Source organism: Microbacterium lemovicicum (assembly GCF_003991875.1).
In the GTDB taxonomy this organism is placed as follows: Bacteria; Actinomycetota; Actinomycetes; order Actinomycetales; family Microbacteriaceae; genus Microbacterium; species Microbacterium lemovicicum.
In genome coordinates, this window is sequence record NZ_CP031423.1 from 283723 (window position 1) to 510898 (window position 227176).

General features: G+C 70.0%; 221 protein-coding genes and 1 tRNA gene (2 of these 222 running past the window's edge). 147 read left to right on the plus strand and 75 right to left on the minus strand.

The window, feature by feature from the left end:
- A protein-coding gene (locus CVS47_RS01290) for a FadR/GntR family transcriptional regulator (RefSeq protein ID WP_241240231.1) crosses the window boundary here: on the plus strand, positions 1-36 show its final stretch. It extends 678 nt beyond the left edge of the window; only the last 36 of its 714 coding nucleotides appear in the window; its start codon lies off the left edge, out of view; its stop codon occupies positions 34-36.
- Positions 37-58: 22 nt separating this feature from the next.
- Positions 59-469, plus strand: coding sequence for a dehydrogenase (locus CVS47_RS01295; RefSeq protein ID WP_127094462.1), 411 nt, complete (start codon positions 59-61; stop codon positions 467-469).
- A gap of 43 nt (positions 470-512) precedes the next feature.
- Here CVS47_RS01295 and radA read toward each other — a convergent pair whose 3' ends face one another.
- Together radA and CVS47_RS01305 are read right to left on the minus strand one after the other, a co-directional pair.
- Entirely contained in the window at positions 513-1880 is a 1368-nt protein-coding gene (gene radA, locus CVS47_RS01300; protein WP_127094463.1) for a DNA repair protein RadA, read from the minus strand.
- Positions 1881-1983: 103 nt separating this feature from the next.
- Complete coding sequence (locus CVS47_RS01305) at positions 1984-3366, minus strand: MFS transporter (protein ID WP_127097129.1); 1383 nt, start codon at positions 3364-3366, stop codon at positions 1984-1986.
- 142 nt (positions 3367-3508) lie between these two features.
- On the opposite strand from CVS47_RS01305, the gene CVS47_RS01310 reads away from it, so the two are divergent.
- A complete protein-coding gene (locus tag CVS47_RS01310) occupies positions 3509-4372 on the plus strand; it encodes an LLM class F420-dependent oxidoreductase (protein ID WP_127094464.1) in 864 nt (287 codons plus the stop codon).
- Here CVS47_RS01310 and CVS47_RS01315 read toward each other — a convergent pair.
- Positions 4365-4826, minus strand: coding sequence for a DUF3237 domain-containing protein (locus tag CVS47_RS01315; protein WP_127094465.1), 462 nt, complete (start codon positions 4824-4826; stop codon positions 4365-4367). The two genes, CVS47_RS01310 and CVS47_RS01315, sit on opposite strands and share 8 nt — an antisense overlap.
- 143 nt (positions 4827-4969) lie before the next feature.
- Here CVS47_RS01315 and CVS47_RS01320 point away from each other — a divergent pair, with 143 nt between their 5' ends.
- The 10 genes from CVS47_RS01320 (at position 4970) to CVS47_RS01365 (ending at position 9240) form a co-directional block, all read left to right on the plus strand.
- Entirely contained in the window at positions 4970-5209 is a 240-nt protein-coding gene (locus CVS47_RS01320) for a hypothetical protein (protein ID WP_127094466.1), read from the plus strand.
- 317 nt (positions 5210-5526) lie between these two features.
- Positions 5527-6051 (plus strand): Asp23/Gls24 family envelope stress response protein, encoded by a 525-nt coding sequence (locus CVS47_RS01325; protein WP_127094467.1) that lies wholly within the window; start codon positions 5527-5529, stop codon positions 6049-6051.
- Positions 6048-6236, plus strand: a complete 189-nt coding sequence (locus tag CVS47_RS01330; protein WP_127094468.1) for a DUF2273 domain-containing protein — start codon at positions 6048-6050, stop codon at positions 6234-6236. Before CVS47_RS01325 ends, CVS47_RS01330 begins: the two co-directional genes overlap by 4 nt.
- On the plus strand, positions 6236-6637 hold the full coding sequence (locus CVS47_RS01335) for an Asp23/Gls24 family envelope stress response protein (RefSeq protein WP_127094469.1): 402 nt from the start codon (positions 6236-6238) through the stop codon (positions 6635-6637). The genes CVS47_RS01330 and CVS47_RS01335 overlap by 1 nt, the downstream gene beginning before the upstream one ends.
- Positions 6634-7218 (plus strand): DUF6286 domain-containing protein, encoded by a 585-nt coding sequence (locus CVS47_RS01340; RefSeq protein ID WP_127094470.1) that lies wholly within the window; start codon positions 6634-6636, stop codon positions 7216-7218. The genes CVS47_RS01335 and CVS47_RS01340 overlap by 4 nt, the downstream gene beginning before the upstream one ends.
- On the plus strand, positions 7215-7829 hold the full coding sequence (locus CVS47_RS01345) for a hypothetical protein (RefSeq protein ID WP_127094471.1): 615 nt from the start codon (positions 7215-7217) through the stop codon (positions 7827-7829). The genes CVS47_RS01340 and CVS47_RS01345 overlap by 4 nt, the downstream gene beginning before the upstream one ends.
- 26 nt (positions 7830-7855) lie before the next feature.
- Positions 7856-8077, plus strand: a complete 222-nt coding sequence (locus CVS47_RS01350; protein ID WP_127094472.1) for a hypothetical protein — start codon at positions 7856-7858, stop codon at positions 8075-8077.
- Between the two features lie 53 nt (positions 8078-8130).
- Entirely contained in the window at positions 8131-8397 is a 267-nt protein-coding gene (locus CVS47_RS01355) for a GlsB/YeaQ/YmgE family stress response membrane protein (protein ID WP_127094473.1), read from the plus strand.
- 71 nt (positions 8398-8468) lie between these two features.
- Complete coding sequence (locus tag CVS47_RS01360; protein WP_127094474.1) at positions 8469-8639, plus strand: CsbD family protein; 171 nt, start codon at positions 8469-8471, stop codon at positions 8637-8639.
- An 82-nt stretch (positions 8640-8721) separates the two neighbouring features.
- The gene (locus CVS47_RS01365) at positions 8722-9240 is read left to right on the plus strand and encodes a hypothetical protein (RefSeq protein WP_127094475.1); all 519 of its coding nucleotides are present in this window, start codon (positions 8722-8724) and stop codon (positions 9238-9240) included.
- 24 nt (positions 9241-9264) lie between these two features.
- Here the strand turns inward: CVS47_RS01365 and CVS47_RS01370 are convergent, their stop codons facing one another.
- The 13 genes from CVS47_RS01370 to CVS47_RS01430 all read right to left on the minus strand — a co-directional run bounded on the left by CVS47_RS01370 (position 9265) and on the right by CVS47_RS01430 (position 22241).
- Positions 9265-10326: an alpha/beta hydrolase gene (locus CVS47_RS01370; RefSeq protein ID WP_127094476.1), complete on the minus strand. Its 1062-nt coding sequence runs from the start codon at positions 10324-10326 to the stop codon at positions 9265-9267.
- An 87-nt stretch (positions 10327-10413) separates the two neighbouring features.
- The gene (locus CVS47_RS01375; protein WP_127094477.1) at positions 10414-10845 is read right to left on the minus strand and encodes a hypothetical protein; all 432 of its coding nucleotides are present in this window, start codon (positions 10843-10845) and stop codon (positions 10414-10416) included.
- Between the two features lie 98 nt (positions 10846-10943).
- Positions 10944-11999: an amidohydrolase family protein gene (locus CVS47_RS01380; protein WP_127094478.1), complete on the minus strand. Its 1056-nt coding sequence runs from the start codon at positions 11997-11999 to the stop codon at positions 10944-10946.
- Complete coding sequence (locus CVS47_RS01385) at positions 11996-13801, minus strand: thiamine pyrophosphate-requiring protein (RefSeq protein ID WP_164734579.1); 1806 nt, start codon at positions 13799-13801, stop codon at positions 11996-11998. Before CVS47_RS01385 ends, CVS47_RS01380 begins: the two co-directional genes overlap by 4 nt.
- Positions 13798-15282 (minus strand): aldehyde dehydrogenase family protein, encoded by a 1485-nt coding sequence (locus tag CVS47_RS01390; RefSeq protein ID WP_127094480.1) that lies wholly within the window; start codon positions 15280-15282, stop codon positions 13798-13800. Before CVS47_RS01390 ends, CVS47_RS01385 begins: the two co-directional genes overlap by 4 nt.
- Positions 15283-15316: 34 nt before the next feature.
- On the minus strand, positions 15317-16123 hold the full coding sequence (locus CVS47_RS01395; protein WP_127094481.1) for an ABC transporter ATP-binding protein: 807 nt from the start codon (positions 16121-16123) through the stop codon (positions 15317-15319).
- An 8-nt stretch (positions 16124-16131) separates the two neighbouring features.
- Positions 16132-16962, minus strand: a complete 831-nt coding sequence (locus tag CVS47_RS01400) for an ABC transporter permease (RefSeq protein WP_127094482.1) — start codon at positions 16960-16962, stop codon at positions 16132-16134.
- Positions 16959-17783, minus strand: a complete 825-nt coding sequence (locus tag CVS47_RS01405; protein WP_127094483.1) for an ABC transporter permease — start codon at positions 17781-17783, stop codon at positions 16959-16961. The genes CVS47_RS01400 and CVS47_RS01405 overlap by 4 nt, the downstream gene beginning before the upstream one ends.
- Before the next feature lie 8 nt (positions 17784-17791).
- Complete coding sequence (locus CVS47_RS01410; RefSeq protein WP_127094484.1) at positions 17792-18808, minus strand: ABC transporter substrate-binding protein; 1017 nt, start codon at positions 18806-18808, stop codon at positions 17792-17794.
- Positions 18805-19875, minus strand: coding sequence for an amidohydrolase family protein (locus CVS47_RS01415; protein ID WP_127094485.1), 1071 nt, complete (start codon positions 19873-19875; stop codon positions 18805-18807). The genes CVS47_RS01410 and CVS47_RS01415 overlap by 4 nt, the downstream gene beginning before the upstream one ends.
- A gap of 119 nt (positions 19876-19994) precedes the next feature.
- Positions 19995-20768, minus strand: a complete 774-nt coding sequence (locus tag CVS47_RS01420) for an IclR family transcriptional regulator (RefSeq protein WP_127094486.1) — start codon at positions 20766-20768, stop codon at positions 19995-19997.
- A gap of 86 nt (positions 20769-20854) precedes the next feature.
- Positions 20855-21514, minus strand: coding sequence for a hypothetical protein (locus CVS47_RS01425; RefSeq protein WP_127094487.1), 660 nt, complete (start codon positions 21512-21514; stop codon positions 20855-20857).
- 7 nt (positions 21515-21521) lie between these two features.
- The gene (locus CVS47_RS01430; RefSeq protein WP_127094488.1) at positions 21522-22241 is read right to left on the minus strand and encodes a GntR family transcriptional regulator; all 720 of its coding nucleotides are present in this window, start codon (positions 22239-22241) and stop codon (positions 21522-21524) included.
- A 58-nt stretch (positions 22242-22299) separates the two neighbouring features.
- Between CVS47_RS01430 and CVS47_RS01435 the strand changes: the two genes are divergently transcribed.
- Positions 22300-25131, plus strand: a complete 2832-nt coding sequence (locus tag CVS47_RS01435) for an FAD-binding and (Fe-S)-binding domain-containing protein (RefSeq protein WP_206502708.1) — start codon at positions 22300-22302, stop codon at positions 25129-25131.
- Positions 25132-25189: 58 nt separating this feature from the next.
- On the opposite strand, the gene CVS47_RS01440 is transcribed toward CVS47_RS01435, so the two are convergent.
- Together CVS47_RS01440 and CVS47_RS01445 are read right to left on the minus strand one after the other, a co-directional pair.
- A complete protein-coding gene (locus tag CVS47_RS01440; protein ID WP_127094489.1) occupies positions 25190-26341 on the minus strand; it encodes an NAD(P)-binding domain-containing protein in 1152 nt (383 codons plus the stop codon).
- 36 nt (positions 26342-26377) lie between these two features.
- Positions 26378-27301, minus strand: coding sequence for an ATP-grasp fold amidoligase family protein (locus tag CVS47_RS01445; RefSeq protein ID WP_127094490.1), 924 nt, complete (start codon positions 27299-27301; stop codon positions 26378-26380).
- 203 nt (positions 27302-27504) lie between these two features.
- Here CVS47_RS01445 and CVS47_RS01450 point away from each other — a divergent pair, with 203 nt between their 5' ends.
- Entirely contained in the window at positions 27505-28347 is an 843-nt protein-coding gene (locus tag CVS47_RS01450) for a MerR family transcriptional regulator (protein ID WP_241240232.1), read from the plus strand.
- 131 nt (positions 28348-28478) lie between these two features.
- On the opposite strand, the gene CVS47_RS01455 is transcribed toward CVS47_RS01450, so the two are convergent.
- Genes CVS47_RS01455 through kynA form a run of 3 tightly spaced genes read right to left on the minus strand, consistent with a single transcriptional unit; the run spans position 28479 to position 31426 of the window.
- Positions 28479-29309: a PaaX family transcriptional regulator gene (locus tag CVS47_RS01455; RefSeq protein WP_127094491.1), complete on the minus strand. Its 831-nt coding sequence runs from the start codon at positions 29307-29309 to the stop codon at positions 28479-28481.
- A 19-nt stretch (positions 29310-29328) separates the two neighbouring features.
- Positions 29329-30567 carry a kynureninase gene (locus CVS47_RS01460; protein WP_127094492.1) on the minus strand — a complete coding sequence of 413 codons (1239 nt, stop codon included), beginning with the start codon at positions 30565-30567 and terminating at the stop codon, positions 29329-29331.
- A gap of 4 nt (positions 30568-30571) precedes the next feature.
- A complete protein-coding gene (kynA, locus tag CVS47_RS01465; protein WP_127094493.1) occupies positions 30572-31426 on the minus strand; it encodes a tryptophan 2,3-dioxygenase in 855 nt (284 codons plus the stop codon).
- A 90-nt stretch (positions 31427-31516) separates the two neighbouring features.
- Here kynA and CVS47_RS01470 point away from each other — a divergent pair, with 90 nt between their 5' ends.
- From CVS47_RS01470 to CVS47_RS01480, 3 genes are all read left to right on the plus strand, one after another.
- Positions 31517-31852, plus strand: a complete 336-nt coding sequence (locus CVS47_RS01470) for a TIGR04076 family protein (protein ID WP_127094494.1) — start codon at positions 31517-31519, stop codon at positions 31850-31852.
- Positions 31849-32844 (plus strand): LLM class flavin-dependent oxidoreductase, encoded by a 996-nt coding sequence (locus CVS47_RS01475; protein WP_127094495.1) that lies wholly within the window; start codon positions 31849-31851, stop codon positions 32842-32844. The genes CVS47_RS01470 and CVS47_RS01475 overlap by 4 nt, the downstream gene beginning before the upstream one ends.
- Positions 32845-32962: 118 nt before the next feature.
- On the plus strand, positions 32963-33562 hold the full coding sequence (locus tag CVS47_RS01480) for a cupin domain-containing protein (protein WP_127094496.1): 600 nt from the start codon (positions 32963-32965) through the stop codon (positions 33560-33562).
- 37 nt (positions 33563-33599) lie between these two features.
- Here the strand turns inward: CVS47_RS01480 and CVS47_RS01485 are convergent, their stop codons facing one another.
- Positions 33600-34496 (minus strand): sugar phosphate isomerase/epimerase family protein, encoded by an 897-nt coding sequence (locus CVS47_RS01485; RefSeq protein ID WP_164734580.1) that lies wholly within the window; start codon positions 34494-34496, stop codon positions 33600-33602.
- A 134-nt stretch (positions 34497-34630) separates the two neighbouring features.
- Here CVS47_RS01485 and CVS47_RS01490 point away from each other — a divergent pair, with 134 nt between their 5' ends.
- The 11 genes from CVS47_RS01490 (at position 34631) to CVS47_RS01540 (ending at position 48120) form a co-directional block, all read left to right on the plus strand.
- Complete coding sequence (locus tag CVS47_RS01490) at positions 34631-36163, plus strand: GMC oxidoreductase (RefSeq protein ID WP_127094498.1); 1533 nt, start codon at positions 34631-34633, stop codon at positions 36161-36163.
- Between the two features lie 100 nt (positions 36164-36263).
- Positions 36264-38315 carry a hydantoinase/oxoprolinase family protein gene (locus CVS47_RS01495; protein WP_127094499.1) on the plus strand — a complete coding sequence of 684 codons (2052 nt, stop codon included), beginning with the start codon at positions 36264-36266 and terminating at the stop codon, positions 38313-38315.
- A complete protein-coding gene (locus CVS47_RS01500) occupies positions 38312-39994 on the plus strand; it encodes a hydantoinase B/oxoprolinase family protein (RefSeq protein ID WP_127094500.1) in 1683 nt (560 codons plus the stop codon). Before CVS47_RS01495 ends, CVS47_RS01500 begins: the two co-directional genes overlap by 4 nt.
- Entirely contained in the window at positions 39994-41259 is a 1266-nt protein-coding gene (locus tag CVS47_RS01505; protein WP_127094501.1) for an amidohydrolase family protein, read from the plus strand. The genes CVS47_RS01500 and CVS47_RS01505 overlap by 1 nt, the downstream gene beginning before the upstream one ends.
- The gene (locus CVS47_RS01510) at positions 41256-41681 is read left to right on the plus strand and encodes a nuclear transport factor 2 family protein (protein ID WP_206502710.1); all 426 of its coding nucleotides are present in this window, start codon (positions 41256-41258) and stop codon (positions 41679-41681) included. The genes CVS47_RS01505 and CVS47_RS01510 overlap by 4 nt, the downstream gene beginning before the upstream one ends.
- Positions 41682-41796: 115 nt before the next feature.
- Positions 41797-43359 carry an ABC transporter substrate-binding protein gene (locus CVS47_RS01515; RefSeq protein ID WP_164734581.1) on the plus strand — a complete coding sequence of 521 codons (1563 nt, stop codon included), beginning with the start codon at positions 41797-41799 and terminating at the stop codon, positions 43357-43359.
- Positions 43360-43384: 25 nt separating this feature from the next.
- Positions 43385-44341, plus strand: coding sequence for an ABC transporter permease (locus tag CVS47_RS01520; RefSeq protein ID WP_127094503.1), 957 nt, complete (start codon positions 43385-43387; stop codon positions 44339-44341).
- A complete protein-coding gene (locus CVS47_RS01525) occupies positions 44338-45204 on the plus strand; it encodes an ABC transporter permease (RefSeq protein ID WP_127094504.1) in 867 nt (288 codons plus the stop codon). The genes CVS47_RS01520 and CVS47_RS01525 overlap by 4 nt, the downstream gene beginning before the upstream one ends.
- On the plus strand, positions 45201-46805 hold the full coding sequence (locus CVS47_RS01530) for an ABC transporter ATP-binding protein (protein WP_127094505.1): 1605 nt from the start codon (positions 45201-45203) through the stop codon (positions 46803-46805). Before CVS47_RS01525 ends, CVS47_RS01530 begins: the two co-directional genes overlap by 4 nt.
- 112 nt (positions 46806-46917) lie before the next feature.
- A complete protein-coding gene (locus CVS47_RS01535) occupies positions 46918-47394 on the plus strand; it encodes a cupin domain-containing protein (protein ID WP_127094506.1) in 477 nt (158 codons plus the stop codon).
- 369 nt (positions 47395-47763) lie between these two features.
- Positions 47764-48120: an alpha/beta hydrolase family protein gene (locus tag CVS47_RS01540; RefSeq protein WP_127094507.1), complete on the plus strand. Its 357-nt coding sequence runs from the start codon at positions 47764-47766 to the stop codon at positions 48118-48120.
- Here CVS47_RS01540 and CVS47_RS01545 read toward each other — a convergent pair.
- The 13 genes from CVS47_RS01545 to CVS47_RS01605 form a co-directional block, all read right to left on the minus strand.
- A complete protein-coding gene (locus tag CVS47_RS01545; RefSeq protein WP_127094508.1) occupies positions 48117-49112 on the minus strand; it encodes an IS481 family transposase in 996 nt (331 codons plus the stop codon). The genes CVS47_RS01540 and CVS47_RS01545 overlap by 4 nt on opposite strands.
- A gap of 142 nt (positions 49113-49254) precedes the next feature.
- Positions 49255-49680: a cupin domain-containing protein gene (locus CVS47_RS01550; protein WP_127094509.1), complete on the minus strand. Its 426-nt coding sequence runs from the start codon at positions 49678-49680 to the stop codon at positions 49255-49257.
- Positions 49667-50518, minus strand: a complete 852-nt coding sequence (locus CVS47_RS01555; RefSeq protein WP_127094510.1) for a fumarylacetoacetate hydrolase family protein — start codon at positions 50516-50518, stop codon at positions 49667-49669. Before CVS47_RS01555 ends, CVS47_RS01550 begins: the two co-directional genes overlap by 14 nt.
- A gap of 28 nt (positions 50519-50546) precedes the next feature.
- Positions 50547-50945, minus strand: coding sequence for a RidA family protein (locus tag CVS47_RS01560; RefSeq protein ID WP_127094511.1), 399 nt, complete (start codon positions 50943-50945; stop codon positions 50547-50549).
- Positions 50942-51877, minus strand: a complete 936-nt coding sequence (locus CVS47_RS01565) for an acyl-CoA thioesterase (RefSeq protein ID WP_127094512.1) — start codon at positions 51875-51877, stop codon at positions 50942-50944. Before CVS47_RS01565 ends, CVS47_RS01560 begins: the two co-directional genes overlap by 4 nt.
- A gap of 1 nt (position 51878) precedes the next feature.
- The gene (locus CVS47_RS01570; RefSeq protein ID WP_127094513.1) at positions 51879-54155 is read right to left on the minus strand and encodes an oxidoreductase; all 2277 of its coding nucleotides are present in this window, start codon (positions 54153-54155) and stop codon (positions 51879-51881) included.
- A gap of 21 nt (positions 54156-54176) precedes the next feature.
- The gene (locus tag CVS47_RS01575; RefSeq protein WP_127094514.1) at positions 54177-54377 is read right to left on the minus strand and encodes a DUF6052 family protein; all 201 of its coding nucleotides are present in this window, start codon (positions 54375-54377) and stop codon (positions 54177-54179) included.
- A 20-nt stretch (positions 54378-54397) separates the two neighbouring features.
- Positions 54398-55717, minus strand: a complete 1320-nt coding sequence (locus CVS47_RS01580) for a phenylacetate--CoA ligase family protein (protein ID WP_127094515.1) — start codon at positions 55715-55717, stop codon at positions 54398-54400.
- A 552-nt stretch (positions 55718-56269) separates the two neighbouring features.
- Positions 56270-57379, minus strand: a complete 1110-nt coding sequence (locus tag CVS47_RS01585; protein ID WP_127094516.1) for a tyrosine-type recombinase/integrase — start codon at positions 57377-57379, stop codon at positions 56270-56272.
- The gene (locus CVS47_RS01590) at positions 57372-57950 is read right to left on the minus strand and encodes a hypothetical protein (protein WP_241240233.1); all 579 of its coding nucleotides are present in this window, start codon (positions 57948-57950) and stop codon (positions 57372-57374) included. The genes CVS47_RS01585 and CVS47_RS01590 overlap by 8 nt, the downstream gene beginning before the upstream one ends.
- A gap of 498 nt (positions 57951-58448) precedes the next feature.
- Positions 58449-58844, minus strand: coding sequence for an arsenate-mycothiol transferase ArsC (locus CVS47_RS01595; RefSeq protein WP_206502711.1), 396 nt, complete (start codon positions 58842-58844; stop codon positions 58449-58451).
- Entirely contained in the window at positions 58841-60229 is a 1389-nt protein-coding gene (locus tag CVS47_RS01600; protein ID WP_127094518.1) for an FAD-dependent oxidoreductase, read from the minus strand. The genes CVS47_RS01595 and CVS47_RS01600 overlap by 4 nt, the downstream gene beginning before the upstream one ends.
- A complete protein-coding gene (locus tag CVS47_RS01605) occupies positions 60226-60972 on the minus strand; it encodes an aquaporin (RefSeq protein WP_241240234.1) in 747 nt (248 codons plus the stop codon). The genes CVS47_RS01600 and CVS47_RS01605 overlap by 4 nt, the downstream gene beginning before the upstream one ends.
- 50 nt (positions 60973-61022) lie before the next feature.
- On the opposite strand from CVS47_RS01605, the gene CVS47_RS01610 reads away from it, so the two are divergent.
- Entirely contained in the window at positions 61023-61697 is a 675-nt protein-coding gene (locus tag CVS47_RS01610) for an arsenate reductase/protein-tyrosine-phosphatase family protein (RefSeq protein ID WP_127094520.1), read from the plus strand.
- Positions 61698-61703: 6 nt separating this feature from the next.
- Here the strand turns inward: CVS47_RS01610 and CVS47_RS01615 are convergent, their stop codons facing one another.
- Positions 61704-62213 carry a GNAT family N-acetyltransferase gene (locus CVS47_RS01615; RefSeq protein WP_127094521.1) on the minus strand — a complete coding sequence of 170 codons (510 nt, stop codon included), beginning with the start codon at positions 62211-62213 and terminating at the stop codon, positions 61704-61706.
- Positions 62210-63526, minus strand: a complete 1317-nt coding sequence (locus tag CVS47_RS01620) for an NAD(P)-binding domain-containing protein (protein ID WP_127094522.1) — start codon at positions 63524-63526, stop codon at positions 62210-62212. Before CVS47_RS01620 ends, CVS47_RS01615 begins: the two co-directional genes overlap by 4 nt.
- 85 nt (positions 63527-63611) lie before the next feature.
- Between CVS47_RS01620 and CVS47_RS01625 the strand changes: the two genes are divergently transcribed.
- The 6 genes from CVS47_RS01625 to CVS47_RS01650 all read left to right on the plus strand — a co-directional run bounded on the left by CVS47_RS01625 (position 63612) and on the right by CVS47_RS01650 (position 69664).
- Entirely contained in the window at positions 63612-63962 is a 351-nt protein-coding gene (locus CVS47_RS01625) for an ArsR/SmtB family transcription factor (protein WP_127094523.1), read from the plus strand.
- A gap of 436 nt (positions 63963-64398) precedes the next feature.
- A complete protein-coding gene (locus tag CVS47_RS01630; RefSeq protein WP_241240235.1) occupies positions 64399-66972 on the plus strand; it encodes an AAA family ATPase in 2574 nt (857 codons plus the stop codon).
- 426 nt (positions 66973-67398) lie between these two features.
- Complete coding sequence (locus CVS47_RS01635; RefSeq protein WP_127094525.1) at positions 67399-68268, plus strand: AraC family transcriptional regulator; 870 nt, start codon at positions 67399-67401, stop codon at positions 68266-68268.
- Positions 68269-68467: 199 nt separating this feature from the next.
- The gene (locus CVS47_RS01640) at positions 68468-68872 is read left to right on the plus strand and encodes a VOC family protein (protein ID WP_127094526.1); all 405 of its coding nucleotides are present in this window, start codon (positions 68468-68470) and stop codon (positions 68870-68872) included.
- Positions 68869-69150, plus strand: coding sequence for a winged helix-turn-helix transcriptional regulator (locus CVS47_RS01645; protein WP_127094527.1), 282 nt, complete (start codon positions 68869-68871; stop codon positions 69148-69150). Before CVS47_RS01640 ends, CVS47_RS01645 begins: the two co-directional genes overlap by 4 nt.
- A 124-nt stretch (positions 69151-69274) precedes the next feature.
- Entirely contained in the window at positions 69275-69664 is a 390-nt protein-coding gene (locus CVS47_RS01650) for a hypothetical protein (RefSeq protein WP_127094528.1), read from the plus strand.
- 278 nt (positions 69665-69942) lie between these two features.
- Here the strand turns inward: CVS47_RS01650 and CVS47_RS01655 are convergent, their stop codons facing one another.
- Positions 69943-70368, minus strand: coding sequence for an SRPBCC domain-containing protein (locus tag CVS47_RS01655; protein WP_127094529.1), 426 nt, complete (start codon positions 70366-70368; stop codon positions 69943-69945).
- A gap of 315 nt (positions 70369-70683) precedes the next feature.
- On the opposite strand from CVS47_RS01655, the gene CVS47_RS01660 reads away from it, so the two are divergent.
- Entirely contained in the window at positions 70684-71412 is a 729-nt protein-coding gene (locus tag CVS47_RS01660) for an alpha/beta fold hydrolase (protein WP_241240236.1), read from the plus strand.
- Between the two features lie 59 nt (positions 71413-71471).
- Here CVS47_RS01660 and CVS47_RS01665 read toward each other — a convergent pair whose 3' ends face one another.
- From CVS47_RS01665 to CVS47_RS01680, 4 genes are all read right to left on the minus strand, one after another.
- Positions 71472-71873, minus strand: a complete 402-nt coding sequence (locus tag CVS47_RS01665) for a VOC family protein (protein ID WP_127094530.1) — start codon at positions 71871-71873, stop codon at positions 71472-71474.
- Between the two features lie 284 nt (positions 71874-72157).
- Entirely contained in the window at positions 72158-72931 is a 774-nt protein-coding gene (locus CVS47_RS01670) for a COG4705 family protein (protein WP_127094531.1), read from the minus strand.
- Complete coding sequence (locus tag CVS47_RS01675) at positions 72924-73502, minus strand: VTT domain-containing protein (RefSeq protein ID WP_127097135.1); 579 nt, start codon at positions 73500-73502, stop codon at positions 72924-72926. Before CVS47_RS01675 ends, CVS47_RS01670 begins: the two co-directional genes overlap by 8 nt.
- Before the next feature lie 270 nt (positions 73503-73772).
- On the minus strand, positions 73773-74090 hold the full coding sequence (locus CVS47_RS01680; RefSeq protein WP_127094532.1) for a hypothetical protein: 318 nt from the start codon (positions 74088-74090) through the stop codon (positions 73773-73775).
- Positions 74091-74234: 144 nt separating this feature from the next.
- On the opposite strand from CVS47_RS01680, the gene CVS47_RS01685 reads away from it, so the two are divergent.
- The 5 genes from CVS47_RS01685 to CVS47_RS01705 all read left to right on the plus strand — a co-directional run bounded on the left by CVS47_RS01685 (position 74235) and on the right by CVS47_RS01705 (position 78913).
- Positions 74235-74975 (plus strand): phosphatase PAP2 family protein, encoded by a 741-nt coding sequence (locus CVS47_RS01685; RefSeq protein ID WP_127094533.1) that lies wholly within the window; start codon positions 74235-74237, stop codon positions 74973-74975.
- Positions 74975-75640, plus strand: coding sequence for a response regulator transcription factor (locus tag CVS47_RS01690; RefSeq protein WP_127097136.1), 666 nt, complete (start codon positions 74975-74977; stop codon positions 75638-75640). The genes CVS47_RS01685 and CVS47_RS01690 overlap by 1 nt, the downstream gene beginning before the upstream one ends.
- 98 nt (positions 75641-75738) lie before the next feature.
- A complete protein-coding gene (locus CVS47_RS01695; protein ID WP_241240237.1) occupies positions 75739-76638 on the plus strand; it encodes a sensor histidine kinase in 900 nt (299 codons plus the stop codon).
- A 135-nt stretch (positions 76639-76773) separates the two neighbouring features.
- Positions 76774-78006, plus strand: coding sequence for a COG4705 family protein (locus tag CVS47_RS01700; RefSeq protein ID WP_241240238.1), 1233 nt, complete (start codon positions 76774-76776; stop codon positions 78004-78006).
- Between the two features lie 151 nt (positions 78007-78157).
- Positions 78158-78913: an alpha/beta hydrolase gene (locus CVS47_RS01705; RefSeq protein WP_338142378.1), complete on the plus strand. Its 756-nt coding sequence runs from the start codon at positions 78158-78160 to the stop codon at positions 78911-78913.
- A 626-nt stretch (positions 78914-79539) separates the two neighbouring features.
- Here the strand turns inward: CVS47_RS01705 and CVS47_RS01710 are convergent.
- A tRNA-Ser gene (locus CVS47_RS01710) sits at positions 79540-79629 on the minus strand.
- A gap of 190 nt (positions 79630-79819) precedes the next feature.
- Between CVS47_RS01710 and CVS47_RS01715 the strand changes: the two genes are divergently transcribed.
- Entirely contained in the window at positions 79820-80146 is a 327-nt protein-coding gene (locus CVS47_RS01715) for an ArsR/SmtB family transcription factor (RefSeq protein WP_127094535.1), read from the plus strand.
- A gap of 21 nt (positions 80147-80167) precedes the next feature.
- On the opposite strand, the gene CVS47_RS01720 is transcribed toward CVS47_RS01715, so the two are convergent.
- The gene (locus tag CVS47_RS01720) at positions 80168-82165 is read right to left on the minus strand and encodes a bifunctional diguanylate cyclase/phosphodiesterase (protein ID WP_164734582.1); all 1998 of its coding nucleotides are present in this window, start codon (positions 82163-82165) and stop codon (positions 80168-80170) included.
- A gap of 115 nt (positions 82166-82280) precedes the next feature.
- On the opposite strand from CVS47_RS01720, the gene CVS47_RS01725 reads away from it, so the two are divergent.
- Complete coding sequence (locus tag CVS47_RS01725) at positions 82281-82733, plus strand: MarR family winged helix-turn-helix transcriptional regulator (protein ID WP_127094537.1); 453 nt, start codon at positions 82281-82283, stop codon at positions 82731-82733.
- A gap of 7 nt (positions 82734-82740) precedes the next feature.
- Here CVS47_RS01725 and CVS47_RS01730 read toward each other — a convergent pair whose 3' ends face one another.
- Positions 82741-83055: a DUF7882 family protein gene (locus CVS47_RS01730; RefSeq protein ID WP_127094538.1), complete on the minus strand. Its 315-nt coding sequence runs from the start codon at positions 83053-83055 to the stop codon at positions 82741-82743.
- Between the two features lie 104 nt (positions 83056-83159).
- Positions 83160-83819, minus strand: coding sequence for an FMN-dependent NADH-azoreductase (locus tag CVS47_RS01735; protein ID WP_127094539.1), 660 nt, complete (start codon positions 83817-83819; stop codon positions 83160-83162).
- Positions 83820-83893: 74 nt separating this feature from the next.
- Between CVS47_RS01735 and CVS47_RS01740 the strand changes: the two genes are divergently transcribed.
- On the plus strand, positions 83894-84226 hold the full coding sequence (locus CVS47_RS01740; protein WP_127094540.1) for a winged helix-turn-helix transcriptional regulator: 333 nt from the start codon (positions 83894-83896) through the stop codon (positions 84224-84226).
- Positions 84227-84267: 41 nt separating this feature from the next.
- On the opposite strand, the gene CVS47_RS01745 is transcribed toward CVS47_RS01740, so the two are convergent.
- The 3 genes from CVS47_RS01745 to CVS47_RS01755 all read right to left on the minus strand — a co-directional run bounded on the left by CVS47_RS01745 (position 84268) and on the right by CVS47_RS01755 (position 87523).
- Positions 84268-85218 (minus strand): manganese catalase family protein, encoded by a 951-nt coding sequence (locus CVS47_RS01745; protein WP_127094541.1) that lies wholly within the window; start codon positions 85216-85218, stop codon positions 84268-84270.
- Between the two features lie 148 nt (positions 85219-85366).
- Positions 85367-87010, minus strand: coding sequence for an FAD-dependent oxidoreductase (locus CVS47_RS01750; RefSeq protein WP_127094542.1), 1644 nt, complete (start codon positions 87008-87010; stop codon positions 85367-85369).
- A 219-nt stretch (positions 87011-87229) separates the two neighbouring features.
- Positions 87230-87523 (minus strand): hypothetical protein, encoded by a 294-nt coding sequence (locus CVS47_RS01755; protein ID WP_127094543.1) that lies wholly within the window; start codon positions 87521-87523, stop codon positions 87230-87232.
- Positions 87524-87721: 198 nt separating this feature from the next.
- Here CVS47_RS01755 and CVS47_RS01760 point away from each other — a divergent pair, with 198 nt between their 5' ends.
- Genes CVS47_RS01760 through CVS47_RS01770 form a run of 3 tightly spaced genes read left to right on the plus strand, consistent with a single transcriptional unit; the run spans position 87722 to position 89633 of the window.
- On the plus strand, positions 87722-88687 hold the full coding sequence (locus CVS47_RS01760) for an LLM class F420-dependent oxidoreductase (protein ID WP_127094544.1): 966 nt from the start codon (positions 87722-87724) through the stop codon (positions 88685-88687).
- Between the two features lie 12 nt (positions 88688-88699).
- Positions 88700-89266 (plus strand): GIY-YIG nuclease family protein, encoded by a 567-nt coding sequence (locus CVS47_RS01765; RefSeq protein WP_127094545.1) that lies wholly within the window; start codon positions 88700-88702, stop codon positions 89264-89266.
- Between the two features lie 49 nt (positions 89267-89315).
- Positions 89316-89633: a DUF7882 family protein gene (locus tag CVS47_RS01770; protein ID WP_127094546.1), complete on the plus strand. Its 318-nt coding sequence runs from the start codon at positions 89316-89318 to the stop codon at positions 89631-89633.
- Between the two features lie 16 nt (positions 89634-89649).
- Here the strand turns inward: CVS47_RS01770 and CVS47_RS01775 are convergent, their stop codons facing one another.
- A complete protein-coding gene (locus CVS47_RS01775; protein ID WP_127094547.1) occupies positions 89650-89994 on the minus strand; it encodes a DUF7882 family protein in 345 nt (114 codons plus the stop codon).
- Positions 89995-90150: 156 nt separating this feature from the next.
- Between CVS47_RS01775 and CVS47_RS16980 the strand changes: the two genes are divergently transcribed.
- Complete coding sequence (locus CVS47_RS16980) at positions 90151-90285, plus strand: hypothetical protein (RefSeq protein WP_277600953.1); 135 nt, start codon at positions 90151-90153, stop codon at positions 90283-90285.
- A gap of 19 nt (positions 90286-90304) precedes the next feature.
- On the opposite strand, the gene CVS47_RS01780 is transcribed toward CVS47_RS16980, so the two are convergent.
- Complete coding sequence (locus CVS47_RS01780; protein ID WP_127094548.1) at positions 90305-90940, minus strand: NADPH-dependent F420 reductase; 636 nt, start codon at positions 90938-90940, stop codon at positions 90305-90307.
- Between the two features lie 47 nt (positions 90941-90987).
- Positions 90988-92190, minus strand: coding sequence for an ROK family transcriptional regulator (locus CVS47_RS01785; RefSeq protein ID WP_127094549.1), 1203 nt, complete (start codon positions 92188-92190; stop codon positions 90988-90990).
- Between the two features lie 81 nt (positions 92191-92271).
- On the opposite strand from CVS47_RS01785, the gene xylA reads away from it, so the two are divergent.
- The 9 genes from xylA (at position 92272) to CVS47_RS01830 (ending at position 105508) form a co-directional block, all read left to right on the plus strand.
- Positions 92272-93474, plus strand: a complete 1203-nt coding sequence (gene xylA, locus CVS47_RS01790; RefSeq protein ID WP_127094550.1) for a xylose isomerase — start codon at positions 92272-92274, stop codon at positions 93472-93474.
- Between the two features lie 118 nt (positions 93475-93592).
- Entirely contained in the window at positions 93593-94915 is a 1323-nt protein-coding gene (locus CVS47_RS01795; protein WP_206502713.1) for a xylulokinase, read from the plus strand.
- Between the two features lie 377 nt (positions 94916-95292).
- On the plus strand, positions 95293-96168 hold the full coding sequence (locus CVS47_RS01800) for a transposase (RefSeq protein ID WP_127094551.1): 876 nt from the start codon (positions 95293-95295) through the stop codon (positions 96166-96168).
- A gap of 248 nt (positions 96169-96416) precedes the next feature.
- Positions 96417-97613, plus strand: a complete 1197-nt coding sequence (locus CVS47_RS01805; protein ID WP_127094552.1) for a cation:proton antiporter — start codon at positions 96417-96419, stop codon at positions 97611-97613.
- 6 nt (positions 97614-97619) lie between these two features.
- The gene (locus CVS47_RS01810) at positions 97620-98147 is read left to right on the plus strand and encodes a glutaminase (RefSeq protein ID WP_127094553.1); all 528 of its coding nucleotides are present in this window, start codon (positions 97620-97622) and stop codon (positions 98145-98147) included.
- Between the two features lie 116 nt (positions 98148-98263).
- Positions 98264-100465, plus strand: coding sequence for a glycogen debranching protein GlgX (gene glgX, locus CVS47_RS01815; RefSeq protein ID WP_127094554.1), 2202 nt, complete (start codon positions 98264-98266; stop codon positions 100463-100465).
- Positions 100466-100469: 4 nt separating this feature from the next.
- Entirely contained in the window at positions 100470-102854 is a 2385-nt protein-coding gene (gene treY / locus CVS47_RS01820) for a malto-oligosyltrehalose synthase (RefSeq protein ID WP_127094555.1), read from the plus strand.
- Positions 102854-104587: a malto-oligosyltrehalose trehalohydrolase gene (treZ, locus tag CVS47_RS01825; RefSeq protein ID WP_127094556.1), complete on the plus strand. Its 1734-nt coding sequence runs from the start codon at positions 102854-102856 to the stop codon at positions 104585-104587. The genes treY and treZ overlap by 1 nt, the downstream gene beginning before the upstream one ends.
- 75 nt (positions 104588-104662) lie before the next feature.
- Positions 104663-105508: a tryptophan-rich sensory protein gene (locus CVS47_RS01830; protein ID WP_127094557.1), complete on the plus strand. Its 846-nt coding sequence runs from the start codon at positions 104663-104665 to the stop codon at positions 105506-105508.
- A gap of 72 nt (positions 105509-105580) precedes the next feature.
- Here CVS47_RS01830 and CVS47_RS01835 read toward each other — a convergent pair whose 3' ends face one another.
- Positions 105581-106324: a glutamine amidotransferase-related protein gene (locus CVS47_RS01835; protein ID WP_127094558.1), complete on the minus strand. Its 744-nt coding sequence runs from the start codon at positions 106322-106324 to the stop codon at positions 105581-105583.
- Between the two features lie 253 nt (positions 106325-106577).
- Between CVS47_RS01835 and CVS47_RS01840 the strand changes: the two genes are divergently transcribed.
- The 4 genes from CVS47_RS01840 to CVS47_RS01855 are packed head-to-tail and all read left to right on the plus strand — an operon-like array spanning position 106578 to position 111837.
- Complete coding sequence (locus CVS47_RS01840; protein WP_127094559.1) at positions 106578-107210, plus strand: RNA polymerase sigma factor; 633 nt, start codon at positions 106578-106580, stop codon at positions 107208-107210.
- The gene (locus CVS47_RS01845; RefSeq protein WP_127094560.1) at positions 107203-107670 is read left to right on the plus strand and encodes a hypothetical protein; all 468 of its coding nucleotides are present in this window, start codon (positions 107203-107205) and stop codon (positions 107668-107670) included. Before CVS47_RS01840 ends, CVS47_RS01845 begins: the two co-directional genes overlap by 8 nt.
- A 29-nt stretch (positions 107671-107699) precedes the next feature.
- Positions 107700-109331, plus strand: coding sequence for a S8 family peptidase (locus CVS47_RS01850; RefSeq protein ID WP_127094561.1), 1632 nt, complete (start codon positions 107700-107702; stop codon positions 109329-109331).
- A 49-nt stretch (positions 109332-109380) separates the two neighbouring features.
- Entirely contained in the window at positions 109381-111837 is a 2457-nt protein-coding gene (locus CVS47_RS01855; protein ID WP_127094562.1) for a CHAT domain-containing protein, read from the plus strand.
- A gap of 12 nt (positions 111838-111849) precedes the next feature.
- Here the strand turns inward: CVS47_RS01855 and CVS47_RS16835 are convergent, their stop codons facing one another.
- A complete protein-coding gene (locus tag CVS47_RS16835) occupies positions 111850-112620 on the minus strand; it encodes a LysR substrate-binding domain-containing protein (protein WP_206502715.1) in 771 nt (256 codons plus the stop codon).
- A 33-nt stretch (positions 112621-112653) separates the two neighbouring features.
- On the opposite strand from CVS47_RS16835, the gene CVS47_RS16840 reads away from it, so the two are divergent.
- The gene (locus tag CVS47_RS16840) at positions 112654-113052 is read left to right on the plus strand and encodes a DUF1304 domain-containing protein (RefSeq protein ID WP_378791307.1); all 399 of its coding nucleotides are present in this window, start codon (positions 112654-112656) and stop codon (positions 113050-113052) included.
- A gap of 25 nt (positions 113053-113077) precedes the next feature.
- Here the strand turns inward: CVS47_RS16840 and CVS47_RS01865 are convergent, their stop codons facing one another.
- Positions 113078-114274, minus strand: a complete 1197-nt coding sequence (locus CVS47_RS01865; protein ID WP_241240239.1) for a MalY/PatB family protein — start codon at positions 114272-114274, stop codon at positions 113078-113080.
- A gap of 40 nt (positions 114275-114314) precedes the next feature.
- The gene (locus tag CVS47_RS01870) at positions 114315-115067 is read right to left on the minus strand and encodes a helix-turn-helix transcriptional regulator (RefSeq protein ID WP_127094564.1); all 753 of its coding nucleotides are present in this window, start codon (positions 115065-115067) and stop codon (positions 114315-114317) included.
- Positions 115068-115337: 270 nt separating this feature from the next.
- Between CVS47_RS01870 and CVS47_RS01875 the strand changes: the two genes are divergently transcribed.
- The 7 genes from CVS47_RS01875 to CVS47_RS01905 all read left to right on the plus strand — a co-directional run bounded on the left by CVS47_RS01875 (position 115338) and on the right by CVS47_RS01905 (position 123479).
- Positions 115338-117050, plus strand: a complete 1713-nt coding sequence (locus CVS47_RS01875) for an ABC transporter substrate-binding protein (RefSeq protein ID WP_127094565.1) — start codon at positions 115338-115340, stop codon at positions 117048-117050.
- 69 nt (positions 117051-117119) lie between these two features.
- Positions 117120-118100, plus strand: a complete 981-nt coding sequence (locus CVS47_RS01880) for an ABC transporter permease (protein ID WP_127094566.1) — start codon at positions 117120-117122, stop codon at positions 118098-118100.
- Position 118101: 1 nt separating this feature from the next.
- On the plus strand, positions 118102-119007 hold the full coding sequence (locus tag CVS47_RS01885; protein WP_127094567.1) for an ABC transporter permease: 906 nt from the start codon (positions 118102-118104) through the stop codon (positions 119005-119007).
- 11 nt (positions 119008-119018) lie between these two features.
- The gene (locus tag CVS47_RS01890; protein ID WP_206502717.1) at positions 119019-120623 is read left to right on the plus strand and encodes a dipeptide ABC transporter ATP-binding protein; all 1605 of its coding nucleotides are present in this window, start codon (positions 119019-119021) and stop codon (positions 120621-120623) included.
- Positions 120620-121873: a metal-dependent hydrolase family protein gene (locus CVS47_RS01895; protein WP_127094569.1), complete on the plus strand. Its 1254-nt coding sequence runs from the start codon at positions 120620-120622 to the stop codon at positions 121871-121873. Before CVS47_RS01890 ends, CVS47_RS01895 begins: the two co-directional genes overlap by 4 nt.
- Entirely contained in the window at positions 121870-123117 is a 1248-nt protein-coding gene (locus CVS47_RS01900; protein ID WP_127094570.1) for a metal-dependent hydrolase family protein, read from the plus strand. Before CVS47_RS01895 ends, CVS47_RS01900 begins: the two co-directional genes overlap by 4 nt.
- A gap of 89 nt (positions 123118-123206) precedes the next feature.
- Positions 123207-123479, plus strand: coding sequence for a carboxymuconolactone decarboxylase family protein (locus CVS47_RS01905; RefSeq protein WP_127094571.1), 273 nt, complete (start codon positions 123207-123209; stop codon positions 123477-123479).
- A 141-nt stretch (positions 123480-123620) separates the two neighbouring features.
- On the opposite strand, the gene CVS47_RS01910 is transcribed toward CVS47_RS01905, so the two are convergent.
- The 5 genes from CVS47_RS01910 to CVS47_RS01930 form a co-directional block, all read right to left on the minus strand.
- Positions 123621-124028 (minus strand): LbetaH domain-containing protein, encoded by a 408-nt coding sequence (locus CVS47_RS01910; RefSeq protein WP_127097141.1) that lies wholly within the window; start codon positions 124026-124028, stop codon positions 123621-123623.
- Positions 124029-124153: 125 nt separating this feature from the next.
- Complete coding sequence (locus CVS47_RS01915) at positions 124154-124927, minus strand: DNA-formamidopyrimidine glycosylase family protein (RefSeq protein WP_127094572.1); 774 nt, start codon at positions 124925-124927, stop codon at positions 124154-124156.
- Between the two features lie 15 nt (positions 124928-124942).
- Positions 124943-129859, minus strand: coding sequence for an Lhr family ATP-dependent helicase (locus CVS47_RS01920; RefSeq protein ID WP_127094573.1), 4917 nt, complete (start codon positions 129857-129859; stop codon positions 124943-124945).
- Positions 129860-129921: 62 nt separating this feature from the next.
- Positions 129922-131517 (minus strand): ABC-F family ATP-binding cassette domain-containing protein, encoded by a 1596-nt coding sequence (locus CVS47_RS01925; protein ID WP_127094574.1) that lies wholly within the window; start codon positions 131515-131517, stop codon positions 129922-129924.
- Between the two features lie 283 nt (positions 131518-131800).
- Positions 131801-132460: an alpha/beta hydrolase gene (locus CVS47_RS01930; RefSeq protein ID WP_127094575.1), complete on the minus strand. Its 660-nt coding sequence runs from the start codon at positions 132458-132460 to the stop codon at positions 131801-131803.
- A 59-nt stretch (positions 132461-132519) separates the two neighbouring features.
- On the opposite strand from CVS47_RS01930, the gene CVS47_RS01935 reads away from it, so the two are divergent.
- From CVS47_RS01935 to CVS47_RS01950, 4 genes are all read left to right on the plus strand, one after another.
- Positions 132520-133182, plus strand: coding sequence for an NUDIX hydrolase family protein (locus CVS47_RS01935; protein ID WP_127094576.1), 663 nt, complete (start codon positions 132520-132522; stop codon positions 133180-133182).
- Positions 133183-133256: 74 nt separating this feature from the next.
- Complete coding sequence (locus tag CVS47_RS01940) at positions 133257-134366, plus strand: LolA family protein (RefSeq protein ID WP_127094577.1); 1110 nt, start codon at positions 133257-133259, stop codon at positions 134364-134366.
- Positions 134367-134370: 4 nt separating this feature from the next.
- Positions 134371-135351 (plus strand): ABC transporter ATP-binding protein, encoded by a 981-nt coding sequence (locus CVS47_RS01945; RefSeq protein ID WP_127094578.1) that lies wholly within the window; start codon positions 134371-134373, stop codon positions 135349-135351.
- Positions 135338-136195, plus strand: a complete 858-nt coding sequence (locus tag CVS47_RS01950; protein WP_127094579.1) for an ABC transporter permease — start codon at positions 135338-135340, stop codon at positions 136193-136195. The genes CVS47_RS01945 and CVS47_RS01950 overlap by 14 nt, the downstream gene beginning before the upstream one ends.
- A gap of 54 nt (positions 136196-136249) precedes the next feature.
- Here the strand turns inward: CVS47_RS01950 and CVS47_RS01955 are convergent, their stop codons facing one another.
- Complete coding sequence (locus CVS47_RS01955; RefSeq protein WP_127094580.1) at positions 136250-137347, minus strand: threonine aldolase family protein; 1098 nt, start codon at positions 137345-137347, stop codon at positions 136250-136252.
- Positions 137348-137526: 179 nt separating this feature from the next.
- Here CVS47_RS01955 and CVS47_RS01960 point away from each other — a divergent pair, with 179 nt between their 5' ends.
- On the plus strand, positions 137527-138924 hold the full coding sequence (locus tag CVS47_RS01960) for an MFS transporter (RefSeq protein WP_127097142.1): 1398 nt from the start codon (positions 137527-137529) through the stop codon (positions 138922-138924).
- Here CVS47_RS01960 and CVS47_RS01965 read toward each other — a convergent pair.
- Complete coding sequence (locus tag CVS47_RS01965; RefSeq protein WP_127094581.1) at positions 138823-139557, minus strand: SDR family NAD(P)-dependent oxidoreductase; 735 nt, start codon at positions 139555-139557, stop codon at positions 138823-138825. The genes CVS47_RS01960 and CVS47_RS01965 overlap by 102 nt on opposite strands.
- Entirely contained in the window at positions 139550-140992 is a 1443-nt protein-coding gene (locus CVS47_RS01970) for a DUF6421 family protein (RefSeq protein WP_127094582.1), read from the minus strand. Before CVS47_RS01970 ends, CVS47_RS01965 begins: the two co-directional genes overlap by 8 nt.
- Positions 140993-141131: 139 nt before the next feature.
- Between CVS47_RS01970 and CVS47_RS01975 the strand changes: the two genes are divergently transcribed.
- The 6 genes from CVS47_RS01975 to CVS47_RS02000 all read left to right on the plus strand — a co-directional run bounded on the left by CVS47_RS01975 (position 141132) and on the right by CVS47_RS02000 (position 147192).
- The gene (locus CVS47_RS01975) at positions 141132-141617 is read left to right on the plus strand and encodes an Lrp/AsnC family transcriptional regulator (RefSeq protein WP_127094583.1); all 486 of its coding nucleotides are present in this window, start codon (positions 141132-141134) and stop codon (positions 141615-141617) included.
- Between the two features lie 76 nt (positions 141618-141693).
- Positions 141694-142845 carry a sensor histidine kinase gene (locus CVS47_RS01980; RefSeq protein WP_127094584.1) on the plus strand — a complete coding sequence of 384 codons (1152 nt, stop codon included), beginning with the start codon at positions 141694-141696 and terminating at the stop codon, positions 142843-142845.
- The gene (locus tag CVS47_RS01985) at positions 142842-143504 is read left to right on the plus strand and encodes a response regulator (RefSeq protein ID WP_127094585.1); all 663 of its coding nucleotides are present in this window, start codon (positions 142842-142844) and stop codon (positions 143502-143504) included. Before CVS47_RS01980 ends, CVS47_RS01985 begins: the two co-directional genes overlap by 4 nt.
- 50 nt (positions 143505-143554) lie before the next feature.
- The gene (locus tag CVS47_RS01990) at positions 143555-144742 is read left to right on the plus strand and encodes a glycoside hydrolase family 3 N-terminal domain-containing protein (RefSeq protein WP_241240241.1); all 1188 of its coding nucleotides are present in this window, start codon (positions 143555-143557) and stop codon (positions 144740-144742) included.
- A 90-nt stretch (positions 144743-144832) separates the two neighbouring features.
- Positions 144833-145696: an ABC transporter ATP-binding protein gene (locus tag CVS47_RS01995; protein ID WP_127094586.1), complete on the plus strand. Its 864-nt coding sequence runs from the start codon at positions 144833-144835 to the stop codon at positions 145694-145696.
- Positions 145693-147192: an ABC transporter permease gene (locus tag CVS47_RS02000; protein ID WP_127094587.1), complete on the plus strand. Its 1500-nt coding sequence runs from the start codon at positions 145693-145695 to the stop codon at positions 147190-147192. Before CVS47_RS01995 ends, CVS47_RS02000 begins: the two co-directional genes overlap by 4 nt.
- Before the next feature lie 56 nt (positions 147193-147248).
- Here the strand turns inward: CVS47_RS02000 and CVS47_RS02005 are convergent, their stop codons facing one another.
- Complete coding sequence (locus CVS47_RS02005; RefSeq protein WP_127094588.1) at positions 147249-147770, minus strand: hypothetical protein; 522 nt, start codon at positions 147768-147770, stop codon at positions 147249-147251.
- A gap of 184 nt (positions 147771-147954) precedes the next feature.
- Between CVS47_RS02005 and CVS47_RS02010 the strand changes: the two genes are divergently transcribed.
- Positions 147955-148602 (plus strand): 2-phosphosulfolactate phosphatase, encoded by a 648-nt coding sequence (locus CVS47_RS02010; RefSeq protein WP_127094589.1) that lies wholly within the window; start codon positions 147955-147957, stop codon positions 148600-148602.
- Here the strand turns inward: CVS47_RS02010 and CVS47_RS02015 are convergent.
- The gene (locus CVS47_RS02015) at positions 148599-149087 is read right to left on the minus strand and encodes a SprT-like domain-containing protein (RefSeq protein WP_127094590.1); all 489 of its coding nucleotides are present in this window, start codon (positions 149085-149087) and stop codon (positions 148599-148601) included. The genes CVS47_RS02010 and CVS47_RS02015 overlap by 4 nt on opposite strands.
- A 48-nt stretch (positions 149088-149135) precedes the next feature.
- Positions 149136-149663: a hypothetical protein gene (locus CVS47_RS02020; protein WP_127094591.1), complete on the minus strand. Its 528-nt coding sequence runs from the start codon at positions 149661-149663 to the stop codon at positions 149136-149138.
- A gap of 250 nt (positions 149664-149913) precedes the next feature.
- Between CVS47_RS02020 and CVS47_RS02025 the strand changes: the two genes are divergently transcribed.
- Positions 149914-150384 (plus strand): DUF3995 domain-containing protein, encoded by a 471-nt coding sequence (locus CVS47_RS02025; RefSeq protein WP_127094592.1) that lies wholly within the window; start codon positions 149914-149916, stop codon positions 150382-150384.
- Between the two features lie 22 nt (positions 150385-150406).
- Here CVS47_RS02025 and CVS47_RS02030 read toward each other — a convergent pair whose 3' ends face one another.
- Positions 150407-151273 carry a spermidine synthase gene (locus CVS47_RS02030; RefSeq protein ID WP_127094593.1) on the minus strand — a complete coding sequence of 289 codons (867 nt, stop codon included), beginning with the start codon at positions 151271-151273 and terminating at the stop codon, positions 150407-150409.
- A 30-nt stretch (positions 151274-151303) separates the two neighbouring features.
- On the opposite strand from CVS47_RS02030, the gene CVS47_RS16985 reads away from it, so the two are divergent.
- The 9 genes from CVS47_RS16985 (at position 151304) to CVS47_RS02070 (ending at position 164497) form a co-directional block, all read left to right on the plus strand.
- A complete protein-coding gene (locus CVS47_RS16985) occupies positions 151304-151426 on the plus strand; it encodes a hypothetical protein (RefSeq protein WP_277600955.1) in 123 nt (40 codons plus the stop codon).
- A 63-nt stretch (positions 151427-151489) separates the two neighbouring features.
- The gene (locus CVS47_RS02035; RefSeq protein WP_127094594.1) at positions 151490-152047 is read left to right on the plus strand and encodes a TetR/AcrR family transcriptional regulator; all 558 of its coding nucleotides are present in this window, start codon (positions 151490-151492) and stop codon (positions 152045-152047) included.
- Positions 152048-152149: 102 nt separating this feature from the next.
- Entirely contained in the window at positions 152150-153571 is a 1422-nt protein-coding gene (locus tag CVS47_RS02040) for a DHA2 family efflux MFS transporter permease subunit (RefSeq protein ID WP_127094595.1), read from the plus strand.
- Positions 153572-153651: 80 nt separating this feature from the next.
- Positions 153652-154410, plus strand: coding sequence for a 5-oxoprolinase subunit PxpA (gene pxpA, locus CVS47_RS02045; RefSeq protein ID WP_127094596.1), 759 nt, complete (start codon positions 153652-153654; stop codon positions 154408-154410).
- A complete protein-coding gene (locus tag CVS47_RS02050) occupies positions 154404-155054 on the plus strand; it encodes a 5-oxoprolinase subunit B family protein (RefSeq protein WP_241240242.1) in 651 nt (216 codons plus the stop codon). The genes pxpA and CVS47_RS02050 overlap by 7 nt, the downstream gene beginning before the upstream one ends.
- A complete protein-coding gene (locus tag CVS47_RS02055; protein WP_241240243.1) occupies positions 155051-156046 on the plus strand; it encodes a 5-oxoprolinase subunit C family protein in 996 nt (331 codons plus the stop codon). Before CVS47_RS02050 ends, CVS47_RS02055 begins: the two co-directional genes overlap by 4 nt.
- 276 nt (positions 156047-156322) lie before the next feature.
- Positions 156323-159823 carry a DNA-directed RNA polymerase subunit beta gene (gene rpoB / locus CVS47_RS02060; protein WP_127094597.1) on the plus strand — a complete coding sequence of 1167 codons (3501 nt, stop codon included), beginning with the start codon at positions 156323-156325 and terminating at the stop codon, positions 159821-159823.
- A gap of 46 nt (positions 159824-159869) precedes the next feature.
- Complete coding sequence (locus CVS47_RS02065; RefSeq protein ID WP_127094598.1) at positions 159870-163760, plus strand: DNA-directed RNA polymerase subunit beta'; 3891 nt, start codon at positions 159870-159872, stop codon at positions 163758-163760.
- Between the two features lie 125 nt (positions 163761-163885).
- A complete protein-coding gene (locus tag CVS47_RS02070) occupies positions 163886-164497 on the plus strand; it encodes a hypothetical protein (RefSeq protein WP_127094599.1) in 612 nt (203 codons plus the stop codon).
- 6 nt (positions 164498-164503) lie between these two features.
- Here CVS47_RS02070 and CVS47_RS02075 read toward each other — a convergent pair whose 3' ends face one another.
- A complete protein-coding gene (locus CVS47_RS02075; RefSeq protein ID WP_127094600.1) occupies positions 164504-165109 on the minus strand; it encodes a hypothetical protein in 606 nt (201 codons plus the stop codon).
- 183 nt (positions 165110-165292) lie between these two features.
- Here CVS47_RS02075 and CVS47_RS02080 point away from each other — a divergent pair, with 183 nt between their 5' ends.
- From CVS47_RS02080 to CVS47_RS02340, 53 genes are all read left to right on the plus strand, one after another.
- Complete coding sequence (locus tag CVS47_RS02080; RefSeq protein WP_127094601.1) at positions 165293-166330, plus strand: ABC transporter; 1038 nt, start codon at positions 165293-165295, stop codon at positions 166328-166330.
- Between the two features lies 1 nt (position 166331).
- Positions 166332-166817, plus strand: coding sequence for a hypothetical protein (locus tag CVS47_RS02085; RefSeq protein WP_241240244.1), 486 nt, complete (start codon positions 166332-166334; stop codon positions 166815-166817).
- A gap of 52 nt (positions 166818-166869) precedes the next feature.
- Complete coding sequence (locus tag CVS47_RS02090; protein WP_127094602.1) at positions 166870-167532, plus strand: spermidine/putrescine ABC transporter substrate-binding protein; 663 nt, start codon at positions 166870-166872, stop codon at positions 167530-167532.
- Between the two features lie 167 nt (positions 167533-167699).
- Positions 167700-168827: a serine/threonine-protein kinase gene (locus tag CVS47_RS02095; protein ID WP_127094603.1), complete on the plus strand. Its 1128-nt coding sequence runs from the start codon at positions 167700-167702 to the stop codon at positions 168825-168827.
- Positions 168827-174751, plus strand: a complete 5925-nt coding sequence (locus CVS47_RS02100) for an Ig-like domain-containing protein (protein WP_127094604.1) — start codon at positions 168827-168829, stop codon at positions 174749-174751. Before CVS47_RS02095 ends, CVS47_RS02100 begins: the two co-directional genes overlap by 1 nt.
- A 53-nt stretch (positions 174752-174804) precedes the next feature.
- Positions 174805-175770 carry an AAA family ATPase gene (locus CVS47_RS02105; RefSeq protein WP_127094605.1) on the plus strand — a complete coding sequence of 322 codons (966 nt, stop codon included), beginning with the start codon at positions 174805-174807 and terminating at the stop codon, positions 175768-175770.
- Positions 175767-177125 carry a DUF58 domain-containing protein gene (locus CVS47_RS02110; protein ID WP_127094606.1) on the plus strand — a complete coding sequence of 453 codons (1359 nt, stop codon included), beginning with the start codon at positions 175767-175769 and terminating at the stop codon, positions 177123-177125. Before CVS47_RS02105 ends, CVS47_RS02110 begins: the two co-directional genes overlap by 4 nt.
- On the plus strand, positions 177122-179605 hold the full coding sequence (locus tag CVS47_RS02115) for a transglutaminase domain-containing protein (RefSeq protein WP_127094607.1): 2484 nt from the start codon (positions 177122-177124) through the stop codon (positions 179603-179605). The genes CVS47_RS02110 and CVS47_RS02115 overlap by 4 nt, the downstream gene beginning before the upstream one ends.
- The gene (locus CVS47_RS02120; protein WP_127094608.1) at positions 179602-181143 is read left to right on the plus strand and encodes a DUF5684 domain-containing protein; all 1542 of its coding nucleotides are present in this window, start codon (positions 179602-179604) and stop codon (positions 181141-181143) included. Before CVS47_RS02115 ends, CVS47_RS02120 begins: the two co-directional genes overlap by 4 nt.
- A gap of 781 nt (positions 181144-181924) precedes the next feature.
- Complete coding sequence (rpsL, locus tag CVS47_RS02125) at positions 181925-182293, plus strand: 30S ribosomal protein S12 (RefSeq protein ID WP_017201609.1); 369 nt, start codon at positions 181925-181927, stop codon at positions 182291-182293.
- A gap of 5 nt (positions 182294-182298) precedes the next feature.
- Positions 182299-182769 carry a 30S ribosomal protein S7 gene (gene rpsG, locus CVS47_RS02130; RefSeq protein WP_127094609.1) on the plus strand — a complete coding sequence of 157 codons (471 nt, stop codon included), beginning with the start codon at positions 182299-182301 and terminating at the stop codon, positions 182767-182769.
- Between the two features lie 86 nt (positions 182770-182855).
- A complete protein-coding gene (gene fusA / locus CVS47_RS02135) occupies positions 182856-184970 on the plus strand; it encodes an elongation factor G (protein ID WP_127094610.1) in 2115 nt (704 codons plus the stop codon).
- 157 nt (positions 184971-185127) lie between these two features.
- The gene (gene tuf / locus CVS47_RS02140) at positions 185128-186321 is read left to right on the plus strand and encodes an elongation factor Tu (protein ID WP_127094611.1); all 1194 of its coding nucleotides are present in this window, start codon (positions 185128-185130) and stop codon (positions 186319-186321) included.
- Between the two features lie 246 nt (positions 186322-186567).
- Positions 186568-190944, plus strand: coding sequence for a beta strand repeat-containing protein (locus tag CVS47_RS02145; protein WP_127094612.1), 4377 nt, complete (start codon positions 186568-186570; stop codon positions 190942-190944).
- A 113-nt stretch (positions 190945-191057) separates the two neighbouring features.
- Complete coding sequence (locus CVS47_RS02150) at positions 191058-192563, plus strand: SpaH/EbpB family LPXTG-anchored major pilin (RefSeq protein ID WP_127094613.1); 1506 nt, start codon at positions 191058-191060, stop codon at positions 192561-192563.
- A gap of 9 nt (positions 192564-192572) precedes the next feature.
- Positions 192573-193649 (plus strand): class C sortase, encoded by a 1077-nt coding sequence (locus CVS47_RS02155; RefSeq protein ID WP_241240245.1) that lies wholly within the window; start codon positions 192573-192575, stop codon positions 193647-193649.
- Between the two features lie 9 nt (positions 193650-193658).
- A complete protein-coding gene (locus tag CVS47_RS02160) occupies positions 193659-193949 on the plus strand; it encodes a hypothetical protein (protein WP_127094614.1) in 291 nt (96 codons plus the stop codon).
- Positions 193950-194013: 64 nt separating this feature from the next.
- Positions 194014-195855, plus strand: a complete 1842-nt coding sequence (locus CVS47_RS02165) for a DUF4012 domain-containing protein (RefSeq protein ID WP_127094615.1) — start codon at positions 194014-194016, stop codon at positions 195853-195855.
- Between the two features lie 98 nt (positions 195856-195953).
- Positions 195954-196169 (plus strand): Rv0909 family putative TA system antitoxin, encoded by a 216-nt coding sequence (locus CVS47_RS02170; protein ID WP_127094616.1) that lies wholly within the window; start codon positions 195954-195956, stop codon positions 196167-196169.
- A gap of 457 nt (positions 196170-196626) precedes the next feature.
- Complete coding sequence (gene rpsJ / locus CVS47_RS02175) at positions 196627-196935, plus strand: 30S ribosomal protein S10 (protein ID WP_018171443.1); 309 nt, start codon at positions 196627-196629, stop codon at positions 196933-196935.
- An 8-nt stretch (positions 196936-196943) separates the two neighbouring features.
- Positions 196944-197603 (plus strand): 50S ribosomal protein L3, encoded by a 660-nt coding sequence (gene rplC, locus CVS47_RS02180; RefSeq protein WP_127094617.1) that lies wholly within the window; start codon positions 196944-196946, stop codon positions 197601-197603.
- A 4-nt stretch (positions 197604-197607) separates the two neighbouring features.
- Positions 197608-198291, plus strand: a complete 684-nt coding sequence (rplD, locus tag CVS47_RS02185; protein ID WP_127094618.1) for a 50S ribosomal protein L4 — start codon at positions 197608-197610, stop codon at positions 198289-198291.
- Positions 198288-198587: a 50S ribosomal protein L23 gene (gene rplW / locus CVS47_RS02190; protein ID WP_127094619.1), complete on the plus strand. Its 300-nt coding sequence runs from the start codon at positions 198288-198290 to the stop codon at positions 198585-198587. The genes rplD and rplW overlap by 4 nt, the downstream gene beginning before the upstream one ends.
- A 25-nt stretch (positions 198588-198612) precedes the next feature.
- Positions 198613-199452 (plus strand): 50S ribosomal protein L2, encoded by an 840-nt coding sequence (gene rplB / locus CVS47_RS02195; protein ID WP_127094620.1) that lies wholly within the window; start codon positions 198613-198615, stop codon positions 199450-199452.
- A 12-nt stretch (positions 199453-199464) separates the two neighbouring features.
- Positions 199465-199746 (plus strand): 30S ribosomal protein S19, encoded by a 282-nt coding sequence (rpsS, locus tag CVS47_RS02200; RefSeq protein ID WP_019181724.1) that lies wholly within the window; start codon positions 199465-199467, stop codon positions 199744-199746.
- A gap of 22 nt (positions 199747-199768) precedes the next feature.
- Entirely contained in the window at positions 199769-200164 is a 396-nt protein-coding gene (gene rplV, locus CVS47_RS02205; protein ID WP_127094621.1) for a 50S ribosomal protein L22, read from the plus strand.
- On the plus strand, positions 200164-200925 hold the full coding sequence (rpsC, locus tag CVS47_RS02210; RefSeq protein WP_127094622.1) for a 30S ribosomal protein S3: 762 nt from the start codon (positions 200164-200166) through the stop codon (positions 200923-200925). The genes rplV and rpsC overlap by 1 nt, the downstream gene beginning before the upstream one ends.
- A complete protein-coding gene (gene rplP / locus CVS47_RS02215) occupies positions 200925-201344 on the plus strand; it encodes a 50S ribosomal protein L16 (RefSeq protein ID WP_018171451.1) in 420 nt (139 codons plus the stop codon). The genes rpsC and rplP overlap by 1 nt, the downstream gene beginning before the upstream one ends.
- Entirely contained in the window at positions 201344-201658 is a 315-nt protein-coding gene (gene rpmC / locus CVS47_RS16990) for a 50S ribosomal protein L29 (RefSeq protein WP_127094623.1), read from the plus strand. Before rplP ends, rpmC begins: the two co-directional genes overlap by 1 nt.
- Positions 201658-202044 carry a 30S ribosomal protein S17 gene (gene rpsQ / locus CVS47_RS16995; RefSeq protein ID WP_277600958.1) on the plus strand — a complete coding sequence of 129 codons (387 nt, stop codon included), beginning with the start codon at positions 201658-201660 and terminating at the stop codon, positions 202042-202044. Before rpmC ends, rpsQ begins: the two co-directional genes overlap by 1 nt.
- Positions 202045-202078: 34 nt before the next feature.
- Complete coding sequence (gene rplN, locus CVS47_RS02230) at positions 202079-202447, plus strand: 50S ribosomal protein L14 (RefSeq protein WP_127094624.1); 369 nt, start codon at positions 202079-202081, stop codon at positions 202445-202447.
- 2 nt (positions 202448-202449) lie between these two features.
- Positions 202450-202809 (plus strand): 50S ribosomal protein L24, encoded by a 360-nt coding sequence (gene rplX / locus CVS47_RS02235; protein ID WP_127094625.1) that lies wholly within the window; start codon positions 202450-202452, stop codon positions 202807-202809.
- The gene (rplE, locus tag CVS47_RS02240; RefSeq protein WP_127094626.1) at positions 202809-203399 is read left to right on the plus strand and encodes a 50S ribosomal protein L5; all 591 of its coding nucleotides are present in this window, start codon (positions 202809-202811) and stop codon (positions 203397-203399) included. Before rplX ends, rplE begins: the two co-directional genes overlap by 1 nt.
- Before the next feature lie 91 nt (positions 203400-203490).
- Positions 203491-203889 (plus strand): 30S ribosomal protein S8, encoded by a 399-nt coding sequence (gene rpsH, locus CVS47_RS02245; RefSeq protein WP_127094627.1) that lies wholly within the window; start codon positions 203491-203493, stop codon positions 203887-203889.
- 7 nt (positions 203890-203896) lie between these two features.
- Positions 203897-204433: a 50S ribosomal protein L6 gene (rplF, locus tag CVS47_RS02250; protein ID WP_127094628.1), complete on the plus strand. Its 537-nt coding sequence runs from the start codon at positions 203897-203899 to the stop codon at positions 204431-204433.
- Between the two features lie 2 nt (positions 204434-204435).
- Positions 204436-204795, plus strand: coding sequence for a 50S ribosomal protein L18 (rplR, locus tag CVS47_RS02255; RefSeq protein ID WP_127094629.1), 360 nt, complete (start codon positions 204436-204438; stop codon positions 204793-204795).
- Positions 204792-205475: a 30S ribosomal protein S5 gene (rpsE, locus tag CVS47_RS02260; RefSeq protein WP_127094630.1), complete on the plus strand. Its 684-nt coding sequence runs from the start codon at positions 204792-204794 to the stop codon at positions 205473-205475. The genes rplR and rpsE overlap by 4 nt, the downstream gene beginning before the upstream one ends.
- Positions 205475-205660 carry a 50S ribosomal protein L30 gene (gene rpmD, locus CVS47_RS02265; protein WP_023954062.1) on the plus strand — a complete coding sequence of 62 codons (186 nt, stop codon included), beginning with the start codon at positions 205475-205477 and terminating at the stop codon, positions 205658-205660. The genes rpsE and rpmD overlap by 1 nt, the downstream gene beginning before the upstream one ends.
- Positions 205660-206295 (plus strand): 50S ribosomal protein L15, encoded by a 636-nt coding sequence (gene rplO, locus CVS47_RS02270; RefSeq protein WP_127094631.1) that lies wholly within the window; start codon positions 205660-205662, stop codon positions 206293-206295. Before rpmD ends, rplO begins: the two co-directional genes overlap by 1 nt.
- A 100-nt stretch (positions 206296-206395) precedes the next feature.
- Positions 206396-207718, plus strand: coding sequence for a preprotein translocase subunit SecY (gene secY / locus CVS47_RS02275; RefSeq protein ID WP_127094632.1), 1323 nt, complete (start codon positions 206396-206398; stop codon positions 207716-207718).
- A complete protein-coding gene (locus CVS47_RS02280) occupies positions 207715-208311 on the plus strand; it encodes an adenylate kinase (protein ID WP_127094633.1) in 597 nt (198 codons plus the stop codon). The genes secY and CVS47_RS02280 overlap by 4 nt, the downstream gene beginning before the upstream one ends.
- A 1-nt stretch (position 208312) precedes the next feature.
- Positions 208313-209149 carry a type I methionyl aminopeptidase gene (gene map / locus CVS47_RS02285; RefSeq protein ID WP_127094634.1) on the plus strand — a complete coding sequence of 279 codons (837 nt, stop codon included), beginning with the start codon at positions 208313-208315 and terminating at the stop codon, positions 209147-209149.
- A gap of 16 nt (positions 209150-209165) precedes the next feature.
- Positions 209166-209849: a DsbA family protein gene (locus tag CVS47_RS02290; RefSeq protein WP_127094635.1), complete on the plus strand. Its 684-nt coding sequence runs from the start codon at positions 209166-209168 to the stop codon at positions 209847-209849.
- Positions 209850-210023: 174 nt separating this feature from the next.
- Positions 210024-210245, plus strand: coding sequence for a translation initiation factor IF-1 (gene infA / locus CVS47_RS02295; RefSeq protein WP_017201569.1), 222 nt, complete (start codon positions 210024-210026; stop codon positions 210243-210245).
- A gap of 64 nt (positions 210246-210309) precedes the next feature.
- A complete protein-coding gene (rpmJ, locus tag CVS47_RS02300) occupies positions 210310-210426 on the plus strand; it encodes a 50S ribosomal protein L36 (RefSeq protein ID WP_127094636.1) in 117 nt (38 codons plus the stop codon).
- Between the two features lie 153 nt (positions 210427-210579).
- Positions 210580-210954 (plus strand): 30S ribosomal protein S13, encoded by a 375-nt coding sequence (rpsM, locus tag CVS47_RS02305; protein ID WP_127094637.1) that lies wholly within the window; start codon positions 210580-210582, stop codon positions 210952-210954.
- A 33-nt stretch (positions 210955-210987) separates the two neighbouring features.
- Positions 210988-211386, plus strand: a complete 399-nt coding sequence (gene rpsK / locus CVS47_RS02310) for a 30S ribosomal protein S11 (protein ID WP_127094638.1) — start codon at positions 210988-210990, stop codon at positions 211384-211386.
- 181 nt (positions 211387-211567) lie between these two features.
- Entirely contained in the window at positions 211568-212557 is a 990-nt protein-coding gene (locus CVS47_RS02315) for a DNA-directed RNA polymerase subunit alpha (RefSeq protein ID WP_127094639.1), read from the plus strand.
- A 40-nt stretch (positions 212558-212597) separates the two neighbouring features.
- Entirely contained in the window at positions 212598-213170 is a 573-nt protein-coding gene (gene rplQ / locus CVS47_RS02320) for a 50S ribosomal protein L17 (protein WP_127094640.1), read from the plus strand.
- Positions 213171-213664: 494 nt separating this feature from the next.
- Entirely contained in the window at positions 213665-214510 is an 846-nt protein-coding gene (gene truA / locus CVS47_RS02325) for a tRNA pseudouridine(38-40) synthase TruA (protein ID WP_127094641.1), read from the plus strand.
- Positions 214511-214588: 78 nt separating this feature from the next.
- Positions 214589-215296: an endonuclease/exonuclease/phosphatase family protein gene (locus CVS47_RS02330; protein ID WP_127094642.1), complete on the plus strand. Its 708-nt coding sequence runs from the start codon at positions 214589-214591 to the stop codon at positions 215294-215296.
- A gap of 178 nt (positions 215297-215474) precedes the next feature.
- Positions 215475-216113 (plus strand): GTP pyrophosphokinase, encoded by a 639-nt coding sequence (locus CVS47_RS02335; RefSeq protein ID WP_127097148.1) that lies wholly within the window; start codon positions 215475-215477, stop codon positions 216111-216113.
- Between the two features lie 173 nt (positions 216114-216286).
- Positions 216287-216910, plus strand: coding sequence for a hypothetical protein (locus CVS47_RS02340; protein ID WP_127094643.1), 624 nt, complete (start codon positions 216287-216289; stop codon positions 216908-216910).
- On the opposite strand, the gene CVS47_RS02345 is transcribed toward CVS47_RS02340, so the two are convergent.
- The 3 genes from CVS47_RS02345 to CVS47_RS02355 are packed head-to-tail and all read right to left on the minus strand — an operon-like array spanning position 216900 to position 220886.
- Positions 216900-218084: a hypothetical protein gene (locus CVS47_RS02345; protein ID WP_127094644.1), complete on the minus strand. Its 1185-nt coding sequence runs from the start codon at positions 218082-218084 to the stop codon at positions 216900-216902. The genes CVS47_RS02340 and CVS47_RS02345 overlap by 11 nt on opposite strands.
- Positions 218074-219807, minus strand: a complete 1734-nt coding sequence (locus tag CVS47_RS02350) for a sensor histidine kinase (protein WP_127094645.1) — start codon at positions 219805-219807, stop codon at positions 218074-218076. The genes CVS47_RS02345 and CVS47_RS02350 overlap by 11 nt, the downstream gene beginning before the upstream one ends.
- A 2-nt stretch (positions 219808-219809) precedes the next feature.
- Positions 219810-220886 carry a hypothetical protein gene (locus tag CVS47_RS02355; RefSeq protein WP_127094646.1) on the minus strand — a complete coding sequence of 359 codons (1077 nt, stop codon included), beginning with the start codon at positions 220884-220886 and terminating at the stop codon, positions 219810-219812.
- 199 nt (positions 220887-221085) lie between these two features.
- On the opposite strand from CVS47_RS02355, the gene CVS47_RS02360 reads away from it, so the two are divergent.
- Positions 221086-222564: a glycosyltransferase family 2 protein gene (locus CVS47_RS02360; protein ID WP_127094647.1), complete on the plus strand. Its 1479-nt coding sequence runs from the start codon at positions 221086-221088 to the stop codon at positions 222562-222564.
- 64 nt (positions 222565-222628) lie between these two features.
- On the opposite strand, the gene CVS47_RS02365 is transcribed toward CVS47_RS02360, so the two are convergent.
- The 3 genes from CVS47_RS02365 to CVS47_RS02375 form a co-directional block, all read right to left on the minus strand.
- Positions 222629-223600 carry a response regulator transcription factor gene (locus tag CVS47_RS02365; protein ID WP_127094648.1) on the minus strand — a complete coding sequence of 324 codons (972 nt, stop codon included), beginning with the start codon at positions 223598-223600 and terminating at the stop codon, positions 222629-222631.
- A 204-nt stretch (positions 223601-223804) separates the two neighbouring features.
- Positions 223805-224848 carry a glycoside hydrolase family 6 protein gene (locus CVS47_RS02370; protein ID WP_127094649.1) on the minus strand — a complete coding sequence of 348 codons (1044 nt, stop codon included), beginning with the start codon at positions 224846-224848 and terminating at the stop codon, positions 223805-223807.
- Between the two features lie 50 nt (positions 224849-224898).
- The gene (locus CVS47_RS02375; RefSeq protein WP_127094650.1) at positions 224899-225750 is read right to left on the minus strand and encodes a hypothetical protein; all 852 of its coding nucleotides are present in this window, start codon (positions 225748-225750) and stop codon (positions 224899-224901) included.
- A gap of 110 nt (positions 225751-225860) precedes the next feature.
- Between CVS47_RS02375 and CVS47_RS02380 the strand changes: the two genes are divergently transcribed.
- Positions 225861-227176 carry the 5' portion of a PqqD family peptide modification chaperone gene (locus tag CVS47_RS02380; RefSeq protein WP_127094651.1) on the plus strand. The gene runs 76 nt beyond the window's last position, so only the first 1316 of its 1392 coding nucleotides appear in the window; it begins with the start codon at positions 225861-225863; its stop codon lies beyond the right edge, outside the window.

Here is a 227176-nt window from a genome sequence, read left to right on the forward strand (position 1 = left end):
GGGTCCGAGGCACTGCTGCGCGGATTCCTCGCCTGACCCGCGCGGCTACCCTGGAACGATGGCCTCCGGCAAGAAGAAGGGCGGGAAGGGCGCGCCGCTCGATTTCCGCAACACCGCGCTGACCGACGCCCTCCAGACCCAGGACATGGCGGCGGTCGCCTTCGCGCTGCGGCACGGTCCGACAGTGGTGCCGCTGATGCAGCAGGGCGACCGCGACAACCCGCTCGACTCGGGCGAGGTGTGGACGTACCGCGACCCGCGCACGGGCGACGTCGCGCTGCTGCTGTTCAGCGACGCGCTGCACAAGCCCGAGACGCTGCCGCCCGCGGTCGCCCTGCAGGGTCCGGCCTGGCTGAAGGCCTTCCTCAGCGCGCACGGCGACCAGATCACGACGGTCTTCTTCGACATCGCCGGTCCGCATCCGATGCAGGCAACGCCCGCCGACGTGATCGCGGCGCTGGAGACCTGACGGTCGGCGCGTTCCGGCACCCGACGAGCGGGGGCACGAGGCGTCAGAAGGACGGGGCGGCGTCGCCGGGGCGGGAGCGAGCCCGGGTGCGGACGTCGTTCAGCGCGCTCGAGAGCTTGGCGGAGCGGTCGTCGATCAGCTCGGAGTATCCCAGCCGCGCGGCCTCGCTGCGCCGCTGCGCGGTCTGGGTGACGGGCCGGATCTCGCCGGCGAGGCTCAGCTCGCCGATCGCGGCCAGGTGCGTGGGCGTCGACTCGTTGCGCAGCGCGCCCGCCACCGCGATGGCGATGGCGAGGTCGGCCGCGGGCTCCGTGAAGCGCACGCCGCCGACGGTCGAGACGTAGACGTCCTGGTCGGAGGTCTTCACGCCCGCCTTCTTCTCCAGCACGGCGAGCACCATCGCCACGCGGGCGGAGTCGACGCCGTTGACGATGCGCCGCGGGTTCGGGGCCGTCGAGTGGATCGTCAGCGCCTGTACCTCGACCGGCAGCGCCCGCTTGCCCTCGAGGGCGATCGCGACACACGTCCCGGGCTCGGAGATGCCCGAGCCGAGGAAGAGCCGGCTGGGATCGGGGACCTCGGCGATGCCGGACCCGGTCATGTCGAAGCATCCGACCTCGTCCGTCGCCCCGAAGCGGTTCTTCAGTGCGCGCACGAAGCGCAGCGACGTCTGTCGGTCGCCCTCGAAGTGGCAGACGACGTCGACGAGGTGCTCGAGGATGCGCGGCCCGGCGATCGAGCCGTCTTTCGTGACGTGGCCGACGATGATGACCGGCAGGTCGCGCTCCTTCGCGATGCGGATCAGCGTGGATGCCACTTCCCGCACCTGGCCCGGATGCCCGGCCATGCCCTCCGACAGCGACGACGAGACGGTCTGCACGGAGTCGACGATGAGCAGCTCGGGGCGCACCTCGTCGATGTTGCCGAGGATCGTCGCGAGATCGGTCTCGGCGGCGAGGTAGAGCTCGTCATGCAGCGCGCCGGTGCGCTCGGCGCGCAGGCGCACCTGGCCGATCGACTCCTCGGCGCTCGCGTAGAGCACGCGGCGACCGGCGCGGGCGCTGGCGGACGCAACCTCCAGCAGCAGGGTGGACTTGCCGACGCCCGGCTCGCCGGAGAGCAGGATGGCCGCCCCAGGCACGATGCCGCCGCCCAGCACGCGGTCGAACTCGCCGACGCCGGTGCTGCGGCGCGGGGTGTCGCGGCTGTCGACCGTGGTGATCGGCCGCGCGCGGCGATCGGCGGTCGGCGTGACGGCGGTGATCGTGCGCAGGATGCCGGTCTGCTCGGCGGCCTCGACGACCGTGCCCCACTGCTGGCATTCGCCGCAGCGACCGGCCCACTTCGACGTCGTCCAGCCGCACTCGGTGCAGCGGTACGGCGCGACGGCGGGAGCGCGACGGGTGGCCATGGGTTCAGGCTAGCCGCGACCCCCGACACCGCCCGGCCGCGACGCGACCACGGCGTGTGCGGCCCGCGCTCGCCCGCAGCCCGCCGGCGCCGGCCCCGCCGCGCTAGCGCGCAGCCGGTGCGTCGGCGCCGGGCTGCGGCACCCGGTTCCTGATCCCGAGCCACGAGACCACGCCTCCGAGCACGAGAAGGGCTGCGGTCACCAGTGCCGCCCGATGGAAGCCGGCGAGGTCGAGCGAGCCGCCGACGATCGTGGCGAGCGCGGCGATGACCAGCAGCCCGGCGACGCGCGACACCGCGTTGTTGACGGCCGAGGCGATGCCCGAGCGCTCGGTGTGCACGGCGCCGAGGATGGCGGAGGTGAGCGGCGAGACCGTGATCGCGAGCCCCAACCCGAACAGGACCATGCCCGGCAGCACCTGCCACCAGTAGTCGAAGGACTCCGAGACGAGCAGCAGCAGCAGCGAGCCGGCCGCCATCACGAGCGGCCCCACGGTCATGAACACACGGGGGCCGATGCGTCCGGCGAGGGTGCCCATCCGGGAGCTGAGCAGCACCATGAGGATCGTGGTCGGCAGGCTCGCGAGACCGGCGAGGGTGGCAGGGAGGCCTGCGCCCTGCTGCAGGTAGACCGACAGCACGAACCCGTTGAGCGACAGCGCGCCGTAGATGAAGAAGGTCGCGATGTTGCCGCTGGAGAAGTTGCGCGACGAGAACAGGTCGAGCGGGAGGATCGGCGAGGCCACCGTGCGCTGACGCAGGAGGAAGCCGATGAAGAGGAGGATGCCGGCGATGCCCGGGATCCAGATGGCGGGCGAACCCCACCCGAGATTCGGCTCCTCGATCAGGGCGAAGACGGCAGCGCCCAAGCCGAGGGTGCACATCGCTCCGCCGATCCAGTCGATGTGCGTGCCGGGCTCGCGGCGGTCATGCGCCGTGAGCCGCGTGAGCAGCCACAGCGTGACGGCGATCGGCAGCACGTTGATGAGGAACACGAACCGCCACGACAGGTAGTCGACGAAGAGGCCGCCGATGAGCGGCCCGACGATCATCGCGCCGGTCGTCAGCGCCGTCCAGGTGCCGATGGCCTTGCCCTGCAGCGGCCCGCGGATGGTCGAGGTGATGAGCGCCAGCGAGCTCGGCACGAGGAAGGCGCCCGCCGCACCCTGCACGGCCCGGGCGATGATGAGGAAGAGCGGATCGGGCGCCGCGGCGATCGCGATCGAGGCGATGCCGAAGCCGATCAGCCCGATGCGCATGACGAGGATGCGGCCGAACGCATCGCTGACCGATCCGGCGAGCAGGATGAGCGCGCCGAGGGTGATGAGGTAGGCGTCGACCACCCACTGCTGGGTGATGAGGCCGCCGCCGAGCTCCCTCCCGATCGCGGGCAGGGCCACGTTGACGACGGTGCCGTCGAGGAACGCCACGAACGACGCCAGCGCGGCGATCGCGACGACGAGACGCTGCTGCGCGTCGAGGGTCATGCTCACATTCGTCAGGCTAGTCCTGTCGCCGGACAGGCCGAACGATCTTCGCGGAACCCCCGCGACGACGGGGCGGACAGGCTTACCCTGACTGATGCGGTCGGATGCGGCATCCGACGCCCTCGACAGGACGGACCCTCCCATGGAATTCGGCATCCACATCGCGGACTTCACCTGGAGCAGCGGTCCCGAGAGGCTCGGCCCCGCACTCGCCGCGCACGTCCGCAACGCGGAGGCCGCCGGCATCCAGCGCATCACCGTCATGGACCACTTCTGGCAGCTGCCGGGCATCGGACCCGCCGATCACGAGATGCTCGAGGCCTACGCCACACTCGGCTTCATCGCCGCGCACACCGAGAAGGCCCTGCTGCACACCCTCGTCACGGGGGTCATCTACCGCGAGCCGGCGCTGCTGGCCAAAGCCGTCACGACGTTGAACGTGCTGTCGGGCGGCCGCGTCGGTCTCGGTCTCGGCGCCGCCTGGAACGAGGAGGAGTCGGCGGGTCTCGGGTTCACCTTCCCGCCCGTCGCCGAGCGCTTCCGCCAGCTGGAGGAGACCGTGCAGATCTGCCTGCAGATGTGGTCGCCGTCGGAGGAGCCCTACGCGGGGGAGGTCTTCCAGCTCGGACGGACGCTCAATTCGCCGCAGGCGATCACGCGGCCGCATCCGTACCTGATGATCGGCGGCTCCGGGGAGAAGAAGACGCTGCGCATGGTCGCGCAGTACGCCGACGCCTGCAACCTCGCTGTCATGGACGGGCAGGTGCCCACCCGCAAGCTGGAGGTGCTGCGCGGGCACTGCGAGTCGGTCGGCCGCGACTACGACGACATCGAGAAGACGGCGATGATCCCGATCAACCCGGAGTCCACCCCGGAGGCGCTGGCGTCGGTCGTGCGCGACCTCGCGGGAGCCGGCTTCGCAGCCAACTACGTGTTCGCCGTCGGGATGCCGGAGCCCGAGCGCGTCGTGGACGTGATCGCCGAGACGGCCCGCCTGGTCAGCTGACGCGGTAGGCGTCGTAGCGGACGCGGTCCGCCTCGCGGACGCAGGATGCCACGAAGACGGCGTCCTCGAGAGACCGATCCGTGGCGCACTCCAGCGTGAGCGCCGTGCGGAAGTAGTACGCCGACGGATCGACGTCGGCGCCGTCCAGCAGCGACTGCAGGACACCGGGATCGCCGCTGCGCACCCCGCGGGCGGTGACGTAGAGCAGGGCGCCGTCGTCGGCACATGCGCTGTAGCGGCCGTCGATCTCGATGGAGCCGTCCGCACGCACGGTCTGCCAGTCGGCGCCCCCGGGGAGCAGGACGCCCGTGAAGGCGCCGGTCACCGTTCCGCCGGCGATCGGGATGATCCGGCGATGGCCCACCCGCGTCATCCCGTGGTCTTGGAGCGGGCCCAATTCGGCGTCGACGGAGAAGGCCCACTCGAGGCCGGGTGCGGGCGGTCTCACGGTCACGACGGCTCCTCTCCGCGCACCAGTGAAGCGGGTGACCGTTGAGGATGTCAATGATGATCGCCCGGGTGCGACGGAGTCACCTCGTCGTGCGCGCGAAGCGCAACCCCCCGGAGGGAGGAGTTCTCGCTTCCTATGCTCGGCGCATGGACACCAATGACATCCGCTGGAACGACGAAGCCCGGGCCAAGATCCTCTCCGACTCCGACCGCGTGCTCCGCGAGGCCGTCGTCGCCGTCGCGTCGTCGAAGGACCTGACCTCCGATGAGGCGTTCGCGCAGCTGAACGGCCGCCTCAAAGACCGATTCATCGACTACGAGCCCGGCCCCGACATCCGCAAGTACGCCGACGCCATCGTCGCAGGGGAGTTCTCTGAGGCCTCCTGATGGGCCACCTTCGGACTCCCTGAGAACGAGCCCCTCGCAGGGGTGGCGACATAGGCTGAAGGCATCCCAAACCCCGGCATAGCCGGCGCGGAACGCGTGTCATCGCAAGCGACACGCTCCGACGGCCCCACCGTCGAGTCCATCCCCCCACACGGACTCCGGTCGGGGCCGTTCCGCGTCTCCGGGCGGCTTCTGACATCCGCGGAAACTTTTTTGTGACGTTTCCCGCTGCGTCCGCCTCTTATCTGCAGAGCACAACGACACGCTCCCCGAGGCGGGATCACCGCACGGGCCTGCAGACAGAAAAGGACACCATCATGGCCGAGGACCAGAAGCCCACCACCACCGCTACGCCCGCCGCGTCGGTCTCCGAGACCGTCGCCCCCAAGTCCGCTGCGACGCCGGCCCCCCGTGTGGACCGTTCGTCGTTCTCCTCGTCCCGCGTGCCTGCGGACGAGAACGCCGCCGGGAAGACCACCATCGCCGATGGCGTGGTCGCGAAGATCGCCGGCATCGCCGCGCGTGAGGTCGCCGGTGTGTACGCCCTGGGCGGCGGCGGAGCCCGCGCCTTCGGCGCCATCCGCGACGCCATCAACGCCACCGACCTGTCGCAGGGCGTCAAGGTCGAGGTCGGCGAGACGCAGGTCGCCGCCGACCTGACCATCGTCGTCGAGTACCCGGCCCCCATCCAGGAGGTCGCCGGCAACGTGCGCGCCGCTGTCGCGGGTGCCATCAGCCGTCTGGTCGGACTCGAGGTCGTCGAGGTCAACGTCGAGGTCAACGATGTGCACATCCCCGGCGCCGACAACGACGACGAGAACACGGAGTCGCGAGTCGCATGAGTGCCACCGTCACGGGTGCCCTTGTCGGAGCCGTCCTGGCTCTCGCCGCCCTGATCTTCGGCTTCTGGGGATTCCTCCTCGTCGCCCTGTTCATGGGCATCGGCGCAGTGGTCGGACGCATCGTCAGCGGTCAGCTGGACGTCCGCGGTCTCGCGGACGCCTTCACCGGCCGCCGAACGAGCTGATGAGCAGCACGCAGGCCTCGATCCCCGGCAGCCGCGTCCGCGCGGCCGCCGGGGAGGGGCCCACCACGCTTCCCGGGCGCATCGAGGTGCGCGACAAGGTCGTGAAGAAGCTGCTCCAGCACGTCGCGGCCACCGTCGTGGGTGTGGAGTCCGGCCGGATCAGCGTCTCGGCCGCCGAGCACCGTGACGGCATCGCCGTCCGCATCACGACCCCGCTCCCCATCCCTCCGCTCGATGACCCCGCTGCCGTCGCAGCGGCCGGCTCGGTGACCGATGTCGCCGCACGCATCCAGCACGATGTGCAGGATCAGCTGGCCCGCATCCTCGGACAGCAGGTCACCCGCGTCGACGTCACCGTCGACGGGGCCGCCACCGCCACCACCAGAAGGAGAGTCCGATGACCACCCCGGTGCTTCGTCGGGTCGTCCGACGCGAGACGCACTCACCGCGCACGGTCGCGATGATCATCGCCGTCGTCCTCGTGATCCTGGCGCTCGTCTACGTCGGCACCGAGATCGTCCTCAGTGTGCTGGGCCAGCCCGCGCTCCTGCTCGGGCCCGGCGCCGCGCTCGCCGGCCTCGCCGGCCTTCCGACCGAGGTTCCGCAGGGCGTCAGCATCGCCGTCGGAGTCGTCCTGGCGATCATCGGCCTCATCCTCGTGGTGCTGGCCGTCAAGCCCGGTCGCCTTCCGCGCCACTCGCTCGCCGTGGGGGACCGTGCCGTGGTCGTCGACAACGGCGTGATCGCCTCCGCCGTCGCGCAGCGCGTCAGCGACGAGACGGGCTTCCCCCGCGACCAGGTCCGGGTCGGTGTCTCGCACCGCACCGTGGACGTCGTGGTGGAGCCGGCCTTCGGCGTCGACGTCGACGACGCGCAGGTGCGCAGCATCGCCGCCGCCGAGGTGGACTCCTACGGCCTGACCCCCTCCGTCACCACGAAGGTCCGCGTCCAGCGGGCGAAGAAGGAGGCAGACTTCCGATGAACAACACCAATCGCGCACTGAACCGCATCGTGCTGCTGATCCTGGGAGTCGTCCTCCTCGTCCTCGGCGGAGGCCTCGCCACCGCCGCCGCGGTGCCGGCCGCAGGTCAGGTCTGGGACACGACCGGTCAGGGACTGCAGCAGTGGACCACGCAGCTCTGGGAGTCGTCCAAGATCGCGGGCGGACAGCTGACCTGGCTCGCCGTCGGCGTGCTGGCCGCTCTGCTGCTGCTGCTGATCATCGCCGTCGTCGTGATCTCGAAGGGCGTCCGCGGACGTCGCCGGACCACCCTCCGCGCCATCGGCGCCGCGAACTCGCTCGGACGCGTCACGGTGACCGAGGGCTTCGCGTCCGACGCGCTCAAGACCGCGCTGAGCGGCTATGACGAGATCCTGTCCGCGAAGGTGACCGCCAGCGACGTCGCGCACGAGCCCGTGCTGCACGTCAGCGTAACCCCGCGTCAGAACACCTCGCCGCTGCACGTCGCGAAGACGGTCGACCGGCTCGTCACGAACCTCGGCACGCTCACCGGTCAGCAGCTCACCACGTTCATCTCGGTGCACAGCGGTCTGCGGGCGAAGCTCGCCCACGACCAGCGTCGCCTGAGCTGATCGAACTCACGAAAGGGAATCAGGACATGCGAAACAAGCTCCTCCTCATCGGCGGCGTCGTCTTCCTCGCCTACGTGCTCGGAAGCCGCGCCGGCAAGGGCGAGTCGCTCGCTCACCAGCTGGTGCGCGAGTGGAACGACCCGAAAGCGCGCAAGCGCCGCCACAAGGCCTACGAGAAGTCGTCGAAGGCACTGGAGAAGTCCGCGAAGGACGCCAAGAAGAAGCTCCACAAGCTGGCCGGTTCCTGACTCGTGCCCGCGGGCGCATCTGCGCCCTTCCACCCCTGTGAAAGGACCCCCTCATGGGATTTCTCGGATTCCTCCTGCTCGGCCTCATCGCCGGTGCCATCGCGAAGCTCATCCTCCCCGGCAAGCAAGGCGGCGGCTGGCTCATCACGCTCCTCCTGGGCGTCGTCGGAGCACTGCTGGGCGGCTTCCTCGGCGGGCTGCTGTTCAACGCGCCGCTGCAGGAGTTCTTCTCGATCCAGACGTGGCTGCTGGCGATCGGCGGTTCGCTGATCGTCCTGCTGATCTACGGCTTCATCGTCGGCCGCCGCGCCGCGAAGTAAGACGACGGCGCGGAACCCCGCGACCGCCACCGCAACCCCCGCAAGAAACAACACACGAAAGGAAGACCCTCATGGGACTCGACGACAAGATCAAGAACGCCGCTCAGGACATCGCCGGCAAGGCGAAGGAGGCCATCGGCAAGGCCACGGACAACGACCGCCTGGCGGCCGAGGGTCAGGCGGACCAGGTCAAGGCTGACGCCAAGAAGGCCGGCGAGAACGTCAAGGACACCTTCAAGTAAGCCGGATCAGGAGAGGGGGATGCCGCACCGGCATCCCCCTCTCCCTGTTCCTGCCCTGCCGGCAGCCAGTCGAGAAAGAACGATGAACGACGACGACTCGGGCGACCTCCTACCGGACGACGGGCCTTCCACGGCCGCGGCATGGTCGACCCCTTCGATCTCCCTCACCGTCACGACGCCTCTGGTTTCCGCCGACGCCTCCGCGCCGACGGCAACGGTTCCGACGGTCGCTCTCCGCGCCTCGATCCCGGTGATCAGGGATGCAGGCGGCACGACGTGCTCCTTCGTCAACGGAGTCGTGGTGTACGCCGCCGCCGGCGCGGACACCGCGACAGGCGAGCTGCACCTGGAGTTCGCCTCCGAGGGGCCGTTCGAGACCGAGTACGACGAAGACGAGTTCTCTGCCGCAGGATGGACGCGGGTTCCCGGCCCGGGTCGTGCGGTCTGCTTCCGCGGTGCAGCGATCCGCGACGGGCAGTCCCGCCCGGTGCCCCGGTTCCGCTGGCGCGGGCCGGTCACCGCGAAGGGACGCGTCTCCGCCGATGTGCGCGCGGAGAGCCCCGACGCGGCAGCCGAGGGCGTTTCCGTCCGTCTGCGGTGAAGGCACCGGACGGCGCGTGCCGTGTCAGCGCACCGGCACCGTGTCGGCCAGCCACTGCCTGGTCTTGATCAGCGCCTCCTGCGCCTCCGGGTAGTCGAGATGGAACTGGTACTCGTGCGGCAGCGCCGGCTCATGGGTCGCCGGCCAGAACAGCTCGGTCACGGGCACGCCCAGCTCCGTCAGCCTCTCGGACATGGGAAGGGACTGCAGCCACGTCAACCCGTCGCCGTTGCCTCCGCTGATGTAGGTCGGAGGGAAGTCGGACGTCACGAACCTCACGGTCGACATCGTGGCGCCGGACGACTGCTGCGACCAGTCCTTCTCGCCGGTGTACGCCCACAGCGCCACCTTGAAGCCCCACGCGGGCAGGCCCTGCAGCTCGGCCATCGCGCTGAGGTCGTACACGCCGCAGTTCAGGATGACACCCGCGAGCTGGTCGGACGTGATGGTGGGCGCCACGCCGACGAGGTCCGCGTAGCGCGGGTTGGTCACCATCGCCGCCAACTGGCTCGCGAGTTGCGCGCCCGCGGAATCCCCCGCCAGCACGATGCGGGAGGGGTCGACGCCCAGCTCGTCGGCGTGGTCCTGCAGATACGACAGAGCGTGGAAGAGCTCGGTGATCGCGGTCGGATAATGCTCCTCCGGGCCGACGGAGTAGTTGACGCCGACCGTCGTGTAGCCGTCCGCCGCGAGGATGCGCAGGTACGGGTCGACGTTCTCCGCCGACCCCGAGATCCACGCGCCGCCGTGCACCCAGACGACGGTGGGACGACGGTCGCCCGCGGGTGCCTGCGTGAAGACGTCGAGGGTGGATGCTGCATCCTCCCCGTAGCGGACGTCCTGCTGCTCGCGCAGCGCCGTCGCCGGCACGTAGGGCTGCATCTCTGTCACGGTGGCCGCGCCGCCGCGCTCGAACACGCTCCGGATGATCATCGCGGACGGCCACGGGGTGAGCGAGGTGACGATCGCGACGACGAGCACGACGCCCAGCACGCTCGCCAGCGCGATGCCCCACGCCCGGCGCCGCCGATGGCGGCGACTGGTCGCAGCGGGTATCGCCGCAGGATCCTGTTCGCTTCCGGACATCCCGCCCTCTCCGAAGCGACCGTGGACGGCGCGTCTGGATGACACGAACCGGCGTGCGCCGGTTCGTGGTTCCCAGAATGCCCGAGACTACGGTGCGACGGTGGTACGGCGCCCGAAGAACTCGTTCGCAGAGGGCAGCCACATCAGCACGGATGCGATGACGATCAGGGCGATGCCGATCCCGCCGAGTGCGGCGCTCAGCCCGAGCGAGAAGATCGCGTTGACGATCTGCAGCACGGCGAGGATCGTCAGGGTGACGCGCGCCCAGTTGCGTCCGGCGCGCAGGCGCCAGACCACGACCGCCTGGATGATGGACAGCACCAGCACGAGCAGCCCAGCGAAGACGTAGGTGATCCCGAAGAAGTTCGCCGTCGTGGTCGCGTCGCCCTCAGCCACCACGTTCCCGGCGCTGATGAACGAGAACACCGCGGTCACGACGCCGAGGGCGGTGGCCAGCAGCCAGGTGAAGAACGACGCGGTGACCGTCGTCGGGCGTGCGGGCATCTTCGGATCCGTCATGGGAGTCCCTTCTCGGACCGGTGGAGACACCCACGCTAGGTCGCGCCGACGCGATCGCCCCGAGGGTTGACAGGCTCGCCCGTGTCCGACGTCAGCCGTCAGATCGAGAGGGCGAACACGCGACGTGCGATCCGCTCGAAGAAGTCGGCCTTCTCGTCGTCGTCGAGGGGGAGCGCGTCCTGCGCCTCGACCTCGGCGACGTCGTACTGGTACGGGTAGTCCATCGCGTACATCACGCGGTCGGCGCCGATGACGGAGCGGGTGAACATGATCGCCGGCGACCACGGCATACCGGACGTGGTCAGCCAGATCTGGGACGAGAAGTACGCCGACGGCGCCTGGCGGAGGGGCCTGATCGTTTCGTAGCGGCCGGACGCGACCTGTTTGGCGTGCATGTGGTCGATCCGGTGGAGCCAGAAGGGCAGGCCTTCGCCGAGGTGCCCGACGACGACGCGCAGACGCGGATGGCGATCGAGGAGCCCCGAGGTGATGATGCGGAGAAGGTGGAGTCCGGCGCTCGCTCCGAAGCCGTGCACCGCTCCGTCGAGACCCGCCTCGTGGTAGGGCGCGATCATGCTGTCGGGCGGGGTGTTGGGGTGCAGGTAGAGGGGGACGTCGAGGTCTTCGAGCTCGGCGAGGAGGGGCGCGAACCGAGGATCGTCGATGTACGAACCGCGGATGTGGTCATTGAGGATGAGGCCGCGCAGGCCCAGGTCGGTCACCGCCCGCCGCAGCTCCACGACCGCCTTCCCGACGTCCTCGAAGGACACGGCCGCGAGTCCGGAGAACCGCCGGGGATGCGTGCGCGTGATCTCCGCGAGCCGGTCATTGGCCACGGCGGCGATCCACGAACCCTCTTCCGCCCCCAGCACCTGGGTGCCGGGGGACGTCATGGCGAGCACCTGGTGGTCGATGCCGGACGCGTCCATGTCGCCCAGACGCCGCTCCGCCGCGTCCTGAAGGCGCTCCACCACGGCGCGCGGCTGCGGGTGCGTCGAGCCGAGGAAGTAGCCCATCAGGCTGGCGAATCCGACGTCGGCGATGGTCTTGTCGGACAGATGCCGTCTGTACAGCGAGATGAGCTCGGGGGGAGCCCACGCCTCCTCCGAGGCGATGCGCAGGTACGGCGGTCGTGAGGATGCGTCGGACGTCATGAGGAAGGCCTTTCAGCACCGTCTGATCGCGCAGACGGTTCGGGGTCGATGAGGGGGTGGCGGCCGTGCGCGAGCGCGTCGGGCGCTTGCACGGAGATGAGCGGAAGGCGGACGGTCACGACGGCGGGGACGCCGTCCGCCACCCGTCGCAGGCCCTCGCGCAACGCGTCGTCCAGCTCCTCCAGACGATCCACCACGTGTCCCCAGGCGTCTCCCGCTGCGGCGGCGATGCCTCCGAAGTCGGTGGTCCGCCCCAGATTCACCCAGAGCTGATCCGTCTGGGCCGCGACCCCGTTCGGGTGCAGACGCTCGAGATTGCGCTTCGTCGCGTTCCATCCGCCGTTGTCCAGCACGACCGTCAGCACGGGGAGGCCGTACTGTGCGGCGACCCAGTAGGTGGAGGACGGCGCGCTGAAGAAGAACGTGCCGTCGCCGACGATGCTGACGACGGTCCGTCGGGGGTCGGCCAGCTTGACCCCGAGGGCTCCGCCGCCGGACCAGCCGAGGGACGTCCCGCGATTGCCGTACAGCGTCCCGGGTCGCGTCCGCGGGAGATGCCGCCAGATGACGGGCGCGGCCGATATCGCCTCGTTCACGACGATCGCCTCGTCGTCGAGCAGCCTGTCGAGTGCCCGCGCGACTCCCGCAGGCGTGAGCCGGCCGGCCGCTTCGTCTGCTGCGGCGTCGGCGCTCCAGGAGTCACGCTGATCGCGCGCCCGCTTCGCTGCTCCCCGTCTCCGGTCGTCAGCGTTCTCCGTGGGCCGATCGCCGCAGAGCGCGAGCAGCTGGCGGAGCATCGTGTCGGCGTCGGCGCGCACGTGCTCCTCGGCGGGGACGTACCAGAGCGGGATCGACTCCTGCAGCGGATCCTCGTTCACCACGAAGACGCGGGTGTCCGGGCGCGGATGCCCGATGACGTCCACCCACGGCACGTCGGTGTCGATGGCGAGGATGACGTCGGCATCCGACAGGAGCGGGTGAGGGTCGTCGCCGGCGTGCAGGTCATGATCCCGGGGGAAGCTCATCACCGCGGCGTTGATCTCCACGACTTCGACACCGAGACTCTCCGCGACGGCCACGAGCGCCGCCACGGCGGACGGTGACCGACCCAGGTAGGTCGTGATGATGATCGGTCGGCGCGCGCGCACAAGAGCGTCGTGGATCGTCGCCACGGTGTGAGCGGGTGCGGGGGAGGGGACGACGGGAGCCCACTGTCCGACATCGACGACAGGAGGTCGCGCCTCCTCCTCGAGCACCTCGCGGGCGGCGGTCACGTAGACCGGCCCGGCCGGAGCGCTCGTGGCCAGCTGGAGAGCACGATGGACGATCTGCGGGACGTTGACCGCCGTGCGGATGTCGTAGCTCCATTTGACGTACGGCCGGACGATGCCGTGCTGGTCGGACACGTCCTGCAGGTGATTCACGAAGGAATTGCGGCTTCCCGGGAGTTCGCCTTCGAGCGTGTACGGTGTGGCCCCCGCGAAGATGAAGACGGGAACGCGGGAACGGGCCGCGTTGTGCACGGCGCCACCGAGGTTCGCGGTGCCCACGTCGGTGTGCACGAAGACCGCCTGCGGGCGTCCCGTGACAGCCGCGTAGCCGTGCGCGGCGCTCAGTGCGGTGTATTCGTGCGGGCACAGGATCACCGTGGGGGTCGCGACACCTCGCGACCTGTCCTGGGCGAGCGCCTCGATGATGGCCGGGTGGTCGCTGCCGAAGTTCGCGAACAGGTGGGTGACACCGGCATCACGCAGGGCGTCGACCAGGAGAGCGCCGGCGCTTCTGGGGGCGGCGTCGTTCACGCGGCTCCTCCGGCGGGCAGCGCGTGCACGTCGATGCTGTGGAACTGCAGGTACTCGTCGATGCCGTGGGGAGATCCCTCCCATCCGATGCCGCTCTGCTTCCACCCGCCCATCGGGATCTCCCGTGTGCCGGTCGCCGAGAACATGGCGCTGTTGACGAAGGTCACCCCCGCCTCGATGCGGGCGGCGACAGCGAGCGCGCGCTCCTCGGATCTCGACCAGACCGAGGAGCAGAGCCCGTACTCGGTGTCATTGGCGAACGCGATCGCCTGCTCGTCGCTGTCGACGGTGACGACCGGGAGGATCGGACCGAACTGCTCCTGGCTGACGATCTCGTCGCCCTGCCGGGCGTCGAGCACGACGGCGGGGAGCAGGAAGTGCCCGTCGGTCCACGTTCCGGCGTCGAGCTTCGACCCGAGGACGCGGACGTCGCGTCCGGCGTCCCGGGTCCGCTCCGTCAGCGCGGTGACGCGCTGGAACTGGTCGGCGTTGTTGACCGGACCCATCCCTGCCCGCTCGTCCTGTGCGTCGCCGACGACCAGCTCGTCCACCCGCTCGACGAGCAGCCGGCGGAACTCGTCCGCGACGTCCCGATGGACGTACACCCGTTTGGTGGCGAAGCAGACCTGGCCGGCACGGCGGAACGCGGACAGCACGATCCCCTCGACGGTGGCGGGCAGGTCGGCGTCGGACAGCACCAGCGCCGGGTCGTTCCCCCCGAGCTCGAGATGGACCGGCATGAGTGCCTCGGCCGCCTGGCGCATGATGTGCCGAGCGGTGGCTCCGCCCCCGGTGAAGGACACCTTCCGCACGCGAGGGTCGTCGAGGAGGGTGCGCACGACGTCGGCCCCGCCGTTCACGACGTCGATGACGCCCGGGGGGAGCTCAGCGGCGGCCAGCTCCGCCAGCAGCGACACGGCCAGCGGGGCGAAGGGCGACGGCTTGAGCACCAGGGCGTTGCCGGCGGCGATGGCCGGGGCCAGCTTGTTGGCCGTCAGCAGCACCGGCGCGTTCCAGGGCACGACGCAGGCGACGACGCCGTAGGGCCGGCGCTCGACGCGCACACGATCTCCTCGTGCGGGATCGGGCGTCGTCACGGAGGGTTCCACGGCCGCGGGAAGGTAGGCCGCGACGTCTCGGAAGGAGCCTGCGGCCGCCCCCACCTCGCGCCGGATGGTGGCGATCGTGCTGCCGTTCTCGCGCGTGGCGAGGTCGACGAGCTGCTCGGCGTGCGCGTCGACGGCATCGGCGATACGCAGCAGAGCCGCGACGCGCTCCGCCACCGGCGTGGCGGCCCACCCCGCAGCAGCTGCCGCGGCCGCGTCGACCGCGGCGCGCGCGTCCGCGGCCGTCCCGTCCATCACCACGCCGACGACCTCGTCGATCCGGCTGGGATTCCTCACCGCGAGGGCTCGGCCTTCGGTGACGGCGCGACCGCCGATCAGGTGTCCACGGATCTCGTCTGAGGCGATCGATGACATCTCGGTGCTTCTCCTTCCCTGGGCGCGCGAGCGCTCAGACGTCCTTCGGCATGACCAGCGACAGCAGATGTCCGCGCAGCTCGAGGAACTGCGAACTCGCGCGGGTCTCGACCTGCGAGCGCCCGTCGCCGAGCGTGACGTCGACGACCTCGCGCACGACGCTCGGATTCTTCGACAGCACGACGATGCGGTCGCTCAGGTAGATCGCCTCGTCGATGTCGTGCGTGACCAGCACGACGGTGATGCCGAGGTCGTCGCGCACACGGAGGATGAGGTCCTCGAGGTCGAAGCGCGTCTGCGCATCGACGGATGCGAACGGCTCATCCATCAGCAGCAGCTCCGGGCGATAGGAGAGCGCCCGCGCGATCGCCACGCGCTGCTGCATGCCGCCCGACAGCTCCCACGGGTACTTCTTCTCGACATGCCCGAGCCCGACGCTCTCGAGCGTCTCGGTGACCCGGGCGGCTCGTTCCGCCCGCCCCATGCCGCGTGCGGTCAGGGGCAGGGCGACGTTCTCGGCGTTGGTGAACCACGGGTACAGCGAGCGGCTGTAGTCCTGGAACACGAGACCGAGCTGGCCGGGCACCTCGGTGAGCCGCCGCCCCTCGAACGTCACGGTACCCGCGCTGGGAGCGGCCAGCCCGGAGATGCAGCGCAACAGGGTGGTCTTGCCTGCCCCGCTCGGGCCGACGATGCAGACGAATTCGCCCTTGTCGACCTGGAAGGACACGGTGTCGATCGCCATGTTGGCGTGGTCGGTGCCCTCGTCGTAGATCTTCCGCAGTCCCTCGACCGCGAGGACGGTCTCGGTCGCGGTCGGAACGGCGCTCGTGATGGTCATGCTGCTCCCTAGGAGGTTCCGAGCGCGCGGGAGCGGTAGTACCACCGCAGGGCGCGCCTCTCGATGAAGACGAAGATGTAGTTCAGGACGGTTCCGATCACGGCGAGGACGAGGATGCCGGTCCACATCTTCTTGATCGCGAATTCGGCCTGCGCCTGGAGGATGAAGAACCCGATGCCCGAATTCGCCGCGACCATCTCGCTCACCACCATGAGGACGATGGCGACCGTGAGGCTCGCGCGCAGGCCCGCCGCGATCTGCGGCGCCGCGCCCGGCAGGACGAGTCGCACGTACGTGCGCCAGCCTCCGAGACGGAGGGCGCGGGCCGTGTCGAACTTCACGGTGTCGACCCCCCGCATCCCGTCCAGCGTGTTCAGCAGCGTCGGCCAGATGGACCCGAGCGCGATGAGCGCGATCTGGCGGGCGTCGCCGATCCCGAAGATCGCGATCATGGCGGGCAGCAGGGCGGGGGCCGGCAGGACGTACAGGAAGTAGATGATCGGATTGGCGGCGGTGCGCACGAGACGCAGACGCCACAGCACCGACCCGCCCAGCACGCCGATGAGCACCCCGATCGCGTAGCCCGCGAAGAGGTTCCGCAGGCTCACGGCCGCGTTCGTCCACGCGCCGAAGACGATCCACTGGTTCCAGGTGTCGACGAGGATCGCCTGGAGAGGCGGGAAGAACGGCGACGTCGAGGCGGCCGAGGCGAACCACCACACGGCCAGGAGGAGGATCGGCAGCCAGATCGGCGTGAGCACCTGGCCCGCCCGGCGCCAGCCGTTCGAGGTGCGGCGCGCCGGGACGGTCGGAACGAGGCTCGTCGTCATGCGTGTCATGCGGATCCCACCCTGTTCGATGCGCGGATGTTCCGCTGTGACTCGTGCCAGTGCATGACGCGCTTCTCCATCAGGAAGAACGCGCCGGTGAGGGCGATGCCGAGCAGGCCGGCCGCGATGATGTAGGCGTACATGGTCGGATAGGCGATCACGCCCGTGTTCTGGGCGAGAAGGATGTTGCGCCCGATGCCCGCTGCGCCACCGACGATCTCCGCCACGATGCACAGGATGAGAGCCTGCGCCGACGCGATCCGCATCCCGGTGACGAGGTAGGGCGACGAGCTGGGGATGCTCACGGCGAGGAACCGGCGCACGCCGCGCACCCCCAGCGCCCGGGCCGTGTCGAGCACGATGGGATCCATCGACCGCACGCCGTAGATCACCTGGATGAGGAAGGGCCAGAAGGCGGCGAAGCAGACCAGGAACACCTTCATCGGGAGGGTCGAGCCGGCGATGAGGATCACGAGGGGCAGGATCGCGATCGCCGGGATGGCCTTGAAGATCTCGATCACCGGCGCCGCACTGCGCTGCGCGAAGCCGTTGAAGGCCAGCGCGGTGCCGATCACGAGGCCGAGCACGACGACGATGATCATCCCGATGAGCCAGCCGACCAGCGTCGCTCCGACGGCCGGCCAGATGCGCCCGCTGGCGACCTCTCCGCCGAGGGCCGCCATCGTGTCGGTCATGGTGGGGAACTGAGCGGGGCCCACCGCGCCCGACGCGGTGACGGCCTGCCACAGCACGAGGACCACCGCGACCGTGCCCAGCGGCAGCGCCCACGTCGTCCACGGCCGCTTCAGCGCGGTCTGATTCGTTGTCATGTCGCGACCTACTTGAGCGCCCCGGGCCAGACGACCGTCTGGACGTCGAGGGCTTCGAGGGCTGAGGCTGCGGACTGGTCGGTGCTGAACTTGACCAGCAAGTCGCGAGCGGTCTCGAAGGCCGTGAGGTTCAGAGCAGGGTCTCCGCCTTCGTTCCACCGCGCCGTCTCCGCCTGCTCGGCGGTGATGCCCAGGCCGTCCACGAGAGCGGCCTTGGCCGCATCCGGGTTCTCCGACGAGCCGAGCATCGATTCCGTCATGGCGTCGGCGAATGCGCGCACCGTGTTCGGGTTCTGGTCGATGAACGACTGCGACGTGTTGAAGAGCGTCGTCGCCGTGTCCACGAACAGCTCACGGTTGTTGTACCCGAGCTCGACCCCACCGGCGGCGAGGGCCTCCGAAGCGAACGGCCACTGCATGATGGCCGCGTCGACATCACCGCTGTCCAGGGCGGCGGCCATCTGCCCGAACGGCAGCTGGACGAGTTCGATGGTGGAGGTGTCCGCGCCCGCGCGATCGGCCAGCTCGCGCATGGTGAGGGTGTTGTGCGACGAGAGTCCGATGGTGGCGACCCGCTTGCCCTCGAGGTCGCCGAAGTCGGTGATGCCCGAGTCGGCGGCCGCAATGGTGAGCGTGCCGTCGTCGTCCGCTTGGATCTGTCCCTCGATCGACGAGATCGCGCGGATCGGGATGCCGTTGGCGTTGGCCGTCACCACGTGCACGACGGTGGCGAAGCCGACGTCGTACGTGCCGCTCGCGAGCCCGGAGACGATCGCGGCGATGTCGGTCTGCGGGGTGATCTCCAGGGTCAGCCCGTGCTCCTCGAAGATGCCCTCCTGGATGCCGTAGTAGAGCGGAGCGAACTGCGTCGACGGGTTGATGGCGACGGTGAGGGTGGCCTTCTCGGGTGCGCCGGTGGCCGACCCGTCGGCAGGCGCGGTCGGGCCGGAGCAGGCGGCGAGGGCCAGTGAGACGCCGGCGGCAGCGGCGATGACCCCGACGGCTCGGCGGGTGGATCGGATCATGACAGGACCTCGTCTTCCAGAGCGTTCGAGCGGGTGGCCGCGCCGTCGAGGCGCAGCAGGTCGGTGACGTTGCGGTGATAGATCTGCTCGCGGTCGTCGTCGTCGAGGATGTCCATCTCCTGCAGGTTCGCGATCGTGTCGCGGATGTAGCCGGGTCCCTTCTCGGGATCGAAGGGGGTGTCCGAGGCGAACAGGGTGTGATCGACCCCGAAGAACCGGATGGCCGTGCGCATCGCATCGCCGGCGCCGAAGTACGCCGTGTCGACGTAGAACTTCTTGAAGTAGTCGATGGGGCGCTGCGTCAGCGGATACCCGGCGATGTCATCGGACTGGTCCGCCGGCGTCCGCGTGCCCAACTGATCCCAGCCGGCGCCGACGCGTCCCGCGAAGTGGGGGATCATCGCCCCGCCGTGGTGGATCAGGATCTTGATGTCGGGCAGTCGCTCGAAGACGCCGGAGAAGACCAACCGCGACATGAAGGCGGAGAGGTCGTACTCCCAGCCCAGCGTCCACCAGATCTCGAACTTCGACCTCTCCTCGGTCTTGTAGTCCGACCAGCTCGAGTCGCGGCAGGGATGCACCTGGATCATCTTGTTCCCCCGTCGGGCGACGGCCTCGTAGAACGGGAAGAAGCGCTCCTGGTCCATGGGCCCGCCGCCGACGTGGGTGTAGATCTGCACGCCCACCGCGCCGAGCTCGTCGAAGGCGCGTTCCGTCTCGGCGATCGCGTTGTCGACGTCATCCAGCGCGACGGCCGCACAGAAGCCTGCGAAGCGGTCCGGATGACGTGACACGAGATCGGCCATGCCGTCGTTGGCGATGCGCGCGAGCTCGGCGGTACGCGCAGCAGGGCCGAGGTCGTCGAGCGGCGGCGCGGCCGTGTTGACGATCTGTCGGTAATCCGAGCCGAACTCGTCCATCACGCGGAATCGCTCGTCCATGTCAACGAGGGCGGGCACGCCGCTCACCCGCTTCTGGATGTTGCGCGCCACGGGGCTGTCGTCGATGGCGAACAGCCGCTCGGCGTAGGCGGCGGGGAGGAGATGGCAGAAGGCGTCGATCTTCATCGATCAGGATCCTTTCGATCACGTGCGACGTCGCAGCGGGATGGCTCGACCCAACCAAGTCGTTTCGACCCGGTACACCCTTCGTGCCCGCATATTCCGCGACACGGAATTAGCGGGGGTCAGCGGATGAGATCGGCGCGGATCCCCGCCGAGCACTCGCGGAGCGCGATCGTCACCTCTCGGACGCGACGCGGCTGCAGGCGCACACTCGGCGCCGACATCGCGACGGCGGCGATCGTGCTGCCCGCGCGGTCCCGCAGGGGAACCGCGATCGCGCTCAGGCCCTCGACGCTCTCCTCCTGGTTGACCGCGTATCCCCGCATCAGCACGAGGGCCAGCTCATCCAGCAACTGGGTGAACGTGCGGGTGTTCGGAGTCAGGCGACGGACGCCTCTCGGGTACAGCGCGCGCAGCGCGTCTCGCGACAGCTCGGCGAGCAGGACCTTCCCGCCGGACGTCGCGTAGGCGGGAAGCAGGGTGCCTGTCAGGACGTGCGTCCGCACGCGCTGGTCGGCTTCGAAGCCGGCCACGAAGCGGACGTATCCGTCCTGCAGGACCAGGAGGTTCACCGTCTCTCCCAGCTTCGCCGTCAGCGCGGCGAGATGCGGCTCGCTCACCTCGCGGAGATCGACGGCTCTCGTGCTCGAGAAGGCGAGCTCGATGAGCGCGGGTCCGATCCGGTACGCCCGGGTGATGCGGTCCTGCGTGACGAAGCCGCGGTACTCGAGCGTGCTGAGTATCCGATGCACCGTCGAGGCCGAGACGCCGAGCTCTTTCGCGGCTGTCGTGACCCGCAGATCGGGCGCATCCTGGAGGAGCGACAGGAGCTGGAGGGCGTGGTCGACAGCGCCCACGGGATGCCGCGGTTCCGGCATCGTCTGAACCGAGGCCATTCCGAAAACCTAGCGTTGAAGCCTCGCGCGACGTCTCGAAGATCACACCTTCGGGATCGCCGCGGCGGATACGGGCGCGCAGCGTGTCAGCCGTCGGCCGTCTGCACCGTCACGCTCACCGATCCGTCCCGCATGGTGAACCGGACTTCGCTGCCCTCCGGCAGCCCGCCGACGAGCGCGGGACGCACCTGGTCGCCGACGCGGAGGGCGAGCGAGAGGGACGTGGCGGCGTCCGCGCATTCCACGCGCAGCGCATCGTCCTCGCCGGAGCCGACGAGCAGGCAGGTCGAGCCGGCGGGGCTGGTGGCCGACCAGACCCACAGCCCCTGGAAGTCGGCGAAGGGCTGCAGCTGGGCGCCGATCATGTCGATCCGGGCCAGATCGACCCGGTCGACGAGGCGCTGGCGCTCCGCCGCGGTCGCGACGATCGACACGCCGTCCGGCCGTCCGGTGGCGGCCAGCGCGCCCGCGCCGATGACCACCGCGCCGGCCGCGGCGATCGCGGAGGCCGTGACCCATCGGCGGCGACGCATCGGCCGAGAGCGCGTGACGGGGACCGCCGACCGGCCGCGGGAGAGAGCGGCGTCCTCCGGGGGAACGGGCGCCGCATGACTCAGCCGCTCGAGCTCCTCGAGCCGCGTCAGCGCGATCGGATCCGCGGCGATGTCGGCGTCGGGCCCGAACGCCCGACGTCGGAGGTCCGCGAGTTCACGGGCGAACTCTGGCGGGAGCGACGTCGCATCCACCCTCTGATCATGCTCCCGCGGTGTCCTCTCCGCCACCACTCGCGCGGAGGACCGAGGAGGGGGCGGATGCTTCGGGCCCGGGCTCCCCGCCGAGCCTCTCGACGAGGCGCTCGCGGGCGCGACCGATGTGCTCGCCGAGGAGGGCGGCTGCAGCATCCCCCTCGCCCGCCTCGATGAGCTCGAGCAGGCGCTCATGCTCCGCGACGATGACCTCGGTCGGCAGGAGGGAGGCGCCCTGCACCTGCGACATGCAGAGCACGACCTCCGAGACGAGGCTGCGGTACATGCGCGTGGTGCGCTCGCTGCCGATCGCGTCGACGAGGCTCGCGTGGAAGCGCATGTCGGGGTCGACGGCGTCGCGGGGCGAGGCGTCGGTCAGCGCCGCGATCTCGGCGTTCGCCGCGCGTGCCGCCGGCGGCACCACCCTGGTGCGCGCGAGGACGCGCAGCGCTTCGGCCTCGATGACGGCGCGGCTGCGGTAGATGTCGCGGGCGTCCTCGGGCGTGAGCCGCATGACCCGCGCCGTCTTGTGGGCGCTGCGCTCGAGCAGCCGTTCCCGCACGAGGTTCTCGATCGCCGCCTTCGCCGTCGGGCGGGCGACGTCGTAGCGACCGGCGACGTCGGTCTCGACGAGCGCCTGACCGGGCGGCAGATCGCCGGACAGCACCCGGGCGCGCAGGTCGGCCGTGACGGCGTCGATCACCGAGACCACGTCCAATCGCACCATGGCATCGAGCGTACGCGCGACCCCCACAGATGTACACTTGTCAGACGATCTGGCGGCGATGGCAGGAGACGATGACGTGGACGCGCTCATGACGGCCGCGGTGGCGGATCCGGCCCGCATCAGCACGCGGTCGATCGACCGCGTCGCGTACGCCTCGGATGCCTCGCACTATCTCTTCACGCCGAGCGCCGTCGTCACGGCCGCCGACGCCGCCGAGGTCGCCGCGATCCTGCGCGCCGCCTCGGCCTCGGGCGCCCGGGTGACCTTCCGGTCAGGCGGCACCAGCCTGTCGGGTCAGGCCTGCACGGACGGAGTGCTGATCGACACCCGGAAGGCGTTCCGGCGGATCGACGTGCTCGACGGCGGGGCGCGGGTGCGGGCGCAGCCCGGTGCCACCGTCCGCCAGGTCAACACGCGCCTCGCGCGGCATGGGCGCCGCCTCGGTCCCGATCCCGCGAGCGAGGCCGCGTGCACCATCGGCGGCGTCGTGGCCAACAACTCCAGCGGCATGGCGTGCGGCACCGTCGAGAACACCTACCGCACGCTGGAGTCGATGGTGTTCGTGCTGCCCTCGGGCACGACCATCGACACGGCCGACCCCGACGCCGACCGCCGCCTCCGCGAGGAGGAGCCGGAGCTGTCGGCAGGACTCGAGCGACTGCGCCGGCGCGTGCAGGACGACCCGGCATCGGTCGCGACGATCCGCCAGCAGTTCGCCATGAAGAACACCATGGGCTACGGCGTGAACGCTCTCCTCGACTTCGACACCCCGGTGCAGATGCTCGCGCACCTCATCATCGGCAGCGAGGGCACGCTCGCCTTCGTCGCCGAGGCGACCTACGTCACGGTGCCCCTCAAGCCCCGCATCGCCACCGCGCTCGCCGTCTTCCCGACGCTGGATGACGCCACCCGCGCGCTGCCGGCGCTGGTGGCGACGGATGCCGCGACCCTCGAGCTCATGGATGCCACCAGCATCCGGGTGGGGCAGGGCTTCGCCGACGCGCCGTCGCAGATCCGCGGGTTCGAGGTCGGGGCCGAGGCCGCGCTGCTCATCGAATACCAGGCCATGGAGCAGGAGCATCTCGACGAGCTGGTCGACCGCGGTGCGCGGCTGCTCGGCGGGCTGCCGCTGCGCGCACCGGCGGAGCTGTCGCAGGATGCGGCGGAGCGCGCCCGCGCGTGGAAGCTGCGCAAGGGCCTCTACGCGACCGTGGCCGGCGCCCGCCCGGGCGGCACGACCGCCCTCCTCGAGGACGTCGTCGTGCCGGTGCCCGCGCTCGCGCCGACCTGCGAGGCGCTGCAGGAGCTCTTCACGCGGTTCGCGTATCGCGACAGCGTGATCTTCGGGCACGCCAAGGACGGCAACATCCACTTCATGCTCACCGACCGGTTCGAGGGCGACGCCGCGATCGGACGGCTGGCGGACTTCACCGATGAGATGGCCGACGTCGTGCTGGCCGCGGGCGGCAATCTCAAGGCCGAGCACGGCACAGGGCGGGCGATGGCCCCCTTCGTCCGCCGCCAGTACGGCGATGAGCTCTACGCCGTCATGTGCGAGATCAAGCGGCTGTGCGATCCCCGCGGCATCCTGAACCCCGGCGTCATCATCGACGACGACCCGGTGGCGCACCTCCAGAGCTTCAAGCTGGCAGAGCCCATCGAGGCGGAGGCCGACCGCTGCGTCGAGTGCGGCTACTGCGAGCCGGTCTGCCCGTCGAAGGACCTCACGCTCACACCGAGGCAGCGGATCGTGGTCCGCCGGGGGATGGCCCGGGCAGAGGCCCACGGCGATCACGCGCTGGCCCGCGAGCTGCGGAAGGACTACGACTACGCCGGCGTCGACACCTGTGCGGTCGACGGGATGTGCGCCACCGCATGCCCCGTGCTGATCGACACCGGGCAGCTGGTCAAGCGTCTGCGGCGAGAGGACCAGAATCCGGTGCTCGCCGCGGGCTGGAAGGCCGCCGCCGCCGCGTGGGGACCGGTCACGCGGGCGGGCTCGACCGCGCTGACGGTCACCGACCGCGTGCCGGCATCGGCCGTCTCCGCGGTCACGATCGCCGCGCGCGCCGTGCTCGGCGCCGACACCGTGCCGCTGTACTCGGGCGACCTGCCCGGCGGCGGACAGGGTCGGCGGCGTCTCGCCGGCGTGCAGGGCGGGGGCGATGCGGAGGTCGTCGCGGTCTACCTTCCGGCGTGCGTGAACTCCATGTTCGGCGCGGCCGCCGGCGGCATCGGGGCGACCGAGGCGTTCGTGCGGCTGGCGCAGCGCGCAGGGGTGCGGGTCGTCGTGCCCGAGGGCATCGAGTCGCTCTGCTGCAGCACGCCGTGGACCTCGAAGGGCTACACCGGAGGCCGCGACGTGATGGCGAAGCGGGTGGTGGCGGCGCTGCGCGAATCGACCCGCGACGGCGAGCTCGTCGTGGTCAGCGACGCGTCGAGCTGCACGGAGGGCTTCGCGCACATCCTGCACGACGCCGGACTCGGCTACCGGACGGAGGACGCCGTCGCGTTCGTGGAGCGGGTCGTGCTGCCGCAGCTGGGCGCGGTGATGCCCGTGGCGGAGTCCCTCGTGCTGCACCCGACCTGCTCCTCGACGCAGATGGGGCTGAACCCCGCGCTGGCGGCTCTCGCCGACGTCGTCGCGACGGATGTGCGCACTCCGGATGCATGGGGATGCTGCGGCTTCGCCGGAGACCGGGGGATGCTGCATCCTGAACTCACCGCGTCGGCGACCGCGGCCGAGGCCGCGGAGGTGGCGGAGATCGGCGCGCAGGCGCACGCCTCGTGCAACCGCACCTGCGAGGTGGGGATGACCCGGGCGACCGGCGCGGAGTACCGGCACGTGCTGGAGCTCCTCGAGGAGGCCACCCGTCCCGCGCGCGTCTGACCCTGGCTGCTCGCCCACCCCGCTCACCGAGTGAGCGCGGCGCGTCGGCACGGTTCCCCTACCGCTCCGACAGGTACCGCATCAGCGCCCGCACCGCATCGCGGCCCGCCCGGTTCGCGCCGACCGTCGACTGGCTGGGGCCGAAGCCGATGAGGTGGATGCGCGGCTCGGCCGCCACCTGCGTGCCGCGCATCGCGATCCCGCCGCGCGAGTTGCGCAGAGCGAGAGGGTCGAGGTGTGCGAGCGCGGGGGTGAAGCCGGTGGCCCAGAGGATCACGTCGACGGGGGTGAACGTGCCGTCCGCCTCCCGCACGCCGTGCGGCTCGATGCGGGTGAACATCGGGCGTCGCTCGAGCGCACCGCGCTCCCTGGCGGCGACGGCGTACGGCAGCCAGCCCAGGCCCGTGTACGAGACGACGCTCGCCGACGGGTCGCCGGCTTCGACCGCGGCGGTGACTTTGGCGATGGTCTCCCGTCCCTCGACCTCGGGCCGGAAGTCGCCCTCCCAGAACACCGGCTCGCGGCGGGTGTACCAGAACGTCGTCGCATCACGCGAGATCTCCTCGAGCAGCTGCACCGCCGAGATGCCGCCGCCCACGACGGCGACGCGGCGACCGGCCGTCGCGGCAGAGGATACGTAGTCGCGCGTGTGCAGCTGCGTGCCGAGGAACGTGTCCTGGCCGGGGTAGTGCGGCAGGACGGGGCTGGTCCATGTGCCGGTGGCGTTGATGACCGCACGGGTGCGCCACACCCCCGCCGACGAATCGACGAGGAGATCGCCGTCCGGGTCGTCGCCGGCTCGACGGACGGCGCTCACCGTCACCGGCCGCAGGACGGGCGGACCCATCGCCGTCTCGAACGCCGCGAAGTAGCGCGGCACCGCGTCGCGGCTCGCCTCCGCGCCGTCGATCGGCGGCTTCGGGAAGCCCGGCAGGTCGAAGATGCCGTTGACCGTCGACATGCGCAGCGACTCCCACCGGTGGCGCCACGCGCCTCCGGGTCCGGTCTCGGCGTCGAGGACGACGAAGGTACCGGGAGACGGCTGTCCCGCGCCGGAACCCCGGCCACCGGCATCCATCGCCGCCGCGCTGTCGAGTGCGCTGACGAAGCCGCGCTGAGCGAGGTGGAACGCGGCCGACAGTCCGGCCTGACCGGCGCCGATGACGACGACGGTCGCCGTGCGCTCGGCTGCCGTCGGGGAGGCGGTCACAGGCCCAGGATACGGTCCCGTAGCAGCCCGACCTCGTCAGCGATAGCGACGGGGGACCGTCCAGTGCCGTCCGAACTCCTCGTCGAACGACTCCGGATCGAACGGGCTGTCGCCGCCCGCCGGGAAGCTCGTGAGCTCGCCGAACACCACCCTGCCGTCGACGTCGTAGAGGTCCACGCGCACGAAGTCGGTGCCGGCGGCGAGGCGCTCGGCGACGTCGATCATCTCGGCGAGGTGCGCCGGTCGCGCGGGAGCGGGGTCGGCCCAGGGCGGCCCGCCCGAGAGCGGGAGGTGGCTCCAGTCGGGCAGGAAGAAGTCCTGCGTGCGCGTGCCGAAACGGCCGCTGTCGACCTGGATGTAGGCGCAGGTGCCGTGGAAGACGAAGAACTTGACGTCGTCCGGCACCGAACCGGCGGGCCCGGCGAGGAACTCCTCCACGATCACGCGGGGACGGATGCGCCCGTAGACCCACTCGCGGTTCGGTCCCTGCCCGTACAGCTTGCTCAGCCAGGTCTCCGCGATCCGTGCGACCTGCTCGCGGGAGGCGTGCTCGGCTCTGACATGCCGGTAGACCCAGCCCCACTGCGCGTCGGGGAGGCGGGCGTCCTCGGGGGCGAACCGAGACACGACCAGCGCCGCTCCGCTCCCGTGGGTGGGCTTCACGACGTAGGCGTCGGGCAGATCGACGTCGCGCAGCGCGAGTGCGTCGTCGAGGACCGCGAACACCCCCGGAAGATACCGCTCGCCGACCACGGCGGCGACGTGATCACGCACGGCGGCCTTGTCGGCGAACGTCACGATCAGGTCGCGGTGGTCGCGCAGCATCTTGTAGCGCACCTTCTCGCGGAAGGTGCGCGGGTGCCGCGTGCGCCACAGGCGGGCCGCGCGAACCAGGATGCTGCGCTCCCGCCATCTCACCCGCGGACGGCGTGACCGGCGAGACGAGGTGGAGCGGGGCATCCCTCGAGCCTATGCGCGGTCTCGATCTCCGCCCAGGGCGGGGGACCGCTTCCAGGTGCGCAGGGCGGGCTCGCGCGTCGGACGAGCTCACCGGCATCCCGACAGCCCGGTCGTCGCACTCCGGCATCTCTGCGCCGATCTCTGCACGCTCGAACAGGGCTCTGCGGGTATTGCTTGACCTTTCCACTGTGTCAGGGTCGAGCGTGGTCTCCATCATGTACACCATTGGAGAGTTCGCAGCCTACGGGCGGGTGAGCGCGCGGATGCTGCGGCACTACGACGCGATCGGACTGCTCACGCCCGCGCGGGTCGACGCGATCACCGGGTACCGGCGCTACGAGTCCTCGCAGCTGTCGGACCTGACTCGCATCGTCGACCTCCGCGGATTCGGCTGCTCGCTGGACGACGCCGCCGAGGTGCTCTCGTCGGGCGACCGGGACGCGGCGACTCGCGCGATCCTGGCCCGTCGGCGCGAGGACCTCGCGGTCTCGATCGCCGCCGACACCGCGCGCCTCGCCCTGATCGATGCGCGACTCTCCCGTCTCGAAGGAGCCCGCACCATGAACCGCATCACCTACACCTCGCTGCCCGCCGTCACCGTGTACGCGGCCAGCGGCATCGCACCCGGAGGGGGCCCGGACAACGTCTCGCCGGTCGTGGATCGCATCCTGCCGCCGCTGCTCCACTCCCTTCAGGAATCGGGCGTCGACTTCCGCGAGCCCGGCATCTTCTGGTACGAACCGGTCGAGGGGAGCGATGACCTGCGCGTCCGGGTGTCGTGGATCGCCGCCGGCGATCCCGTCGAGCACCCGGCCTGGGAGGTCGTCACCCTCCCCGAGGTCGTTCACGCCGCTGTCTTCGACTATCGCGGCGACATGCGCGGAATCGGCGACGCGTGGCAGGAGTTCATGTCCGGGCTCGCCGAGGCCGGGGTGACGATGACCGGCGCGGGGCGTGAGGTGTACCTCGAGTCCGAACCCCTGCCGCAGTCGCACTGGCTCACTCAGTTGCAGCAGCCGATCCTCCGGCTTCCCTCGAAGCACTGACCTGCCGCGAACTCATCGTGCGGAGTGGGGCGCGGCTCCTACGTTCGGGCAAGCTTGGGATAGAGCGGTGAACCGATGGTGAAGAACATCGTGTGTCGACCGAGGAGGGGTCAGTACTCAGCGAGCGAGGCTCAGCGAAGCTCTGTGGACCTCTGCACGTGCATCCAGGCGGGCTCGGCAAGTCGATCGGAAAGTCTCATGAAGTCGCTGATGCTCTTCCGCCCCGGCCAGTCATCGGGCAGAAGCGATGCGGGCAATCCTGGGTCGACGTAGGGGAGGATGCGCCACGCATCCACCAACCGGATGTAGTCGCTGAAGGCCGACCGCTCCGACACACCGACGGCTCTGTTGATCGGCTCGATCGTCTTCTGAAACTCGAGATGCTCAGCACGCAGACGCGGGAGATCCCACCACTGATTGATCGCTTCCTTCAGCGTTCCCTCGTGCAGGATCTGTTCGGCGAGGAACACGGTCGCGTAGGACCGGATGCCGAGGTCGATGAGTATTTCCTGGACCTCGTCGCTCAGGTAAGCGGGACAGATCCAGAGTGCGGGCGAGACGACGCCGCATCCGATCCACTGCAATCGGCGACGCAACTGGTGACGTACATCCCGGTGGCTCTCCGGGATGGAGAACGACACCAGACACCACGATTCGTCGTCAGCCATCTGCCGGACGGCGAAGATTCGTCGATCTCCTCGCTTGAGCATGCCGGCCGCGTCCGGGTTGAGGCGGTAACCGATGCCCGCGTCTCGGTCGGCGATCAGCAGACCTTTCTGCTTCACTCGCACGACGCCCGTTCGAGCACGTGCGGCCGGCACCCCGAGATCGTCCATGAGCTGAACGAGATCCGCGATGGCGATCCAGCCGCCGAGACGACGCAGGTAGAGACCGATGATCGTTCGAAGAAGCGAGACCGTGCTACCCGGTCTTGCGTCGAGGTCATCGAGTATGGCCGTCATCGCACCTCCAATGAACAGCTCAGTCTTCCATGCGCTCCGCGATGGCACGCACCCCGGCCAACGCCTCTTGGTGGGATGTGCTGAGGGGAGACAGGCCGATGCGGATGCCGTCGGGGAAGCGGAAGTCGGGGATCACGCCCGTGCTCCAAAGCTGCTGGGTCAGCGGTCCGAAGGACGCATGCCCCAGAGTGATGTGACTGCCGCGACCGTGTGGATCCCGGGGACTCGCGAGACGGACGTCCTTGTCGGCGAGCAATGCGTCGTACGCGTCGATCGCGAAGTTCGTGAGACTCACGGACTTGGCGCGGATGCGCTCGACCGACGCCTCCTCGATCAGGTCGAGCATCCCGGTCAGGGGAAGCATCGCGAGGATCGGCGGGGTGCCGCTGATGAACCGCCGGATACCGGCGGCCGGCTCGTAGGCGGACCCCATTCCGAAGACGTCCGCGGCACCCATCCACCCCTGGATCGGCTGGCGAAGCGCGTCGTGGTGCTCGGCCCGAACGTACGCGAACGCCGGAGCGCCCGGTCCGCCGTTGAGGTATTTGTACGTACAGCTCACCGCAATGTCGACGCCCCAGGCATCCAGCTCCATCGGTACGACTCCCACGGAGTGGCACAGATCCCACAGCATGATTGCTCCGGTCGCCTTCACGACGGCGGTGATTGCGGCCATGTCGGCGAGCGCGCCGGATCTGTAATCCACATGGCTCAGCACGACCAGAGCAGTGCGCGGCGAGACGGCCGCGGACACGTCCTCCGTGCTCACGCCCCGTACGGGATCCGGCTCGACCCATCTAACCGTCCGGCCCGATTCACGGGCGATCCCCTCGACGATGAACCGATCGGTCGGGAAGTTCCCGGCTTCGATCACGATCTCGTCGCGTCGGGGGCGGGCTTCGACGGCGGCGCGGATGAGCTTGTAGAGCAGGACGGTGGTCGAATCGGCCACCACGGTCTGACCGGGGGCCGCGCCGAGCGCAATCCGACCCAGACGGTCGCCGATCGTCACGGGCAGATCCATCCACTTCTCATCCCAAGAGCGGATGAGGCGGGTGCCCCACTCGGACCGGATGAAGTCGCGGAGGTGGTCGTCGGTCGCGCGAAGAGGCCGTCCGAGGGAGTTTCCGTCCAGGTAGGCGATGACGCCTTCCGCCGGGTGGAAGCGCGCACCGAAGTGCGCGAGGTCATCGATCCGGTCGAGTTCTTGTGCGGCCGCGGTGAGGGTGTGGACGGCGGGAGAGAGGGGAATGGTCATCGCGTCACGACCCGATCCGTGTGCGAACCGCGTACAGCTCGGGGAAGAAGGTGAGGGAGAGGGCCCGCTGCAGGAAGTCGACGCCGCTCGAGCCGCCCGTGCCGACCTTCATGCCGATCGTCCGGGAGACCGTCCTGAGGTGCCGGAAGCGCCACAGCTGGAAGTTGTCCTCGAGATCGACGAGCTCCTCGCAGGCCTCGTACAGGTCCCAGTACTGCTCGGTTCCTTCGTAGATCGCCTGGATGACCGGAACGAGGTCGTCGTTCGCGCTGTAGGGCTTGGTGATGTCGCGCTCGAGGATGTGTGACGGGACCTCGAGTCCTCGCCGTGCGGCCAGGCGCAGGAATTCGTCGTAGAGGGTCGGGCGGTGCAGCTCGCGCTCGAGCATGGCGCGCGCGGTCGGGTCCGAGTCGAAGACGCTCAGCATCTTCTCGTTTTTGTTGCCGAGGGCGAATTCCACCGCGCGATACTGCGCCGACTGGAAACCCGAGGAGTTGCCGAGGTCGTTTCGGAACTGCGCGTATTCCGTCGGAGTCAGAGTGGCGAGCACCGACCACTGCTGGATCATCACGTTCTGGATGTGCTTGATGCGCGCCATGCGCTTGAGCGCCACGGGGAGGAGGTCGGCCGCCATCGCCTCACGCGCTGAGGCCAGTTCGTGGATGACGAGCTTGAGCCATAGCTCCGTCGTCTGGTGCTGGATGATGAACAGCAGTTCGTCGTGGTGCTCCGGATCGCTGAGCGGATGCTGGGCTCCCAGCAGTCGGTCGAGTCCGAGATAGCCGCCGTAACTCATCCTGTCGCTGAAATCCGTGACGATGCTCTTCTCTATCGGCCGCACGTTCTCTTCGTTCATCATGATCACCTCGTCGACAAGATATCATTATCGTGACGGACGTCATGTTTTAGTATTCTCGGAGAGCCGATTCCCTGATCAGAGGATGTGTGCATGAGTGACGACAGAACCCCCGACGACGAGATGACCCTGTGGAATCTGCGCGTCTGCGTGGACAGCATCGGCGGCCGGTCCGTGTGCGGACTGGAGGTCGGAGACTATTTCGACGTCGTGAACAGCAATGAGCTGCGCCTGCCGGCCGACAGGCACTTCTGCATGTACGCCGTGCAGGCGGTGCTGCCGATGCTCCCGGCCAAGCAGCGTGATCTTCCTGCGGCCGATTGGCTCGAGCGCGACACGCTCGCCGCCTGTCCAGATCCCGAAGAACGACTCATCATGCGGATCGAGCGCACGGAACGTGTCACCCTGCGAACGGAGAATCTCACGTGACCCGCTCATTCGAGGTCGGTCTCGGCATCCGCAGCGATCACCCCTTCGGGGAGTACGGGCGCATCGCCGTGGCTGCGGAGGAGGCCGGCATCGACGTGCTGAGCGTGTTCGCAGACCTGTGGTTCCAGCCGGCGCTGCCCGCGCTCCTCGAGATCGCGGGCGCGACCCGGAGGGTGCGTCTGGGCGCAGCCTGTTGGAACCCGTACTCGAGCCATCCTTACGAGCTGGCGGGTCAGATGGCTGCTCTGAGCATCGCCTCGCAGGGCCGCGCCTACTTCGGCCTTGCGAAGGGAACCTGGCTCGGAGACGTCTCGATCCCGCAGCCGCGCGCGATCGCTCATCTACGTGAGTGCGTCGACGTGGTCCGGTTGCTCCTCTCGGGTGATCGGAGCGGCTATGAGGGTGAGATCTATCAGGTGGCCGCGGGCGTCGGATTCCGGGTTCCCCTTCCCGAGATCCTCCCGCCGGTCCTCATCGGCACCTGGGGCAGGCAGACCATGGCGATGGCTTCCAAAGTCGCGGACGAGGTGAAGATCGGCGGGTCCGCGAATCCCGACATGGTGCGTGTCGTGCGCGAGTGGCTGGCCGCGGGGAGTCCTGCGCGCGGGGATGCCGTCGGTGTCGTCGTCGGGGCGGTGACCGTGGTCGACGAGGACGGCGAGGCGGCGAGGGCGGTCGCCCGGCGGGAAGTGGCGATGTACCTGGCCGTCGTGGGCGAACTCGACGTGACGGTGGACATCCCGCAGGATCTGCTCTCCGAGGTGACCACGCTCGTCCGAGCAGACGATCACGACGCTGCCGGCGCACTGATCCCGGACGACCTCCTCGACCGCTTCGCCTTCGCCGGCACCCCTGACCACATCGCTCAGCAGCTCCACGCGCTGGGCGAGGCCGGAGTGCGGCGTGTCGAGTTCGGGGGCCCGCTGGGCACCGGGGATCCGCTCGCGGCGCTCGATCTCATCGGGCGCCGCGTCCTCCCCGCCTTCGCCTGACACGGAGGGCTTGGTGACAACGCGAGTGGCGGCTGTTTACTAGGATCAAATATCTCAGTGAACAATCGTCAGGAGTATTGATGTCGATGCATCTCGGCCGATCGCGTCCGATGGTGCCGTGAGCACCAGACTGGACATCCCCGACGACTCCTCTGGAGTCGGGCCCCGCCTGCGAGAGATCCGGAAGAGTCAGGGGCTGTCCCTGCGTGCGGTGGCAGACCGGAGCGGGCTCTCGGTGGGGTTCCTCTCCCAGGTGGAGCGGGGGCTCAGCTCGATCGCGCTCTCGAGTCTCCACTCGGTCGCGGACGCGCTGGGCGTCTCGCTGGCGGCGCTGTTCGAGGCGCGCCCCCAGGAACCGCAGGTCGAGGATGACGGCGCCGTGGTCTTCACGATCACGCGCGCAGTCGATCGGCCGAGGCGGACGGTCTCGAGTGGCCGTCACTACGAGCTTCTGTCCGCTCGGGCATCCGGGCTGGTCCTCGAGCCGATGCTCGTGTACATCGAGCCCGGCGGTACTCGCGAAGCGGCCAAGCCGCACGCCGGTGAGGAGTTCGCCTACGTCCTCAGCGGGGAGCTCATGTACGAGGTCGCCGGCGAGGCGCACCGCCTCGGACCGGGCGACAGTCTGTACCTGCGTTCGACCGCGCCGCACACGTTCTACAACGACGGCGAGGTGACGACCATCGTCGTCTCGGTCGTCACCCCGCGGCACTTCTGAGCGTGCCGGCGGCTATCGCCGTCGCCGACTCGTCCCCTCAGATCACGTCGCCCGTCATGTCGGCGAGCCACCGGCCGCACAGACGGATGCTCTCCTGCGCCGAGGGGGCGGCAGGCTGGTCGACCTCGACGACCCACCACAGCTCCGGCCGGTCGCTGAACAGGTCGAAGAGCGCGGGGATGTCCGCGTCGCCTCGGCCCGGTTCCACCCAGAGGCCCGCCATCACCGCCTCACGGTAGGAGCGACGCTGCTCCCGCGACTCTGCAGCCACATCCGCCCGATAATCCTTGAGGTGGACGCCCACGACGCGATCGCGGTAGGCCGTCAGCAGGGCGACCGGATCGGCCCCCGCCCAGGCCAGATGCCCGATGTCCGGCCCGAAGGAGAGCACGGTGTCCGAGACGCCGTCGAGGACGGCTCTGGTCTCCGCTTCGGTCTCCACCCACGAGCCGACGTGGGGATGCAGGGCGGGACGCACCCCCTCCGATGTCAGCACCGTCGCCGTCTCGCCGAGGAGATCCACCATCCTGGCCAGTCTGCCGGCGTCCGCGTCCAAGCCGATCGCCGCGTGCGCCACCCGTGGGTGGTCCGGCGGCATGTTCGCGCCGAAGAAGACGACCTCGATGCCGAGAGCGGCATAGTCCGCGCCCGTACGACGCACCTCGTCCAGCCGACGTCGTCGGACTGCGGGGTCATCGTTCCAGTCGTTTCCGGTGATGCCGGGGCCGAGCGCAAGGCCGTGCCGCGCGGCCTGATCCGCGTACTCCTGCCCGAGGGCGGCCTGCCGGGCTTCGACGTGCACCGCCGCGAACCCGGCGTCCGCGACGCTGCCGAGGACGACGTCGGCGTCGGGAGCGATCGAGCCGTCGACCCACCCGTCCGATGTCGCGGCCCATTGGATCGGATTCAGCGCGATGCGATCGTGACGTGGCACGGGAGCCTCCTGTTTTTTAGTGAAATCAAAACGAAACTTTACTGTGATTGATTTTGTGTTCTATTAGAACCGACCTTCTCGATGTGCGCGACCCCCGTCGGCGCACTCCCTCAGCAGGATGACTGGAAGACGTGATGGCGCAGCGCGGACCGAACCCCCACTCCTCACGCCCGCGATCGGCCGAGGTCGTGATCGTCGGAGCCGGGATCATGGGGGCCGTCGTCGCCGCACGCATCCGTGAGCTCCGACCGCATGCGTCGGTCCTGATGGTGGATGCGGGTCCCCCACTCGGCTCCGCGCTCGGACACCATCTCCATGACACGCCCGACGAGGAGATGCGTTCGCAGTTCCTCGCCCGCGCCGAGCGGGCGAACCAGGAGAGGTACATGAGCCGCGGCGGTGCGGATGCGGGCCGCGATCTGACAGCGGTGCCTCCCGGAATGCACCCGCTCGCAGGTTTCGGGCACGACACCGCGCAGATGCCCGGCGCGTCGATCGGCTGGAACCTCGGCGGAATGAGCGTGCACTGGGCAGCGGCGACACCGACACCCTTCGGCAGTGAGATCCCCGCGGAGATCGATCGACAGGAGTGGGACTCCGACCTGCTGACCGCGCAGCGACTCCTGCATGTCCATCCCGCGGCGTATCCGTCCGATGCGGTGGGTGACGCCGTGCTGGAGGTGGTGCAGGACACACTCGAAGGGCGAGGCGCCGAAGGACGGCATCCGCAGCCCATGCCCGTCGCGATGCAGCCGCACTCCGATGGACGGCTGCACCGCACCGGACCCGGCGCGGTGTTCCCGGCGATCGAGCGCGGCGGCGACGATTTCTTCGAACTGCAGCACTCCACGATCGTGCGGCGCGTGCTGACCGAGGACGGTCGTGCAACCGGCGTCGTCGTCCGCGCGCTCGACTCGGATCAGGAGAGCGTGGTCCACGCCCCTGTGGTCGTGATCTGCGCCGACACCATGCGGACTCCGCAACTCCTCTTCGCCTCCGGCCTCGGCGGTCCGGCCGTCGGACGCCACTTGAACGAGCACGCCTTTCTCGCGGGGACGATCCTCGTGGACCTGCAGAGGCTGGGGGTGCGCGAGACCACGCCCCATCTCGACGGCGAATGGTTCACGTCTGCGAGCTGGCTGCCTCACAGCGACGAGGAGCAGCCCTTCCAGGCTCAGATCATGCAGACGCCCGTCGACGGGGGCGCTGACTCGCCGCAGGAGTTCGCCGTCACGATGGCCTTCTACGTCCCGACCGAGGTGAGAGCTGACAATCGCATCGAGTTCTCTGCCGAGGAGGAGGACATCATCGGGATGCCGCGCATGACCGTCCGCTTCGGGTACACGCCGAAGGACGAGGCCCTGATCGAACGTGCGCGCGGCGAGCAGGCGCTCATCGCGGAGCGCCTGGGCCGGTTCGATCCGTCCCAGCCGTCGACGCTTCTGCCCGCAGGCTCGTCCCTCCACTACACGGGCACGGCGCGCCTCGGCAGCAGTGCGGACGGTTCCAGCGTCTGCGATCCGGACGGCAGGGTGTGGGGCTGCGAGGGCGTCCTCGTGGCCGGAAACGCGGTCGTTCCGACTGCGCTCGTCGCCAACTCGACCCTTGCCGGCGCTGTCACGGCCGTCCGCGCGGGCCGGGCAGCGGCGCGTCTGCTCGGCGGATGACGTCCATGTAACGAACTCCGCTTGCTATTGACACTGAGTAGAGCTGAATTTTAGTGTGAGTGAAATTTAATGAACGTTTGTTCAATAAGAAGGGACTTCCATGATTGAGCGTCCATATCGCCTTGCCGTCGACATCGGCGGCACGTTCGTGGACGCCATGGAACTCGACCAGCGCACGGGCGTCGTTCGATTCCGGAAGGCGTCGACGACACCAGCGGAGCCGTGGAAGGGCGTCCTGGCGGCCGTCGAAGAACTCGGCACCGACCTCTCCCAGACGGAGCTGTTCATCCATGGAACGACGCTCGGGCTGAACGCGGTGCTCGAACGCCGGGGCGGCCACACCGGAATCATCACCAACGCCGGCCTCCGCGACATCTTCCTCATGGGCCGAGGCAATGTCCCCGATGACCGCATGTACGACTTCCAGTACGAGCGGCCTGCAAGCCTCGTCGAACGCCGCAACACCGCCGGAGTCATCGGGCGCCTCGACCACCTGGGCCGCGAGGTCACGCCGCTCGATGAGGACGACCTGCGGGAAACCGCACGTCGTCTCGTCGAGGACAACGGCGTCATCTCCCTCGCGGTCTGCTTCGTCCATTCGTACCGCAACCCCGCGAGCGAGCAGCGTGCGGCGACCCTTCTGCGCGAGTGGTATCCCGACGTGAAGGTCAGCGTGTCCACCGACATCGTCCAGGAGTACCGCGAGTACGAGCGCACCTCGACGACGGTGCTGGAGGCCTACATCCGGCCGATTTTCGAGCGCTACGTCGACGAGCTCGAGCGCGGCCTCGCCGCGCTCGGTTTCGACGCACAGTTCCTCATCATGCGCTCGGGCGGTGGATCGATGACCTCGGCCACAGCGAAGCACACCCCGACCCCGACGGTGCTCTCCGGACCCGCCGGCGGAATCGTCGGGGGCGAGTACATCGCCGAGACCCTACGTCGCGACAAGGTGCTCACATTCGACATCGGCGGCACGTCGCTCGACGCGTGCGTGATCGACGACGGCCAGGCGGTCGTGACCCACCAGGCCGAGCTCGAACACTTCCCTCTGCTCATCCCCGCCTACGACATCCGCACGATCGGCGCCGGCGGCGGCTCCATCGCCTCCGTCGATCGCGGCTTCCTCAAGGTCGGGCCGCGCAGCGCCTCGGCCGTCCCCGGCCCGGTCGCCTATGGCCGCGGCGGCACGGAGCCGACGGTGACGGATGCCTCGGTGGCGCTCGGCTACGTGGACCCCGAGAGCTTCCTCTCCGGCACGATGCGTCTGCACGACGCTGAGGCGGTGGAGGCGCTGCGTACCGAGATCGCCGAGCCGCTCGGCCTCAGCGTCACCGCCGCCGCCGCCGGCATCTTCGACGTCATGCTGGCACGCACCGTTGGTGCCGTCCGGCAGATCACCGTCGAGCGCGGACATGACCCCCGGGTCTTCTCGCTGCTCGCCTTCGGTGGCGCGGGCCCGCTCGTCGCGCCCCTCCTCGCCCGTGAGATGGGAGTGGGCGAGGTCATCGTGCCCTTCGCTCCGAGTGGTTTCAGCGCATGGGGCATGTTGAGTGCTGATGTCGTGACCGACTTCTCCCGCACCCGGATCGAGGTCCTGGACGACGCCGACCCCGCCGACCTCGCCGGCGGCCTGGACGCCGTGGGCGATCTTGCGCTGGCGTCGCTGGAGGAACAGGGCATCGCCCGTGCGGACGCCGAGATCGAACGCCGCCTCGAGCTGCGCTACCTCGGACAGGAACATACGCTCATGGTGTCCGTGGACTCGGGTGAGATCGACGTCACGGCCGTGCGCGCGGCCTTCGACGACGCGCACCGCGGCCGGTACGGTCACGCACTCCCGAACGCGGTCCAGATCCTCACTCTCCGAGTGCGCGGTCTCGGCCGCACCGTGCGACCCGAGCTGAAGACGAGCGACTCGGCCGGCGCCGATCCGTCCCCCGCCTTCGTCAAGACCCGCACCGCTTTCGACTTCGGCATGCGCGAGCTCGCCGACTTCGACGTCTACGATCGGTCGCTCCTGCGGCCGGGCAACACCTTCACTGGTCCCGCGCTCGTGGACGAGGGAACGTCGACCACCGTCGTCCACAGCGGTCAGCGCGTGACCGTCGAGGAACACGGCTACCTGCTCATCACCCCGGAGGCATCGTGACCACGCCCGCTCTGGACGGGGCGACCATCGAGGTCGTCCGCTCCTACCTGCTCGCCGCAGCCGACGAGATGCGGACCACCCTCATCCGCACCGCATTCAATCCCGTGATCTACGAAGTGTTGGATTTCGGGATCTCGATCTACGATGCGCAGGCGGAGCTCGTCGCCGAGGCGCCGGGTCTGACCTTCTTCCTCGGCGCGAACGACTATTCGCTGCAGAAGGGCATCGAGTACGTCGGCAAGGACAACCTCCACGCCGGTGACGTCGTGATGCTCAACTACCCGTACTGGAACGCCGCGCACGCGTACGATGCGACGCTGTTCGCCCCGGTGTTCCTCCCCGGGGCGGACGAGCTGATTGGCTACGTCTGCGTACGCGCGCACTGGATGGATCTCGGAGCGAAGGACGCCGGGTACGTCCTGGACTCGACCGACGTGCATCAAGAGGGCATGCTCTTCCCCGGCACGAAGGTGTGGAGCCGCGGTGAGCCCGTCCACGACATACACGAGCTCATCCGATTCAACTCGCGGATGCCGGACCTCGTCCTCGGAGACCTGCACGCCCAGGTCGCGAGCCTGCGCACGGGCGAGCGCCGGTTCGTCGAGATCATCGAGAAGTTCGGCGTCGACGTCGTCGCCGACGCGGTCGCCGCGGCACGCGCCGAGAGCGAGGCCCGCACCCGCGAGGCGCTCCGCGCGCTGCCGCAGGGGACGTGGACGGCCGAGGATCTCCTCGACGATGACGGGCTGAGCGACGACCCCATTCCGATGAAGGTCACCGTGACGAACGCCGACGGCGAGCTCACGATCGATTTCGCCGGCTCGTCGGACGCTGTCCGCGGACCCGTGAACATGCCCTACGGCGCGACGATCGCACTCGGGAAGGTCGTTCTGAAGAATCTGACCGCCCGTGACGAGCCGAGCAACGCCGGAACGACCGTGCCGCTCACCGTTCTCGCCGAGCCCGGCACCCTCTTCCACGCCGTGTACCCCGCGCCGACCTTCACTCTCTGGACGGGCATCGTCGCGCTGGAACTGGTCTACAAGGCTCTCGCCCAGGGCATGCCCGACCTGCTGGCCGCCAGCTCCGGCGGCGACGTGCCCGGCTTCATGATGGTCGGGTCGCACCCGGACACCGGCGAGTTCTACGCGATCAGCAACAACGATCCGATCGGCTGGGGCGCCAGCCCCGACCACGACGGCCTCGAGGCGACGATCCATCTGTCCGAGTCGACGGTGCGCAACACCCCGCTGGAGGTGCTCGAGGCCCGGAGCGGCATGCGCTTCGAGCGCATCGAGATCCGCACGGACTCCGGCGGAGCGGGGCGTTTCCGAGGCGGAAGCGGCATCACCCGCGACATTCGCTTCGTGGCGGAGGGCGAGCTGCTGTCCGTCATCAAGAAGACCAAGACCCGCCCGTGGGCACTGGACGGCGGGCAGGAGCCCGAGCCCAACCAGGTCATCGTGTTCCCCGGAACAGACCGCGAGGCGCGGGTGAGCACGAAGCGGACTCCCGTCACGGCCGGCGACCTCATCCGCATCGAGAGCGCGGGCGGCGGTGGCCACGGCGATCCCCGATCGCGCGACCCGGAGGCGGTCCGCCGCGATCTGGCGGAGGGTTACATCTCCGAGCGGACGGCGCGCGACGTGTACGGACTCACCGACATGGAAGGAGCATGATGACCGACCCCGCAGCCCTCCGATCGGTGGCCAGCGTCGCCACGACCCCGGCGAGCGTCGTCCTCACCGCCGCACGGATCGTCGACGTCGGAGCCGGAACGAGTGCGCTCGGCGCGATCTGGGTCCGCGACGGCGTGATCGCGGCGGTGGGCGACGAGAGCGTCGTTCGCGCATCCGCCGACGGCGCCGTCGAGATCTCGATGGGCGGAGCCACCGTCGCCCCCGGCCTGCTGAACATGCACACGCACTTCTCCCTCGCCCTCCCCGGGGTGCGGGGCGATCAGATGGCGGCGCTGGATGACGCGGGCCTCGCGCTCTACATGGCCGACGGCGCACGTCGAGCGCTGCACGCGGGAATCACGACCGTCCGCTGCGTGGCGGAACGGGATCATGTGGACTTCTCGCTGCGCGCCGCCATCTCCCAGGGGCAGATTCCAGGCCCGCGCATCTTCACCGCGGGTCAGGCCCTGGTCTGCACCGGCGGTCACGGTCACGCGACGGGGGACACCCTGGAATGCGACGGAGCGGACGCCTTCGCCCGCGGCGTGCGCACGCAGGTGAAGGCGGGCGCCGATCTCATCAAGGTGATGATCTCCGGAGGCATCGCGGGCGAGCACGAGCGCATCGACACCCCCCAGCTGACGGACGCGGAGATGATCGCGGCGATCGAGACAGCGCACGCATGGGGACGCAAGGTCACCGCGCACGCAGGACCGGCGGCGATCATCGAACGCGCCGTGGCCCTGGGGCTCGACTGCGTCGAGCACGGGTACGAGCTGACCCCCGAGACCGCCGATCGGATGGCCGCCGCGGGCACCCATCTCGTGCCGACCCTCATCGTCACCCGCTGCAAGGCCTTCTTCGACGAGCTCGGCGTGCCGGAATGGATGCAGGCCCGCTCCCTTGGAGCCGGACCTCGCCACCTGGAGTCGTTCCGGATGGCGCTCGAGGCAGGTGTGCCGATCATGGTCGGCAGCGACATGCCGCCGTTCTGGTTCTTCGAGGGGACGACCGCCATCGTCCGCGAGATGGAGCACATGAGCGAGCAGGGTCTCGGCCCCGCCGCCACCCTCAAGGCGGCCACTCTGACCCCCGCGTCGTGGTTGGGAGTCGACGACGAGATCGGCAGCATCGACGTCGGCAAGCGCGCCGACCTGATCGCCATGGACGCTGACCCGCTCGAGGACATCAGCGCTCTGCGCGGCATCCGGTGGGTGATGCAGGGCGGAGACGTCGTGCGCGACGATCGGAGGGCAGTCGCGTGACCACCGCTCAGGACTCCCGCACAACGGATGCCGCCGATGAGGTGATCGCCGGCATCCGCGACATGTACGACGCCTTCACGGTGAACGACCGTGAGCGGTTCGATTCTCATCTCCATCACGCCACCACCACGTGGGAGAGCGAGCTGCCCCGGATGTACACACGCGCCGATCTCGACGAATTCCGCGACCGTCGCGGCGACTCCGGCGAACGCACCGTCGTCAGCGAGGTGGTCGTCATCCCGCAGCGCGTGGAGGTGTGGGGCGACACGGCCGTCGCGGCCTACCTCCTGCGCGTCGTGACACCGGATGCCGCCCCCGACGGTGTCACCCGCGTCACCGACGTGCTCCGACGCGGCGAGGACGGATGGCGGATCGTCCATCACCATGCCCAGGACCGCGACGTCGACGATCCGACGGCCTAGGCCCCGCAGACACGAAACCCGACCCGTCACGAACCTCCAGACCCCATCGAATCCGACGCTGATCGACGACCGAACACCCCGCACCCGAAGCACCACCGAACGAAGGAGCAGTACCGTGCGCAGCACCCAGACATCACGCGGTTGGCGGGCGAAAGCCCTCGCCGCAGCGGCGACCATCGCCGCACTCTCGCTCCTCGCCGCCTGCTCGGGCGGCGGGGGCGGGGACACCGGAGGCACCGGAGAAGCCGTCGAGGGCAAGACCCTCGTGGCCGCTCAGCCGGTCGACCTCGCGCCGAGCTCGTTTCTGAAGACGACGTTCGGCAACATCCTCGCCGAATACGCGGTCTTCGAGACGCTCACGCTCATCAGCCCGGAGTCCGGCGAGCCCGAGGGCGTCCTCGCGTCGTCCTGGGAGATCGCGCCCGACCAGCTCAGCATGGACATCACGCTGCGCGACGACGTCACCTTCCACAGCGGCAAGAAGTTCACCGCGGATGATGTCATCTTCACCCTCGAGAAGGTGCAGGATCCGGCGGAGGGCGCCGCCAACGAGGTCATCGCCGCAAACATCTCGGCGATGGACAAGATCAGCGACACCGAGCTGAAGCTGACTTTCGCGCAGCCGGAGGTGAGCATGTTCGACCTGTTCGAATCCATGCCGATCGTCAACAGCGAGTCTTACGCAGACAACGCCGCCGGTGAAGTCGTCGACGGCACGGGTCGCTTCTCCTGGGACAAGTGGACCCCCGGCTCGACCTTGGAGCTGAAGAAGTACGACGGCTACCGCGACGCCGCCAACACCACGCTCGCCGGCATCGAGGTCCAGGTGATCGCCGACGCCTCGGCGATGCTCTCGGCGGTCCGCAGCGGTTCCGTCCAGTACGCCATCGGCATCCCGGCGTCCGACTCGACCGTTCTCGCACAGGACCCCGCATTCGCTCTGGTGAAGACGGGCGGAAGCTCGGAGTCGCTTGCATTCGACGTCACGCAGGCACCGTTCGACAAGCCGGAGGTGCGTCAGGCGATCGCCTACGCGATCGACCGTGACCGCATCAACGATCAGGTCTACGGGGGTCAGAGCCGCCCGACAGATCTGTTCTGGAAGGAAGCGAGCCCCGGCTACGACGAAGAGCAGTCGAATCTCTACGGTTACGACATGGACAAGGCGGCTCAGCTCCTCGCGTCCGCGGGCGTCAGCAACACCTCGTTCGACCTCCTCGCGGTGAACGACCCCGCCACGCTGGGTGCGTTCCAGATCATCCAGAACAGCCTCGCGGAGCTCGGCCTCAACGCGACGGTCACGGCAGTGGACTCGGCCGATTACGACCAGCGCAAGGCAAGCGGGCAGATGGGCGCGCCGGTATACCTCATCGGCGCGACGGAGTCGCAGTCGCCGGGAGCCACGCTGCAGACCCGTGTGGAGCTGCGAGCGGAAGACAACCTCACCGGTTTCTCCTCTCCTGAGTACACGTCGCTGATCCAGGACGTCACCACGGCGACCGATCCCGAAGTGATCCGTGAGGCGTTGCGCGCGTACAACGAGTACTTCCTCGATCAGGCGTTCGTACTGCCGATCGTGCAGTCGCAGAACATCAGCGTCCGTTCCTCGGACGTGGATGGCATCGGCGGCACGCAGGCCGGCTTCATCCGCCTCGACACGGCGTCCTTCACGTCCTGATTCACATACGGAGAGGGTGACTGACATGTTCGCTCAGACGCGCAGACGAGCCGTCTCACTGGCGGTGGTTCTGGCGATCGGTTCGGTCGTCGCATTCGCGGTGCCGCGACTCGCGCCCGGCGACGTGGCAGTCACCCTCGCCGGCCCCAATGCGACGCCCGAGAACATCGAGGCGATCCGAGAGCGACTGGGGCTGGACCGGCCGGAGATCGTGCAGTTCTTCGACTGGATCGGCGGGCTGTTCCGAGGTGACCTCGGAACGTCGTACGTCTACAGCCGCAGCGTTGCGAGCCTCATCGGCGACCGGCTCGACAGCACTCTGCAGCTGGCCCTGCTGGCAGCGCTGTTCGTCGCGATCCTCGCGACAGTCCTGGGCGTGCTGATGGGCTCCTCGCGACAGCCGAGACTGCGCGCAGTTCTTGACGTCGTAAGCAGCCTGTTGATCGCCGTCCCGTCGTTCCTGGTGGGACTGCTCTTCATCCTCGCGTTCGGCGTGCTGAACCGGTGGCTCCCCATCAGTGGGCAGGTGTCGGTCACGGAGGACGTCGGGGAGGGGCTTCGCTACCTGCTCCTGCCCGCCCTCGCACTGTCGCTGTCGGCGGTGGGTGTGATCTCACGCCTGATCGGCACGGACATGCGCACCATGCGCGAGGAGGAGTTCGTCTACCTCGCCACGAGCAAGGGCGCCTCGCGATGGCGCATCACCCTGCGACACGTGCTGCCCAACAGCCTCAACGCGGCGATCGTGGCGTTCGGCCTCACGATCGGCGATCTGCTGGCCGGTGCCATCGTCATCGAAGCGCTCTTCAATCGTCAGGGTCTCGGACAGCTCGCCGTGCTCAGCGTGCAGTCCCGCGACTTCGCCGTCCTGCAGGTGCTCATCCTGGGCGCCGTCGTCGTGGCGGCCGTGTTCCAGATCCTCACCGAGGTGGCCATCGCGTCCCTCGATCCGCGAATCCGAGCAGGAGTGTCCGCACGATGACCGCCACCGCCGCCCTGACCGAACGGACCGGCCCGCGCCGCTATCCTTCCCTGTCGCGCTACGCCTCGGCGCTGCGCAGTCCGAAGGGCATCATCGGCATCACGATCATCGTGGTGCTCGGATCCGCTGCACTGCTGGCGCCGGTGATCTTCCCCGCCGGTCCCGACGTGCAGAGCCGTGATGCGCTGCTCGGGATCTCCGCGCAGCATGTCTTCGGCACGGACGAGTACGGCCGCGACCTGCTGACCCGCAACCTGTACGGCCTGCGGATCGATCTGTTCATCATCCTCACCGCCGTCCCGCTGAGCATGATCCTCGGGACACTGCTGGGCCTGACCGGTGCGATCTCCGAGCGATTCGGCAGCATCGTGCAGCGCTGCCTCGACGTGATCGTCGGCTTCCCGGGCCTGATCCTCGGCATCTGCATCGTCGTCATCCTCGGTCCCGGATGGTTCCCGATCTTCCTGACGATCCTCATCACAGGGCTGCCCAGCGCGGGGCGGCTCTCGCGCGCCGTGCTGCTGCGCGAGCGGGATCGCGAGCATGTGCTGGCCGCGCGCGTCCTCGGCGTGCCCCGCTGGAAGATCCTGCTGCGGCACATCCTCCCGTTCACCGTCGAATCGGCGCTGGTGAACGCCGCCGTCTGGATGGTGATCGGCGTGTACATCGGCGCCGGCCTCAGCATTGTGGGCCTGGGCGTGCAGCCACCCACCCCGTCCCTCGGGGTGCTGATCAACGGCGGGATGCGCTACATCTATCAGGCCCCCACCTATGTCCTGTTCCCCGCGCTCATCCTGGTGCTGATCGCCATCGCCTTCGGCTTCATCGCCGACGCCCTCAACGAGAGGACGGCGAAGCGATGACTGCACCCGATTCCGTCATCCCCCTTCTGAGCGTGCGAAACCTCTCGGTCGGCTTCTCCGGTGAGCGCGGCGCGATCACCCAGGTCGTCGACGAGGTGTCCTTCGACATCGACCAGGGACGCATCCTCGGCGTCGTGGGCGAGTCCGGCTCCGGCAAGTCGGTCACAGCACGCGCGGTGATGCGCATGCTGGCGCCGTCGGCACGGGTGACGAGCGGCTCGGTGCTCCTTCGCGGCGACGACATCCTGCGTGCTCCCGAGAAGCGCATGCGTGCCATGCGCGGACGCGACATGGGCATGGTCTTCCAGGATCCGCAGTCGACGCTCAACCCGATCATGCGCATCGGCGACCAGATCGAGGAGTCGCTGCGTATCCACGGCGTCGACCGCGATGCGGCTCGGCTGCGCGTCCGGGAACTGCTGGAGCAGGTCGGCATCTCCGATCCCGAACGCGCGAGGCGCAGGTTCCCGCACGAATTCTCCGGCGGGATGCGTCAACGCGTCGTCATCGCGACAGCGCTGGCCAACAGCCCCTCCCTCCTCATCGCGGACGAGCCCACCACCGCCCTGGACGTGACCGTGCAGGCTCAGGTTCTCAACCTCCTGCTCGAGATGCGCAGGGAGCTCGGGATCGCGATCCTCCTCATCACGCACGACATGGGCGTGGTGGCCGACACCTGCGACGAGGTTCTGGTCATGAACGGCGGGCGCGTCGTCGAGAGCGGGCCGGTCGGTGCGGTGCTCACGACTCCGAAGGACGCCTACACGCGACGTCTCCTTGCCGCGATCCCCGACCTCACAGCGCCCACCCGGCCTGCGCCGCCGGCGTCCACAGCGGTATTGCAGGCTCGCGAGGTCCGGACGGTCATCGGCGGGAGCCGACACGGGCACGTCGCGGTCGACGGTGTTTCGCTGTCGATCGCACGGGGTGAGACGCTCGGCCTGGTGGGCGAATCGGGCTGCGGCAAGTCGAGCCTGTCGAAGACGCTCGTCGGACTGCTGCCCGCAGCATCAGGGTCGATCGAACTGCGCGGGTCGGACGTCACGGCGATGACGACGAAGGATCGCGCACGGCTCAGCGACTCCGTGCAGTACGTCTTCCAGGATCCGCTGGCCTCTCTCAACCCCCGACGGACCGTCGCTCAATCCCTCGAGGAGGCCATAGAGACGGCCCGCGGACCCCGCCGCGATCCACGCGCGCGCAGCACGGAACTGCTCGAACGCGTCGGGCTGGGGCCGGAGAGCCTCGATCGCTACCCGCACGCGTTCTCCGGCGGACAGCGTCAGCGCATCGGCATCGCGCGGGCGCTGGCTGCCGACCCGGAGATCATCATCCTCGACGAGCCGGTGTCGGCCCTCGACGTCTCGATTCAGGCCCAGGTGCTCGACCTCCTCGTGGAGCTGCAGGACGACCTCGGCGTCGGCTATCTCTTCATCTCGCACGATCTCGCGGTCATCCGCTCGATCAGTCATCGGGTGATGGTGATGCGAGCCGGCCGGATCGTGGAAGAGGGCGACACGGATGACGTGTTCGAACGCCCGCAGCACGAGTACACACAGCAGCTCCTGTCCTCCATCCCCCGCCTGGAAGACGCTGAATGAACCGCGAACCGCGGGCGTCCGCTGCGGACGTCGCTCGTCATCGCTCCGGTCGTGCGCGCGCCGCTTCTGCCATGCTGACATCATCAGCTTCCAACGAGAGGGACACACGACGATGACGTCCGAAGAGATCATCCTGGGAGATCTTCCCGCCGGTATCGTGCGGGCGGACGAGGCCTACGCCGGTCGGGTGTGGAACGTCCTGGGGCACACGTACACCACCAAGATCGAGAGCGCGTCGACGTACTCGTGGCTCTCCCTCGACCCGGCCGGCACCGGAGTCCCTCCGCACGTGCACCCCACGCAGGACGAGTTCATCTATGTCTTCGAGGGCGTCTACACGCTCTACCTCGATGGACAGTGGACGACCGCGGGCCCCGGTGATCTCGTGCAGATGCCCCGCAACCTGCCGCACGCCTATTACAACAAGCAGGACTCGGTGGCGAAGTCGCTCTTCTGGGTCAGTCCCGGCGGGAAGCTGGCGAACCTGTTCAGCCTGCTCCACAACGTCACCGACCCCGCCGAGGTCGTCCGCCTGTCGGCGCTGAACGGCGTGGACTTCCTGCCCGAGGGGGCGGTCGACGGGGCGTGACGACGCCCGCCGTCGATCCTGCGCCGCGGGACGGCATCCTCCGGTACGGCCAGCACGAGGACCAGCGGATCGAGCTGACCCGTCCGAACGGAGATCCGCGGGGCGCGCCCGTAGTCATCCACGGCGGATACTGGCGGGCGCGGTTCACGATGAACCTGATGCGGCCCCTCGTGCCGGTGTTCGACGAGGCCGGGTGGCTCGTCGCGAACATCGAGTACCGCCGGGCCGCTGACGGCTGGACCGCCACGCGTGACGATGTCGCTGCGGCGCTGACCGCGGTGAGAGACCTGAGCGCCACGCGCGGACTGCTGGTCGTCGGCCACTCGGTCCGGCGGGCAGCTGGCCCTGCTGAACGGGCGCGAGGGCGACATGGTCGTCGCGCTTGCGCCCGTGAGCGACCTCGTGAGCGGCTACGACGAGGGGATCGGCGACGGCGCGATCGAGGAGTTCCTCCACGACTCGCCTACCAGCCGGCCCGACGTGTACTTCGAGGCTTCGCTCCTTGCACACGTCCCACCGCTCAGCGAGGTGGTCGTCGTCCACGGACGCGACGATGCTCGCGTGCCCATCGCCCAGACGCGCACCTACGTGGCGGCGTCCCGGGCGACGGGGCAGGACGTCACGGTCCTCGAGGTGCCGAGTCTCTCGCACCTCGACGCGATCGATCCGCGGGCACCGCACTGGCGCGACGTGTCCGCATGGATCGACGGTCGACGGGCGCCCTAGTTGTGATGTCCAGGCAGGTTGTTGAGTCTGCTGATGGGTGGGCCGCCGATGGCGGAGTGGGTTCGGTGATGATTGTAGAAGTGCAGCCAACCGGGCAAGGCAGCGCGTCGTTCGGTTTCTGAGGAGTAGAAGCGGGCGTAGGCCCATCCGTCGGCGAGGGTGCGGTGCAGGCGCTCGATCTTCCCGTTGGTCTGCGGCCGGTAGGGGCGAGTTCGTTTGTGGCGGATCCCGAGCTGGGTGCAGGCGTCTTTCCAGGCGTGGGATCGGTAGGCCGAGCCGTTGTCGGAGAGCACGCGCTCGACGGTGACGCCGCGTTCAGCGAACCAGGTGACTGCGCGCTCGAGCACGCCGATCGCCGTGACGGCCTTCTCGTCTGCGCAGACCTCGATGTAGGCGACGCGGGAGTGGTCGTCGATCACGGTGTGCAGGAACGCGGTGCCGATGAGAGGGCGGTAGTGGCGGCCGCGTTCCCCGGTTCGGACGGCTTGGTCGCGGGCGTTGGCTTTGCTCTGCTGGCGGCTGAGGAACTTGTGTCCGCCGCCGTCGGGGATGTTGCCGAACTTGGTGACGTCGACGTGGATAAGCGAACCCGGGTGCGGGTGCTCGTAGCGTCGGATCGGCTCGCCGGTGACGCGGTCGATATGGCTGAGCCGGTTGATCCGGGCGCGCACGAGCACCGCGTGAACTGTCGATGCCGGCAACCCCAGTTCGCCGCCGATCTGCACAGGTCCGAGCCGTCGCCGCCATCGCAACCTGACGATTCGTTTGACGACATCCGGTGGTGTTCTGGTCGGCATCGACCGCGGGCGACTGGAGCGATCCACCATCCCCGCAGCGCCCTCGGCCCGATATCGGGCCGCCCACTTTCGGGCAGTCACGGGCGAGACCATGAACATCTTGGCCGCGACGATCACCGGCCACCGATCATCGACGACGAGCCGCGCCAACCGAAGTCGAGCGCGCGGAGTCAGAGCAGCATTAGCGTGGGACACGAAGGCCTCCTGAGTGCGAGAGCGGTTCCTAGACAGCTCCACTCTCGCAACGGGAGGCCTTCACCCGTCAGCGAATCACACGCTATTCACGCAACAACGTCCCTGGACATCACACCTAGTCGGGCCGCGAACCGATCCCGGCTCAGGCGCGCGCGTACCCTTCGAGGGTGTCGTCGTCGACGTCATCGAGATTGACGACGATGTTCTCCGGCGTACGCGCGGTGAGCCACACCAGATCGTCAGTGGTGGACATATTGGCCTCCACGTGCGGCATGAACGGCGGCACGAAGACCCAGTCGCCCTCGGACATGTCGAGCCACTGCCGATACCCCTCGCCGAAGTAGATGCGGCCCTTCCCCCGGAGCACGTAGCCGCCGGTCTCGGCCTCCCCGTGGTGGTGGGGGAACGACCGGTAGCCCGGGCTGTTGCTCACCTGGCCGAACCACAGCTTCGTAGCCGGGGTGTGCTGGATGCTGACCCCGGAGATGCGGATCGCGCCTCCGGACTGTCCCGTCGAACGGTCTTCCTCGCCGGCCCGTGTGACCACGGGCACGTCATCGTGTGCCATGAGAGGTTCCTTCCGCAGTGGTGAAGACACGGTTGTCGAGTGACCCGATGCCGTCGATGGATGTGGTCAACCTGTCGCCGTCGGCCAGGAAGCGCGGGGGCGTGCGCCCCGAGCCGACGCCTCCCGGCGTTCCGGTGAGGACCAGATCGCCCGGGCGCAGCCGGGTGAAGGAAGAGACGTAGGCGAGGAGATCCGCGGGCCCGAACACCAGGTCGGACACGTCGTGGTCCTGCAGCACGTCGTCGTTCACCGTCGTGCGCAGGTGTCTGCCCCCCGCCGCCGGATCGAACTCGTCAGGGGTCACGACGACGGGTCCGACGGGAGTCGTGGCGTCGAACATCTTGCCCTGCTGCCATTGCGTCGTGCGGTTCTGCCAGTCGCGCATGGAGATGTCGTTGGCGACTGTGTACCCCGCGATGGCCGACGCCGCCTCGTCGCGGGTGGCGCGTCGAAGGTCGGCTCCCACGACAACGACCAGTTCGCCCTCCCAGTCGACCCGGTCCGGGGCATCCGAGACGTGGATGTCGTCGTCGGGGCCGACGAGAGTGTCGGCGTGTTTGAGGAAGACCGTGGGGTGCGAGGGGAGTTCGCGGCCCATCTCGAGGATGTGCTCCCGGTAGTTCAGACCGATGCAGATGATCTTCGTGGGTGCCGGCACCGGGGTGAGCCGCCGTGACCCGCTCGGAACGATCTCCTCCGCCCCGTCGATCGCGTCACGCCACCGTGGGTCGGACAGGAGGTGGCCGACGTCTGCAGCCGGCAGGCGCCGCCACCGTTCTGCGTCTTCGTACGCAGCGGTCGTCGTGCCGTCGGGCAGGACTGCGGTCAGCAGGCGCATGCGTGCCTCCTCGACGATGTCGCACCGGTCACTGCGAGATCACCGCGACCGCCTGTATCTCGATCAGCGCCTCGGGCTGCCACAGCGCGGTCACGCCCACCCCGGCCATCGCCGGGTAGTGCGCGGAGCCGGTGAGCTCGCGCCAGACGCGTCCGATCTCTCGCCCGTGACGCTGGTAGTCGGCTACGTCGATGAGGTAGATGGTCACCGAGACGAGGTCGTCGGGCCGGCCCCCTGCCTCGCGCAGCGTCTCCAGGACGTTGGAGAACGACTGCGTGAACTGCTCGACGATCCCTCCGGCCACGATCGCTCCCGTGGCATCCATCGCCGTCTGCCCGCCCAGGTAGACGGTGTTCCCCGCCTTCGTCCCGTGCGAGAACCCCGAGGGCTTGGCCAGGCTCGCGGGGTTGATGTTCTCGTTGGTCATCGCTGATCCCTTCCTTCGTGCGCGGCGCTGCCTGGCTGCTCCGAGGCGTGTCGCGTCGTCGGCGCGTTCCACCGCACCAGCCCTTCCTGAGCGACGCTGGCGACCAGCCGGCCGTCCTGATGGAACGACCCTCGCACGAGCGCGCGATCGTCTTGAACCGACAGAGCCTCCTGCGTGTAGAGGAACCAGCGCGAGACGTCGAGCGGACGGTGGAACCACATCGCGTGATCGAGGCTCGCCGTCGTGAGGCCGACGGAACGCCAGTGCAGTCCCCGCAGGCGCAGCGCAGCCTCGAGGATCGTGTAGTCGCAGACGTACGTGAGAGCAGCCGGGTGTGAGGCGACATCGTGAGGCAGCGCGTCGAAGGATCGCACCCAGAGCGATTGGGTCCGGGCGCGTGCGGGATCGCCGCGGTCGTAGAGTGCGGGCTCGACATGGCGCATGTCGAAGCTGCGGCCGCTCGCCCAGTAGTCCGTCGCGTCATCGTCCGCCGTCCGATCGAGCGCATCTGCGGACGAGGGGAGGTCGTCGGGCGCGGGGACGTCGAAGGACGCCATCGGCGGGAAGTGGTCGCCGCCGGGCGTGGTCGCGAACGACATCGCCGCGGAGAGGCACTTCTTCCCCGACTGCCACACGCTGATCTCACGCATTGAGAACGAGCGCCCGTCGCGGGTGCGGCGCACGTCGATCCGAACCGGCGAGCCGATCTCGACGGGGCTCAGGAAGTAGGCATGGAGCGAGTGGGCGGTGCGGTCGCCCTCCACGGTGAGGGATGCCGCGGCCACGGCCTGCGCAGCGGTGTCGCCGCCGTACGCCTTCGGCCAGGGCACGTACTGCGGCATGGCCTCGAATGACCGGATGCCGTCCGCGGAGGAGGGCACTTCCGCGACACGGACGGCGTCGAGGAAGCGCTGGCTGGTGGGACCGCTCATCTCACGCCACCTGCACCCGGCGGCGGGCGCCGATCCCCGCGCGGTACTGCTGCGGAACGGTCGGATCGGCCCAGGCCTGGTCGATCGCCGCGTTGAGGGTCCAGTACGGATCGATCAGGTGCGGCCGGGCGATCAGGCAGAGGTCGGCTCGGCCGGCAAGAAGGATCGTGTTGACGTCGTCGACGCTGGACACCGCTCCGACGGTCATGGTGGGGATGCCGACCTCGTGGCGGATCTTGTCGCTGTACGGCGTCTGGTAGAGGCGCCCGTACTCGGGTCGCGCCTCGACGCTGGTCTGTCCCGTCGACACATCGATGATGTCGGCACCGTGATCCTTGAGCCAGCGGGACAGCGTGACCGCGTCGTCGCCGGAGAAGCCGCCCTGCACCCAGTCCGTGGCGCTGATCCGGACGCTGATCGGCTTCTCTGCGGGCCATACCGCGCGCACTCCGTCGAAGATCTCGAGCGCGAGGCGCGCGCGCGAGGCCAGGTCGCCGCCGTAGGCGTCGTCGCGATGATTGGAAAGCGGACTCAGGAAACTGGAGACCAGATAACCGTGGGCGAAGTGGAGCTCGATCAGGTCGAATCCCGCCGTCTCGGCCCGACGCGCAGCATCCACGTGCTCCTTCACGATGCCGGAGATCTCGTCGAGGGTCAGTTCGTGCGGCACGGCGGAGTTCTCGCCGTACGGCAGCGCCGACGGGCCGACGATCGGCCAGTTGTCCGCCGGCAGGGGCTCGTCGATCTCCTCCCAGCCGACCTGTGTCGACGCCTTCCGTCCGGCATGCCCGATCTGCAGGCCGATCTTCGCCGAGGTGTCCTCGTGCACGAAGCGGACGATCGTCCCCCACGCGGCGGCCTGCTCGTCGTTCCAGATGCCGGGGCAGCCCGGAGTGATCCGCCCCTGAGGCGAGGTGCAGGTCATCTCCGTGAACACGAGTCCGGCACCGCCGACGGCTCGCGAGCCGAGGTGCACCAGATGCCAGTTCGTGGGCATGCCGTCCACCGCGGAGTACTGGGCGGTCGGAGACACTGCCACGCGGTTTTTCAGAGTGAGGCCGCGCAGGGTGAGGGGGTAGAACATGGGCGGCGTGCGCGGGTCCTCCGGTGCATCCGTCGCGTGTGAGCGGAACCACTCCAGGGCCCGATCGGCATACGAGCCGTCGCGCAGCCGGAGGTTGTCGTACGTGATCCGCTGGCTGCGGGTGAGCAGCTGGAACACGAACTGGGCCGGGGGGAGCTCGGCATAGCGGTCGATGTTCTCAAACCACCGCAGGCTCGTCAGGGCCGAGCGCCGCAGAGACTCTGCGATGGGTCGTCGCTCCGCTTCGTACCGTGCGAGCCCGTCGGCGATGCGCTCCTCCGCGGTGACGGCGCCCACCAGCGCGATCGCGTCCTCCAGCGCCTGCTTCGTTCCCGACCCGATCGAGAAGTGCGCGGTGTGCGCGGCGTCCCCGATGATCACGACGGTGTCGTCGAACCATCGCCGGTTCGAGACGTCGCGGAAGTTGAGCCACCCGGAGTTGTTGCCGATCAGCCGGTGCCCGCCGAGGTACTCCGCGAAGATCTGCTCGCAGAATGCCATCGAGCGCTCATCACTCTGGCCCGGCACTCGCCGAGCCGCCGCGAAGTCGTCGAGGCCGGCGCGACGCCACGTCTCGGGATCGGTCTCCACGAGGAAGGTGGAATGGGTGTCGTCGTAGGGATAGATATGCGCCCAGAACATCCCGTACGGGGTGTCGACGAAGAGGAATGTGAAGCAGTCCACAGGGCGGTCGGTCCCGTACCAGACGTACTTGAAGGGCCGCTCCGACTCCTCGGTGCCGAACGCGTCGGAGAGCTCGCGGCGTACCGCGCTGTTGACGCCGTCGGACGCGATGACGAGGTCGTACTCGGCGCGCAGCTGCTCCAGAGGAGGCGACGGTGTCGAAGGGCGCAGGTCCACTCCAAGCTCGGCCGCCCGCTCTGCGAGCGTCACCAGGAGGTCGCGCCGGGCCAGCGCAGCGAACGAGTGGCCGTCCGACCGCTCCCGGAAGCCGTTCACGTCCACGTCGATCGCCGACCACTTGCGCCAGAGCGTCTCGATCCGATCGAAGGACACCGGGTCCGCGACGGCGAGGTTGTCGAGCGTCTCCTGCGAGAAGACGACGCCGAAGCCGAAGGTGTCGTCGATGGCGTTGCGCTCGTACACGGTCACCTCGTGGGCGGGATCGGCGAGCTTGAGGAGGATCGCGGAATACAGGCCGCCCGGGCCGGCGCCGATGGAGACTGCTTTCATGGTGTGTGCTCTTCTCGCGGCTCAGATGCCGTGGTCGATGAGGTTCTCGTAATCGAGGGTGGCGCCGGTCACGACGATTGACACGCTGGCGAGCGCGTCGCGGAGGTTGGCCGCCTGATAGGGCGGGAGGTCCCGGGCGCACAGGTCTTTGAGCGCCGAGTAGACCTCGAGGATGGCCCTCTCGTCGTCGGTCAGCGGCAGGTTCAGGATGGTCGAGGACATGTGGGTGTCTTCCTTCGGCGTCAACGCAGATCGAGAAGGCGGCGCGCCTTCAGCTCGAAGCGGGGGAGGGCGTTCACATCGGCGCGTTCCAGGCAGAATCGAAGCCCTTCGTGCGCGTCGGCGAGGGCCTGGGCGAGTGAGGTCTCCAGCGCAGCCCATTCCCGCGCGTCCGTGGCGGGCGAGGGCTCGACGACGAGGGTGATCTCGTCGCGGATGCCCTCTCGGTGGATCCGGATCTGGAACTCCTCGATTCCAGAGTGCGTGCGCACGATGCTTTCCACTGCCTGCGGGTAGACGTTCGTGCCACGGACGAGTTTCATGTCGTCCACGCGACCCTGCAGTCCGCCGGCGTACATGTCCCATGTGCGCCCATTGCCGGCGACGGCGGCGGGGATCTTCACCACCCGGTCGGCGGTGCGGTAGCGGATGAGGGGGATGATGCTGCGTCCGAACGACGTCGAGACCCGCTCGCCCGCCTCTCCGTAGGGCAGCTCTCTGCCGGTGTCGGGGTCGACGACCTGCTCGATGAAGTGGTCCTCGATGATGTGGCATCCGCCCGGCTGATTCTGCGGCTCGAACATGAAGACGGTCGAGATCTCGGTCATCCCGGCGGTGTCGTACGCCTTCGCGCCCCAGGCCTCCTCGATCAGCGACTTCATCTCAGGAACGACAGGCTCTCCCGACAGCACGACCGTGTGGACGGCGCTCTCGGCGAGGTCGTAGCCCAGTTCGATCGCGACCTGAGCCAGTCGTGCCGCGTAGGTGGGGGTGGATGCGACGACGGTCGCACCGAAGTCGACGATCTGCTTCACTCGCGTCTCGGTCGTCTGCGCTCCGCCGGGAATGGTCAGGGCGCCCATCTTCTCCAGTGCATTGTGGAGTCCCCAGAAGCCGATGAACGAGCCGTACCCGAACGCGACGTAGCCGATGTCATGCGCTCGCACACCCATGCCCCACAGCGCGTACGCCCACATCTCGCTCGCCCACTTCCAGTCCCGACGAGTGTCGAGCGCTCGCAGCGGGGTGCGCCCGGACGTGCCGCTGGTGGTGTGCAGGCGCACAGCCGCGTCGGCTCCCGCCGCGGGCAGATCACCGTACGGCGGTGCCGCTTCCTGGCTCTTCATCCAGGCGTCGCGGGTGAGAAAGGGAATCCGCTCGATGTCGGTCCAGGACTTCAGCTGCGTCGGGGAGAAACCCGCCTCCCGGAAGGAGCGCCGGTAGAACGGGCTCCGTTCGTCCGCCCACGTCACCAGCCGCCGCAGCTTCGCCAGCTGCAGCTCGCGCAGCTGATCGCGCTCGAGTGTCTCCGTCTTCGGGTTCCAGAACTGCTGCTCGGTCACGACACACGCCTCTCGTCAGGTCACATTACGTACATTAGACGCTCGTCACGTATCCGCAATGTTTCCGCACGAGATGGCAGTGCCGCCGGAGATCGACGGTGAGCCGCCGGTACGCGCGATGGGCGGCAACCCCGGCGCCGCGATGGGCACATCGAGGTGTGCGCTCGTCGTCCGGTGATGCCTAGGCGTCGCGCAGCGGAATCTCCGCCTCACAGGCTGCCGTGACAGCTCACAAAGCCGGGGGCGAACGCCCATTCGAGCTTAAAAAAGCCCCGCGATCCCTGTGTAGACAAGGGATCGCGGGGCTTCTGAGATGGCGGTGACGGTGGGATTTGAACCCACTCTTCCGGGCTATGTCTCGGACGGTTTGGATCCGAAAACCGCGAAATTCCGCGGCTAGGCGCGGCCGAGAGACACGCTTCGATCGTTCCGGATCACTCACTTTCTCGCTCGATTGTGGGCAAATTGTGGGCAAGCCGAGCCGTCTGGGACGGGGCCAACTGCCGCTCGTTCCGCATGCAGATCAACCGATGCTGGTCTGTCTATGAGGGGTCAGATGCTGTCGCTGGACGCCGTCGAGAGCGTCGATGTGCGAGCAGCGTCCAAGGCTAGAGACACCCCGTCGAGGTCGTCATCGAAGAGGTCGCTGTAGACATCGAGAGTGACCGCAGCGCTCGCGTGTCCGAGCATGCGCTGCACAGCCTTGACGTTGGCCCCAGCGCTGATCGCCAGTGATGCCGCCGTGTGTCGAAGATCGTGCGGGGTCACACGCGGGAATGTGGAGTCAGCGTTCTGGGCCCTCTTCACGGCGCCCGCGAACCACCCCGCCTGTGAGTTCGAGAGAGGGAGTGGATCGAGACCGTTCCCGAACAGAAACATCTCCGGCGTTCGAGCCTGCACCCGAAGCCCCAGGTCATGCACGACAAACGGTGGGAGGGGGATGGACCGCTGCTTGTGGGACTTCGGCGTGCCCAATACGATGCGGGCGCCGACCATCACAGCGTTCTCCTCGATCAGAGCTCGGCCTCGAACGAGATCGACTTGCCGAACACGCAACGCTGTCGCCTCACCCCACCGAGTGCCGGTGTACGCGAGGAAGCGAACGAGCGCCGGCTCAGCGGACGAAGCGGCGAGCATCTCCACCTGGATGTGGGTGAGGTACGCCTTGCGCTTGTGCCCCTTCTTCGGAAGCACGATGTCCCGTGCAGGGTTTGAGGAAAGCCGACGGTCTCTGACCGCGGATTCGAGCATGCCGGCCAGAATGCCGTGAGCCCGTAAAACGTTCGAGGCGCTCTGAGCGGCAGCCATTTCCGATACCCACTGCTGAATCTCGGTGTGGCGTATTGAGGCGAGCGAGCGTCGGCCCCAGCGTGGAAGCACGTGGAGCCGCCACGACGACTCAAGAGAGCGAAACGATGACGCCTTCATGACCTGCTCGCGAGCATCGACCCACTCTTTGCCGGCCGATGCGACGGTTATGGAGCGCGCGCTGGTGTCTAAGAACTCTCCACGCGCTTTGCCTACTTCGACCGACGAAAGGAACAGCTCGGCACCCCTCTTCGTGGTGAAACCGCGCTTGTCAGTCTGCGTCGAGTCAGGACGCCGGTATCGCACGCGGTAACGCTTCCCATGAGCCGTCGCGTACGCGGTCACGCTACCCATGCGCGGGGCGGCCGATAGCGGAGGTCATGCCGGTCAGGCGGCCCGCTTTGCGCGCCTTCTTGATCCAGTCGGAGGCGGTGCGCTCCGGGACGGCAAGCTCGGCGGTGATCAGCTTCACTGGTGGTCGACCAGCCAGAGCGGCAACGCCATAGAGGATCTCGATGACATCCCACCGTTCATCCTTCACGCCGTGCTTCACGACCGCGGCCACCAGCCAGGGCGCAAGAATCCGGTTGTCATCTGCGGTGAGGTCCGAGACCGTCGCCCACTTAGCTTCCGGCTCCTCGTCCAGCCGGACAGCGATGCAGTGCGGGACCGCGGCTTGCAGAACGCCCTGGGTGGAGGTGTGCCGAAGCTTTTCCTCGTCGAAGTTGTCGCTCACCCCGCGATTGAGGATCACGGACGGCACGTATCGTCCCTTCACCTTGCGGTAATGCGCCTCGATCGTCGTCTCAATGCCCGAGGCGTCGTCGACGGAGGTGGCGACAAATCCGGCCGCAATGCGTAGCGACGACCCCAAAGGCGTCTGCGCCGCGGCTTCGGTCATCTTCTCGCCGGTCAGCGTCGTCACGTCGACTATCACCGCCTCAGTCTGTCTTACCACGCCACCATTCCGCAGATCGCGGTCCGCTCACCGTACCGCTGATACGAGTTTCACGGAAGAGGTGAGGCTTTCCGCAAAATATCGCGGCCCCAACGCTGCTGTGTGGTCCGGCCTGTGGCCGGGCTGAGGTCGCCCCACGACGGCGCGGAGCTGCGTATGGGGCTGGGGGATCTCGCATCTGCCCACTGGCAGAGACTTCGCGGGTCTAGTCACTCCTTCTGGCGCGGCCGGCAAGAGGCGCTGCGTTCGCGTCCAGGTAGCATCTGCCCTATGGAGCCGCACCACGGTGGGTCTGATGGTGCGGTGGCCGGGGTGCATTGTTCGTGCTGCGGGCGCGGTTACGCGCGGAGCAAGCTGCATGCGTTGGGCGATTCGGGCGCGTTCATATGTCGTCGATGCGGGCTTTACGTGGCGCTGCGGTTGCGAAGAGACCCGCAGTAGCGCCCAGCGCCGTCGGTGAGGGGTTCACGCCTCCAGCGCCAGCGCGCGAACCTTCTCGAGGACGCGATCGCGGAGGTCTCTGACCCCGTCGATGCCCCAGCTGTTCGGGTCGGGGAACTCCCATTCGACGAGTCGTCCTGTGACTGGTCCGGGCAGGGCGAGTCCGGGTTTCATGGTGACGACGATGTCCGCCGCGGCCAGGTCTGCGGCGGTGACGGGACGCGGAACGGCTGCGCTGGTGTCGATGCCCAACTCTCCGAGGGCCTCGGCGATGACGGGGTTGATGTGTTCCGCGGGTCCGATGCCGCCGCTAGTCGGGTTCGCCCGCCCTGGGGCGATGTGCTCGAGAAGGTGCGCGCCGAGCTGGGAGCGGCCGGCGTTGTGCTGGCAGATGAACAGGACCGTGGGTGGGGTGCTCACGCGAGGACTCCTGTCGGGGTTTGGGTGCGGGACCATGCCTGGCTGGCGACCTGGACGGCATCCCACGGGGAGCCGAGCGGCGGCGTGTAGGAGAGGTCAAGGTCCGAGATCTGCTCGACGGTGAGACCGGCGAACAGGGCAGTGGCGTAGGTGTCGACCCGTTTCGCGGTTTCGGTGCCGAGCCTTCCGACCAGCTGCGCGCCGAGCAGCAGCCCGGACTCGGTGTCGCCGGTGATGCGGATGCTGATCGGCTGCGCGCCCGGGTAGTAACGCTTGTGGTCATCCGCCGCGGTCTGCGTGGTGGTCGGGTGGTAGCCGGCGGCGGCCGCTTCGTGTTCGCGGAGCCCGGTGCGGGCTGCGACGACGTCGAACACTTTCACGACCTGAGTGCCGACCGATCCGGCGAACCGGGCGGCTCCGCCGAGAGCGTTCTCTCCGGCGACGCGACCCTGCTTGTGCGCGGTGGTGCCCAGCGGCAGGTAGGTGAGGCCGAGGAGGCGGTGGTGGGTGGTGACCCCGTCGCCGGCGGCGAAGACGTGCGGGAGGCCGGTGCGCATCTGCTCGTCAACCACCACCGCCCGTCCCGCGCCGAGCGTCGCGCCGGCCCGCTCGAGGAGGCTCGTGTTGGGACGGACGCCGACCACAGCCAGAACGAGGTCGGCGGTGTGGGTGACGGGCTGCCCGTCGTGCTCGGCGTGGACGACCAGGCCGGTGGTGGTCTTTTCGACGGCGCGGACGGTGGTGTTCGTGTGGACGGTGACGCCGTGCTCGACGAGTTCGGTGTGCACGATCGACGCGAGTTCGGGGTCGAGGGTGGAGAGGACTTCGGGTCCGCGTTGCAGTTGGGTGACGTGGATGCCGCGGCCGGTGAATCCTTCGGCCATTTCGAGGCCGACGTAGCCGGCGCCGATGATGATCGCCGTCTTCGGGTCCCGTTCGGTGAGGTGCTTCTCTAACGCGAACGTGTCGCCCATGGAGTGGATGACGTGGACCCCGTCGTTAGGGGTGAGCTGCTCCAGGCCCGCGATCCCGGCGTAGGCGGGCAGGGCGCCGGTGCCGACCACCAGTTCGTCGTAGGCGATCTGCGACTCGGCGCCGGTGCTGTCGCGGACGGTGAGGCGCTGCCCGGCGACGTCGATGCTGGTCGCGAGAGTGTCCAGGCGGAGCCGCATGCCGGTCGCTTCGAGGTCGGCGTGGGTGCGGTGCGCAAGGGACTGCCAGGGCTTCACGTCGCCGGAGAAGAAGTACGGGATGCCGCAGATGGAGTAGTTCGGGTAGGCGTCCGCGACGACCACGGTGACCTCGACGGTGGGGTCCAGTTCGCGGGCGCGGAGGGCGGCGGAGATACCGGCGTCGCTGCCGCCAATAGCAACAAGATGCGTCATGAGGAGTCCTTCTCAGGGTCGGTGAGGTTGTGCGAGACGGTCAGATCATCCGCAGCCGTGGTGGCGTGCGGGAACAGCAGCAGGGCGAGGACGATCCCGATGGCAGCGCCGAGGAGTTGTGCGGCCAGGAACGGGAGCACGGAGGCGGGAGCGATGCCGGCGAACGTGTCGGTGAAGACACGGCCGATGGTCACGGCGGGGTTGGCGAACGAGGTGGAGCTGGTGAACCAGTACGCGGCGCCGATGTAGGAGCCGGCCGCGGCGGCGATGACCGGGGTGCTGCGGTGTGCGCGGGCCAGGCCGATGATCAGCAGCACCAGTCCTGCGGTCGCGACGATCTCCGCGAGGAACGTCGCCGGGGTGGACCGGTTCGTGGTGGAGAGCGCGGTCGGGGTGGCGAACATGGCATTCGCAAGGACGGCGCCGCCGATCGCGCCGACCACCTGCGCCACGACATAGAGCGCCAGCAGCGTCAACGGAAGGCCGGTGTGGTGGTGGCGGCGGCCGAGGATCGTGTCGGCGACCGAGACGACGGGGTTGAAGTGCGCACCGGAGACCGGGCGGAGGAGCAGGATCAGCACGCCCAAGCCGAGGGCGGTGGCGATCGAGTTCTCCAGCAGCTGCAGTCCCGGGTCGATGGAGAGGCGGGACGCGGCGATGCCGGATCCGACCACGACCGTCACCAGCAGGCCGGTGCCGAGCAGTTCGGCGCCGGTGCGGCGGAGCAGGGTGATCGTGTTCATCTGGATCCTCATCTTGACGAACCTAATATAGCTCAGTCAAGATTGAGGCAATGAACGATGAGAGAACTTCCTTGGAGTTGCGGGCCGCGAAGCACGCGGCTCTTGCTGACCCTGCCCGGCTGCGGATGCTCGACCTGCTCACGTTCGGAGACCTGTCTCCCACGGAGCTGCAATCAGAGCTTGTCGGGATGACGTCGAACCTGCTGGCGCATCACCTGAACGTGCTCGAGCGGGAAGGAATCGTCTCCCGCGGCCGCTCTGAGGGCGACGGGCGGCGAACGTATGTCCGCCTCAACCCGGGTGCTTTGCTCGAGCTGGGATCCTTCGCAACGGCGGGGGCGGAGCGTGTCGTGTTCGTCTGCTCCGCAAACTCCGCCCGCTCCCAACTCGCGCAAGCGCTGTGGAACGACGTGAGCGAGATCCCCGCGATCAGCGCCGGCACGCATCCCGCCGATCGCGTCGCGGCAGGAGCCATTGCGACGGCTGCTCGTCACGGGCTGGACCTGGCCGAAGTGGTGCCGCAGCAGGTCGACGGGATCCTGCGAGACACCGATTTCGTGATCACGGTCTGCGATCGCGCGCACGAAGAGTTCCCCGACCGTGTCTTGCATTGGTCCGTGCCGGACCCGGTTCCCGCCTCCACGGACGCCGCATTCGAGGCCGCGTTCGCGGATCTCGCTTCCCGGGTCACTCGGTTGGCGCCAAGGATGCTCGCGCTCACCTGACCCGGGTCAGTGACCGTTGCGTGCCGAGCGTCGCTCGACGAGGACGGTGTCCCGCCAAGTGCCGGCGTGCGGGCCGAGCTGCGAGAGCGCGACGCGCTCCCTCGTGCCAATAGTCCGAAACCCGGCCGTCTCGTGCAGGCGGAGACTGATCGTGTTCTCGGGGAAGATGCTGGACTGGATCGTCCAGTAGCCGGCGTCGTCGACCGCGGTGATGAACGCGTCCAGCAGTAAACGTCCGATCCCTTGCCCATGCGCCTTGGGATGCACGTAAACGGAGTGCTCAATCACCCCCTGGTAGGCCGCCCGAGCAGAGACCTGAGACGCGGCAGCCCAGCCTACGACGGTCCCGTCCTCGCTCGTGGCGACCAGGCGAGCGTCCGTGATCTTGCCTGAGTCGAACTGCTCCCAGGTCGGGGTGGTGGTCTCGAAGGTGGCTTCGCCGCCGGCGATCCCGGCCGCGAAGATCTCCTCGACCCGCGGCCAATCCGCCTCGGTCATCGGCCGGATGAGGGTCATGAGCAGCAGGAACCGCCGCTGCTCAAATCGGTGGAACAGACCCCAGTTGCGGGGAGAGTGAGCTCGACCTGGGATGCGGAACGCATGTCCCCGTCCAGCCACGCGACCACGGAGCGGACCTGCTCGTAACCGGTAGCGAGCAGGAAGGTCGGGGCACGCCCGTAGGACTTCATCCCGACCAGGAAGAACCCCGGCTCGGGGTGGGTGAGCTCACGGAACCCGTGCGGTTCGACCGTGCCGCAGGAGTGCACGTTCGGATCGATCAGCGGCGCCAACCGGCGCGGCGCTTCCACGATGTCATCCAGCTCCAGACGGATCTCGCGGAGCATGTCGAGGTTCGGGCGGAACCCGGTCGCGTTCACCACCACGTCCGTGACGTGCTGCGCCGGACCGCCGCGGCGGGTGCCCTGCAGGCGGATGCCGGCGTCATCGGCAGCGACGCTCGAGATCTCAAACCGATCAACGAGCTGGACCTCCCCCCGGGCGACGAGGCGGTCAACGCGTGAGCCGAGTTGCGCGCGTCCTTCGAGCTCGTCCTCGGGCGAGGAGGAGATCCGGACGGCGGAGGTGTTGCGGATCAACCAACTGACCATGGTCCCCGGCTCGTCGCGTGCCAGGCGTGCGAGAGCGATCAGGGTGTTCGCCGCGGAGTGCCCGGCGCCGACCACCGTGGTGTGCCGGCCAGCGAACCGCGCCCGGTCAGCGCCCAGCACGTCCGGAAGCGCATGCACGATGCTGCCGGTGACCGTGTCCGCGCCGATCGGGGGAAGCCCCGAGGAAGCCAGCGGGTTCGGGGTCGTGTAGGTGCCGGAGGCATCGACCACCGCCCGCCCGGTGATCTCTTCGACGGTGCCGTCCGCGTGCTGCAGTCGCAACAGGAACGGCGCCTGCGCGCGGCCGGCGGTACGGGTGCGGTCCATCCCCTCGCGAGTCACCGCGACCACGGTCTCGCCGAATCGGATGCGCGACGCGAGCTGCTCAAGTCCCGCGAGAGGGACGAGGTAATCCTCGACGAGCTCGGCTCCAGTGGGGGCGACGTCCGGGTTGGGCGAAACCCAGCCGATCGGCTCAAGGAGTCGCTGCGCAGCCGGGTCGATCAGGTGCCGCCACGGGGAGAACAAGCGGGTGTGACCCCAAAGCCGGACGGACGCAGCGACCTGGTCGCTGGTTTCCAGGATCAGGAAGTCGATGCCCCGCTCGACGAGGTTCGCGGCCGCAGCGAGACCGATCGGGCCAGCGCCGATGATCACCACGGGCAGCGTCGCGAGTCGATCGCTCGTCACAGTGCGGGGAGTCAGATCCAGCAGTGTCACGACGAAACCTCCAGAATATTGATGAACGTCGATGCCAGTATCACCGCATCTATCGACCGCTGTCAATATCGACTACCATCGATGTATGGTCACCATGCTCGAGGTCAGAGACGTCTCCACGATCGCGTGCTGTGCGCCGCTGATTCGCGAGCCGCTCACTCAGTCAAATGCTGAGCAGCTTGCGCAGACGCTGAAGGCTCTGGCTGATCCGGCCCGTCTCCGACTGCTGTCGATCGTCGCCGCCAGTCCGGACCAGGAGGCATGCGTATGTGACCTGATCGAGCCAATGGGACTGTCGCAGCCGACCGTCTCCCATCACTTGAAGGTGCTCACAGCAGCAGGATTTCTCGCCCGCTCCAAGCGTGGGGCATGGGCGTACTACCGGCTCGTCCCGGCCGCGCTTGATAGGGTGACCCAAACCCTCATCAGCGCTTAGGCATCGTCTCTGTCATTGCGCCTCAGTCGTTGCAAGACGATTAGCGATCACAGGACGCCGCCACGAAGCGGTCAACTCCACAATCGTTCTAAGAGCTCACGCTCGACTTGACAGCGCTGCCCGAAACAACCGGTTGCTCGCGAGCAGCGCTAAAGGCCCGGATATGAGCACTACGGGAGCGGATCGCTCGATCCATTCCTCACGACAGAGACTGCAATGCACGCAGGCGCCAATGTGTAACTACGTAGCGGTTCCGCATAAAGGGGCGTAGTTTTGTCGCATGCGCGGGGGCTTAGAGCGGTGGAAGCGAGGGACGGACTCGCGCGGGCTGCGGCACGCTCTCGCGTATGCGCTCGACGGAGTCTGTGATGCGCACGTTCAGGACTCCACGGGCGGTGCGGCGGTGGAAGGGTACAGCGGAGTCGCGGATGCAGCGATGACGCGGTTCATTGTCGAGGACGGTGTCGTCTCGGCGGATGCGTTGTCGGCGGGCGCGTTGCGAGTGTGGCTGGCCGGTCACGACCCGCTCACGGGGCAGGAGCGGGGGAGACCGCACCTGCGTGCGGAGTCGGATCTGCTGTTGGACGCGACGTTGAATCATCGGAAGTCGTACAGCATCGCCGTCCTGCTGCACGCGGAGCTGGCGGTGGAGTTCGAGGCGTTGCAGGACCGTATCCGCGACCGCACCATTGTCTTGTGGCAGCAGGAGCTGAACGCCCGCCGCGGTCACGGCGGCCTCATCCGGGAGGACATCAGCCGCCTGGAAGTGGTCGAGTTGCAGCACCGCCGTTCCCGCGCGTTGGACCCGCATATTCACCGGCATCTGTGGTTGAACGTCAAGGTCCGTGGCGAGGATGGCCAGTGGACCAATGTGGATTCGCGGGTGGCGATGAAGTTCCACACGGTCATAAACGCTGAAGGGGAACTCGCCGCCCGCACTGACCCGCGGTGGGTGACAGCGCTCGCGCGGCACGGGTACACGATCGACGCCGGCGGGGAGATCGCAGAGCTGGCTGCGCTGGTGGCGCCGTTGTCGCGGCGGTCGGCGCAGATCGAAGCGAACCGTGCCCATCTGATCGCGGAATGGCAGTCCGCGCACGCGGGCGCTGCGCCGAGCGTGGCGATCCTTCAGCAGATCGACCGCCGCGCGTGGGCGGTCGCCCGTCCGAACAAGCCGGTGTTGCTGGACGAAGAGTCTTGGGAGCGAGCCGTCCGCGACGAACTCCACAGCCTCGACCCATCGATCGGTCACCCCCGCATACCTGCCCCACTGGCCGCGACGCCGCTCGGCGACCTGGACGTCGACCTGTTGGCGGCCATGGCGGTGGTGGATGCGGATGAGCGGTCGCGGAGCTCGAGCGGCCGGTTCGGCCTGTACGACCTGCATGCCGGCGCTCTCCGGGCTCTCTCCCGCACCGGCGTGATCGTTCACCGCTCAGAGCTGGATGATGTGCACCACCGCATCATCGCAACAGCGATGTCGTCGGTCGTTCGGTTGACGGATGAACACGATGTGCCGGGTCATGTGAAGCAGTACATGGCCACCGAGACCGTGAGATCGAAAGTGCGACTAGCTCGTGATCTCGATCTGATCGCCACCCCGGGTCCGTCCTTCTCACGCGCCGACCTCCGAACCGCGGCAACACGGGTACTCGACGCTGACCGTCTTGACGCCTCTCAGCTCGACGCGGCGTCTGCCATCGCTGGGCATGCCGGGCTGGTGACGGTCACAGGCCCGGCCGGTGCGGGCAAGACGACCATGCTCCGCCTCGCTCACCACGCCCTCCGGAGCCAGCGGCGGCGCATGCTGGTCGTCACTCCGACCCGGAAGGCCTCGTCCATCGCTGCCGAAGAGATTGGTGCGGCCGCCACGAGTGTGCACGCCCTTCTTCACGACCACGGGTTCCGGTGGGCCAAGAATGATGCTGGCGCGCAGGTGTGGACACGCCTCGTACCCGGCGACACCGACCCGACCACTTGCGCCCCGTACCCCGGGGTCACTAAGTACCCTCTACACCGCGGCGACAGGATCGTGGTCGACGAGGCCGGAATGATGGACCTGCAGACCGCCGAAGCCCTCACCACCATCACCTTCGAGTCCCGGGTGGGACTCGCTCTCGTAGGCGACCCGCACCAGGCCGCGCCCGTCGGCCACACCGGGGCGATGGCGATCGCGATTCGTGCCACCTCGGCCGCGATCGAATTGGACACCGTGCACCGGTTCCGCGACCCCGCCTACGCGGCGCTCACTCTCCAGCTCCGCAACCCCCGCGACCTCGAGGACGCGGTGCAGATCGCTCAAGCACTCACCGAGACCGGCCACGTCACCCGGGTCGACAGCACGGACGCTGCCCGTGAGGCGATGGTCGACGCTTACTTCCAAGCCCGAAGCCGCGCGCATACGGTCGCGCTGGTATGCGGCACCAACAGCGAAGTCGACGCCGTCAATACCCTCATCCAAGATCAGCGCGTTACGTGTGGGCAGCTTGACCCGCGGACGGTCGCGTGGGGGAGAGGCGAGCAGCGGCTGCTTGAAGGCGACACCGTCCAGACCCGACGTAACGACAGGGTCATGGGTGTGGAGAACCGGGCCACGTGGGTGATTCACCGTATCCACGCCGACCGCATCGACCTGATTTCACCCGTCGACGCCGGTGAGCATCGGTGGGTGACCCACGACTACGCGGCGGACCATGTCCAGCTTGCGTACGCGTCTACCGTGCACGGCATTCAAGGTGACACCACCCACACCGCCATCGTCGGCCCGGACGTCAGCGCAGCCGGCCTCTACGTCGGACTCACACGCGGCCGCCACCACAACACCGCCATCACCATCGCCCACACCGACCAGGCCGCGATCAACCAGCTCGCCCCCACCATGCTTCGCGGCCACGACGAAACCAGCATCACCCACTCCGTCAATGCCGTTCGCGACGAGCTCAGACGCTCCGCACGTGACGCGCCGCAAACTCAGGCGCTACCTGCACACGAGATCAGCCTCGCTAGATGAGGTTATGGAGCGAGGTCGAAACAGGGTCAGGCCCGCCGGTTGCCCGTCCGTTTGAGGTACCTCTGCGGGATTCTTCTACGGGCGGGTCATACGGGAATCGACGCTCGCAGCGCCGCTGAACCATCCGGTCGCATCGAGCTGATCAAGAACCTGCCGCGCACATGAGTCTTAGCTCTCGCGCAGCGTTTCTCCTCTGATCGATTTCGCGACCCCTGGCGGGTGGTTGCAACCGACAGACGAGCAACGCGGTGAGGGATCCGCTGAGGGCACGATACAGGCTGAGTACCGGTGCTCGAGACCTCTACGTGGCGTCGCGGTGATCGGCTGTCTAGCGAACGTTCTGGAGCGCAGGGGCGATCCGATCGAACCGCGATAGTAGGGTGCCGATCGTGACGACCCGGAAGTGTGGGTGTCGAAGGAGACGGCATGATCGCGGCGCTAAACACACTGGTCGAACTAATCGAAGGTCATCTGGACGACGACCTCAACGTTGCATCTTTGGCGAGGGAACTCGGAACGACGGAGTACCACCTCCGTCGAATGTTCTCGTCGCTCGCAGGGATGCCGTTGTCGGATTACATCCGGCGGCGCCGCATGTCAGCGGCGTCAGCGGATGTTCTCGGAACCGACGACCTGCTGAGCATCGCGGTGCGGTACGGCTACGGCTCGACCGAGGCCTTCGGCCGAGCATTCCGATCAGTGCACGGCGTCAGCGTCGGTGACGTCAAGCGAGACGGCGGTCCACTTCGAACGCAACCGCAACTCAGGTTCCGCCTGACCGTAGAAGGGAACATCACCATGGACACCCGAATCATCGATCGACCGGCGTTTCTCCTCGTCGGCCATGCCACCTGCGTGCCCCTCATTCACGAGGGCATCAACCCGCACATCCAATCCCACATAGCTTCCCTCCCGGTGGCCGAACACGAACGACTCAAAGCCTTGAGCGATACAGAGCCGGCCGGCCTGCTCCAGGTCAGCGCAGACGTCGACCCGGACTACACCGAGGGAAGCGAACTGACCTACCTGCATGGAGTGGCCGTCACGGGCACGGTCCCGGTGGCCGACGATCTCGACACGATCGAGGTTCCGGCCGGCACGTGGGCGGTGTTCCGCACCGAGGGCGAGTACCCGGCTGCGCTGCAGGAGGCATGGGCTGCGACCGCGACTGATTGGTTCCCGTCGAACCCTTGGCGGCTCCGGCCTGGGCCGTCCATCGTCGCGGTACTCGACCGTGCCGACGACTTCAGCACCGCCACCTGCGAGCTCTGGCTCCCCGTCGAGCGCGCTCAATAGAGGAGGACCTGCCGGCCGTGGGATGTCGGCAGGTCTGCCGCCGTTGAGGGAGCGGGCAATCTCTCCGCACGGTCGCAGCACGCCCCGCAGGACTGCGGGCCTTCAGTCAAGAATCTGCTCGGCGCAGCGGTCATCTTCGGGTGCATCCGTGACAAGAATTGACCTTAACGGTTCACTTCCATTTTGGAAGTGTTAGCGCATGAGTCTTTTCATCACATGCCCCGTCGAGGACGTCGAACGTGCCACCGCCTTCTACACCGCTCTCGGCTGGACCCTCAACACCGAGATGTCCGATCACAACGTGTCGTGCTTCGCGTTAGCGGCAGAGCAGTACGTGATGCTCGGCAGCCGCGAGATGTACGCCAGCGTCGGCGCGACCGAGGAACTGGTCGGCGGACCAGACACCCCCTCTAAGGTGACGGTCTCGTTCGACCTCGCCAGCCGCGAGGCGGTCGACGAGCTTGTCGAGCGCGCAGCTGCGGCCGGAGGGCGGATCGGTGACACCGACGACTACCCCTTCATGTACCAGCGCCAGTTCGACGATCCCGACGGTTATCACTACTCGCCGTTCTGGCTGAAGGCTGATGCCGATCCGACCAGGTGAGCGACCTGGCCGCGGCCCTCGAGATCGTGGGCGCGAGGTGGGCGCTTCTGATCGTGGACCAGCTGTTGGAGGGGCCTCAACGTTACGGTGATCTACAGCGTGAGCTGGGGATGGGCACGAACATGCTCGCCACGCGCCTTCGCGAGCTCGAAGCCGCCGGCGTTCTCCGCCGTCTCCCACTGCGGCACAATACTCGCGCCTACGCACTCACCGACCGAGGGCGTGCACTCAGCGCGGCGATCACCGCCCTGCGGCAATGGGGCGCCGAAAAGACCTAACACCGCAACTACCGCGAAAGCACTCGCTACAAGGGATCCCGATCTGGGACACCGGAATGCCACCCTCGACGCTCGCCCGGAGAGCGGCGGGGGCCTCAGCCCCGGCAACAACTTCCTCGCCGCGATGCTCGGCTCCAGCAAGAACCGTGCACACCACTTCCTCACCGACGTCCTTCAAGAAGTGTATTTCTTCGATCCTCCAGGCGATCTCGGCGACCAGGTGACCGCTGCCGCGCTCAGCTGGTCGGGCGGGCTTGCACAGGTCGACGCGTCGCCCTGTACGCCCAGTCGGCGCAGAATGCGCACGCCAACTACTCGGGCACCCGGCACCACCAGCTCCTTTCGCGAATTCACCCGACGGCACCGTACGGCGTCGGTCGTCCCCATCGCCACGTGGAAAGCAACAGTCGAATCCGTCACCAGTACGAATCATCCGCAGTGGGGCTTCCAAGAGACGTACCAGGTGATCTCGGCGATGATGCTGACCCACGCTGTCGGCACGAGCGGTTTCTAACTGCTTCTGCTTCAGGGAGCTCAGGGTTTACTCGGTCGCGTTAGCTGACGGAACGTCCGGACGGGGCGGTCAAGTCGTGCGTGGCGGAGGCGATGAGATCAGTCAACCCGGACCGCGGTAACCCTTGGTCGCATGACATGACGATCACGATTGAGGATCGGCAAAGAAGTCGGACGGGGCAGGGGCCACGGAGTGCGACATACACGTCGAGGCTGGTTGATCCTGCGCGCCACCGGGTAGCAGGGCATCGACTTCAAAGCGCTGACACACCGGGTGACTCAGTCCTCCAGTAGATCCTTGAGTCCGCCGAGCATCTTGGTCCAGTTGCCTTCGGCGTGCTCGGCTGCTCCGACCGTGTCGTTGTTGTCCTGCTCGAGCGTCACCTCCGTTCCGTTTCCGGATGGCGTCAGCGTGTAAGTGAGAGTGTGATAGTTCTCGGGGACGTCCGGCAATCCAGAGAGCGGGCTGAAGTGCGTGTGCTGCAGGATGCGCGGAGGGTCTACCCGAAGGAGTTCCCCGTGGTCCTCATAGGTCTTCCCGTCATACTCGCCACGCCAGGTGATCGGACTACCGGGTCGCCAGTTTGTGGTCAATTCCGCGCCGAAGTAGAACTGCTTGACCTTGTCCGGATCGGTGAGCGCATCCCAGACTTGCTCAGGGCGGGCATCGATGACCACCGACACGGTAGCGATGTGGTTTCCCATAAATCTGGTCTACTCCCGGGCCGACATGGCCGCAACACGTGACGTCACCCGGCCGCACGTCCCGGTAGTCGCGGACGCAGCAAACGCGACAGGTGGTCTGTTTCTATTCCGCAAGCGAGCGCACTCGTCATCTGAATCCCGGACCAGGCTGCCCGAAAAACCCGTGATGATCACCCGTTGACTGGTCGCTTTACGAGACCATTGTCGACAACCTGTAGTCGCTCCCCATTCAGGGATCTTGTAGCGGATGCGTCCTCGCTCCGCGCCACCTGATGTCGTCCCGCGCTGCGTCGCAGCGGAGAGTACGGTGTCGACGTGACGAACGCGGCGGTGTGGTTCTCGGTCTCTGGCGACGGGGAGCCGCTGGTGGCTCTGCACCCAGGCGGCACCGATTCGCGGGCGATGGAGCCGCTGCTCGCCGAACTCGCCGACTACCGCCGGATACTGATTGACCGCCCCGGGCACGGCCGTTCCGCCGACTCGGCCGGGCCGTGGTGCTTCGAGGACATGGCCGACGTCATCGCCGGTGTCCTCGAAGAGCTGGGTGTCGACTCCGCCCACGTGGTCGGATGGAGTGACGGCGCAATCGTCGGCCTGCAGCTGGCGTTGCGACGGCCGGAACTGGTGCGCAGCCTCGTCTTCGGTGCGGGCGTGTTCCACCACGAGGGATGGCGGGACGGGGTATTGGGCGGTGAGCCGCCGGACTTCATGAGCGACGCCTACGCCGAGGTCTCCCCCGACGGCCGCGACCACTGGCGTGTGGTTGTGGCGAAGTCGGCTGCCCTGCACGCCGTCGCCCCGACAGTGAGCACCACGGACCTGGCGCACCTTGTCATGCCGGTACTGGTCGTGGCCGGTGATGACGACGAGGTGCGCATCGAGCACCTCATCGAAATGTTCGAGGCCCTACCCGACGGCGAACTCGCGATCCTCCCGCGCGCGACCCACGGAGCTCTCATCGAGAAGCCGGACCTGCTCGCGCGGCTGATCCGCGACCTGCACCATCCAGCCGGGAACGGGCTCGCACCGATCCGTCGAGAGTGACCGGTGCCCTGTCGTCAGGGAGCGCCCCAACTGGATCGCGCAACGACGCCAGGCGACTGCTAGCTCGCCTCCGTCGTCACCGGAAGGTCAACGGGTGTGTCCACATGGCTCGCGATGTTGACAACCGCGCCGGTGGGATCGCGGACGAAGAAGCGGCGGATACCCCAGGGCTCATCTCGGATATCCCGCACCATCTCGAGCCCGGACGCCAGCGCTTCCCGGTACGCCTCGTCGACGTCCTCCACCTCCAGCGAGACATCAACTCCGCGGACATCGGGGTCCACAGCCGTCGGGCTGTCCCACGCGACGATCAGCTGGGTGGTCGGAGTGCTCACCGACGCGAACATCAGCAGACCGTCTTGCTCCATAGCGACCCGGAACCCGAGGAACGACTCATAGAACACTCGCGCCGCCGCCGGGTCATGAGTATCGATCACCGGCATCGCACGACGAATCTTCATGGGTGCAGTCCTACCAAGCCACCGACCAATGCGACAGAGGATCCTCTTTATAGTTGTCGCGGTGGCTAGGTGCCCGCACCTTGCCATGTAGGCGAGTCGAAACCGCTCCTGGTATCCGGTGTAGACGAGAACGTGCCGCCCCGAACCTCAACCGGTGTTGCAACAGGGAGCCCGGCTGGGCCGTGGAACCCCTCATTTAGTGGCGTTCCCCACGGGTAACCGAACCCGTCTCGGCCAGCGCTGGCGAGGGTAACGAGGGCTCGCGGCCTGGCGGCCTGTGAGCGTCACGCGATCGCAGGCGTGCTTTCCGGCTCTGCCCGCTGACGGCTGAGGAGTGCGACGCAGATCACTATCGCGGCGGTCAGCGCGAGGCTCACCGCACCCGTACCCGCGCCGATGCCGCCGCGCTCCGGGCTGACCCCGACCCAGTCGGCGAAGGAAGCGCCGAGCGGGCGGGTGAGGACGTAGCCGGTCCAAAAAGTGGCGACGGCGTTGACGTGGACATACCTGTACACGATGGCGGGGATGCAGATAGCTGCGAGGAACAGGATGCCTGAGCCGAGGTAGCCGAGGCGCAGGACGTGCGCTGCCCAGTCGCCTGCTGCGGTGCCGAGAGCGAAGGTCGTCAGCACGGTGGCCCAGTAGAACATCTCACGACGGGGCGTGTTGATCGAGTGGATCGACAGGGTCCGCTCTGTGCGGTACCAGACGAGGAACAGTCCGACGAGAGCGATCGCGAAGCCCACGGTCGACGTCTCGTAAGGGACGGCGAATTGCACGTGCACGACGTCCGCGGCCATCGTTCCGAACACGCTGACCAGAACGACGGTGAGCCAGTACACCCATGGGACGTAGCGGCTGGTGCGAAATTGCAGCACGAGCGCTCCCGCGAGCAGGACGAACGCGATCGCGACACCGACCACGGGTTCTATGGTGGTCACGACGAAGTCGGAGGTCGTCTCGCCCATCCCGGTGGTGAGTATCTTCGTTATCCAGAACAACGCCGTGATCTGCGGGACCTTGCTGCGCGTCGCAGAGCGATGTTCCTGGTCACTCATGGTCCGCCTCAGTGGCAGCTTCCCGGCCGCGGTCGTTCTTGTCAGCTCGGCGTTCTCGGATCACGGTGATCGCGATCGGGATGAGCGAGACAACAACGATCCCCACGGCGATGATGTCGACATTGTCGGCGATCGCCGGGATCCTTCCGAGATAGAACCCTGCGGCGCTGAGCAGCAGCGACCACGCTGCGCCGCCGACGGCGTTCCAGAGCAGAAATCGGCGGTAGGGCATGCTCGACATGCCCACAACCGGGGGGACGAAGGTGCGGATCACCGGCACGAATCGCGCGAGCACCAGAGATTGCGCCCCATACATCGCGAAGAACGCGTCGGCTCGTTCGAGGTAGCGGGCCTTGAAGACACGCGCGCCCGGAGTGAACAGTCGTTTCCCGAAGCGGCGGCCGATAGCGTATCCGACCGAATCGCCGACGATCGCGGCGACGGCGACACCTGTGATGAGCAGCGGAAGAGGGAGACCCAGCGCGCCGGACAAGAGTGCGGCGGTGAAGATCAGCGAGTCGCCCGGCAGGAAAGGGAAGAGCAATCCTGTCTCGATGAAGATGATGCCCATGACCACGGGGAGAACCCACGGGCCGGATCCCTGGAGGAGGCCGGTGGGGTCAAGCAGACCCCCGGAATGCAACAGCACGAATGTCCTTTCAGGAGGAGCAGCCAGTTGGGTGTCCGAACGGCCACGAAGCGCTGCGGTGACGCATCCCTGCGGGACGTGCCGATGGGATCGGACAGGGAGCGACTTTGCGCTGCGATGCGGATGTCGGAAGGTTGACGGTGCAGCTGACGGCCGTGCGGGTGCCGCAGCGCGTCAGCTGGATCCGACGAGTCAGGGGGTGACGTCGTCGGCGGTCTCGCCGTCGCTGGTGCCGTCTTCGATTGATTGGTCGTCGGCGGTCTCCGCGTCGGTGTCGGCTACCTGCTGGTCATCGGCAGTTTCCTGGTCGGTGTCCGCAGCTCCCGTATTGTCCGGATGCTCCGAGTCCGAGTCCACGGTGGAGACGCTGAGGGAGGTGGTGGGCGGGGTCGGCGGGGTCGGCGGGGCAGCCTGAGCCGGCAGTGCCAGAGCAGCGACTCCGACGGCGGTCAGCAGCACGGCCGTGGCGCCCACGCCGGAGGCGACCATGAACGTCCTTGTCGAACGCATCGGGTTTCCTTTCGTAAGCGGTTGTTACCCCGAAGGATCCCTGTCGCGTTGTAAGAAATCACCCAGAATCAGCGGCCGAGGCGTGAGGTAGGCGGACGCCTGTTTCTTTGCGGGTTCTTAGCGCGCTCTGTGGAGAGTGGACGGGTGCGCACCCTGAAGTCTCCCCTCGCCGGATGGTCCGCTGTGGCCGCGACCGAAACCGTCCTCATCATCGTGATGGGGCTCATGGTCTCTCGGTCGCCGGGATGGACCGCGTTCGAATCCCAAGTCGTCGTCGCCGTCAATGCCACCCATGGGTGGCCCCTGGATGCGCTCGCGTCAGGGGTTAATGTGCTGTTCGGCCCCGTGGCTGCGGGCGTCATCGCCGTGATGGTCGTGATCGGAGCGGCTCTCCTGGCCCGATCGCGGAAGACCGGCATGCGGGTTGCGGTGATGATCGGGGTGCCGTGGGCGTTGGCGGACGTGATCAAGGCCATCGTGCACCGCGCCCGACCCGACGCGGGATTGCTGACACACCCGATCGTGGTCGACCCGACGACTTTCAGTTACCCCAGCGGTCACACGGCTTTCGCGGCGGCATTGATGACGACGATGGCGTTGCTCGTCGCGGGTGCTGCGCGGACCTGGGTCACGGTGGGCGGGGCGATCATCGTCGTCATCACCGGCTGGTCGCGCATATACCTGGGCGTGCACTTCCCCACCGATATGCTCGCCTCGCTCCTGCTCGTGCCGATCGCCGTGGTCGCCTTCCACGAGATCACCGGCGAATTCTCCATGTTCACCGCGGTGAACAATCCCATCACGATGAGCCGGCGGGGCAGCCCTGGCGGGGAGCCTCTCGATGCCCGAGCCCGCAGCGACGACAATCGGGGAAGAGGTGCATGATGACCGAGCTCAGACCACGGCTTCTGCTGGTGGAGGATGACCCGCAGCTGGGTCCGATCATGGCGCGGGTGCTGGACGAGGTCTACGAGGTCACACTGATCGACGACGGCCGGGAGGGGCTGAACGCAGCCCAGAACGACCCCTTCGACGTGATGGTGGTGGATCGACGACTGCCATCCATGGACGGCATCTCGATCGTGGAATCCCTCCGCGCGTCCGGAGAGGCCACGCCGATGCTCATCCTCACCGCTCTGGGCACCGTCCAGGACAAGGTCCGCGGGCTGGACGCCGGCGCGAACGACTATCTTGTGAAACCGTTCGAGTTCGATGAGCTGTTTGCCCGGCTTCGCGCGATCCGCCGTGTGGGGACAGGGGAGGGGCCATTCGTCCGCATCGGCGGGTGGGAGTTCTACCCGGATTCACGAGCGGTCTATTCCCCCTACGACGGGCGCTTGATCCTGACTGAGCGGGAGAGCGACATGCTGAAACTGTTCGCCGTGAGCCCGCAGAGGACGTTCAGTCGCGCGGAAATCCTCCGCGCCGTGTTCTCCGCCGACGACACGCCGGGCACCGTCGACACATACGTCCATTACCTCCGCCGCAAGACCGATCCCAACATCGTCACGACAGTCCGAGGGCGCGGATACCGGCTGGGGATGCTGTGACGGTCCGGCGAACCCCCGCGGACCCGGACGCTCTGCTCGTCCGAAATGCCGCACGCAGGGTAGGTCTCACCATCACCCTCGGCGTATCGGTTCTGGTCGTGATCGTCCTTCTGGCCGCCCTGTCGGTCGTGTTCACCCAGATACCCCCGGGCGACCTGTTCAGCCCCGGAACAAACGAAACAGTCGTCGATATCGACGGCGTCGACATCCTCGTGTGGGGTGCGGTCATCGGGCTCGCGGCGGTGCTGCTCGCCGGGACGCTGAGCGTGTTCGTCACTCGGCGGGCCGTGGCCCCGCTGGTGGACGCACTGCGCCGACAGCGTCGGTTCGTCGCCGACGCCTCGCACGAACTCCGCACCCCCCTGGCCATCGTGGACGCGCGGATCCAGGTCCTGGACCGTGAACTGCCCTCCGACCACCCTCAACACGACCTCGTCGCTGACCTTCGCAACGACTCACGAGCCCTGAACGCCGTCGTCTCGGACCTGCTGGATTCCATCGATATCTCGCCCGACGGGCCCGTCCGTCCCCTCCCGGTAGCCCCTGCCATCTCGTCCGCGGTCGCCGCGATGCGGGCCTTGGCGCGTGATCGTGATGTGACCATCGCGCCACTGGCGGTAGCGGAGGATCTTGCCGTGGCCGTTCCAGAGAGCAGCCTGCACCGCTGCCTCCTCTCACTCCTGGACAACGCCGTGAAACACTCACCGGCCGGTCGCACCGTCGGAGTGACGGCGTTCGCCGAGCGCGGCGCCGTGATGATCAGCGTCGCCGATCAGGGCAACGGAATCCAAGGGATCAGCGCGGACCGCATCTTCGATCGGTTCGCGCGGTCGGCCAACGCCATCGACGGCGGCGGGAGCGCTCGCACCGGGTTCGGCATCGGACTCTCCCTCGTTCAGGACACCGTTCACCGTTACGGCGGGACGGCGTTCGTGACCACGACCTCCATAGAGGGGACGACCATCACGCTGCGCTTTCCCCGCGCCACCCTCATCTGACAGTCACGACTCCACGCCAGCGCACGTGACGCGCATTACAACCGACGACCGACCTCCGACGGGGCGGACCGTCGGGCCCCATTCTCAGAAGCAACTTAGGGGTCGATTCGTACCGTTCGATACATGACACAAGCTATGCGCACGGCGCCAACGACACGCCGGCAGATGTTGAGCAAGGTCCCCGAGATCACCGTGTGGTTCTGGATCATCAAGATCCTCTGCACCACCGTCGGGGAGAGCTTCGCCGATTGGATCAACATGACCCTCGGCGTCGGTCTCGACCTCACCGCGCTCCTCTTCACCGGCATTCTCATCGCGGTGCTGGGCTGGCAAGTGGCGCTCCGGCGGTACGTCCCCTTCGTGTACTGGCTGACCGTCGTCGTTGTCAGTGTGACCGGCACCCTGTACACCGACATCCTCACCGATGACCTGGGCATCCCCCTTGCGCTGAGCACCGCCGTGTTCGCGGTGATACTCGCAACCGTGTTCGCGATCTGGTGGCGGAGTCAGCGCACCCTTTCCATCCACAGCATCACCACCACACCGAGAGAACTGTTCTACTGGCTGGCCATCCTCGTCACCTTCGCCCTCGGCACAGCGACAGGAGACTGGATCCTCGAGCTGACGGGGTGGAGCCCCGGCGTCTCGGTCCTGCTCCCCGCCGCACTCATCATCGCCGTCACCGTCGGATGGAAACTCGGCGCCAACCCCGTCCTCGCCTTCTGGCTCGCATACATCCTCACTCGCCCCCTCGGCGCGAACCTCGGCGACTGGCTCGGCTTCCCCCCGGAACAGGGCGGGGTCGGACTTGGAGTTGCCTTGACCAGCATCATCTTCCTGGCTGCCATCCTCGCCGTCGTGATCTACCTCACAGCCACACGAGCCGACACCATCGAAAAGACTCCGTCGTATGCCACCGCACCCTCGACGCCGCGGCGCCAGCGGGCGACGCTTTCCTTCTACGGAGTGGTCGCTGTCGCATCCATCGGGCTGCTCGCATGGGCATCCGCTCAACCCCACTCCACGGCAGCCGCCAGCGAAGAAGGACCCGCGACGTCCGTGACCCTGGCCGCTGGACAGTCCGCCATCGCGCTCTTCCCCCGCGACAAGGTCTCGCGGTATCAGACCATCGCGACCGATACTCTCGCACTCCTCGCCGCCGACGACCAGGCAAACGCGACCGCCCACATCACCGACCTCGAAACAGCGTGGGATGAGGACCAAACCGCACTACAGCCCCTCGATAACACTGGATGGACGTACCTAGACGGGAAGATCGACACCGTTCTCACTGAACTTCGTGCACCGACCCCCGACATCACGGCGGAGAAGAACGCGCTGAACGACTTCCTCGCCGCGCTGCACTGAGGCCGTGGCGAGGACCACGGAAACGGCACTGTTACTGTTCTGGTGTCCGTGCGACAGTGTGATCAAGGAGGTGGTACCCGTGAACGATTCGACGTGGGTGCTCCTCACAGGAGTCACGGTCGGGCTATAGGTCGCCCGGGAGCGCCCCTCCATGCGCATCCCGAAAGGCACGACCATGCACTTCTTCTCAGAAGCCACACCCCGCGATGGGGTCATCGAACACCAGTTCATGCTCGGCGACATTCCGGGCGTCCTCTGGAGGCCAACACACCCCTCGGCACCGGTCCCGCTGATTCTGCTGGGACATCCCGGCGGGCTTCAGCGGATGTACCCGCGGCTGGCCGCCCGAGCTCGGCAAGCCGTCTCGAACGGGTTCGCAGCGGCGACCATCGAACTCCCCGGGAGTGGTGACCGACCGACCCTGACCATCGCCGAACAGGCTCGCGCCGATCTGCGGCGCACCCTGCAAACGGGCGAGCCGGTCAACGACGACATCGTCGACCGGCTGATCCTGCCGATCGTCGAGGCCGCGGTCCCCGAATGGCAGAGAACCCTCGACGCGCTCCTCTCACTCCCCGACATCGCCGCACGAGTCGCCTACTCGGGAGGAATCATCTCAATCGGCGTCCGGCTCGCGCTGGTGGAACCACGCATCGTCGCGGCTGGATTGTTCGCGGGGAGTTACATACCCCGCGTCATCCTGGAAGATGCTCGCAGGGTCACTATCCCGCTTCACGTACTCCTCCAATGGGACGACGAAGGGAACGACCGGCAAATGGCTTTAGATCTGTTCGACGCATTCGGCTCGAAAGACAAGAGCCTGACCGCAAACATGGGCGGACACGCCGGCGTCCCTCCACACGCAGAGCAAGCAGCAGGCGCTTTCTTCGTCAGACACCTGACCTGAAGCCGACGTACGCCCTCGGCGACCAGGCGGCACCGTGCTCCCGTGCGGATTGGGCGATGGAATACCCAGATCGCCGATAGTGGGGCGACGCGATTGGCCTTGCCTGTTGATGGCCCCTGTCCTCGGCACCCTTTTCGCAGGCGTCGTCGTAAGAGGTTGAGCATGGGGAGGCCGGCGGGCTCACCGGCTCACGATGAGCCCGCCACCAGCGGGGTCTCGGCCGACTCGATCAGACGCCTAGAAGCTACTGGCCTCTTCGCGTCCCGCGATACCCCCTTGACTCGTGTGCTCTGACGAACGTGTGCGGTAGGCGCTCAGGGGAACTGCGCGGCGCCCTCAGCACCTAGCAGGCAACACACCCCGCCCACCTGAATTCGACTGGGGGACGTTCTGATTTTGGCGAGCGCCCGTTCGTCGGAACACCTCCGACAAAGTTGCCAGTGGCTCGGAGACTTCCACCCGTGGTGCACCCCCAAGTGGTCCGGCGCATACGTCGTAAGGAGCTGGAGAGTCTTCGTGACCAGACGTCTTGAGAATGTGGGCAAATTGTGGGCAAATGGCCAACCGAGCTGAACCAAAAAGCCCCGCGATCCCTGTCAAGACAAGGGATTGCGGGGCTTCTATGATGGCGGTGACGGTGGGATTTGAACCCACGGTAGGGGTGAACCTACACAACATTTCGAGTGTTGCACCTTCGGCCGCTCGGACACGTCACCGCCGACGAGCTTACGCCAGAGCAGACATGCCCGCCAATCGAGGCCGGGCGAGGATCTCTTGAGCCCCGGTCAAGAATGCCTGTTCTTGCGCCGGCGATCGACTCGAGCACACCGCCCCGCCGTCATACTCTGAGCCCACAGGGCCTCCCGGCGACGATGCCGGACCCGGAGCGATCCCCGAAGGACGGCCATGCACGATCTCGACCGACTCGCCGCCATCTTCTCCGCGCTGGCGAGCCCGACCCGGCTGCGCATCGTCGCGCTGCTCGCCGACGCCCGCGATCAGGGCCGAGCCGCAGCATCCGCTCCCGGCGTGCTGGAGATCGCCGAGGGTGCCGAGATCTCCCGGTTCTCGGCATCGTTCCACCTGGAGCAGCTGCGCGATGCCGGCATCGTGCGAAAGGTCCGCGTGGGCACCCGCTGGGCGCACTCGCTCACCGAGGAGGCGACGGACGCCGTCGACGAGTGGCTGTTCGACGTCGCCGACGACCACACGCTGAGCGCGATCCCGAGCTGAGCGGCTCGGAGTGAAGCCCGCTCAGGCCGAGACGCGGTTCTTGCCCGACACCTTCGCCCGGTACATCGCCTCGTCAGCGTGACGGAGCAGCTCGGCCGCTTCGATGGGGCGGTCGGTCACGGCGATGCCGACGGATGCCGTCACCGTCACGACCGATCCGTCGATCGCCGCCGGCTCGGCGATGGCCTCGATGATGCGGCCCGCCACGTGCTCGGCCGCCTCGCGGTCCATGTGCTGGCACAGGATGACGAACTCGTCGCCGCCCAGCCGAGCCACCGTGTCCTGCGCGCGCACCACCGACACGATGCGCTCGCCGATCAGCGAGATCAGCGCGTCGCCGACGTCGTGCCCGAAGGTGTCGTTGACCGACTTGAAGCCGTCGAGGTCGATGAAGAGCAGAGTGAGGATCCACGACGGGGCGTCATCGCGCAGCGCCAGTTCGAGGCGGTCCAGCATCCCCCGTCGGTTCGAGAGTCCCGTCAGCGGGTCGTACATCGCGAGATGCGCGAGTTCCGATTCGACGCGGCGCAGGAGGGCGCCCTCGAGGTCGCGCGCGAGGTCGATCGCCTCTCCGGCGAGCTCGCCCCACGCCGGCGCCGTGTCCGCGACGCTGTCGGTCCACGCGGAGAACGACATGCGCGGGGAGAGGGGGGTGAGCCGGTTCGCGTTCGTCTGGTCGCCGAGCCAATCGATGTCCAGCAGCACTTCGTTGCGGAAGAACGCGATGTAGTCGCCGGCCCCGCCCAGCGGCACCATCAGCACGCCGGTGACGGACGGGGCCACCTCCGCGAAGTACGGCCGGTCGAGGTGGAGGGCGTCGGTGGAGATGAACGAGTACTCCTTCGACGCGTCGAGCCGAGCGCGCAGCCCCTCGAGCTCGGCGGTGGGCGGAGTGTCGCCGACCACGCGCGTGCGTCCGTTGACGCGCACGGCGACGCCGTCGCACGAGATGAGGTCGCGCACGCTCACCTCGCCGCGCACGAGGGTTCCGGCGATGTCGTCGGTGGCGGCGATCTGCGCGAGGAGCTGTGCCCGTGTGCGCCGAAGCTCGACCTGCCGGTTGAGCCGCCGCACCTGCTCGAGCGCCCGCACCTGCAGAGCCACCTGGTTCGCGAGCACCTCGATGCCGCGTCGCTGGATGAACGGCAGCTGGTGCCGCGTCCGGTGTGCGCACGTGATCATCCCGGTGAGCACACCGTCGGTGACCATCGAGAACGACACCGTGGACTCCTGGCCCATGTTGCGCATGAACTCGAGGTGGTGGGGTGAGACCGAGCGCAGCTCGGCGGGGCTGAGGTCGAGCGCCGACGGCGCGTACTCACCGCCGACGGTGATGATCGGCGACGATGCGCCCGTGGTGCCGACGATCGCGCGGGAGAGCTTCGTGATGTACAGCCGGCGCGCCTGTGCCGGGATGTCGGATGCCGGGAAGTGGAGTCCCTCGAACGGCTCCATGTCTTCGGCGCGCGCCTCGGCGACCACTTCTCCGTGGTCGTCGGGGTGGAAGCGGTAGACCATCACCCGGTCGAAGCCCGTCAGCGCGCGCAGCTCGCGCGCGGTCTCCTTGAAGAGCCGGTCGACGTCGTCGATGGCGGCGAGGCGGTGGCTGATCGCGTACAGCCCGGACGCCAGCTGCTGAAGCGGCAGCTGCCGTCGCGGCTCGAGTTCGATGAGGATCAATCCGCTCGAGGGCTGCACGATCGCGTCGAACAGCCCGGCGTCGGTCGCGAAGGTGATCGGGTTGGCCGCCCGCGGGTCTTCGAGCATCGCCTGGAGGCTCTGCTCGAGCTCCGCGTCGACGGCCGTGGACAGCGGCTGACCGAGAAGGGGGCCCGCGAGCCCCAGCAGGTCGGCGCAGTTCTCGCTGAGGGCGACGATGCGATGGGATGCCGGCTCCACCGCCAGGAGGGCACCGTGGGCCTGGATCGAGCCGGGCGTTCTGATCGGTTCGCGCGCGCAATCCTCGAGACGTCGGATCTCGGAGTCGCTGAGGGTCAGATGCACCCGCTGATCGGTCAATCGGCTCCTTCGTCCGTCCTGCGTCGATTCTTCCACACGGCCCGCGCCGGGTGAGGAGGCGGCATGACTAGAGTTGTCGCGCGGGTGCGCCGGCTCGCGAAGAAGGACGTTCACCATGACCTCACAGCTGACCACCGTCGATGACCGGGTGTCGCGGGGTGTGGAGCGCCTTCGACTCGCGGAGGCGCGGCTCGCCCGGCGCCGCCAGACCCATTGCGGACCGAGTGAGAACGCGCGGATGGCGATGCGGTACGTCTACGAGCGCTCGGACGCGGGCGAGGACGTGACGCCCACGGCGATCGCCGAGCACCTCGAGATCTCGACGGCGGCCGTGAGCGGCATCCTGGACCGTCTGCACGCCGGGGGGATGATCGCCTTCGCGTCCAACCCGCGCGACGGTCGCAGCAAGCTCGTCGTGCCTTTCGACCGTTCCACCGATGTCGACGACCTGGACCCGCTGACCGCGGCCGTGCGCACGTTCGCCGTCGACATGTCGCCGGAGATGGTGGAGGCCGTCGCGCGCTTCCTGGAGCACGTCATCGAGGCCGTCGACGACGAGTGCCGCTGAGCCGCTTCTAGGCGGCACGGGGGCCGGGCCGCGGGGGCTCGTCGAGGACGGTCAGGCCGTTGACGCTCCCGGCTTCTCTCATGAGCGCGTCGATCCACGCCCCGTTGAGGGAGGGGGTGCGGCCGCCGTAGAAGTGGAAGACGAGCGGCACCGCCGGCGCCACCCAGAGGGCGCGCGTGCCGAGACCGTCGGTGGGCGGGGTGTTGAAGAGGAACGATTCGCGGCGGCGCAGCTTGTTCATGAACACGACGCGCAGGTGCGCGAGGAGCCGGTCGTCGAAATCGAACGACTGGTTGCTGCTGCCGTAAATCAATCGCCCCACGGCGTCAACTTACCGCACCGGCCGGGTTAACCAGTCATGTCTAACCCGCTTAGCTAAAGCTGCGCCGGCTGCCGGGGCGTCCGAGCCCCGGCAGCCAGGGGTCGTCAGGCGGCCGGGCCGGCTCCGCGCAACTCGGCGAGCTCGCGGCCGGAGCGGCGCGCACCCTGCTCGGCCTCGTGCTTGAGCTCGGCGGCGACCTCGGTGAAGGAGTCGAGCGCGGGGTTCACTCCGACGAGGGTGAAGGGCCGCTGCACGACGCGGAGGTCGAGGCCCCAGACGTCTCCGAGCACCCGGCGGAGCCAGCCGGTCGAGTGGTCCCAGCCCTCCTTGGGGCTGCCGGGGCTGTAGTTGCCGCCGAGCACGGTGACCAGCGTCGCGGGCTTGCCGCGGAGGGCGGTGCCCTGCGGGTCGATGCGCGGGTCGGTGTAGGCCACGTCGAACCACGTCTTGAAATGCTGCGAGACGCCGTAGTTGTAGAGGGGGACGGCGAACAGGAGTGCCTCGGCATCGATCAGCTCGTCGGCGAAGGAGGTCGCCAGCGCCGTGGCGGCGCGCTGCTCCTCGGTGCGGTCGGCCTCGGGGGTGAATCCGCCGGTGACCGCGTTCTGCCAGGCCGTGGCCGGCACGGGGTCGGCGGCGAGGTCGCGACGGACGACGCCCGCGTCGGGGTGGGCGGCCGTCCACTGCTCTTCGACGAGGTCGGCGAGGGAACGGCTGGCGGACGTCGCGGGCAGGATGCTGGCATCCAGGCGGAACAGGGACATCGGGGCTCCAATCTTCGATAGTCGCTATGAAAAGTGAAGCGACTAGACAGACAGTAGCACCGTATGATCGAAGCATGGTCGACGGAGGCGGTGCCGAGCACGCGTGCGATGCCGCCGTCGTGCTCGCGTTCTCCCTGCTCGGCAAGCGCTGGAACGGCATGATCATCGACGCGCTGGGACCCGGGCCGCTCTCGTTCGTCGCCCTGCGACGTGCGGTGGCCGGCATCAGCGACGCCATGCTCTCCGACCGGGTCGCGGAGCTCGCCGAAGCGGGTGTGGTCTCGCGCACCGTCGACTCCGGTCCGCCGGTAGCCGTCGCCTACGCCCTCACGCAGAGCGGCCACGACCTCGTGCCGCTGCTCCAGCAGCTGGGCACGTGGGCCTCGGCCAACCTCACGAAGGCATGAGGCGACGGATGCCGCGTCCCGGGGCCGCGGCATCCGCTCCGTCAGCTCATGCGACCGAAGGTGGCGTCGATGTCGGCCATCTCCATCTCGGCGGTCGCCTGGATGAGGGCCATCAGCTCCTCGTCGGCACCGGGCGAGAACTCCTCGCGGCGCTCGGGGGCGATCTCCAGCGGGGCACCCTCGGGCGCCTGCTCGCTCGCATCGAGCTCGGTGCCGTCGCCCGACGGTGACAACCCCTGGAAGATGCGACCGGCCTCGGACTGGTTGTCGAGGTCGAACGAGTACTGCTTGCTCTGCAGGCCGAGGTCGACGAGGCGCTTCACCTCGGGGAACTGCTCGGCGTTGGTCTTCGGGATGGGAAGCGTGCCGCGCCAGTTGACGCCCAGCGTCTCGAGGGCCTTGGCGTAGGCGTTCTCGTGCGCCTGGTCGCGGACGATCAGATAGGCGATCGTCGAGCGCGCGGTCTTGTTGTCGGTCATCTCGTACAGGCGGCACTTCTGCAGACGCCCGGTGGATTCGAGCATGAGGTTGTAGAGCAGGTCGAGCACGAGGTTGCCCGAGTTGTAGACGTAGCTGCCGCTCCACGGGTTGCCGGCCGCGTCGACGGGCAGAGCGCCCTGCGCGCCCACGAGGTAGTGGTGGATGTTGCTGTGGTCCAGTGCGATGTTCAGCGGCACCGCGCCGCCGGCGCCGGGCTGGTCGATCGGATCGGTCGGCTTGCCCTGGTACGCGGGCGAGCCGTCGAGCAGACGGGCGATCGTCGTGCCGATGAGCTCGACGTGACCGATCTCCTCGGTGCCGATGCCCTGGATGAGGTCCTTGTAGGGCTTGCCCTCCGGACCGCGGAAGTTGATGCTCTGGAACAGGTACTGCATCATCGTGCGCATCTCGCCGAACTGCCCGCCGAGACCCTCCTGCAGCGCGTTGGCGGCGGCGGGGTCGGGCTCGTCCTGCTCGATCGGGTTGATGAGGCGCTGGAGGTGGAAGTACATGGTGTCTCCTCGTGTTCGGGAATCTCACCATGCCGACGGGAGGCCCGTCTCGCCGCGGCCCTGGCATCGGCGCGGTCACCCGGCTAGGGTCGCGCGCGCCGGGGTAGCCGGCCGATCGGCTCAGACCGCGCGCGCCGGAGCCGTCGGCTCAGAGTGCGAGGGCCAGGGCACGGTGCACGGACGCGACAGCGCTGGAGCCCTCGCCGACGGCAGCGGCCACGCGCTTCATCGACCCGCGCCGCACGTCTCCCGCCGCGAACACCCGCGGCAGGGAGGTCTCGAACGGCAGCGGCTCCCGCCCCAGGCGCTGCCATTGCTCGAGCGACTGCGCGGCGATGTCGGTGCCGGTGCGCAGGAAACCGTCGGTGTCGCGGTCGAGGTCCGAGAGCCAGCCCGTGGCCGGCACGGCCCCGATGAAGCAGAAGAGTCCGCGCGCGTCGACGTCGCCGACCGAGTCGATGCGCACGCCCTCGAGCGCGTTGCTGCCCTCCAGTGCCGTCACCTGCGAGCCGGTGTGCACCTCGATGCGCGGATCCTCGACGAGCCGGTCGACGAGGTACGACGACATGCGCGCGGAGAGGTCGCCGCCGCGGGCCACGAGCCGCACGGGGCACCCGTTCGCCGCGAGGTAGAGCGCCGCCTGGCCGGCCGAGTTCGCCCCGCCGACGACCACCACGGGCGACTCCACGACCTGCCGCAGCTCGAGCTGCGTGGCGGCGTAGAAGATCCCGGCGCCCTCGAAGTGCGACCACCGGTCGAGCGGCAGCGTGCGGTAGGCGGCTCCCGAGGTCACGATCGCGGAGCGCGCGTGGATGATGCGGCCGTCGGTCAGCGTCACGTCGAGGCCGCCGTCGGTGGGCTGCAGCCGCACCGCCTCGCAGGGGGCGTAGACGCGCACGCCGAACTTGAGCGCCTGCAGCGAGGCCTGTCCGATGAGGTCGCCTCCGCTGACGCCGAAGGGGAAGCCGAGGAAGTTCTCGATGCGCGAGGTGGCGGCCGCCTGTCCGCCGGGCGCGACGGCATCGAGCAGCACCGTGCTGAGCCCTTCGGACGCGCCGTAGATCGCGGCTGCGAGACCCGCAGGGCCTCCGCCCACGACCACGAGGTCGACGACCTCGTCGGCGTGCGCCTGGTAGCTCAGGCCGAGGCGCTCGGCCACGAGCCCGGGCGTCGCGTGCGGCAGGGCCTCGCCCTGCAGGAACGCGATGGGCAGGTCGGAGGGGTCGAACTCGTGCGTCTGCGAGTACTGGGCGGCTCCCGCCGCGTCGAGCTCGACCGCGGTGTGCACGAGGTCGAGACGCTCGGCGAAGCGCCGCAGCGAGAGGAAGTCGCCGGAGTTCGCGGCACCGACGAACTTGAGCGTGAGGGCGGCGGGGCCGGTGCGCAGCGCCTCGCGCCGTGCCCACAGCGCGTGCAGGATGAGGTCGCAGAGCTCGTCGTCCTCGGCCATCAGCCGCCGCAGCTGCGGCCGCGACACGCGACGGATGCGTCCGGCGCGCGTCACGCGTGCGGACAGGAACGCCCCTTGCCCGTTGAGCAGCCCGAGCTCGCCCACGAACGTGCGCGCTCCCATGGTGGCGAGCACCGCCTCCTCGATCCACCACAGCGAGTCGCGGACGACCTCGATCACGGCATCCTCGACGAGGATCAGGTCGTAGTCGGCGTCGCCGGAGCGGAAGACGTCCTCGCCGGCCGTCACGTCCTGGGGCGCGCCGAAGGCGAGGAGACGCTCCCACTGGGCATCGGTGAGGGCGGGGTTCTGGAGGGGATCGAGGTGCGCAGCATCCTTCACCCTCCAGAGAGTAGTGACGCGCGACCCCGCGTGGGCGGATCGGGCGCCCCGTTCTCTTGGCGCGAACGGCGGCGACGATCCCGCCGAGGTCGCCTCACGCGTCAGGTGAACACCGAGAGGCAGCGGAACGACGCTGTCGCCGACCGCTCACCTGACGCGAACTCCGGCTGCCGGGAAGGTGAGAGGGCACGAAGCGTCACCTGAGACGGTGCCGCGTGATCAGGACCGGTGGCGCACCGGGGGAGCGAAGGAGGGGATGGGAATGGGGCGGGTCGACCGTGCGCGGCGACGCGTTCGGTCGCGGAGGTCATCCAGCGCCGTCTCGGCGTCGAGGTATTCGGTGGACAGCGCGACGGATCCGGTCCAGACCAGGCGGACGGATGCTTCGTCCTGCCGTTCGATGCGGGCGATCACGTTGCGCGGGTCGGCGGGCGGGTAGCGCGTGTCCACGATGAACCACTCCCCGTCGGCGATGCGACGCAGGGAGAACGGCTCAGAAGCGTCGTCGCTCATTGAAGCCTCCCTCCGGGCCGGTGAGCCCAGCTCCACCGTGCGCCGCACCCCACGGATCGCGAACACCCTTGACAGTCCGGGGGCGGTGTGGGCCACGGCCCGTGCCACAGCGAACGTCGAGCGTCAAGCGGCTGGCCCGGGTGCCCACGGGTCGCAGGATGGGCCCAGCGGCACCGCGCCGCGTCGGGAGGACACACCATGACACGCTTCGGCTACACCCTGATGACCGAGCAGAGCGGCCCGAAGGACCTCGTGCGGTACGCGATCGCCGCCGAGAAGGTCGGCTTCGACTTCGAGGTCTCCAGCGACCACTACACGCCGTGGCTCACCAGCCAGGGCCACGCGTCCTACGCCTGGGCGGTGCTCGGCGCGGTCGCGCAGGCGACCGATTCGGTCGAGCTCATGACGTACGTGACGTGCCCGACGCTGCGCTATCACCCTGCCGTCGTCGCCCAGAAGGCCGCCACGCTGCAGCTGCTGTCGGACGGTCGGTTCACACTGGGACTCGGCTCGGGCGAGAACCTGAACGAGCACGTCGTGGGAGAGGGCTGGCCGTCGGTGGACGCCCGCCAGAACATGCTGGAGGAGGCGATCGAGATCATCCGCGCGCTGCACACCGGCGACCTCGTCACCTACGACGGCGAGTACTTCCGCGTCGACTCCGCCCGCATCTGGGACCTCCCCGAGGGCGGTGTCCCGATCGCCGTGGCGATCTCGGGTGAGAAGTCGATCGCCCGCTTCGGGCCGCTCAGCGACCACGCGATCGCCGTCGAGCCCGACGCCGACCTCGTGTCCGGCTGGAACGAGCACCACGGCGCCGACTCGCGCAAGATCGGCCAGATCCCGATCAGCTGGGACCCCGACAAAGATGCCGCGATCGCCCGTGCGCACGACCAGTTCCGGTGGTTCGGCGGCGGATGGGCCGTGAACGCCGACCTCCCCACCCCCGCGGGGTTCGCCGCCGCCAGCCAGTTCGTGCGCCCCGAGGACGTCGCCGAGGCGATCCCCTGCGGCCCCGACCTCGACGCGATCGCGGAGGCCGTCAAGGCGTACGTCGACGCCGGGTTCACCGACGTGGCCGTCGTGCAGGTGGGCGACGAGGGTCAGGACCGCTTCCTCGACGAGGCGGCAGGGCCGCTGCTCGAGAGGCTCCGCGCGCTGTGAAGAGGTCGCCCCGTGGTCGGTGACGGGGCGCAGCTCTGCCTCGCCGCCGGCGCCGACTGCGGGGGCGAGGTCGATCAGGATGCTCCGCTCGCCCTGTGCGAGCGGCATCTGGCCGCCGCGGCCGACTGGTCGAGGCGTGCGGAGGGGGTGACCGACCTGCTGCCGTCGCCCTGCGGCGTCTGCGGTTCGCGGCTCGGCGTGCGGTGGCCTTCGGGCTGGCTCTGCGCCGTCTGCGAGTGGCGCTACGGCGACGTGCCCGACGGCGATCTCCCGCGTCCCCGCGTCGATGTCGTCTACTACCTGCGCTACGCCGACCGGGTGAAGATCGGCACCACCGCCGACCCCCGCCAGCGGTTCGCGGCGATCATGCACGACGAGGTGCTGGCCTTCGAGCGGGGGGACCGCCGCAGGGAGCGTGCGCGCCACGAGCAGTTCGCACCCGACAGGTTCGCGCGGACGGAATGGTTCGTGCTGTCCGACCCGATCCGGGAGCACGTGGCGACGCTGGGCGCCGGCGTCGTCGATCCCTGGGAGCTCCTGCTGCGTTGGCGGAGTGAGGCGCTCGCCGCGCAGGGGTGAGCCCGGCGCCATCAGGGGAGCGGGAGCGCGGTGGTTTAGGCTCGCCCTCATGGGTCGCTTCATCTACGACACGATGTCGAATTCCGTCGACATCGATGACCGCACGCTCGCACACCTGCGGATCGTCATCATGAACAAGCTGCGGCGATCCGAGTCGTTCATGTTCGACGTCGAGCCCGGAGACGGCACAGGACGCCGCAGCTTCTGGGTGCACCCGGCCGTGCCGATGCAGTTCCACTTCTTCGGCAGCCGCCCGCCGCGCATCAACCGCGTGTGGATCGAAGACCTCATGCAGGTCGCGAGCGGCCCGAACGGTCTCTCGGTCACCGCCGAGCCCGAAGAGGACCGCCCCGCGTCGGAGGAGTAGCCTCCCCGGCGCTGCGTCAGTTCTGGGCGAGTTCGCCGTCGGTCGCGGTGGCTCCGGCGCCGTCGAAGTGCTCGGCGACGAGCATGATGCCGCCCGACGAGTTCGCCGAGTTGGAGAGCTCCTCGATCCACTCGCGGCTGAGCAGCGTCGGCTCCGGGTCGTCGAAGACGAACCGCAGCGGGATCGACTCGTGCAGCCAGATCGAGCTGCGCCCGCGCGGCTGATCGTCGGGGTGACGCCATGACACGGTGAAGCTCTCGCCCCGGCGCAGCTTGGTGGCGATGACGACCTTCAGGTGCGCCAGCGCCCGGTCTTCGATGTGGATCGGCGTCGCCGATCCGCCGTAGTAGATGGTGCCCACGCAACGACTGTATAGCGGGTCGCCTGCGGCGTCACCTTTCGCCGCCCCGTGTCAAGGGGCTGACCGCGCGACACGCGGGGGGCAGAGTGGTCAGCCGAGACCCAAGGAGGGAGCGCTGTGGTGAGCTCGCAGGATCCACACGCCGAACAAACCCCGATGGAAGCCGCGCCCGACGCGTCCGCCGTCGCCGACCAGATCCCCGGCATCGACATCGTCGCCGGTGAGCTTCTGCCGCGCCGTCCGCGGACGCGGAGCGGCCGGCCCGCCGCGGGCGGACCGGCCGACTCCTGAGCGTGCTGCGCGGCGCCGGTCAGCGCTCGGCGCGGGCCAGGTTGGCCCGCAGCTCCTCCGCGTTCTGGCGGACGACGTAGGCAGGGCGGTCGCGCTCCACGCGCCAGCTGTCGGCCAAGGGCCCGACGTTGACGGTGTCGAAGCCGAACTCGTCATAGATGCGGGTCACGAGGTCCGCGGCGTCGTCGAAGTCGCTCGAGGTGGCGAGCGCGCGACGGTCGGCGGTGCCGGCGGGTGAGCCGTCGGTGAGGATGTCGGCCGACATGATGTGGTTGAACGCCTTGGCGACGCGCGACTGCGGAAGGTGCTCCTGCAGCATCTGCGAGGTCGTGGTGCGGTTCTCGTCGAGCTCGGCGATGCGTCCGTCGCGCTCCCAGTAGTAGTTGTTGGTGTCGAGCACGATCTTGCCCGCGAGGGGCTCGACGGGGATGTCGTCGATCGCCTTGAGCGGCACGGTCACCACGACGACGTCGCCGGCGGCCGCAGCATCCTGCGCCGTCGCGGCGCGCACGCCGTCGCCCATGTCGGCCACCAGATCGGCGAGCGTCTCCGGCCCGCGCGAGTTGCTGATGACGACGTCGTAGCCGTGCTGGGCGAAGCCCCGCGCGAGTGCCGAGCCGATGTTTCCTGCTCCGATGATTCCGATTGTGGTCATGGGGCGTTCCAACGCCCGCCGGGTGAGGGCATTCCCCCGGCGATCGGTCAGATGGAGATGTCCCGGGTTGCGGGGGCGGCGGGCACGCGGTTCAGCGGATCGGCGATCAGCTCGGCGAACGCCGCCTCCGCGGCGCCGATCAGCAGCCGGTCCTCCGCGAGGAGCGCCGTGCGGATGTCGAGCGTCTCGGCGTTCGCGGCCATCGCCTGCGCGCGCACGTCGGCCTCGAGCGCCGGGCCGTCGAGCTGGGCGATCGTCGCGAGGAACCCGCCGAGGATCACGACGCCGGGGTTGAGCACGTTGACGGCATTGGCCAGTGCCGTCGCGAGGATGCGGCGCTGGCGGCCGACCTCGTCGAGCACTCCCGCCTCGGACGACGCCGCGAGGGCGTCGGCGAGGGTCGGCTCGTCGGCGTTCGACAGGCCGACCGCCTCGAGCAGGCGCGCGCGGCTCACCTCGTCCTCCAGCACGCCGTGGTCGGCCCGGCGATCGGAGTCGGCGGCGATGCCCGGCCGGTTCTGGCCGAACTCGCCCGCGTAGCCCCCCGCGCCTCCGACGGCGATGCCGCCGACGATCAACCCGCCGCCGATGCCGCTGGCTCCGCCGTTGAGGTAGACGATGTCCCACGCACCGCGGCCCGCCCCGTACAGGTGCTCCGCGATCGCGCCGAGGTTGGCGTCGTTGCCGACGGAGGTCGGCAGGCCGGTGGCTTCCTCGACGAGGGTGCGGAGGGGTGCATCCGTCCACTCGAGGTGCGGCGCGCTGCGCACGATGCCGTCGGCGCTGCGCACCAGTCCGGGCACGGCCACGCCGATGCCGACGATGCGCGCGCCCGCGAGCTCGGCGGTGGTCCAGGCGGCCACCCGCTCGGCGACGAGCTCCGCGGTCTCGGCGGGCGTGAGGAGGTGGTCGAGCTCGATGCGCTCGCGGACGGGGATGCCGCGATCCAGGCCCACCGCGGCGAGCGTGAGCGCGTCCACCTCGGGGTGCGCGGCGATCGCGACGACATCGGGGTCGCCGGCGACGAGGGGCGACGGCCTGCCGACGCGACGAGACGGGTCGGGGGCATGCTCCCGCACGAGCGCGAGACGGGTGAGCTCGCCGACCAGGTCGGCGATGGTCGAGCGGTTCAGTCCGGTGGTCTCGGTCAGCGCCGCGCGGGAGAGAGGGCCCGCCTGATGCACGAGCCGGAGGATGCGCGCGAGGTTGCCCTGGCGCACGCTCGGTATGCCCGGGGACGCATCGCTCATGGGTTCACTGTAGGAGATGGACGCCGCATCCTGCGTGGTATAGGTTGTGAGAGGCAACAATTATGTCGCGAAGGAGCCACAATGCCTTACACCGGTCCCACCCCCACCCGCGAAGACAGGTTCTCATTCGGCCTGTGGACGGTCGGCTACAACGGCGCCGACCCGTTCGGCGGCCCGACCCGCCCGGCACTGGATGTCGTCCACGCGGTCGAGAAGCTCTCGGAGCTCGGCGCCTACGGTCTGACGTTCCACGATGATGACCTGTTCGCCTTCGAGTCGACCGACGCGGAGCGCCAGACGCAGATCGACCGCCTCAAGGGCGCCCTGGAGTCCACCGGCCTCATCGTGCCGATGGTCACCACCAACCTCTTCTCCGCACCGGTCTTCAAGGACGGCGGCTTCACCTCCAACGACCGTCAGGTGCGTCGCTTCGCCCTGCGCAAGGTCTTCCGTCAGCTCGACCTCGGCGCCGAGCTGGGCGCCAAGACGTTCGTCATGTGGGGCGGCCGCGAGGGCGCCGAGTACGACTCGGCCAAGGACATCCGCCAGGCGCTGGAGCGCTACCGGGAGGCCGTCAACCTGCTCGGCGACTACGTCACCGACAAGGGCTACGACATGCGCTTCGCGATCGAGCCCAAGCCCAACGAGCCCCGCGGCGACATCCTGCTGCCGACGCTCGGACACGCGATCGCGTTCATCGACTCGCTCGAGCGCCCCGAGCTCGTCGGCCTCAACCCCGAGGTCGGCCACGAGCAGATGGCGGGCCTCAACTACGCCGCCGGCATCGCGCAGGCGCTGTACCACGACAAGCTCTACCACCTCGACCTCAACGGTCAGCGCGGCATCAAGTACGACCAGGACCTCGTCTTCGGTCACGGCGACCTGCACAACGCGTTCGCCCTGGTCGACCTGCTCGAGAACGGCGCCCCCGGCGGCGGACCGACCTACGACGGCCCGCGTCACTTCGACTACAAGCCCTCGCGCACCGAGGACGAGCAGGGCGTCTGGGACTCCGCCGCGGCGAACATGAGCATGTACCTGCTGCTGAAGGAGCGGGCCGCCGCGTTCCGCGCCGACCCGGATGTGCAGGAGGCGCTCGCCGCCGCCCGCGTGGACGAGCTGTCGCAGCCCACCCTCAACGAGGGCGAGAGCTACGACGACTTCCTCGCGGACCGCTCCGCGTACGAGGACTTCGACCCGTCGACGTACTTCGGCGCCAAGGGCTTCGGCTTCGTCCGTCTGCAGCAGCTGGCCACCGAGCACCTCATGGGCGCCCGGGGCTGATCCGTTCGCTCATTGACGCGAGACTGCAGCGGAGCGGCGAGACTGCGGGGATTCCCCTCGGTCTCGCCTCCCGGGTGCAGTCTCACGGGTGGGTGATGTTCCGACGAAGGAGTGCGCAATGGCTCTGGTGATGGGTGTCGACACGTCGACGCAGTCGTGCAAGGTCGTGATCGCCGAGACGGCTCCGGGGACGGAGGCCGCGATCGGCGCGGTCGTCCGTCAGGGGCGGGCGCAGCATCCCGACGGGACGGCGGTCGATCCGGCCGCCTGGTGGACCGCGCTGCAGGAGGCGATCGCCGACGCCGGCGGTCTCGCCGACGTCGAGGCGTGGTCGATCGGCGGCCAGCAGCACGGCATGGTCGTGCTCGACGCCGATGGGCGCGTGATCCGCGACGCCCTGCTGTGGAACGACACGCGCTCGGCCGGAGCCGCGGCGACGCTGCGGGAGGAGTTCGGCGCCGACGAGCTCGCCGAGCGAACGGGGCTCGTGCCCGTGGCATCCTTCACCATCACGAAGCTGCGCTGGCTGCGCGATGCGGAGCCCGACAACGCGGCGTGCGTCGCCGCCATCGCGCTGCCGCATGACTGGCTGACCTGGCGCCTGCGCGGGTTCGGTCCCGAGGGCGAGTCCGAGCGCGGACCCGTGCTCGAGGAACTCGTGACCGACCGATCGGATGCCTCGGGCACCGGCTACTGGGACCCCCGCGCCGGCGGCTACGACCGCGACCTCCTCGCCGCAGCGCTCGGGCACGACGCAATCCTTCCGCGCGTGCTCGGCCCGCAGGAGTGGGTCGAGGATGCCGCCGGCCGGCGCGTGGGGCCGGGCGCCGGTGACAACGCGGGTGCGGCGCTGGGGCTCCAGGCCGGACCGGGCGACGTCGTCATCTCGATCGGCACGAGCGGCACCGTCTTCGCCGTGAGCGAGCAGCGGACGATCGATCCGACCGGCACCGTGGCCGGGTTCGCCGACGCGAGCGGCCGGTTCCTGCCGCTGGTCGCGACGCTGAACGCGGCGCGGGTGCTCGACGCGATCGGACGCCTGCTCGCCGTGGACCACGCTGAGCTCAGCCGCCTGGCGCTCGCCGCTGCGCCGGGAGCGGCCGGGCTCGCCCTCGTGCCGTACTTCGAGGGCGAGCGCACCCCGAACCTCCCCGACGCGACCGCGTCGCTGACCGGCATGACCCTGGCCTCGACGACGCGCGAGAACCTTGCGCGGGCGGCCGTCGAGGGGATGCTGAGCGGACTCTCCGCCGGACTCGAGGCCCTCCGCGGCCTCGGCGTGCCGCTCGAGCGCGCCCTGCTCGTCGGCGGCGGCGCCCAGTCGGAGGCCGTGCGCACGATCGCCCCGCAGGTGCTGGGCCTTCCCGTCGAGGTTCCCGAGCCGGGCGAGTACGTCGCCCTCGGCGCTGCGCGCCAGGCCGCGCGGGTGCTGGCGGGCTGAGGCGCGGGTCCTCGCGCGGTTGCGCGGTTGCTCGTCGCTCGTCGCTCGTCGCTCGTCGAGACGTCGCAACACGCTGTGCGCTCGACGTCGCGTGCGGCGTGTTGCGACGTTTCGCGGACGGTGGTTGCGCATTTCGCGCGCGGTGGCTGCGACGTCTCGCGGGCGGTGGTTGTGACGTTCGCGATGAGCTTTGACCGCGGCGAGGTGCGACGCATCAACTGTGAACACCCGAGGCGTCGCAACACGCCGTGCGCACGATGACGCGCACGGCGTGTTGCGACCTTTCGCGGGCCGGCGGGCACGGGCGGGGCGGGGCGGCCGCGCGGGCGACCGTTCACGCCGCGCGCGAGCACGGGACCACGCGGCACAATGGGGCCATGGCGCAGGCCGAGGATGACGCGACCGGCGACGACGCCGCGCTCGATGAGATCGCCGCGGAGCTCTACGCCCTGCCGCCCGAGGGCTTCACGGCGGCGCGCAATGGGCGGGCGTCGTCGGCTCCGCGGGCGCTCGCCGCGCGGGTGAAGGCGCTCCGCAAGCCGTCCGTCGCGGCGTGGGCCGTCGACCTCCTCGCGCGGCAGGGGCAGCTGGCCGAGGCGGTCGAGCTGTCCGCGGCGCTCCGGGAGGCGCAGGACGATCTGGATGCTGCAGAGCTGGCCGCCCTCGGACGCCAGCGCCGCGCGCTCGTGGGCGCCCTGGCCGCCGAGGCGGTGCGGCTGGCCGACGAGCAGGGCGTCAGCGTCAGCTCCGCCGCCCGCGAGGAGGTCGAGAAGACCATCAACGCCGCCGTGGTGGATGCGGCGGCCGCCGCCGCCGTGCTGACCGGGCGGCTCGTCCGCACGCTGGAGCCCGGCGGCACCGACGAGGCGACCCTGGCCGAGGCCGTCGGCGGGTCGCTGCCCGGGGCGCCCGCGGGAGCCGCGCCCCGCCCGTCGCGCGACGACCTGGCCGAGCGGCGCGCCCGGAAGGCGGCGGAGAAGGCCGCCCGCGAGGCAGAACGGGCAGCCACCGAGGCCGAGCGCGAGCTCGCGCGGATCGAGGCGCGGCGCGGGAAGATCCGCGAGCGCCGCGACCACCTGCGCGAGCGCATCGACGACCTGCGCGCCGAGCTCGAGCGCTTCGAGGCGGACGAGGCGCAGGTGCAGGACGACCTGACCGCGGCAGACGCGGAGCACGAGACGGCGCGGACAGCGGCCGCGGCCGCGCGGAAGGCGTCGGACGCGGCGCAGAAGGCGATCGACGCGCCGCGCTGACACCCTGCGGCACCGGTTCCGCGCACCGGTCGTCGGGAGCGCTGTGACGGGTGCGACGCAGGAGCGCGGGTGGGGCGTCCGCCGGGGCCCAGCCGGCCCACCTCCCGACGACCGGTACACGTTCTGCCGCCTCAACCGCGAAACAGCGCAGTCCAGACATCCGGCTCCCGACACCCGGCACGCCCGGACCGCACATCCGGCCCTGGAGCACGTCCCCGACGCCCGCGCCGAATCGGTACCCTGAGCGCGTGGCCGACCTCAGCACCCTCCTGGTGATCCCGCTGGTCGCCGTGCTCGCACCGCTGCTCTCGCGCGGGATCAGCCGCTGGCTGCCGGTGCCCATCGTCGTGTTCGAGCTGGTGCTGGGCATCGCGATGGGTCCGAGCCTGCTCGACTGGGCGCAGCCGTCGCCGTTCGCGAGCACGCTGGCCGAACTCGGCCTCGCCATGCTGTTCTTCGTCGCCGGCACCGAGATCCAGTTCGCCGCCCTCACCGGACGCACCGGTGCACGGGCGGGCCTCGGCTGGCTCATCAGCCTCATCGCGGGTGTGGCCCTCGGCTGGCTGATCGCGCCCGGCGACTCGGCCATCGTCCTCGGGGTCGCGCTGTCGTCCACCGCACTGGGCACCCTGCTGCCGATCCTGCGCGACGCGGGCGAGCTGCGCACCCCGTTCGGCTTCAGCGTCAGTGCGGTCGGCGCCGTGGGGGAGTTCGGACCGCTCGTCGCGATCTCGGTCTTCCTCGGCAGCCGCGACCCCGGACTCGCCACCGTGATCCTGGCCGTCTTCGCCGTGATCGCCGCGCTCGCCGTCTGGTGGGCGGTCAAGGCCCCGCAGGGCCGCCTGCACGCCGTCGTGACCTCGACGCTGCACACCTCCGGCCAGTTCGCGATGCGGGTGGTGCTGCTGATCCTCGCCGTGCTCGTCGCGCTCAGCCTGTTCCTCGGCATCGACATGCTGCTGGGCGCCTTCACCGCGGGCATCGTCTGGCGGCTGGTGATGCGCGAGGCGCCCGCGGCCGACCGCGAGGCGGTCGAGAGCAAGATCGAGGCGGTCGCCTTCGGCTTCCTCGTGCCGATGTTCTTCGTCTACACCGGCGTCACCTTCGACCTCAGCGCGCTCACGTCCGCGCCGCTCCTGCTCGCCGGCGTGGTGATCGCCCTGCTCGCCCTGTTCGTCGTGCGCGGACTGCCGTCGGTGCTCGCCTCGCCCGCCGGTACGAGTCATCGGGAGCGCCTGTCGATCGCGCTGATGGGCGCGACCGGCCTGCCGATCATCGTCGCGGTGACCAACATCGCGGTGCAGAAGGGCCTGATCACGTCGCCCTTCGCCTCCGTGCTCGTCGGTGCCGGGATGCTGTCGGTGCTGGTGTTCCCGCTCGTCGCGATGAGCCTGCGCGGCGAGCGCGCCAGCGTCCGCAGCGCCATCGTCGAGGATGTGGTCTGACGAGACATGGATGCTGCGACCCCCTCCGTGCCCGACGGTCCGGCCCGCGAGCTCGACCGGCTGCTCGCCGACGCCCGTGCTCGCCTCCGCGACGCGCCGCGCGAGGGACTCGGCGAGCTGCAGACCGGACGGCGCACCCTCGGGATCCCCCGGGCGCCGCGCGTCGTGCCGCGCGGGCGCGCCTGGCACCTGGGCATCCTGCTGCTGAGCGACGACGCGCTGCGCGCGACGGGCGACATCGTGCGGGCGCGCGCCGAGGTGCGGCGCGGCTTCCCAGCCGAGTCGCAGCGGCGGCGGGCCGAGATCGCCGCGGCCGCGCGCCGGGGCGGCTTCGAGGAGGGGGAGACGGTGCACCTCGGGTGGCACGAGGTCGACCTCGCCGCCGTCGGCCGGGGCGAGGCATCCGCCCCTCTCGACGTCCGCGACGGGGTGGTGGTCGTCCGCTGGAGTCCGTCGGGAGGATTCGTGCCGCTGGCGGGATATCTGACCGACCGCATCGAGCTGCTGGTGCACCCCCTGAGAGGTGCGACGTAGGCGCGTTGTCAAGTCCCCGAGGGACGATTCATGTTTCATAGCACGCTCGACGCATGGTCGATAACAGCGCGGAAAGCCACCAGGCTAGGGTGACGGGACTCTACGAGGGAGACACAGTGCAATCGTGGCCAGGATCGAGCTATCCGCTCGGAGCAACGTATGACGGCAACGGGACGAACTTCGCGATCTTCAGCGAAGGCGCCGAGAAGGTGGAGCTCTGCCTCTTCACCGAGGACGGCGAGGAGACCTGCGTCCCCCTGATCGACGTCGACGCCTACGTGTGGCACGCCTACCTCCCCTCCATCGGACCGGGCCAGCGCTACGGCTACCGCGTGCACGGGGAGTACGACCCGAAGAGCGGTAAGCGCTTCAACGCGAACAAGCTCCTTCTCGACCCCTACGCCAAGGCGGTCGACGGCCAGATCGAGTGGAACCAGTCGGTCTTCTCGTACGACTTCGGCGACCCCGACTCGCAGAACGACGAGGACTCGGCCGCGTCGATGATGAAGGGCGTGGTGATCAACCCGTTCTTCGACTGGGCGGGTGACCGCCAGCCCAAGACGCCGTACTCCGAGACGGTCATCTACGAGGCGCACGTGAAGGGTCTCACCGAGCTGAACCCCGCCGTGCCCGAGGAGCTCCGCGGCACGTACGGCGGCATCGCGCACCCGGCCACCATCGACCACCTGCGCAAGCTCGGCATCACCGCGATCGAGCTCATGCCCGTCCACCAGTTCGTCAACGACTCCACGCTCGAGGAGAAGGGGCTCCACAACTACTGGGGCTACAACACCATCGCCTTCCTCGCTCCGCAGAACACCTACGCCTCCGCCGAGCGCGGACAGCAGGTGCAGGAGTTCAAGGGCATGGTCAAGGCGCTGCACGCCGCCGGCATCGAGGTCATCCTCGACGTGGTCTACAACCACACCGCCGAGGGCAACCACATGGGGCCGACGCTCTCGATGCGCGGCATCGACAACATCGCCTACTACCGCCTGGAAGACGACGACCAGCGGTACTACACCGACTACACCGGCACCGGCAACAGTCTGAACGTCGGCAATCCGCACGCGCTGCAGCTGATCATGGACTCGCTGCGCTACTGGGTGCTCGAGATGCACGTCGACGGCTTCCGCTTCGACCTCGCCTCGACGCTCGCGCGCGAGTTCTACGACGTCGACCGCCTCGCGACCTTCTTCGAGCTCGTGCAGCAGGATCCGGTGGTCTCGCAGGTCAAGCTGATCGCCGAGCCCTGGGACATCGGCCCCGGCGGCTACCAGGTCGGCAACTTCCCCCCGCAGTGGACCGAGTGGAACGGCAAGTACCGCGACACCGTGCGCGACTTCTGGCGCGGCGAGCCGCAGGCGCTCGGCGAGTTCGCGTCGCGTCTGACCGGGTCGGCCGACCTGTACGAGCACTCCGGACGCCGACCCGTGGCATCCATCAACTTCGTCACCGCCCACGACGGCTTCACACTGCGCGACCTCGTGTCGTACAACGAGAAGCACAACGACGCCAACGGCGAGGACAACAACGACGGGGAGTCGCACAACCGCTCGAGCAACCACGGCGTCGAGGGTCCGACCGACGACCCCGAGGTGCTGACGCTCCGGGCCCGCCAGCAGCGCAACTTCATCGCCACGATGCTGCTCTCGCAGGGCGTGCCGATGCTGCTGCACGGCGACGAGCTCGGCCGCACGCAGGGCGGCAACAACAACGGCTACGCGCAGGACAACGAGATCACGTGGATGAACTGGGAGGGCGTCGACCAGCCCCTCCTCGAGTTCACCGCCGCCCTCGTGCGTCTGCGCCGGGACCACCCGACGTTCCGCCGCGGCCGCTTCTTCAACGGCCGCCCCGTGCGCCGCGAAGAAGGGGCTCCGATCCCCGACATCGTGTGGCTGCGCCCCGACGGCTCCGAGATGACGCCCGAGGACTGGGACTCCGGCTTCGGCCGCGCCATCGGCGTGTTCCTGAACGGCGACGGCATCCGCGAGCGCGACTTCCGCGGGGAGCCGCTGAGCGACAAGCACTTCGTCATCCTGTTCAACGCAGGCGACGAGCCCGTGGACTTCGCCCTGCCGACCGACGAGTTCAGCCCGAAGTGGGACATCGTCGTGGACACCGCAGGTCAGCGCGCCGACTCCGACCCGCTCCGTCCCGGCGACGCCGTGGTCGTGGAGGCCAAGTCGATGCTGGTGCTGCGCGAGCACGACCTGCCCGAGCCCGAGGTCGACCACTCCGTGGCGGCGTCGCTGGTGGCCCTGGCGGACGCGGAGATCATCCCGCAGCTGCCCAAGCCCGAGCTCGGGAGCTGACGGCATGCCGCGGCATCCTTCGTCGACCTACCGCCTGCAGATCAGGGAGTCATTCGATCTGGATGCCGCGGCCGCCGTCACCGGCTACCTCCGCGACCTCGGCGTGGACTGGGCCTACCTGTCCCCGCTGCTGACCGCGGCGGGCGGCTCCGACCACGGCTACGACGTCGTCGACCCGACCCGCGTCGACCCCGCGCGCGGCGGCTCGGAGGGCCTCGACCGGTTCGCCGCCGCCGCCCGCGCGGCCGAGCTCGGCATCCTGATCGACATCGTGCCGAACCACGTCGGTGTCGCGACCCCCTCGGAGAACCCGTGGTGGTGGGACGTGCTCACGCTCGGCCGCGACTCGCCCCGTGCCGAGATGTTCGACGTCGACTGGGAGGTCGCCGACGGCCGCATCCGGCTGCCCTTCCTCGGCGCGAGCCTCAACGAGGCGATCGCCGACATCCGCATCGACCCCGAGCTGACCCGGCGCGCGCCGTTCGGCACGCTCCGCTACTTCGACCACGAGCTGCCGCTGGCCCCCGGGTCCATCGCGCCCGGCGAGGACTCCTCGACGCCCGAGGGCGTCCGCGCCGTGCTCGCGCGGCAGAACTACGAGCTGCGCTTCTGGCGCGACGAGGCGGCCGAGCTCAACTACCGCCGGTTCTTCGCCGTCACGAGCCTGGCCGGGGTGCGCGTCGAGCTCCCCGAGGTGTTCGACGCCACCCACGCCGAGATCCTCCGCTGGATCGAGGAGGGACTGGCCGACGGCCTCCGCGTCGACCACCCGGACGGTCTTCTCGACCCCGGCGCCTATCTCGCCCGGCTCGCCGAGAAGACCGGCGACGCCTACGTGCTGGGCGAGAAGATCCTCGAGCACGGCGAGGACCTCCCCGCCTGGTGGCGGACGGCCGGCACCACCGGCTACGACGCGCTCGCCGAGATCGACCGCGTGCTCATCGACCCGGCCGGCGAAGACGGCCTCGATGCCCTCGACGCCCGCCTCCGCGCGGACACCGGTCTCGCCGAGCCGCTCGCATGGCACGACCTGATCCACGACACGAAGCGGAAGATCGCCGACACCATCCAGGTGGCGGAGATCCGCCGGCTGGAGCGCGGTCTCCGCGGCCTCGACGGCGTCCCCGCCGACGAGGCGAAGACCATCGACGCCCTCGCCGAGCTGCTCACGTGCTTCCCGGTGTACCGCTCCTACCTGCCCGCCGGACGCGAGCACCTGGATGCCGCGGCCGCCGAGGCCGCGGAGCGCCGGCCCGACCTCGCCGACACCATCGCCGCCCTCGTGCCCCTGCTGGCCGACCCGACGCTGGAGGCGTCGCGGCGCTTCCAGCAGACGACCGGACCGGTCATGGCGAAGGGCGTGGAGGACACCGCGTTCTACCGTGCGACCCGGCTGGGCTCGCTCACCGAGGTGGGCGCCGACCCCGGCGTCTTCTCGCTGACGGTCGACGACTTCCACCGCGCCAACCAGGTGCGTCTCGCCGCCTGGCCGCACGCGATGACCACGCTGTCCACGCACGACACCAAGCGCGGCGAGGACGTGCGGGCGCGCCTCGACGTGCTCGCCGAGATCCCCGACCGCTGGGCCGAGGTCGTGGAGCAGGCCCGCGCGCGGGCGACCACCGGGCACGGCCCCTTCGACAACCTGCTGCTGCAGGCCGTCGTCGGGTCCTGGCCGGCATCGCGCGAGCGACTGCACGCCTACGCCGAGAAGGCGTCGCGCGAAGCGTCGGAGGCCACCGACTGGTGGGATCCCGACGAGGAGTTCGAGAGCGGCATGCACCGCACGGTCGACGCCGTCTTCGACGATGCCGAGCTGCACGCGCTGCTCGCCGGCTTCGTCGACGAGATCTCGGCGCCGGGCTGGTCGAACTCTCTGTCCGCCAAGCTGCTGCAGGTCACCGGGGCCGGCGTGCCCGACGTGTACCAGGGCTCCGAGCTCTGGGAGATGTCGCTCGTCGACCCCGACAACCGACGCGCGGTCGACTTCGACCAGCGGGCGCGCATGCTCGCCGACGTCGACGCGGCACGCGCCTCCGGCGACCTGCCCCCCGTCGACGCGTCGGCGGCGGCGAAGCTCCTCGTGACCTCCCGCGCCCTGCGCCTGCGGCGCGACCGCCCCGAGCTGTTCACCCGGTACATCCCGATGACGGCCGTGGGCGCGGCATCCGCTCACGTCGTCTCGTTCGACCGCGGGGGAGCCGTGACGGTCGCCACGCGTCTGCCCGTCGGTCTCGCGGCCCGCGGCGGATGGGACGACACCGTCCTGCTGACGCACGGCACGCCCGTCGTCGACGCGCTGACCGGTCGTCGTTACGAGGGCGAGCGACTGGCCCTGTCCGATCTGCTGTCGGTGTACCCGGTGGCACTGCTGATCCCGGAGGACTGATGATCGAGGTGTGGGCCCCGAAGGCCGAGCGCGTCCGACTGCGACGACCCGACCACGAGGACGTCGAGCTGACCGCGGCGGAGAGCGGCTGGTGGAGCGCCGACGTCGCTCTGGCCGACGGCGACCGCTACGGCTTCGTGCTGGGCGAGAGCGACGACACGCGTCCTGATCCGCGTTCGCGCCGTCAGCCCGACGGTGTGCACGGCACGTCGGCGTGGTTCGACGCCGCGGCCCACGAGTGGACGGATGCCGCGTGGCCGGGCCGTGCGCTCGAGGGCGGGATCGTCTACGAGCTGCACATCGGCACCTTCACCCCCGACGGCACGCTGGATTCCGCGATCGACCGCCTCGACCACCTGGTCGACCTCGGCGTGACGCACGTCGAGGTGCTGCCCGTCAACGACTTCAACGGGGTCTGGAACTGGGGCTACGACGGCGTGCTGTGGTACGCCGTGCACGAGGCATACGGCGGACCGGCGGCCTACCAGCGCTTCGTCGACGCGGCGCACGCCCGCGGCCTCGCCGTCATCCAGGACGTCGTCTACAACCACCTCGGCCCCAGCGGCAACTACCTGCCCGAGTACGGTCCGTACCTGCGGGAGGGCAGCCGCAACACATGGGGCGACTCGGTGAACCTCGACGAGGACGCCGTCCGCTCCTACATCGTCGAGAACGCGCTCATGTGGATGCGCGACCACCACGTCGACGGTCTGCGCCTCGACGCCGTGCACGCGCTGCACGACGATCGGACCCCGCACATCCTGCAGGAGCTGGCCGAGGCATCCGATGCCCTGTCCGTCGAGCTCGGCCGTCCGCTCAGCCTCATCGCGGAGTCCGACCTGAACGACCCCACCCTGATCCGCTCGCGCGAGCGCGGCGGCTACGGGCTCGGCGCACAGTGGAGCGACGACTGGCACCACTCGGTCCACGTCGCCCTGACCGGCGAGACCGTGGGCTACTACGAGGACTTCGCGGCGCTCGACGCGCTGCCGAAGGTGTGGACGAAGGGCTTCTTCCACGACGGCACGTTCTCGTCATTCCGCGGCCGCGATCACGGCGCACCCATCCCGGCCGACGTCTCGCCGGCGCAGCTGGTGACCTTCGCGCAGGACCACGACCAGATCGGCAACCGCGCCGCCGGCGATCGGCTGAGCCAGACGCTGTCGCCGGGGCGCCTCGCGGTGGCCGCCGTCCTCACTCTCACCGCCCCCGGCACGCCGATGCTCTTCATGGGCGAGGAGTGGGGCGCCTCGACGCCGTGGCAGTTCTTCACCTCGCACCCCGAGCCCGAACTCGGCGAGGCCACGGCGAAGGGACGCATCGAGGAGTTCGTGAAGATGGGCTGGGACGAGTCGATCGTCCCCGACCCGCAGGACCCGGAGACCTTCACCCGCTCGAAGCTCGACTGGGACGAGGCCGACCACGACTGGCACGCCGACCTGCTCGCGCTCTATCGCGGGCTCGCCGCCTTCCGGCACGAGCGGCCCGAGCTCGCCGACCACTCCTGGGAGTCTCTCGCGGCCGACAGCGGTGGAGACGACCCTGGGCACCGCGCGTTCGCGCTGCGCCGCGGCGAGCTGTCGATCCTGGTCAACCTCACCGAGGGCGAGGTCGCGTGGGACGTCGCACCCGGCCGCAAGGTGCTGCTCCGTACGGTGGACGGCGCCCGCATCGAGGACGGCGAGGCCGTGCTGCCGCCGGAGTCCGCGGTCATCGTCGGTCCGGCGAGCTGACATGGCGGGTCGATCCGAGCGGCGGATGCTGCCGGATGCGGCGGCGCGCGTGCAGGCAGTGCCTAGAGTGAGCACATGAGCGCACCCCGATCGGCCGCCGCCCAGGCCTACGTCACGTCGGCGCCCGTCCCGTCGGATCTCGCGCGCCAGATCGTCGTGATCTCGGCCTTCGTCTTCATGATCATCGGCGCCATGGTCGGGACGGGCCTGTTCGGCGGCACGGCCGTGCAGGACCTGCAGAACGGGGCCCTGGATTCGGACGCGTCCTATCTCGCACCGGCGAGCAGCGCCTTCTCGATCTGGTCGGTGATCTACGTCGGCCTCGCCGGCTACACGGTGTGGCAGGCGCTTCCGGGCCAGCGGGCCCGGCGCCGGCAGCGCGACATGGGCTGGTTCATCGCCGGCACCATGGTGCTGAACGGCCTGTGGCTCGTGGTCGCGCAGTTCGCGACGCTGCCGCTGACGGTCCTCGCGATCGTCGCCCTGCTCGTGCTGCTCGGCTTCACCTTCCGCCGCTCGGTCGTCACCCGTGTGCCGCGCGACGGTGTGGCGGACGCCCTCTTCATCGACGGCGTGACGGGACTCCACCTCGGCTGGGTGACCCTGGCGACGGTGGCCAACACCGCGGCGTGGCTCACGGCCACCGGACCCGCCGAGTGGGAGTCGGCCGCCACGGCGCTCGGCATCGCGGTGCTCGTGGTCGTCGCCGTCATCGGCGTGGCGATCGACCGCTTCAGCGGCTGGCGGATCTCGCCGGCGCTGGCCCTCGCGTGGGGCCTCAGCTGGCTGGCGGTCGGCCGCCTGACGGGCGAGCCGCGCAACGACGCCATCGGCCTCACCGCGATCGTGGTGGCCGCGGTGATCCTCCTGCCCGCACTGGCGGTCGCCGGCCTGCGGGTGCTGCGGCCCGAAGCGGACTGACGCGGCGATCGGTCGTCTCGGACGGGCGCGGTCGGTCGGACGCTCGCTGGACGCGATCGACCGGCGGGTCCGTCAGGCGGCGGGGCCGAACCGCTCGGCGAAGCCCCGGAGCAGGCGCGCGGGCTCGGTGACGGATGCGGCGAGCACTCGCGCGGCGAGCACGTCGTAGTCCTCGGCGGCGAAATAGCCGTCGTCGCGGTACACGGCCATACGCTCGGTGAACGCCTTCGTCGTCGGCTCGGGGTGGAACTGGGTGGCGTAGAGCGTCTCACCGACGCGGTAGGCCTGCACCGGGCACGCCGCGTTCGTCGCCAGCAGCACCGCGTCGGTCGGCACCGTGGCCGTGCCCTCCTTGTGCGCGGTGAGGGCGGAGAACCGCGTCGCCAGGCCGCCGAGCAGCGGATCGCGGCCGCCGTCCTCGGTGAGCTCGATGATGACGGGGCCGGTGTCCTCGGGGTAGGCCTTCGACACGGTTCCGCCCAGCATCCGCGTCGCGACGCCGATGCCGTAACAGGTGAACAGAGCGGCCGTCCGCGACGACGCAGCCTCCTCGGCGATGCGCTCGAGGTCCGCCTCGAGGAGGCGCTGCACATCGGTCTTGCTCGCCTCGGGGTCGGCCACGTTGAACGGGCTGCCGCCGATGAGGAAGCCGCTGTACCGCTCGAACACGTCGTCGGTCAGACGCTCCCGCGTGAGATCGATGTGCGCGAGCTCGTGCTCGTCGAGGCGCGTCGCGGCGCGGAAAGACGCGTACTCCGCTTCGGCGGCGCCTCGCTGGGGGCGCACGCAGACGTACAGGAGCGGCGCGGAGGTCATGGGGGAATCCTACCGGCGGGCATCCGCCCGGCCGCCGCGACGCCGGCCCGGTCGGCGCCGGCATCAGCGTTGGTGTCCCGCTTCCTGCACAACTCGCCGAAGACCTGTGCGGAAAGTGGGACATCACGATGCGCGCGGTGCTCGTGGTCGACAGCGGGTCGTCCTCGTTCTCGTACCGGACACGGATGTCCGGCCCGTCATGTATCAGGCCGCCTCTATCGCACTCCCTCCCCATATGGACACAATGGGCGTCATGACGGCTGCGGACCGTTCGCACCCCCTCGACGACCCTTCGCCGACCGACGATTCCCCGCCGCTGCCGCGGTGGGAGCGCGCGGCAGCGCTGTTCGTGCGCTGGCGCGACGGCGAGACGCGGTGCATGGACGACCTCGTGCGCCTCATGAGCCCCGTGCTGTGGCACGTGGTGCGCGCGTACGGGCTCGACCGGGCGCTCGCGGAGGACGTCGTCCAGACGACGTGGATGACGCTCGTCCGTGGTCACGCGTCGATCGACGATCCGCGCGCCGTCTCCGGCTGGCTCACGACGTGCGCGCGTCGTGAGGCCTGGCGGGTCGGCAAGCTGCAGCGTCGCGCCGATCCGGTCGAGACGATCGACCTGGAGCCGCACCTGCCCTCCGCCGAGTCGGCCGAGGGCACCGCGGCGCGCGACGACGAGACGAGCCGCCTCTGGCGCGCCGTCGACGAGCTGGACCCACGATGCCGCCGTCTGCTGCGGATCGTCGCGTTCGAGGAGCGGCCCGACTACGCCGGCATCGCCGCCGACCTGGCGATGCCGATCGGATCGATCGGCCCGACGCGTCAGCGGTGCCTCGTCAAGCTCCGGGGCCTGCTCGAAGGCCGGGGATGGGGGAGAAGCGATGGATGACCACACTGCCGAGGATGCGGCTCTGTTCGCCCGCCTGCGGGCGGTGTGGGAGGGCGTGGACCCGGTTCCGGCCGACCTCGTCGACCGCATGGTCGCCGCCGTCGCGGTGGCCGACCTGTCCCGCGAGTACGCCCTGCTGACCCTCGTCACCGGCGACACGATGGCGGCGGTGCGCGGCGAGAGCGACACGGCGACCCTGCAGTTCAGCGACGGCGCGACGAACGTGCTCGTGCACGTCACCGCGACCGAGCACGGCGGCCGCCGCGTCGACGGCTGGGTGGATGCGCCCGCGCTCGCGATCCTGCTCGTGCAGGGCGACCGGGAGTGGCAGGCGGACGCCGGCGAGAACGGGCGCTTCGCGTTCGCGGACGTCCCGACGGGGGTCTCGCGCATCCGTCTCGCCGTCCGCCGTCACGACGGATCCCTCGCCGAGTTCCAGACACCGCAGTTCGAGGTGTGACCGATGACGGGGCATGAGGGGTTCAGGCGATGAGCGACGAGTCGGCGCCGGGTGCGGCATCCGCAGGACGGTACGACTGGAGGTCGCGGTACGACGCCGCCCGTGCGCGCGGCACGGCGCTGGATCCGCGGAGCGAGCCGATCCGCGGCATCCGTCCCTATCCGACGTCCTACGACGCTGAGCGTCTCCTGGTGACGACGGCGGACGACGTGGCGCAGCTGCGCGCGGTGCTGGCCCTGCTGGAGCAGGCGGCCGCCGACTTCGGGTGGGCCGTCGAGCTGGAGAACCTCGACGGGACGGCCGTCGAGATCCCCGTCGCGGTCGAGCGCACGCGGAGGGCGCGTGACGCGTTCGCGCTGCCGACCATCCATCGCGTCCGCATCCTTCCCGCGCCGCCGAGCGAGGCGCTCACCGGACCCGTGCCGCCCATCGACGCGTGGCGCCTGCTGCAGCGGGCGCGGGTGCGCAACGGCGGGCAGGCACCCGAGGGCGTGGGGCTCGACCACGTGCTGGACATCGACCCGTTCGCGCGCACGAATCCCTTCGCCCGCACCAATCCCTTCGCCCGCACCAATCCCTTCGCGCGGACCAATGCGCCCGGGGCGGACAGCTACGCCGACGCGGGGAGCGGAGGGCGCCAGGTCGCGTCGTACATCGGGCCTGCACCCCGGCGGACGACCACTCCCGCGGAAGGCGGCCGGCGGCCGGTGGTCGCGATCCTCGACACGGGATGCGGCGAGCACCCGTGGCTGACGCGGGACATCGTGACCTGCGACGCGGTCGTCGACGGCAGGGCCGTGGGGATCGTCGACGCCGCCACCGATCCCGAGCTGCACGGCGACGTCGCGGGCCCCTTCGACGGCGAGCTGGACGAGGCGTCCGGTCACGGGACCTTCATCGCCGGCATCGTCAGGCAGCTGTGCCCGGACGCCGACCTCCTCGCGGTGCGGGTCGCCGACAGTCAGGGGACGGTCCTCGAAGGCGACTTCATGTACGCCATCCGGTCGCTCGTGAAGGGGATGTCGCTGCCCGGTGAGCTCGGAGGGCGGCAGATCGACGTGCTGAACCTCTCGCTGAGCTACTACCACGAGACGCCCGAGGACGATCTGTTCGACCGCACGCTCAGCCGGCTGCTCGTCGCCGCGCGCCGACGGGGGTGCGCCGTCGTCTGCTCCGCCGGCAACGACGCGACCGACCGGCCGACCTTCCCGGCCGCGCTGTGGGCGTGGCCGGGCGCGGACTACGTGGTGGAAGACCCCGCCGACGCGGCACCGCACGTGGCGATCGGCGCCGTCAACCCCAACGGGACGATGGCGCTGTTCAGCAATCTCGGACCCTGGGTCGGCGCCTTCGCCCCCGGCGCGGCGGTGGTGAGCACGATGCCCCCGTTCAACGGGGGCGTGCAGCCGGGGAGCCGCGACGACCGCCACGGACTGCGGCGCGAGACCATCGACCCCGACGACTACTCGGGCGGATTCGCCCAGTGGAGCGGCACGTCGTTCGCCGCGCCCTACGTCGCCGGGATGCTGGCGCAGGCCCTCGTCGCGCCGCTCGCGGCGGGCGCGGCCGCAGTGGCGGACGCCGATCGCTGCGCGGCTCTGCGGGCGGCGCTGGACGAGGTGCGGACGGTGCTGGCGGCACGCGGTCCGCGGCCGGTCTGACCGGAGGATCGCCCTCGCCCCGCTCACCGGGGCGGGCCATCATGGAGCCATGACGACGACGGCGGGCGAGCTGCACCAGGCCGCCGTCGTCGCGGCGAACCGCGGGGAGTACGGCGCGGCCCGCCGCCTGCTCGATCGCGCGGAGAGACGGGCGGCCGATCCCGATCTCATCGCGCGCATCCTCGGGACCCGCGCGTTCGTCGTGGCGCGGTCGGGCGACGTCGCGCGGGGCGAGGAGATCTGCCTCCAGGCGCTGGCCGTCGAGGGCATCGGGGCAGAGACGTTCGCCGTGCTCGCCGGTCAGATGGGCTCGCTCGCCGAACACGCGGGGCACCTCGGCGACGCCGAGCGATGGCTGACGCGCGGCATCGACGCGCTCGAGGGCGAGTCGAAGGAGCTCGCGAACCTCGTCGTCAACCGCAGCCTGGTGCGCATGCAGCGCCGTCAGCTCGAGGCGGCGTCGCGCGACGCACAGCACGCGACGCGCCTCCTCGGCGCGGTGGGCGACGCCGCGGATGAGGCGCAGGCCGTGCACAACGAGGGCTACATCGCCCTCCTGCGCGGAGAGCTCGTGCGGGCGATGCACCTCATGGCCCGCGCGCGGCCGGCACTCGAGGAGATGTCGCCGGTCGCGGCCGGCATCAGCGATGTCGACCGCGCGGAGGTGCTGCGCGACGCCGGCCTCGTCACGGAGGCGGAGCGGCTGCTGGCCCGGGCGGCCGATCTGTTCGGCGCCCACCGGATGCCGCATGACCGCGCACAGGCGGAGTTCAACCTGGCCCGCTCCCTCCTCACCCACGACGCCACCGCGGCGGGGGAGCGCGCGGCCGCGGCCCGTCGCCGCTTCCGGCGGCAGGGCAACGAGACGTGGGCCCTGCGCGCGGAATCGATCGAGATGCGCGCGGCGTTCCTGTCGGCGCGCCCGGACGGACGCGGCCGGCGGGGCGTGCCCCAGGCGAACGCGGTGGACGCGGTGGCCTCGGCGCTCGATGCCGCCGGCTACCGCAACGATGCGGCCGGGCTCCGACTGTCGGCGGCGCTGTGGCGCGCCCGTTCGGGGGTGCCCGACGCCACACCGGCCCGCAGCGCGCCGACGGCCTCACTCGACGTCCGTCTGCTGGCGCACGAGGTGCGGGCCGCCCGGGCCGCATCGCGCGGGCGCCGCGGCGAGGCGCTCCGTCACGCGGCGTCCGGCTTGGAGGCGCTCGCCGCCTGGAGGCGCGACTTCGGCAGCCTCGACCTGCAGACGTCGACGGCGATGCACGGCACGGGGCTGATGTGGTCGGGTCTCGCCGGCGCGGTCGAGTCCGGCCGCCCCGACGTCGTCTTCGCATGGTCTGAGCGCGCACGCCATTACAGCCTGCAGGTCGTGCCGTTGCGGCCGCCGCCCGACCCTGCGGTGGCCGACGAGCTGGCCGAGCTGCGGATGCTGCGCGGCGATGCGGGGGACGCTCGACTCGGCGCCCGGGTCGCGGAGCTGGAGGCGGCCGCACGCCAGCGGCAGTGGGCCGGGACAGCTTCGTCGGCGGTCGAGGAGCGCGTGTCGCTCGACCAGATGAGCGGCGCGCTCGACGACGACACCGCGTACATCGGCTACGTCCTGACGGAGCACCGCCTCGTCGCGCTGGTCGCGACGCGCGGCGCGGCGACGATCGTCCCGCTCCCCGAGTGGTCCTCCGCCCCGCCCCTTCTCGCGGGGCTCCGCGCCGACGTCGACATGGCAGCGTCCGTGCGGACCGGACCGATGGCGGCCGTCGTGCGCATCGCCCTGGACGACCGGCTGAAGCGGCTCTCCGCCGTCCTCCTCCGCGACCCGCTCCGCGTGGCCGGCCATCGCCGTCTGGTGCTCACGGCACCGGGGGCACTGTCGGGCATGCCCTGGAGCCTGCTCCCCGGCATGCGGGGCCGCACCTTCACGCTGGCCGGGTCGGCATCGCGGTGGCTCCGGCGTCGCGCGCCCATCGAACCGCCCCGCGAGGTCGGTCTGGTGGTCGGACCGCGGGTGGCTCGCGGACAGGAGGAGGTGGATGCCGCGGCATCCACCTGGTCGGCTGCACGCACGCTCTCGGGGCCCGCCGCGACCGTCGACGCCGTCGCCGATCTGGCCTCGACGGTCGATCTGCTCCACATCGCCGCGCACGGCCGCCACGCCGTCGACAACCCGCTCTTCTCCGGACTCGACCTCGCCGACGGCGCCCTCTTCGGGTACGACATCGACCGGATGCCGCGACTGCCCGCCACGGTGGTGCTCTCGGCGTGCGAGGTGGGGCGCTCGTCGGTGCGCTGGGGCGAGGAGGCGGTCGGCATGACGCGGATCTGGCTGCACGCCGGCACCCGCACGGTCATCGCGGCGCCGGTGGTCGTCGCCGACGACGTCGCGTGCGAGCTGCTGGGCGCGATGCACGCCGGGCTCAGCGCCGGCCTGCCACCCGCGGAGGCGCTGGCTGCGGCATCCGCCGACACCGGAATCGTCGCTCCGTTCCAGAGCCACGGCGCGGGCTTCTGACCGGCGAGATCCTCAGCGGGAGGAGTTCGCGGTGCGGCCCCGCACGATGCCGATGAACGTCTCGACCTCGGGGGTCGTGCGCTGCGCCGGCCAGGCGAGCGCCACCGCCGAGACCGGCCCGTCACGGAGGGGACGGTGCGCGACGTCCTTGCGGGCGTGGAGCCGGGCGATCGACATCGGCACGACGAGGATGCCCACGCCGGCCGCGACGGTGGCGACGGCCGCCTCCGTGTCGAGCGGAGCGCCCGGCGCGGCGGCGAGGGTGCCGGGGATGTCGGCGGCGAGCACGTCGTCGACGGGCACGAGCAGCACCTCGCCGACCAGGTCGTCGATGCCGAGATCGTCCGCGACCGTGAGGGCCGAGTCGGCGGCGACGACGACCACCGGGATCTCCTCGTAGAGGGCGATGCGATGCACGTCGTCGGCCTCGAGCGGCAGGCGCACGATCGCGGCGTCGACCGCGTCGCCGCGGAGCGCGTCGAGCTGCGCGTCCACCGTCAGCGGCACGAGCTCGAGCGGTACGTGCGGCACGCGGTCACGCCACAGTGAGATCCACTTCCCCGGCGTGGCACCGGGGACGAACCCGAGTCGGAAGACGGATGCCACGGCCTCCGGCACCGGACGGACGTCCGTGTCGGGCGCAGGCGTGGTCACGCGAGCGGGCCGGGCCTTCGCCGCGCGCTGGGGCGAGCCGCCGGCCGGACCGCGGCGGACCGCAGGCTTCCGGCCGCCCTTGGGGCCGCCGCTCCTGCCGCCGCCTTTCGCCCCGCCGCCTTTCGCCACGGTGTCAGCGTAGCCGGGCGCTAGTGTTCGCTCATGATCGCCATCATCGCCACGGTGTTCGCCGCCCTCGCCGCCCTCCTCCACGTCGCCATCTTCGCGATGGAGAGCGTGCTGTGGACGCGGCCCGCCATCTGGCACCGGTTCGGCGTCGCCGACCAGGCCGACGCGGACACGACGAAGCCGATGGCGTACAACCAGGGCTTCTACAACCTGTTCCTGGCGATCGGCACGTTCATCGGGATCTTCCTGCTGTGGGCCGGTCCCGCCGACGGTGCCGCGGCGATCGCCGGACGCACGCTCCTGCTCTTCTCGCTCGGGTCGATGGTCGCCGCCGCGCTCGTGCTGACGACGTCCGGCGCGAAGTACCTGCGCCCGGCGCTCACCCAGGGCACGCTGCCGCTCATCGGCTTCGTGCTGCTGCTGTTCGTCTGATCGGGGACGGTCGCCCTCGCAGGCTTCATGCTCGGGATGCGGCGACCTGCCGTTTGCCCACATGGGCAGCCAGGGCAGCGCCCATGCGCGTGATCGCCTCGCGCAGAAGGGGGCGGGGCAGCGCGAAGACGAATCGGGTGTGGCCGATCCCCGCCGCGCCGCACGCCGCGCCGTCTGTCATCGCCACCGCGGCGTGGTCGCGGAACCACTCGGCGACATCTCCGTCGAGTTCGTAGGCGCGGAAGTCGATGAGGGCGATGTACGTCCCTTCGGGGAGGGTCATCCTCGCGAGGGGTAGGTGCTCCGCCACGAGCTCGGCGAGTAGTCGGCGGTTGCCGTCCAGGTACTCCACGACGGTGTCCAGCCACCGCCCGCCCGCCGAGTACGCCGCGGTATTGGCCAGCACGCCCAGAGTGGCCGTCCCGTGCCCGGCCCAGAATCCGAACGACTCCCAGGCCTCCGCATCCGCGTCGTTGGACAGGATCACCTGTGCGCACTTGAGTCCCGCCAGGTTCCACGCCTTCGACGCGGATGCCGCCGTGAGCGTGTGGGAGGCCGCGGCGTCCGACACTGATGCATAGGGCACGTGTGCGGCGGGGTGGTAGACCACCGGTGCATGGATCTCGTCTGAGAAGACGCGACCCGTCTTCGCGGCGACGACGTCACAGACGGCGAGCAGCTCGTCGCGAGTGAAGACCGTCCCGAGGGGATTGTGGGGGTTGCAGAGCACGAGGAGACCCCCGCCGGCGTCGAAGGCGCGCCCGATGCCCTCGAGGTCCATGACCATGCGTCCGTCCGACTCGACGCTGGGCACTTCGATGACCTCGCGCCCGAGCATCGGCGGAACCATCAGGAAGGGCATGTAGGCCGGGGTTGGAACGATCACCGCCGACCCGGGCTCGGTGAACCGCTCGATGGCGAGCTCGAACGCTGCGATGACGTCGGGCATATGGTGCACACGTTCAGGTGGCACCGTCCAGCCGTAGTTGTCCGAATACCACCCAGCGGTGGCGGCCGACAGATCCGCGGCGAGCTGCGGAGGAAGGTAGCCCGTGACCCCGCGGTCCACCGCGGACTTCAGAGCGCCGCTGATCGCCGGCGCGAGGCCGAAGTCCATCTCCGCCACGAAGGCGCCGATGGTCTCGGGGAACATCGTCCATTTGACGCTGCCGTTCAGGCGCAGCTCCGCCTCGGTGATGCCGTCGAAGTCGATCTGGGTCACGGGGTTCCTTCCTGGTGGCGCGGGTCGTTGATCGGTGGAGTCACTTCTCGACAGCGGTCGCGGGTTCCCCCGCGCTGGCGAGCTCGTTCAGGTAGTTGTAGATCGTGAATCGACTGACCTCCAGTGATTCGGCGATCATCTCGACCGCCTCGCGAAGCAGGAAGAGACCGCGGGCTTTGAGCTCTGCCACGACCTGAAGCTTGTGCTCCTTCTTCATCTGCCCCACGGGGATGCCGACACCGGTGACTGCCTGATGAATCAGGTAGGACGCGAGTTCGTCCACGTCTTTGACGAACATCTCCTTGGTCTCGGCGACGGCGGGAAGCGCGACCGGGCGATCGCCCTCCTTGACACCCGCCACGGACACCATCACATCGGCGATCTGCTTGATGGCCATCCACGCTGAGATGTCCGTGTTGATGCACAGGGCTGCGACCGGATTTCCCGCGACGTCGCGGATGATCATGGTCGACGAGCGCATCCGTCGTCCGTCGGACAGGACTGTTTCGTATCCCAGATCGTGTTCGGTGAACCCCTGCACCGCCTGCTGCAGCAGAAGATCGGTGGCGGGATCGCCATGCCGTCGTCCGGTGACATCCCCGAACACCGCGACGATGGAGTTCGGAAGCAGGCTCAGGTCGTGGAGAACGACTTCGCTCGACGTCGGCAGTGCCCGGCCGATGGGCTCCACCAGCCGGGCGAACACGGTGATCAGGCGTTCCCCGTCGAGTGTCCGGCGAGGGGCGGCCGCGGCGGTGAACTCGTCGTCGAGTGCACGGCGTACGTCTGGCATGTCGATCTCCTGATCCTGTCGGGGCGTCACGCTCCGACCTTCTCAACATAGCGTTGCACACTCTGTGACGGCTTAGAGAGTGCCGCTCTTCACCAGGTTTGGAGGCTATTGCGCGTCTCTCCATTTATAACCCTGATCAAGCTGGAATAAAGTGGCCGCACAAGAAAGTCTTCGGCACCGCGAGTTCTCTCCACGAGTTGTTGCGTGCTTGTAACGCCTGTGTAAAAGGGTCTTCCGCAGTAGCGGTTCTCGCTGGCGATCGTGCCTATCTTGAACACGTTGTTGAAATTCGACTTGACGACCGCTCATTCTTCCTTCGTCCACTGCATCGACGATCCCACCCGGAGAGAACGCATGAACACAGCCATCACGTCCCAGGTCCCGCCTGCCGGCACCCGCCGTCAGGTGGCGGCGGTCGCCGCGACAGCACTCGCTGCCCTCGTTCTCGCCGGATGCTCGACCTCGTCGGGCGCCTCGACATCGTCGGCGCCGGGAGACCCGTCGGCCGGCGGAGACCTCGTGATCGGTACATATCTCGACCCGACGTGCATCGACAATCAGCAGATCGGGACGAATGCCTCGCTGAGCGTCTCGCGTCAGCTCACCGACTCCCTCACCGAGCAGGACCCTGAGAGCGGCGAGATCACCCCGTGGCTTGCCGAGTCCTGGGAGGTTAACGAGGACAGCTCGAGCTTCACCTTCGTCCTGCGCGACGACGTGACGTTCAGCGACGGGTCTCCCTTCACCGCAGAGGTCGTGAAGGAGAACATCGACGCGATCATCGCGCTGGGGGCGCAGGCTCCGGTGGCGGGACCGTACCTCGCCGGGCTGAAGGCGGTGACCGTCGTGGATGACACCACGGTTCAGATCGACTTCACCCAGCCGAACGCCCAATTCCTCCAGGCGACGTCGAACATAGCGATGGGAATGGTCTCCAGCGCCACGACGCAGTTGACCGCCGACGAGCGGTGCGCCGCTGGCGTCATCGGAAGCGGCCCATTCGTGCTGAAGAGCTATGCCGCCAATGACGCGACGGTGTTGGTCAAGCGCGAGGGGTACGACTGGGCGCCGACATCGGCGACCCACGAAGGCGACGCCTACCTCGACACGATCACCTTCCAGGTGCTCCCCGAGAACAGCGTGCGAACCGGTGCACTGCTGTCGGGTCAGATCGATGCGATGGACAGCGTCCAGCAGCAGGACGAGGCCTCCGTCTCGAGCAACGGCTTCCATCTGTTGACCCGGGCGAACCCCGGCTTCGCCGTCTCGGTCATGTTCAATCTGAAGAGCGAGGCTGCGACCGACCCCGCCGTGCGCCGGGCGATGATGATGGGCGTCAACCGCGAGGACGTCCTGACCGTCCTCGGGCCGACCGGCGCGACGACCCCGGGCGTTCTGACGGACACCACGCCCGGATCCAAGGACTTCTCCGAGTACCTCGCGTACGACCCCGAGGGGGCGTCGGCGCTTCTGGAAGAGGCCGGCTGGGTGGAGAACGCAGACGGCATCCGAGAGAAGGACGGCGTCGCGCTGCAGTTCGATTTCCCCTATTTCTTCGACGGTCCCGTCGTCGAGCTTCTTCAGCAGCAGTATGCGGACATCGGAATCCGGCTCGACATCTCGCAGATCACGACGGCCGACTTCCTGACGGCCCTGCAGTCCGGGCAGTTCGACGCCACAGTGGGCAACTTGACGAGAGCCGATATCGACGTTCTGCGATCGACGCTCACGAGTGCGGGCGCCAATTGGTACGGGATGTCGGACGCAGGCCTGCAGTCGCTTCTCGAGGCGCAGGCCGGGCAGCCCGACCCCGCGGCGCGCGCGGTGACGGCGGACGAGATTCAGACCGCCGTGCTCGAGAACGCCTACGTGGTGCCGCTGCACGCACTCGCCGCCGCATATGCGGTACGTGACGGCGTCAACGACTTCGCCTTCGAAGCATCCACCCGTCTGAATCTGTACGACACCTGGGTCACTCCGTGACCCCTGCGGAGCGCCCTCCGAGGCCGCTTCGCAGATCCGATCGGCACATCAAACGAAAGGAGTTCCCCCGTGGGCAGATACCTCGCATCGCGCGTCGGGCAGGCGGTCGTCGTCGTCTGGGCCGCCTTCACCCTCGCGTTCGTGATCCTCTATGCGATGCCGTCGGATCCAGCGGAGATCATCGCCAGCGGCGGACTGCAGGGTGAGACCGGTTCGGAGGCCGGCGCACAGCAGCTGGAACAGCTGCGCGCCGAGATGGGCCTCGACCAGCCGCTCGTGATCCAGTACGTCACGCGTCTCGTCGCCACGGCGAGCGGCAACTGGGGAGTGTCGTATCAGACGGGGGTACCGGTCACGGAGATGCTGGCGGTCGCGCTGCCCCCCACGATCGCCATCGCCCTGCTGGGACTGGGGATCGCTGTGATCGTCGGGATGGTGCTGGGTTTCGTCGCCACCTTCACGCGCTTCGGCCCTGTCCGTCAGCTCCTGTACTCGCTGCCGTCGATCGGAGCGAGTGTGCCCACATTCTGGTCCGCTCTGCTGCTCATCCAGCTTTTCTCGTTCGGACTCCGGCTGCTTCCGGCTTTCGGCAACGACGGATTCGCCTCGACGATCCTGCCTGCCGTGGCTCTGGCTATCCCGATCTCAGCGATGATCGCGCAGGTTTTCGGCAAGAGCCTGCGCAGTGTCATGGCCGAACCCTTCCTCGACACGGCTCGCGCCAAGGGAGCCTCGCGACTGCGATCGATGATCGGCCACGCCGTGCGTAATGCGCTTCTCCCTGTGCTCACCATCGTCGGCATGATCTTCGGCGCCCTGCTCAGCGGTGCCGTCGTCATCGAGACCGTCTTCGGACGACAGGGCTTCGGTCGGATGACCGTTGAGGCTGTGAACGCCCAGGACATCCCCGTGGTCATGGGCGTGGTCGTCTTCTCGGCACTCGTCTTCGTCGTCGCGACGCTCGTCGTCGACCTGATGTACCCCCTCCTCGATCCGCGCATCCGCCAGGGACTGCGTCCCGCGCGGACGCTTACCGCAAAGGCGGTCTGACATGGCAACGACCCTCCTCCGTCCGGCGGCCGTCCAGCCGTCGCTGAACACCATCGAGCTGAGCGTCCGAGCCGAGGAGCCGACTGCTCTGCGGCGCGCAGCGCGATGGGCGGTCCGCCAGCCGGGTCTCCTCGTCGCGGTGCTCTTGCTGCTGCTCGTGTCCGCCTGGGTGATCGTCCCTCAGCTGTTCACGACGGTCGATCCACTGACCGGCACCGTGGCCGACCGGCTGCTGCCGCCGTCCGCGCAGCACATCTTCGGCACCGACGCCCTCGGGCGAGACATGTACGCGCGTGTGGTCAACGGTGCAGTCCACTCCGTGCAGGCCATCCTCATCGCGGTCGGAGTGGCTCTGGTCGTCGGTTCTCTGCTCGGCCTGGCAGCCGGGTTCTTCGGAAGATGGGTCGACGACGTGCTGATGCGCGTCGTCGACGTGGTGCTCGCCATCCCGAGTCTTCTGCTGTCGATGGCGTTGATCACGATCCTCGGCTACGGGCTCGTCAACGTGGCGATCGCCGTCGGGCTGGCGAGTGTCGCCAACTTCGCCCGCCTCATGCGGGCCGATGTCCTGAAGGTGCGCACCTCGCTGTACGTCGAGGCGGCCCGGGCGGCGGGGTGCCGCTGGTGGACGATCCTCTTCCGTCACGTCCTGCCCAACTCGGCCGGGTCGGTCGTGGCGGTCGCTGCGCTGGAGTTCGGTACCGCAGTGCTCGCCGTCTCCGCGCTCAGCTTCCTCGGCTTCGGCGCACCCGCGCCGACGCCCGAATGGGGTCGACTCGTCTCCGAGGGCCGCGACTTCATCGCGACGGCCTGGTGGATGGTGACCTTCCCCGGACTGATCATCACACTGCTCGTCCTGGCGGCCAACCGCGTCGCCCGAGCTCTCGAGAAGGGCGGTCGTCAGTGACCGGGTCACCGTTGCTCAGCGTTCGTGATCTGCGGATCTCCTACACATCCCGCGGTATCACGCGCGAAGCCGTCCATGGGGTCTCCCTGGACATCGAGCCCGGGGAGGTCGTCGCGATCGTGGGAGAGTCGGGGTCGGGCAAGACCACCGTGGCGCAGTCCCTCATCGGCATGCTCGCGCACAACGGGGCGATCACAGCAGGCTCGATCCGCTTCGACGACCTGGATGTCGCCTCTTTCCGGGATCGCGCGTGGCGGGCTCTGCGGGGTGAGGCCATCGGACTCGTGCCCCAGGACCCGACCGTCTCGCTCAACCCCGTGATGAAGATCGGGCGTCAGGTCGCCGAGCCACTCCGAATTCACCGAGGGCTTTCCGCAGCAGACGCCGCTGAGGCGGCCGTCCGGATCCTGGAAGAGGCGGGTCTGAGCGATCCCGCGCAGCGCGCGGAGCAGTATCCGCATCAGCTCTCCGGTGGCATGCGCCAGAGGGTGCTCATCGGGATGGCTCTGGCCTGCACCCCCCGACTCATCATCGCCGACGAGCCCACCAGCGCGCTCGATGTCACGGTGCAACGACAGATCCTCGATCACATCGACACGATGATCGCTGTCCACCACACGGCGATGCTCCTCATCACCCATGATCTGGCGGTCGCTGCCGACCGTGCTCAGCGCATCATCGTGATGTGCCAGGGGGAGATCGTGGAGGAGGGGCCGTCATCCGAGATCCTGTCTGCGCCGCAGCATCCTTATACGCGCAAGCTGCTGGCCGCGGCGCCGAGTCTCGCGACGCCGTCCGTCAGATCGGCCCCGCCGAGGCTGCCCGAGGAGGGCGCTGACGATCGCGTCGTCCGCGTCGAGCATGTCACCAAGGTGTTCGCGCTGCCCTCCGGAGGATCTCTCACGGCAGTCGACGACGTGTCGCTGTCCATCCGCAGGGGCGAGACGCTGGGACTCGTGGGGGAGTCCGGGTCGGGTAAGTCGACGCTGGCGCGGATCGTGCTTCAGCTGGAGAAGCAGAGTGCGGGGGATGTGTTCATCGACGGGGTGGCCATGAGCGGTCTGCGGTCGGGGGAGCTTCGCTCGCTGCGCCGCCGGATGCAGGTGGTCTATCAGAATCCGTACGCCTCGCTCGACCCGCGCTACACCGTCGCGTCGATCATCGAGGAGCCTCTGCGTGCGTTCCGGGTGGGCACGAAGCGACAGCAGCGCGCACGCACGCTCGAGCTGTTGGATCGTGTGTCCCTCCCTGCTGCCACTGCCGGCAGGCGGGCGGAGGAACTGTCCGGGGGCATGCGTCAGCGCGTCGCCATCGCTCGCGCACTCGCGCTCTCCCCGGAGCTGCTGGTCTGCGATGAGCCCACGAGCGCCCTGGACGTCTCCGTGCAGGCTCAGGTGCTGGAGCTCCTCACGGAGTTGCAGCACGACCTGGGAGTCACCATCCTCTTCATCTCGCACGACCTCGCTGTCGTCCGTCAGCTCTCGCACCGCGTCGCCGTGATGCAGTTCGGCGTCCTGCGGGAGATCGGTGACGTCGAGCAGGTGTTCACCGCTCCGAGTGACCCGTACACCCGCCAGCTGCTCGCAGCCATCCCCGGAAGGAGCGTCCACGCATGAGTGACGCGCAGATCTTCACCGCGGACGCCGTCTGGTGCGGCGTCGCCGGCTCACGGATACCCGACGGTGCCGTTGTCGTCTCGGCGAACGCGATCGCCTGGGTCGGACCCCGCAGCGAGCTTCCGGAGCAGCATCGGAACGCCCCCTCCCAGCACTTCCCCGGGGGCACGCTCCTGCCGGGCCTCGTCGAGTCACACGCTCATCTCTCCTACGACGGGCGGGAGGGGACGAAGGCCCGATCGTTCGCCCGCTCGGCCCCCAACCTCGTCGCCGTGATGATCGCCTCCGCCCGCGAGCTGCTCAGCGTCGGAGTGACGACCGTGCGCGATCTCGGCGCACGCGACAACCTGAGCATCGAGGTGCGGGAAGCCGTCGACGAGGGCCTGGTACGCGGGCCCAGGATCCTCGTCGCGGGTGCTCAGATCACCACTACGGGCGGCCACACCTGGCAGAACCACGGTCGCGCGGACTCCCCGGACGACGTCCGGAAGCTGGTGCGCTCCCACCACAAGTCAGGTGTGGATCTGATCAAGGTGAATGCGACCGGGGGCTTCATGACGGCGAGGAGCATGCCGTGGCGGGCGCAGTTCTCGGACGAGGAGATGACGGCCATCGTCGAAGAGACACATCGCCTCGGCAAGAAGGTCGCCGCGCACGCCCATGGCGTCGAAGGCATCGAGCGGGCGGTCGCTGCCGGCGTCGACACGATCGAGCACTGCACCTTCGTCGCCGAAGGCGGTGTCGTCGCCCCGGATCTAGCGCTCATCGACGAGATCGCCGCGCGCGGCATCCATGTCTGCGCCACGGCCACGTGGAACCTTCCGGCCATGATGCGCCGCAACCCGGACTTCCGTCCGCCGGTGCGGCTCATGCACGAGCGGGGCGTCAAGCTCATCGCCGGAAATGATTCCGGTATCGACGGGGTGCCGCACGCCGACTACGTCGGTGGGCTGGAGACGTCGGTCATCCTCGGTATCCCGATCGAGGACGTCCTGGTGGGCGCGACCTCGCGCGCGGCCGAGGCGCTCGGCCTGACGGGAGGCGTCGGCGAGCTCGCCCCGGGCGCCCCCGCGGATATCATCGCGGTCCGGGGCGACCCGCTGGACGACGTGTCCGCTCTCAGGGATCTCCTCATGGTGATGGCGCGCGGCCGAACCTTCGCCCCGGACGAGGTCCACGTGGACCGGACCGACCCGGAGTACGCCGAGGCGCTCCGTCGTCAGCGCGCGAGTGAAGGAGTGGCAGCGTGAAGCTGTACACCGCCGACCGGCTGCGCACGCACGATGCACTCGGCACCATCGACGCGGGCGGCATCGTCGTCGACGACGAAGGGCTGATCTCGTGGGTGGGCCCTGCGGCCGACCTGCCGGTCGCCTATTCCGACCTGGCCTCGCATCACCTCGCCGGCACACTCATGCCGGGTCTGATCGACACGCACGTCCATCTGGGATTCGACGGTGGTCCGGCGCCGGTCGCCCGCATGATGGCGGAGTCGGATGCCGACCAGCTCGTCCTGATGCTCCACAGCGCCCGTGAACTGCTCAGCGCCGGAGTCACGACGGCCCGCGACCTGGGCGCCCGCGGCTACCTGGACGTCGTGGTGCGGGACGCCATCGCCCGGGGGGACGCCCGGGGGCCGCGCATCATCGCCTCGGGCTCCCCGCTGACGCCGACTGGCGGGCACTGCTGGTTCATGGGCGGAGAAGCCGACGGCGGCTTCGAGCTGCGCACGGCCGTGCGCAGGCACCACGAGCACGGCGTGGACTCGATCAAGATCATGTCCACCGGGGGATTCATGACGAAGGGCAGCGCGCCCTGGTTCGCCCAGTACTCCGAGAAGGAGCTCGCCCTCGCGGTGAGCGATGCGCACCGCCTCGGCAAGAAAGCCGTCGCTCACGCGCACGGCATCGAAGGCATCCGGCACGCCGTGCGCGGCGGCATCGACGCGCTGGAGCACTGCTCCTTCGTGACAGCGGACGGTTCGTTCGGATTCGACGCCGGGCTCGCCGACGAGATCGCTGCAGCGGGCGTATACGTCTCCTTCACACTCAACGTGCTCGCGTGGAGGATGATCAACCAGGGCTCGGGCGGCTTCGTGGATCATTTCGCCATGGTGGTGCGTGAGCTTCGCGCGCGAGGTGTGCGCATCGTGACGGGTACGGACGCCGGAATCGACAACGCTCCCCACTACGCCTACGCCGCGGGGCTCGAGGTCCTCGAAGCGGTGGGGATCCCCCGCGGAGAGGTCCTGCACGCGGCGACGGCGATCGCTGCTGAATCCATGGGCATAGAGGACGAGGTGGGCCGTCTGCGGGAGGGCATGTCGGCGGACATCATCGGAGTCACCGGCGACCCGGAGAAGGACCTGACCTGCCTGCGCAGCCCCGCCCTCGTCGTCGCCCGGGGAGCCGAGTTCTCCGCCGACAGCTACGCCGACTTCTCCGACATGCCCGAGCCGGAGTCGGCCACCGCCGGCTTCCCGCACGATCACTGACCGCGATCGTCTACCACGACCACAGAACGGAATCCCCAACGATGACCGAGCACAACCACCCGGCCCCTCTCGGCCCGCTAGCAGGAACGATGGGCGAGGCCTTCGCTGCCTTCGACGATGCCGTCTTCAACGGCCCGGGAGAGATCCCGCGCAAGTACCGGGAGATCATCGCCCTTGCTGTGGCCCTCACGACCCAGTGCGATGCCTGCCTGAAGGGGCATGCGCGCGCAGCCGTCGTCCACGGTGCGACCGAGGAAGAGCTCGCGGAGACGACCTACATCACCGCCGCGCTGCGCGCGGGAGGTGGCATCGTTCACGGGATGAAGGCGCTTGCCGCCACGCAGCGGACCGCTGCCGGCTGAATTCCCCCTGCTGTCGAGGCTTCAGGTCGTGCGCGCGCCCGAGCGGCCGGAGACCTCGCGCGAGAAGCCGGACCGGCCGGAAACGACGAACACGACCGCCCGAGGGCGATCGTGTTCCGGGAAGCCGCCGCAGCGGCGGGCTCACGCGGCCAGGCGCAGGCCCTTGCGGTCGGTTGCGACGCGCTCGTTGTCGGCGATGGTCTCGTCGTCTCCGATCAGCGAGCCCACGGCGATCCGCGCACCCATGCCGACCTGCGTACGCACTCCGATCTTCGCGCCGGCGCCGATCGCCGCGCCCGAGCAGATGTGCGCGTGCGGTGCGATGTCGGCGTTCTGGCCGATGACGGCATCCGACTCGACCCAGACGCCGCGGCCGACGTGTGCACCGGCGGCGATGAGCACGCCGGGTTCGACGTATGCCCCTGATTCGACGATCGCGCTCGGGTGCACCTTGGCGCCGTGCGCGATCAGTCCACGACCGTTGATGTGCTTGCGATAGCGAAGCATCTCGCCGCGGTCGTTCTCGATGTCGATGTAGTTCTTGCCCACGATCCCCTCCGTCAGGTGTCCTTGCACCCGCAATGGAGAAAACCAAGCGGTGTGGCGGAACATTCCCGTGCATCGACTATTCGACGCCGTGGGCCCAGAGGATTGCGCGGGGTTGACGGATCGCCTCAGGTCTGGCAGACGGGGCACCAGAAGACGTTCCGCTCGCTCGTCGGACCGGCTCCGAGCGATCCTGTGCGCACGATCGTCCCGCACCGCCGGCAGGCTTTGCCATCGCGTCCGTAGACCCACGTGCTGCGCCCGGGGCGGGCGTCGCCGGTGAAGGTGCGACCGCGTCGGCCGACGTTGGCGCGGATCATCCGCGCTCCGAGATCCATCACCGCCGCGGCATCCGTCTCCGTCGCCGGCGTCGTCGGCAGGATGCCGCGGACGAAGAGGATCTCGTTCACGAACTCGTTGCCGAACCCCGCGACGTTGCGCTGGTCCAGCAGCGCGACGTGGACGGCTCTCGCATCGGCGCTGAGTCGGCGGGCGGCCTCGGCCGGGTCCCAGTCCTCCGCGAGCGGATCGGGGCCGAGGTGGCCGACGATGCGGTCCTCCTCGCTCGTGGGCAGCACCTCGACCATCGCGAGGTCGAACCCGACCGTGTCGACGTCGGAGGTGCCCACGATGGCGCGGGCCTTGAACGACGGCGCCCGCCAGCTGCTGCCGCGGCGGTAGACGTGCCAGGCGCCCTCCATCTTCAGGTGGGAGTGCAGGGTGTAGCCGCCGATGCGCTCGAGGAGGTGCTTGCCGCGCGGCACGACCTCGTGAATCGTCTCGCCGCGGAGGTCGGCGGTGGCGCTGCCCGGAACGCGGATGTCGAAGCGCTCGACGACCTTGCCCGCCAGCGCCTCGTTCAGGCGCTGGGCGGTGCGGAAGACGGTGTCGCCCTCGGGCATGCTCGCTCCTCCCGCTCAGGCCCGAGACGGCGCAGCGGCCGCCGCTGCCGCAGCCGTCTGGCGGCGGAGCGTGAGCCCTCGGGGCGACTCCACGAAGCCCGCGTCGCGCAGCGCCCGGCCCGACGGCGTGCCGTAGACGAACGCACCGTTCACCTGCTCGATGGTCAGGGTGTCGAGCCGGCGCGCGCGGGCCGTGCCGGCGAGGTCGCGGGCGGCCGCGGCGAGACGCTGCTCGTCGTCGGTGAAGACGAGTGCGGACTTCCCGCCGCGCTCGAGGTACAGCGTGAGCTCGCCGTCGATGAGCACGACCAGCCCGCCCGCCTTGCGCCCGGGTCGGTGGGTGACGCCCGCCAACGCCGGCCACGAAAGTGCCGCGCCGTAGGGGTTGGCGGGGTCGGTGGCGGCCATCGTCACGGCGCGCATCGGCGCCGGGTCAGGGAGCGCGGCGAACTCCCGGAGCCGGTCGACCGTGGTGGACGCGGCGAACTGCGCAGCGCCGAGCTTCTCGATGACATAGCCCCGGCGGCAGTGGCCGGCCTGCTCGAATCCGGCGAGCACGCGGTACGCCTGCGCGAAGCCGCCCGGCAGACCCTCCGACTGCACCGAGCCCCGCGTCACGACGCCGTAGCGGTCGAGCAGCAGGCTCGCCGACGCGGTGGCGCGCACGGTCGGGTCGGGCTCCACCTCGGGCAGCACCGACCACCGTCCGCCGATCGCGGGCGGGCGCGGCGGGGTCGTGCCGGTGGGACGGGAGAGCGTCGTGCCGCGGTACAGCCGCGCACGCGGAGCCTTCCGGGCCACGCGATGCGTCTGCGCGCCGCCGCCGAGCAGCGTCCGGATCGGCGCGAACGTGTCGTTGGTCACGCGGCCCGCCCACGTGAGGTTCCACAGGGCCTCTACGACCGACTGCTCGTTCGCGGCATCCGTCAGCTGGCGCAGCTGCGCGGCGAAGTACGCGCCGCCCCCGGCCAGCGACTGCAGCACGCGCTCCTCCAGGGAGTCGGCGTCGATCTCATCGTCGGGCACGACGAGGGTGAGGGATGCCGCATCCGCCGGGTGCAGGGCGATCCACCCGTCACGGCCGGGGAGGGAGCCGTGGCCGGACCAGACGACCTCACCGGTGGCGGTGAGCTCGTCGAGCATGGTCGGCGAGTAGTCGGCGACGCGGGACGGGAGGATCAGCGACTCCCAGGCGCTCGCCGGGATGGGCACGCCGGCGAGCTGCTCGATGACCGCCGCCACCCCGTCGACGCCCTCCAGGCGCCGCGTGACGTGCTGCCAGACCGGCAGGAAGCGCGCGAAGGCCTCGGGCGGCACGGGCTCGACGCTGCCGCGGATCGCGGCGAGCGATCGCATGCGCAGCCGCCGCAGCACCTCGGCGTCGCACCACTCCTGATCGTCGGCGGAGCGCGTCGCCGACCCCGTGTGCGGCTCGGGGAGGAAGTACCCGCTCGTGACGCGGCCCTTCCCCTCGAGGCGCTGCAGGGCCTGGCGGGCGACGGCGACACCCATGCCGAAGCGCGACGCCACGGCGTCGGCCGTGAAGGGCCCGTGCGTGCGCGCGTGGCGCGCGACGAGGTCCGTGAGCGGGTCGGGCAGGGGCTCGAGGAACGCGTTCGGGATGCCGACGGGCAGCGCGACCCCGAGTGCGTCGCGCAGGCGGCCGGCGTCCTCGATGGCGGCGACGCGGTCGACGCCGGCGATCGTGACGCGGATGGCGCGTCGCGCCTCGACGAGGGCGTCGAGGTGGGCGGCCGCGGTCGCGACGTCCGCCGTACCGGGGTCGGGCCGCCGGGCCGGCTCCTCGGTCGAGCCGTCGTCGGCGGGATCGAGGGCGCGCACATCGTCGGGCGAGACGGTCGCGTCGGCGTCCCCGAGGGCCGGCGCGGAGGCGGTCGCCGCCGGGGCCGCGTGCAGCGGGGCGGCCGGGTCGCTCGGCGTGGCGCCGTCGGGTTCGAGGCGCTGCGCCACCTCGGCAGCATCGAGCGGGCCGAGCACGCGGAGGAGGTCGGCGACGCCCTCGAGGCCGCGGGCGCGGCGGTCGGGGTCGAGGCGCTGCACCTCGCGCTCGTACTGCGCGATGATGTCGGGGTCGAGCAGCTCGCGCATCTCGACCTTGCCCAGCAGCTCGCTCAGCAGCGCCGGGTCGACCGACAGCGCCGCGGCCCGGCGCTCGGCCAGCGGCGAGTCGCCCTCGTACATGAAGGCGCCGACGTAGCCGAACAGCAGGTCGCGGGCGAAGGGCGACGGCTGAGTGGTCGTGGTCTCGATGAGCCGGATGCGGCGCTCGCCGATGCCGCGGGCGATGCGCAGGAGGGCGGGCAGGTCGTAGACGTCCTGCAGCACCTCGCGGAGCGTCTCGAGGATGATCGGGAACGTGGGATGGCGCTTGGCCACCTCCAGAAGCGCCGCCGAGCGCTGGCGCTGCTGCCACAGCGGGCTGCGGCGGTTGGGGTTCATGCGCGGCATGAGCAGCGCACGCGCCGCGCACTCGCGGAAGCGCGATGCGAACAGCGCGGAGCCGCCGACCTCGTCGGTGACGATCTGCTCGAGCTCGTCGGGATCGAAGACGAAAAGCTCCGCGCCTGGCGGCTCGGCCGTGGCATCCGGCACCCTCGCGATGATCCCGTCGTCGCTGGCCACGGCGGAGCCCTCGACCCCGAGACGCTCCCGGATCCGTGCGTTCACCGCCAGCGCCCACGGCGAATGCACCTGCATGCCGTACGGGGAATGCAGGATGATGCGCCAGTCGCCGACCTCGTCGCGACCCACCTCGACGGTCAGGTTCTTGTCGGTGGGGAGGGTGCCCGTGGCCTCCTTCTGCTCGTCGAGGTACGCCAGCAGATTGCCGACCGCGTTCTCGTCGAGCCCCGACTCCTGCAGCCGCGCGACCGCCTTCTCGCGCGGGGCCGACAGCAGGTCGCGCGAGAACTTGCCGAGCGCCTCGCCGAGCTCCGCGGGACGGCCCAGTCCGTCGCCGTGCCAGAACGGCAGCTTGCCGGGCTGGCCGTAGGCGGGGAGCACGTTGACGCGGTCGTGCGTGATCTCGACGATGCGCCAGCTCGTTGTGCCGAGTGTGAAGACGTCGTTGACGCGCGACTCGTAGACCATCTCCTCGTCGAGCTCGCCGACGCGCGCGTTCTGCGACTCGCCGGCGATGAACACGCCGAACAGGCCGCGGTCGGGAATGGTGCCGCCGCTCGTGACGGCGATGCGCTGCGCGCCGGGGCGGCCGGTGAGCGTGCCCTGATCGCGATCCCAGACCAGACGCGGCCGCAGCTCGGCGAACTCGTCGGACGGGTAGCGGCCGGCCAGCAGATCGAGCGTCGCCTCGTAGGCGGAGCGCGGGAGGCTCCGGAACGGCGCCGAGCGCTTCACCGTCTCGTACCAGCCCTCGACGTCGATCGACCCGAGAGCGCAGGCCGCGACGGTCTGCTGGGCGAGGATGTCGAGCGGGTTCTGCGGTACCGAGATGGCCTCGATCTGCCCGGCCAGCATCCGCTCGGTGACGATCGCGGTGTGCAGCACGTCGCCGCGGTGCTTCGGGAAGAGCGCCGCCCGGCTGACCTCGCCGACCTGGTGGCCGGCGCGGCCGACCCGCTGCAGGCCGGAGGCCGCGCTCGGAGGCGACTCGACCTGGATGACGAGGTCGACGGCGCCCATGTCGATGCCGAGCTCGAGGCTGGAGGTCGCGACCACGCAGCGCAGGAGGCCGGCCTTCAGCTCCTCCTCCACGAGGGCCCGCTGCTCCTTCGAGACCGACCCGTGGTGGGCCTTGGCCAGCACGGGCTCCGCCCCGGCGCTGGAGCCCGTCTGGGCCATCATGGCTGCCGGCACGGTCGCGTCGGGCGCTTCGAGCCCGAGGCGGTCGGCGTAGATCTCGTTCAGGCGACCGGTGAGGCGCTCGGCCAGCCTGCGCGAGTTCGAGAAGACGATCGTCGAGCGGTGCGCGAGGATGCGGTCGACGATCGCCTCCTCGACGTGCGGCCAGACGGACCCCGTGACCTCGGTGTTCTCGGAGCGGATGCGGGAGTCGCCGCCGAACCAGTCGCCGTCGCCGTCGTCCGCCGTCGACGCGGGGGCGGCGGGCGGAGCGGCCTGTCCGGGTGCCGGGGGCGGGTTGAGCATGTCGTCGACGGGCACGACGACCTGCAGGTCGAACGCCTTCGTCGCCTTAGGCGCCACGATCTCGACGGGAGCGGAGCCCCCGAGGAACCGTGCCACCTCGTCGATCGGCCGCACCGTGGCGGACAGGCCGATGCGCTGGGCGGGCGCGGTGCTCGGACCCAGCTGGGCGCGCAGGTCGTCGAGGCGCTCCAGACTCACCGCGAGATGCGCGCCCCGCTTGGTGGCCGCGACGGCGTGCACCTCGTCGATGATCACCGTGTGCACGCCCGCGAGCGTCTCGCCCGCCGCGCTGGTGAGCATGAGGTAGAGCGACTCGGGCGTCGTGATGAGGATGTCGGGTGGATCGGCCACGAGCTTGCGGCGGTCGGACGACGTGGTGTCGCCGGAGCGCACGCCCACCGTCACCTGCGGGACGGGGATGCCGAGGCGGCGGGCGGACTGCCCGATCCCCACCAGCGGTGAGCGGAGGTTGCGCTCGACGTCGACGCCGAGGGCCTTGAGCGGAGAGATGTAGAGGATGCGCGTGGCCGGCGGAGGGGGCGGCGGCTTGGGCGCACCGCGTGCGCGACGCACGGGAGCGGCGGCCGCGGCATCCGTCGTCGGCTCCTTCTCGCGGAAGACCCGGTCGATCGCCCAGAGGAACGCCGACAGCGTCTTGCCCGAGCCGGTGGGGGCGACCACGAGCGCATGCTTGCCCGAGGAGATGGCCGTCCAGGCACCTTCCTGTGCCGTCGTGGGCGCACGGAACGCGCCGCGGAACCAGTCCGCCGTCGCCGGTCCGAAACGCTCGAGCACGTCGGTCATCCCTCTATCTTGGTCGTCTCCTCCGACATCGGGGCGGTGGGAGGAGAACGCCCGTCGCGAGGTCACGCGGCCTGCTCCGTCAGCGAGCCGTCCGGGTCCAGGCGGAGCCGGAGGTCGAGGCCGAGGCGGGTCAGGAACACGTCGTCATGGCTGACGACGACCACGGCGCCCCGGTACGCCTCGAGCGCCTCGACGAGCCGGTCGACCGTGTCGAGGTCGAGGCTGTTCGTCGGCTCGTCGAGCACCAGCAGCTGCGGCGGCGGATCGGCCAGCAGCAGCCGGGCCAGGGCGACGCGGAACCTCTCGCCGCCGGAGAGGGTCGAGACCGTCCGGTCGACGACGTCGCCGCGCAGGAGGAACCGCGCGAGACGGTTGCGCACGTCGCCGGCGGGCACCTCGGGCGCCGCGGCGCGGACGTTCTCGAGCACGGACGCGCCGTCGTCGAGCCCGTCCATCCGCTGCGGCAGGTAGCCGACCCGGTCGGTGTGCAGCGTCGTGCCCGACGCGTTCCGCCCCGCCACCAGATGCTCGAGCAGCGTCGTCTTGCCCGCACCGTTCGGCCCCGTCAGCGCCACCCGCTCGGGTCCCTGCACGACCCACTCCCGTGTGCCGTCGCCGATCGCGGCGAGGCGGCGGCCCGCCGCCACATCCGGGTCGGGCAGATCGATGCGGATGCGCGCGTCGTCGCGCACCCGCCGCTCGGCCACGTCGAGAGCGCGCTGCGCCGCCGCCTCGCGGTCGGCCTTCTCGCCGCGCAGTCGGCCCGCCGACACCTGGGCGGCCCCGCGACGCGCGTTCATCACGATGCGCGGCTCCCGCTTCTCGGCGTACGCCGTGCTGCCCATCTGCCGGCGGCGGGCCAGCGTCGTCTCGGCCTCGATGCGCTCGCGCTTCTCGCGCCGCAACACCTGCCGTGCGGCCTTCTCCGCCTGTCGCGCCGCCGCCTGCTCGCCGTCCATCCACGCCCGCCACGCGCTGTACGGCCCGCCGAACACGCTCACGGTGCTCTCGTGCAGCTCGGCCGTGGCGTCCATGACGTCCAGGAGGGCGACGTCGTGGCTGACGACCACGAGCGCGCCGCGCCATCCGCCGACCATCGTCGCGAGCCGCGCCCGGGCGTCGCCGTCGAGATTGTTGGTCGGCTCGTCCAGCAGCGTGATGGGCGCGGCGCGCAGGCGGATGCCGGCCAGCGCCACGAGCACCGCCTCGCCGCCCGAGAGCGAGCCGACGGGACGGTCCAGGGCGTCGGGCGGGAGCCCGGCGTCCACGAGGGCGGACGCGGCGCGCGCCTCGACGTCCCACTGCGTGCCGATGACGTCGAAGTGTCCGGCGTCGACGTCGCCGGACTCCACGGCGCGCACGGCGCGGAGCACCTCCTCCATGCCGAGCAGCGCGGCGACGGACCGCCCGACGTCGAGGGTCAGATGCTGCGGCAGCACGGCGACGTCGCCGGACGCGACGACCGTGCCCGACGTGGGCTGCAGCTCGCCGGCGATGAGGCGCAGCAGCGTGGTCTTGCCCGAGCCGTTGCGGCCGATGAGGCCCGTCCGCCCGCCGCCGAGCGCGCCCGACACCCCGGTCAGGGCGGCGGAGCCGTCGGGCCATCGGTACGAGAGCCGGTCGAAGACGATGGAGGGGTGGTGGGAGGAATGTGACATGCGTGCTCCGAGTCGTGCGGGCACTGACGACATCGGGGCGGCTCACCGGCGCGGCGAAGAGCCGTGGCAGCCGGGGCGGCGGGATCGACGGTCAGCGCGGGAGGGGGCGCAGACGCGTCGGGATCGACGATCAGCGCGTGGTCACTGCGCGTTCGCGACGATCAGGGTCACTGTCATTCCTCACACTCGGGACAGGAGCGTGGCCACGATACCCGAGGTGCGCGCCGGATTCCAGGGGCAGGATGCCGCGGCATCCGCTCCTCGGCGACCGCCCCGCAGAGTCCTAGGCCTCGTCGAGGCGCTTGCGGAGGAAGACGTTGACGTCGTCGATCTCCTGGTCGGAGACGCTGTGGGTGAGGCCCGAATACACCCGGCCGCTGAGGTCGACGCGGCTCGGCAGCCACTCGGCCGTGTGGTCCACCAGCGCGAGGGGGATCACGTCGTCGGCGGTGCCTCGGCCCCAGAAGACCGGCGGACGCCGCTCGGCGAGGGCGTCGTCGCCCGGGAGGTCGCCCGGCGCCACGTAGCCGCTGAGGTTGACGACGAAGTCGATGCGCCCGGGGTCGAGCCGGAGCGCCTGCAGCGCCACCGCGGCGCCCTGCGAGAACCCGAGGAGTCCGACGCGAGAGCCGGATGCCGCGGCATCCAGCCACCGCAGTACTCCGCGTGCGGCGGCGGTCACCCTCCCGGGGTCGCGGCCGTCGAGGCCCCCGATCGGATACCAGGAGTGCCCCGGCGACGGCCACGGCGGAGCGAGCGGCGCCCGCGGCGCGGCGACGGCGAACTCCTCCGGCAGGAGGCGCGCGAGGGCGAACAGGTCGCGCTCGTCGGCGCCGTAGCCGTGGAGCAGCACGAGCAGCGGACGCCCGGCGCGGTCGCCGGGTTCGGCGGACCAGAGCACGGCGGACGGATCCAGGGGAGCGGTGTCGGAATCGGCGGCCATGCGCCCATCCTCCCAGCCGCCGCCGACGTCCGATCGGAGCCGTGAGGTATACAAGAGGCATGCCGGTGCGCACACCCGATCCCGACCCGAACGACCGCGACGACGAGGGCGCCCGCCGTGATCCGCTCTCGGGCATGAGGGCAGGCCAGGGCCCCCGCGACCTCAACGACGGCGGCTTCGGTTCGCCCGATCGCGGCAGCGCGGCCAATCCCGGGTGGCTCAGCGAGGTGGAGCTCGCCGAGGCGCGCCGTCGCCTCCCGATGCTCTACGTCGAGGCGATCCCGGTGCGCACAGACGGCATGGGGGCCGTCACCGATGTGGGCATCCTGCTGCGCGCGACCCCGATGGGCGAGATCACCCGCACCATCGTGAGTGGGCGGGTGCGCTACGGCGAGTCGATCCGCGACGCGCTCTTCCGCCACCTCGAGAACGACCTCGGGCCCATGGCCTTCCCGCTCCTGCCGCCGCAGCCGAACCCGTTCACGGTCGCCGAGTACTTCCCGCTCCCCGGCATGACCGCCTTCCACGACGACCGCCAGCACGCGGTGTCGCTCGCGTTCGTCGTGCCGGTCACCGGCACGTGCGAGCCGCGCCAGGACGCGCTGGAGGTCACCTGGATGTCACCGCAGGAGGCGGCATCCGACACCCTCTCCGCCGAGATGGAGGGCGGCAGGGGCACGCTCGTGCGACTGGCGCTGGCCAGCGTCGGCGCCCTGCGCTGACACGCGTCCTCCTCACTGGCTGTGTGTTGGGTGTGACCGCGGACGCGGCGCCCGCACCGGCGTAGCCTGAAGGCATGAGTCCTGCCCGCCGAGCCGCCCGCCGCCGCGCGCTGACCTGGACCGCCGCCGTCGGCGTCCCGGTGCTCGTGGGCGCCGCCATCCTCGTCCCGGTCGCCGCCAGCGGCGCGACCGACCTGCCCGACAAGACGCCGGCCGAGCTGCTCGCCTTCGCCGCGGCAAGCGACGTGACCGCGCTGAGCGGCACCGTCGAGCAGTCGTCCGATCTCGGCCTGCCCGACCTCGGCTCGCTCGCCGGTTCGACCGACGACGGGGCCTCCGCGGCCGACGCCGACGATCTGCTCGAACTGGTCACCGGGTCGCACACCGCCAAGGTCTACCTGAGCGGCGACAGCGCCCGCGTGCAGGTGCTCGACCAGCTCGGCGAGCGCAACGTCTACGTCGACGGCGCATCGGACCAGGCCTGGTTCGTCGACAGCGAGACCCGCACGGCGACGCAGCTCTCCTTCCCCGACGCGAGGCAGCACGACACGGCTCCGACCGACACGACGCTGCCCACGCCCGAGGCGATGCTCGACCAGGCGCTGGCGAAGCTCGATGAGACCACCGACGTCACCGTCGGCGCAGACGGGCGGGTCGCCGGTCGCGACGTGTACGAGCTGGTCCTCACCCCGCGCAGCCAGGACACGCTCGTCGGGGAGCTTCGGTTCGCCATCGACGGCGAGACCGGCGTGGCCCTGAGCGCATCCGTCACCGCGCGCGGCGCCTCCGACCCCGCGTTCTCCGTAGGGTTCACGCAGGTCGACTTCTCGGCGCCCGACGCCTCCGTCTTCGCGTTCACGCCCGGAGACGACGTCCAGGTCACGCAGAAGGACATCGCCCTGCCCGACGGCGACCACGCGAAGAAGCCGGCGGATGCCACGGCCCCGACCGTCTTCGGCACGGGCTGGTCGGCGGTCGCCGAGCTTCCCTCCCGCGGCTCGGGAGCGCTGGCCGACCTCGATCCCTCGCAGAGCGCGATGCTGAACAGCGTGACGACGGCGGTCGACGGCGGGCGCGTGCTGCAGACGTCACTCCTCAGCGTCGTGCTCACCGACGACGGACGCGTGCTCGTCGGCGCCGTGCCGGCCGACCGTCTCGTCGAGGCCGCCCAGACCGGCAGCTGAGTCCGTGACGACCGCCGACACGGCCGGCTCGTCCGATGACGGCCTGGCCGTGCAGACCGTCGGGCTGACCAAGCGCTTCGGAGCGCAGACGGCCGTCGACGGCATCGACCTGGCCGTGCCGCGCGGCTCGGTGTTCGGCTTCCTCGGACCCAACGGATCGGGGAAGACGACGACGATCCGGATGCTGCTCGGTCTGCTCCGCTCGACGTCGGGCGAGGCGCGGGTGCTGGGAGAGGACATGCCGGCGGCCCTCGACGCGGTGCTTCCGCGCGTGGGCGCGCTCGTGGAAGGCCCGGCCTTCGCGCCGTTCCTCACCGGCGAGCAGAACCTCCGCCGCTTCGACGCGGCCGATCGGCACTCCGCCCCCCGCACGCGCGATGCCCGCGTCGCCGCGGCGCTTGAACGGGTCGGTCTGACGCACGCCGCGAAGAAGAAGGCGCACGCCTACTCGCTCGGCATGAAGCAGCGCCTCGGGCTCGCGAACGCCCTGCTGATGCCGCGCGAGCTCCTCGTGCTGGACGAGCCGACGAACGGCCTCGACCCGCAGGGCACGCGCGAGGTGCGGGCGCTCATCCGCTCCTTCGCCGCCGACGGCACCACGGTGTTCGTCTCGAGCCACCTGCTCGCCGAGATCGAGCAGCTGTGCAGCCACGTCGGTGTGATGAGCGGCGGACGGCTCGTCGCGCAGGGCACGCTGGACGACTTCCGCGGCGCCGGCGCACTGCCGCGCGTGCGCGTGCGCACCCCCGACGTCGACGCCACGCGGGCCGTGCTCTCGGAGCGGGGCGTGACGACCGACGCCGGGGACGCGGCATCCGATCTCGACGTCGTCACCGGCGTACTGGCGGCCGACACGGTCGCCGAGGACCTCGTCGCCGCGCTCGTCGAGCGCGGTGTGCGCGTGCGCGGCTTCGAGCTGCTGGGGCAGAGCCTGGAGCAGCGGTTCGTACAGCTGACCGGGGAGGGCTTCGATGTCGTCGCCTGAGACGGGCCGGTCGGCCGGTTCCGGGGGCTGGGGCACGCTCCGGCTGCTCGGCAACGAGCTGTCGACGCAGTTCCGGCGGTGGCGCACGTGGGCCATGCTCGCGGCGCTCGCGCTCATCCCGGTCCTCATCGGCGTCGCACTGAAGCTCGTGGGCGGTTCCTCCCCGGGACGCGGCCCGGCGTTCCTCGACCAGATCACGAACAACGGACTGTTCGTCGGACTCGCCGCGGTGACCGTCGCGATCCCGCTGTTCCTGCCGCTGACGGTCAGCGTCGCCGCCGGCGACGCGATCGCGGGGGAGGCGAGCCACGGCACGCTCCGCTACCTGCTGATCGCTCCGGCCGGTCGCGTGCGGCTGCTGATCGTCAAGTACCTCGCCGCAGCGGTGTTCGGCATCGTCGCGTCCCTCACGGTCGTGCTGGTCGGCACGCTCGTCGGTCTCGCGCTGTTCCCGATCGGACCCGTCACGCTGCTGTCCGGCGCGCAGGTGCCGATCGGCGAGGGGCTGCTGCGGCTGCTGGCCATCGCGGCGTACGTCGCGGTGTCGCTCCTCGGCCTGTCCGCGATCGGCCTGTTCTTCTCCACGCTGACCTCGGTGCCGATCGGGGCGATGGCCGCGACGGCGATCCTCGCGGTGACGGCGCAGATCATCGGCGCGATCCCGCAGCTCGACGCGCTGCATCCCTGGCTCTTCACCGACCGCTGGCTCGACTTCGCCGACCTGCTGCGGGCGCCGGTCGTGTGGGACTCGTTCGTCTCGAACGCGCTCCTGCAGGGCGCCTACATCGTCGTGTTCGGAGCGGCCGCGATGCTGCGCCTGTCGCGCAAGGACATCCTGAGCTGACGGATGCCGCGGCTGCGGGCCCGGCGGATGGCCGCGGTCGGCGGCGAGCGGCGTTCAGCCGCCGGTCGCGCCGCCGCGGGCGCCGGTGGTGAGGTGCCCGAGCTCGGAGACGAACGCGTCGACGTCCTCCTCGGAGGTGTCGAAAGAGCACATCCAGCGCACCTCGTTGCGCGCGGCATCCCAGTCGTAGAAGCGGAAGCGCTCGCGGAGGCGATCGGCGACGCCGTCGGGCAGGGTCGCGAAGACGCCGTTGGACTGCGTCGGCTGCGTGAACGAGACGCCGGCGATCGAGCCGTCGGCCAGACCCGCCTCGACCGCGGTGCGCAGGCGCTGGGCCATCGCGTTGGAGTGCGTCGCGTTGCGCAGCCACAGGTCGTTCTCGAGCAGCGCGATGAGCTGCGCCGAGACGAACCGCATCTTGCTGGACAGCTGCATGTTGAGCTTGCGCAGGAACGTGAGACCGGTGGATGCCTCGGGATCGAGCACCACGATGGCCTCGCCCAGCATCGCGCCGTTCTTGGTGCCGCCGAAGCTCAGCACGTCGACGCCCGCGTCGCGCGTGAAGGCGCGCAGCGGCACACCGAGCGACGCCGCGGCGTTGGAGATGCGCGCACCGTCGAGGTGGAGGCGCATGCCGAGGCTGTGGACGTGGTCGGCGATCGCGCGGATCTCCTCGACCGTGTAGACGGTGCCGAGCTCGGTCGACTGGGTGATGGAGGCCACCAGCGGCTGCGCCCGGTGCTCGTCGCCCCAGCCCCAGGCCTCGCGGTCGATGAGCTCGGGGGTGAGCTTGCCGTCCTCGGCGGGCACGGTCAGGAGCTTGATGCCGGCGACCCGCTCAGGGGCGCCACCCTCGTCGACGTTGATGTGCGCGGTGGAGGCCGCGACCACGGCGCCCCAGCGGGGGAGCATCGACTGCAGGCCCACGACGTTGGCGCCGGTGCCGTTGAAGACGGGGAAGGCCTCGACGCCGTCGCCGAAGTGCAGGGCCATGACCTCCTGGAGTCGGGCGGTGTAGACGTCCTCGCCGTACGCGATCTGGTGTCCGCCGACGGCGGCCGAGATCGCCTCCAGCACCTCGGGGTGGATGCCGGAGTAGTTGTCGGAGGCGAAGCCGCGGACGGCCGTGTCATGGAGGGGCGAGTGCGTCACCCACCCAGCCTAGATCGCCCTCCCGGGCCTCCGCCCCGCCCGGTCGGGGCCGCCGCCGCTCGCAGGCGACGCTGGGGGTTTCGCGTGTCGGGGGTTCGTGGTTGCCTAACGGTATGAGCAGCGACGACGACGTCGCCGCGGCCCGGCCGGCACCCGCCGTGCCAGGGCCGCCGGGCGGCATGCGCACGTTCTTCCACGTCCTCGTCAACACGATGATCGCGAACGTGACGACGAGCTTCCTGTGGTTCGGGCTGACGTTCTGGGCCTACCTCGAGACGCAGTCCGTGCTCGCCACCGGGCTCATCGGCGGCGCCTACATGCTGCTCGTCGCGGTGTTCTCGATCTTCTTCGGCACCATCGTCGACCGCCGCCGCAAGCACCGTGTCATGGTGCTCTCCAGCGTCGTCTCGCTGGCGTCGTTCCTCGCGGCGGGCGCCCTGTGGCTGTCCTTCCCCGAGGCCGACATGGCCGACCTCGGTCAGCCGTGGTTCTGGCTGTTCTCGGCGATCATCCTCTTCGGCGCGGTCATCGAGAACATGCGCAACATCGCGCTCTCCACGACCGTCACCCTCCTGGTCCCGGTCGAACGCCACGCGAACGCCAACGGCCTGGTGGGCACGGTGCAGGGCATGGCCTTCATCGTCACGAGCGTCTTCAGCGGTCTCGCGATCGGCCTCGCCGGCATGGGGTGGACGCTGGCGATCGCCGTGGCGTTCACGCTGGTGGCGCTCGTCCACCTCGTCTTCGTGCGGATCCCCGAGGACAAGCCCGCGGCCGCCGACGGCAGGGCGCCGGCCATCGACCTCCGCGGCAGCATCACCGCGATCCGCGCGGCGACGGGTCTGTTCGCGCTGATCGTCTTCTCGACCTTCAACAACCTCATCGGCGGCCTCTACATGGCGCTGATGGACCCGTACGGTCTCACACTCTTCCCCGTCGAGATCTGGGGCGTCGTGCTCGGCATCAGCGCCACCGGCTTCATCGTCGGCGGGCTCGCCATCGCCAAGTTCGGTCTCGGCCGCAACCCGATCCGAACCATGCTGCTCCTCGTCGTCGTGATGGGGGTGCTCGGCTCCCTCTTCACCATCCGCGAATGGCCCTGGCTGTACCTCGTCGGCATCTGGCTCTACATGTGCCTGATCCCGGGCGTCGAGGCGGCGGAGCAGACGGTCATCCAGAAGGTCGTGCCGTTCGAGCGGCAGGGGAGGGTGTTCGGCTTCGCCCAGGCGTTCGAGGCGGCCGCGGCCCCGATCACCGCGTTCCTCATCGCGCCGATCGCGCAGTTCTGGATCATCCCCTACATGGACTCCGCCGACGGCCGGAGCACCTGGGGCTGGCTCCTCGGCGGCGGTGAGGCGCGCGGCATCGCCCTGGTGTTCCTCTCCGGCGGCATCCTGACGGTGCTGCTCGCGGTGCTGGCCTTCCGCACGCGTGCGTACCGCCAGCTGTCCGCGCTCTACCAGGACGAGGGCGGATCAGTCCCCGCCGCCGAGGGCGACGACGGTGCCGTTGACGTCGGCGGCGTCCGACCGCCACAGTCCGACGAACGCGTCGGCGAGCGTCGACTCGAGTCCTGACAGCGCCTTCACGCGGAAGACGACGGATGCTGCGACCAGCGGCTCTCCGGCATCCCGAGCCGCCTTCGCGAAGCCCTGCCCCACGGCGCGCGCCCATGCCTCCGAGGCGGCCTTCACCGCCGCGTAGTTCGCGCCGCCGGCCAGCGGACGCTCGACCGCGGTCGACGAGACGATCGCCTCGCGCGCTCCCGTCGACCCGCGCAGGTCCGCGTCGAAGGCGCGGCTGACGTGCCGCAGAGCGGTGAGCGACTGCTCCAGCGCGCGATAGTCGTCGTCGCTCTGTCCCGCCAGACCGCCACCGCCGCGCCATCCGCCGACGAGGTGGAGCACACCGTCCAGGCGCACGCCGTCCGCCCGCAGCCGGTCGGCGAGGTCGGCGACCGACTCCTCCTGCCCGAGGTCGGCGACCTCGACGCGCGTGCCGGGCACCGCTTCCGCCAGGTCGTCCAGCTTCGATCGGTCGCGCCCGACGGCGATGACGTCGGCGCCCGCGTCGGTCAGAGCGCGTGCCGCCGCGAGACCGCTCGCGCTCGTCGCGCCCGCGATCAGCACCGTGCGACCGGCGACACCGCCCGACGAGGCGCCGCTCGCGGCGTCAGCCGATGCGGCGACCGAGCCGTGGGTCTCAGGCATCGCCGGCCCGGATCCCGGCCGTGGACTCGATCACCGGGCGCATCTTCTTCTCCAGCGCCTCGAAGAACATCGACAGCGGGAACTCGTCGTCGCGCACCTGGTCGGTGAAGCCCTTCGGCGGGCCGGACAGCACCTCGTCCGACAGGCCGCGTGCCCACGCCGAGGCGGGGTGCGGGGTCAGCGTCGACGACACGAGGTCGTAGGCCGCCAGCCAGTGCGAGGTCTTCGGCCGGTCGATCGACTTCCAGTAGAGCTCGTCGATCGCATCGCCCAGGGCCACCACCGCGGCGGGCACGGCGTCCCAGTCGAAGGCGAGGGCGGTGTCGGTCCAGTGCAGCACGCCGCGCTGGTGCAGCCAGGCGAACAGCAGCTGGCCGCCGACGCCGTCGTAGTTGCGGGTGCGCGTGCCGGTGATGGCGAAGCGGAAGATGCGGTCGAAGATCACCGCGTACTGCACCAGTCCGGCGTGCTCGAGCGTCTCCGCCTCGACGGCCGACAGCTCCGCGCCGGCGTCGCGGCGCGCGCGCAGGCGCTGCTGTATGGCCACGCTCTCGCGGAAGGCCGTGAGGTCGCAGCGCAGCTCCTCCAGTGAATAGAGGAAGTACGGCATCCGCTGCTTGATCATGAACGGGTCGAACGGCAGGTCTCCGCGCATGTGCGTGCGGTCGTGGATGATGTCCCACATCACGAACGTCTTCTCCGTGAGCGCCTGGTCGTCAAGCATGCGCGCGGCGTCGGCCGGCAGGTCGAGCTTCGTGATCTCGGCCGCGGCCCGCACGACGCGACGGTAACGCGCGGCCTCGCGGTCCTGGAAGATGGCGCCCCAGGTGAAGGACGGGATCTCGCGCATCGCGACGGTCTCGGGGAAGAGCACAGCGGAGTTGGTGTCGTAGCCCGGCGTGAAGTCGATCAGGCGCAGCGAGACGAACAGCTTGTTGCCGTAGTCGCCGGCCTCGAGCTGCGCGATGAACTCGGGCCAGATGACCTCGACCAGCAGCGCCTCGACCAGGCGGCTCGACGAGCCGTTCTGCGTGTACATCGGGAAGACGACGAGGTGGCGGGTGCCGTCGACGCGCTGTCGCTGCGGCTGGAAGGCGAGGAGCGCGTCGTAGAAGTCGGGGATGCCGAAGCCCGCGGCATCCCACCGCCGGAAGTCCTCCACGAGAGCCTCGAGGTAGTCCGCGTCGTGCGAAAAGGCGGGAGCCAGCGCGCGCACGGAGGCGACGATGGTCGCGACGTGCGTGCGGGCGGCGTCGTGATCGGAAGCGTCCGGCACCGACCCGTCCGCGGTCTGCAGCGACTGGAGTGCGGTGGCCGCGGCCTTGAGCCCTGCCCACGCCGCGGAGGTCTCCGCGAGCGCCGCGTCCTCGACGACCTCGGGCTCTCCGACGATCGAGTGAGCGGCACCGAGGGGCTGCGTCTGGCTGAAGGACATGGGGAACCTCCGATCAGGAAGGGTCGGCCGCGGGTGCGGCGAGGCGGAAGCGCGGGTGCACAGGATCCATTGTGCGGGATCTGCCTCGGAAAAGGAATTCTTCCGGTCGAGACGCCGATCCATGGGTATCCTTACGGCCATGGCGGATCAGAACGGCTCGGTGGCCGACGGACTCGACGCGGTCGACGTCCGCATCGTCGGGGCCATCTCCGAGGACGCGCGGGCCACGCTCGCGCACCTCTCGGCACGGGTCGGCCTCTCCGTCTCGGCTGTGCAGTCGCGCCTGCGGCGTCTGGAGTCCCGCGGCGTCATCACCGGCTACCGCCCCGTGCTCGACGCGGAGGCGGTGGGTCGGCCCCTCTCCGCCTTCGTCGAGATCACGCCGCTGGATCCCGCGCAGCCCGACACCGCCCCCGAGCTGCTGGAGCACCTCGACGCGATCGAGGCCTGTCACTCGATCGCCGGCGACGCCAGCTACATGCTGTTCGTGCGCGTGCCCACGCCCCGCGCGCTGGAAGAGCTCATCCGCGACATCCGCGCGGCGGCTGCGGTGAACACCCGGACGACGATCGTCCTGCAGACCTACTACGAGAACCGGCCGATCGTGCCGGCGCCCGCTGTCTGACGGAGTGCGCACGCCGGACCGGATATACCTCTGCAGGCGGATGCCGCGCTCCAGCGCGCTCGCGTAGCGTGACAGCGTGTTCCGCCCCCTGACCCCGACGCGCCTGACCGTCGACATCGTCGTGGCCGCCGTGTTCTTCGCGATCACGAGCTGGTTCCACATGCCCGGGAGCGGCACGGTGCAGATCGCGCTGGGGCTGGTCGTGTCGGCGACGATGGCCGCCGCGGTCGGCCTGCGCCGCGTGTCTCCGGTCCTCGCCCTCACGGTCGCGTGGGTCGGCGCCGGCGTGCAGATGGCGGGCGGGCTCCCCCCGATGCCCAGCAACCTGGCCGTGCTCGCGGTGCTGTACGCGACGGCGGCGTACGGCACGCGCGCCGTCTTCTGGGTCGGGTTCGCGTCGTCGCTCGTCGGCGCGGCGGTCATCACCGTGTACCTCTTCGCCACCTCGCTCAGCTTCTCCCTGGGGGTCGACGACGCCGTGCTGTCGCTCGCCTTCGTCACCTACGTCGCGGCGACGTTCGGGCTGCTCCTGGCCTGGACGGCCGGTGCGCTCGTGCGCACCGCGCTGCGCGCACGCACCACCCGGCGGGCGCAGCAGCGGGCCGAGGCGGAGGCGATGGCCGAGGCGGAGCGGGTCGCGATCGCGCGCGACATGCACGACGTCGTGGCCCACTCGCTGGCCGTCGTGATCGCGCAGGCCGACGGGGCGCGGTACGCGGCATCCTCCGATCCGTCGGCGGCGCCGGCCGCGCTCGCGACGATCTCCTCGACGGCCCGCGCGGCGCTCGCCGACGTGCGACTGCTGCTCACCCAGCTCCGCCACCGCGAGGGGGACGGCCCGCAGCCGACGATCGCGGACCTCGAGGAGCTCTATGCCCAGGTGCGCGGAGCCGGCGTCGCCCTCCGTGTCGACGTCGACCCCGCGCCTCCGGGCGAGCCGCCCGCCGCAGTGCAGCTCGCGGTCTACCGGATCCTGCAAGAGGCGCTCACGAACGCCCTGCGGCATGGCACCGGCGAGCCCGTGCTCGTCGCGCTCTCGTGGCACGCCGACCGGGTGCAGCTGTCCGTCACCAACCCGGTGCGCGCCGCGGGCCGCCGCCCGGACGCGGGACACGGCCTGATCGGCATGCGGGAGCGGGCGTCGCTCGTCGGCGGCACCCTCACCGCCGCGGAAGCCGGTGGCCGGTACGTCGTGACGGCGAGTCTCCCGATCGGCGGACGCGCATGAGCGCGGAGCCGATCCGCGTTCTCCTGGTCGATGACCAGGTGCTCTTCCGCGCGGGCATCCGCATGCTCGTCGACTCGCAGCCCGACCTGACGGTGGTGGGCGAGGCCGCCGACGGTCGAGAGGCCGTCGCCGCCGTAGGCTCCACCCGACCCGACGTGGTGCTCATGGACATCCGCATGCCCGTGATGGACGGGCTCGCCGCGACCGCGGAGATCCTGCGGAACGCGGATCCGCCGCGCGTGGTGATGCTCACGACCTTCGACCTCGACGAGGCCGCCGCCCGCGCTATCCGCGGGGGTGCGAGCGGGTTCCTCCTCAAAGACGCCGAGCCGGAGTTCCTCCTGGCGGCCATCCGCACCGTGCACGCCGGTTCGGCCGTGATCGCCGCCTCGGCGACGCGCGACCTGTTCGCCCACTTCGCGGTGCCCACCGCACCACCGGTGCCGCGGGAGTTCGACGATCTGACCTCGCGCGAGAAGGAGATCTTCGCCCTCGCGGCACAGGGGCTCTCCAACGCCGAGATCGCCGAGCGGGAGTACCTGTCGGAGGCCACCGTCAAGACGCACGTCAGCCGCATCCTCGGCAAGCTCGGGCTGCGCGACCGGGTGCAGCTGGTGGTGTTCGCCTTCGCCCACGGCCTGGCGACCGCGGCGGACTGACGGCGCGAGGGCCGGGCCGGGCGTCGCGGGCCGCGCTTAGGGTGAGGAGCGTGACCGGTCTCGTCCTCCGCGCGGCAGCCTGCGCCGGAGCCCTCGGACTCGCCGCGGTCGCCCTCAGCGGGTGCGTGCCGGAACCGCCCGCGGCGGGCCCCACCACGACCGCCACGCAGACGCCGAGCCCCACCCCGACCCTCTCCTGCGCCGAGCGGATCGTCGCAGACCTCACCCCCGCCGAGCGCGCCGGACAGCTCATCGTGGCCGGCCTCGGCTCGAACGAGGACGTCGGGCTCCTCGACCCGCTGGTCTCGTCGTACCACCTGTCCGGGGTCGTGCTGCTCAGCGGCTGGGACGGTGGTGCCGCCGTCGCCCGCGCCGCCGCCGACCACCTGCAGTCGCTCGCGGGCGACTCCACCGGTGGGCTCGGCCTCCTCGTCTCGGCCGATCAGGAGGGCGGGCAGATCCAGCAGCTCCGCGGCCCCGGGTTCAGCGATCTGCCCTCGGGCGTCGAGCAGGGGCTCCTCCCCGGCGACGCGCTGCGGCAGTCCGCCCAGTCGTGGGGCGCCGAGCTGGCCGCCGCCGGCGTGAACCTCAATCTCGCGCCCGTCGCCGACACCGTGCCCGCCGATCTCGGCCGCGGCAACCCCCCGATCGGCGGCTACGACCGGCAGTACTCGAGCGATCCGGCGGCCGCGGCATCCTCCGTCCGCGCCTTCGTCGAGGGGATGACGCAGGCCGGCGTCGCCACCACGGTCAAGCACTTCCCCGGCCTCGGGCGGGTGACCGGCAACACCGACGTCACGGCGGAGGGGACGACCGACACCGTCACCGGCGCGGGCGACGTCGGGCCGTTCGCGGCGGGCATCGAGGCGGGCGCCGGCGTCGTGATGATGAGCAGCGCCTTCTACACGCAGCTGGACCCGGCGAATGAGGCGGTGTTCTCCTCCGCGATCGTGACGGGCCTGCTGCGCGATCGGCTCGGCTTCGAGGGCGTCGTCATGAGCGACGACATCGGCGTGGCCGCGGCGGTGTCCTCGACCGCCGTGGAGGAGCGGGCGACGAAGTTCGTCGCCGCCGGCGGCGACATCGCGCTCACCGCCGACCCTGCTGCGGTCGCGCCGTTCCACGACTCCCTCATGGCCGCGATGGCCGCCGATCCGGCGTTCGCCGATCGGGTCGAGGAGTCCGCGACCCGCGTCGTGCAGCTCAAGATCGACCTGGGCCTCGCCTCCTGCGGCTGAGCGCGGATCATCCTCCCGATGTACGCGCGGGCGATCGGATGCCCCGCTCGGCCGATGTGCGGACGGCGCCTCGATTCCTAGCGTCGAGGTATGCGAATCTCCTCCTCCGACCTGGGCCTCGCGGCCCACGTCCAGCAGCTGACCAAGTCCTACGGCGACGGCGAGCACGCCGTCCACGCGCTCGACGGCGTCTCGGTGAGCCTGCGCCGCGGCGAATTCACCGCCGTGATGGGCGCGTCGGGTTCGGGCAAGTCGACGCTCATGCACATCATGGCCGGGCTCGACGCGCCCACCGGCGGTCGCGTCTGGATCGGCGACACCGAGCTGACCGGCATGTCCGACCTCGACCTCACGATCCTCCGGCGCCGCCGCGTCGGGTTCGTCTTCCAGGCCTTCAACCTGGTGCCGACGCTCGACGCCCTCGGCAACATCCTGCTGCCGTTCGACCTCGACGGCCGCAAGCCCAGCGCCGGGGAGCGCGCCCGCATCGACGGACTCATCGAGACGCTCGGGCTCGGCGGTCGCCTGCGGCACCGTCCGCACCAGCTGTCGGGCGGGCAGCAGCAGCGCGTGGCCATCGCCCGCGCCCTGGCCACCGGTCCCGACCTCGTCTTCGCCGACGAGCCCACCGGCAACCTCGACTCGGCGAGCAGCCGCGAGGTGCTCGGCCTGCTCGCGGCCGCCAGTCGCGACCACGGACAGTCGATCGCGATGGTCACGCACGATCCGGTCGCCGCCGCGCACGCGGATCGCGTCCTGTTCCTCGGCGACGGGCGCCTCGTCGCAGACAAGCCCCGGCAGAGCGCCGAGGAGATCAGCGCCTACATGCTGGCATCCGAGCGCGCGAGCGGCGGACTCGCGGCGCTGCCCGCGCCGGGGGGCGGTGTCGCCCCGGTCGCGGCGCGGGGCGGAACGGCCGCGCCGGTCGCGGCGGGCAGCGGGGTGTCGGCATGACCGCGGTGGCCGCCGCTCCGCGCGTCGCGCCGCGGAGCGGGCACTCCATCGTGGGCCCCGGCGCCGCGGCATCCGCTCCGCTCGGCTGGATCCGCGAGCGGGGGATGGGCGCGACCGTCCTCGTGTCCGCGCTGTCGGCGGGATTCGGCGTCGTGCTGCTCAGCACGACCGGGTACCTCTCGGCTCTGCTGCGCGCCGACCCGTACGTCGGCGACAGCGAGATGCTCGCCTTCATCCTCGGCTTCCTCACCGTGCTCCTGGTCGGCGTGGCCGTCTACGTCGCGGCGATCGTCACCGCCAACACCTTCGCGACCGTCGTCTCCGGACGCACGCGCCGCATCGCGCTGATGCGTCTGATCGGAGCCTCGGCGCGGTCGCAGCGGCGTGAGGTCGCCCGGCAGGGCCTCGTCGTCGGGGCCGTCGGCGCCTTCCTCGGGCTCATCGCCGGCACTGTGCTGTCCGCGGTCGGGGTGGGCGTCGCCTCCTCACTCCTCGGCGTCGGCGACCTCGGGTACGCGGTCGTGCAGCCGGTGCTGCTCGTGCCCGCGGTCGTCGTCACGCTGACCACGTGGGCCGCCGCGTGGGCCGGGTCCCGTCGCGTGCTGACCGTGACACCGCTTCAGGCGCTGAGTGGCACGGTCGAGGCTCCGCACGCCGAGGTCGCCCGCCGCACGGGGCGCACCGTCGCGGCTGCCGTCCTCCTCCTCGCCGGCGGGGCGCTGCTCGCGGGCGGTGTGGTCCTCGGGCTGATCACGCCTCTCGGGGTGATCGTCGCCTTCGCCGGCGGCATCCTGTCGTTCACCGGACTCGCCGTCGGAGCGACCTTCCTCATGCCGCCCGTGCTCCGGCTGACGGGACGCCTGTTCGGGCAGTCCGTGCCGGCGCGGCTGGCGGCGGAGAACGCGCTGCGGTATCCCGAGCGGTCGTCGCGGATGGCGATCGGCGTGGTCATGGGCGTCACCCTCGTCACGATGTTCGCCGTCGCGATGGAGTCGGTGAAGGCCGTGCTGACCGCGACGGCCGGAGGTGAGCTCGACGCCGAGATGGCGACGCTCATCGACTCCTTCAGCGCGGTGATGATGGTGCTCGTCGGCTTCTCAGCCGTCATCGCCGCCGTCGGACTGGTGAACCTGCTGACCATCGGCGTGGTCCAGCGTCGGCGCGAGCTCGGACTGCTGCGCGCGCTCGGTCTGAGCGGCGGCCAGGTGCGCCGCATGGTGCTCATCGAGGCCGCGCACATCGCGATATCCGCGCTCGTCGCAGGACTCGTCCTCGGCACCGTCTACGGCTGGGCGGGCGCCCAGTCGCTCCTGGGCACCGTGCCGGCGTCCGCCGACTCCGGACCGGTCTCGACGCTCGTGGCTCCGGCCGTGCCGCTGTGGCCGATCGTTGCCGTGGTGGTCGGGACGGCGGTCCTCACCCTCGTGGCCGCGGTCGTGCCGACCCGCCTCGCGACGCGGATCGCGCCCGTGGAGGCCATCGCCGACGTGGGGTGAGGACAGGACGACGGATGCCGCGGCCCGGGGGCCGCGGCATCCGTCGGTCTTCCGGGTCAGTCGGTGGCGTCGTCCGGAGCCGACAGCTCGGGATCGTGCGCCCAGGACGGCGCGAGCGCCTTCACCCGCGCCTCGCGCCACTGCCACATCGTCCACAGGACGGGCCAGAGGGCGGGCGCGGTCGGCCCGCCGAACACGAGACGGTCGCGCCAAAGGGTCTTGCTCGGATCGCCGGGCGCGGGGGCGACGGCCATCTGGTGGTCCCAGACGTCGAGGCTCGACAGCGGACCGGTCAGCGGGATGCCGCTGTCGCGGAAGATGCGCACCGGGCCGTTCGCGTCCTCGGTGAAGCGGTCGCTCGCGGCGATGATCTGGCGTCCCATCGGGATGGCGCCGGCGAGCGACAGCTGCACGGGCACCTCGGTGCCCGATTCCCACGACGTCGGCAACCCGTCGGGGATGACCGGGGTCATCTCCATGAGGGGCCCGTAGAGTTCCGCGACCGCGCGGGGCGAGTGCAGCGCCCGCCACACCGCGTCGGCGTCGCAGTCGATGACGAACTTCAGCAGGATGCGCATGCCTCATCCTGACACCGCCGACGGTGGGCGGGCGCCGCAGGCGGCGTGGTGTACCGGTCGCAGGGAGAACGGGGTGCGCGGACTCCCGAGGTGCCCCATCCGCCGCCTCTCCTCGCACGCGCCCCCTCCCTCCCGACGACCGGTACGCGCCCGTCGGTGAGGGGCCGCGCTCTAGGCTGTCGAGGTGCCGCAGCCCTTCGACCAGTCGCGCTACCAGATCCGCTTCGAGTGGGGCACGGACGGGTTCGACCGGCTCGCTCCCGCCGACATCGTCGTGGTGATCGACGTGCTGATGTTCTCGACCGCGATGACGGATGCCGCGGCCCGCGGCATCCCGGTCGGCGTCGACGATGGCGCGGTGACGGGCTCCGCCAACGGCGCTCCGGTGGCCGCGCGGGCGGCGGAATCGGACGCGCTCGTGCTGATCGGGTGCCTGCGCAATGCGTCGGCGGTGGCCGAGGCGATCCTGGCCGAGCAGCGCCGGCGCGGCGCGCGCACCAGCGTCGCCCTGATCGCGGCGGGGGAGCGCGACCCGGCCGGAGTCCGCTTCGCCATCGAGGACCTCCTCGGAGCGGGAGCGATCGGCGATGCCCTCTCGGTGCGCGGCGTGGACCACACCTCGCCCGAGGCCGCCGCAGCCATCGAGGCGTTCCGCGGGCTGCGGGGAGCCCTGCGTCATCTCCTCACCGCGGGAGGAACGGGCCAGCGGCTGATCGCGAAGGGCGAGCGCGAACGCGTCCTTACCGCGACGACGCTCGACGACCTCGACGTGGTGCCGGTGCGGACGGACGAGGGGTTCCGTGCGCTGCAGCCCGGCGCCGCGGACGTCTAGCGCGGCGTCAGCGCCGCCTGCCGGGTGGCGGTGCTGATCTCGCGCCGCCGCCAGTCGAAGAGGTGGCGGTCGTCGAACCGCGGGGCGCACGTCACGCACGAGGTCGCGCGCGTCGGAGCCCGATGCCGGTAGGCGATGTGGCCCGCCGGGCAGGTGCCGATCCACGGAGCCAGCTCGGTCGCGGTCTCGCCGTGGTGCGTCACCCCGCCGACGTAGCCGAGCTCGCGCGCGATCTTCTTCCAGCGGGCGCCGTGGCCCGCGTCGGGACCGGCCAGCGCGTGGGCGACCTCGTGCAGCAGCGTCTGGTGATTGTCGTCGTCTTCGTAGCGGGCGGCGAGGTAGCGGGAGACCGTGATGCGCTTGCGCGTGTAATCGCACTGGCCCGCGCGGCGCTTGGCGTTGTCGAAGGCGAACGACCACGAGGCATCCAGATGCAGACGCACGAGCGCCTCGCCCCAGTGGCGCACGCGATGCAGTTCCGACATGACTCCGACGCTAGATCAGGCCTCGGACACCGAGGGCGTTCCGAGCGCTCAGCCGGCGACCGTGGTGCGCACGCGGCGCCGGTCGGCGGCGTCGATGGCGAGCAGGGTCGACTCGAGCTGGTCGTCGCGGGCGCCGGCGTCCTGGCGCAGGAACAGCGCACGCTTGAAGTCGGTGCGGGCGAGGTCGAACTCCTCGGTGTCGAAGTAGACCTTGCCGCGGTGCTGGTAGGCGAAAGCGGCGATACCCGACCAGTTCTGACCCTCGGCCTCATCGGCGCACATCGTGAGCTCCTGCTCGGCGGCGGCGTACGCGCCGCGCACGTGCAGCACCGACGCGTGCAGGATGCGCGAGCGCAGGAGGTCCTTGCGCGTGCCGGCCATGCGGGCGACCCGCACGGACTGCTCGGAGATGACGAGCGCCTCGTCGAGCCGGTCGAGCACCTTCAGCAGCCAGACGCGCTCGAGCAGGGCCGGCAGGCTCCGCTGCTCACCGATCTCGTCGAGGCGCTCCTTGCAGTCGCGCGCGTCGACGATCTCCCGCAGGGTGTCGGCGTCATATCCGCGGATATAGCTCACTGTCGGCTCCGTTCCTGCCCGGCGATGTGTGCGCTGATGCCCTCACAGTCTGCCCGCGATCGCCCCGTCGGCCCGGTGGGCACGCCGCTCCGTCGCCCTCTCGGGCTTCTTCAGCGGACATTCCGGCCGCTCCGCGCGTCGACACGCCGACGAACGGATGCCGCGGCTCGGCGTGTCGCGCCACCGCCCCGCCGGACTGCCCGGGCGCGCTTCCCCGCGGGGAGCGCCGCCGCCCGCCTAGGCTCGGACCATGGCGCAGGCGCGGACCCGACCCGGCTCCGGGTGGCTCTGGACGGCGGCCGCGCTGGGCGCTCTCCACGCCGCGGTGAGCGTCTACTGGGGTCTGGGCGGACGCGTCCTCCGCGAGACCATCGGTCAGCAGATGCTGCAGGCGTTCGCCGGCCTCGAAGGACTCCTCGTCCTCGTCGGAGCGGCCAAGCTCGCCGCCGCGATGGCGCCGGCGGCGCTGGACGCGGCGGGGTGGCCGCTCCGTCGGCTGACCCGGTCAGCGGCATGGGCGGGAGCGGCGGCGCTGGTGCTCTGGGGCGGAGCCAACACGGTGGTCGGCAACCTTGTGCTGGCTGAAGTCATCGTGCCTGACGGCGGCCACGACCGCCCGGCGATGATCGGCCACGCGTGGCTCTGGGACCCGCTCTTCCTGGCCTGGGGCGGATGCCTCATCGTCGGGCTGCTCCGTTCCCGTCGCGCCCGCGCGCGCTGACGCCCCGAGAAGCCGGAACGGATCAGCGCTCGAAGAGGGATGCCGCGGGTCGGGGCGACGGCGTGGCATCCGCGTCCGTGACGACGCGCGCGCCGCGCATGAACTCGACCAGCTCGTCACCCTGCGCGACCTTCGCCGGGTGCGGGCCGGCCGCCATGAGCCGCGGGAGCCACGTCGTCGGCAGCGGAGACGGGGAGGCGGCCACGACGAGGTTGCCGAACCGCCGTCCCTTGAGCACCTGCACCTCGGCGAGCACGGCGACCGACGGCAGCACCGCGTGCACGGTGGCCACCTGCCGGCGCGCGAAGGCGAGCCCGGAGCCGTCGGCGACGTTGATGAGCAGCACCCCGTCGGGGGCGAGCAGCCCCGCGGCAAGGCGGTAGAACTCCACCGAGGTCAGGTGCGCCGGGGTCTGCGAGCCCGAGTAGACGTCGGAGACGAGCAGGTCGACCGCACCGGTCAGGGCGGCGGGCAGCCGGGTGAGGCCCTCCCTCGCGTCGCCGATCCGCGTGCGGATGGCGGCGCCGCGGGGGAGCGGCAGCGTCTCCTTCACGAGGTCGACGAGCGCCTGCTCGAGCTCGATCACCTGCTGCCGCGAACCGGGACGCGTGGCCTCGATGTAGCGCGGGATGGTCAGCGCCCCCGCCCCGAGGTGCACGGCGGTCAGCGGCTGCCCCGGCATCCGGAGCTGGTCGATGACCGCGGCCATCCGCCCGACGTACTCGAAGTGGAGGTGCAGCGGATCGTCGAGGTCGACGTGCGACTGCGGCGTCCCGGCGACGTCGAGCTCGAAGCCGGTGGTGAAACCCGACGGCACGATGCGCGCGATCGTCCCGTCGGAGAGCCGCCGATGCGGGTGGTCGTCGGGCTCCACCCGGGCGCGTGCCATGCGGTCAACGCTAGCGTCCGCCTCCACGCGATGGCGCATCGGTCCGCCCGCGAGGAGATCCTCGCCCACCTCGCCGAGAACGGCTGCGCCGGCGTCGTCGGCGGAGGCGGGCCGGACACGGACGGACACCCCGTCGCCTGTTCACTCGCGTGACTCAGCTTCGGGCCGGCCGTCATCGCTTGCGCTCGACATGTGAGTGACTGTACAGTCACTCATATGGCCTCATCCGGAATCGCACTCTCGACCGCAGAGGCGCGCCGACCGATCGTCACCGCCGCAGCCCTGCGTACTTTCGCACGAGGCGGCTATCACGGCACGACGGTGGCCGACGTCGCACGCGCGGCCGAGATCTCGCCGGCATACGTCTTCAAGCTGTTCCCGAGCAAGGAGACGCTCTTCGCCTCCGCGCTCGAGCTCTGCTTCTCGCAGGTGTCGGACGCGCTCGCGCTCGGAGCGGACGCCGCGCCCGACCAGTCGCCGGCGGAGGTGCTGTCCGCGATGGGGGAGGCCTACGCCGATCTCATCGCCGACCGATCGCTGCTCCTCCTCCAGGTGCACGCGCTGGCGGTCGCGGACGTCCCGGAGATCGGCGCCGCGCTCCGCGCCGGTCTCGCCCGCATCACGATGTTCGCGAAGGAGCGCTCCGGAGCCCCGGATGAGGATGTGCAGCGCTTCGTCGCCTTCGGTCAGCTGTGCCACCTCATCGCCACCACCCACTCCGACGACGAGACCGGCGAGTGGGCCCGCATCATCAGCGCCGGCATCCGGCACTGACATCGACACCACCGCCTCCCCGCAGTCGTCTGACTTCTAGTGAGTGAGCAAACACTCACCTCGTGCGCCACCAAATTATCCGCCTTCATCGAAAGGAAAGCCATGTCTTCTCCCACCATCACCAGCGCGCCGCCCGCTCGCAGCACCCGCCGCTGGTGGGCCCTCACCGCCCTGGCCCTCGCGCAGTTCCTCGTCGTGCTCGATGCGTCCATCGTGAACATCGCCCTCCCCGTCCTCGGCAGGGAGCTGCAGATGGACACCGCGACGCTCGCCTGGGTGATCACCGCCTACGTGCTGGCGTTCGGCGGGCTCCTGCTGCTCGGCGGTCGTCTTGCCGACCGGTTCGGTCATCGCCGCGTCTTCCTGATCGGCGTCGGCGGGTTCGTCGCCGCGTCCGCACTCGCCGGGCTGTCGGCCTCGAGCGGCATGCTGCTCGCCGCGCGCGCCGTCCAGGGTGCCTCGGCCGCGCTCCTCGCGCCGGCCGCGCTGGCCCTCGTGTCGCAGATCTTCCCGGACTCCCGCGAGCGCGCCCGTGCGCTGGGCGTCTGGGGCGCCGTCGCCGGAATGGGCTCGGCGGCGGGCGTGCTCCTCGGCGGTGTGCTGACGGCCGCCCTCGGCTGGCAGTCCGTGTTCTTCGTCAACGTGCCTGTCGGGCTGCTGGTCCTCGTCGTGATCCCGCTGCTGCTCCGCCGCGACGTGCGCGCCGCGTCGACCCGCCTCGACGTCCCCGGAGCCGTCACCATCACGGCCGCGCTGGTCTCGGTCGTCGGCGCGCTCTCCGCGGCGGAGCGGTTCGGCTTCGCTCATCCGCTCACCCTCGGCCTCGCCGTCGCCGGCATCGGGCTGGGCGTCCTGTTCGTCGTCGTCGAACGGCGGAGCCCCGCTCCGCTCGTGCCGCTGGCGATCTTCCGCAACCGCAACCTCCGCACCGGCAATGTGGTGATGCTGCTGGTGGGCGCGGCGACGGTCGCCCTCTTCTTCGCCCTCTCGGTCTACATGCAGGCCGTCCTCGGCTACGACGCGCTCGCCGCAGGCCTCAGCCAGCTTCCGCTCGCCGGGGCGCTGGTCGTCGCGGCCGGCGCAGTGCCGGCGGTCATCGGGCGGATCGGCGCGAAGCGCACGCTCGTCGGCTCCCTGGTCGTGCTCGGCGCCGGGCTCTTCTGGCTGGCCGCCGCGCCGTCCGACGCGGTGTTCGTCGCTCAGCTCCTGGGGCCGACGCTCCTCATCGGCGCGGGTCTGGGCGGAGCCTTCGTGGCCACGACGCAGCTCGCGATGGACGGGGTCGCCGAGAGGGAGTCGGGCCTCGCGGGAGGACTCGTCAACACCGCCCAGCAGATCGGCGGTGCGCTCGGCCTGGCGGCCCTGGCCGCCCTGGCGGCGACGCGCACGAACGACCTCGCCGGTGCCGGAGCGAGCAGCGCCGACGCCCTGACCGGAGGCTTCTCCTGGCTCTTCGTCGGCGCCGGGCTCATCGCACTTCTCGCCGCGGCGGCCACTCTCGGCGCGCGCGACGGACGGGTCTGACCCGGGGCAGGGGAGAGGCATGCGGCCGGGTGGGCACCACCGCCCGGCCGCATCCGTGCGCCGCCCGCTAGCGTGAAGGCGTGACCGGCATCGACCTCAACGCCGACCTCGGCGAGACGGTCGACGGCGTGTCCACCGCTGACGACGAGGCCATGTTCGCGCTCATCTCCAGCGCCAGCATCGCGTGCGGCGGGCACGCCGGCGACGCGGTGTCCCTGCGCGTCTCCGTCGAGCGGGCCGCACGTTTCGGCGTCGCGGTCGGCGCGCATCCGTCCTACGCCGACAGGGCGGACTTCGGGCGCACCCCGCACGACGACATGGATCCGGGGATGCTGCGCGCCGAGGTCGCCCGTCAGCTCGACGCCCTCGCGGGTGCCGGAGCGGACATCCGGTACGTCAAGCCGCACGGCGCGCTCTATCACGCCGTGTCGGCGCTCCCAGAGCAGGCGGCGGCCGTGGCCGCCGCCGTGGCCGACCTCGCGGAGAAGGCGGGGCGCAGCATCCCGATCCTGGGTCTCGGCGGGGAGATCGAGCGGGCGGCGGCGGTCGTGGGACTCGGGTTCGTGTGCGAGGCGTTCCTCGATCGCGGCTACCTCCCGGACGGCGGGCTCGTGCCGCGCGGCCGGCCCGGCGCGCTGCTCGATGACGCAGATGTCGTCGCCGCCCGCGCGGTGCGGCTCGTGCGCGACGGCGTCGTCGACGCGGCCGACGGCTCCGACCTGACGGTGGACGCGCTGTCGCTGTGCGTGCACGGCGACAGCCCGGGCGCCGTCGCGATGGCACGCGCGGTGCGGGCGGCTCTGGACGCTGCCGGCATCGCGGTGCGGGCGCCGTGGTGACCGGCATGCGCGTGCTGCCGATGGGCGACCGCGCCCTGCTGGTCGAAGTGGACGACCTCGCCGCCGTGCTCGACCTGCGCGCGCGGCTGGACGCCGCGCGACCGGACGGCGTCCGCGATCTCGTCCCGGCGGCGCGCACGGTGCTCGTCGACCTCGACCCGCGCGTGCTGCCGCTCGCCGCCGCCCGCTCCTGGGTCGAGCGCGTGGCCGCCGCCGACCCCCCACCCGCTGCGCACGTCGCCTCCGGCCCGGAGGTCGGGCTGCGCATCCGCTACGACGGCCCCGATCTCGACAGCACGGCCGCCCTCCTCGGACTCGATCGCGCCGCGCTGATCCGCGCCCACCGCGATGCCGCCTGGACGGTCGCCTTCACCGGATTCGCTCCCGGGTTCGGCTATCTCGTCGCCCGGGACTGGCCCCACGACGTCCCGCGGCTCGACAGCCCGCGCACCTGGGTGCCGGCCGGCGCGGTGGGACTCGCCGCCGGCTTCACCGGCGCCTACCCGCGCGACACCCCGGGCGGCTGGCGCCTCCTCGGCACCCTCGACCCGGTCGACACGGCGGCGCTGTTCGATCCGGATGCCGCGTCCCCCTCCCTGCTCGCACCGGGGACGCCGGTGCGCTTCCGCGAGGTGCAGCCGTGACCGCCCCCGACGCCGGACGGGCCGCCGCCGAGCCCGCCGATTCCGGACAGTCCGGCGCGCCGTCCGCGGGACACGCCGGGCCGCGGCATCCGCTCGACGGCGCGTCGCCCCGCAGACCCGCCGGAACGTCCGCGGGAGTCCTCCGCATCGACGCCCCGGGACTGCTCACGACCGTGCAGGACCTGGGCCGCGGCGGGCTCGCGTCGCTCGGCGTCTCGCGCTCGGGCGCCCTCGACCGCGGCGCCCTCCGCACAGCGAACCGCCTGCTCGGCAACGACGAGGGGGCTGCCGCCCTCGAGATCGCCCTCGGCGGCTTCGCTGCGACGGCTCTCTCCGACCTCTGGGTCGCGGCCGCCGGCGCGTGGGGACGGCTGCGCATCGCCGGGCACGACGTCGACCCCTACGCCGCGCACCCGTGGCCGACGGGGGAGGAGCTCACGTGGGAGCCCTTCACCGCGGGCCTGCGCGGCTACCTCGCCGTGCGCGGCGGCATCGAGGTGCCGCTCTCGGTCGGCTCCCGGTCGGCCGACCTGCTCGGCGGACTCGGGCCGGCGCCGCTGCAGGCGGGGGACGTGGTCGCCGTCGGGGATGCCGCCGGCCCGATCCCCGTGGCGGAGGTCATGCCGTGGGGGCCGCCGCACGACGAGGGCATCGAGGTGGCGCTGGCCGCAGGCCCCCGGGCCGACTGGTTCACGGACGAGGCCCACCGCCTGCTGTTCGAGCGGACCTGGACGGTGAGCGCACAGGCCGACCGCGTCGGGCTGCGCCTCGACGGACCGCCTCTGCCGCGGCTCGTGCCGGGCGAGCTCCCGAGCGAGGGGATGGTGCCCGGCGCGCTCCAGGTGCCCCCCGATGGGCGACCGGTGGTCCTCCTGGCCGACGGGCCCGTGACGGGCGGCTATCCGGTGATCGCGGTGGTGGCGGATGCCGCGCTCGACCTGTTCGCGCAGGTGCGGCCGGGCACCGGCATCCGCTTCCGGCACGCGCGCTGAGCCGCCGGCGGCCGTCCGTCCGCAGAAACACGGGGATCGCGCGGTTATACCGCAGGATCGGAAGGTCGTCAAGAACCCGACTGGACACGGCGCGTCATCCGCCGTATAGTTGTTCTTTGCGCTCCCATTCCCCTGCCCTCATATGGTGGTCGGCGGCGCCTTCGCTCCCCCGTGCATATTGCGGCGCGCGCTGCGAAGGCTTCGGGGATGACTGAGCACTCCACCTGACCACAAGGAACTTGAGCCCCTGACCCGGGCTTCTCGGAGGTTATCCCCTTGGCTGCTGCGCCCAACGCATCCAACCCCACCACCAACATCAAGAACGGCCGCGGCGCATCGCGCCTGTCGTTCGCGAAGATCTCCGACACGCTGGAGGTCCCCGACCTCCTCGCCCTGCAGACGGAGTCCTTCGACTGGCTCGTCGCGAACGATGCGTGGAAGGAACGCGTCGCCGAGGCCAAGGCCGCCGGTCGCACCGACGTTCCCGAGATCAGCGGCCTCGAGGAGATCTTCGAGGAGATCTCGCCGATCGAGGACCTGAGCGAGACCATGCAGCTCTCGTTCACGAACCCCTACCTCGAGCCCGAGAAGTACTCCATCGAGGAGTGCAAGGAGCGCGGCAAGACGTACGCCGCCCCGCTCTACGTCGAGGCCGAGTTCATGAACCACCAGACCGGTGAGATCAAGACGCAGACCGTCTTCATGGGCGACTTCCCCCTGCAGACCGGCAAGGGCACGTTCATCATCAACGGCACCGAGCGCGTCGTGGTCTCGCAGCTCGTGCGCTCGCCCGGCGTGTACTTCGACAAGACGCCCGACAAGACCTCCGACAAGGACATCGTCTCGGCCCGCGTCATCCCGAGCCGTGGCGCCTGGCTCGAGTTCGAGATCGACAAGCGCGACCAGGTCGGCGTGCGCATCGACCGCAAGCGCAAGCAGTCCGTCACCGTCTTCCTCAAGGCCCTCGGCCTCACGACCGAGGACATCATGGCGGAGTTCGCCGGCTACGACTCCATCGAGGAGACGCTGAGCAAGGACACGATCCTCTCCAAGGAGGACGCGCTCCGCGACATCTACCGCAAGCTCCGTCCGGGCGAGCAGGTCGCCGCCGAGGCCGCCCGCGCGCTGCTGGACAACTTCTACTTCAACTCCAAGCGCTACGACCTGGCCAAGGTGGGTCGCTACAAGATCAACCAGAAGCTCGGCCTCGACACCCCGCTGTCCGAGTCGGTGCTCACCGTCCAGGACATCGTGGCGACGATCAAGTACCTGGTGCGCCTGCACCGCGGCGACACGACCTTCGACGGTCTGCGCGGCGGCAAGGCGGCCGAGATCCGCCTCGACACCGACGACATCGACAACTTCGGCAACCGTCGCATCCGCGCGGTGGGCGAGCTCATCCAGAACCAGGTCCGCACCGGTCTGTCCCGCATGGAGCGCGTCGTCCGCGAGCGCATGACCACGCAGGACATCGAGGCGATCACCCCGCAGACCCTGATCAACGTGCGCCCCGTCGTCGCCGCGATCAAGGAGTTCTTCGGCACGTCGCAGCTGTCGCAGTTCATGGACCAGAACAACCCGCTCGCGGGTCTGACCCACAAGCGCCGCCTGTCGGCCCTGGGCCCCGGCGGTCTGTCGCGTGAGCGTGCCGGCGTCGAGGTCCGCGACGTCCACCCGTCGCACTACGGCCGCATGTGCCCCATCGAGACCCCGGAAGGCCCGAACATCGGCCTGATCGGCTCGCTCGCCTCCTTCGCGCGCATCAACGCGTTCGGGTTCATCGAGACGCCGTACCGCAAGGTCGTCGACGGCAAGGTCAGCGACCAGATCGACTACCTCACCGCGTCCGAGGAGAACGACTACATCGTCGCCCAGGCCGGTGTCGCGCTGAAGGCCGACGGCGGCTTCGCCGACGAGCGTGTCCTCGCCCGTCGCGGAAACGGCGGCGAGGTCGACCTGTTCCACGCCGAGGAGATCGGCTACATGGACGTCTCCCCGCGCCAGATGGTGTCGGTGGCGACCTCGCTCATCCCGTTCCTCGAGCACGACGACGCCAACCGCGCCCTCATGGGTGCGAACATGCAGCGTCAGGCCGTTCCGCTCCTGCGTTCCGAGTCGCCGGTCGTCGGCACCGGTATGGAGGGCTACGCGGCCGTCGACGCCGGTGACGTCGTCACCGCCGAGCGTCCCGGTGTGGTCCTGGAGGTCTCGGCCGACGTCGTGACCGTCCAGCTCGACGAGGGCGGCACGCAGGACTACTTCCTGCGCAAGTTCGACCGCTCCAACCAGGGCACGAGCTACAACCAGCGCGTCGTGGTCTCGGCCGGCGACCGCGTCGAGAAGGGCGAGGTCATCGCCGATGGTCCCGCGACGGAGAACGGCGAGCTCGCGCTCGGCAAGAACCTCCTCGTCGCGTTCATGACCTGGGAGGGCCACAACTTCGAGGACGCGATCATCCTCAGCCAGAACCTGGTGAAGGACGACACCCTCTCCTCGATCCACATCGAGGAGTACGAGGTCGACGCCCGCGACACCAAGCTCGGCAAGGAGGAGATCACCCGTGACCTCCCCAACGTCAGCCCCGACCTGCTGAAGGACCTCGACGAGCGCGGTGTCATCCGCATCGGTGCCGAGGTGCGCCCCGGCGACATCCTCGTCGGCAAGGTCACGCCGAAGGGCGAGACCGAGCTGTCGGCCGAGGAGCGCCTGCTCCGCGCGATCTTCAACGAGAAGAGCCGCGAGGTGCGCGACACGTCCCTGAAGGTGCCTCACGGCGAGCAGGGCACGATCATCGCGGTCAAGGAGTTCAACGCCGAGGACGGCGACGACGAGCTCGGCTCGGGCGTCAACCGTCGCGTCGTGGTCTACATCGCCCAGAAGCGCAAGATCACCGAGGGCGACAAGCTCGCCGGACGCCACGGCAACAAGGGCGTCATCGCGAAGATCCTCCCCATCGAGGACATGCCCTTCCTCGCGGACGGCACCCCCGTCGACGTCATCCTCAACCCGCTCGGAATCCCCGGTCGCATGAACTTCGGCCAGGTGCTGGAGCTCCACCTCGGGTGGATCGCCAAGCAGGGCTGGAAGGTCGAAGGCACTCCGGAGTGGGCGGCGAAGCTGCCCGAGCAGGCGTTCGAGGCCCCGGCCGGCACCAAGGTCGCGACCCCGGTGTTCGACGGCGCCTTCGAGGACGAGATCGCGGGTCTGCTCGACTCCACGATCCCGAACCGCGACGGCGACCGGCTGATCGACTCCACGGGCAAGACGCTGCTGTTCGACGGCCGCTCCGGCGAGCCGTTCCCGGCACCGATCTCGGTCGGCTACATGTACATCCTGAAGCTGCACCACCTGGTCGACGACAAGATCCACGCCCGTTCGACCGGTCCGTACTCGATGATCACCCAGCAGCCGCTCGGTGGTAAGGCGCAGTTCGGCGGTCAGCGCTTCGGCGAGATGGAGGTGTGGGCCCTCGAGGCCTACGGCGCCGCATACGCGCTCCAGGAGCTCCTGACGATCAAGTCCGACGACATCCTCGGCCGCGTGAAGGTCTACGAGGCGATCGTCAAGGGCGAGAACATCCAGGAGCCCGGCATCCCCGAGTCCTTCAAGGTGCTCATGAAGGAGATGCAGTCGCTCTGCCTGAACGTCGAGGTCCTCTCGGCCGACGGCACGGCTGTCAACCTCCGCGACACCGACGACGACGCCTTCCGCGCTGCCGAGGAACTCGGCATCAACATCTCCAGCCGCTTCGAGTCCTCGTCCATCGACGAGATCTGACCCGGCCCACAGCGACAGAATTCCCACACAGGAGAACTGAGAACTAGTGCTCGAATCGACTACTTTCGACCAGCTGCGCATCGGCCTGGCCACGGCTGACGACATCCGTCGTTGGTCCTACGGCGAGGTCAAGAAGCCCGAGACCATCAACTACCGCACGCTGAAGCCCGAGAAGGACGGCCTCTTCGGAGAGCAGATCTTCGGACCTTCGCGCGACTGGGAGTGCGCGTGCGGCAAGTACAAGCGCGTCCGCTTCAAGGGCATCGTCTGCGAGCGCTGCGGCGTGGAGGTCACCAAGTCCTCCGTCCGTCGTGAGCGCATGGGCCACATCGAGCTCGCGGCGCCCGTCACCCACATCTGGTACTTCAAGGGCGTCCCGTCGCGCCTCGGGTACCTGCTGGACATGGCGCCCAAGGACCTCGAGAAGGTCATCTACTTCGCCGCCTACATGGTGATCTCCGTCGACGAGGAGGCGCGTCACCGCGACCTCCCCACGCAGGAGAACAACATCCGCCTCGAGCTGAAGACGCTCGCGGACCGCCGCGACGCGCGCATCGCCGCTCGCCTCCAGAAGCTGGAGGAGGAGCTCGCCGCGCTCGAGGAGGAGGGTGCCAAGGCCGACCAGAAGAAGAAGGCCAAGGACGCCGCCGAGAAGGAGATGGCTTCCGCACGCAAGAGCGCGGACGACCAGATCACCCGCCTGGAGAAGGTGTGGGAGGACTTCCGCACCCTGTCCGTCGGCGACCTCAAGGGCGAAGACGAGATCTTCCACGAGCTCCAGGACCGCTTCGGTCAGTACTTCGAGGCCCACATGGGCGCCGAGTCGATCAAGCGCCGCCTGCTCGCCTTCGACCTCGCCCAGGAGTCGGACGACCTGCACCTGCAGATCTCCGAGGGCAAGGGCCAGCGCAAGATCCGTGCGATCAAGCGCCTGAAGGTCGTCAACTCGTTCCTGCAGACCGGCATGAGCCCGGCATCGATGGTCCTGGACGTCGTCCCGGTCATCCCGCCGGAGCTGCGCCCGATGGTGCAGCTGGACGGTGGCCGCTTCGCGACCTCCGACCTGAACGACCTCTACCGTCGCGTGATCAACCGCAACAACCGCCTCCGTCGCCTGATCGACCTCGGTGCCCCCGAGATCATCGTCAACAACGAGAAGCGGATGCTGCAGGAGGCCGTCGACGCACTGTTCGACAACGGCCGCCGCGGCCGCCCCGTCACGGGTACCGGCAACCGGGCCCTCAAGTCCCTGAGCGACATGCTCAAGGGAAAGCAGGGTCGCTTCCGCCAGAACCTGCTCGGCAAGCGCGTGGACTACTCGGGTCGTTCGGTCATCATCGTCGGACCCCAGCTCAAGCTGCACCAGTGCGGTCTGCCCAAGCAGATGGCCCTGGAGCTGTTCAAGCCGTTCGTGATCAAGCGCCTGATCGACCTCGGTCACTCGCAGAACATCAAGGCCGCCAAGCGCGCCGTCGAGCGCACGCGTCCCGAGGTCTGGGACGTGCTCGAGGAGATCATCCGCGAGCGCCCGGTTCTGCTGAACCGTGCGCCCACGCTGCACCGCCTCGGCATCCAGGCCTTCGAGCCCCAGCTCGTGGAGGGCAAGGCGATCCAGCTGCACCCGCTCGTCTGCGCCGCGTTCAACGCGGACTTCGACGGCGACCAGATGGCCGTCCACCTCCCGCTGTCGGTGGAGGCGCAGGCCGAGGCCCGCATCCTCATGCTGGCGTCGAACAACATCCTCAAGCCGTCCGACGGCCGTCCGGTCACCCTGCCCTCGCAGGACATGATCATCGGTCTGCACCACCTGACCACGGTCAAGCAGGGTGCGGCCGGCGAAGGTCGCGTGTTCGGCTCGGTGGGAGAGGCGATCCTGGCCAAGGACGAGGGAACCCTCGACCTGCAGGCCAAGGTCCGCATCCGCATCCCCGGACTGTCGTTCCTCGAGTCGGAGGGCGAGACCCCCGAGACCATCGAGGCGTACGAGCGCAACGGCCTCGTGGAGACCTCGCTCGGACAGGCGATCTTCAACGACACCCTCCCCAAGGGCTACCCGTTCGTCCGCGAGCAGGCCGACAAGGGCAAGCTGTCGCAGATCGTCAACAAGCTCGCCGAGGAGTACCCGAAGGTCGAGGTCGCCGCATCGCTCGACCGGATCAAGGACGCCGGCTTCTACTGGGCCACCCGTTCGGGTGTCACAGTGGCGCTGTCCGACATCCTCACGCCCCCCAACAAGGGCGAGATCGTCGCGGGCTACGAGAAGCAGGCCGCGAAGGTCCAGGGTCAGTTCGAGAAGGGTCTCACCACCGACGCCGAGCGTCGTCAGGAGCTCATCAAGATCTGGACCGAGGCGACGGATGCCGTGCAGAAGGCCATGCGCGACAACTTCCCCGAGGACAACACCATCAACCGCATGGTGTCGTCGGGTGCTCGTGGTAACTGGCTGCAGATCCGGAACATCGCCGGTATGCGCGGCCTCGTGAACAACCCCAAGGGTGAGATCATCCCCCGTCCGATCATCTCCTCGTACCGCGAGGGTCTGTCGGTGGCGGAGTACTTCATCGCGACGCACGGTGCCCGCAAGGGTCTGGCCGACACGGCCCTCCGTACCGCCGACTCGGGCTACCTCACGCGTCGACTCGTCGACGTCTCGCAGGATGTCATCATCCGCGAGGAGGACTGCGGCACGTCCAAGGGTCTGGAGCTGCCCATCGCAGCCCTGGGCGCCGACGGCGCGCTGGTCAGGGATGCGAACGTGGAGAACTCGGTGTTCGCCCGGACGCTCGCGTCCGAGGTCGTCAGCCCCTCCGGTGAGGTGCTGGCCGCCGCAGGCGACGACGTGGGCGACGTGCTCATCAACCGTCTGGTCGAGGCCGGCGTGGAGAACATCAAGGTCCGCTCCGTGCTGACCTGCGACTCCGCGGTCGGCGTCTGCGCGCAGTGCTACGGTCGGTCGCTCGCGACCGGCAAGATCGTCGACATCGGCGAGGCGGTCGGCATCATCGCCGCCCAGTCGATCGGCGAGCCCGGCACGCAGCTCACCATGCGCACCTTCCACACGGGTGGGTCGGCCTCGGCCGATGACATCACCCAGGGTCTGCCGCGCGTGCAGGAGCTGTTCGAGGCGCGCACCCCCAAGGGTGCGTCCCCGATCGCCGAGTCCGACGGTCGCATCACGATCGACGAGACCGATAAGGCCAAGAAGGTCATCCTCACGCCCGACAACGGCGACGAGCCGATCGTCTACCCGGTGCTGCGTCGTGCGACCCTCCTCGTCGAGGACGGGCAGCGCGTCACGGTCGGTCAGCCGATCCTGGTGGGCACGCTCGACCCCAAGGAGGTCATGCGCGTCATGGGCGCCCGCGAGGTGCAGCGCTACCTCGTCAACGGCGTGCAGGGCGTCTACCGCTCGCAGGGTGTGCCGATCCACGACAAGCACATCGAGGTCATCGTCCGCCAGATGCTCCGCAAGGTGACGGTCGTCGACCACGCCGACACGACGCTTCTCCCGGGTGAGCTGGTGGACTTCAAGAAGTACCAGCAGATCAACCGCGAGGCGGTCGGCGAGGGCAAGCGTCCCGCGTCGGGTCGTCCCGAGCTGATGGGTATCACGAAGGCGTCGCTCGCGACCGAGTCGTGGCTCTCGGCCGCTTCCTTCCAGGAGACGACCCGCGTGCTCACGCAGGCCGCGATGGAGGGCAAGAGCGACCCGCTCCTCGGCCTCAAGGAGAACGTCATCATCGGAAAGCTCATCCCCGCCGGAACGGGACTCGCGAGGTACCGCGACGTCACCGTCGAGGCGACGGAGGAGGCCAAGAGCGAGCGGTACCCCAACCGCATCTTCGCCTCGGACGGCGCCTACAGCGACGCCGACCTGAGCTACGTCGACTTCGACAGCTTCTCGACGGACGACTTCACGCCCGGAACGTACAACTGATCGTCAGCCTCCGCTGATCGACACCGAAGGGCCCCGGTTCACGCCGGGGCCCTTCGGCGTCCCCGCCCGCGCGCCGCTGTCGGCGCGTCGTCGCCGCCCGTCTAGCGTGGTGAGGGGAGGGGATCGTGGCTCGCATCGGTGGACGCAATCTGTGGATCGCGATTCCGGCGGGGATGCTGTGCGCCGGCGTCGTCGGCACGCTCGCGTACCTCGCCGTCCCGATGGTCCCGCACGCCGTCTCGTGGGTGGGCGACATGGCCTACAACGCCACGCATCTGCCGCCGCCCGCCGTCGAAGAGGGGACCGCCCAGAGCTTCGCCACGGTCGAGGGCTCGGACTGCCGCGCGCTGTACCCCGACGACCTGTGGTCGGAGCTCGTCTGGACGCCGAAGGTGCTGCTGTCGCAGACGGCGGCAGCCCCGGCCGGTGTCGACCAGGCCCTCATGGACGCGGTGCGCCCCGACGTGCGCGTCACCTGCACGTGGACCACCGGAGGAGGGCGCTCGATCTCCACCACCCTCTCCGCCGTGGGGGCCGAGACCGCCACGACTGCGAAGGCGTCGCTGACGGCTGCCGGCTACCGCTGCGACGAGGCCGCCGACCTGCGGTGCACCCGCACCGACGGCTCTGTCATGACCGAGAGCATGCTGCGCGACGGCCTGTGGATCACGACCGTCGAGACGGCGTGGCATCCGGCCGACTACTCCGCCCGCGTCGCCACGCACGTCTGGGGCTGAGGGCACTCACCCGAAGATGTGGGCGATCACGCTGTCGGTGTAGCCGCTCGGCGCGAGGTTCGACCACATCGTGTCGATGAGGATGCCGTCGCGGTAGAACAGGGTCCGCCCGTCCTGCACCGGATACTGCGTGTTCTGCCACGTCTTCTCGCAGCGCGTGCCGCCGTCGGGGGTGTAGCAGGAGAAGCCCTGCGTGGTCGCGAGGTCGTTCAGCGAGTCCAGAGCAGGGCCGCGATCCACCCGCGAGACGGTGGTGACCAGGCCCGTCGTGTCGGCGGAGGGGTTCCGCCAGATGCAGATCAGCGAGCCGTCGGTCTGCGTCCCCGACGGGCCCATGGCGGGATCGTTGAGCGGCGTGCCCTCGAGCTGCGCCAGGACGGACTCCGACAGCATCCCCCGGCAGTCGTCCGGCACCGACACCACCCGGGCGGTCGGCGTCGCCGAGGGGGTCGCGACCGGGGAGGCCGAGGGCGCCGGCGAGGTCGGGGCGACGGTCACGGTGCCCGGAACTCCCGCCGGCCCGGTGCCCGGCTCCGCGACGCAGCCGGGCAGGAGCACCGCGAGGAGGAGAGCGGATGCCGCGGCCACCGCCCGCGCAGCTGGAAGACCCATGGCGCTCACCCTAGAGGCCGGGACGTCCGCGACCGGCCGAGCCGCGCCGACGGCCGCCTGCGCGGCTCGACGCGCCGTGAGACGCGGGCTCGACACACGGCGGCACGCCTGCCGGGACGGAGAGAGACCCCGCGGTAGCCTCGCCCTGCGGGATTCGGCCCGCGGCGTGAGGAGCAGCATCCCATGAGTGACCCCAGAGCGACATACGGCGAACCGGTCGAGGAGCCCAGGGACGTCGACGACGTCGTCGGACGAGCGCACGAGGGGCTCGCCGACGCGGAGGCGGCACGGCGCGACGCGGCCGACCGCGACACCCTGGAGCGCGAAGCCGCCCAGCGTGACGCCGTCCACGACGACGAGCTGAACGCGTCCCGCGCCGAGTCCGACGCCGATCGCACCCCCGCCGAGCACGGCGCTCCGGCAGCCACGTCCGCACCGAGCGGACGGTGGGACGACTCCGACGACCTCGACCCGATGTACGCGCAGCACGCCGACGAGGCGGTCGAGGCCGAGCCTCGCACGCACCGCGTCGACACGCGCGACGACGTGCCCGCCCGTGACGTCGCCGACGCCCCGACCGTCGCCGTGGCGCCCGTCGCCGCAGGAGCCGCCGATCGCACGCCCGAGCCGGTCTCCCCGTCGCCGTCCGCTCCGCAGCCGATCTTCGTGCAGGCGCCCGAGCAGCCGCGCCCGCGCGGCAACCGCGGCGCCGCCGGCGCCATCGGCCTGCTCGCGGCCCTCGTCTTCGCCGCGCTCTACCTGGCCGCCTGGCTCGGATTCGGGTACATCACGGGCGAGGTGAAGGCCGCCGACCTCGGCAGCGCGGCGCTGAGCCCGCTCACGCGCGCCGACTTCTGGGTGCCCGTCGCCGTGTTCTTCATCGGCTTCTGGTTCCTCGGGGCGATCATCAACCGCGGACGCTGGGGCCTCTGGGTGATCCTGGGCATCCTCGTGGGCGTCGTCAGCTACGTCGGCCACATCCTCGGGCAGCTCTTCCAGGCTCCGTTCTGGACGCTCACCGCATCGCAGGGCAACCAGATCGTGCAGGACCAGCTGCTGGCCCCGCTCGCGATCGTCGCGTTCGTCCTCGGCCGTGAGCTGACCATCTGGTTCGGCGCCTGGGTGTCCTCGCGCGGTAAGCGCATGACCGAGCTCAACAACGAGGCCCAGCGCGAGTACGAGCGCACGCTCGAGGCGGGTCCTCAGCTCGTCCGCGCCTGACGTGAGCGGCCCCGAGGGTCCGTCCGCGACACCGGTCCATCCGGCGGTCGCACTGGCCCTCGGTGCGGCCGGCTACGTGGCGCTGGTGATCTTCGGCCTCGGCATGACGAGCCTCGTGCTCGATCGGGACGTGATCGCCGTCCCCGGGCTCGGGCAGGTGCCGGGGGTGATCGGCACCATCCTCTCCGCGATCGGCTTCGCCGGGGGCGTGTGGCCCTGGCTGCGTGCGACGCGACCGTCGTACGGCGGTGCCGGCGTCTCGGCCGTGCTCGCCTACCTCGGCTACGTCGCCGGCATCGCGATCGGCGGGATCTTCAGCGGAGCGGACGCCGCGGCGGCCTTCTCCGCGGCGGGCGGCGTCGCCGTTTCCTGGTTCGGACTAGTGGTCGCCGGCGCCGCCGGTGCCGCCGCGTGGGGTGCGCTGGCCCTCGTCCGCACGCACGCGGAACGCCCGCGGTGGCCGTGGGAGTCGGAGGACGACGAATGACGGATGCCGCGGCCTCCCCGCATCCCCCGTCAGGGCGGATAGCCTGAGGCCCGTGGAGCGGTCGCTCGAGACGCAGGTCAGCCAAGCGGTCGACGCCTGGCTGCGCTGGCTGCCCCGCTGGGAGCCGTCCACCCACCGCGGACGGGTCGCACCGTGCCGCCGGTGCTTCGGCTCGCCCATCCTCTCGGCCGCCGGACTCGGGGCCGATGTGCCGCACGGCGTGCAGCACGGCCTGTCCACGCGGATCAAGACGATCGTCGACCATGCCGTCGCCGAGTACACGGCGCTGAACCTCCCCATGCTGCAGGCCGAGCTCGATCAGCAGGCGGCGCGCAACCGCGCTCGCAGCTATCGCCCGGCCGAAGGGCTCGAGCCCGAGTACGAGGGCATGCCGCTGGATCCGGAGCCGAATCCGGAGGCGCCGTTCCTGTTCACCCTCGCGGGACTCGCCGAGGAGGCCGACGCCACCGTCCCCGACCTCCCGCCGCTCACCCCCGAGGCCAAGGCCGCACTGCGCCAGGAGGTCGGTCTCGCCGACGACTACGCGAACATGATCGGCCGGGAGGTGTGCGCGATCCTCCTGCACCATCGCCTGCGCGTCCAGGCCGCGATCGGCCAGTACGTCGAGCCGCAGATCGAGGCGATGCTCGAGGAGCTGACCCGGTCGCTCGACGCCCCGTTCGATTCGCGGGAGCCGGAGCGCGGCGAAGGCTGACACGTCGGCCGGGGAGCCGCCGCGACGGGTGTGCCGCGGCATCCGTCCCTCACGGCCCGTGCGCAGAGGTGGCTTTGCTACCATGCACGAGCCCCGCAAGGAATCGCGCACCGCTGCGGAATCGGCAACCCGACCAGCGCGCGTTCCGGCATCTGGGGGTGGCGAGGGTGAGCACACGCCTTCCCTCCGCGCCCCCGATCCTCCCCGGACTGACGTACGTGCGGCCCCTCGGCTCGGGCGGCTTCGCCGACGTGTTCCTCTATCAGCAGGACATGCCGCGGCGCAGCGTCGCGGTGAAGGTGCTCCCGAGCGACGTGCGCGACCCCGATCTGCTGCGCATGTTCAACGCCGAGGCCGATGTGCTCGCGCACCTCTCGGCGCATCCGTCCATCGTCACGGTCTACCAGGCCGGCGTCTCGGCCGACGGTCGCCCCTACATCGTCATGGAGTACTGCCCCGGGTCGCTCGTGCAGCGGTATCGGATCGAGCGCATCCCGGTGGAGGAGGTGCTCGCCATCGGCGTGCGGATGTCGGGGGCGCTGGAATCCGCGCACCGGGCGGGCCTCGTGCACCGCGACGTGAAGCCCAGCAACATCCTCATGACCTCCTTCGGCGCCCCCGTGCTCGCCGACTTCGGCATCTCCTCCTCGCTCGCCCGCGGCATCGACGAGGAGGTGCTGGCGATGTCGATCCCCTGGAGCGCCCCCGAGGTCGTCGCCGAGCACACCACCGGCACCGTCGCGAGCGAGGTGTGGAGCCTCGCCGCGACCGTGTACTCGCTGCTGGCGGGCCACAGCCCGTTCGAGCGCCGGGAGGGCGGCCAGAACACCCGGGAGCAGCTCCGGCGGCGGATCGCGCGCGCGGGCTACACCGACATCACGCGCACCGACGTGCCTGCGGGGCTGCAGGCGGTGCTCGCGCGTGCCATGAGCCGTGACCCGAAGGAGCGGTACGCCACCGCGCGCGCCTTCGGCGAGGACCTGCAGCAGGTGCAGCACGGGCTGGGGCTCGCCGCCACGCCGCTGGAGATCCCCGCCGACGAGTGGGAGCCGGCGTCGGGGGAGGTCGACTTCTCCGACGGGACGCTGCGCGGACCGACGCGATCGCGCCTCGAGAGGGAGACCCGCCGGAAGGCCCCCGCGGCGGCGGGCATCCGGAGCCGCGACGAGGACACCGCGATCGCGACCCCCCGGCCGCCGGTCCGGCGGCCGTCGCCGTGGGTGTGGGTCGCGCTCGCCGCGGTGGTGGCGGTCGGTGCCGTCGTCGTCGCGCTGGTCGTGACGGGCGTGCTCTGATGCGCAGGCGGTCGCTCGTGGGGTGGAGCGCCGCGGGCGTGGCCGCCGCGCTGGTGATCGGCGTGAGCGTGGTGTGGCCGGGGCTCGACGCCCGCGAGACGCCCGAGGTCGACACCTCGGTGTGGGCGCTGCAGACCGGCGAGGGCCGGCGGTATGCCCGCGTCAACACCGCCATCGGCGAGCTCGACACCGTGCGGACGGCCGACAGTCCCTCGCAGATCCTGGCGGCCGGCGACGACTCGTACCTCCTGTCCGACAGCAGCAGCCGGATCACCCGCATCGACCCGGCGCTGCCGATCGACCTCACCGAAGAGGCGCTGAGCGCATCGCCGCAGACCCCGCCCGGCACCACCGAGGTGGCCGGTGCCGGCGACTTCGTCGCCTACCGCACCGACGCCGGGGAGGTCTACGCCGGGCGGCTCTCCCGCGGCGACCCGGTGAAGGTCGCCGCCTTCCCGGAGCAGGCCGACGATGCGCCGCAGTACAGTGCGGATGCGATCGCGGTCGACGATCGCGGCATCCTCTTCGCCTACTCGAGCCGAGAGAAGGCGGTGCTCCGCTACGACGTCGCCACCTCGACCGTCCTCGGCAGCGACCCGCTCGACGCCGACATCGCCGTGCCCGCCGTCACCGCCGCGGGCGAGGACTGGGCGGTCGTCGACACGGAATCCGGTACCGTCCGGCTGCGCGGGGTCGCCGACGCGGTGCAGACCGGACTGACCGGTGCGGTCGTGGGGAAGGCCGCCACGACCGGCGACGAGATCTACCTCGCCGACGAGACGCGGCTGCTGGCCGTGCCGGTCGACGGCTCGGCGCCGCGGGTGGAGCACGAGGTGGCGTCGCCCGGCATCCCCGCCGAGCCCATCGTGCGCGACGGCGACGTGTTCGCCGCATGGCTGCCGCAGGGGGCCGGCGCCGGGACGCTGTGGCGATCCGGCCGGACGGCCGAGCCGCTGGACTACGCGGGCAGGGAGATCGGCGAACAGCGGAGACCGGTGTTCGTGCAGACGCGCGACGCCGTCATCCTCAACGAGACGCGATCGGGCTGGGTGTGGACGGTGCCCGACGGCCGGCTCGTGTCCTCGAGCCAGAACTGGAGCCTGGACGACGAGGCCGAGCAGGCCACTGTCCCCAGCCAGGACGAGGTGAGCGTCGTGGTCGACCCCAAGCCGCCGGTCGCGGAGCCCGACGCCTTCGGGGTGCGCCCCGGCGCCCTCGTCGCCCTTCCGGTGCTGCTGAACGACCATGATCCGAACGCGGACGTGCTCTCGATCGACCCGGAGTCCGTGACGGGGCTGGACCCCGGCTTCGGCACCGTGTCGCTCACCGACGACGATCAGCGGCTGGCCGTGCGGGTGTCGCCCACAGCCTCGGGCGCGGCCACCTTCCGCTACACCGTGACCGACGGCACGACCTCGACTGGCTTTCTGTCCGACCCCACCACCGTGACCCTGACCGTCGCAGGCAGCGACGCGAGCTCACCGCCGCAGTGGTGCGGGGTGAAGGACTGCCGCGCGCAGTGGCCGGCGCCCCAGGTGGCGCGCAACGGCACCGTCACGGTGCCGGTGCTCCCCGGGTGGGTCGATCCCGAGGGCGATCCGGTGTTCCTGCTCTCCGTCGCGAACGAGTCGGGGGTCGGCAGCGTGGCCGCCACCCCCGACGGCCAGGTGGTCTACCAGCACCGGGACGACGGCGACACCGAGGCGCAGAACATCGAGCTGACCGTGACGGTCTCCGACACGACCGGCGAGCAGGCGACGAAGACGCTCGTCGTCGCCGTCTCGGGCGAACCCGAGATCGCGGTGCAGTCCTTCGCCGTGCTCGACACGGTCGGCGCCAGTCTGACCGTCGACGTCGCGCCGCACGTCACCGGCACCGCCGGGCAGCTGTCGCTCTCCTCTGTGCGGATGCTGGACGACTCCGCCGCGACCGCGACGGTCGTGGGCGGCAGCACCACCTTCGACTTCTCGTCCCGCGACCCCGGCACGTTCCAGGTCGGCTTCAGCGTGACCGACGGGTCGAGGGAGGCGAGCGGCACCGCGAGGATCACCCTGTTGCCGTCCGACGCGTCCGCGGAGCTGTCGACCGCGCCGGTGGTCGCCTTCGTCCGCCCGCAGGAGGATGCCACGCTCGACGTGTTCGCCGCGGTCTCCAACCCCACTCGGCGCGTGCTCCTGCTCAGCGATGCGGTCGCCCGCGCCGACGACGGCGCGACGATGGCGGTAGACGTCGTCGGACAGAACGACCTCCGCGTGTCCGGCTCCACGGCGAGCGGCGCACCGGGGCGGCTGGGCACGGTGACCTACACGGTGAGCGACGGCACCGACGACGACGGCGCGAGCGTCGAGGGCACCGCAAGCGTCTACCTCCTGCCCCCGGCGCCGGCGCTCGCCCCCATCGCGGTGGACGACAGCGTGGTGGTGCGCGCGGGAGCCCAGGTCGACATCCCGGTGCTCGACAACGACGTCGCGCCGGCGGGCGGACGACCGCAGCTCGATCCCGGCTCGGTCGTCTCGTCGTCCACGGCGGCGCTGGCCTTCGCGTCGGGCGATGCGCTGCGCTACCTCGCTGCCACGGAGCCCGGTCTCTACAGCGTGGAGTACGCCGTCTCGACGCCGGGGTCGCCCGCGCTCACGGACCGCGCGCGGGTGCGCGTCACGGTGCTGGCCGATGAGGTCAACCGGGCGCCGCTGCCGGAGACGCTCGAGGGCCGGGTGCGGGCCGGGCAGTCCGCGGAGATCGCCTTCGACCCCTTCGGGGTGGACCCCGACGGCGACGCCGTGCGGCTCGACCGCATCGTGAGCCAGCCCGACGTGGGGGCGGCGACGATCTCGGCGGACGGGGAGTCGATCGTCTACACCAGCGTCGCCGGACGCTCCGGCCAGTTCGCCTTCCGCTATCGCGTCGTCGACGCGTTCGGCAGGACCGGCGACGCGACGGCCCGCGTCGGCGTGCTGGACGCCGAGTCCGACCCGAGCCCCGTCACGTTCAGCGACTACGTGCAGGTGCAGGCGGGGGAGGGCAACTCGATCCGTGTGAGCCCCCTCGCGAACGACCTCGATCCCACCGGTGGCCGGCTGAAGGTCACGGGCGTGCGACCCGACCTGCCGCAGACGCTCGAGGACGGCTCCGAGAGCCCCCTGTACGCCGCGCAGGCGGCGCGCATCCGCAGCGAGAGCTCCACCGCCGTCACTTTCGACGCGGGCACGGAGCCGACGACGATGTCGTTCCTCTACGACGTCGAGTCGGCCTCCGGCAACACGGGCCGCGGACTGATCGTGGTCCGCGTCGTCCGCGAGAGCGTGCCCGACTATCCGGTCGTCGCCGACACCGTGCTCACGCTCGAGGACCGTGACGGCTTCGTCGACGGCGTCGACGTGCTCACGGGCCGTGTCGCGTGGTCCGGCGGTGACACGGCGGTCCTCACCGTGGGGCTGTGGGGCGACCAGGGCGATGTCGCCGTGTCGGGTCGCCGGGTCAGCGGGCCCCTGCCGGCCGACAGCCGCGTCATCCCGATCTCCGTCACCGGGGAGGGCCGCGACGGACCGGTGACCACCTACGCCTTCGTGCGCGTGCCGGGCGATGACGACGGCGCACTGACGCTGCGGGCGGGCCTTCCCGGCATCCGCGTCACCGAGACCGAGTCGGTGGCCTTCGACATGACCGCGCTCGTAGCCGTCCCGCGCGGTCGCACGCTCGAGGTGGGGGCCGAGGTGCGGGCGTCGGGCGCACGCTCCGAGGCGACCTGCGTCCCGGACGGCGGCACGTCTGTCCGATACGACGCCGGGTCGCAGTCGCCGTGGGTCGACGCCTGCCAGGTGCCCGTGCGGCTGGACGGCCAGGACGAGTTCACGTTCGTGTCCGTGCCCATCACCGTGGTGCCGCTGGACCCGCAGCCGGAGCTCCGTCCGGCATCCCTCACGGTCGGTCCGGGCGAGACGACGACCTACGACCTGCGCGAGATGACCCGATGGCAGCTGCGCGAGGACGGGGAGAGCATCCGGTACGCCGCGGAGTATGCGGGCACGCAGTTCACCGTCGCGCTCGAGGGGTCGGTGCTCACCGTCACCGGCACCGACCGCGCCGTCCCGGGCGCGGAGGAGGCCGTGATCGTCACGGCGCCGAGCCACCCCGCCGTCGCGTCTGCTCGGCTCCTCCTGCGGGTCGGGTCGTCGCCCTCGACGCTCCCGGCCGGCGGGTCCACCACCGCCCAGTGCTCGGAGGCGGCGGGCACCTCGTGCGTGGTCCCCGTGGTGGGAGTCCCCGGCGAGCTCAACCCGCTGCCGGGCACGCCCCTCGAGGTCACCGACGTGCGCGCGGCCGGCGCGTGCGACGGCGTGACCTTCGAGGTCGCCTCCGCGACCGAGGTCCGTGCGACGTGGACCGCGGACACGGCGGGCATGACGTGTCCCGCGACGTTCTCCGTGCGCGACGCCCAGGGGCGCGCCACGAACTCCGAGCGGGACGGGCAGCTGCTGCTCGACCTGCAGGGCTTCCCGCGCGCTCCCGCCGCCCTCACGCAGACGGCGTTCGCCGACGGCGGCGTCACGATGCAGGTCGATCCGGGGGAGGCGAGTGCGGCGTACCCCGCGCTGACCGGCTTCTCGCTCCGCTACCAGGGTGCCGAGGTCGCCTCCTGCACCCCCGACGGCGTGTGCCCCCTCGTGGCTGCCCCCAACAGCGAGCCGCGCGTGTACGAGGCCTTCGCCGTCAACGCCGTGGGCACCTCGGCGACGTCCGTGCGTGCGACCGGCTGGGCCTACGACGTGCCGGCCGGCCCGGCGGGCATCACCACCGCTCCGGTCGTGACGCGCGGCGACGGCGGCGTCGTGTCGATCGACATCGCGCAGGTCGATCCCGACACCGGGTCGCTGGAGATCTCCAGCCCCGTCGGCGACACCGTGCGGGTCGACGTCGCCCCGGGGCAGGCGAGCGTGCAGATCCCCTCCTTCCGCGTCGGCGCCAACACGGGCACGCAGATCACCCTGACCCCGTACTCCCGCTACGAGCCGCCGCCGGGCCTCGGCGGCAGCCCGTTCGGCGCCTCGGTGACGGTGGTCGGAAGCGGCGTCGGAGCGCCGCTCGCGCCCGCGCTGGCGCTGTCGGCGGCCACGGACGGCGACGGCACGTCGACCGTCACGGCCACGGCGACGGCGACCGCGAACGGCGACGGCTCCGACCTGCGGTTCGGCATCGTGCGCGACGGGCAGTCGTGCACGACCTCACCCGGCGGCCAGAGCGCGACGTTCTCGGGCCTCCCGGACGGCGAGGAGTACCGCTTCGTGATGTGCGCCGACTCGCGACTCGGCGGGCGCGTGTTCGGCACGGCATCCACGTCGGCCACCGTCCGAGCAGTGCAGAGCACGGCGGCCCCGCGCGGGTGGACCTTCACCGTCGACGGCACCCCGGACGTCGATGCCGGCAGCGCCCGCTGGTACGTCCGCGAGAGCCCGTCGTCACCGGAGCAGCCGCCGCGCAACAACGACGCGGTCATCAGCGGCTTCCCCTCCACCGTGTTCGGCCGCGATCCCGGCTTCACCGTGCAGTACCGCCACCGCGACTGGGGCACCGTCAGCGAGGCGGAGGCCGTGGCGCCTGCGTCCGGGTCCGCGCCCTACCAGGTGCGTGCGAGCTGGGGCGTGGAGTCCTGCGTCGGGGGATCGGCGCCCGTGTTCACCCGCGATGCCTCGAAGGCCCCGGACGGGTCCACCGCCGACATCGCGTTCGACACCCGCAGCGTGATCTACCGCGCCGCCGACGGCACGGTCGTGCCCGAGACGATCGCGGGCATCGTCCCGGTCGGCACATCGACGATCGAGGGCATCTCGGTCACGGTCGACTGGTCGAAGCAGCGGTGGAACCTGGATGCTGCGACGGCGACCTTCTCGGCCGACTGCCGGCCGAATCTCCCGCCGGTGCCCTGAGCGGCGCCGTCGCCCTTCCCGCTTTCCGACCCGACATCCCGAGGATCCCGCGCATGACCATCACCACCGAACAGGCCACCTGGTTCTCGCAGACCTTCGCGCAGATCGCCGACAACGTCGAGCGTGCGGTGCTGGGCAAGCGCCACATCGTCGAGCTCGTTCTGACGGCGATGGTCAGCGGCGGTCACGTCCTCCTCGAAGACGTCCCCGGGACCGGCAAGACGTCGCTGGCGCGGGCACTCGCCCAGTCCGTGCAGGGCACCAACACGCGCATCCAGTTCACCCCCGATCTCCTGCCGGGCGACATCACCGGCATCACCGTCTATGACCAGAAGACGGGGGAGTTCGAGTTCCACTCCGGACCCGTCTTCGCCAACATCGTGCTCGCCGACGAGATCAACCGCGCGAGCCCGAAGACCCAGTCGGCCCTCCTGGAGGTCATGGAGGAGGGGCATGTCACCGTGGACGGCATCACCCGGCCGGTGGGCACGCCGTTCCTGGTGCTCGCGACCCAGAACCCGGTCGAGCAGGCCGGCACCTATCGCCTGCCCGAGGCGCAGCTCGACCGCTTCCTCATGCGCACCTCGCTCGGCTATCCCGACCACGCCGCGACCGTGCGGATCCTCGGCGGTGCCGCGACCCCGACCGCCGACCTGGCGCCGATCATCGCACCGCAGGCGCTGGCCGGCATGGCCGATCTCGCCTCCGACGTCTACGTGGACGCCCTCGTCCTGGACTACGTCGCACGACTCGTCGACGGAACCCGTTCGGCCGACGAGGTGCGACTCGGCGTCAGCATCCGCGGCGCCCTCGCCCTCACCGCCGCCAGCCGCACCCGCGCGGCCTCCCTGGGCCGCACGTTCGCCACTCCCGACGACGTCAAGGCGCTCGCCGTGGCCGTGCTCTCGCACCGCCTGATCCTGCACCCCGAGGCGGAGTTCGACGGCGTCACCGCGGAGGCCGTCATCGGGCAGGTGCTCCTGGACGTCCCGCCGCCGAGTCAGCGCGAGACCGTATGAGCCGGAACGACACCCGCCTCACCCGCACCTCCGCCGTCACGGACGGACGCACCCTCACCGATGTGACCTCGACCCAGCGGGGCGGGGGGCTGGTCGACGCCGCCGTGCGCGCGGCCCACGCGCGCCGGGCGCTGGCGGAGGGATCGGATGCCGCGGCCCGCTGGATCGCGCGGACGGTCCGGCCCCCGGGGGTCATCCTCGCGGTGGTCGCCTCCGCGGGCCTCGTGTGCGGCGTCCTCTTCGGCTGGGTGGAGTGGATGGCGGCCGGCGCGACCGCGCTGCTGCTGCTGGCGATGGCGATCCCGTTCCTCTTCGGCGTGCGGTCGTACCGCGTCGACCTCCGGCTCCCGCACCTGCGGATCATCGCCGGGACCGGCGTGACGGCCGGCATCACCGTATCCAACGACGGCACACGCATCGCCCTGCCCGGTCGCATCGACATCGCGGTGGGCGACGGCCTCGTCGAGTTCGGCGTGCCGCTGCTGCGCCCCGGCCACGTCGTGGAGGAGACGCTCGAGCTCCCCCCGCAGCGGCGCGGCGTGATCGTGGTCGGACCGGCCACCACCGTGCGCAGCGACCCCCTCGGGCTCCTGCGCCGCGAGCACGCCTTCGACGACGAGTACCGGCTGTTCGTGCACCCGCGGACGGTGGCACTGCCCTCCACGAGCGCCGGCCTGCTGCGCGATTTGGACGGCAGCCCCACGCGACGACTGGTGGACGCCGACATGTCCTTCCACGCGATCCGCGAGTACGCCAACGGAGACTCCCAGCGCCAGATCCACTGGAAGTCGACCGCGAAGACGGGCCGGCTGATGGTGCGGCAGTACGAGGAGTCGCGCCGCTCCCGGATGGCCGTCGTGCTGGGCGTCGCCGGCGAGGAGTTCGCCGACGACGACGAGTTCGAGCTGGCGGTGGGCTGCGCGGCGTCGCTGGGGCTGCGTGCGATCCAGGACGCCCGCGAGATCGACGTCGTGGTGGGGGCCGAGATCCCGCGCGTGGTGAAGGGACGGCTGCGGGCCATCCGGCACCTGCCCGCGGCATCCCCCCGCGTGCTTCTCGACTCCTTCAGCGGCGTGGACGTCCTCGAGAACACGATGCGCGCCGAGGAGGTGTGCGCTCTCGTCGCGGAGGGCAGCGACCGGCTGTCCGTCGCGGTCGTGGTGGTCGGCTCGACCGTCGACGCGAACCGTCTGCGCCAGGCCGCCCTGGCCTTCTCGGCCGACACCGTCGTGGTCGGTGTGCTCTGCGACGAGCGGGCCCACCCGCGGTTGCGCACGCTCGGCGGCATCCCGGTGCTCACCGTCGGAACCGTCGAGGACCTCGCCGGCCTCCTGCATCGGGGGGCCACCGGATGAGCGCGGGAGCGATGCGCGGCCGTCCGCGCCGCCAGCGACGCGACGCGCTCGCGGTGAACGTCGGTGGGGCCGTCTACGTCGCCGCGATGACGGTGCTCGCGGCCGTGGCGGCGTGGCCCATCTACCGGTCGGCGTCCTTCGCGCTCCTCGTCGCCGTGTCCGCGGTCCTGGCTGGAGGCGTCGCCGCGCTCGCGCACCGGCGCGGATGGTCGGCCGGCGTCGTCGGGGCCGTGCTGGCCGGCTCCGTGCTGGTGCTGGGTGTGCCGCTCGCCGTGCCGTCGCGGCTCGGCGGTCCGGCCGACCTCCTCGCGGGTCTCGTCGAGACCGCGAGCGGCGCCGTCCTCGGGTGGAAGGACCTCGTCACCGTCGACCTGCCGGTCGGGACGTACCGCAATCTGCTGGTGCCCGCGCTGATCGTCTTCCTCGGGGGCGTCTGCGCCGCGCTCCTGCTGGCGTGGCGGCCGGGCCGTCTCGCCTACGCCGCGACGGCGGTCACCGTCGCGATGGTGTCGTTCGGCCTCTTCTTCGGGCGCACGAGCACGAGCGCCGCCCTCGTCGTCGGCCCCGTCGTCCTGCCTGCCCCCGTCGAGACCGGGGTGGGCGTCGGCGCACTCGTGGCGACCCTCCTGTGGGCGGCGCACCGCACGCGCAGGGAGCGGCTGTTCGCGCTCGAGCGTGCCGCGGCATCCTCCGGCGTGCATCTCACCCGCGGCGCCTCGCGCACCGATCGGCGTCGCGCGCTCCTCGGCGCGGGCATGATCGCCGTCGCGGTGCTGGTCGCCGTGGCCGTCGTCCCGGCGGCCGCCCAGTCCAGGGAGCGCGACGTCCTGCGCGCCGCCGCCGGCCCGGAGGTCGACATCTCGCGGGCCGTCAGCCCCCTCAGCACGTACCGGAGCCTGTTCGCCGACGACCGCGCCGACCAGGTCCTCTTCACGGTGACGTCCGACGGCTCCCTTCCCGACCGTGTCCGGCTGGCCACCCTCGACGCCTACGACGGCGAGGTGTTCCGCAGCGGCGACGACGACGCGAGCCGCTTCGTGCGCGTGCCGTCGGTGCGCGACGCGGGGGAGGGGGCGCCCGTCGACGCGACCGTGTCGATCGGCGCGCTCACCGGGATCTGGATGCCGACCGCGGGCCGTCTGGCCGGTGTACGGTTCGGCGGCGACCGCGCGGTCGCGCTGGCCGACCGCTTCTACTACGACGACGACGCGGAGGCCGGGGTGCAGACCGCGGGCGGAGGTCTCGCACAGGGCGACACCTACGACCTCACCGCCGTGGAACGGCCGGCGCAGGCGCTCGCGGATGCGACCCCGCCGGGCGTCGGCGACGGCGTGCTCGCGCCCGAGAGTCTGCGGGCATGGGTCGAGGAGCACGCGACCGGCGCGGACGGTGCGGCGCTCGCCGGGCTCGTGACGCTGCTGCGCGAGCGGGGATTCCTCAGCCACGCGCTGACGGCTCCGCGCGACCCGCTCCCGGGGTACGTCTTCCAGCCCAGCGCGGCCGGCCACTCCCTCGCCCGCATCGACGAGCTCTTCGCGAAGCTCCTCGCGCGCGAGAGCGACCCGCGCGCGGCCAGCACCGGCAACTACGTCGCCGCCGTCGGCGACGACGAGCAGTTCGCCGTCGCCACGGCCCTCATCGCGCGCGAGCTCGGCTTCCCCTCGCGGGTGGTGCTGGGGGCGCGGCTGGAGTCCGGCGACCCCGGCGTCAGCACGTGCGACGGCGGCGAGTGCCGGGCGCAGGACCTGTCCGCCTGGACCGAGGTGCGATCCTCGTCCGGCGAGTGGATCCCCGTGGACGTCACCCCGCAGTACGCCGTGGCGCCGAGTCTCGAGCAGACCGAGCTGCGCGACCCGGAGATCCCGACGGAGGTGCGCCCCGACGGCGTGACCGACGTGGTCCCTCCGCCCCCCGTCCAGGACGACGATGCGCGCGACGACCCGCGCACCGATCCGGGGGCGGACCTCGCCTGGCTCTGGACCGCACTGCGCGCCGCGTCGATCGTGCTGCTCGTGATGCTCGTGCTGTGCGGCCCCCTCGCGCTGATCGCCGCGGCGAAGAGCATGCGCCGGCGATCGCGCCGTCGCATCCCCGGACCTGCCCGGCGCATCGCGGAGGGGTGGGAGGAGTACCTCGACGCCGCGGCGGACGCCGGACGCGCCGTGCCCGCGGAGCTGACCCGCGAGGAGGCCGCCGCGATGCTCGGCACTCCCGCAGCCGGCGCGCTCGCCGCGGAGGCTGACCGGGCCGTGTTCTCCGACCGCGCGCCCTCCGCCGACGAGGCCGTGGAATACTGGCGACTCGTCGACGCGGACCGGCGGTCGCTGGTCGGCGGACGAGGCGCGGGGCGCCGCCTGCGAGCGGCCGTATCGTTGAGATCGTTCCTGAGGTTCCTGGCACCGGCGCCGCCGCGTACGGTTCCGCCCGTGATGGAGAGGGGGAGGCGCAGCACGTCGGCACGTGCGCGCCCATCGACATGAACGCATCGGCTGCGGGCGACTCGGTCGGCCTCACCCTGGGCCTGACCACGGTCGTGCTCTCCCTGGCCCTCTACATCTGGACTGCCCTCGCGCTGTCCGCGGTGTTCCGCAAGTCGGGCGAGGAGAGCTGGAAGGCGTGGGTGCCGTTCCTGAACACTGCGGTGCTCCTCACCCTCGGCGGGTTCTCCGGCTGGTTCGTGCTCCTCGTCCTGCTTCCCGTGCTCGGTCAGGTCGTCCTGTACGTCATCCTCGTGATGGCGCTGCATCGCATCAACCAGGCGTTCGGCTTCGGCGTCGGCATGACGGTGCTCGCCGCGCTGCTCCTGCCCGTCTGGGCGAGCGTCGTCGGCTTCGGGTCCGCACGCTGGGTGGGCTCGGACCACACCGCCCCCGCGCCGCACCGCACCGGTCCGGGCGCGGAGCGCGCCGCCGCCGCACCCTCCGGCCGCATCGCCTCCCTCGCGACCCCGCCCCGCCCTCCTGCCCCGCCCGCCGCCCGCGGCTATGCGCCGCCGGTCGTGCCCGGCTACGGGCCGCCCGCCCTCCCGGGGCACGGCTCCGCGGCAGGGTACGTGCCCGGGTCGCCGACTCGCGTCGCGCCCGGCTACGCCCCTCCCGCCTCCCCCCGCTCCGGGTACACGCCGCCCGTCGGGGTGCCCGCGACGGCTCCCTTCGCCGCGTCCGACCCGAGCCCGTGGGGTCCGCCCGCGAACGACGACGACGGCGCCGCGCCCGGCCCGCGCCGACGGGGAGAGCACCCGGAAGACCTCGAGGTCTCGGCGATCGCGCCCGGCGTCGTCCCCCCGCAGTCCGCCGTCTCGGCGGCACGCGCGCAGCGCAAGGGATGGGACGACGAGGATGCTGCGGCCGCCCCCATCGACGTCGTCCCCGGGGCGCGCAGCTCGGCCCCGCCGATACCCCCGGCGCCGCTCGTCACGCGCGTGCCCGCCCGCGGAGCGGAGCCCGAGGCGGAGCCGTGGGCGCCCCGGCGCTCGCCCCAGCCCGACGTCTTCCCGGACACGACCGACGAGGTGTCCGCGATCGCGTCCGCGCCGCGCGCGGGTGAGCCGCGTCCGGCGGGCGCGTCGGTGTCGGTCGCGCCGGAGCCCGTGATCGAACCGGTCCCGGCGGCACCGGAGCCGGCGGCCGCGGTCGAGGACGAGGACGAGGACCTCGATCAGACGGTGATCGTCCACCGTCGCCGCGCCGAGTGGGAGCTCGTCCCGCCCGGCGGCGCACCGGTCGCGATCAGCAGCGACGTGGTCATCCTCGGCCGACGTCCCTCGGCGGACGACGTGTATCCGTCGGCCCAGCTCCTCCCGCTCGTCGACGAGACCCGCACCGTGTCCAAGACCCACGCGCGCCTCGAGCTCACGGGGGACGGGTGGGTCATCACCGACCTGGCATCGACGAACGGCGTGCTGCTGACGACGGAGGACGGCACGGAGCAGGAGGCCGCGTCGGGTGTGCCGCTGCCGGTCGGCGAGCGCTTCCACCTCGGCGACGCGGAGGTGCGTCTCCGCCGCACCGGCGCGTGACCGTCCACGACGTGGACACCGACGCAGACGCCGACGACGCGACGGTCCGGGGCGACCGGATCTCGGCGTCGGGGGAGATCGACGGTTCGACCGTCATCGCGCGGCGGGAGTCACGGCGCCGATCGGAGCGCGGGGCCGCAGACCCTGCCGCCCCGCCCTCGGCACCCGTCCCGACGGTGTCCCTCGCGGCAGAGCCCGCGCCGGCCGCGGGAGATGCCGACAGGGGCGAGGGCGCGGGGGTCCCTCAGCGGGTGTACGCCCCCCGGCCGTCGCCGTCGCCGTCGCCGTCCCCGCCTCCGCCGGATCCTCGAGGCGGCCGAGCCGCGGCCGCCACGCCGACCCTCCGCCGCCGCACACGTCCTCGTCCGGCACCCGTCTCCGCGAGGGGCCGAAACGCACGGAGACTGGCGCTCGTGCTGGTGGCCGCGGCATCCCCGGTCGTCATCGGCGTCACGCTGCTGCTGGTCCTCCTGCTTCCGCGCTGACGCGGCCGTGCCGGATGCCGCACTGTTTGCCGCCCCTCCGGATCTCGCGTATCATGGAGAGGTGTGCGCTCACGCGCGCCCTGCGACGTGCCTCGGTGCGATGCGGAGCCGCCGTCGCACCATCTCAGGGAACCGACCTGCGAACAGGTCAACCCCCACGGCATATCCACCACTCACGCGACCATCATCCGTCGTGCGGTGGATCAACGTGAGGCTCCGCGGCACGGATCGATGATCCGCGATGCGGGCCGGGAGAACACGAACGCTGTCACCGTGCAGCACAAAAAGGAGAGAACGTGCCAACCATTCAGCAGTTGGTTCGGAAGGGTCGCTCGCCGAAGGTCACCAAGACCAAGGCTCCCGCGCTCAAGTCGAACCCGCAGCAGGCCGGGGTCTGCACCCGCGTCTACACGACCACGCCCAAGAAGCCGAACTCCGCGATGCGCAAGGTCGCCCGTGTGAAGCTCCGCAACGGCACCGAGGTCACCGCCTACATCCCCGGCGAGGGCCACAACCTGCAGGAGCACTCGCTCGTGCTCGTCCGCGGTGGTCGCGTCAAGGACCTCCCCGGTGTCCGCTACAAGATCGTCCGCGGCGCCCTGGACACCCAGGCCGTCAAGAACCGTAAGCAGGCTCGCAGCCGCTACGGCGCGAAGAAGGGCTGAGTCAGATGCCTCGTAAAGGTCCCGTCACCAAGCGCCCGGTCGTCAACGACCCCGTCTACGGTGCTCCGATCGTCAGCCAGCTGGTGAACAAGATCCTCGTCGACGGCAAGAAGTCGATCGCCGAGTCGATCGTCTACACCGCCCTGCGCGGCGTGGAGGCCAAGAACAGCCAGGACGCCGTCGCCACCCTGAAGAAGGCGCTCGACAACGTGCGCCCGACCCTCGAGGTCAAGAGCCGCCGCGTCGGCGGCTCGACCTACCAGGTGCCGATCGAGGTCAAGCCCCACCGTGCGAACACGCTGGCCCTGCGCTGGCTCGTGAGCTACGCGAAGGCCCGCCGCGAGAAGACCATGATCGAGCGTCTCCAGAACGAGATCCTCGACGCCTCGAACGGCCTGGGAGCCGCGGTCAAGCGCCGCGAGGACACCCACAAGATGGCCGAGTCGAACCGCGCCTTCGCGCACTACCGCTGGTAACCAGCGCTCCGGCTGCCGGCCGGGGGCCACGAGTCCCCGGCCGGCGCCACCGCGACATCCCTCACCACACGTAAGGAAGACACCCCGTGGCACAAGACGTGCTCACCGACCTCAACAAGGTCCGCAACATCGGCATCATGGCGCACATCGATGCCGGCAAGACGACGACGACCGAGCGCATCCTGTACTACACGGGAACCAACCACAAGATCGGCGAGACGCACGACGGCGCCTCTACGACCGACTGGATGGAGCAGGAGCAGGAGCGTGGCATCACCATCACGTCCGCTGCTGTGACGTGCTTCTGGGACAACAACCAGATCAACATCATCGACACCCCGGGTCACGTGGACTTCACGGTCGAGGTCGAGCGCTCGCTGCGCGTCCTCGACGGCGCGGTCGCCGTCTTCGACGGCAAGGAGGGCGTCGAGCCCCAGTCCGAGACCGTGTGGCGTCAGGCCGACAAGTACAACGTCCCCCGCATCTGCTTCGTCAACAAGATGGACAAGCTGGGCGCCGACTTCTACTTCACCGTCGACACCATCATCAACAAGCTCAAGGCGAAGCCCCTCGTCATCCAGCTGCCCATCGGCGCCGAGAACGACTTCGTCGGCGTCGTCGACCTCGTCGAGATGCGCGCGCTGGTCTGGGCCGGAGACGCCAAGGGTGATGTCACCATGGGCGCCAAGTACGACATCCAGGAGATCCCGGCCGACATGGCCGATGTCGTGGCGAAGTACCGCGAGCAGCTGCTCGAGACCGTCGCCGAGACCGACGAGGAGCTCCTCGAGAAGCACTTCGGCGGCGAGCCCCTCACCGTCCCCGAGATCAAGGCCGCGATCCGCAAGCTGACGGTCAACTCGGAGATCTACCCCGTGCTCTGCGGCTCGGCGTTCAAGAACCGCGGCGTGCAGCCGATGCTCGACGCGGTCGTGGACTACCTGCCGTCCCCGCTGGACGTGCCCGCCATCGAGGCGCACGACCCGAAGAACGAAGAGATCGTCATCGAGCGCCACGCCGATCGCGACGAGCCCTTCACCGCGCTCGCGTTCAAGATCGTGACGCACCCCTTCTTCGGTCGTCTGACCTACATCCGCGTCTACTCGGGTCACCTCGACTCGGGCGCGCAGATCGTCAACTCGACGAAGTCCAAGAAGGAGCGCATCGGGAAGATCTTCCAGATGTACGCCAACAAGGAGAACCCGGTGCCCTCGGTCACCGCGGGTCACATCTACGCCGTGATCGGCCTCAAGGACACCACCACCGGTGACACGCTGTCCGACAGCGCGCACCAGGTCGTCCTCGAGTCGATGACGTTCCCCGAGCCGGTCATCGAGGTGGCCATCGAGCCCAAGACCAAGGCCGACCAGGAGAAGCTGGGTCTCGCGATCCAGAAGCTCGCGGAGGAGGACCCGACGTTCCGCGTCGAGCAGAACTCCGACACCGGTCAGACCGTCATCAAGGGCATGGGCGAGCTGCACCTCGACATCCTGGTCGACCGCATGAAGCGGGAGTTCAAGGTCGAGGCCAACGTCGGGAAGCCCCAGGTGGCCTACCGCGAGACCATCCGCAAGTCGGTCGAGAAGCACGACTACACCCACAAGAAGCAGACGGGTGGATCGGGCCAGTTCGCCAAGATCCAGTTCACCATCGAGCCTCTCGAGGTCACGGCCGACAAGACGTACGAGTTCGAGAACAAGGTCACCGGTGGCCGCATCCCGCGCGAGTACATCAGCCCGACCGATCAGGGCTTCCAGGACGCCATGAACGTCGGCGTGCTGGCGGGCTACCCCATCGTGGGTGTCAAGGCGATCCTGCTCGACGGCGCCTCGCACGACGTCGACTCCTCGGAGATGGCGTTCAAGATCGCCGGCTCGATGGGCTTCAAGGAGGCCCTCCGCCGTGCCGATCCCGTGATCCTCGAGCCGCTCATGTCCGTCGAGGTGCGCACCCCCGAGGAGTACATGGGCGACGTCATCGGCGACCTGAACTCCCGTCGCGGGCAGATCCAGTCGATGGAGGATGCCCAGGGCGTCAAGGTCGTGCGGGCGCTCGTGCCGCTGTCCGAGATGTTCGGCTACATCGGCGATCTGCGCTCCAAGACCTCCGGCCGCGCCGTCTACTCCATGGAGTTCGACAGCTACGCCGAGGTGCCCCGCAACGTCATGGACGAGATCGTCCAGAAGACCAAGGGCGAATAAGCCCTCTGGATGCCGGCGGCCCCGGCCGCCGGCATCCAGCCCTCATAACTTCACAGACTCGCACGACCTCTCTCCACTAACGTGGAACCCATCCCCGTAGACACCCGGTCGCAATCCAGCGCCCGGAGCATCTACACGAATGTCCTAGGAGGACCCAGTGGCCAAGGCCAAATTCGAGCGGACCAAGCCGCACGTGAACATCGGAACGATCGGTCACGTCGACCACGGCAAGACCACGCTCACCGCAGCGATCTCGAAGGTGCTCGCCGACAAGTACCCGTCGGCCACCAACGTGCAGCGCGACTTCGCGTCCATCGACTCCGCTCCCGAGGAGCGTCAGCGCGGCATCACGATCAACATCTCCCACGTGGAGTACGAGACGCCGAAGCGCCACTACGCGCACGTCGACGCCCCGGGTCACGCCGACTACATCAAGAACATGATCACCGGTGCTGCTCAGATGGACGGCGCGATCCTCGTGGTCGCCGCGACCGACGGCCCGATGGCTCAGACGCGTGAGCACGTGCTGCTCGCCAAGCAGGTCGGCGTGCCCTACCTGCTGGTCGCGCTGAACAAGTCCGACATGGTCGACGACGAGGAGATCCTGGAGCTCGTCGAGCTCGAGGTCCGCGAGCTGCTGTCGTCGCAGGACTTCGACGGCGACAACGCGCCCGTCGTCCGCGTCTCCGGCCTCAAGGCCCTCGAGGGCGACGCCGAGTGGGTCGACAAGATCCTCGAGCTGATGGAGGCCGTCGACGCTTCGGTGCCCGACCCCATCCGCGACAAGGACAAGCCGTTCCTCATGCCCGTCGAGGACGTCTTCACGATCACCGGTCGTGGGACCGTCGTCACGGGTCGCGCCGAGCGCGGCACCCTGGGCATCAACTCCGAGGTCGAGATCGTGGGTCTGCGTCCCACGCAGAAGACGATCGTCACCGGTATCGAGATGTTCCACAAGCAGCTCGACGAGGCATGGGCCGGCGAGAACTGTGGTCTGCTCCTGCGCGGCACCAAGCGTGACGACGTCGAGCGCGGCCAGGTCGTCGTGAAGCCCGGTTCGGTCACCCCGCACACCAACTTCGAGGGCACGGCGTACATCCTGTCCAAGGAGGAGGGCGGTCGCCACAACCCGTTCTTCACGAACTACCGCCCGCAGTTCTACTTCCGCACCACGGACGTCACGGGAGTCATCACGCTTCCCGAGGGCACCGAGATGGTCATGCCCGGTGACACCACCGACATGACGGTCGAGCTGATCCAGCCCATCGCCATGGAAGAGGGCCTCGGCTACGCGATCCGTGAGGGTGGCCGCACCGTCGGCGCCGGCACGGTCACGAAGATCCTCAAGTAAGTCTCACGACTGCTTCCAGAACGCCCCCCGGCTCCGGCCGGGGGGCGTTCTGTCGTCGGTGGCTGCGGCGCTGCGGCCGCGTCCGGCGGCACCGACGTGCGCACCCCTCCGCAGGCTCGTGAGACCGGTATGCACAATTGCGACGCCTCCGGGCTACTCCGCGCCTCGCGTCGGTCATCGCTTTCAGCAATCGCATAGGAATGAGGCAGGAGTTACAACGAACCATCTGGGGAGATGGGCAGGGGGATGAGCAGGCGACACGTCGCGGATGGTCGCGACGCGGCGGCACGCCGTGCTCGGCGTCCACGCCGTGCGGGGCGCGTTCCGCGCACCCTCGCCGTCGCCCTGGCAGCGGTGCTGGCCGTGACGACCCTCCTCCCGTCGGCCGCCATCGCGGACGCCACGAACGCGCCGTCACCCTCTCCGAGCGCGGCGGCCGCCGAGACACCGGCGCCGACCGCGACCCCGACCCCCACGCCCGAGCCCGCTCCTGCACCCGCACCGACGCCGAGCGCCGCCGACCCGGTGACCGGCCCGGAGCCCGCTCCCACAGCGACGACGCCTGCGCCGGGTGACGACGCGGTCGACCCGCCCGTCGCAGACGATGCCGCCGACGAGCCGGTGGCCGCCGACCCGCTGGAGGGCGACGCGCCGGCGGACGATGCCTCGGAGGCAGGGGACGGCACTTCGGAGGCGCCCGACGCGACGGCGCCCGACCCGTCCGAGCCGCGTGCTCCGCCGCGTGTGGGGGCCCGTCTGCTCGCCGACATCGGCATCCTCGCGGCCGGCGTGCCCGATGACCCCGTCGAGGTGTGGACCGAGACCTTCGAGCAGGGGTTGAACACGACCACCCCGAGCGGACTCGCCGGGTACGCGGGCAGTCGCTACACATGGTCAACCGGATGGGCATCCGGAGCGAACTGCACGGGCGTGCTGGTCAACTACTCCGCACCGGTGGCGAACAGCGCATTCTGTCCGTACGTGACGATCATCGGCGGGGTCGGCGGAAACAACACGAGCGGACCGCGCGAGACGCGACGGATGGCGGATGTCCTGGGCCAGGTGGCGGCGGGAGTTGCTCCGGGCACATCTGGTGCTCCGGCCGTGGGATCCACGAACACGACGCGCGGCAACCATGCGCTGACCAATGCGCCCTCCGCCACCATCGCGGGCGGCAGCACGGTGCTGCAGTCGGCCGCCGGCATCACCGTGTCCGCTCCGTCGAGCAGGTATTACACGATGCGCCTGGACGCCGTCGGCGACGAGTGCGGCACGAACAACGCGAACCTCGTGCCCTCCCTCGTGTCGGGCGCCACCACGTTCTCGCCGTTCCCCGCCGCGATCGTCCCCTGCGCGGATGGCGGCTATTACGCCAGCACCCCCGCGCTGACGGCTCCCGGCGGCATCCTCGACCCGGCACTCACGGCCTCCACCCGCGCGGCGACCTACACCGGCATCGCTCCCGTCCTCATGACCCCGGCGCAGATCGCGGCCGCCCAGGTGCGGGTGACGAACTCCGGCACGTCGGCCTCCGGCAACGCCTTCGCCCTCGACAACCTCCGGGTGCTCGACGTCACCCCGGCGCTGGATGCGGCCTTCAGCCCGTCCCCGGCCACCGCGACCGTGCCGACCACGCTGACCTACACGATCACCAACCGCAGCGACCTTCTCGCGAAGCCGGACTGGGGCTTCTCCGCGTCCCTGCCGGCCGGCCTCGTGGTCGCGCCCACCCCATCGGTCGGCGGAACCTGCGTCAACGTGACCGGCACCGCCTTCGCGGTGACCGCGGCATCCGGCAGCTCCTCGATCACCGCGGTGGGCGGCGATCTCGCGGCCGGAGCCACGAGCTGCACGATCACCGTCAACGTCCTCGCCGCCGCCCCCGGCACGTACACCAGCGGAACCGTCACCGGCACGGGCCTCATCGCCTCGGCGGCCACCAGCGTGACCGTCGTGCCCCCGAGCACCCTCACGATCCGCAAGAACATCACGACGCGCACGGCGACCACCGACCAGTTCACCCTCTCGGTGCGCAGCGGCACCACGGTGCTCGGCACGGCCACGACGAGCGGCACCGCGAACGGCCTCCAGACAGCGCAGGCCGGGCCCGTGGTCGTCCAGCCCAACGGGGTGTACACGATCCACGAGACGATCACCTCCGGGGCGGGTCTCGGCTACGGGGCGACCTACGAGTGCCTGCGCGGCACGACCGTCGTGGCCGGGGGCAACTCGCCGGCGGGCAGCCTCACCATGCCGTCGGACCAGGGCGCCGAGGTCGTCTGCACCTTCACGAACACCCCGCAGGCCACGCGCCTGGCATGCGACGTCAACCACTACTACTCGGTGTCACCGGCCGGCGGGCTCGTGCAGGGCGACGCCGTCACCGGGGCCACCGCATCCGTCGGCACCTGGGGATCCGTGACGTCGGCCAACGCCCTCGGCGTCGGCTCGGGCGGAACGTCGGCCTACGCGATGGATCGCACGACCGACGGCACCGGCGTCACCTCGATCCTCAAGTGGACTCCGTCCGGGGGCTTCCAGACGCTCACCGGAACGGGCTACACGACGGTCGCCGGCGGCGCCACGATCGCGGGCAGCGTCGTCGCGGGAGCCGTCGAGCCCTCGACCGGTCGCTACCTCTTCGGCAAGTTCGTCAACTCGCAGTTCTACGTGTGGAGCTTCACCGAGTCGAACCCCACGAATCTCCGCTATTCGTTCCTGGGCTCCTTCCCGACCGGTGCGACGCCGAACGGCAACGGCGACATGGGCTTCGACGCGCGCGGCAACCTGTACGTGGTCGGCGCCTCGACGACCAACAACGTCTCGAGCGCGGCGATCTTCACGGTCACGGCCGAGAGCCTCGCCGCGGCCAACGGCACCACGCTCGCCGTCAACACCTCGACGACGAAGACGCTCGGCAACCTCGACGCGACCCCGGCCTACGGCAACGTGAACGGCATCGCCTTCTCACCGCGCGGCACGGTCTACCTCTCCAGCAGCACCAGCGTCTACGAGTTCGACGCCACGACGTGGACGAGGGTCGCGGGCACCCCCCGCGCGACGGTGGACTCGACGGATCTCGCGGGCTGCAGCTCGCCCGCGACCGCCACCGTCCTCAAGAACGTCGTCGGCCGGGCGGCGGCGGCCGACCAGTTCTCCCTGACACTCAACAACGACACGACGGTGGTCGCGACGGCGACCACCTCCGGATCGGCGACCGGCCGGCAGGCCGCGCAGATCGGTCCCGTTCCGGTGCCCATCGGCACGACGCTCACGTTCGGCGAGACGATGGCGGCGGGCTCCACGTCCGCACTGACCGCGTACACCTCGGTCTACGAGTGCTGGGCGGACGGGGTGCGGCTGAGCACGGGAGCGGCCGTGACCGGCGCGGTCACCATGCCCAATCGGCTGAGCGTGAACGTCGTCTGCACCTACTTCAACTCTCCGCGTCCGGCATCCACCATCACCGTCACCAAACAGGTGCTCGACCCGGCGACGGGAACGCCCCAGCCGGCCGCCGGCTGGACGCTGGGGGTGACCGGCAGCGCCACTGCGGGAACGGTGAGCGTCCTGCCGGGCGAGTCGTCGCAGCAGGTCACGAACGCCTCGGGCACGGCGACCTGGACGGCGCTGTTCGGCACGCTGGCGTCGCGGGCGACGCTCGTGGTCTCCGAGGTGCAGCAGACCGGTTTCGTCTTCGTCAGCGGCGCGTGCACCGTCAACGGCGCCACCGTCCCGACGACCTTCAGCACGGTGGGCTCGGTCATCAGCGCGAGTCTCACCAACATCGCCTCGGCCGCCACCGTGGCCTGCACGATCGTGAACCGCGCAGCGGCGACGCTGACCCTGGTGAAGCGGGTCGACTTCGGTTCGGCGCTGCCGACGGACTGGACCCTCACCGCCGGAGCCCCGGCAGGCGCGCTGCCCGGACCGACCGGACTGAGCGGAACGGCGGCGACGACGTCGGTCACCGTGACGCCGGGTGTCCCGTACCGGCTGTCCGAGTCGGGCGGCACCACGCTCTACGTGCAGAACGGCCCCTGGCAGTGCCTCACCTCGACGGGGAGTCCCGTCACCGTCAGCGGCGCCGGCGACGTCACGCTCGCGCAGGGTTCGCAGGTCACGTGCACGGTGGCCAACGCCACAGCGCGCATCACGCTGCTGGTGTCGGTCGTCGATCCGCGGCCGGGCTTCCAGGCGTCCACCTGGACGGTCACCGCCACCCCCGGCGCGTTCGCCGGCGGCACGCTGCCCACGGCCTCCCGACCGGGGACCGACCCCGCCGCGAATCAGTCGGCGGCTCTCATCGACGTCCGGCCGGGCCAGTCGTACACCCTGACCGAGGCGCCCGCCGCGGTCGGGAGCCGGCTCGCGTACGCCCAGCAGCTGCAGCGCCAGGTGGGCGCCGGATGGGTCGACGTCTCGTCGGCGACCATCACCGCCCCCGCCGCAGGGCAGACCGCGGTCTACCGCTTCGTCAACACCCGCGTGCAGCCGACCGTTCTCCCCCTCACCGGCGGACTCGGAGCCGACGGCTTCCTCTTCGCGGGCGGCGGGGTCCTCGCCCTCGCCCTCATCCTCGCCGTGCTCCACGGGCGACGCACCAGAAGGAGCACAGCGTGATCCCCCTTCCCTCCCTCCACGGCCCGCCCGGCCGAGGAGGCCCTCCGACCCTCGACCGAACCCCCATCCCCACCACACACACGAACACCTCTTCACGAACGGGAGCATCCCTCATGTCCACCTCATTCATCAGGCGCGCGAGTGCCGTCGTCGGCGTGCTCACGCTCGCCTTCGTCGGTGTCTTCGCCGCCGCCGTGCCCGCCACCGCGGTCACACTGCCCGGAAACATCGACCCCGATCAGGCCCGCAGCCTGACGGTGCACAAGTACGCGCTCGGCCCCGGAAACGGCGCCATCGCCGGCACCGGACAGGAGCTGCCGAGCACGGTCAACCTGGGCACGCCCCTCGCCGGCGCCGTCTTCACCGCCACTCTGGTCGCCGGTGTCGACCTCACCACCCCGGGCGGCTGGACGGTCGCGAACAGCCTCACCCCGCAGGCCGCCTCGACGCGGCTCACGGGCACGCCCTACACGTCGACGCCGTCTGCCGCCAACGGCACGGCGACCTTCCCGACCGGCATGCCGCTCGGCCTGTTCTACGTGCAGGAGACCGTGCTGCCCACGGCCGCCACCAACCCGACCGCGCCCTTCCTGGTCTCACTCCCGCTGCCGACCGGCCCCGTGGGAGCCCCGGCCAACCAGTGGATCTACGACGTGCACGTCTACCCGAAGAACGCCGTCACCGAACTGACGAAGACACGGGTGCCCGCACCGGCGAACTCGGCCGAGGCGCGCAACCCCGACCTCATCCGGTGGTCGATCGCGTCCAGCATCCCCACGCTCGCCGCGGGTGACTCGATCACGTCGTTCTCGCTCGCCGACACGATCCCGACCGATCTCGCCTTCGTCGCGACGCCGCCCACGGGTGTCGCGCCGACCACGGTGACGGTGGCCAATGCGGCCGGTGTGGCGCAGTCGTTCGCAGCGCCGGCCGACTACACGATCACCACGACCGGCTCCGCGTCGACCCTCACGTTCACGTCCTCCGGTCTCACGCGTCTCACCGCATTGCAGGGCGGCCTCGTGTCGTTCAACGTGCTGACGCGGGCCGTCTCGATCCCGCCGAACGGTCTGATCACCAACTCGGCGACCGCGACGATCAACGGCCTCACCGAGACGGTGACCGGCACCACGCCGATCGGCCAGCTCACCGTCCTGGCGTACGAGAGCACCAACGGAGGCGCGCGGACGCCGCTCGCCGGCGCGGTGTACCAGGTGTACCTGAACCAGAACGACGCGAACAACCAGCAGAACCCGGTGTCGATCAACGGCATCACCGACTGGACGACGGGCCCCAACGGCCTGGTGGCCATTCCGATCATCACGCCGGGCAACTACTACGTGCGTGAGGTCACCCCGCCGACGGGCTTCAACATCCCGCAGACCAACCCGGTGCAGACCGTGGTGGTCGCAGGACCGTCGTCGACGGTTCCGCCGATCCAGAACTACGTGGAGTTCAACCACACCCAGGTGTCCGCAGCGAACTTCCTGCTGCCGCTCACCGGTGGTGACGGGGCTCTCTGGTTCGGACTCGGCGGCGGCGCGCTGCTGCTGGTCGCGGTCGGCGCAGCCGTCGTCGTGGCCCGCCGTCGCGCGGCGATCGCCCACGCCGACGCCTAACCTGAAGAGATGACAGCGGAGACGGAGCGCCGGGCCGGCGCTCCGTCTTCGTCGTCTCCGGGCCGCAGCGCGCCGATGGGTCGGCGGGCGAGACGACGCGCCCGGCGCTGGCGGGTGCCGATCGCGGCCTGCGTCATCGCCCTGCTGTGCGTGCTGGGCAGCGCTCTGCTCATGTTCCCCTCGGTGGCCGCGTGGTTCAGCCAGTACGAGCAGTCCCAGCGGATCGACCAGTACACCGACGACGTCAAGGACCTCGGCGCCGACACGCTCCACGAGCGTGTGCGGGAGGCGCAGGCCTACAACCGCTCGCTCGTCGGCGGCGGCGCGGACATCGCCGCCAACGAACGCCTCCCCATCGCCGACAGGCCCGACCAGGGCGGCGGCTACGACGACCTCCTCCGCGCCGACGCCGACGGACTCATGGCCCGGCTCAAGATCCCCGCCATCGAGGTCGACCTCCCGATCTCCCACGGCACCAGCACGGCGGTGCTGGAGCACGGCGTCGGCCACCTCGAGGGCACCGCGCTGCCGGTGGGCGGGGCGTCCACCCACTCGGTGCTGACGGCCCATCGCGGTCTGGCCACGGCGGAGCTCTTCACCCACCTCGACCGCGTGCAGGTCGGCGACACCTTCACCATCGAGGTGTTCGGAGAAGTGCTCGTCTACGCGGTCACCGACACCCGGGTCGTCGACCCCGCCGACACGGAGTCCCTGCAGCCGGTGACGGGCGAGGACCTCGTGACGCTGGTGACCTGCACGCCGCTCGGCGTCAACAGCCACCGCATCCTCGTGACGGGGGAGCGCGTCATCCCGACGCCCGCGAAGGAGCTCGCGGAGGCCGGCGAGCGCCCGGAGATCCCCTCCTTCCCCTGGTGGATCGTGTGGATCGCGGGCGTGCTGGCGGTCGTGACCGTCTACATCTGGCTGTCGGGCCGCCCGCCGCGGGCGATCCGCAGAGCGACGGTCTCCGTTCCGGCCGCGTCGCGGACGGATGGCGGCGCGCCCGCCCCGGATGACGCAGGCCGCACGCGGCCCGACTCCGAGCCGGACGGCCCGCGGACGGATGCCCCTCAGCCCCCGGGATAGTGTGACCTGGTGACCCCCGCCGCACGCGTCCTCGGCATCCTGGCCATCCTGCTCGCGCTGGCGGCGACCGCGGTGCCGCTCGCCGCAGGGGCGCTGTTCGTCCTCGACGGAGAGGCGCCCTCCTTCGCGGATGCGGCGGTCGCCATCGGGGGAGCGCTCGCGCTCCTCGGGGTCGTGGCGGGCGCCGTCGGCGTGTTCCTCAGCCGGCCCCGGCCGTCGGCGGCTGCGGTCGCGGGGACGATGATCGCCGCGTTCGCGCTGCTCGGCTTCGTCGTCGCCTTCGTCATCACGACCCTCTGAACCGCCCGATCCCGCCCGCCGCCGCTCGGCGTTCCCCCAGCACCCCCGTCGGTAGGATCGCCGCATGGTGAACGCGGCGGATGAGACGAGCGCACGTCGGTCCGGCCGCTCGGCGGGGGAGCGTCGGCGTCGCTGGCCCTGGGTCCTCGGGGGAGTGCTCGGCGTCTTCGTCGCCGGCGCCGTCGTGGTCGGCGTGCTGGGCACGGTGCTCGCCCGCGAGGCCTTCGAGGTGCGCGACGACCTCGTGGCCGCCCGCGCGAGCATCGAGACGCTCGGCGACGCCGTGAAGGCGAAGGATGCCGCGGCGATCCAGACCTCGGCCGACGAGCTCACCGCACGCACGTCCGGGGCCGCGGACATCGTCGCGGGACCCCTCTGGGACCTGGCGGCGGCGGTGCCCCAGGTCGGGGCGAACATCGACGCGGTCCAGCGCGTCACCCTGTCGGCGAAGACGCTCGTGGACGGCGCGCTCGACCCCGGCCTGCAGATCATGTCGGCGATCAACGTGGAGAACCTCGCCCTCGAGGGCGGCGGCATCGACCTCGAGCCGTTCCGCGGCGCCGCGGGCTCGCTGCCCGCCATCGCCGACGCGTTCGCCGCGGCGAAGGCCCAGACCGACCCGATCGACGTGGACGCCCTGCTTCCCGCGGTCGCGGAGCCGGTGTCGCAGGTGCGCGCCGTCATCGATCAGACCGCGCCGACGCTCGACGTCGTCAACCGATACCTGCCGACGCTGCTGGGCATGGCGGGCGCGGACGGTCCGCGCACCTACCTGCTCGTGTTCCAGAACAACGCCGAGATCCGGGCGACCGGCGGCAATCCCGCCGCGAGCATCATCATGACCGTCGACGACGGCCGCTTCGCCCTTGCGGATCAGACGAGCTCGGCCACCTTCAAGGCCACGGGCACCGCGGGCGTGACCTTCACGACGCTTCCGCCCGAGACGCTCTCGCTCTACCCGGAGACCCTGACCCGCTACTCGCAGGACTACTCCATGACGCCCGACTTCCCGACGACGGCGCAGCTGTTCCAGGATCTCTTCAACGCCAGCTACGGGGATCGCTTCGACGGGGTCATCTCGATCGATCCGGTCGTGCTGTCCAACATGCTCGCGGTCGCCGGGCCGGTCACCGTGGACGGCGAGGAGATCAACGCCGACAACGCCGTGCGACTCCTGCTGAGCGACGCCTACGAGCGCTACCCGCGCGGCACCGACTCCGACGTCTTCTTCGCCGCCGTCTCGCAGGCTGTGTTCGAGCACCTCACCGCAGGGAAGTGGGATCCGGCGAAGATGCTCGACGCGCTGACCGAGTCCGCGCGTCAGCAGCGCGTGTACCTCGCCTTCACCGACCCGACCGCGCAGGCCCTCGCCGTGGAGCTCAACGTCGACGGCGCCCTGCCGGAGGACACCGCGAAGACCACCCAGTTGGGCATCTACCTGAACGACTGGGGCGTCGGCAAGATCGAGTACCACCTCGCCACGGTCATGGACGCGCGCTGCGACGCAGACGCCCGCACGATGAGCGTCAGCCAGACGATGACCAACTCGATCCCCGACAGCATCCAGAGCCGCTACACCCTGACCGCGAAGGCCGGTTGGTACGGACTGCCGAACACGACGATGCTCATCGACACCCTCTTCTTCGCGCCGCCCGGAGCCACCATCGTGTCCGTCGACCCCGGCGACGGGGACGTCCCCGGACTCGACCGCGCCGGCACCGAGAAGGGCAGCACCGCCGTGAGCAAGCTCGTGGCGCTCGCCCAGGACGAGACGCGCACCGTGTCATACACGGTGCAGTTCCCCGCGGGTGAGCTCGGCCCGCTCGACCTGCGGCACACGCCGACCGCCTCGGCGACGCCGGTCAACATCGACGCGTCCTGCGCGGCGATGTTCCCCTCCTCCTGACCCGCTCACCCGATCGATCGACGGCCGCGCACTGTCGCCCGTCGCGCGAGCCGGGCATGATGGCAGGAGACGCCCACCGGGGGCCGGAAGGAGTTGTTATGGGTATCGAGGATCTCGTCAACCAGGGCAAGCAGTTCCTGGACCAGAACAAGGACAAGATCGACGGAGCGCTCAAGAGCGACAAGGCCGAGGAGGTCAGCGACAAGGTGCTGGACGCCGCCGCCGAGTTCGTCAAGAAGGTCGCTCCCGACAGCGTCGACGAGAAGGTCGACGGCGTCCGCGACAGCATCGACAAGTCGATCGGCAACCAGTAGCCCACTCCGACCGTTCGGACGACCCGGGAGCGCAGGCTCCCGGGTCGTTCCGCGTCCGGGGGAGTGCCTGTCGCGGATGTCGCGACACGCCCGAGTTTGCGACACGCCCGGGGTGCACGTAGACTAACGAGGTTCCACATTCCGGTGGTCCTTGTGCTGTACAAGCGCGAGAGCGACCGGTCACTGTCAGGGCAGTGCATAGGCGGCGCGTAGCGCAGGGTCCTAGGCCGCGGGCAGCAGAACGACACATCCACACTCCCATCCCCTTCGCCGGGGAAGCGCACGCGTGCGCGGGAGGGGGAGCCGGATGCCGCGGCATCCGGTTTGACATGAGAACAGCGGTGCAGCAGCGCCCGTGAGAACGGGCCGAAGTGCCATGGCGCGAGAGCGCCACCGTGCGTCCAATGCCCCTGGGACCTCCAGGACGGTAAGACGCGAGAAAGAGAGTGAGCAGACAATGGCGGGACAGAAGATCCGCATTCGCCTGAAGTCGTACGACCACGAAGTCATCGACTCGTCGGCGCGCAAGATCGTCGACACCGTGACCCGTGCGGGCGCGACGGTCGTGGGCCCCGTGCCCCTTCCGACCGAGAAGAACGTGATCGCCGTGATCCGTTCCCCCCACAAGTACAAGGACAGCCGCGAGCACTTCGAGATGCGCACCCACAAGCGCCTCATCGACATCATCGACCCGACGCCCAAGGCCGTCGACTCGCTGATGCGTCTCGACCTCCCGGCCGACGTCAACATCGAGATCAAGCTCTGAGGATCGACATGGCCGACATCAACTCCAAGATTTCCAAGGGACTGCTGGGCACCAAGCTCGGCATGACCCAGGTCTGGAACGAGCAGGGCAAGCTCGTCCCCGTCACCGTCATCGAGATCGCGCCGAACCTGGTCACCCAGGTGCGCACGCCCGAGAAGGACGGCTACAACGCCGTTCAGATCGCGTACGGCCAGATCGACCCCCGCAAGGTGAACAAGCCGCAGACGGCCCACTTCGAGGCCGCCGGTGTGACCCCGCGTCGCCACCTCACGGAGATCCGCACCGCGGATGCTGCTGACTACTCACTCGGTCAGGAGCTCACCGTGGACGGCGTCTTCGAGGCCGGCCAGCTGGTCGACGTCGTCGGCACCAGCAAGGGCAAGGGCTTCGCCGGTGTCATGAAGCGTCACAACTTCAAGGGTGTCTCCGCTTCGCACGGTTCGCACCGCAACCACCGCAAGCCCGGCTCCATCGGCGCGTCCTCGACCCCGAGCCGCGTCTTCAAGGGCATGCGCATGGCCGGCCGTATGGGTGGCGAGCGCGTGACCGTCCTCAACCTCACGGTGCACGCCGTCGACGCCGAGAGGGGTCTGCTGCTCGTCAAGGGCGCCGTCCCCGGCGCGCGCGGCCGCATCGTCTACGTCCGCAACGCAGTGAAGGGTGCCTGAACTCATGGCTGACTCGACCCTCGCGCTCGACGTCCTGAAGGCCGACGGCCAGAAGGTCGGCTCCGTGGAGCTGCCCGCCGCCATCTTCGACGTCAAGACGAACATCCCCCTCATCCACCAGGTCGTCGTCGCGCAGCGCGCGGCGGCTCGCCAGGGAACCCACTCGACCAAGCGTCGCGGTGAGGTCTCGGGCGCCGGCCGCAAGCCCTTCAAGCAGAAGGGCACCGGTAACGCCCGTCAGGGCTCGATCCGTGCGCCGCACATGACCGGCGGTGGCATCGTCCACGGGCCCAAGCCGCGCGACTACTCGCAGCGCACGCCCAAGAAGATGATCTCGGCAGCGCTCCTCGGTGCGCTGAGCGACCGCGCCCGCGGCTCGCGCCTGCACGTCGTGGACTCGTTCGCGATCGAGGGTGCGCCCTCGACCCGCGCCGCGGCCACCGTGCTGGCAGCGCTGGCGCCGACCAAGAACGTGCTGGTCATCATCGCCCGCGATGACGACCTCAGCGCGCTGAGCGTCCGCAACCTCGCGTACGTGCACGTGCTGTACTCCGACCAGCTGAACGCCTACGACGTGCTCGTCTCCGACGACATCGTCTTCACCAAGCCCGCCTTCGACGCGTTCGTCGCATCCAAGGCCGGCGCGTCGACCGAGCTCGACACGAGCTCCGAGGAGGTCTCGGCATGACCGGCATCGACAAGGACCCGCGCGACATCATCCTGAAGCCGGTCGTCTCCGAGAAGAGCTACGGGCTCATCGACGAGGGCAAGTACACGTTCCTCGTGGACCCCCGCGCCTCGAAGACCGAGATCAAGCTCGCCATCGAGAAGATCTTCGGCGTCAAGGTCGCGTCGGTGAACACCATCAACCGCGTGGGCAAGACCCGTCGCACCCGCTTCGGCACCGGCAAGCGCAAGGACACCAAGCGCGCCATCGTGAGCCTGAAGTCGGGCACCATCGACATCTTCACGGCAGTCGGCTGACGGTCGGGATAGAGGACTAGAGAACATGGCTATTCGCAAGTACAAGCCCACGACCCCGGGTCGCCGCGGCTCGTCGGTGGCAGACTTCGCCGAGATCACCCGATCGACGCCGGAGAAGTCGCTGCTGCGCCCGCTCGCCAAGACCGGTGGTCGCAACAACCAGGGCCGCATCACCACCCGCCACATCGGCGGCGGTCACAAGCGCCAGTACCGTCTCATCGACTTCCGTCGCAACGACAAGGACGGCATCGACGCGAAGGTCGCTCACATCGAGTACGACCCGAACCGCACCGCGCGCATCGCGCTGCTGCACTACGCGGACGGCGAGAAGCGCTACATCATCGCGCCGAACAAGCTGTCGCAGGGTGACGTGGTCGAGTCCGGCGCCGGTGCCGACATCAAGCCCGGCAACAATCTGCCGCTGCGCAACATCCCCACCGGTACGGTCATCCACGCCATCGAGCTCCGCCCCGGCGGCGGCGCGAAGATGGCCCGGTCGGCGGGCACCTCCGTGCGCCTCGTCGCCAAGGACGGCCCCTACGCCCAGCTGCGTCTGCCCTCGGGCGAGATCCGCAACGTCGATGCGCGCTGCCGCGCGACCATCGGCGAGGTCGGCAACGCCGAGCAGTCGAACATCAACTGGGGCAAGGCCGGCCGCAACCGCTGGAAGGGCATCCGCCCGACCGTCCGCGGTGTCGCGATGAACCCGGTCGACCACCCCCACGGTGGTGGTGAGGGCAAGACCTCCGGTGGTCGTCACCCCGTTTCCCCTTGGGGCCAGGCTGAGGGTCGCACCCGCCACGCCAACAAGGAGAGCGACAAGTACATCGTCCGCCGTCGCAATGCCGGCAAGAAGCGCAAGTAGGAGTAGAGGAAGATGCCTCGCAGCCTTAAGAAGGGCCCCTTCGTCGACGAGCACCTGCTTCGCAAGGTCGTCGTCCAGAACGAAGCCGGTTCCAAGAACGTCATCAAGACCTGGTCCCGTCGCTCGATGATCGTGCCGGCCATGCTCGGCCACACGATCGCCGTGCACGACGGTCGCAAGCACATCCCCGTGTTCGTGACCGAGACCATGGTCGGTCACAAACTGGGCGAATTCGCGCCCACCCGCACCTTCCGCGGCCACGTGAAGGACGACAAGAAGGGCCGTCGCCGCTGACGCGGCGGCAGAGGAGAGAGAAATGGTGGAGTCCATCGCACGCGTGCGACACATCCGCGTGACCCCTCAGAAGGCTCGTCGTGTCGTTGCGCTCATCAAGGGGAAGCAGGCCGAAGAGGCCCTCGCCATCCTGAAGTTCGCGCCGCAGAGCGCGAGCGAGCCGATCTACAAGCTCGTGGCAGCAGCCATGGCGAACGCCCGCGTCACCGCGGACAAGACGAACGAGTTCCTGGATGACCAGGACCTCTACGTCAAGAACGCCTACGTGGACGAGGGCACGACGCTCAAGCGTTTCCAGCCCCGCGCCCAGGGTCGCGCATTCCAGATCAAGAAGCGCACGAGCCACATCACGGTCGTGCTCGCAACCCCCGAGGTCGCCGACGCGGCCCCGGCCGCCCAGAAGAAGGCGAGCAAGTAATGGGCCAGAAGGTAAACCCGTACGGCTTCCGCCTCGGCATCACCACCGACCACGTGTCGCGCTGGTTCTCCGACTCGACGAAGCCCGGACAGCGCTACGCCGACTACGTCGCCGAGGACATCCGTATCCGCAAGCTGCTGCAGTCGAACCTCGACCGCGCCGGCGTCAGCAACATCGAGATCGAGCGCACGCGTGACCGCGTCCGCGTCGACATCCACACCGCCCGCCCGGGCATCGTGATCGGTCGCCGCGGCGCCGAGGCCGAGCGCATCCGCGCCGACCTCGAGAAGCTCACCGGCAAGCAGATCCAGCTGAACATCCTCGAGGTCAAGAACCCCGAGGCCGACGCTCAGCTCGTCGCTCAGGGTGTCGCCGAGCAGCTCTCCGCACGTGTGGCCTTCCGCCGCGCGATGCGCAAGGGTCTGCAGGGTGCGCAGCGCGCCGGCGCCAAGGGCGTCCGCATCCAGGTCTCCGGCCGCCTCGGCGGCGCCGAGATGAGCCGCTCGGAGTTCTACCGCGAGGGTCGCGTGCCGCTGCACACGCTCCGCGCGAACATCGACTACGGCTTCTACGAGGCGAAGACCACCTTCGGCCGCATCGGTGTGAAGGTCTGGATCTACAAGGGCGACCTCACCAACAAGGAGCTCGCTCGCGAGCAGGCCAACGCACCGAAGGCTCCCCGTGGTCGTGACGACCGCGGTGGCGACCGTCGTCGTGGTCCCCGCAACGATGCCCCCGTGGCAGAAGGAGCGTCGGCGTAATGCTCATCCCCCGCAAGGTCAAGTACCGCAAGCAGCACCACCCGGGTCGCTCGGGCCAGGCCACCGGTGGCACCAAGGTGTCGTTCGGTGAGTTCGGCATCCAGGCGCTCACGCCCGCTTACGTGACCAACCGTCAGATCGAGTCCGCTCGTATCGCCATGACGCGTCACATCAAGCGCGGTGGAAAGGTGTGGATCAACATCTACCCCGACCGTCCGCTCACCAAGAAGCCCGCTGAGACCCGCATGGGTTCCGGTAAGGGTTCGCCGGAGTGGTGGGTCGCCAACGTCAAGCCGGGTCGCGTCCTGTTCGAGGTCGCCGGTGTCAACGAGGAGCTCGCTCGCGAGGCCCTGACCCGTGCCATTCACAAGCTGCCGCTCAAGGCACGCATCATCAAGCGCGAGGAGGGCGACGCGTAATGGCGATCGGCACCAAGCAGCTCGCTCCGAGCGAGCTCGACACGTTCGAAGACCAGCGCCTCGTCGAGGAGCTGCGCAAGGCCAAGGAAGAGCTGTTCAACCTGCGCTTCCAGTCGGCCACCGGCCAGCTCGAGAGCCACGGCCGCATCCGCGCCGTGAAGCGCGACATCGCGCGGCTCTACACCGTCATCCGTGAGCGCGAGCTCGGCATCCGTGCCACGCCCGCTCCCGTGGAGGCGGCGACCAAGGCGAAGAAGACGAAGGCCAAGAAGGCGGATGCCGCCGACGAGGCCGTGAAGGAAGAGGCCGAGTGATGGCTGAGACCACTGAGAAGAAGGCCGCCCCCAAGAAGGCGGCCCCCAAGAAGACCGCTGCCGCCGAGGTCGAGACCCCCGTGGTCGAGGTCGCCGGACACGAGGGCGCCGAGCACGACGTGCGCGACGCCGATGCCCGCGGCTACCGCAAGTCGCGTCGCGGCTACGTCGTGAGCGACAAGATGGACAAGACGATCGTCGTCGAGGTCGAGGACCGCGTGAAGCACCCCCTCTACGGCAAGGTCATCCGTCGCACCTCCAAGGTGAAGGCGCACGACGAGGCCAACGCGGCCGGCATCGGCGACCTGGTCCTCATCAACGAGACCCGTCCGCTGAGCGCCACCAAGCGCTGGCGCCTGGTCGAGATCCTCGAGAAGGCCAAGTAGGCCTCCGGCCCGCTTGGAACCCAAGGAGTAAAAAGTGATCCAGCAGGAATCCCGCGTCAAGGTCGCGGACAACACCGGTGCGAAGGAGCTGCTCACCATCCGTGTGCTCGGCGGCTCGCAGCGTCGGTACGCCGGTCTGGGCGACACCATCGTCGCCACCGTCAAGGACGCGATCCCGGGCGGCAACGTCAAGAAGGGCGATGTGGTCAAGGCCGTCATCGTCCGCACCGTCAAGGAGACCCGTCGTCCCGACGGCTCGTACATCAAGTTCGACGAGAACGCCGCCGTCATCCTGAAGAGCGACGGGGAGCCTCGCGGCACCCGCATCTTCGGGCCGGTCGGTCGTGAGCTTCGTGACAAGAAGTTCATGAAGATCGTCTCGCTCGCACCGGAGGTCATCTGATCATGGCGAAGATCAAGAAGGGCGACCTGGTTCAGGTCATCTCGGGCGCCAAGCCCGAGCGCGGCGGAGACCGCGGCAAGCAGGGCAAGGTCCTCGAGGTCCTCGTCGAGCAGAACCGCGTGATCGTCGAAGGCGTGAACTACGTCACGAAGCACAACCGCGTCGGCCAGACCCAGCGCGGCACCAAGACGGGCGGCATCGAGACCTTCGAGGCCCCCATCCACATCTCCAACGTCGCCGTCGTCGACCCCTCGACCAAGAAGCCGACCCGCGTCGGCCGCCGGGTCGAGGAGCAGGTCAAGGACGGCGTCAAGCGCACCGTCCGCGTGCGCTTCGCGAAGAAGTCAGGCAAGGACCTCTGATGAGCACCGCAACTGCCGCGCAGACTGGCAAGACCCAGCCGCGCCTCAAGCAGAAGTACAACACCGAGATCAAGAAGGCCCTGCAGGAGGAGTTCGGCTACGCGAACGTCATGCAGACGCCCGGCCTGGTCAAGGTCGTCGTGAACACCGGCGTCGGCGAGGCGGCTCGTGACAGCAAGGTGATCGATGGCGCGGTCGACGACCTCACCAAGATCACCGGCCAGAAGCCGATCGTGACGAAGGCCCGCAAGTCCATCGCCCAGTTCAAGCTGCGCGAGGGCCAGGCCATCGGCGCGCACGTCACCCTCCGCGGTGACCGTGCGTGGGAGTTCATCGACCGTCTCGTCTCGCTGGCCCTGCCCCGCATCCGCGACTTCCGCGGTCTGTCGGGCGCCCAGTTCGACGGCAACGGCAACTACACGTTCGGCCTGCAGGAGCAGTCGGTCTTCCACGAGATCGACCAGGACAAGATCGATCGCGTCCGCGGCTTCGACATCACCGTCGTCACCACCGCGAAGACGGATGCCGAGGGCCGGGCGCTGCTGCGTCACCTGGGCTTCCCGTTCCGCACCGAGGACAACCAGTCCTGAAACCATCTGGTCCCGGGCCTTCCGGGACCACCACCACAGGTCGACGCCCGCGTAACGGGCGCCGAAACCTGGTGAACGAAGGAAAAAACCCATGACAATGACAGACCCGGTCGCAGACATGCTGACCCGTCTGCGCAATGCGAACTCGGCGCACCACGACTCCGTCGCGCTGCCGAGCTCCAAGCTCAAGACCCACATCGCCGAGATCCTCAAGCAGGAGGGCTACATCTCGGAGTGGAACGTCGAGGACGCCCGCGTCGGACAGACGCTGACCCTCACGCTCAAGTACGGCCCGAACCGCGAGCGGTCGATCGCCGGCATCAAGCGCGTCTCCAAGCCCGGCCTGCGCGTCTACGCACGCTCGACCGAGATCCCCACCGTCCTCGGTGGCCTCGGCGTGGCCATCCTGTCCACCTCCTCCGGTCTCCTCACGGACCGTCAGGCCGAGCAGAAGGGCGTGGGCGGAGAAGTTCTCGCCTACGTGTGGTGACCCCCGCATGTCTCGTATCGGACGTCTTCCCATCGACATCCCCGCCGAGGTGACCATCACGGTCGACGGCCAGGCTGTCAACGTCAAGGGCCCCAAGGGCGAGCTGACGCTCACCGTGGCGCGCCCCATCGAGGTGCGCCTCGAGGAGAACCAGATCCTGGTCTCCCGCCCCGACGACGAGCGCGAGTCGCGTTCGCTGCACGGCCTGACCCGCACGCTGATCAGCAACAACATCGTGGGCGTCACCCAGGGCTACACCAAGGGCCTCGAGGTCGTCGGCACCGGTTACCGCGTCGCTCAGAAGGGCGGCTCGATCGAGTTCGCCCTCGGCTTCTCGCACCCCGTGCTCGTCGAGCCCCCGGCGGGCATCACGCTCACGGTCGAGGGCAACAACAAGGTGACCGTCAGCGGCATCGACAAGCAGGCCGTCGGCGAGGCGGCCGCCAACATCCGCAAGATCCGCAAGCCCGAGCCGTACAAGGGCAAGGGTGTGCGGTACGCCGGCGAGGTCGTTCGGCGCAAGGCCGGAAAGAGCGGTAAGTAATCATGGCTATCAAGACCAAGTCCGACGCCCGCGCGCGTCGTCACGCCCGCCTTCGCAAGAAGGTCATCGGCACCCCCGAGCGTCCGCGCCTGGTGGTCAACCGCTCCGCCCGCCACATCTTCGTGCAGCTGGTCGACGACAGCAAGGGTCACACCGTGGCCTCCGCGTCGACGATGGAGGCAGACCTCCGCACGTTCGAGGGTGACAAGACGGCCAAGGCGCGCAAGGTCGGCGAGCTCGTCGCCGATCGCGCGAAGGCCGCCGGCGTCGTGGACGTCGTCTTCGACCGCGGTGGCAACCGCTACGCCGGTCGCGTCGCCGCCATCGCGGACGGCGCCCGTGAGGGAGGCCTGAACCTGTGAGTGACAACAAGGAGAACACCGTGACCGAGCAGCCCGTCGCTGCCGCCACCACCGAGGCTCCGGCCGAGGTCGTCGCCGAGCGCGAGCCCCGCCGGGGCGGGCGCGAGCGCAACCCCAACCGCGACCGCGGTGGACGCGACCGCGAGCAGAGCCAGTTCCTGGAGCGCGTGGTCACCATCAACCGCGTGTCCAAGGTCGTCAAGGGCGGTCGCCGCTTCAGCTTCACGGCGCTCGTCGTCGTGGGCGACGGCAACGGCGTCGTCGGCGTCGGATACGGAAAGGCCCGCGAGGTGCCCCTGGCCATCTCGAAGGGTGTCGAAGAGGCCAAGCGCAACTTCTTCCGCGTCCCGCGCGTCGGCGTCACCATCCCGCACCCCGTGCAGGGTGAGGCCGCCGCCGGCGTGGTGCTGCTGCGTCCGGCGTCCGCCGGTACCGGCGTCATCGCCGGTGGGCCGGTCCGCGCCGTGCTCGAGTGCGCTGGCATCCACGATGTCCTGTCCAAGTCGCTGGGCTCGTCGAACACGATCAACATCGTGCACGCGACGGTCGCCGCGCTGAAGCAGCTCGAGGAGCCTCGTGCGGTCGCCGCCCGTCGCGGACTCGAGTTCGACCAGGTCGCCCCCGCGCGTCTGGTCCGTGCCGAGGCCGACGCCCTGGCCGGCTCGAAGGCAGGTGCCTGATGGCTGCCCGTCTGAAAGTGACCCAGGTGAAGTCCAAGGTGAGCGAGAAGCAGAACCAGCGCGACACGCTGCGTTCGCTCGGTCTGAAGCGGATCGGCGACTCCGTCGTCCGTCCCGACGACGCGCAGACGCGCGGCTACGTCAAGACCGTCGCGCACCTCGTCAAGGTTGAGGAGATCGACTGATGGCTGAGAAGGCCGAGAAGAACGACGCCGTCGAGGCGGAGACCGTGAAGGCCCCCGCCAAGAAGACGGCCAAGGCAGCCGACAAGCCGGCCGCCGCCAAGAAGGCGCCTGCCGCGTCGTCCGCGAAGGCTGCGGCGAACGCGTCCGAGAAGGGTGCCCCCAAGGCCGCCAAGAAGGCGGATGCCCCGGCATCCCGCCCCGGCGTCCTCAAGGTCCACCACCTCCGTCCCGTCCCCGGGTCCAACACCGCCAAGACCCGCGTGGGTCGCGGTGAGGGCTCCAAGGGAAAGACGGCCGGTCGTGGCACCAAGGGCCAGAAGGCCCGCTACCAGGTCAAGGTCGGCTTCGAGGGTGGGCAGATGCCGCTGCACATGCGCACCCCGAAGCTCCGCGGGTTCAAGAACCCGTTCCGGGTGGAGTACCAGGTCGTCAACCTCGACAAGCTCTCCGAGCTGTACCCCGCCGGCGGAGAGGTCACCATCAGCGACCTCGTCGCCAAGGGCGCGGTGCGCAAGAACGAGAAGGTCAAGGTGCTGGGCACCGGCGACATCGCCGTGAAGCTCGACGTCTCCGTGGACAAGGTCTCCGGCTCCGCCGAGCAGAAGATCGTCGCCGCGGGCGGCACCGTCAAGTAGTTCCTCGCAGCAGGGGCCGGAGCATCGCTCCGGCCCCTGCTGGGTTACCCTGGATGCGGTGCGCCTCGGGCGTTCCGGCATCCCTTCTGGAGGCAGCCTCTTGTTCAGCGCCATCGCGCGGGTCTTCCGCACACCTGATCTGCGGCGGAAGATCGCATTCACCCTGGCGATCATCGCCATCTACCGTCTCGGTGCGCACGTGCCGTCTCCGTTCGTGGACTTCCCGAACGTGCAGTCGTGCCTCGCAGCGAGCTCCGGGACCGAGGGTCTCCTGTCCCTCGTCAACCTCTTCTCGGGCGGCGCGCTCCTGCAGCTGTCCATTTTCGCGCTCGGCGTGATGCCGTACATCACGGCCACGATCATCGTGCAGCTGCTGCGCGTCGTGATCCCGCACTTCGAGACGCTGTACAAGGAGGGCCAGGCCGGTCAGGCCCGGCTCACCCAGTACACCCGCTACCTCACGATCGCGCTGGCGCTGCTGCAGTCCACGACGCTGGTCACGGTCGCACGCAGCGGACAGCTGTTCGGCAACACCGGCATCCCCGAGTGCACGAACCTCCTCACGAACGACGTGTGGTGGGCGCAGCTGCTCATGATCATCACGATGACCGCCGGCACCGGCCTCATCATGTGGTTCGCCGAGCTCGTCACGGAGAAGGGCATCGGCAACGGCATGTCGATCCTGATCTTCACGTCGATCGCCGCCGCGTTCCCCGCGTCGATGTGGGCCATCGCCCAGACCAAGGGCTTCGAGACCTTCCTGCTGGTCCTCGCCGTCGGCATCCTTGTCGTCGCCCTCGTGGTGTTCGTCGAGCAGTCGCAGCGGCGCGTGCCGGTGCAGTACGCCAAGCGCATGGTCGGACGCCGCACCTACGGCGGCACGAACACCTACATCCCGATCAAGGTCAACATGGCCGGCGTCGTGCCCGTCATCTTCGCCTCGTCGCTGCTGTACATCCCCGCCCTCATCGCGCAGTTCAACCAGCCGCAGGCCGGTCAGACCGCGCCGGACTGGGTGGTGTGGATCACGAACTACCTCACCAAGGGCGATCACCCGCTGTACATGGTGCTGTACTTCCTCCTCATCGTCGGCTTCACCTACTTCTACGTCGCGATCACCTTCAACCCCGTCGAGGTCGCCGACAACATGAAGAAGTACGGCGGGTTCATCCCCGGCATCCGTGCCGGTCGGCCGACGGCCGAGTACCTCGACTACGTCCTCACGCGCATCACGCTGCCGGGCTCGATCTACCTCGGCCTCATCGCGCTCCTGCCGCTCATCGCCCTGGCCACGGTCGGCGCCAACCAGAACTTCCCGTTCGGCGGCGCCTCGATTCTGATCATCGTCGGTGTCGGACTCGAGACGGTCAAGCAGATCGACGCGCAGCTCCAGCAGCGCCACTACGAAGGACTCCTGCGATGACGGCGCGTCTGCTGATCGTCGGCCCGCAGGGCTCCGGCAAGGGCACCCAGGGCGTCCGCGTCGCGGACAGCTTCGGCGTCCCGGCCATCTCCACCGGCGACATGTTCCGCGCCGCCGTCGCGGGGGGATCCGAGCTCGGCACCCAGGTGCGCGAGATCATCCAGGCCGGCAACCTCGTGCCCGACCAGCTCACCAGCAAGGTGGTGCAGGAGAGGCTGTCGCAGGATGACGCGGCTCAGGGCTTCCTCCTCGACGGCTACCCGCGCAACCTCGGCCAGGTCGAAGACCTCGACGCCTTCCTCGCGTCGCGCGACGAGCAGCTCGACGCTGTGCTCGAGCTCGTCGTTCCGCGCGACGAGAGCATCTCGCGCCTCACGCGCCGCGCGCAGGAGCAGGGTCGCACCGACGACACCGAAGAGGTCATCGCCAACCGTCTCGCGATCTACGAGCGCGAGACGGCGCCCATCCTCGAGGTCTACTCCGCCCGTGGAGTCGTCGACACCATCGACGGCGTCGGCACGCTGGACGAGATCACCGATCGCATCGTCGCGGCGCTGCAGGCGCGCGGACTGACGCGTCCGGCCGCCGTCTGACGTGGCCTCGCTCCGTCGATCGATCTACAAGTCGCCCGCCCAGCTGCGGGCGATGGTGGAGCCGGGTCTCATCACGGCCGCGGCGCTCCGCGCCGCCCGCGAGCTCATCGTGCCGGGAAGGACGACAGCGGAACTGGATGCCGCGGCATCCGCCGTCATCGTCGCCCGCGGCGCGAAGTCGAACTTCCAGATGGTGCGCGGCTACAGCCACACCGTCTGCACCTCGGTGAACGAGCAGGTGGTGCACGGCATCCCCGGACCGCGGGTGCTCCAGCCCGGCGACATCGTCTCCGTCGACGCGGGCGCGGAGTACCAGGGCTGGAACGGCGACTCTGCCCTCACCGTGGTGATCCCCGATGACGCGCGCCCTGACGTCGTCGCCGAGCGCGTCGAGCTCTCGCGGGTGACCGAGGGGTCGCTCTGGGCAGGCATCGCCGCCCTGGCGACCGCGCGTCGGCTCGGCGAGGTGGGTGCGGCCATCCAGGGCTACATCGAGGACTCCGGGCACGACTACGGCATCCTCCGGGAGTACGTCGGTCACGGCATCGGCCGCAAGATGCACGAGGCGCCGTCGATCTTCAACTACCGCACGTCCGACCTCGGCCCCGAGGTGCGTCCCGGGCTCGCGGTCGCGATCGAGCCCATGGTCGTCATCGGCGACCAGGCCACTCTCGTCGAGGACGACGACTGGACGGTCTCCACGGTGGACGGCACAGCCGGCTCACACTGGGAGCACAGCGTGGCCGTGCACGATAACGGTATCTGGGTGCTCACCGCGCCCGACGGTGGAGCAGCGGGTCTGGCGCCTTTCGGCGTGGTCCCGACTGCCATTCAGTAGAAGGCGGAAGAAGACGATGGCAACGGCCGTGCGCAAGAAGAACTGGTTCGCGATCTGGATCACCATCGGTGTGGTGGTCGTGCTCGCGGCCGTCGGCGGAACGGTCGTGTGGATGAACTCCATCGCCACCGGTCCCGGCACCGCCCCGCAGGCCGCCAACATCAACACCGACACCGGGGCGATCGCGATTGGCGAGGGCTCGAAGTCGATGGACACCTACGTGGACTTCATGTGCCCCGTCTGCGGTCAGTTCGAGTCCGTCTACGGTCAGTCCATCCAGGGCCTCGTCGACGACGGCACGATCACGCTGAACGTGCACCCGATCTCGATCCTCGACCGCCAGTCGCAGGGCACGCAGTTCTCCACGCGTGCCGCCAGCGCGATGTACTGCGTGGCGGCGAACGACCCGTCGGCGGCGCTGCCGTTCCTGCAGGCCATGTTCGCCGGCCAGCCGTCGGAGGGATCGACGGGCCTCACCGACGACGAGATCTCCGCCGTCGCCGAGCAGGCGGGCGCGACCAACTCCGCGTCGTGCATCGCCGACGGGACCTACCGCAAGTACGTCGCGTCGATGACGCCGAAGACGCCGGTGGCACCGGGGTCGCAGGGCATCGGCACGCCGACCATCGCCATCAACGGCGAGACGATCGCCAACTCCTCCCTGCCGCAGCCCGACCAGCTGGCCACGCTCTTCCAGTAGAGCCGGCGCGGGGGACCGCGACACGCCCGAGTTGCCGAGGGTGCGAGTACCACGTACACTTGATCTTTGGTGCTTTGCGCCTGTTTCGGCGTGTCCGACGGTCATCCCGAGGAACCCGGCACCACCCACCCCACCACCGCAGACCGACCGGTCTGCATGAGCGTTAGCGAGTGTATGGCGAAGAAAGACGGTGTCATCGAGATCGAAGGCGTGATCTCCGAGGCGCTGCCCAACGCGATGTTCCGCGTTGAGCTGAGCAACGGGCACAAGGTACTCGCCACGATCTCGGGCAAGATGCGGCAGAACTACATCCGCATCATCCCCGAGGACCGCGTCGTCGTGGAGCTCAGCCCCTACGACCTCACCCGCGGCCGCATCGTCTACCGCTACCGCTAGACCGGTCGAGAAGTAACGCCCCAGGCTCCGGCCTGCCCGGCGAAGACAGCGAACAGGAAAAAACATGAAGGTCAAGCCGAGCGTCAAGCCGATCTGCGATCACTGCAAGGTGATCCGCCGCCACGGCAACGTCATGGTCATCTGCAAGTCCAACCCGCGCCACAAGCAGCGCCAGGGCTAGCACTCCGACGGATGCCGCAGCTGCGGCATCCGTCATCCACAACTGAACACACCTCTACGGCAGCACCAGAACCTCGCAAGAGGGGACACCCCGGGCTGGAGGCCCGGGCACCGGCACTGCTCCACACCTCCACGACACTCCTAGGAGAGCCGCATGGCACGTCTCGCCGGCGTCGACATCCCGCGCGACAAGCGCGTGGTCATCGCCCTGACCTACATCTACGGCATCGGCCGTACCCGTTCCGAGGAGATCCTCACCGCGACCGGCGTCAGCCCGGACCTCCGCGTGAAGGACCTCTCGGATGACCAGCTCATCGCCCTCCGCGACTTCATCGAAGCGACCTTCAAGGTCGAGGGCGACCTGCGCCGCGAGGTGGCCGCCGACATCCGCCGCAAGGTCGAGATCGGCTCCTACCAGGGCATCCGCCACCGCCGCGGCCTGCCCGTGCGCGGTCAGCGCACCAAGACCAACGCCCGCACGCGCAAGGGTCCCAAGCGCACCGTCGCCGGCAAGAAGAAGGCGCGCTAACGCGCGGCCGCCAAGGTTCAGGAGAACACGCACATGGCACAGGCCAAGACCGCCGCGCGCAAGCCGCGCCGCAAGGAGAAGAAGAACATCGCCGTGGGCCAGGCCCACATCAAGTCGACGTTCAACAACACGATCGTCTCGATCACCGACCCGACCGGCGCTGTCATCAGCTGGGCGTCCTCGGGCGGCGTGGGCTTCAAGGGCTCGCGCAAGTCCACCCCGTACGCCGCCGGAATGGCCGCCGAGTCCGCTGCGCGCCAGGCGCAGGAGCACGGCGTCAAGAAGGTCGACGTCTTCGTCAAGGGTCCCGGCTCCGGCCGTGAGACCGCGATCCGCTCGCTGCAGGCCGCCGGCCTCGAGGTCGGGTCGATCAACGACGTGACGCCGCAGGCGCACAACGGCTGCCGTCCGCCGAAGCGCCGCCGCGTCTGACACCCGTCGTCCGGCAGGCCCGGGGATTCGTCCCCGAGCCTGCCGAGACCGGTCCGCTGAGCCCGTCGCGGCTCAAACACGCTTCGCGGCTGCCGGACCTCCGGCATCCGCTCGAGTAAAACTCAACACCTCATTCACCGCACGTGTCATATAGCGGGCACGTGATCGAAAGGAACACATAGTGCTCATCGCACAGCGTCCCACCCTGACCGAGGAAAAGGTCGGGGAGTTCCGCAGCCGCTTCATCATCGAGCCGCTCGAGCCCGGCTTCGGCTACACGATCGGCAACGCGCTGCGTCGCAGCCTCCTGTCGTCGATCCCCGGCGCCGCAGTGACGTCGATCCGCATCGACGGCGTCCTCCACGAGTTCAGCACCATTCCGGGTGTGAAGGAGGATGTCACCGAGATCATCCTCAACATCAAGCAGCTGGTCGTCTCCAGCGAGCGCGACGAGCCCATCACGGCGTACCTGCGCAAGACCGGTTCGGGCGAGGTCACGGCCGCCGACATCTCGGCTCCGGCCGGCGTCGAGGTCCACAACCCCGAGCTCGTCATCGCGACGCTCAACGACACCGCGAAGTTCGAGCTCGAGCTGACGATCGAGCGTGGCCGCGGCTACGTCTCGGCGACCCAGAACCGCAACGAGTACGCCGAGGCCGGTCAGGTCCCGATCGACTCGATCTACTCGCCCGTCCTCAAGGTCTCGTACCGCGTCGAGGCGACGCGTGCCGGTGAGCGCACCGACTTCGACAAGCTGGTGCTGGACGTCGAGACGAAGAACTCGATGGCCCCCCGCGACGCGGTCGCATCCGCCGGTCGCACGCTGACCGAGCTGTTCGGCCTCGCCCGCGAGCTGAACGTCGAGGCCGAGGGCATCGAGATCGGCCCCGCGCCGGTCGAGACCGTCCTGTCGAACGAGCTGTCCATGCCGATCGAGGACCTCGACCTGTCGGTGCGCTCGTACAACTGCCTCAAGCGCGAGGGCATCAACACCGTCAGCGAGCTCGTGGCCCTCTCCGAGACGCAGCTCATGAACATCCGCAACTTCGGTCAGAAGTCGGTCGACGAGGTGCGCGACAAGCTCATCTCGCTGGGCCTGTCGCTGAAGGACTCGGTCCCCGGGTTCGATGGCGCGCACTTCTACGGCGGCTACGACGACGAGACCGCCTGAGCTTCGGCTTCCGACCTTTTAGACACTGGAGTAACTGAGAATGCCTAAGCCCACCAAGGGTCCCCGCCTCGGCGGAGGTCCCGCCCACGAGCGCCTCATGCTGGCAAACCTCGCGGCAGCCCTCTTCACCCACAAGGCGATCACGACGACCGAGACGAAGGCCAAGCGCGTTCGTCCCCTCGCCGAGCGTCTCGTGACCTTCGCGAAGCGCGGCGACCTGCACGCCCGCCGTCGCGTGCTCTCCGTCATCGGCGACAAGTCCGTCGTGCACGAGCTCTTCACCGAGATCGCGCCGCTGGTCGCCGACCGCGAGGGCGGCTACACGCGCATCACGAAGATCGGCAACCGCAAGGGCGACAACGCCCCCATGGCCCGCATCGAGCTCGTCCTCGAGCCCGTGTCGCCGAAGCCGAAGTCGGCGAAGAAGTCCGCCGCCGCGTCCGCCGGATCCGCAGCGCCCGCCGCTGACGAGACCGTCGAGGCCGAGCCGGCCGCCGACGAGACCGTCGAGGCACCCGCCGCCGACGAGACCGTCGCTGACGAGACCGCCGCCGACGAGGCTCCCGCTGCCGACGCCCCCGAGGCCGAGGCCGCGAAGGAGAAGTCCGAGTAACTCGGACACCCTGCGCACAGCGGAGCCCGCGACCCTTCGGGGTCGCGGGCTCCGCTGCGTGGTGCGTGCGCGTCACTCCACGTGCGGAATCGCGGAGATGTGCACGATGACGGAGGCCGGTGGGCTGCGGCATCCGTCATCGTGCACATCTCCGTCATCCTGCGTGTCTCCGCCGCGGTGGGCTGGCTGTGTGAGACGCAGGCCGAGTTGTGCGAAACCGCATGCTTCGTGAGCAAATGCGGGCGGATGCGGGCCATCGCGCAGCCGTGGCCCCCCACCTGGGCCCTCATTCCGCGCGCAGAAGTGCGGACATGTGCAGGATTGCGGATGCGGGGAGGCCGCAGCATCCGTCATTCTGCGCATCTCCGTCATCGTGCACGCGTCTGGAGGTCCCCCCGAAGTGAGCCCGCAGCCGCCCCCACCGTGAGCCCGCGACCGCTTCCGCGGCAGCCATCGCCGAGTGGGCGCGTCGCCGCCGCGGCTACGCTGAAGTCGTGCGGATCCGTCTCGACATCGCCTACGACGGAACCCATTTCCGCGGCTGGGCCCGACAGCCCGGCCTGCGCACGGTGCAGGGCACGCTCGAGGACGGCCTCTCCCGTATCGTCGGCGGCTCCGTGCGGCTGGTCGTCGCGGGGCGGACGGATGCCGGGGTGCACGCCACCGGACAGGTCGCCCACGTCGACCTCGACGACGAGCAGAGCGACCGCGTCCTCGCCCGGAGGGGCCGGGACGGGGCATGCGATCCTGTCGAGACGCTCTCGCGACGGATGCAGGGCGTGCTGGGTGCGTACTCCGACGTCGCCGTCCTGCGCACGTCGCCCGCCCCCGCCGGCTTCGATGCCCGCTTCTCCGCCGTCTGGCGCCGGTACGCCTACCGGCTCGCCGACCAGGCGGCCGGATACGACCCGCTCGAGCGCCACCGAACGACGACGGTGCGGGGCGAGCTGGACGTCGAGAGGATGGATGCCGCGGCCCGCTCCCTGCGCGGTCTCCACGACTTCGCCGCCTACTGCAAGCCCCGCGACGAGGCGACCACCATCCGCACGCTGCTCGAGTTCGACTGGCACCGCGACCCCGCGGGAGTGCTGGTGGCCCACGTGCGGGCGGACGCCTTCTGCCACAGCATGGTGCGCGCCCTCGTCGGCGCGTGCGTGGCCGTGGGGGAGGGGCGGCTCGATCCCGACGACCTGGTGGCGATCCGGGACGCCGCGTCGCGCGTACCCGAGGTGAAGGTGCTGGCCGCGCGGGGACTCACCCTCGCCGAGGTCGGCTATCCCGCCGACGACCTGCTCGCCGATCGCGCGGAGCAGACGAGGAACCGGCGCGACAGCGAGTGACCGATCGCGCCGCGGGACACGCGCCGCGCATCTGTCAAGACATCGTGGCGCTCACCCGGGAGTCCTAGGCTGGGATCCGTGAAGGTCATCTCGTACAACCTCCGCAAGCACCGCGCCGCGGTCGAGCTCGAGGAGCTCGTCGAACGGCACGGGGCCGATGTCCTGTGCGTCCAGGAATGCGACACGACGGACATCCCCGAGCGGATCGGCGGCTTAGTGCTCGCGGATTCGACCAACCGCAACCGCCTGGGCCTCGCCGTCTACTACCGCGAGAACACCTACCGGGCGGTCGAGGTCCGGGCGCTCGCGCTCAAGAAGTCGCTGCACGACTACGTGCTGAAGCCGGCGGAGGAGCGCCTTCTCGGCGTGCGCCTGCACGACATCGACCATGGCCGCGAAGTGATCGTCGCGTCGTTCCACGCCGCGCCCCTCACGGCGCTGAACTCCCTGCGGCGCCACCAGATCCGCACGGCGCTGAACGAGCTGGCCGCCCTCGGCGAGGGTCTGCCCGCGCTGATGGTCGGCGACTACAACTACCCGGTCTTCAAGGAGAACCTCGGCCAGAAGGTGCGCGAGCAGGGCTACGAGCTGAGCCTGAGCGACGCCCGCACCTATACGCGCTACCGGTTCTTCCGCGGGCACTACGACTTCGCCACCTCGGTCGGGTTCACGATCGACCAGGTGCGCACGTTGCCGCAGGGCCTCAGCGACCACCTGCCGATCCTCGTGACGGCCCGTCTCCCCGGGGTGGCCGCCGCCGCGGACGTCGCGGGCAGCGCAGCCTGATCCCCGCCGACGACCGACGCCCGAGGCGGACCTGCACAGCGGGCTCAGAGGCGGCCGACCTAGCGTCGAGGATATGACGCCGCCCCCGCACGAGCCGACTCAGCCGCCGCAGACGACCGCGCCGCCGCAGACACTCGGCGTCGTCGGCGACGAGACCTTCTCCGCGACGCTCGCCGAGATGCGCGCGCTGCGCGACGAGCTCCAGCGTTTCCTCCTCGAGTACCAGTTCGCGCTCAAGGAGGTGGAGACGAAGATCGCCATCCTCCGTGACGAGTTCCTGCACATGCACGACTACAACCCGATCGAGCACGTCTCCAGCCGGGTGAAGTCGGCGGACAGTCTGGTGGAGAAGGTGACCAGGAAGGGCGTCGATCCGGACTTCCCCTCGATCCGTGCGCACATCCACGACGTCGCCGGCATCCGCATCACCGTCAGCTTCGTCGCCGACGCCTACCTGCTGTTCGATCTGCTCACGGCGCAGGACGATGTGACCGTCCGAGAGGTGAAGGACTACATCGCCGAGCCGAAGGAGAACGGCTACAAGAGCCTGCACGTGATCATCGACGTGCCGGTGTTCCTCTCGACGGGGCGCGTGGACATCCCCGTCGAGGTGCAGTTCCGCACGATCGCCATGGACTTCTGGGCGAGCCTCGAGCACAAGATCTATTACAAGTTCGACCGGCAGGTGCCGGGCGACCTGCTCGGGAGCCTGAAGGATGCCGCGGACACGGCCGCCGAGCTCGACGAGCGGATGGAGCGGCTGCACCGGGAGGTGCGGGCACCGGTTCCGGTGGCCGCCCGACAGCTCGACGTCTGAGTGGGCGGCGACATCCGGCGACACTCCGGACGCCATTGCGCGACAGGCATCGCCCCACGTCGCGCCGACCACCCCATCAGGGCCCCGGACCAGCGGAGAGGGCCATCGCACCGTCCTAGGCTGTGCCTGATCGGCGCTCGCGGGATGCGCCCGACCGCACCGGGAGGCGCACCATGGCTCGTACTGTCCGCCGCACATCGGTGCTCGGCGCCGTGGTCGTCGCCACAGCCCTCGCGCTCGCCGGCTGCAGCACCCCGCCGTGGCTCGAGCCCGGCGCGTCCTCCTCCGCCGAGCCCGATCCCAGCGCCAGCGCCAGCGCCACCGCGACCGAGGCGCCTCAGCCGACGCCGAACGACCTGTCCACCGGCGCCACCGCGCGCAGCCTGACCGCCGGTCCGCTCGGCATCTCGTTGAACTACTGGTCGAGCCTCGCCATGGACAAGTGGACGCCGGGCGTCCTCAAGCCCGTCAGCCTCTCGCTCATCAGTTCGATCACCCCGAACGACGGCCAGAAGGTCTACCTGCAGCGCGCCACGATGACCGCCACCCCCGGCTCCGCGACGGAGACGTTCGATCCGCTGACCGCGCAGGTCGACGCGGCGACCACCTCGCCCGGCTATCTCGTGCTCGATCCGTACAGCTACTCGCAGACCTTCACGGTGGGGCCGACCCCTGAGGGGGCCACCTTCGTCACGCTCGAGTTCTCCTACGAGTTCCTCGTGCAGACGACGCCGACCTCCACCGACTACGCCAAGCAGACCGCCACCGACACCCTCACGGTCGCCGTCACGCCGTAGCGGGTGCCGGGCCGACCCGCACCCAGCGGTCGCCTCCCTGCTGCTGCGCCTCGTGGACGGCTGCGGCGGCGCGGACCGCGAGATCGGCGTAGCCGTCCGACACCGGATCGACGGCGATGACGCCGGCGCTCGCGGTGATGCCGAGGGCCACGGGAGCGCCGTCCTCACCCGCGGACGTTTCGTTGAGCACGGTCCGAACGAGCGCGCGCACGGCCGCGAACGACTGCGACACGAGCACCGTCACGTGCCCCGGCGCCACGCGGCAGATGTCGGCGTCGGCCGGGAAGGTGGCGGACACGATGCGTTCGAAGCGGGCGACGGTCGAGGCGTGGGCGGCCTCACCCGTGGCATCGCGGAGATCTTCGTCGTCGTCGAGTCGGATGTCGATGAAGGACCACGTCTGCTCGTGGCGGATGGCGGCGCGCCGGAGCCGCTCCTGCGCGAGGGTTCGCATGACCGGAACGGGAAGCAGCGTGTCGAGAGCCTTGAGGACGTCGCTCGCGCCGGCTCGTCGGTCGGCGATGAACAGCAGGCTGACAGTCGCGCAGATGACGTAGACGGTCATGATCATCACGAAGGCGCGGACGAAGAGGACCTCGGATGCCGCGCTCGTGCCGGCGGCGCTTCCGGCGAGCCCCACTGTCGCAACCAGGAGGATGGCGCACGAGGCGACGACGAGCGGGAGGCTGTGACGAGAGGCGCGGGCGCCGTCGCGGATGGACTCGATCGCGCCCGGGGCCGCGCCCAGAGCCGCCCCGAGGACGAACACCCGGAAGACCAGTGAGCCGTAGGGACCTTCTGTCGTGGCGAGCAGGGCGAGGAAGGACCCGACCGACTGCACCAACCCGATCCAGGCGTGGGGGCGCAGCCGTGCCGTCGCGCGCAGCCCGGACCACACCAGTGCCGGTACGCCGCACAGCAGACCGAACGACACCGGGTGACGAAGGACGTCGATGCCCAGGGCGACCGAGGCGAGCGACCCGTATGAGCCGAGGAGCGCGAGGATCATCGCGAGTGTCCAGATCAGCGTCGCCCTGCTCGGCCGCGCCAGCAGGCCCATCCAGATCATGAGTGCGACGCACACCGTCACGACGGTGGTCTGGCCGATGATGAGCCCGTTCGGGGGAGCGACGGCCGCGACCTCGCCCACGCCGGCGAGGATCTCAGGAGACACGTCGTCCTCCTTCCGCCGACGCGCCGGCGCCGAGCCCGGGCGGGAAGGCGCCGGCCTCGTCGGCTGCCGGAGAGTCGTCGAGCGGAATCTGCACCGTCACCGTCGTGCCGCGGCCCGGCGAGCTCTCCACCACGACGGTGCCGCCGTGCTGAGTCACGAGCGATTGCACGATGCCCATGCCGAGGCCCGTTCCGACGATGGTGCTCTGCTCGGCGGCGGCGGAGCGGAAGTACGGCTCGAACACGCGCGCCACCTCGTCCTGCTCCATGCCGATGCCGGTATCGGTGATGCGCAGGACAGCGGACGGTGGCGGGGATGTTCCCGCCTGGCCGGTGGGCGTCTCGGAGATATGGACGTCCACGAGCACGCGCCCGCCCTTCGGCGTGTACTTGATCGCGTTGCTGAGGAGGTTGTCGCCGACCTGCCGGAGGCGGAAGGCGTCGCCCCGGACGATGACGCCCTCCGATGGGGCGAAGTCGACGACGACACCGGCACCCAGCGCGGTCGGGGCCAGCGATTCCACCGACTCCGCCACGACCGCGGCGAGGTCCGTGCTCGTGACCGCCGACTCGGTCATGCGGGCCTGCCGGCCGGACTGGAGGATCTGGTTCGCGAGTCTCATCATCCGCTCGGCCGCGGAGTTGATCGCCTCGATGCGCTCGCGCACCTTCGGGTCGAGCGACTCGTCCTCCAGGACGAGGTCGGAGTATCCCAGGACCGTGGTCAGGGGATTGCGCAGTTCGTGCGAGACCCGGGTCGCGAGGCTGTCGCGTGCGCGCTCCGCGCTGACCATGGGGGTGATGTCGTGCACGACGAGGAGCGATTCGCCGGCAGCGAGGTCGTGGTCGTCGGGAAGGCGGAGCGCCGTCTGCGACAGGGCGCGCCACGACCCGTCGGCGGTGAACAGCCAGGTGCGGAGGTCTTCGAACTGCTCGCCCGCCCGGGAGCGCACGAGCGGCCGGTCGGCGCGCGCGAGGGGTCGCCCCTGATAGTCGTCGTATTCGACGGAGCGGGCGACGAGCTGGGGATCCAGCGGCGCCACGTCGTACAGCTCGCGGTAGGTGAGGTTCGCCTCGACGATGTCACCGTCCGCAGACAGGCGCACCACACCGACGTCGACGGAGCCGAGGACGCGCGACACCTCGCGCTCCTGACGCTTCGAGCGGCCGAGCGTCTCGGAGAGTCTGTTCGCCTCGCGTCTCAGCAGCCGCTTGAACGCCCGGGTCTGACGCGAGGCGGTGTGCGTGCTGATGGCGATGAAGGTGAGTGAGAGCGTCACCACGACGAGGCGCAGTGTTCCGGCGGCGTTCTCCTCGCGCTGCGCCTCCTCGATGAGCACCATCACACCGATGCCGCTGAGCCCGATCCCCGTCGCCCACAGCGGGAAGTACGTCGCGATCCAGATCACCGGGAACACCCAGAGGAAGGCGAAGTCGACCGTGGTCTCCCGGGTCATGATGCCGACCGCGAGGATGTCCAGGAACGGGATGCTGAGCACGGTCACCGGCGGGAACCGCTGCCACGGCACGGCGAGGGCCACGCCCGTGAGCACGACGACGAGCGAGACGCCGACGGTGAACGTCCAGAGATCGACGGTCTCGGGAGACACGGATTGCACGAGGAGGACGACCACCACGACGACGATCGCGAGCAGGAGCTGCGACAGCCAGATGGACGTGGTCCTCGTGGCGATCGGGTGGGTGGAGGTGTCGGTGTCGGGCACGGTCACATCCCTTCGAAGGACGCCGCGCGGCGTGCCGTGGTGCGGGCGGCGCGGGCGAAGCGGCGTAGGTCGGCGGACTCCGTGATGTCGAGCACTTCGATCTTCACCTCGGGAGGATCCGTCGGCCCGGCCGGGGGCAGCATCCGCTCGTATGCGGTCTGCAGTCGCTCGCGGATGGCGTCGGTGTCGGCGCCGGAGCCGAAGCGCAGCGATACCAGGACGCCTGCGGTGACCTCGCCGACCACGCTTCCGGTGGGCATGGACGCGGTCGTGGCCCGGGAGAGGGCGGACGAGACGCTGTGCGCCCATGCGCGTCCGAAGGCGGTGCGGTGGAGGGCGAGATCGGGCACCGTCACCGACAGGGCCGACACCTCCCCGCGCTGCTGCAGCAGCGCGTCGACCCAGTCCGCGAGCGTGTCGGCGTTCACGGTGTCCTTCTCATCGATGCCCGACTCGCTGCGGATGAGCATCACCGTGCCGACGGCGGTCACCCCGACGGCCAGCGCCGACACCAGCGAACTCGGCCCCGACGAGAGGTAGAGCTGGACCTCGGGCGCATCCGGGCCGAGGAGCAGCGGGCCCACGAGGCGAGCCAGGGCGTACACGCCGTAGATCCCGCACGTGATGCCGATCAGTCGCGCGCCGAGGGCGGGAAGCGGGCCGCGCGCGCAGGTCCACACGGTGGCCGCGCAGAAGGCCGCCAGAGTCACCAGCTTCACAGCCTGGCCCGCCTCGGCGGAGACGACCAGCGTGGTCAGGCCCACCCCCACCGAGACGATGAGGAAGACGGTCGCGTGGTGCCGGCGGCCGGCGGCGCGTCGCACTCCTGCGGCCAGCAGGCCCACCGCGAGGGGCATGGAGATGTCGCCGATGACGAGGGGGATGAGCTTGTCGGCTTCGTCGCCCGCGAGCGCGTACGCGAGGGTGGAGAGCGTCGCACAGCAGGCGGCGAGTACGGCGAAGTTCGACAGCGTCAGCCAGCTCTGCTGGTCACCGCCGCGGCGTCGCTCCGCGATGATCGCCACTCCCACCGCGACGCAGCAGACGATCGTCAACGTGACGGTGTACAGCGTGACCATCGGCCGCTCCTGCACGTCGGTCGGGCCTCGGACCCGCGCGTTGCGCGAATCTTGCGGATTCGTTGAGTTCATCTCCGCCAAGCAGGGGTGCTTTGCGGAGGTCAGCATACCAAGCTGGGTGTTACCGGCCAGGGAGCGGATTCGACGCCCGAAGGCCGACGGGGACTCCCCCCGGGACCCCGCTGACGAAAGCCGAGAAATGACCGACATGCCCTACCGCCGCAACGAGATCGCCCTGCGATCCGCGACCGTCGGTCCCGTGACGCCGCCCCTGGAAGACCTGCTCTCGCACGCCTTCCCCGCCGACTTCGACTCGGTCTTCGAAGGCTCGTCGACGCAGCGGTCGACCATCGGATGCATCATCCCCGCCTACAACGAGGAGGAGTCGATCGCCCAGGTGATCGAGGGCCTGCTCACGCAGACGCGTGTCCCCGACGTCATCCACGTGGTCGTCAACAACACGAGCGACCAGACGGTCGCGCTGGCCTCGCAGTACGCCGGTCCGCACGAGATCACCACCGAGCTCGGCGAGCAGTTCACCGAGGTGTTCGTGCACGACATCGGCAAGAACCCCGACAAGAAGGTCGGCGCCCTCAACTACGGCTACTCGCTCGTCGAGGGCTACGACTACCTGCTCGGCGTCGACGGCGACACCATCGCCGAGGCCCGCGCCGTCGAGTACCTCGAGACCGAGATCATCAACGACAGCCGCATCGGCGGCATCTCGGCGATCTACTCGATCGACAACAAGCCGTTCAAGGGCCTCGCGTCGTTCCTCATCAGCGGACAGCGCTCGCAGTTCGCCGCCTTCAACCTGCAGAACCTGCTGCGCGGCAGGAACATGGCGGTGCTCGGCGGTCAGTTCTCGATCTTCTCCACCCACGCCCTGCGCGAGGTCATGGAGCAGAACCACCAGACGACACCGTGGGTCAAGGACAGCGAGGTCGAGGACTCGCTGCTGTCGCTGCAGATCAAGAGCGCCGGCTACCTCACGAAGATCAGCCCCTTCGCCCGCGCCGACGTCGGCGGCATGACCACGCTCAGCGGTCTCGACGCGCAGCAGGTGAAGTGGACCTACGGCGCCATCGAGCTCATGTGGCCCGGTCAGCGCGGCGACACCAAGGGCCAGCCGCTGCACCCGAACCTTCGGATCCGCTGGTTCGAGAACTTCGGCATGCTGACCAACCTCTTCGTCCGCATCGCGTTCCTGCTGCTGCTGGCCGGGTCGCTCTCGCTCAGTGCCTTCGTGTTCTCGCCGTGGTGGCTCCTCCCGATCGGCATGGCGGTCCTGCTCAACCTGCGGATGGCGCTGACCATGGAGTCGCGCACGCGCAAGGACATCCTGTTCGCCGTGCTGATCGTGCCGGCCGAGATCTACATGTGGATCCGGCTCTCGCACTTCGCGCGCGCCTGGACCCGCTTCCTGTCCAAGAAGAAGGTCGACAACTGGGCCATGCAGGCGAAGGCGGAGAAGGGCGGCGGCTTCGGCCACTGGACCCCCGCGATCGTCACGCTCGCCGTGCTCGTCGCCGTGGCGGTCATCTGGATGATGCTCGGCCCGGTCGTGCAGTCCAGCATCCTGTGGGTCGGCTGGCCCATCGTCGGCGTCGTCACGGTCCTTCAGACCCTGATGATGTTCACCAAGCTCTTCCGTCGTCAGCATGGATACAAGGTCTGAGTTCGGGGGAACTCAGAACGCTCACGTCACGCGGTTCCTCACCTGGGGAGGTGGAGCCGGACGGTCAGGCAGAGGGAGCCGACTGATCGGACGTGAGACGGTAACCGACGCCCCGCACGGTCTCGATGAATCGAGGCTGTGCGGGGCTGTCGCCGATCTTGCGGCGCAGGTTCGTCATGTGCGCCTCGATCGCCCGCTTGTCGGCCTCGCCGACGAAGTATGTGGTCACGTACGACTCGCCGCGCAGCACCAGCGTGAGGTCCGCCTTGCTGCGCACCCGTCGGCGCGATTCCATGAGAGCCGCGAGCAGGTCGAACTCCGTCCGGGTGAGGTCGACTTCGGCGCCGTCGATGAGAACGATGCGGCTGTCGAGGTCGAGGCGGAGGTTGCGGTGCGCGAGCCAGGAGCCCTCGGTGTCGAGCTGCGTGGTGGCGATGACGCCCGCGTCCGCCACCCGCTGCACCAGGACGCCGGCGCCCGTCGACGTCGGCGCGGCTCCGCCGGACGGCGCGGAGGTGAGGATCGGGATCTGCGCCGGCTCTGCGGATGCCGCGGGCACGCGCACCTCGGCGGTGGAGGTCACCTGCGGCCGTGCGCCGGGGAAGGAGGGGCCGGCGCTTTCCTGCGTGCGCACCGGCGTCTGCGGCGTCGCGGACCGCGGACGACGGAGCATCGCCTCCACGCGCGCGCGGAACTCTCGGGGGCGGAACGGCTTGGTGATGTACTCGTCCGCTCCGGCGCTCAGTCCGAGGACGACGTCGGCCTCTTCGCCCATCGCGGTGATCATGATGATGTAGGTGTCGCTCTGGGCGCGGATGCGCCGGGCGGCCTCGATCCCGTCGAGACCGGGCATGTTCACATCGAGCGTGGTGATCAGCGGCTGATAGGACAGCACCGCCTGGATGCCGTCGATGCCGTTGCCGACCGAGACGGTCGAGAAACCCGCGGCCTCGAGGACGTCCACCAGCAGGTGGCGGAGGTCGGCGTCGTCCTCCACGATCACGGCCGTGCGACCAGCAGGCGTCGTCTCGGTCATGGGAATGCTCCAATCGAACTGTCAAGGGGCCGGTGCGGCATCTGTCGAACCCCTCGGGCGAGCGGGATGGAGTGCTGGCTTCGCATCCTGTCACACCGCGTGCGACGCCTGTCCGATCGTCCGGCGTCACGCGTGCCGCCGCTCCTCGAGCGGGAGAAGACATGGCGCGTGAGGGATGTCAGCTGGCGCGTGAGCGGGCGTTCTTCAGCGCACCTCGCGCGTGAGGGTCACGGCAGCCTCCGGCCACCAGGTGCCCGCCGGCGGGCCGCCGTTGCACGTCCCGTCGCTCTCGCCGGGCACTTTGACCCAGAGGTTCGCGTCGACCACGTCATCGCCGACCGTTCCGCCCTGCTGACCGAGGAGCCGGTCCGGGGGATTGCACCACTGGCCGTCCGACCCGCTGCCGTTGCGCGAGGTGTCGATGACGGCGTGGGCGCCGGGGAGGAGCCCTGCGAGCCGGTGGGCGTAGTCGATCTCCCGATCGGTCGCGTTGTAGTTCGAGACGTTGGTGACGAAGCCGCGGACGTCCTCCACCCCGGCGCCCCGCAGGAGCTCGGCCATCTGCTGCGCCGGCAGCCAGTTCGAGTGGCCGCCGTCCAGGTAGATGTAGGTGCCCGGCGAGGCGAGGGCGTCGGCCGCGGCGCGCAGCTGGGAGAACCGAGCCGCTTCGTTGCCGCACTCGGGCGCGAGGGCGAGGCTGTCCGGTTCCAGGATGAGGATCGTGCGTCCCCCGCCGTCGGCGCGGAGCTCGTCGCCGATCTCGGTCGTCCACGCGGGATACTCCCCGGGGCTGAGGCCGCCGGCGGAGAAGCTCCCGCAGTCGCGCTCGGGCAGCCCGTACACGACGATCGTCGCCGTCGCGCTCTGGGCGTGGGCCTCGTCGAGGAGGGCACGCACGCGCGGCCCGACCGAGCCGATCGGATAGGCCTCGGGGGTGAGCCAGGACGCCGTCGGCTGCTGCGCGAGGTAGGCCGCGGCGGCCTTCTCCGCGGATCCTTCGGCCGTCGAGTCCGCAGCCTCGACGGCTGCGGTGTCGGTGTTGACAACGAGGCGGATGCCGGGCGTCGGCGCCCGGTCGGCGGGGGAGAAGGTCAACGCGATCACGATCACTCCTGCCACGGCGAGGGTCAGCACGCTTCCCACGATCGCCGTCACGAGCACGGTGAGGCGGGAGGGCGATCGTTCCCAGCGCTTCTCGGCGCCCGCCGAGGGGCGGGATCCCCTCGCAGTGGGGCGCTTGTCTGCCACGGCCCGACTCTACTCAGCGCCCTCCAGGGCCGGCGGGCGCAGCATCCGAGTCAGCTGCGAGCGGGAAGAAGCGCGGGGTCGCTCTGCCGCCACTTCTCGACGGTCTGCACGAGCCAGAACGCGCTGAAGAGGGCCAGCGCGGCGGACTCCGCGAACAGGAGGGACGGCGCGGCGCCGTCGCCGGCCCGGATGGCCGAGACGACATAGACCGCGAGTACCAGGAGCAGCAGGCCGGCGACGAGCGAGTAGGCCACCCGATAGCGCCGTGGCGGCGGCGAGAGTCGGGACGGGAACGCGCTGCGGATCGCCACGAGTGCGAACAGGGCGAAGAAGATGACCGTCGCGACGAAGTGCCCCTGCGCGAGGAAGGCGTCGCGCGCGCCGAGCCAGCACGCGGCGACGCTCACGAGCACCCCGGCGGAGCCGATGAGGCTGGAGCGGACGCGCGAAGCGGTGACCTGGCCCGTGATGACGAGGATGACGGCCGTCAGCACGACGAGTGCGCCGACGATGAGATAGGTCGCGACGCCGTCGGCGGCGGCGTCGACGGCGTCGGGGGGAAGGCAGCGTGACGGGCACGCGACGTCCACTCCCGGGATCGTCCCGGGCACCACGGTGGTGGGAATCAGCGCGATGAGCGGGCCGAACACGGCCGCGCCGTCCAGCAGCGCGCGGTCGGCCCCGCGGCCCGACAGAACGAGAAGAGCGAGGGAGACCGCGACGAGAGCACCGACGAAGGCGTTGCGCGCGGGCGTGTAGTAGTAGTCGCTCAGCGCTGGGAGCCATCCGACGCGCCCCGCCGCCACCGACACCGACACGAAGATGACGACGACGGTCCCCACGACGCCGAGCCGGAGATAGCGGTAGGTCCTCTCGGGGGACGTCGAGGACGCGGCCGCCATCTCCTCAGGGTAATGCGAAGAAGCGACATCACGTCCGACACTGCGCGACGATCCGTCGCGGGACGGATGGCAGCGCTCCCAAGCGACGGAATCTGTCCTACCCTGAACGCGTGGACCGGTATATCGTCGTCAGCGCCCTCGGCGCCCCGGTGCGGATCGAGACCTCCGCGCTCGATGGCGACGCGATGACCGCCGTGAGCGACGCGTGGGCTGACGCGACGGTACCGGGCGACGGCGAGGGCGGGCCCACGGTCACGGCGAACGCCACCACCTCCACGCCGGAGATGCTCAGCGATCTGTCGCAACGTGTCACGCTCGCCGCCATCGACAACGCCCGCGCGCGGCGATGGATGCTGCACGCGGCCGGTCTCGCGCGGGAGGACGGTCGGGTGGCCGCGCTCATCGGCCCATCGGGCCGGGGCAAGACGACGGCGTCCCGCACGCTCGGACGCCGCTTCGGCTACGTCTCGGACGAGACGGTCGCCGTCGACGACGACGGCACCGTCCACCCGTACCGCAAGCCGCTGTCGATCATCGAGAACGGCGTCCAGCACCCTAAGGTGCAGCGCGCCCCCCGCTCCCTCGGTCTCGGAGACCTCCCCGACGTCCCGCTGCGGCTCGGCGCGATCGTGCTGCTGGAGCGGCGCCCGGACGGACCGGACGAGCCGGAGGTGGAGGAGGTCGACCTCGGCGACGCCCTGGCCGAGCTCGTCGCCCAGACGAGCTTCCTCGCGTCCCTTCCGCGCCCGCTGCAGACCGTCGCCGGTCACGCGGCGGCCGTCGGCGGGATCCGGCGGGTGACCTACCGAGAGGCCGAGACGCTCGACCGGACGATCCGGCGGATCCTCGACAGCGCGCAGCCCGCGCCCGCGCCCGCAGCCGTCGCCGCCGACCTGCCGCTGCCCGCCGCATCCGCCGACCGGGCGCCGGGCGCGCGCTACACCCGCACGGACGCCGTGGACGCCGTGCAGCTGGACGATCCCGACCGCCTCATCGTGCTGCACACCGACGAGGCGGGGCAGGGCGTCGTCCGCGTGCTGTCGGGCCTTGCCCCCGCGATCTGGCGCGCCGCCGCGGACGCGACCCTCGAGGAGCTCGTTTGCGCGGCCGTCGAGCGATACGGAGAGCCGGAGGGGATGGATGCCGCGGCCGCCGTGTCGACGGCGGTGGACGACCTTCTCGCCGAGGGCGTGCTCCGCCGCGCCGACGCCGTGCGCTGGGCCGTGGCAGACGACGTGGCGTGGGTGGACGAGCCCGACCGGGCGGTGGTGCTGCGACTGTCGGCGGAAGCAGCGGAGCCGGTCACCCTCGAAGGCTCGGCGGCCGTGATCTGGGACGCCGTCGTCGCGGGCGGCCCATCGGGCGACGACGTCGCGGCGATCACGTCGCGCACGGCCGAGGCCGCGGGGATGGAGGCGCCCGACGA

Bases quoted from the DNA above. Each gene is read 5' to 3' on its own strand.
- CVS47_RS01895 (WP_127094569.1), top strand. From the start codon at position 120,620: ATGAGTGACGCGCAGATCTTCACCGCGGACGCCGTCTGGTGCGGCGTC.
- CVS47_RS02290 (WP_127094635.1), top strand. From the start codon at position 209,166: ATGGCAACGGCCGTGCGCAAGAAGAACTGGTTCGCGATCTGGATCACC.
- CVS47_RS01310 (WP_127094464.1), top strand. From the start codon at position 3,509: ATGGAATTCGGCATCCACATCGCGGACTTCACCTGGAGCAGCGGTCCC.
- CVS47_RS01605 (WP_241240234.1), bottom strand. From the start codon at position 60,972: ATGAACACGATCACCCTGCTCCGCCGCACCGGCGCCGAACTGCTCGGC.
- rplB (WP_127094620.1), top strand. From the start codon at position 198,613: ATGGCTATTCGCAAGTACAAGCCCACGACCCCGGGTCGCCGCGGCTCG.
- CVS47_RS01390 (WP_127094480.1), bottom strand. From the start codon at position 15,282: ATGTCATCGATCGCCTCAGACGAGATCCGTGGACACCTGATCGGCGGT.
- CVS47_RS01905 (WP_127094571.1), top strand. From the start codon at position 123,207: ATGGGCGAGGCCTTCGCTGCCTTCGACGATGCCGTCTTCAACGGCCCG.
- infA (WP_017201569.1), top strand. From the start codon at position 210,024: ATGGCGAAGAAAGACGGTGTCATCGAGATCGAAGGCGTGATCTCCGAG.
- CVS47_RS01420 (WP_127094486.1), bottom strand. From the start codon at position 20,768: ATGGCCTCGGTTCAGACGATGCCGGAACCGCGGCATCCCGTGGGCGCT.
- CVS47_RS01380 (WP_127094478.1), bottom strand. From the start codon at position 11,999: ATGACGTCCGACGCATCCTCACGACCGCCGTACCTGCGCATCGCCTCG.
- CVS47_RS01490 (WP_127094498.1), top strand. From the start codon at position 34,631: ATGGCGCAGCGCGGACCGAACCCCCACTCCTCACGCCCGCGATCGGCC.
- CVS47_RS01735 (WP_127094539.1), bottom strand. From the start codon at position 83,819: ATGTCCCTGTTCCGCCTGGATGCCAGCATCCTGCCCGCGACGTCCGCC.
- CVS47_RS02155 (WP_241240245.1), top strand. From the start codon at position 192,573: ATGACAGCGGAGACGGAGCGCCGGGCCGGCGCTCCGTCTTCGTCGTCT.
- rpsG (WP_127094609.1), top strand. From the start codon at position 182,299: ATGCCTCGTAAAGGTCCCGTCACCAAGCGCCCGGTCGTCAACGACCCC.
- CVS47_RS02150 (WP_127094613.1), top strand. From the start codon at position 191,058: ATGTCCACCTCATTCATCAGGCGCGCGAGTGCCGTCGTCGGCGTGCTC.
- CVS47_RS01410 (WP_127094484.1), bottom strand. From the start codon at position 18,808: ATGATCCGATCCACCCGCCGAGCCGTCGGGGTCATCGCCGCTGCCGCC.
- CVS47_RS02110 (WP_127094606.1), top strand. From the start codon at position 175,767: ATGAGCCGGAACGACACCCGCCTCACCCGCACCTCCGCCGTCACGGAC.
- CVS47_RS02120 (WP_127094608.1), top strand. From the start codon at position 179,602: ATGAACGCATCGGCTGCGGGCGACTCGGTCGGCCTCACCCTGGGCCTG.
- CVS47_RS02080 (WP_127094601.1), top strand. From the start codon at position 165,293: ATGAGTGACCCCAGAGCGACATACGGCGAACCGGTCGAGGAGCCCAGG.
- CVS47_RS01885 (WP_127094567.1), top strand. From the start codon at position 118,102: ATGGCAACGACCCTCCTCCGTCCGGCGGCCGTCCAGCCGTCGCTGAAC.
- rplR (WP_127094629.1), top strand. From the start codon at position 204,436: ATGGCTATCAAGACCAAGTCCGACGCCCGCGCGCGTCGTCACGCCCGC.
- CVS47_RS01690 (WP_127097136.1), top strand. From the start codon at position 74,975: ATGACCGAGCTCAGACCACGGCTTCTGCTGGTGGAGGATGACCCGCAG.
- CVS47_RS01495 (WP_127094499.1), top strand. From the start codon at position 36,264: ATGATTGAGCGTCCATATCGCCTTGCCGTCGACATCGGCGGCACGTTC.
- CVS47_RS01360 (WP_127094474.1), top strand. From the start codon at position 8,469: ATGGGACTCGACGACAAGATCAAGAACGCCGCTCAGGACATCGCCGGC.
- rplO (WP_127094631.1), top strand. From the start codon at position 205,660: ATGGCTGAGAAGGCCGAGAAGAACGACGCCGTCGAGGCGGAGACCGTG.
- CVS47_RS01785 (WP_127094549.1), bottom strand. From the start codon at position 92,190: ATGAGCGATGCGTCCCCGGGCATACCGAGCGTGCGCCAGGGCAACCTC.
- CVS47_RS01640 (WP_127094526.1), top strand. From the start codon at position 68,468: ATGAGTCTTTTCATCACATGCCCCGTCGAGGACGTCGAACGTGCCACC.
- CVS47_RS01445 (WP_127094490.1), bottom strand. From the start codon at position 27,301: ATGCCCCGCTCCACCTCGTCTCGCCGGTCACGCCGTCCGCGGGTGAGA.
- CVS47_RS01835 (WP_127094558.1), bottom strand. From the start codon at position 106,324: ATGACCTCCGCGCCGCTCCTGTACGTCTGCGTGCGCCCCCAGCGAGGC.
- CVS47_RS02030 (WP_127094593.1), bottom strand. From the start codon at position 151,273: ATGGCACGCGCCCGGGTGGAGCCCGACGACCACCCGCATCGGCGGCTC.
- CVS47_RS02035 (WP_127094594.1), top strand. From the start codon at position 151,490: ATGGCCTCATCCGGAATCGCACTCTCGACCGCAGAGGCGCGCCGACCG.
- CVS47_RS16840 (WP_378791307.1), top strand. From the start codon at position 112,654: ATGATCGCCATCATCGCCACGGTGTTCGCCGCCCTCGCCGCCCTCCTC.
- CVS47_RS01925 (WP_127094574.1), bottom strand. From the start codon at position 131,517: ATGTCACATTCCTCCCACCACCCCTCCATCGTCTTCGACCGGCTCTCG.
- CVS47_RS01795 (WP_206502713.1), top strand. From the start codon at position 93,593: ATGGCTCTGGTGATGGGTGTCGACACGTCGACGCAGTCGTGCAAGGTC.
- rpsH (WP_127094627.1), top strand. From the start codon at position 203,491: ATGACAATGACAGACCCGGTCGCAGACATGCTGACCCGTCTGCGCAAT.
- rpmD (WP_023954062.1), top strand. From the start codon at position 205,475: ATGGCTGCCCGTCTGAAAGTGACCCAGGTGAAGTCCAAGGTGAGCGAG.
- rpmJ (WP_127094636.1), top strand. From the start codon at position 210,310: ATGAAGGTCAAGCCGAGCGTCAAGCCGATCTGCGATCACTGCAAGGTG.
- rplF (WP_127094628.1), top strand. From the start codon at position 203,897: ATGTCTCGTATCGGACGTCTTCCCATCGACATCCCCGCCGAGGTGACC.
- CVS47_RS01600 (WP_127094518.1), bottom strand. From the start codon at position 60,229: ATGACGCATCTTGTTGCTATTGGCGGCAGCGACGCCGGTATCTCCGCC.
- rplW (WP_127094619.1), top strand. From the start codon at position 198,288: ATGACCGGCATCGACAAGGACCCGCGCGACATCATCCTGAAGCCGGTC.
- CVS47_RS02365 (WP_127094648.1), bottom strand. From the start codon at position 223,600: ATGACCGAGACGACGCCTGCTGGTCGCACGGCCGTGATCGTGGAGGAC.
- CVS47_RS01845 (WP_127094560.1), top strand. From the start codon at position 107,203: ATGGATGACCACACTGCCGAGGATGCGGCTCTGTTCGCCCGCCTGCGG.
- rplD (WP_127094618.1), top strand. From the start codon at position 197,608: ATGGCTGACTCGACCCTCGCGCTCGACGTCCTGAAGGCCGACGGCCAG.
- rplC (WP_127094617.1), top strand. From the start codon at position 196,944: ATGGCCGACATCAACTCCAAGATTTCCAAGGGACTGCTGGGCACCAAG.
- CVS47_RS01525 (WP_127094504.1), top strand. From the start codon at position 44,338: ATGACCGCCACCGCCGCCCTGACCGAACGGACCGGCCCGCGCCGCTAT.
- CVS47_RS01700 (WP_241240238.1), top strand. From the start codon at position 76,774: ATGCGCACGGCGCCAACGACACGCCGGCAGATGTTGAGCAAGGTCCCC.
- CVS47_RS02375 (WP_127094650.1), bottom strand. From the start codon at position 225,750: ATGGCGGCCGCGTCCTCGACGTCCCCCGAGAGGACCTACCGCTATCTC.
- rpsQ (WP_277600958.1), top strand. From the start codon at position 201,658: ATGGCTGAGACCACTGAGAAGAAGGCCGCCCCCAAGAAGGCGGCCCCC.
- CVS47_RS02115 (WP_127094607.1), top strand. From the start codon at position 177,122: ATGAGCGCGGGAGCGATGCGCGGCCGTCCGCGCCGCCAGCGACGCGAC.
- CVS47_RS02025 (WP_127094592.1), top strand. From the start codon at position 149,914: ATGGCGCAGGCGCGGACCCGACCCGGCTCCGGGTGGCTCTGGACGGCG.
- CVS47_RS01930 (WP_127094575.1), bottom strand. From the start codon at position 132,460: ATGGCCGCCGATTCCGACACCGCTCCCCTGGATCCGTCCGCCGTGCTC.
- CVS47_RS01565 (WP_127094512.1), bottom strand. From the start codon at position 51,877: ATGAGCGGTCCCACCAGCCAGCGCTTCCTCGACGCCGTCCGTGTCGCG.
- CVS47_RS01460 (WP_127094492.1), bottom strand. From the start codon at position 30,567: ATGACCATTCCCCTCTCTCCCGCCGTCCACACCCTCACCGCGGCCGCA.
- rpsJ (WP_018171443.1), top strand. From the start codon at position 196,627: ATGGCGGGACAGAAGATCCGCATTCGCCTGAAGTCGTACGACCACGAA.
- CVS47_RS01840 (WP_127094559.1), top strand. From the start codon at position 106,578: ATGACGGCTGCGGACCGTTCGCACCCCCTCGACGACCCTTCGCCGACC.
- CVS47_RS01375 (WP_127094477.1), bottom strand. From the start codon at position 10,845: ATGACGGATCCGAAGATGCCCGCACGCCCGACGACGGTCACCGCGTCG.
- treZ (WP_127094556.1), top strand. From the start codon at position 102,854: ATGATCGAGGTGTGGGCCCCGAAGGCCGAGCGCGTCCGACTGCGACGA.
- CVS47_RS01560 (WP_127094511.1), bottom strand. From the start codon at position 50,945: ATGACCAACGAGAACATCAACCCCGCGAGCCTGGCCAAGCCCTCGGGG.
- CVS47_RS01665 (WP_127094530.1), bottom strand. From the start codon at position 71,873: ATGAAGATTCGTCGTGCGATGCCGGTGATCGATACTCATGACCCGGCG.
- CVS47_RS01740 (WP_127094540.1), top strand. From the start codon at position 83,894: ATGGTCGACGGAGGCGGTGCCGAGCACGCGTGCGATGCCGCCGTCGTG.
- CVS47_RS01670 (WP_127094531.1), bottom strand. From the start codon at position 72,931: ATGAGTGACCAGGAACATCGCTCTGCGACGCGCAGCAAGGTCCCGCAG.
- CVS47_RS01725 (WP_127094537.1), top strand. From the start codon at position 82,281: ATGACCTCACAGCTGACCACCGTCGATGACCGGGTGTCGCGGGGTGTG.
- CVS47_RS01520 (WP_127094503.1), top strand. From the start codon at position 43,385: ATGTTCGCTCAGACGCGCAGACGAGCCGTCTCACTGGCGGTGGTTCTG.
- CVS47_RS02105 (WP_127094605.1), top strand. From the start codon at position 174,805: ATGACCATCACCACCGAACAGGCCACCTGGTTCTCGCAGACCTTCGCG.
- CVS47_RS01965 (WP_127094581.1), bottom strand. From the start codon at position 139,557: ATGCCTGAGACCCACGGCTCGGTCGCCGCATCGGCTGACGCCGCGAGC.
- CVS47_RS01780 (WP_127094548.1), bottom strand. From the start codon at position 90,940: ATGACCACAATCGGAATCATCGGAGCAGGAAACATCGGCTCGGCACTC.
- CVS47_RS01350 (WP_127094472.1), top strand. From the start codon at position 7,856: ATGCGAAACAAGCTCCTCCTCATCGGCGGCGTCGTCTTCCTCGCCTAC.
- CVS47_RS02335 (WP_127097148.1), top strand. From the start codon at position 215,475: ATGCGCGCGCTGCGCGACGAGCTCCAGCGTTTCCTCCTCGAGTACCAG.
- CVS47_RS02340 (WP_127094643.1), top strand. From the start codon at position 216,287: ATGGCTCGTACTGTCCGCCGCACATCGGTGCTCGGCGCCGTGGTCGTC.
- CVS47_RS16985 (WP_277600955.1), top strand. From the start codon at position 151,304: ATGGCGCATCGGTCCGCCCGCGAGGAGATCCTCGCCCACCTCGCCGAG.
- CVS47_RS01630 (WP_241240235.1), top strand. From the start codon at position 64,399: ATGACGCGGTTCATTGTCGAGGACGGTGTCGTCTCGGCGGATGCGTTG.
- CVS47_RS01960 (WP_127097142.1), top strand. From the start codon at position 137,527: ATGCGCACGTTCTTCCACGTCCTCGTCAACACGATGATCGCGAACGTG.
- rpsM (WP_127094637.1), top strand. From the start codon at position 210,580: ATGGCACGTCTCGCCGGCGTCGACATCCCGCGCGACAAGCGCGTGGTC.
- rpsC (WP_127094622.1), top strand. From the start codon at position 200,164: ATGGGCCAGAAGGTAAACCCGTACGGCTTCCGCCTCGGCATCACCACC.
- CVS47_RS16980 (WP_277600953.1), top strand. From the start codon at position 90,151: ATGGAAGCCGCGCCCGACGCGTCCGCCGTCGCCGACCAGATCCCCGGC.
- CVS47_RS01755 (WP_127094543.1), bottom strand. From the start codon at position 87,523: ATGAGCGACGACGCTTCTGAGCCGTTCTCCCTGCGTCGCATCGCCGAC.
- CVS47_RS01745 (WP_127094541.1), bottom strand. From the start codon at position 85,218: ATGTACTTCCACCTCCAGCGCCTCATCAACCCGATCGAGCAGGACGAG.
- CVS47_RS02355 (WP_127094646.1), bottom strand. From the start codon at position 220,886: ATGGTCACGCTGTACACCGTCACGTTGACGATCGTCTGCTGCGTCGCG.
- CVS47_RS02170 (WP_127094616.1), top strand. From the start codon at position 195,954: ATGGGTATCGAGGATCTCGTCAACCAGGGCAAGCAGTTCCTGGACCAG.
- CVS47_RS01950 (WP_127094579.1), top strand. From the start codon at position 135,338: ATGTCGTCGCCTGAGACGGGCCGGTCGGCCGGTTCCGGGGGCTGGGGC.
- CVS47_RS01975 (WP_127094583.1), top strand. From the start codon at position 141,132: ATGGCGGATCAGAACGGCTCGGTGGCCGACGGACTCGACGCGGTCGAC.
- CVS47_RS01355 (WP_127094473.1), top strand. From the start codon at position 8,131: ATGGGATTTCTCGGATTCCTCCTGCTCGGCCTCATCGCCGGTGCCATC.
- CVS47_RS02145 (WP_127094612.1), top strand. From the start codon at position 186,568: ATGAGCAGGCGACACGTCGCGGATGGTCGCGACGCGGCGGCACGCCGT.
- CVS47_RS01400 (WP_127094482.1), bottom strand. From the start codon at position 16,962: ATGACACGCATGACGACGAGCCTCGTTCCGACCGTCCCGGCGCGCCGC.
- CVS47_RS01650 (WP_127094528.1), top strand. From the start codon at position 69,275: ATGCTCGGCTCCAGCAAGAACCGTGCACACCACTTCCTCACCGACGTC.
- xylA (WP_127094550.1), top strand. From the start codon at position 92,272: ATGCCTTACACCGGTCCCACCCCCACCCGCGAAGACAGGTTCTCATTC.
- CVS47_RS01395 (WP_127094481.1), bottom strand. From the start codon at position 16,123: ATGACCATCACGAGCGCCGTTCCGACCGCGACCGAGACCGTCCTCGCG.
- CVS47_RS01550 (WP_127094509.1), bottom strand. From the start codon at position 49,680: ATGGCACACGATGACGTGCCCGTGGTCACACGGGCCGGCGAGGAAGAC.
- CVS47_RS01615 (WP_127094521.1), bottom strand. From the start codon at position 62,213: ATGACCCTCATCCGGCCGATGACCGAGGCGGATTGGCCGCGGGTCGAG.
- CVS47_RS01935 (WP_127094576.1), top strand. From the start codon at position 132,520: ATGCCGGTGCGCACACCCGATCCCGACCCGAACGACCGCGACGACGAG.
- CVS47_RS02075 (WP_127094600.1), bottom strand. From the start codon at position 165,109: ATGGGTCTTCCAGCTGCGCGGGCGGTGGCCGCGGCATCCGCTCTCCTC.
- CVS47_RS01985 (WP_127094585.1), top strand. From the start codon at position 142,842: ATGAGCGCGGAGCCGATCCGCGTTCTCCTGGTCGATGACCAGGTGCTC.
- CVS47_RS01995 (WP_127094586.1), top strand. From the start codon at position 144,833: ATGCGAATCTCCTCCTCCGACCTGGGCCTCGCGGCCCACGTCCAGCAG.
- CVS47_RS01870 (WP_127094564.1), bottom strand. From the start codon at position 115,067: ATGCCAGACGTACGCCGTGCACTCGACGACGAGTTCACCGCCGCGGCC.
- CVS47_RS01320 (WP_127094466.1), top strand. From the start codon at position 4,970: ATGGACACCAATGACATCCGCTGGAACGACGAAGCCCGGGCCAAGATC.
- CVS47_RS01770 (WP_127094546.1), top strand. From the start codon at position 89,316: ATGGGTCGCTTCATCTACGACACGATGTCGAATTCCGTCGACATCGAT.
- CVS47_RS02040 (WP_127094595.1), top strand. From the start codon at position 152,150: ATGTCTTCTCCCACCATCACCAGCGCGCCGCCCGCTCGCAGCACCCGC.
- CVS47_RS02000 (WP_127094587.1), top strand. From the start codon at position 145,693: ATGACCGCGGTGGCCGCCGCTCCGCGCGTCGCGCCGCGGAGCGGGCAC.
- rplP (WP_018171451.1), top strand. From the start codon at position 200,925: ATGCTCATCCCCCGCAAGGTCAAGTACCGCAAGCAGCACCACCCGGGT.
- CVS47_RS02165 (WP_127094615.1), top strand. From the start codon at position 194,014: ATGGTGAACGCGGCGGATGAGACGAGCGCACGTCGGTCCGGCCGCTCG.
- CVS47_RS01855 (WP_127094562.1), top strand. From the start codon at position 109,381: ATGACGACGACGGCGGGCGAGCTGCACCAGGCCGCCGTCGTCGCGGCG.
- CVS47_RS01345 (WP_127094471.1), top strand. From the start codon at position 7,215: ATGAACAACACCAATCGCGCACTGAACCGCATCGTGCTGCTGATCCTG.
- radA (WP_127094463.1), bottom strand. From the start codon at position 1,880: ATGGCCACCCGTCGCGCTCCCGCCGTCGCGCCGTACCGCTGCACCGAG.
- CVS47_RS01920 (WP_127094573.1), bottom strand. From the start codon at position 129,859: ATGACCGACGTGCTCGAGCGTTTCGGACCGGCGACGGCGGACTGGTTC.
- rplQ (WP_127094640.1), top strand. From the start codon at position 212,598: ATGCCTAAGCCCACCAAGGGTCCCCGCCTCGGCGGAGGTCCCGCCCAC.
- CVS47_RS01760 (WP_127094544.1), top strand. From the start codon at position 87,722: ATGACACGCTTCGGCTACACCCTGATGACCGAGCAGAGCGGCCCGAAG.
- CVS47_RS01505 (WP_127094501.1), top strand. From the start codon at position 39,994: ATGACCGACCCCGCAGCCCTCCGATCGGTGGCCAGCGTCGCCACGACC.
- CVS47_RS01470 (WP_127094494.1), top strand. From the start codon at position 31,517: ATGAGTGACGACAGAACCCCCGACGACGAGATGACCCTGTGGAATCTG.
- CVS47_RS01715 (WP_127094535.1), top strand. From the start codon at position 79,820: ATGCACGATCTCGACCGACTCGCCGCCATCTTCTCCGCGCTGGCGAGC.
- CVS47_RS02360 (WP_127094647.1), top strand. From the start codon at position 221,086: ATGACCGACATGCCCTACCGCCGCAACGAGATCGCCCTGCGATCCGCG.
- CVS47_RS01585 (WP_127094516.1), bottom strand. From the start codon at position 57,379: ATGGGTAGCGTGACCGCGTACGCGACGGCTCATGGGAAGCGTTACCGC.
- CVS47_RS01970 (WP_127094582.1), bottom strand. From the start codon at position 140,992: ATGTCCTTCAGCCAGACGCAGCCCCTCGGTGCCGCTCACTCGATCGTC.
- CVS47_RS01430 (WP_127094488.1), bottom strand. From the start codon at position 22,241: ATGGTGCGATTGGACGTGGTCTCGGTGATCGACGCCGTCACGGCCGAC.
- CVS47_RS01295 (WP_127094462.1), top strand. From the start codon at position 59: ATGGCCTCCGGCAAGAAGAAGGGCGGGAAGGGCGCGCCGCTCGATTTC.
- rplV (WP_127094621.1), top strand. From the start codon at position 199,769: ATGGTGGAGTCCATCGCACGCGTGCGACACATCCGCGTGACCCCTCAG.
- CVS47_RS01305 (WP_127097129.1), bottom strand. From the start codon at position 3,366: ATGACCCTCGACGCGCAGCAGCGTCTCGTCGTCGCGATCGCCGCGCTG.
- CVS47_RS02100 (WP_127094604.1), top strand. From the start codon at position 168,827: ATGCGCAGGCGGTCGCTCGTGGGGTGGAGCGCCGCGGGCGTGGCCGCC.
- CVS47_RS01915 (WP_127094572.1), bottom strand. From the start codon at position 124,927: ATGCCCGAGGGCGACACCGTCTTCCGCACCGCCCAGCGCCTGAACGAG.
- rpsK (WP_127094638.1), top strand. From the start codon at position 210,988: ATGGCACAGGCCAAGACCGCCGCGCGCAAGCCGCGCCGCAAGGAGAAG.
- CVS47_RS01365 (WP_127094475.1), top strand. From the start codon at position 8,722: ATGAACGACGACGACTCGGGCGACCTCCTACCGGACGACGGGCCTTCC.
- CVS47_RS01330 (WP_127094468.1), top strand. From the start codon at position 6,048: ATGAGTGCCACCGTCACGGGTGCCCTTGTCGGAGCCGTCCTGGCTCTC.
- treY (WP_127094555.1), top strand. From the start codon at position 100,470: ATGCCGCGGCATCCTTCGTCGACCTACCGCCTGCAGATCAGGGAGTCA.
- CVS47_RS01675 (WP_127097135.1), bottom strand. From the start codon at position 73,502: ATGGGCATCATCTTCATCGAGACAGGATTGCTCTTCCCTTTCCTGCCG.
- CVS47_RS01340 (WP_127094470.1), top strand. From the start codon at position 6,634: ATGACCACCCCGGTGCTTCGTCGGGTCGTCCGACGCGAGACGCACTCA.
- CVS47_RS01575 (WP_127094514.1), bottom strand. From the start codon at position 54,377: ATGTCCTCGACCATCCTGAACCTGCCGCTGACCGACGACGAGAGGGCC.
- CVS47_RS01705 (WP_338142378.1), top strand. From the start codon at position 78,158: ATGCGCATCCCGAAAGGCACGACCATGCACTTCTTCTCAGAAGCCACA.
- rplE (WP_127094626.1), top strand. From the start codon at position 202,809: ATGAGCACCGCAACTGCCGCGCAGACTGGCAAGACCCAGCCGCGCCTC.
- CVS47_RS02015 (WP_127094590.1), bottom strand. From the start codon at position 149,087: ATGTCGGAACTGCATCGCGTGCGCCACTGGGGCGAGGCGCTCGTGCGT.
- CVS47_RS01655 (WP_127094529.1), bottom strand. From the start codon at position 70,368: ATGGGAAACCACATCGCTACCGTGTCGGTGGTCATCGATGCCCGCCCT.
- CVS47_RS01325 (WP_127094467.1), top strand. From the start codon at position 5,527: ATGGCCGAGGACCAGAAGCCCACCACCACCGCTACGCCCGCCGCGTCG.
- rplX (WP_127094625.1), top strand. From the start codon at position 202,450: ATGGCGAAGATCAAGAAGGGCGACCTGGTTCAGGTCATCTCGGGCGCC.
- CVS47_RS01555 (WP_127094510.1), bottom strand. From the start codon at position 50,518: ATGCGCCTGCTGACCGCAGTCCTGCCCGACGGCACGACGACCGCTGCG.
- CVS47_RS01455 (WP_127094491.1), bottom strand. From the start codon at position 29,309: ATGACGGCCATACTCGATGACCTCGACGCAAGACCGGGTAGCACGGTC.
- CVS47_RS01625 (WP_127094523.1), top strand. From the start codon at position 63,612: ATGGTCACCATGCTCGAGGTCAGAGACGTCTCCACGATCGCGTGCTGT.
- CVS47_RS01435 (WP_206502708.1), top strand. From the start codon at position 22,300: ATGGCAGGAGACGATGACGTGGACGCGCTCATGACGGCCGCGGTGGCG.
- CVS47_RS01370 (WP_127094476.1), bottom strand. From the start codon at position 10,326: ATGTCCGGAAGCGAACAGGATCCTGCGGCGATACCCGCTGCGACCAGT.
- CVS47_RS01800 (WP_127094551.1), top strand. From the start codon at position 95,293: ATGGCGCAGGCCGAGGATGACGCGACCGGCGACGACGCCGCGCTCGAT.
- CVS47_RS01530 (WP_127094505.1), top strand. From the start codon at position 45,201: ATGACTGCACCCGATTCCGTCATCCCCCTTCTGAGCGTGCGAAACCTC.
- CVS47_RS02005 (WP_127094588.1), bottom strand. From the start codon at position 147,770: ATGCGCATCCTGCTGAAGTTCGTCATCGACTGCGACGCCGACGCGGTG.
- CVS47_RS01540 (WP_127094507.1), top strand. From the start codon at position 47,764: ATGGTCGTCGCGCTTGCGCCCGTGAGCGACCTCGTGAGCGGCTACGAC.
- CVS47_RS01535 (WP_127094506.1), top strand. From the start codon at position 46,918: ATGACGTCCGAAGAGATCATCCTGGGAGATCTTCCCGCCGGTATCGTG.
- CVS47_RS01335 (WP_127094469.1), top strand. From the start codon at position 6,236: ATGAGCAGCACGCAGGCCTCGATCCCCGGCAGCCGCGTCCGCGCGGCC.
- CVS47_RS01680 (WP_127094532.1), bottom strand. From the start codon at position 74,090: ATGCGTTCGACAAGGACGTTCATGGTCGCCTCCGGCGTGGGCGCCACG.
- kynA (WP_127094493.1), bottom strand. From the start codon at position 31,426: ATGATGAACGAAGAGAACGTGCGGCCGATAGAGAAGAGCATCGTCACG.
- CVS47_RS01940 (WP_127094577.1), top strand. From the start codon at position 133,257: ATGAGTCCTGCCCGCCGAGCCGCCCGCCGCCGCGCGCTGACCTGGACC.
- CVS47_RS01830 (WP_127094557.1), top strand. From the start codon at position 104,663: ATGAGCGCACCCCGATCGGCCGCCGCCCAGGCCTACGTCACGTCGGCG.
- CVS47_RS01850 (WP_127094561.1), top strand. From the start codon at position 107,700: ATGAGCGACGAGTCGGCGCCGGGTGCGGCATCCGCAGGACGGTACGAC.
- CVS47_RS01635 (WP_127094525.1), top strand. From the start codon at position 67,399: ATGATCGCGGCGCTAAACACACTGGTCGAACTAATCGAAGGTCATCTG.
- CVS47_RS01415 (WP_127094485.1), bottom strand. From the start codon at position 19,875: ATGAAGATCGACGCCTTCTGCCATCTCCTCCCCGCCGCCTACGCCGAG.
- CVS47_RS01810 (WP_127094553.1), top strand. From the start codon at position 97,620: ATGGATGCTGCGACCCCCTCCGTGCCCGACGGTCCGGCCCGCGAGCTC.
- CVS47_RS01570 (WP_127094513.1), bottom strand. From the start codon at position 54,155: ATGAAAGCAGTCTCCATCGGCGCCGGCCCGGGCGGCCTGTATTCCGCG.
- CVS47_RS01405 (WP_127094483.1), bottom strand. From the start codon at position 17,783: ATGACAACGAATCAGACCGCGCTGAAGCGGCCGTGGACGACGTGGGCG.
- CVS47_RS02280 (WP_127094633.1), top strand. From the start codon at position 207,715: ATGACGGCGCGTCTGCTGATCGTCGGCCCGCAGGGCTCCGGCAAGGGC.
- rpsS (WP_019181724.1), top strand. From the start codon at position 199,465: ATGCCTCGCAGCCTTAAGAAGGGCCCCTTCGTCGACGAGCACCTGCTT.
- rpmC (WP_127094623.1), top strand. From the start codon at position 201,344: ATGGCGATCGGCACCAAGCAGCTCGCTCCGAGCGAGCTCGACACGTTC.
- CVS47_RS01610 (WP_127094520.1), top strand. From the start codon at position 61,023: ATGAACGATGAGAGAACTTCCTTGGAGTTGCGGGCCGCGAAGCACGCG.